Here is a 229478-nt window from a genome sequence, read left to right as displayed (position 1 = left end):
GGATTCACAGGAATAACCACGGCATCGGCCCGCAGGATGGCATAGTAGGAGATCACATACTGCGGGGAGTTCTGCATATAAAGCAGGACCCGGTCACCCTTCTTGACCCCCTGGGCCTGCAGGTAACCCGCCATAGTATCGACTTCTTGCTTAAGCCGGGCATAGGTCATGGGCGCATCGTAGAAAACGATGGCATTGTGGTCCGGGTAGCGCAGTGCCGAGACTTCCAGGTTGGTGTACAGACTGGTTTTCGGCAGGGTCATGGTTTTGGGCAGATCTTTTGGCCAAACCTTGTAGTGGCGTGTAAACATATTCTTGTTCTCCCCCTGGGTTAATTCAGTCAACCGCTTGAGCGGACAAATCAAAATAATCAACAGCCCCGGGCAAGGGCTCGTCATGGCGTAACGGTGAAATGGCAACGGCTTTTTCACGAAGTACGGTCACATCCGCATCCGGCGCCACAATGTGGCGTGAGCTCCGGTCAAAACCAAGCCACCAGTAAGGCAGGCTGCGCGCATCACGGCCTGCGACCAGTGTTGGCTTCTGGATAGAGCCGTTGGACTGCCGACACCATCGGGCTGCGGTAATATCGGCCGCTTCACAGGCTGGAAAGTTCACATTCCACGCCAGAACCTGGCCGGGGTGGTAAAGCCTGCGAATGACCGCTTCAGCAAAGGTTTCCACCGGCGACCAGCGGACCTCGTCCCGGTTCAGGTAGGCCTGGCTCAGCGCAATGGCCGGAATGTTCATGTGGTGTGCACTCAGTACCGCTCCAACGGTACCCGAGTACTGGACCGAATCACTGATGTTCGCTCCGCAATTCACACCGGAGAGCACCAGGTCTGGCGGTGTTTCCCCGAACCACTCGGCCAGGGAATACAACACGCAATCGGCCGGTGTGCCTGACACCGAATAACGATTAGCCCCAACCTGATAAACCCGTAACGGACTGTGAATGGATATGCTCTGGCCAGCTCCGCTGCGATCATGTTCCGGAGCCACAACCCAGACCTCATCGGCCAACCGCCGGGCAATGGTTTCAAGGATAGCGATACCCGGCGCATTGATGCCGTCATCGTTGGTAATCAGAATTCGATTGGCAATCTTGCCCTGCATAATCGCTTCTCCGCTCATGGCTTGCGGCCTTCACAAGCGATTTGCCAGCCAATATCCGCCAGCAGGCTGGCACGCTTGCCAACTTCCAGCGCATTGGCGTTGGCAGCATTGCCATCCAGGGCCCGCTTGTACACACCCTGAAGAATGGCTGCCAGCCGGAATAACGAAAACGACAGGAATACGTGCCAGTCATCAATGCCGTCTCTGCCGGTTTGCGCGCAGTACCGGGCAATGGTTTCCTGCTCGCTTGGTATACCAAGCTCCTGCAGATCTTCGCCATTCAGGCCACGCATACCGGGCATATCAGCAGGCAGGTGGTATGGCAGGCAGTAATAGGCGAGGTCTGCCAGCGGATGCCCGAGAGTCGACAGTTCCCAATCCAGGATCGCGATTACGTCCGGGCGATCCGGTGCCAGCATCAGGTTGCCAAACCGATAGTCACCGTGGGCAATCGAAGTCTCATCCCTGGCCGGGAGATTCTCCGGCAACCAGGACATCAGCTTGTCCATAGCCGGCAGGTCATCCGTCCGGGATGCAAGATATTGCTTGCTCCAGCGAGCCACCTGACGGGACACATAACCCTCCGGGCGGCCGTAATCTGCCAGGCCAATAGCGTTGACATCCACGGAGTGCAAAGCTGCCAGCGTGTCGATGGCTGAGTGATGAGCCCTCATTCGCTCATCACGCTCCAACTCTTTGAGTGCCGAATGGGAGTAAATCCTGCCTTCCAGAAAATCCATCACGTAGAAGGGAGTGCCAATGACCTCACTGTCTTCACACAGTACGCGAGCATTGGGTACCGGAACGGACGTGTGTTCAGCGAGCGCGCGCATAACGCGGTATTCCCGCTCCACCATGTGAGCCGAAGGCAGCGTCTTTCCCGGGGGCTTCTTCCGCAGTACATAACGCCTGTTGCCGGTATCCAGCAGAAAGGTAGGGTTGGATTGCCCGCCCTGAAACTGCTTCACGTCCATCTGGTTACCGAAGTCCGGCAATGCCTGCTGAAGCCAGTTGAGCAGGCGGGCTTCATCGAATTTGTGGGCTGGCAGAACCGCTACCAGCTCTGGAGTCATGCTCATGATTATCTCTTGTCGTTATGTTCTGATAACCCCTGGCGCCAGACAGGGCCCGGCGGCAGGGGTGTTCCGGTTTCCCGGTATCAGCAGATGGTTTCACCACCGTCGGCAACAATCACCTGCCCGGTAATGTAGGCACTGGCCGGGGTCGCCAGGAAAACAGCCAGGCCGGCAATATCGATCGGATCACCGATGCGCCGAAGCGGGGTTTTGTCTTCTGCCCGCTTTACGCGAACCGGGTCTTCCCAAAGCGCTTTGGCAAAATCGGTCTTGATCAGGCCCGGCGCAATGCTGTTCACACGGATACCCTTCGGCCCCCACTCAACGGCCAGGTTGCGCGCCAGGGCAGCTTCTGCCGCCTTGGACACACCGTAAGTGCCGATAGTGGTGTTGCCGCGAATACCGGCAATACTGGACAGCAGCACCACAGAACCTGAGCCTTTTTCGGCCATCTGTGGCAGCACCATATTGGTGAGCCAGAAGGTTCCCTTGACGTTGGTGTCCATGATCTTGTCCCAGGCATCGTCAGTCATTTCCGCGGTCGGACCATACACCGGGTTGGTCGCGGCGTTGCAAACCAGAACGTCGATGGTGCCCCAGGCTTCGTTAGTTTTGTCGACCAGGTTTTGCAGGTCCTCCTTCTTACCGACGTGGCAAGCGATAGCCATGGCATCAAAGCCCTGGGCCCGCATTTCACTGGCAACCTGCTCACAGGCTTCAGCCTTGCGGCTGGAGATCACAACCCGGGCGCCACAGCGGGCCATTTCTTCGGCAATGGCCCGGCCAATGCCCTTGGTGGAGCCTGTAATAACCGCCACTTTCCCGGTCATATCAAATAATGGATTAGTCATTTCCGAATCCTTATTACTCTGGGTAACAGCTGTTTCAGCGGTATTGACGCAGTTCAAGCTTGGCTACGGAATCCAGGTGAACCTCATCCGGGCCATCGGCCAGGCGCAGGGTACGGACCTTGGCCCAGGCAGATGCCAGGAAGGTGTCCTGGCTAACACCGGCACCACCGTGCACCTGAATTGCACGATCGATAACTTTCAGGGCCATGCTCGGGGCAATCACCTTGATCATGGCGATTTCCTGGCGGGCCACTTTGTTGCCAACGGTGTCCATCATATGGGCCGCCTTGAGGGTCATCAGGCGAGCCTGCTCGATGTCGATGCGACTGCGGGCAATGTCTTTCCGGATGGAATCAAATTCGGACAGCGGGCGACCAAAGGCCTCACGGGCATTCGCGCGCTTGCACATAAGTTCAAGGGCACGCTCGGCGACACCGATGGTGCGCATGCAATGGTGGATACGGCCCGGCCCGAGGCGACCCTGAGCAATTTCAAAGCCGCGACCTTCACCCAGCAGGATATTGCTGACCGGCACCCGCACGTTGTCGTAGTGAATCTCGGCGTGGCCGTGCGGCGCATGGTCATAACCGAATACCGTCAGCGGGCGAATCATTTTCACCCCGGGTGCATCCAGTGGCACCAGAATCATCGACTGCTGCTGGTGCTTGGGAGCGCTGGGATCGGTTTTGCCCATAACGATGGCAATCTTGCTGGTGGTGGTCATGGCACCTGAAGACCACCACTTACGACCGTTGATAACGTACTCGTCACCTTCACGACGAATCTCGCAAGCAATGTTGGTTGCGTCAGAGGAAGCCACATCCGGCTCGGTCATGGAAAAGCAGGAACGGATTTTTCCATCCAGAAGCGGCTTCAGCCACTGTTCCTGCTGCTCCTCGTTACCGTAACGTGCAATGGTTTCCATGTTGCCGGTGTCCGGCGCGGAGCAGTTGAATACTTCAGGAGCCATCTCGGATCGGCCCATAATCTCGCACAGATGTGCGTACTCGAAGTTTGTCAGCCCGGCACCCAGGTCACTTTCTGGCAGGAACAGGTTCCACAGCCCGGCAGCCTTGGCCTTATCTTTCAGCTCTTCAATGATCGGAACCGGTGCCCAACGGTTTTCTGCGGTTGCCACCTGATGGTGATGCTTCTCTTCATTCGGGTAGATGTAGGCATTCATGAACTCGGTTAATTCGGCCTGCAGTTTCTTGGCCTTGTCAGACAGCTCGAACATATCCGTTTCCTCTCTGTTCAGTTATTTGCGACTGCTACTAACGCCGGCAATCGCGTTAGCAGGCATTCAGACGGGAACGCCTTCAGGTTTCTCACTACCAGAACGAATCCGGAAAGTGCCCTCACCGATTGCAAGCAGGTTGCCCAGCTCGTCGTGAACTTCACCGGTACTGTTAAAAATCCTGCTTCCACCCGCGCGCTTACGACCGGTCACCCGGATTACGCCCCCGGTGCACTGCCCGGTAAACGTGGTGGTCAGCGAAAGCGTAATGGCTTTGCGCATGCGCCCGGGGTAGGGGCAGTAGGTGCCGGCTTCGGCCATGGCAATATCCAGCAGGGAGGTCAGTACTCCACCATGGATCACACCACCCAGATTCAGGTGATCCGCCTGGATTTCCAGCTCGATCACGGCTTCATTTTCTTCCCACGATACCTGCCGGTAGCCCAGCATGTTGTGAAAACCCGGCAAGTCTTTGCCACCGGTAATGTGCAGACTACTGTTGTTCATCAGACTTTCATTCCAGGCAGGTTGAGGGACGCTGTGTTGCCGCCATCAACGGCCAGGGCCTGACCGGTAATGTAACTGGCATCGTCACTGGCGAGAAAAAGGATGGCGGCAGCAATTTCCGCGGGATCGCCATAACGGCGCAACTCACAACGGGAGCCGAGCTTGTGGGCCTTTTCGTGTGCCCGGGCATAGTCAAAGACTGTCTGAGTCATACCGGTTTCAACCAGCCCGGGACAAACTGCGTTTACCCGCACGTTGTCCAGCCCCAGGTCACAGGCTGCGGTCATGGTCAGGTTGATCACGCCGGCCTTTGATGCGCTGTAGGCATTGCCTCCAGCCCCCGAACGAATACCGGCAACCGATGCGGTATTGACAATGCTGCCCTTCTTGCGGGCCTGCATGTGAGGTGCAACGTGCTTTATCGTCAGCATGGTTCCCAGCAGGTTTACAGCGAGCACTTTCTCCCACTCGTCACGACTGTTCTCGGTGACCGGCGGATGGGCTCCGGAAATACTGGCGATACCGGCGATATTGCACAGCACATCAATCTGGCCAAAGGTTTTCATGGTTTCGGCTACCAGGGCAGTTACCGCAGCCTCATCCGCAACATCTGCCACCCGACGCAGCACAGATACACCATCGGCCATCTGATTCTCGGTTTCGAGCAAGCCGCCCTCGGCGACATCAACAAGCACAACGGATGCCCCTTCGCGACCCAGCCTGAGTGCGGTTGCCCGCCCGATACCACTTCCGGCCCCGGTGACGATTGCCACTCGCTGAACAAATCGCCCCATGAAATTCTCCCCGCTAACATGATTTATTTTTGTGTGTTCTATTTTGCTTTCCAGATAATTTGTCACGCACAACGGTTATGAGTCAATATAATTGGAAGTTAATTTCATCTAGCAAAACTACAACATCAAAGGATGACAAAATGAAAACGCAATTTGACGAAATGCCCGTATACGCTCCCACTGACTCCGGCGAAGCCATGGAGGCCATCGGTTTTCGTATTCAGGCCTTTGCCAGCGGACAAGGCGACAAGACCGCAATCATCGACGAAAAGGGAGCGCTCAGCTGGGCCGGTCTGCTGCATGAGGTCAACCGCATTGCCAACAAGCTGCGACAAACCGGCCTTAAAAAAGGCGACTGCGTTGCGGCCTTGTCGGAAAACAGCAGGGAAATGGTGGCCCTCTATCTGGGAACCCTGGTGGCGGGTGGCTGCATGGTGCCGCTTTCCGGTATGGCCAGCGGCGAATCCCTGGCTCTGATGATTCGTGACTGCGGCTCCAGGTTCCTGTTCGTTTCCCGTAAAAACCTCGATATCTGGGCCGAAGCCAGCCTCAGGGCCGGCCTGAATCACGATGAGGTGATCGGGCTGGACAACGATGCTGCCGGACAGCATTTAAAGGACTGGCTGGGCTCGATTCCCGCCGAGCCAGACCCGGCGCCGGTAACACTGAACGATCCGTTCAACATCATTTACAGTTCAGGCACGACCGGAACTCCCAAGGGCATACTCCACGACTACCGGTTCCGCCAGCGGCAAATGGTCAGGATGAGCCGGTTCGGGCTCAACGGTGAAGCCGTTAACCTTGTATCGACACCAATGTACTCCAACACCACCCTGGTATCGGTGCTACCGACCATTTTCTATGGCGGCACCCTCGTGCTGATGGCCAAGTTTGATGCCCGTCGCTTCCTTGAACTGGCAGAACAGCACAAAGTCACTCACGCCATGCTGGTGCCCGTGCAGTTTGAGCGCATATTGGCGGTTCCGGACTTCGACCAGTTTGACCTTTCAAGCTTCAAGCTCAAGCTCTGTACCAGTGCGCCGCTCCGGGCCCATGTGATCGCCGAAACCATGAAACGCTGGCCAGGCAATATCCGGGAGGTCTATGGCCTCACAGAAGGCGGCATTTCCACCAGCCTCGACTGCGCTGCCTATCCGGACAAATGGGATACCGTCGGAGTGCCCACCGAAGGGGCTGAAGTAAGGGTGGTCAGCGAAGATGGCAAGGAGCTGCCTCAGGGTGAGATCGGCGAGATTGTCGGGCGCGCGATTTCCATGATGCGGGGTTACGTAAACCGCCCGGAGCAGACCAGGGAGATGCTGTGGCAAAGCCCCGATGGACTTGCCTTTTATCGCAGCGGCGATATGGGCCGCATTGACGAAGACGGCTTTGTTCATATTCTCGACCGCAGGAAAGACATGATTATTTCCGGCGGTTTCAACATCTACGCCGTAGACCTGGAAAAAGTCGTCCTCAGCCATCCTGCGGTATCCGATGCTGCGGTTATCGGCATACCCAGCAGCCAATGGGGCGAAACTCCCCTCGCTCTGGTGGTAAAGAAATCCGGATGCCAGGAAACAGAAGAGGAAATCCGGGACTGGGCCAACCAGCATCTGGGCAAGACCCAGCGCCTCAGTGCCGTAGAGTTCCGGCAGGAACTGCCTCGCTCTACCATTGGCAAGGTCTTGAAGCGGGAGCTAAGAACGCCTTACTGGGATAACAGCGCCGGTTAACGGCGCTGCATGCGACTCAAAGCATTACGGCAGTCGTCGGAACGCAAGCGCTCACTGAACACACCGCGCTCCCGCTCCAATGCCTGCTGCACCTGGTCGCGCCATGGCGCCTTCATTAAACGCTTGCTGGCCCGCAATGCCTCTCGGGGCTTTTCTCCCAGCCTGCCCGCCAGGGCCAGGGCCGAATCCACAGCCTGTCCATCATCTACCACCCGGCTTACCAGGCCACATTCACCGGCCTGGGTGCCATCCAGGGTTTCACCAAGCAACAGCAATTCAGCAGCCATCCGGGAGCCAAGGTGCAATGGCATGGTCACAGTTGAAGCAGCCTCCGGCACCAATCCCAAATCGACAAAGGCAGTTTTGAACCTGGCCGAGCGCCCCGCAAATACGCTGTCGCAATGGAGCAACATAGTGGTGCCAATACCAATCGCCAACCCTTCCACCGCCGCTATCACCGGAGTATCACACGCCATCAATTCTTCAATGAATGCAAGGCCGGCAGAGGGTTTCGGGTTTTCGTCCGTAGCCCGCGCCCGGAAATCATCAAGATCGTTGCCGGCGGTAAACACACCTTCAGCACCCGAGATGACGATGGCATGCACATGCTGGTCAGAACTTGCCTCCCGCACATAACCTGCCAGCTGCTCATACATGTTTCGGTTCAGGGCGTTCTTTTTATCCGGACGATCTATGACAAGATGGATCGTTTTTTCTTGGCTATATTTCTTGATCATGTACATCTCCTGGGTGTCGCCCTCCCCCTCTGAAACAGGAGAAAAACGTCCTATTGCAAATGGCAAATCTTGTGATAAAGTCGAACAACAAAAGTTCACGGTGCAGTCTTATATTCTGCACTGCGAAACACGAGCAATGCAACTATAACAAATACTGGAGCAAACTTATGAGCTTCCTTGCCACATTCAGAAAAAACCTTACTACCTATGCATCCGCGTTAACACTGGGTGTATCCGCTGTTATCGCCAGCGCACCTGTATACGCTGAAAAAACCTACACCTGGAAGGTTCAGTCCCACTGGCCAGGCTCCAGCAGCTCCTACCAGGACAGCCTTGGTCGACTGAAGGATGTGATCGAAGAACGCTCTGAAGGCCGGATCAAGCTCCAGCTGTTTGAAGCAGGCGCCATGTTCAAGGCCACAGAAACCTTCAATGCCGTGAGTCGTGGCATTCTGGAAATGGGTACGATTTCTCCCGGTTATGCCCAGGACAAGATGACCCTGGCCGGCATTGCTTCTGGCCTGCCCTTCGCATTCCGAAACGTTTGGGAAGCCGCGTACTTCCACCAGAACATGGGCTTCGAACAAATGCTGCGGGATGAAGCCGCCAAGTCTGGCGTTTACTGGGCAACCGACAAGGTTTACCCGACCGAAATGGTTACCAGCAAACCCATCAACAGCTGGGAAGACTTCAAGGGGCTGAAAATCCGTTCCTCCGGTGCGCTTCAGAAGTTCCTGACCGAAGCCGGTGCTTCCGCTTCCTATATCCCGGGCAGTGAACTGTACACCGCACTGGATTCCGGCATTGTAGACGGCGCCCACTGGGGCGCTGCCCAGGGTGCTGCGAGCATGGGCCTGTATGATGTTGCCAAATACCACGTTCAGCCTGCGCTGAACATTGCCGGCACCGATGTCATCATCGTCAGTCAGAAGGCCTTGGACAAACTTCCGGAAGACCTGCAGCAGGTGGTGAAACAGGCTCTGGATGAGCAATTCTGGATCCGCACCAACCAGTATCTGTACAAAGAGCGTATCGCCCTGGCCAAAGCCGTTGCTGATCAAGGTGTTGAAGTAAACGTGATGCCTGAAGATGTTCAGCAGAAGCTTGCCCAGACAGCCCAGGGCATGTGGGATGAAGAAGCCAAGCGCAGCGATGAGGCCAAGAAGGCTCTGAGCCTGCTCAAGCAGTTCCTTGGCGAACTTGGCTACCTCTGATCCTAAACGCAACACCACAGGCCCTGATTAACCCCCGGGGCCTGTTTTCTCAGTTCACACCCAAGTCCCCCGGAGAGTGCCATGAGCGTAGTCAGCGCATTCATGAAAGGCGTCACCAGGCTCAACGAGTACGTTGGCCGATGTATAGCCCTGATCGTCTTTCCCATGTTTGTCTTTCTGATACTTGAAGTAGCTCTGCGCTATTTTTTCAATTCACCTTCGGTGTGGACAAATGAACTGACACAGCTGCTGTTCGGTGTATACGCAGTAATGTCTGGCGGATACATCATGGCCCACCGCGGGCACGTGAATGTCGATCTGCTGCACTCGACGCTTAAGCTGAGGGCCCAGGGCTTTGTCGACATTTTCACCTCTATTCTGTTTTTCATTTTCATGCTGGCGCTGGTCTGGTTCAGCTTTGACATGGCCTCTGAGTCGTTCGAAAGCCGGGAAACCTCCTTTTCTGCCTGGAACCCGCCTATCTGGCCAGCCAAGGGAGCCATCTTTGTTGCCTCTGTTTTGATGCTGCTGCAAGGCATTGTGAGGTTGCTGGAGGATATCGCCATCGCATTTAACCTGAGCTATTACGACCCCGCCGAGCGGAAAAGCCATTCTGAAGAAGGAGAAGCATAATGAGCATTGAAGTCATGACGCTTCTTTTCTTTGGTTCGCTGCTGTTTTTCCTGTTGCTTGGCCTGCCACTGGCATTTGTGCTGGGTGGTGTGTCTGTTGTTTTTCTTTATTTCACCTGGGGCTTTGACTCCTTCTACATGGTGGTTTCCCAGATCTGGGGCACCATGGAAAGCTTTACATTGGTGGCCATACCACTGTTTGTATTCATGGCAATGATTCTTGAACGCACAGGTGTTGCGCGAGACTTGTACCGCATGATGTATCTCTGGTTCGGCGGCCTCCGGGGCGGCCTGGCCATCGGTACTCTGGGTATTTGTGCGGTATTTGCAGCCATGGTGGGCATCAGCGGTGCGGCAGTGGTCGCTATGGGTGCGATCGCACTCCCCTCCATGCTCTCCCGGGGTTACGACAAGCAGATGGCACTCGGGGTTATCAATACCGGTGGCGGCTGGGGTGTTCTGATTCCGCCAAGTATCCTGATGATTCTGTATGCCCTGATTACGGGTGTATCCGTAGGCAAGATGTTTGCTGCAGGTGTTATGCCCGGCATTATGCTGATGGTACTCACCACCCTCTATATTGTTGTCCGCTGCGCCCTGCAGCCAGACCTGGCACCAGCGCTTCCTAAAGAAGACCGGGCATCCTGGCCTGAAAAGTTCCGCGCCCTGCGCTCTGTTCTCCTGCCGATCAGCGTGGTGGGAATGGTACTGGGCTCCATCATGGGCGGGCTCACCACACCGACAGAAGCCGCAGCCATAGGTGTCCTCGGTGCGCTGATTTCAGCAGCGGTCTACGGCGAGTTCAAATGGTCGGTACTGAATGAAGCCGCGATCCGTACACTCAAGCTGACCGGCCTAACGATGTGGATTTTGTTTTCGGCCCACGCATTCAGCTCCGCCTATCAAAGCATGGGAGCCCAGGCCCTGATTGAAAGCATTATGGCCATGATCCCGGGTGGAGCCTGGGGAACTATTATTGCCATGATGGTCATCATCTTCTTCCTGGGGATGGTTCTGGACCCTGTCGGCATTATGATGATCACTCTGCCGGTATTTATTCCGATTATCACGGCATTAGGGTTTGACCCAATCTGGTTCGGCATTCTGTTCGTGATCAACATGGAGATCGGTTACAAGACACCACCCTTTGGTTTCAACCTGTTCTACCTGAAAGGTGTAGTGCCTCCGTCGGTCACAATGAACGATATCTACAAGTCGATCATTCCGTTTGTACTGGTAGAAATCGTTGGGATCATACTGATTATGATCTTCCCGGAGATCGCAACCTGGTTGCCGGAATTACTCTTCTGAGATATCAAGAAGGCCTGAACGACCTCAGGCCTTCTTGCTTTTATTAATTGCAAATCGACCTGTCAGAGTCGCTCACAAGCAAAGGAACTTATTTGCCCGCTCCAATCCAGGGGTCTTCAAGTTGCCCTGCTCGCTGCAGCCAGTTCATAGACCGATGAACCCGCAGGCTGAGATTGGCGGGGCAGCCGCCTCGCTCATCGCGGTGGCACTGCTTGAGAGTGTCATAATTCATGGTTCGGTCTATCCGTTCATACAGTCCTGGTTTTCGGTTTCAATCCTTCACATATTCCCAAATCAGCTTCAACGCTTCTTCCATATGCTCAACCCGGTGGCTGCCACCCTCAAAGCTATAAACCGGAAAATAATCCCCAAGCGCCCCGACGGTGTCATTCCACGGAAGCAGTTCATCCCCTGATCCAGCAGCAACAGCCCGCTGCCCCAGCGGGTGAAAGAATAGTAGCCAGAAACCACTTCGTCTGTCAGTTGATAGGCCTACCCTGATGATCGACATCCGGGCCTATCCAGGACGTGAAAGTGTGGGCAGAATCCGTCACAGGATTGATGGCGACAACCGGAATACCGGCTTCGGCTCACAGAATGCCCGCCAGCCATCTTCCCATCGACGTCCCAACCAGAAGATCCGGATTCACTTGCATCAGCTTAGCCAAGCTCTCTTCGATAACGTCTTCCGATCCTTGGGCTAATCAATGTCGTTATGAGGACACGACATACGCATTAGCTTGATGACGATATCTTGCTGTGTTCTTGAGCTCATAGTTTAGCCGGCCGTTGGTGCTGAAGAGTGCCCACCTTTTTGCTAGGTAGTACTGACACCATCGGGAATTACGGCTGGCTTCCGGGCTAAAAGAACGTGTCGAACTCAAGCAGCATAACTATGGAGTGGGCGCCCCAGCGATTGGCAGAGGTACAAACACAAGCTACGGTCGCAAAGCGAACGTTTAGATTTGGCGTAGGCTCGGGGATAAGCGGCGACGTATGATGCCGACCGGATCGGCCCCCTTGCTGGTTGCCATAACCGACCCCGGCAGAGAAGTTGGCTCTCGTAGATAAGCTCACGACGTGTTTTCCTCTACGCCCTTATAAAGAGACGTAATGAGCGGGCACTTCACGTCACCCTGCTCAGTGCAACATGCCTGCACCAGCCCCTCCAGCGTTCGCTCGATACGCCGCAGACTTGAAATTTTCTCACGCACCTTGGCGAGCTTCTGTCCGCCCAGTACCCGTGCTTCATCGCAATGGGTGCCGTCTTGCAGTGTTAGCAGTCCTCCGATTTCATCCAGGCTGAAGCCCAACCATTGGGCCGTTCGAATGAACTGAAGACGCGCCAACGCCTGATCGTCGTAATGGCGGATGCTTCCATAGGGTTTGTCAGGCTCTGCCACCAGTCCCCGGCGCTGGTAATAGCGGATGGTTTCCACTCCGATATTGGCGGCCTTGGCCAGGGCGCCAATGGTCATTGAACGTGGTTTCTTGGACATAGGGGGTTGATTCCGTAGCTGACTACGGGAGTAACCTTATCTCAGTCATCCATCTCATGAAAGGAGCCAACGTAATGTCTGAGCCCAAATCCGGTCGCGGTTCGCTGATCGCAGGGGGCGTTGCCGCCGTCCTGGCATCCGCCTGCTGTCTTGGTCCCCTGGTTTTAATCGCGTTAGGAGTTTCAGGCGCCTGGATCGGCAATCTGGCCGCCCTGGAACCCTATCGGCCCTGGTTCATCGGTGCGGCACTGGTGGCCATGGTGTTTGCCTGGCGCCGGATATACCGGCCTGCACAGGATTGCCAGCCGGGCGATGTTTGCGCGGTGCCGCAAGTACGCACAACCTACAAGGTTGTTTTCTGGATTGTCGCGCTGCTCATTCTGACTGCGCTGGCGTTCCCTTATGTTTTACCCCTATTTTACTGAGAGGCATAGCACCATGAAAAAATCACTGATCGCCACAGCGTTATTCCTGTTCGTTAGCCTGCCGGCCCTGGCAGCACCACAAACCGTCACCCTGTCAGTCCCTGGCATGACCTGTTCGGCCTGCCCGATCACCGTCAAGGCCGCTCTCAACCGGGTGGAGGGCGTGACCTCTGTGGATGTTCGTTATGAAGAACGCGATGCGACGGTCACCTTCGACGACGAGAAAACGACCGTTGAGGCACTGACGCAAGCCACCACCAACGCCGGCTATCCGTCCACGCTGAAACAATCTCAGGCAAAACAGGAGTAACCATGGCAAACCCCAAAACCCTGTTGCGGGTGAGCGTCATCGGCACGGTGCTGGTCGCCCTGTGCTGCTTTACCCCAATACTGGTGGTTTTGCTGGGAACCTTAGGCCTGGCAGCCCTCACCGGCTATCTCGACTACGTGCTTTTGCCCGCACTGGTCTTTTTTATTGGCCTGACCTGCTATGCCGTCTGGCGTAAAAAGAAACACGACGCCTGCTGCGATAGCCCTTCAACCAAGGAGTAACGTTTATGAGTGACAACAACCTGCACATTGCGGTGATTGGCAGCGGTGGCAGTGCCATGGCTGCGGCCCTGAAAGCGACGGAGCGCGGTGCCCGGGTGACGCTGATTGAGCGCGGCACCATCGGCGGAACCTGCGTCAACATTGGTTGCGTACCGTCCAAAATCATGATCCGGTCGGCGCATATCGCCCACCTTCGCCGGGAAAGCCCGTTTGACGACGGACTGAGTGCCCAGGCACCGGTGGTGGATCGTTCAGCCCTTCTGGCTCAGCAACAGGCCCGGGTGGAGGAGCTGCGCGAGTCCAAGTACCAGAGCATTCTCAATGACAATGCCGCGATTACCGTCCTCAAGGGCGAGGCGCGGTTCGTGGACGAGCGCACACTGACGGTTACGCTCAACGACGGCGGCGAGCAGACGGTGCACTTCGACCGGGCCTTTATCGGCACCGGTGCCCGGCCCGCCGAACCGCCTGTTCCGGGGCTATCCGAGACGCCCTATCTCACGTCCACCAGTGCGCTGGAGCTGGATCACATTCCCGAGCGCCTCGTTGTGATTGGTGCCTCGGTGGTGGCCATCGAGCTGGCTCAGGCCTTTGCCCGCCTTGGCAGTCGGGTCACCATTCTGGCCCGCAGCCGGGTGCTGTCTCAGGAAGACCCGGCGGTGGGTGAAGCCGTGGAAGCGGCCTTCCGTCGCGAGGGCATCGAGGTGCTCAAGCAGACCCAGGCCAGTGAGATTACCCACAATGGCCGGGTGTTCACCCTCCAAACCAACGCCGGCACCCTGGAGGCGGAGCAACTGCTGGTGGCCAGTGGCCGCACACCCAATACCGAGAACCTGAACCTGGAGGCCGTCGGCGTGGCTACCGAGCGCGGCGCGATCCGGATCGACAACCACCTGCAAACGACCGCGTCCGGCATTTATGCAGCCGGGGACTGCACCGATCAACCCCAGTTCGTCTACGTGGCTGCCGCCGGTGGTAGTCGGGCCGCCATTAACATGACCGGCGGTGACGCCAGCCTCGACCTCAGCGCCATGCCCGAGGTGATCTTTACCGATCCACAAGTGGCCACCGTCGGTCTGTCCGAGGCGGAGGCCCAGGCTCAGGGATACGACACCGACAGCCGCACCCTGACCCTCGATAACGTGCCCCGGGCCCTGGTTAACTTCGATACCGGGGGCTTCATCAAGATGGTCGCTGAGCGTGGCAGCGGACGATTGCTGGGTGTCCAGTCCGTCGCGGGCGAAGCCGGTGAGCTGATCCAGACGGCCGTCATGGCGCTGCGTGCGCGTATGACCGTGAACGACATTGCCGATGAGCTGTTCCCGTACCTGACCATGGTGGAGGGGCTCAAGCTCTGTGCCCAAACCTTCACCAAGGACGTGAAGCAATTGTCGTGCTGTGCGGGATAAGACGGTGCCGCCAATGTATAACATGGATGAGATCGTGGAACGGCTGGGTCTGACCGGCGAAAGGGAAGCCGCGCTTCATGTGACGCTGTTGCGCGAGCTTGCCCTGGGACAACCGGTCACTGTTGAGCGGCTCGCGAAGTCGCTCAACTGGACGACTGATGAGGCAGAGTTGGTGCTGGAAAAACTGCCCTGCGGGACCATCGAGTACGACGGCCAGGGACGGCTGATCGGCTCCGGCATCACACTGCGAGAAACCCCGCATGCATTTGTTATCAACGATCGGCCCCTTTACACCTGGTGTGCACTGGATGCCTTGATGTTTCCAACCGTTATTGGCGAACGGGCGCAGGTGCAATCGCGTTGCCCGCAGACGAACAACCCGATCAACATGACGATTACGCCACAGAGAGTGGTTTCGCTTGAGCCGGAGGACGCGGTCGTCTCTTTAGTGTCGGTGGCCGCATCGGGAGACATTCGAAGTGCGTTTTGTTGCGATGTCCTTTTCTTTGCCTCTCGACAGGCCGGGGAGGCCTGGGGGCGAGATAAACCAAGCGCGCAGCTGGTGACTGTGCAGGAAGGTTTCGAACTGGGACAGCGGATTGCGCACCTTATGCTCGACAGAGCAAGGCGTTACCAACATGACCTTTAATACCTGAATGTTCGATACCAATCTTGAACGTAGGTCAGCACCCAGGAGCTAGGCCATGTCATTTCCAAAGCGTTCCGTCGCTGCACCCTGTCTGTGCATCAAATCAGGAATTATCTGGACATGCGATTGGTGTATTCCTGTGGTGCCTCACCCGAACAACCGGACATGCACCCATTACACTGGCGATCGACGTGCCAGAACCGTGTGTCCGCCCGTTCCATTGCCGGGGTCTTGAAAGGCGATTTTTGCCCGTTTCGGGGAGTGAGAAGACCGGTAATTGGGGATGCATCGAATGTTCGCTTCTGTTTAGCAGCGGACCGATCGAGGCGTCCGGTGGAGGCCGCAGGCCGGCAAGGGCAGGGAGCGGTGGGCCTATAAGAGACAGATAGAAAGTGATATCTCTCGGCCCGGCAAGCCCACCGACAATGCGACTTGGGAGTCATTCAACGGCAGACTCCGTCAGGAATGTTTGAACGAGAACTGGTTCCCGTCACTGACCGATGCCGAGCAGAAGATTGGCTCCTGGAGAACGCTCTATAATCAAGTCAGGCCTCACTCCGCACTGGGGTGGTCCATACCCTATGACTACGCCCGAAAACACGCTGCTTCAAGTCACCTAAAACCGGAAATAGAGTGACCCTACCCCAGAATTTAGGTCCATTTAAAACTGGAAAATCCGGCATGATAGAGCCCTGAGCAGGAGATCATGCCATGAAGCGGTCCCGTTACACCGAAGAGCAGATTGCCTTCGCCCTGAAGCAAGCCGAATTGGGGACACCGGTCCCGGAGGTCTGTCGCAAGATGGGCATCTCCGATGCCACTTTCTACACCTGGCGCAAGAAGTACGGTGGTCTGGGGCCATCCGAGCTGAAACGTCTGAAACAGCTGGAAGAGGAGAATCAGCGCCTCAAGAAGCTGGTGGCCGACCTGAGTCTGGACAAGGCCATGCTTCAGGATGTGGTGGCAAAAAAGCTCTGAGACCGCCTCGTAAACGCCAACTGGTGGCTGACCTGCAAAAGCGATACAGGGTCAGCGAGCGCCAGGCGTGTGCGGTCTTGCAGTTTTCCCGGGCGTCTTGTCGATACCAATCGGTGGCAAGAGATTCGTCGGCATTATCGATGAGGATCCGTGAGATCACTCTCACACGGCTTCACTACGGTTACCGACGCGTGCATGTCCAACTGCAACGAGAGGGCTGGCGTGACAATCACAAACGGGTTTACCGGCTGTATCGGGACCAGGGATTGTCACTTCGTCTAAAGCGTCCTAAACGCAACAAGGCGGCCAAGAACCGTCAGCCACTTCAACGAGCCACCCATCCCAATCACATCTGGGGCATGGACTTTGTCTCAGATGCGCTGTTTGATGGTCGGCGACTGCGCTTGCTGACCATCATTGATCTGTTCACCAGGGAGTGCCTCGGCATCGTGGTTGGACAGAGCCTGAAGGGCCATGATGTTCAGGAAGCCTTGACGGCGATTGCCCGCTTCCGAGGCAACCCGGAGGTGCTCAAGACCGACAACGGTTGGGAGTTCGCCGGCAAGGTCATGGATCGCTGGGCCTATGAGCGGAACATCGAAATCGACTTCTCGCGGCCTGGAAAACCTACCGACAACGCAACGGTAGAATCGTTCAATGGACGACTCCGGCAGGAATGTCTGAACGAAAACTGGTTCTTGTCACTGGCCGACGCCAGGGAGAAAATCGAAGCGTGGCGAGCGTTCTATAACCAAGTCCGACCCCATTCCGCATTGGAGTGGTGCACGCCCTCTGACTACGCCAGAAAACATGCGGTTTCACGAAGAAAACAGGAACAATTGGAGCCGGATTTTTCCAACTCTGGGTGGACCTAATACGGGGTCAGGGTCACTTAACCGGCATTACTAAGTAGTGAGTGGTTCAGTTATTTGGGTCAGGTCAGCGGGAGCATTACAAAAGGCAGCACTCTCATACAACTAATGGCGGAATGCTACCTACTACCTGTCTGGGGTCAAGAAAATCAGCTTAGAGTAATGTTCGACATTGGTTAACCACTGCAACTGCACCGGGATTACGAAAGAGCAAGCCTAGCGAATTACGCCAATTGCCGCTCACGACCGCTCCGGATATGAGTCAAATACAAGGGTAAACCGACAAACATGAACCCTCCAACCAAGTTACCCAATACTGTAGGAAGTTCATTCCACAAAAGATAATCTGCAATCGTAAACTGCCCCCCCATTATCATAGAAAAGGGAAATAAAAACATGTTCACAATTGAATGCTCAAACCCCATAAAGAAAAAAAGCATTACTGGCATCCACATGGCAGCCATCTTAGCCCCCGCATTAGTCGAAATCATGGCACCGACCACTCCCATGGAAACCATCCAGTTACACAGCATCCCTCGAAAGAAAATCGTCCACCAGCCGGCAACTCCGTATTCCTGATATCCGACCGTCCGCGACTCACCAATGATTGAGATCTTCTCTGCCAAAAGCCCCCCATCAACGTTGTACCCATAAGTCAGAACAAACGAAGCAAAAAACGCTGTGGTCAAGGCACCGCTAAAATTACCACAGAAGACCCATCCCCAATTCCTCAACACTTGCCGAAGGGTGATCCCTCGTCGTCTATCCAACATGGCCAGTGGGACTAACGTAAAAACCCCTGTAAGCAAATCGAATTTCATCAGATATAACATAATGAATCCGACTGGAAATAAAATTGCCCCGGTCAATAGCGAGCCTGTAGTCACCGCAACATTGATAGCAAAAAAGGCAGCTAACCCAAGGATAGCGCCGGCCATAAACGCTCTAATGAACGTATCCCGACTGGACATGTAACATTTAGATTCTCCTGAATTTACCATCTCCCGAACAAAATCTTTTGGGTCCACATATGCCACGGTATCACTCCTTAAAATTGCGAAAAGAAAATATATAAGAAAATACACTAAGTGTTGCCAATATGAACTGTTTTATCGACGTAGATGAATAGAGACCGCCGCGTCCAACAGATTAATGAAAAAATCAAGGATTATAGGAATACCAGGAAATCTAGGCTTACCAAAAACCACCTATTCACGACACATATTCATCCCAGATAACAAGGAAGTCTGCGCTACTTTCTCAAGAGAAAGAAATAAAAACTCCAAGAGCATAGTTTGCTGCCTATACTCGGGCACACCAACTTCCGTGAGATCGCTCAAGCGCACATAGGTATTCGGTAGCTTGGCAATCGCCCGCCGACGAAAATGGTTAAAAGTTAAAATACCTGTTTAAGCGTCCATAAATAACCTATTTAGCTAGCGTGTCACGAATTTGTCACTTTGGTTCAAATCCAAGAAGCTTCGTAGATCGCTTTTAGGGACAAACAAGGTGGGTCTTTTTACCGCCTCCAGAAAAACTCTTCATTCAAACAGAAAAAACACCCTAACTTATCCATTTTGGCGATCGATCCTTACTCAACTAATTCATCTTTCAAAATTCCTGAAACAGATTTAAGCAAAATTTCTCTCTTGTTGCTCACATTTCGCCAATGCTCAGCGTCTGGTAGTGGTGTGGAGACTCCTGGGACAGCCTGAGGCCAAACTTTTGAAAGCTGTTTATTTATCTCAATAAAATCTTTCTGATCTTCTGGCAGATCTTTATCTTGAAAAATCGCATCGACTGGACAGTCCATCGCACACACATTGCAGTCGATACACTCATCGGGGTCAATTACTAAAAACTCCGGCCCTTCATAGAAACAATCCACAGGGCAATTACTTATGCAGTCAGTAAATTTACAGCGAATACAATTTTCAGTAACAACGAAAGCCATATTAAAAACCTCCTATACTTCCGCTAAGTCCATTGATTTCACAGCTTCAGGTTTTTTCACCGGGTATACCTCGGAGAACCATTTTTTATCGCCAAAAGAAAATAGGAAGATATTTTCTTCTTTCAATACGAAATTCATTAAACTTTGATATAAAAATTGAAGAGCTTCAGTGTAGGCAATAGCCGTAAGTAAATCTTCACGACTATACGGATCGCCAGACTGACGCATGAGCCTCAGGTCAATAAAGCCTGGGAGCACTGTTTCTCTAACAGAAACAGGGAGGGGAGACCTGATGCTATATCGAACGGTGGCATGAACATGCCCGGAGTGATGCTGATCAGAATGATCTGCAATATCTGCGAGTCGTGGAGCATAAAACCATCCACGAGCCGCAGGGATGCTATCGACATTAAAGTAACTCGGAGCATAATGCCAAGAATTGAAGCGCATACGTCCAGATATTGCATTGAGAATCATTGAGAGCGTTTTTGGCGCATAAGCCGCTTTCATTTCATCACTAGGAACTACGTGGCAGAAATAGTTTGCCTGCCCCCACTCACAGACAAGCCCAGCTTCCCCCTGACACACTGCTCTTGAAAATTCGCTAAAATCACGCGTGCCTCGTGTCATCCCAAAATCAGACTGTGTATGGAGCAAAGCCTCTCTCACTACAAAATCGATCAGAGACTCGAATCGTGAAGAAAAAGGGGATTCTTGTGACCCACTCACTTGATCGAGCATCTTTCTAAAGGCGGTAGGAAGAAACGCTTGTTCAACAGAAATATTTGGCCCGAAAAAGGGTTGCAACAAAGCAATTGTGCGCGCAGAGGGGGTTGCAAATCCTAGAGTTGCATTTGCTCGCACTGGCGCAGTCGGAAGTGTAATTTCATTCTTGCGCAGATTCACACCGTTAATATGACGAGCAAAACGATTGTCACTAACCTCAATCGCTTTTCTTATTTCGGCAATCATTTCAGCCTTCTCCCCTAAAGGCAACGAGGAGAAAAGTGAGTACCTGTTCATTTTTTCAGGAATAGCGTGCGACTTCTGATAGAAGTCAAACTTGGCATTAAAGAATTTTTCAATGCTCATTCGAGACAGCTGGCTCGAATTAGCTTCTTCCAGGCGCGTATAACTCCCAGATTGCAACAGAAGATGCAAGCAGTAGGCTAATGTCAGAAACTCAATGGAGGATTTTTCGCGCTTCTCAATAACCTCATTCAATGCTTCTTTCAGGGAAATTTCTAAACCGAAACCAGATTTTCCAATATTATAGAAGTTTGAGATACAATGTTTTCCAACATAGTAAATCAATGGAGCCATATGTTCAGATAACTCTATTAACTGCCGACAAACATCTTCTAAACTATTACTAGACAAGTATTCCAGAATAGCGATTCGGTCGTTTTCCAGCGCATTTTGCTCAGAACGCCTTAACTCTAAGTATGAATTCACTTCATTTTCTGATAACTCTACGTGTCCGAATAAGGTGAGGAAATCAGAGTGCGCTTCAAACTCTTTCCTTGGAAGGATATGTAACTTTCCATGCGGCCGAAAAGCCAAACTAATTTGACCATTATCGGAGAAATTGTAGTCGTTATTCGTTATGCATTTAATTGCATAACACTCCGCTGAAGTATAGGGCTCAAGTTTTTCTGCCTCCGGGATAAGCGCATCTAGCGTAAGAGCGCGTTCAATCAAAATGGAGGGCTGTGTTTCGTTGGCCTGTGCAACAAGATCTGTGATTAATTTTGCGATTGGCATAAGATTAATTGCTTATATTGGCTTATGAAATATTGGTTCGTGATGTAATTCGACGATTTCCGTTAACTACTTAGTCTCACTTCCGTATGTCGCCGTTAGCACGGCCTTTTCAATGCAATGGCAGGTTAGGTTGAAGCCGATCATAGCGGGGGAGGCATCTTCTGGTAGCTCAATCTTCTCAGTCTTCAACGCGTGAACTGAGATCAAGTAACGGTGCTTCTTGCCGGGCGGCGGGCAGGGGCCACCATAGGCCTTAGAACCAAAATCATTGCGTGCCGTAGCTACCCCCTCGGGAAGCAATTCGCTGCCGTCTGCACCGGCCCCTGCTTTCAGCGAGGAAACATGGGAGGGAATGTTGTAAACAACCCAGTGCCACCACCCGCTTCCAGTTGGTGCATCTGGGTCATAAACGGTGACGGCGAAGCTTTTGGTACCTAGCGGTGCATCGCACCATCTGAGCTCTGGCGACTCGTTTTCTCCACAAGAGCCAAAGCTATTGAATGCCTGTTTAGCAGTGAGTTCGCCGTCGATGATGTTAGGACTCATCACGGTGAACAGTACCTCACGCCTTCCAGGCGCGTTTACCTGAGTTCTCATATTCTATCCTTAGAATGAAGTAGCAAAACTTACAGAGTACTCTTGCTGGGGACAGCGCGATCAGTGTCCTCCAGCTAGCAGGACTTCTCCCTCAGCAAGCGGATTCAAGACAAACACAATAATTTGTATATGAAGAGTGACTTAACTTGTTATTTTATGCGGGAGCGCACAAACCCACTCGCATAATCAGCACCGACCGTAATGACGATGACAACCAAGATGTAGACCGCCGCGCTGCCATAGGCTAGGGATGACAAATACTCGTAAATCGGCATGCCTATACCCTGCGCACCAATTAATCCCAGCACGGTGGCGCTGTGAATGTTTATTTCCAGACAGTAAAGCGAGATCGCGATAAATACCGTCGACATCTGCGGGAAAACGGAAAAGAGAATTACATGAAAAAGATTAGCGCCTGTCGCAGTTGCTGCTTCGACTGGGCCGGGGTTTATTGATTCGATAGATTCCGACAATAACTTGGTCATCAAAGCGCCAGAGAAAACGGTGATGGCCAAGACACCAGGAAAGGGCCCCAGACCGACCCAGGCCACGAAAATCAGTCCCAGGAGGAAGGTCGGCGTAGCACGCACTACTGCCATCACCCAGCGAGCGACGTAGTACAGTGATCCAGTTAGCAACGTCGCCTGCATCAGGTTCTTCGCGCACAGCAGAGACACGGGCACTGCAATCAGAATACCGCCTAGTGTTCCTAAAATCGCAATTGCGATGGTCTGCGCCGCATATTTCAGAGCGTCCGGCAATTGCGTCCAATCTGGGGCTAAAAATCCCTTTGCTAAGTCTAAAGCCCCCGACGCCCCCTTGAGGATCTGCATCCAGGACATTTCGGTCACGCGCGACAAATAAACCACAACCAGAGTTACTAACGCGATGTAAAGCCAGGGCCAGTTTAGAACGCCTATCCACCAGCGCGGCTTTAGCACGGCTATCATGCTCTGCGGCTCAAGGATTTTGTGATCGTCGATTCTGCTAGGCTGCTGAACGAGCGGCACCGACACTCGGACCATGTAGGCCATACGATATGCCGAACTGGCCATTACTAGGAGGGCAAGTATTATGTTACCCGTGGACAGGAGCGCCCACCCGGTGAACAGAAGGGCGACAAAGCATATAAGATCGATTACACCACGCATATATTGACCGCGATGTATGTATCCCATGCCGGGCAGCAGATTAAATGCAACGGAAAAGTTGGAGCTCATTATGCAGCCCCCACGAAAACTCGTTGATATTGTTCGTCCATGAATTGCTCGCTGTCACCGCAAAAGACCATGTGTCCCGATTTGAATGCAACAATGACGTCGGCGTACTTCCTCGCAAGATCGATTTGGTGCAGATTCACGATTACAGTCACTGCGTCCTTTTGGTTGATGTCCTTTAAGATCCCCATGATTTTCGTTGCGTTCTCTGGATCGAGACTAGCCACAGGCTCGTCGGCAAGTAGCAATTCGGCATCCTGCGCAAGCGCCCTGGCGATAGCTACACGTTGCTGTTGCCCCCCCGACAGGCTGCCGCAGGGCGTGACAGCATGCTCAAGCATGCCGACGCGATCGAGCGCGGTGAGCGCTTTCATCCTATCTTCGTGTCGGAAGTACGGAAATAACATCCGCACACCACTCATATAGCCCAACCGTCCTATCAGCACGTTGTCTAGCGCGCTCAAACGATTCACTAGATTGGGTTGCTGAAAAACCATCGCGACGCGCCGCCTCAATCCGCGCTTGCTCATTGAGGAAATACTCCGTCCGCTAATAAAGATCCTGCCCTCGGACGGATCAAGCATGCGGTTGATGCAGCGCAAAAAAGTCGTCTTTCCCGCGCCAGATGGGCCGACCACTGCGACAAACTGCCCGCGACCGAAGCCAAGCTCCGTAGGAGCCAGCGCATACTCCGCATCGCCAAAACGTTTGGACAATCCCTCTGTCCTAAAAAAATCTTCCATAATTGAGACTCTAGTGATTAAGGATTCAAGAGCATCGGATTAACTTTTCGGACAACGCGGCGCAGTCCGTCATAGTCCGCATCGTCCGCAGGCGCCAGGCTGTCTATGCCAAACAGTTCCTGTAACCATTTCTTGCCCTCGTCATCAGAGGACAACTCAAGCAATGCCGTCTTCAGCGCTTGAACTTGGCCTGGGTTCAAGTCCTTCCGTACAATCTGGGGGTCCGCCGGAATGGTCTCCGTCATAAGAATCACCCGCGTCTCATCCATAATCTTGGGAAATCGAGCTACAACCTCGGGATTCTCGCGCGCGTCCAGATATATTGCCCCTGCATCGACCTGCCCCTGTGCGACAGACATAACAACTGCGCTGGCACTGCTAAGTGTCCTTGCCCTGACATCCTTCTGAGGGTCGACGCCAGCATTAAACATCGCAAACTTTGGATACAGATTCGACGACGCCGAAAGCGGATCGCCCAAGGCAATCGTTTTTCCTTTCAAATGCTCGAGATCGGTGATACCGCTATCCTCACGCACGATCATGATGCCGCTGTATCCTTTTTTTCCGTCACGAACTGATGCTGTGATAGGATAAGCACCGGTTTTTTTGTGGCCGAGGATGTAACCGAGCGGACCGACAAAACCGATATCAATGGTTTTGTTGCTCATGCCGAGGACAATCGCGGCATAATTCGTGACGGTGAGCGCCCGGATGCGGTATCCAGTTTTTTTCGAGAGGTGGTGCGCGATGCGGTCTGCAGATAGCTGGATTTGGTTTGTATCGCGGCTGGGAACGAAGCCCATAACAAGCTCCTGCTTGGGCTCTTCCGCTGCAAAGGATGTTGTCTGCGTAATCGCAAGCAACAATACAACGCAGCCGACCCAATTTCGGAGCGTAACTCGAATAGCTTTGGACATATATTTAACCAACTTACCTGTCGGATTAATGACTTACCTGTCAAAACGACGCGCACTATAGTGGCCATTCTCAGATAAGTCTGTGACCCTATTCTCAGATCGGCTTGCCCCGCCGAAGTAGATGCATGAAAGCATTACAAAAACGCAAAGTTATCGGGCGCATACGTTACTTAGAGAACGCATTTTTCAGAATTCGATATTCGAACGATCTAGTCGGTGAGGAAACGGGCTGTCACTAAAAAGCAGAGACGTTCTTTGAAAAGAAACCGGAGTGAAGCATGGCTTCTTCATGCCTCGCGTGAATAGGCTTCAAGTGCGACGGAGGTTTCGCGCTGAAAGTATTTGTGCGAACGAGTCTGGATACAAAGAAGTCCTCGACTACAAGGGGGATCAGCACACATTGCGACCAATCAACTCAGTCGCGAGTTTTATGACCTAAAAACAGAGCGATGGGCGACTGACGCTGCCTCTATCAGCACCCATGGAGAGTTTGGGATTTGGCGACGGTGTTGGAGTTGACTGTCGACCGCTCCTGGGCTTGCCCATGAAGCCGAGCATGCCGCCCCCATCAATAGGGCGGGCACAGCCAGCGCAGACGGTAAATTGGCATAGGTTCGCTCAGTGCAAACAGCCGAGATAACGTGAAGCTCCTGTACTGCTAACTCTGCTCTTTGCTGAGCATCGGACATATAGTATCCAGACTTTCATTTGCTTGCATGTTGCCATGACAGTAACGGCAACTACCTTTAATATGCGAGTACAGACAAATAAGTATCTGAAGTTGGTAACCGCCAAACCTCAATACACCAACGGCTACCCGTGATGAACTCGCCGCCTACCCCTTGCACGATTTCGAGCGTAAGCCGGGCCTCTGGCCCACGCCCGCCGGAAAGGAGCTTAAAGCCGCACAGTTGAGCCGCCGAGAAACCGAAAAAACGTCGCACGCTCGGAAATGCCGCTTTGAACAAACACTCTTTCGCGCTAAAGACGTGAGTGACATAGCGAGCCAAACTAGGCTGGTGAGCCTCTTCGCAAACGTGGTTCAACAACGCGAACTCCGCACTGTCAATCACAAGAGTGCGCAGCGCCCGCTGTGCGTTCCCGAGTGCGGTTTGCTCAATATCAATCCCTAGATAGCGCCATGGACCTTTAGGCACTACCGCAGCCCCGGTCAGACCAGATATGTGCGTAATGCTTCCCAGTATGCCGTCTGGCCAAAGCGGCTCTCGATTGTCGCCCGTAGGCACGGAGGTATCTGACAGCGCTCGAGAAAAACGCGTCAACGCATGTCGAGCGGCCAGCCGACCAAATGCGAACTCCGCCTGTCGATAAGACAGGCTGCTCTCTAAACGGCGATGTGAAGATTTACCGGCTAGAATGTTGCGACTGAATCGCCCAAAGCCCATGCTCTCGAACCCAACAAAATGAACTGTAAGTGCTGAAAGGGGTTCGCCAGGTTGGGTGCTTTGGATGAGCATTTCCCAGGGACTTGATAAACTCAGAAACTCAGAGTCCTCTAGAAGTTGATCGGCATCAATAGAGTTCACTTGGCTAAGCAAGTCTCCGCTTTAATAGGGTGAGGACGGAATAACAACCCACAGAAACTGTGGTAGTTTGATCCCGATATTACAGTCTTTGAATATGATCCGAACAACACAGCTTCTTTTAAGCCCGCTAATGCACTCCTACTTCCTGAAGCTTTTCTTTGAATCTTGCATAAACGCGATTTCGCACAATCTTCCCTTGGGCATTTCTCAGTCCGCTCTCGCGGGAAAACGCCTGTCTGACAACCAAGAAGTTTCCAATTCGTTCCTCATGCTTAAGTCTACTATTCACTTGTGCTATTTGCTTCGCTACAAGCTCCTCCGCAAGGGCTGAATCTATGACTGCTGTCAGCCGTCCCGCGGAAGATGCAAACAGAACGCACGCTTCGATGTCGGCACCAGATGTAACTGCTGCTTCAATCGGCTCCGGATTGATCTTCCGCCCACTTGATAGAACAATCATGCTCTTGAGTCTTCCAGTGATGTAAAGGAATCCATCATCATCGAAATAGCCAAGATCCCCTGTTGGGAAATATCCGTCGCAATCAAGAAAGCGCTGCCCAATATTCGAAATAGGTCCTTCGCAGTAGTGAGTGTTGAGTTCGGCATGAGGGCGAGCCAAGATCTCACCGGATTCGCTGATCTTAATCTTGCGTCCCGGTAACACACGACCGACACTGCCATAGCGGTTGCTGCCGGGAAAATTCTTAGCCAAAATCCCGGTTTCTGCAGTCCCATAGCCCTGATAAACCGGTATTTTTAGCGCCTCGTATTTAATAAGTAGATCGATCGATATAGGGGCTGAGCCGGTCCACAAATAGCGCAAACGTTTGCCAAAGATGGCTGTGAACACCTCAGAGTTTAATTCTGCACCAACAGGTTCGGCTCTGGTATTCGCTTGTTCGTAGCGCTGAATCAATGTTTCCAGAAAATGGGGCACGGCCATCACAACCGTGGGATGTAACGTCGCGATTGCTGAGAATGAATAGAGGTACGGCACAACGACAAGAGGGATATCAAACAAAATAGAAGAGTAGATGAAGTATCGTTGCTGAAGCAGATAGAGTGGCAGGAATGAAAGGATCAAATCATCGGCATTATGGTGAAACGAATCTTGAATAACATGCACACAGTCAGCAATGTTTTGTGCCTTCGCCGGAATTCCTTTGGGCAGGCTCGTCGTTCCGGAAGTGAACTTCATGCATACCACTGAGTCAGCACTGTATTCAAAAAACGGTACATCGTCCTCACTGAGCGAATTTCGGTGGTCGAGGAATGTGCATAATTGGATGGCGTTACAGTGCTTAACCTTTTCTGACCGACCGTAGAATAGTACGTCTAAGTCATAGTAATTGATGAGGACCTCGAGCGGTTCCTGTACTTTTGGGTCGAAAGGCACAAGCACAATACCTAATGAAAGGCATGCCAAATCAAGGAGTATCCATTCGTAACAATTTTCGGCGAGTATTCCAATGGAGCATCCTGGTTTGAGGCCTAGATCGTGAAGGTACGAGCGCGCACAGAGAACATCCTCAAATACCTCTGGATAGGTAAAGCAACACCTATTGCCCTGCGAAATGGTATGAAGAGTTCCGGAGCTTTCCCGCATCCGGGCAACCACTGAATTGAGAAGTTCAAGCATTTATATAGCCCAGTAAAAAAGTTGGAGGCAATAAATCGGAAAGGAACAGGGATTTTGAACGCGATAGCCGCGTCTCATCGTATCTCCCGGATACAACAATACATGCGTTAATACCAGTTCACGCGTAACCCCAAATAATGTGTCGTGCCAGGCTGACCCAGGTAACCATTCTCGTCACTTACATGGTCTATTCGATAGTAGAAGTCGAACCTACTATTCATCGAGTAAATAAGATCCGCCCAAAGATTAATAACAGACCCATTTCCCCCTCCATTGGTGAAAATATTATATCCGCGAAGAGCCAAACGCTTTTGGACAATATCAACGCTATAATAATGAAGGACTTCGAAATCTCCGAAATAAGGGTCATTGGCATTGCGAAGCAACTGCAGGAAGGTAGTAATCCCATTATTTTTAAGTACAGACCCCAATCCAGGTAACTTGTTGAAGTTCAACTGCAGCCCTCCCGCGGCTGCCGCCGGGTCTTCCTTATAATAATTCCGGCCACGAACGATCCATCCCATAGGGCTGTCGGGAAAAGGACCGCCGAGATTTAACTCAATGCGGCCATTGGTAGCGTGTCGCCGATAATCCGTTTCATAGTCAACAATTCCCAACAAGAATGTTTTATTCTTTGCCTGGAGAAATGATGAGAAGGTAAGACTTGCAGTTTCCTTTGTATCTATTACATGACGTACCTGAAAGCGGGTGATGCTGTTTGCGATCGAAAAGTCGTTTTCCGCTGTGGCCACGCCCGGTGATAGCCCAAACACGACCAACGAGCAGATTACCCTCGCTATCATAAACATACTTTTGCCACTCATGAGCTTTTCCTGGACATAACTTCTTGCGTGCCTTGGGGCCGATGAGTCAGCAATCTTCAGCCAACCTCATCCGTAGCCGGCTGCCTTCGGGATCATAAAATGCCCTTTCAACAAAGGATAACGGCCACTGTAAGTCCCCTCTGCGCACGAAGCACGAACAGTCATCGTTGACGGAGGCATCAATCATGCCCATACCTATAACTCGACCTAATGTTGGGCTCTTACAACAACTTGTAACTCGACCTACCTCTCTATCATGCACATAGATCTTTGTGCCGCTGGGCATAGTTTCAGGGCCTTCAAGATAGTATCGGCAGAGCCGTCGCTCCACGCCTTTGGTCTTCACACGAGAGAGCGCACTCCTCCCTAAAAACTTCCCCTTACCGGTACAAACCGTCCAACCAAGGCCAATTTCATAAGGGTTATTTTGACTACTCATATCAAGGCCATGCATTACGTAACCCTTCTCAAGCCGTAGCGTTTGAGCCGCCATTATCCCGAACGGCTGGATACCGAATTCAGCACCGGATTCAGTTAAGTGCCGCCATAGGTCGACTCCATGCTGTGCGTTGGTAAAAATCTCAAAACCAACTTCCCCTGTATAACCCGTGCGGGCGAGGAACACAGGAACACCGAGTAGCGATGTCTCCATAAAATGCATATGCTTAAGACCAGCCTCGTCCAAACCCATCTCTTTGCGAATGAGTTCCAGACTACGAGGCCCCTGCAAAGCAAATTGGGTTTCTGACGCACTAACATCACGCAATTGAACGTTCAAGCCTTCGTCTTGGACCCATCGCTTAAGCCAAGTGCTCAATGTTTCTGCAGCTGCAACACTAGAGGTGATCAGGAACTCTTCGGCCGACTTCGGGAAAATTAATACATCGTCAATAATCCCGCCTTGCTCATCGCAAAAACAGGTGTACTGCGCAACGTAGTTGCTTAGAGATCGATGGACGTCGCTTGTCACCAAGAGCTGCATAAACGCAAGTGCGTCGGCGCCTTCTATTACCTGGCGGCTCATCGGGTGAAGGTCAAAAAGTCCGACCGCATTACGAACAGTGAGAACCTCTGAGTCAGGTGAGCCGTAGTGCAATGGTCTTGCCCATCCAGAGATCGGCATTAGCCTAGCTCCGGCTCTTACATGTTCGTCGTGAAAGGGGTTTATTTTCCTATTAGATATTTCCATTTGCAGACCAAAACTCCTTTTCCTTAATTTCCTATCCAATTAACCAATAGGCAATTCGCAATTATCTAAACTTAGTTTTCCTGCCTTAAAATCTCATGATTGTAAACATCAACACCCCTCTAACGGGCTAAAGCAGGAAATTATGACTCGATGTTTTATTCTAATCTTATGCTTCAGCCTTAGCTTCTTTTAGGCTTTTATTTTCAAGCATCAACTCAGGTCTCCATTGAAGTAATAAAAGAGCTCCAAAAATACAGAGACCGCCCAAAAATAACCAAGACCCTGTGAGACTGAAATCTAAAATAGCAGGAATCAGAAAGGCCAAAAAGACAGTGAAAACCTCTGTAAAACTTCCGAACGATCCAATCATCGGCCCGCGCAGTGGATGACTATCGACCGCGTCTGCAAATAGCTTCGTACCCGCAGGTAACATAATCGTGAACAGGAATGTTTCCGCCATAAAGAAAACTAAAAAGGTTTCAATTGAATCGGTGTATCCGAAGATGCCGATTAATACACCCATACCCACTAGACACCAAATAGTCAGTGCCTTGGGGTCAAAGCGATCCGCGAGCTTACCTGTAAATGGCATAAATACTGTTGTAATTATTCCAGAGGCGGTGAACAACAAACCGACCTTTTCCGCAGACAAACCTAATCGCTCGGTAGCGAATAACGGCACAATAATCATGAATGAGAAAAACAGAGCTCTACGAAGGACACTAGGAATGTATGGAATGAGGTAAACAACATTATCTGCAAGCTGTTTTATGCTTGCTCTCGATGACGCAGATTTACTATACCTATGCGGCAAAATAACACTTGCGAATACCCCGAGAAGCCCAACAGCACCGCCAATTAGGAACATACCTACGACACCGAACGCTTCCAAGGCAGCCCAACCAATCATAGGACCGATGATAAAACCCAAGCCGAATGCCGCTGAAAAATAACCCATAAGTTTTCCGCGGTCTTTTCGCCCAGCAGTCATCGCGATTGCATAATCAGTGAGGATCACGCCTCCCACACCTTCAGCAAATCCCTCCAATACTCTGAGCGCGATGAATCCGACAGGATTATTGCAGAATGGGTATAAGAAAAATGCGAGTGAATACACAACGAAAACCACAAGCATAAGCTTTCGTCCGCCAAAACGGCCGAGTGCGATTCCAGCCCAAGGTTTCGAAACTATTCGTGCAATGATCAGGGCGGCGAAAGGTAGGGATAGTCCAACCGTACTAAAGCCAAAATCTTTGAGAAGCGTTGGCAAGACGGGAATAAGCATTCCCATGCCGGTATTGATTACTACCGTGAGAAATAGGACTGTCAGAAATGTTTTAGGCATTAGGGTGTATCCGTACTATAAAACCGAAAGATGAGCAGCATTAAGAGACAAGTTGCTAATATCCATGCTCCTTATCTGGTGGCGATGGCGGTAGAGCGCGAACCTGATAAACAGATCTATTGCGCACCTCGCCATCTCCTTAATCGCGACATGCTTCCATAATAACTGTGGCTGGAATCGCCGACTCGCGAAGAATCCTGGGCTCATCTCCAGTGCAGTCGACAATTGTTGATGGCACGCTGTGTTTAAGAAGTTGGTCTCCTCCAACAGCGATGTCTACCTGCTCAGCGAACTCTCGTGCTTCATCAATCTTGATAACCTCAGGCAAGCCAGACATATTGCAGGTCGTTCCAAACATGACTGCGTTGCAATTACGCATTACCTCAGAGATAAAGTCCCCACCGGCCGACATCACTGCGATCGTATCCTTGCCGTCAGTAAAACGATCCGAAATGATGCTCTTTTTGGGCAGAACTAACGCAAGCGCTTCATGCGGCCAAAACCGCTCAATCAATTTCCGCGCCATAGGGTTGAGATCAGCGACTTGTTCGACTTGGGCCGCGTTCGTATATATGACGAAAGGCTTACGACGTTCTCGTTTTTTGATTTCGTAAACACGCTCATAGGACTTTGGATCGAGCGCGTTGCCAAAAAATCCGTACACCGTATCTGCGGGAAAGAGTGCCACCCCTCCTTCCTCTACGCATTGTGCAACTCGGCTTGCTACTTCCTCTGTCGGAGAGAAGTACCATTCTTTCGTTTTGATCTTTTCAATAGTGGTCATATTTGTCCATTCCTTATATTTTTCTTCCATCGCTTATTCCCGCAGAGAGCGGTACTGACTGATCTAAAATGATGTACACACCGCCAAATCATGCTTGAGAAAGGCTTCGCGCGATGAGCGCTGCGGCCGCTGCCCCGTCGTCTTGTACGAAAAAGTGCCCTGCGCCCGGAACATCAACCAGAGCCCAAGGCTCTTTCGAATGGGTATCGATTATTTCTTGCGTTGACTGCCGAACGTCTTCTGGATCATGCTCGGCCATAACAAAAGTCATCGCGATGCCGGCGCACCAAGGCTCGACATAACGAAAGGCACGCGACTGTTCGAAGGAGTAGAGCAGTGCTTCTAGTCGGCCAAAATCTCGCAAATACTCCCTCATTACACCGGCAACTGAAGGGGGCGAGTAGCCAACCACTATCGACTGAACGACATTCATAAACCCAGTGTTGCCTCGTGCGCGTTCAAGTAACTCCTCAGCACCAACAGGTTGACCCTCGCAATACCTCGCGGAGATTAAGCAAACATGGGACGGAGGCATGTGTAGTTGATTCAAGCTTACAACTACAGGGGCTACGCCACTCGAGTGTGCGATAATAAAATACTCTTGAAATCCGAGTGAGTTGATAAGCTCAGCCAGATCCTCTGCGCGGCGCTCAACAGTTAAGGCACCCGGATCCTGGGTCGTCGGCCCCTCGCACCCTCCCCGCGGTAAAACAAAAACTAACTTGAAATCTTCTTGCAACGCCGATATCGCGGGAAACCAAGAAGCGAGAGGCGTCCCCAATGCCGGCGAAACCACAATCGGCTGCCCACACCCAAACTCAACCCATTGAATTTTATGACCGTCTGTAGCGGTGATCTCTCTTGTCGTGCCCATCAATGCTTTATCGGAAAGCGATGACGCGTCACAACCTGTAAGTTGAACCTTTTGATTCATATCTAGGTAATTTCTCTAAATTGGACTTCGAGATTTGTGCAACGGCTAGGGTAGCCATTACGTCGCTATGGGAATTGGTTGAGCGTCAGGCTTGAGTCTTTGATTCGCTAGACTGTATTGGGCAATCCTATTCCCGCTACATGCCAACCCTTTTCGGACGTACATCTTTCCTGTCGAGGGATGCATTGCAACGGTGGCAACTGTCTCCGTTCGGCGCAGGTCACCGTCGGCGTGACTACACAATCCAACCGGGTGATTTTCGTGGTCTTTGAAAAGATCGAACAAGTCGGTAGTCGTTGGAGTGCTCGGAAGCTTTGCAGTCAACTGCCGAAGCCTCTCTAGCCGTTGCAGGGAGGAGTGTCTTGTTAAGAAATTGGCAGTGTCCTTGGAGCTCAAATCAGGAGATAAGTAGTGATTAGTATGAAGCAACTCCTTTCCTTCAAGAACTACAAAAGAATTCGCAGTCATTTCGACCGTCACACTCCGGTCCATGTCACAAATAGTAAGACTGCGGGAACTACTTCGACGTATGCGCGCTATCGCCTGAAGGCATTCCTCAACCGTGTGTAGTTCGAGCAAGTGTCGCACTAACAGATATGGAGGTACTCCAATCTGCCAATCGTCGGAAGACACCATGTTAATTGCAATAGCTAAGCCACTCGAGTTCATGCCCAGGTAACCCAGCAAGCCTGCAAACGAAAACATCAAGATCTCTGGGGTTCCTCGCCATGGTTCTATTTGAAATGTTGTGCCAAATTCGGAAAAGGAACTATTTAGGTCGACAGTCTGGGCAATAACGCGTGAATTAACAGGCAGCGAATAAGAGGAACAGTCGCTATTCGCTCCGCTGTGTATTTGCATTAAGATTTCACGTCGAACTTGGAGGAGTACTGCTTGCTCATAAGATATCTCCGCGCCCTCGGAGAGACCTACAATCTCTTCTGCGATCAAAGGCAGCTCCCTCTCTATTTCGGAAGCATATGCCTTCACGAAAGAGTAGATCCGTTCCTCGGGAACTGGATGCGCCAAATGACAATAAATTCGTGCACAGTCGTCATCAAGAAGCCGTTTTATTTGTGGCGCCAGCTTCCGGCCATGTTCAATCCCGCGGGATTTTGGATCGCCGGATAACCGTACGAAATCATCTACCATTTGCGTTTGAACCTTATACTAGAAGATCTAGCTTCGAGGAGTTTGGAACACCCCGTTTGCTAAAAGAGGTCGAGCGTAAATTGGACCGCGCGCGCATAGGTCTCAAGGAGGCGCTGACACTATATAAGACCTGAATCACTCAAAGCGCACCATCTTGAGCCCGGTGCCGCGCCCCCCAGACATCAAACAATCAATAAAACATCTCGGAGACTATTGTTATAGCGCGATCACGGTTTCCTCATTCCCGATTCATCGGCTATCACTCAGAAACAACACACGCCGAGAGAAACCGATTTAGAGTTCATACCTCCCCCGCAATTCGCTTACTGAGCGCTAAGCTTACTTGAGCCCACTCCTCATTGAGTATGGAATAGTAAGCGGTGTCACGGTAACGTCCATCATGCATTAAAGTATGTGAACGCAGCACGCCATCCCGTTTTGCACCAATCTTTTCGAGTGCTCCGCAGGAACGCGGATTTGAGTTATCCGTCTTGAACTCTATACGGCGTGCACGAAGTTCTTCAAAGCCGTACTTCAACATGAGATGCTTTACAACTGTGTTAACCCCTTCACCATGATATTCTGGGGCCAACCAGGTCCACCCGATTTCGACTCGGCCATCCTTTGCAGAAATATTCCCGAAGCTGGAGCTTCCAATAATTTCCCCACGGTCCTTTAAGTGAACTGCGAAAGAGTAGCGATTACCAGCTTCTCTATCAGCAATAGCCCGCGATATATACTTAACAACGTCACCTTTATTGGAAAGAGCTTCCGTCGTATATTTCCATATAAGTGGGTCAGTAACTGAGTCAACAACTCGCTCAGCATCCTGCTCCGCCCAAGGCTTAAGTACAATCCCCTGCGCACCCAATACAATATTCGCCTTGTAATCGATCATGTTTTTTCCTTATTTGGGAAGCTTCGAAGCAAATACACTTTCTAAGTCGCCTACAGTGAGGGCGGAAATAATCTCACTCTCTGAGAACTGCATTAAATCTATACCAAGTAGCGACGCCACCTCTGTCAATATCGTAATGTATTCCATAGATGTAATGCCCAAATCATCCTTAATGTTGCTCTCAGCCGATATTGAGGCCTCATGGAGGCCTTTGACACCCGCAATCTTACGCCGAACTATTTCCGATAACTTCAAGACATCCAATTTGCCTTTCTCCTTTTATTTCGGGCTTTTCCTTTAAGACACTTAGATTTTCGACACTGAATAGGCAACCTCGGGCCGGCTAAGACTTTGTTGCACAAATCCTGGGAGATCGATTTACAGGACTTTTTCGATAAGCACATATTCGACCAGAATTCACACATGGATGCCGCGTGCCTTAATACCAACTCGATACAATTTTCAGAACAGACGGAATAAGTCTTGGCGACACGGTTAAGTGACCGAAGTACGGGTTATCGCAATTGGCGTTGACAATTCATTGCTCGAGGGACGTGCAATCCTATTGGAGTTCTCCGCTGCAACGCACGTTGCCCGCGTCGCAAAGGATAATAGCATCGCACAACCGATCAAATTTCGGAGGGTAACTTGAATAGCTTTAAACATACACCTGACCAACTTACCTGTCGGAATAATGACTTACCTGTCAAAACGAGGGCGCATCATAGCTACCTTTCTCAGGGAGGACTGTGATCCTATTCTCAGACTGGCAAGCCCGCGATACAGATCGCGGGCTTGCCAGATCTGGTGGTCTGGAGGCTGGATCGGCTGGCTCGTTCCCCGAAGATCTGGTTGAGATTGTTTAGGAATTCCATGATCGGGGTGTCAGGTTCAAATCCCTGATCGAGTCCATCGACACCACCAGATCTGATGGTCGACTGGCCTTTCATATCTTTTGGGGCCACAGCGATATTCGGACGACTGAAATCTACACCGACATTATTGGCGATCCACGAGCTGGAACAGTTAGTCCATTTGATCGTTTGCCGGGTTCTTGAGAAGCGACCAGGCGCTCAACTGGGGTAGATAACGCCAAGGATATTAGGTGCTGCGAATGTTCGCTTTTGTTTAAAAGCGGCGTAGTCGTTGATGCTGCAGGTCAGCGATTCCGAGCCCACTTAGCGGGGACAAAGCGTAGAATGCCCTTTCAGGTAGTTCGTCCAAAGCGGACAAACTATGGCCTAAAAACCAAAAGCCCCCGAACGTGTCCTGACACGCCGGGGGCCTGAACCTTCTTGAAAGGTCGTTATTAACTCAGGGCTTCATGACCAGATAGATCGCCCGACCCTGCCTTACAATCCGGACCGAAACCGCCCGGTTTTCCGGCAAGTCGCGGACCACCGACCGGAAGTCCTCCACCGAGCGAATCTGCTGGCGGTTGATCTCGGTAATGATGTCCCTGGCACGAATACCAGCCTCAAAAGCCGGGCCACGATCCACCCCAGCGACTACAACACCGCCTTCCACGCCCACTGAACGGGCAGTCTCGGGAGCCAGTGGCTCAACGGACAACCCAAGCGGTGCGCCCGCACTGTTGTCGCGGCTACTGGTGGAGGGCTGGGCAGCGTCATCGCCGTCTTCCGGCAACTTGCCAATTTCCACGTCGAGGGTGATTTCATCACCACCGCGCAACACCGTCAGGCGCGCCGATTCACCTACCGGTGTGCGGCCAACCATGGGCGGCAGGTCAGAGGACAACTGAACATCCTCGCCATTGTATTCCAGCACAATGTCACCGGCCTCAAGGCCCCCCTTCTCCGCCGGTGAATCCGGCATCACTTCGGCAATCAACGCGCCACGGGGACGACGCAGGCCGAAGCTCTCGGCCAGATCCCGGTTCACTTCCTGAATGAGCACGCCCAACCAACCCCGGGCGACGGTGCCTTTGTCACGGAGCTGGCGGAACACGTTCATGGCATCGTCAATCGGAATGGCGAACGACACCCCCATGAAGCCGCCGGAGCGGGTGTAAATCTGGGAGTTGATGCCCACCACTTCGCCTTCCAGGTTGAACAGCGGGCCACCGGAGTTACCGGGGTTAATGGCAACGTCGGTCTGGATAAACGGCACGTAGTTCTCGGATGGCAGCGAGCGGCCCAGAGCACTGACAATGCCCGCCGTCACCGTGTAGTCAAACCCGAATGGCGAGCCGATCGCGAAAACCCATTCGCCGACTTTCAGATCCCGGGAACGTCCAACGCTGACCACCGGCAGGTCTTCACCATTCTCGATTTTGAGAACCGCCATATCCGAGCGGGGATCGGTACCCACGATAGTGGCGGAAAACTCGCGGCGGTCATTCAGGCGCACAATCACTTCATCGGCACCCTCAACCACGTGATTGTTGGTCAGTACATAACCATCGGCTGACACAATAAAGCCGGAGCCCATGCTCCTGCGCGGCTGCTGCGGCCGAGGGGACCCACCAAAAGGAGACTGCGGGCCGCGGAAGAAATCCTGAAGGAAAGGCGGCAACTGCTCCAGTTGCCGCTCATCAAAAGGGAGCCCATGGAAGCCAGAGCTCTGGCTGCCCGGATCCGTCGTGGTACTGATATTCACCACTGCACTGGAGTTATCTTCCACCAGCTCAGTGAAATCCGGCAGGCCTCTGGCTGCGACGCCCTGGCTCCAGAATACCGACACCATGGCAGCCAGCATCAGCAGAACGCCCAGCATGGCACCGGGCCTGGCCAGGGAAGGCATACGGGCAGCTTCTATATTCTTTTCTGGCATGTAGAACCCCCTGATTTTACTTGCGTTTATAGAGCTATTCTGGGGCTGGGGCGTGAATTTTCAACTTAAAAAACGGTAGGGATCATGGACATGTCGAGGATGGAATTGTCTTTATCCTCAACAACCGCGGCTGGTAGCGATCACCGGCCCCGGCCTGCCAACGCTGCACCAGCCAGAACCCGACGCCCAGGCCTGCCACCGCTCCGGCGATGGCGCCCAGGTCTGACCCCGCGGCCCAGTTATGAGCCATCACACTGGCAAGCACCATCAGCACCAACGGCAAACCGTAAATAATCAGCGAGGCATTCAGCAGCGACTGTTCATCCAGCCCGATGACCACTTCATCCCCCAACCGGGCGCCCACGGAATTATCTACCAGTACCTGATTCGCCCGGCCACCGGATACCGCAGCCAGGGCTCGCTGCCCGCAGCCCGAGCGGGCCGAGCAACTCTGACAGGCACTGGTTCTTATCGTCTGAACCCAAACCTGATCACCCACCAGGGCCACGACTTTACCGGTTTCCGTGATCATGACCGGACAGCTCAGCTACGAAATCGTCATCCACTTCCACGGCATCTGCCACCTTTCGTGCAGTGCCCGGCGGAATTTCACCAACCACCGCTATCAGGAAGGGGCGATCAGAGACCATGACTTCGCGCATGTAGATGGTGGTTGCCCCGATACGGGAAGCGCCTGTCGGCATTTTCAGCCGCCCGACAGGCTCGACAAATACGGAAAACGCAGCCAGGCCATCGGAGAACGCCACGGCCTTGCCACTGCCCGAACGTGGTGCAGCCGCCGGCACAAAGCCCTCCGGCTGCCAGGACAGAGTCCAGCCATTCATCCGGCCAACCGATGACTCCTGTTTCCGGCCATCGTCCAGGGTACGGCTAATCTCACGACCACGGGTCTGAACCTCGAGTTCCTCGTCGGAAATATCGTCAGTGATCTCAAGATCGGTGAACTGAAAATGCTCCAGTACCTCACCGTTTACATCCCGCACCTGGCTCTTGACCAGTAGCCCCGTCTCTTTTTCCAGCCAGAGGCGGTGGCTGTAGCGATCATCATCCCGGGCCCCGAGCGCCACGATCACCACATCGTAGCCGGCGACCCGGTCTTCACCCGCCAGTTCAGGCAGATACCAGCGGCCAAACGGCATCAACTGACTGGTAAACGCTTCTGCGAACGGGCCCGAAGGAATCACCTCGTCCAGCCGGACCCTGCCCCGGTCAGGCAATACACAGACCACGTTCATGCCTTTACGGACGATTTCACCACTGCCGCCGTCCTGCATCACCAGGCGTTCCTCAACACGCCCGTTCCGGTAACGGTGGGCGATGCGCATGGAATGTACCTGTTCGCCCCGGGCATAAACAAAGACCCCGCGGTACGATGTCATGTTGAGTGCAGGGCCAAGCCGCTCCAGCCAGGCCATGGCCGCCGGGGCTTCACCGCTTTTCGTTGTCTCGCTGGCCAACTCGGCCCTCACCGGATTGATCAACAGGCACAGCAGAGCCACAAGAGCGGCAACCGCTCCGAATACCGACCTGCTGGATACCCGGTTGTTCATAAACCCATGCTCCCGGTTCAATAGTTACCACTGGCGCTGACCAGGCGGGCGTAACCCACCGAGCCACGACCTGCACCCACGCTGTTGTGCTGGGCATGCTCAAGCAGGTACTGACGCATCTGGCGCAACTGGTCTTCGTCCAGCCGCTGTAGTGCCACTTCCTCAACCGCCGCCGACAGCGTTACCCCAGAGGCTGAAGGCTCGGCACTGCCGCCGGCCAGTGCCTGAACAGATACTCCGGTGCGGGTATCCCAGCCGGCTCCGGCACCGAAGCCCACAATCAGCGCCATGAACACCATGGCGGCCACCGGCCAGCGCCAGACCGACACCCTGGGCACCTCCACCGGCGACCGGGCCTGTTCTGAGCGAGCATGGCCATCGAGCGCTTCCCTCACCGCGCCGGCAACATCAATACCATCGGCAGGACCGTGCTGCTCGTGCATCAGATCACGTATCTGCTGCCATCGCTGCCACTGGCCGCGCACGTCCTCCTGGTTGCCATGTGACAACAACCGACGAACCGATAGCTCATCGGCCTCGTCATCCATCATCGAAGACAGTGTTTCTCTGAGACGCTCATCCATAGGATGCAACCTCATTCACGTTACTGACTGATCAAGGAGCGGGCCAAGGTGGCGATCCACCGAGTCCCGCGCCCGGAAAATTCTTGAGCGCACGGTACCTATGGGGCACTCCAGTATCCGGGCAATATCTTCATAACTCAGGCCATCGTATTCCCTGAGCAGGAACGCCGACCGCAGTTCCTCCGGCAGGCTGGCAATGGCTTCCGCAAGAGCTTTCTGCAACTGCTCCCTCTGCAGCAACCGCTCCGGCGAGGCCGGGTCACGCAGTCGGCCGCCATCATCAAAGTTTTCCGCATCGGTGACATCCGCCGATCCCTGGGGCCGCCTGCCGCGGGCCTCAAGGAAATTCTTGGCGGTGTTTACGGCAATCCGGTACAACCAGGTGTAAAACGCGCTGTCGCCGCGAAAGCGATCAATCGCGCGGAAGGCTTTGACAAAGGTTTCCTGAGTCAGATCCATGACTTCCTGGCTGTCGTAGACATAGCGGCTGATAATAGACGCGACCCTGGACTGGTATTTCACCACCAGCAGATCGAAGGCCGCACGATCTCCGTTCCGGACCTTGCGAACCAACTGCAGATCCGTCTGGCTGTCGGACTGCTCACCGGGTTTCCAGTCATTTTCAGGCGTCATGGACGAAGCAACAGAAAGTCCTGTTTTGGGAGCCAGTGGTCTGGCCTCGATACGAGTGGCTTGTGTCATTGGGCTGTTCCAGCGTTCGTTCACTAACCCTTGATGCAGACCGCACCCGGCTGACAGGGTTATCCGTTAGCCCAAATAGACAGCAAGCGTAAAGTTTAGTTCAATACACGTCCACATTATGGCCCGCGACCACGACTCAATGCCACAGTCCTACGAATACGATGTTCTGATCATCGGCAGCGGCGCTGCCGGCCTTACCGTTGCGCTGAATCTTCCGGAGCACTTGCGGGTTTGCGTCATCAGCAAAGCCGATATCAGCTCTGGCGCCACCCTCTGGGCCCAGGGAGGCATCGCTGCGGTTCTGGACGATACCGATTCCGTGGAGAATCACATACAGGACACCCTCAACGCGGGCGGCGGTCTGTGCCACGAGGATGCGGTCCGCTTTACCGTGGAACACAGCAAGGAAAGCATCAAATGGCTGATCGACTCCGGCGTGAAGTTCACCAGGCAGGACGATGGCGAGGACTACCACCTCACCCGCGAAGGCGGCCATAGCCATCGCCGGATTATCCACGCCGCCGATGCCACCGGCCACGCGGTTTCCACCACCCTGGCGAGCCAGGCCCAGGCCAGGCCGAATATTGATCTGAAAGCCGGCCGGGTAGCCGTGGATCTGATTACCAACCGCAAGCTTGCGCTTCCCGGCAACCGCTGCGTCGGCGCCTACATCCTGAATCTCGAAGACAACCACGTGGAGCTGTTTCGAGCCAGGTTCACCGTCATCGCCTCCGGCGGCGCCTCAAAGGCGTATCGCTACACTACCAATCCGGACGGCGCTTCCGGAGACGGAATTGCCATGGCCTGGCGGGCCGGTTGCCGTGTTGCCAACATGGAGTTCAACCAGTTCCACCCCACCTGCCTGTACCACCCGCACGCCAAATCCTTCCTGATTACCGAGGCGGTTCGGGGCGAAGGTGGCGTGCTCCGGCTGCCGGACGGCAGCCGGTTCATGGACCGGTTTGATGAACGGGCGGAACTGGCGCCCCGGGACATTGTTGCCAGGGCCATTGACCATGAGATGAAGCGCCTGGGCGCGGACCACCTGTTCCTGGACATCAGCCATAAGCCGGCCGACTTCATCAAACAGCACTTCCCGACCATTTACGAAAAGTGCCTGAGCTTCGGGATCGACATTACCCGCGAACCCATCCCCGTGGTGCCTGCCGCCCACTACACCTGTGGCGGAATTGTCAGTGATGAACGGGCGCGCACCGACATCAACCAACTCTATGTGGTTGGCGAAGCCGCCTTCACTGGCCTGCACGGCGCCAATCGCATGGCCAGCAACTCGCTGCTGGAATGTCTGGTCTATGGCCGCGCCGCGGCTCAGGACATCACCCGCAGAGAGGCGGACATTCCGCCGCCACCGTCAGCCCCGGACTGGGACGAGAGCCAGGTGCGAGACTCCGACGAAGACGTCATCATCTCCCACAACTGGGACGAGCTGCGGCACTTTATGTGGGACTATGTCGGCATTGTCCGAACCACCAAGCGCCTGCAGCGGGCGAAACACCGGGTTGACCTGCTGTCCCGCGAAATCGGCGAGTTTTACAGTAACTACCGGGTCTCCAATGACCTGATCGAGCTGCGCAACCTGGTCACAGTCTCCGATCTCATCATCTGCTCGGCACTGCAACGCAAGGAAAGCCGTGGCCTGCATTACACACTGGATTATCCGGGCCTGCTGAATGACGCCCAGGATACCGTGCTGGTGCCGACGACTTACCGCACCCTGTCTCCCTGAGACCGGGCCTTACTCCGTTTCCAAAGGCAGAATCCGTTATGTCCGAAACCAATACTTCTCAGGATCACACCGAATTTCATCGCCTGTGGTGGCACAGCCGCCGCGGCATGCTGGAACTGGACGTCCTGCTGCTCCCGTTCCTTGAAGAGGTATACCGGGATCTTTCAGCGGAAGACCAGGCCCGTTACCGCAAGCTGTTAAGTTGCGAGGATACGGACATGTTCGAGTGGTTCATGCAGCGCAGCAAGCCGGAGGACCCGGATCTTCGTCACATCGTTGACATGATCCTGAACCGTGTCCAACCCGATTGAACTGAACCTGTCGCCCTCCAGGGCCGCGGGTATTTGCGCCAGCCTGCCCTGGCTGGCGTTGTCTGCCGTACTACTGGCAATCGGCCTGTCCGTCGCCCCGCTGGCACTGGTGTTGTTACCGGTTTCCATGCTTCTGGGCTGGCTGGACTTCCGACGTTGTGGCCGGCTCCGTGGAGCCAATGCCATTATCAGCCTGACAGCTGACGACCGGCATCTTCGATGCCAGTTGGCCGGTGGCCGGGAAGTTACCACCAGAGTTTGCGGCTGCAGCTCCCTCGGTGCATCCTTTCTGATCTTGAAAGTAGAGTCCGTTGTCACCAGATCAGACACCATGACCGCGATCCTGCTCAGTCCATCCCGGCTATGTCGTGGCAATGTTTCCGAACAGGCATTCCGTCGGCTGCGCATGTGGCTCCTTGCAGGGCCAGCAGCTATTTCACGGTGAACCCCCGATTCCATCCGGAGTTTTCGATGACTAACGCCAATACCGAAACGCCAGCCAATCCCACTTACGAGGGTTGGGCTCATCTGACCGACCGGGTTCTGGCCAGAATCAGCGGGCCGGGTACCGACAAGTTTGTCCAGGGCCAGTTCAGCCAGAGTGTGGACGAAGTCACTGCCGGACAGTCGCTCAGGGCAGCAGCCTGCACCCCGAAGGGCAGGGTCTACTGCATTACCCGACTGGTCCGGGATGGCGAAGACTTGCTGCTCAGCCTCGAGCGGGAGACCGCAGAAGACACCGTTCAGCACCTGAACAAGTACCTGATGCTGTTCCGGGGCACATCGCTTGCCGTTCTTGACGCAGGCCGGATCACCGGTCTGCTGGGGATCGAGACCGCCCGACAGGTTGCCGGCGCGGCCACAGACGAACTGACCCGCCCCGGTCAGGTGTTAAGTACCGATAACGGGTACCTGATTCGTGTCGAAGATGACAGCAACCACCTCGCTCGCTTCGAACTCTGGCAAACCGATGCCCAGCCTTCGTTGCCGCCCACCTCCGAACTTTCCATGCCGACCTGGCAGGCCTCGGAGATCAGCGCCGGCGTACCCTGGCTGACCGAGGCAACCCGGGAAGCCTATGTTCCCCAGATGCTCAACCTTCAGCATCTGCAAGGCATTCACTTCAAGAAAGGCTGTTACACCGGACAGGAAGTGATTGCGCGGATGCATTTCCTCGGCCAGTTAAAGAAAAGCCTGTTCCGGGTCGCTTTCTCCGGCACTGATGCCGCCCCGGCACCCGGTACCCGCCTGATCGCCGATGGCAGTGCCGTGGGCGAGGTGGTTAACTCAGTACTGACTGGCGAGCAGCAGGGGGAAATGCTGGCGGTGATCCGACATGACGCGGCCAGCAAGCATCTGGGCGTAGACGGTCATGAGGGCCTGCAACTTGAGGTGCGGCCGATACCCTATCCGGTCCCTGAACGAGAGAAAGCCGAACAGCCGGATACATAAGTTGACAGGAAATACCGGAAAAATTTGCTATAAATTAAAACACATACCGGTTTTATCCCCGTACGTGGGATGCCTCCAGACAAGTGGAACCTAACTGACCATGGCCAATATTGTTGAAACCATCAAGTCTGACCTGACGGCTGCCATTGAAAACGACAAGCTGGTACTTCCAACCCTGCCTGAGGTAGCGCTTCAGGTGCGGGAGATTGCCGAGTCCGAAGACTCTGCCATTGCCGATCTGGTGAAGGTCATCAGCAACGATACGGCGCTCTCGGCGCGTATCATCCGGGTGTGCAACAGCCCGCTGTTTCGCGGCAGTCGCGCCATCGAAAACCTGAACATGGCGGTCAGCCGGCTGGGTATGGCTTACACCAGTAATCTGGCCATGGGGCTGGCGATGGAACAGATGTTCCAGGCCACGTCAGATATGATCGACAAGCGCCTGCGCGCCACCTGGCAGACCAGCACCGAAGTGGCGGGCGTGTGCCATGTTCTGGCGCAACATTACACCCGCCTGAAGGCGGATCAGGCAACGCTGGCTGGCCTGGTGCACCTGATCGGTATTCTGCCGATTCTGCGTTATGTGGAGGATCAGGATATCCAGATCAGCAGCATCATGCTGGACAATGTGATTGATGAGCTGCACCCACGTATTGGCTCTATGATTCTGAAAAAATGGGATTTTCCAAAGGAACTGCAGAATGTGCCTCTGGAATACGCCAACTTCCAGCGTGAGGTGCCGGCAGCGGATTATGCCGATCTGGTCATGGTGGCCAACCTGCAGCTGGTTGCCGGGAGCGATCATCCCTGGAACGAGATGGACTGGACGAAGATTTCTGCGTTCGATCGGCTGGGACTGGATCCGAATGTCGATATGAGCGAGGAAGAGGATCTGAATGCGCAGATGGAAGCGGCTATGGCGCTGCTTCAGTAATACCTCGTGGTTTTGGGAGTTTGGCGCCCGTCCTTGCGATGGGACCAGCTCCCGAAACACGCTGTGAATACCTCCCTGTATGCTCGGCTCCGCACGGTTTCGGCAGCCTGCCCCGCCCTGAAGACTACCTTTGCATTGCCTTCGTCAGCGCGTCACTTTTTATACTTGGCAATCAACGCAGCTTTGCTTGGCAAAGCCCAATCAACGGAGGGCCTGCCCTGCTCCCTCAGCCATTCGTTAGCCTTCGAGAAATGCCGGCAACCAAAGAATCCACGGTAGGCACTGAGCGGTGACGGGTGTGGGCCATCCAGAACCAGGTGGCGGTTCCGGTCAATGTGCTGGCCCTTTTTCTTGGCGTAGCTGCCCCACAACAGGAACACCACGTTGTCGCGCTCCCGGTTGATAACTTCGATCACCTTGTCGGTAAACTGCTCCCAACCCTTGCCTTGATGGGCTCCGGCATTGCTCTGCTCGACCGTGAGGACACTGTTGAGCAGTAGCACGCCTTGCTCTGCCCACGGCTGCAGACAGCCGTGATCCGGTGGCGCGATACCCAGGTCGGTTTCGATTTCCTTGAAGATATTGACCAGGGACGGTGGTGGCGGAACCTGAGGGCGCACAGAGAAGCACAAACCATGGGCCTGGCCGGGGCCGTGGTAGGGGTCCTGGCCAAGGATCACTACGTTTACGTTGGCCAGCGGTGTGCTGTTGAGGGCATTGAAGCAGTGGGAGCTGGGGGGATACAGAACCTTGCCGGCCTGTTCCTCGGCGGCGAGGAATTCGGCCAGTTGCCGCATGTAGGGCTGGCGGAACTCGTCCGCCAGCCACTGGTCCCAGCCGCGGCCGGGCTTCAGTTGTTGAGCCAGTGCCTCGGCAGGGTGCATGGGCTTACTCGCTTTCCGGTTTCTGTTCGGCCTTGTGTTCCGGGCGCATGGCCGGGAACAGGATGACGTCGCGGATGGATGGCGAGTTGGTCAGCAGCATGGCCAGGCGGTCGATGCCGATACCTTCACCAGCGGTCGGCGGCAAACCGTATTCGAGGGCCATGACATAGTCGTCATCGTAGAACATGGCTTCGTCGTCGCCGGCATCTTTCTCAGCCACCTGGGCCTGGAAGCGTTCGGCCTGGTCTTCGGCATCGTTAAGCTCAGAGAAGCCATTGGCAATCTCCCGACCGCCCACGAAGAACTCAAAGCGCTCGGTCACAAACGGATCGCTGTCTTTGCAGCGGGCCAGAGGCGACACTTCTTTCGGGTACTCGGTGATGAACGTCGGCTGGGTGAGGCGATGCTCGGCGGTGGCTTCGAAGATTTCGATCTGCACCTTGCCCAGGCCCCAGATGTCTTTCACGTGGATACCAAGGTTCTTGGCCACTTCTCGGGCCTGTGCGTCGTCAGCCAGTTGCTCACGGGTGATGTCCGGGTTGTAGCGCAGGATGGCGTCGACCACAGTGAGGCGCTCGAACGGCTTGCCGAAATCGTATTCGATGGTCTCTTCGCTACCGTCTTTCAGTACCCGTGTGTTGATTACAGTGGTGGTACCCAGCACCTTCTGGGTGATGGTACGCAGCATGTCTTCGGTCAGGTCCATCAGGTCGTTGTAATCGGCGTAGGCCTGGTAGAACTCGACCATGGTGAACTCGGGGTTGTGCCGGGTAGACAGCCCTTCGTTGCGGAAGTTACGGTTGATTTCGAACACTCGCTCAAAGCCACCGACCACCAGGCGCTTGAGGAACAGTTCCGGCGCAATGCGCAGATACATATCGATGCCCAGAGCGTTGTGATGGGTCACGAACGGACGGGCGGTGGCGCCACCCGGAATCACCTGCAACATGGGGGTTTCCACCTCCATGAAATCGCGCTCGGCGAAGTACTGGCGCATGGCGTTGATGATCTTCGACCGGGCATGGAACACACGGCGGCTGTCCTCGTTCACCATCAGGTCCACGTACCGGTGCCGATAGCGGGCTTCGGTGTCGGTCAGCCCCTTGTGCTTCTCCGGCAGCGGGCGCAGTGACTTGGTCAGCAGTACGTATTCGTCCATGGTCACATACAGGTCGCCCTTGCCGGATTTCGACAGAGTGCCACGCACGCCCACGATGTCGCCCATATCCCAGTGCTTGGTGTCTTTCTGGACGTCCTTGGAGGCATAGATCTGGATGCGGCCGGTCATATCCTGAACCACTTTGAACGCCTTGCGGTCGAGCATCATGCGGCCAGCAATGGCCACCTTGATGCCCAAACCTTCCAGCTCTTCCTTGGATTTATCACCGTACTTCGCCTGCAGTTCGGCGGCGGTGGCATCGCGACGGAAGTCATTCGGGAACGGATTGCCCTGCTCGCGCAGCGCAGCCAGTTTGGCGCGGCGCTCGGCAATCAGCTTGTTATCCTCATGCTGTGCGGCGTTCTGGGTCTGTTCAGTCATCTTGGCTCACTAAAGAAGTCGGAATGGTCCGGTTTGGTTTGGATGGCGCCGTCTACAGCGCCATCTTCAGACTGGCTTCAATAAACTTGTCGATGTCACCATCCAACACCGACTGGGTGTTGCTGGTTTCCACCTTGGTGCGCAGGTCTTTGATACGGCTGTCGTCCAGCACGTAGGAACGGATCTGGCTACCCCAGCCGATGTCAGACTTGGAGTCTTCGGCTTTCTGTTTCTCTTCGTTACGCTTCTGCATTTCCAGTTCAAAGAGCTTGGCCTTGAGCTGCTTCATGGCCTGGTCTTTGTTCTGGTGCTGGCTTCGGCCGGCCTGACAGGCCACCACGATGCCCGTGGGGTTGTGGGTCAGTCGCACTGCGGATTCGGTCCGGTTTACGTGCTGACCACCGGCGCCGGAAGCGCGATACACATCGACCCGCAGATCCGCCGGGTTGATCTCGATTTCGAAGCTGTCGTCCACTTCCGGTGATACAAACACGGAAGAGAAAGAGGTATGGCGACGGTTGCCGGAATCAAACGGGGATTTCCGCACCAGGCGGTGTACGCCGGTTTCTGTGCGTAGCCAGCCGTAGGCGTAGTCGCCCTGGATGTGGATGGTGGCACTCTTGATGCCGGCCACTTCACCTTCCTGCAGTTCAACGATTTCGGCCTTGAAGCCACGACGCTCGGCCCAGCGCAGGTACATGCGCAACAGCATGTTGCCCCAGTCCTGGGCTTCAGTGCCGCCGGAGCCGGCCTGGATATCCAGGTAGGCGTTGTTGGCGTCCATTTCGCCGGAGAACATGCGGCGGAATTCGAGCTTCTCGAGTTCTTTATCAAGGTTTTCGAGATCGGCTTCGATTTCCTGGACGGTGCCTTCGTCGTCCTCTTCCACCGCCATGTCGAGCAGGCTTTCTGCATCGGCCAGGCCGTTGGTGAGGTTGTCGATGGTTTTAACGATCAGTTCAAGGTCTGAGCGCTCTTTGCCCAATGCCTGGGCCCGCTCGGGATCGTCCCAGACGGTGGGTTGTTCGAGTTCGCGTTCGACTTCGGTCAGGCGTTCACTTCGCTGATCGTAGTCAAAGATACCCCCTCAGCGCTTCGGTGCGCTCGCGAAGCTCTTTGATCTTCGTCACTATGGGATTAATTTCCATGAAACCTTGTCTCGCTTTGGAAAATGGTGCGATAAAAACAGAGGGCGGATTCTACCGGAATTTACGGGTTAAATCAGCTATTCATGGCTTGGAGTAAGCACCGTGCGAGGTAGGGCTTTCCGAGAGACGCGGTGAATACATCCCTGTACGCTTGACGAAAACATCCCTGTTTTCGACACTCTCGGAAAGCCCTACCCCGAACGGCGCCCCAGCTTGATTCGGGGAGTCAACAGATTCAGCCTAGCGGCTCCAGATAATCCACCAGAAGCTGCAAATTGGTCCGCCCCCGGAACGTATTGGCATCCGGCTTGTAAACCACCCGCGCGCCACTCCGGGTAAAGTCCGGCACTTCCGGCCCGGTGTTGAAGGCGATGCCATCAATAATGCCGCCGCCCTCAACCGGCTGCAGCACGAGCTTCAGATGGTTCTCGCCGACAATGCGTTGGCTCACTACCCGGAATTCGCCGTCAAACACCGGCTCTGGGAAGTGCTGCCCCCAGGGGCCGGCGCGTTTGAGCAGGTAGGCGGTGTCCAGATTCAGCTCTTCCGGGGCCAGCGGGCCGTCAGTGGTGATGGCGGCTTCGAGGTCTTCCGGTTTCAACGTGTCACGCACGGCCTGGTCGAAGGCGTTGCTGAAACGTGCGAGGTCGTCCCGGGCGATGGTCATGCCGGCGGCCATGGCGTGGCCGCCGTATTTTTTCATCAAGCCCGGATTCTTCGCATCGACCACGGCCAGCGCATCCCGGATGTGCAGGCCGGGGATGGATCGGGCAGAGCCTTTCAGGTGTTCGCCGTCGTCGTCGGGCGCAAAAGCAATGGTGGGGCGATGAGTCTGTTCGCGGATGCGGGCCGCCAGGATGCCAATCACGCCCTGGTGCCAGTCCTGGTCGAACAGGGCCAGCCCCCAGGGCAGGCCGTCAATATCGAGGGACATGGAGGCCAACAGGTCCTGGGCCTGGGCTTTCATGTCTTTTTCAATGGTGCGGCGTTCGCGGTTGAAGTTGTCCAGTTCCCGGGCCAGACGCAGCGCTTCGTCGCGACTGTCGGCGAGCAGGCAGGCGATGCCGATACTCATGTCGTCCAGCCTGCCGGCAGCGTTCAGGCGCGGGCCAACCACAAAGCCCAGATCGGTGGCGCTGATTTCGGTGTAGTCGCGGCCGGCTACTTCCAGCAGAGCCAGGATGCCCGGTCTGGCTTCCCCTTTGCGGATGCGGCGGATGCCCTGCTCCACAAAGATGCGGTTGTTATGGTCCAGCGGCACCACGTCGGCCACGGTACCCAGGGCCACCAGGTCCAGCAGGCTACCCAGGTTAGGCTCCGGGTCCGGCAGCCGGTTGTTGTCTCGCAGGTGCTTACGCAGCGCCGTGAGCACGTAGAACATCACGCCCACTCCCGCCGCATTTTTGCTCAGGAACGGACAACCGGGTTGATTGGGGTTCACAATGGCATCGGCATCTGGCAGCTCTTCTCCGGCCAGATGATGGTCGGTGATAACCACTTTGATGCCCAGCTCCCGGGCAGCACGCACGCCTTCGATGGCGGAGATGCCGTTATCAACAGTCACCAGAAGATCCGGCAAATCCCCGTCTTCCTGCAACCGGTGGATGATGCCGGGTGTCAGGCCGTAGCCATCAGAGAATCGGCTGGGCACCCGGAAATCAATCGCCGCCACACCGAGCATCGACAAACCCAGCATAGCCACCGAAGTACTGGTGGCCCCATCGGCATCGAAGTCCCCCAGCACCATTACCCGCTGTTTCTGCACTATGGCCTCGGCCAGCAGTTCAACTGCGCGATCAATGCCGCGAAGCTGCATCGGCGAAGCCAGGTGTTTCAGGGTGTACTGGAGCTGGTCGTCGGATTGCACACCGCGGGCGGCGTAGAGACGGCGAAGGATGGGGGGCAGGTTTTGCCCCCACCCCGTCACATCGGACGGCTGGGGGCGACGCAGGATCTTTTTAGGAGTCATGCCGGATCAGGCGTTCTTCCAATGCTTGGCGATAAAGCCCTGCACCTCGGACACATTGTTATCCAGCACGGTGTAGCGCTCTTCCCGCTCGAACAGATCAGCCATGTGAGCCGGCAATTGCGGCTTCACGCTCAGGCCGGATTCGGCAATCGCATCCGGGAACTTGGCCGGGTGCGCGGTACCGAGGGTGATCATGGGCACAGCAGAGTCGCGGCGGCAGTTGCGGGCAGCGCGTACGCCAATGGCGGTGTGCGGGTCCAGCAGATATTCGTTCTGCTCGTAGACGTCACGAATGGTGTCGCAGGTAGTTTTATCGTCCACCGCATCGCTGTCGAACAGCTTGCGGGCGTGCTTCCAGCGGTAGTCTTCAATGCTGACCGGGCCTTTGGCTGCATTTTCCAGCAAGGCTTTGACCGCCGCGCCGTCACGGCCGTGCAGATCAAACAGCAGACGCTCGAAGTTGCTGGACACCATGATGTCCATGCTCGGCGACAGGGTATGCTCCAGCTGGTGCTGCTCATACTTGTTGCCGCTCATGAAGCGATGCAGGATATCGTTGCGGTTGGTGGCAATCACCAGCTGGCTGATGGGCAGCCCCATTTTCTTGGCCAGGTAGCCGGCGAAAATATCGCCAAAGTTGCCTGTGGGCACAGAGAACGCCATGCTGCGGTCCGGGCCACCCAGAGCGAGAGACGCCTGGAAGTAGTACACGATCTGGGCCATGATCCGGGCCCAGTTGATGGAGTTCACCGCCGCCAGCTGGGTTTTGCCGCCCAGGAAGGACTGATTGCCGAAGCTCTCCTTCACCATGCGCTGACAGTCGTCGAAGTTGCCTTTGACTGCGATGTTATGGATGTTGTCGCCCTGCACCGTAGTCATCTGGCGGCGCTGCACTTCAGACACTCGCTGATGCGGATGCAGGATAAAGATATCCACGTGCTCGCACCGGCGGCAGCCCTCGATGGCAGCAGAACCGGTATCACCGGAGGTGGCCCCCATGATCACAACGTGCTGGTTGCGCTTCTCCAGAACGTAGTCCAGCAAGCGGCCCAGCAGCTGCAGGGCAAAGTCTTTGAACGCCAGCGTCGGGCCACGGAACAGTTCCATCACCCATTCGTTGGTGTCCAGCTGCACCAGCGGCGCCACCGCCTGATGACTGAACACACTGTAGGTTTCATCCAGCATCTTGCGGAAGTCGTCCGCCGGGATGGCATCCTCTACAAACGGATACATCACTTTGTAGGCCAGCTCCGCATAGGGAAGCCCGCGCCAGCTACGAATTTCTTCCAGGCTGAAGTGCGGCAACGATTCCGGCACATAGAGGCCACCGTCGGTGGCCAGTCCGGTCAGAAGAACGTCTTCAAAGCCCAGTGCGGGAGCTTCGCCCCGTGTACTGATGTATCTCACGTGCGTACCTGTCAGTTAAAGTTTTCTGCGCGAATACGGACAACCTTGCCATCGATGTCGGCGAGGGATTCCATCTCGTCAATGGCCAGGTTCATCTGGCGCTCCTGAACCGTGTGGGTCAGGATGATGACCGGAATCCGGCCATCCTTGAATTCGGATTCTTTCTGCATGATCGATTCGATGTTGATGCCATGCTCACTTAGAATGGCAGCAATCTTGGCCAACACACCCGGATGGTCAAAGGCCTGGATTCGCAGGTAGTAAGCCGACTGGACATCTTCCATTGGCAGCACGGGCAGGTCTTCCAGGGCGTCCGGCGTAAATCCGAGGTAGGGAATGCGCTGCTGGCTGTTGCTGGACACCGCGCGGGCGACGTCCACGATGTCTGCGATGACCGCAGATGCTGTAGCCTCATCCCCGGCACCAGGACCGTAATACATGGTCTGGCCAACAGCATCGCCATCCACCAGAACAGCGTTCAGAACACCGTCTACCTGGGCAATCAGGTGGCTCTTGGGCACCAGGGTCGGATGCACACGCAGCTCGATGCCGTCTTCACGGCGGCGGGCAATACCCAGGTGCTTTACCCGGTAACCCAGCAGTTCAGCGTGGGCAATATCGTTCGGGGTCAGCGCGGAAATGCCTTCGGTGTAAGCCTTGTCGAACTGCAGGGGCACACCAAAACCGGACGCAGCCAGGATGGTCAGTTTGTGGGCGGCGTCGATGCCTTCCACATCAAAGGTCGGATCAGCTTCCGCGTAACCCAGCGCCTGCGCTTCTTTCAGCACCTCTTCAAAGGGCCGTCCGGCACGCATTTCGGTCAGGATGTAGTTACCGGTGCCATTGATAATGCCGGCAATGGTATCAATGCGGTTGGCGGCCAGGCCCTCGCGCACAGACTTGATCACCGGAATGCCGCCGGCAACGCCGGCTTCATAGGCAACCACGACGCCAGCCTTCTCCGCTGCGTCGAAAATCTCATTACCGTGCACGGCAATCAGGGCCTTGTTGGCAGTCACCACATGCTTGCCGTTGGCAATGGCCGCCAGCACCAGCTCTTTGGCCGCATCGTAGCCACCAATCAGCTCCACCACGATATCAATCGAAGGATCGTTCACCACGTCATAAATGTCGGTACTGAACGGGACATTGCCCAGATCAAGGTCATCGCGGCTATGGCGGCTCGCCACCCGGGCAATCCGGATGTTGCAGCCGGCACGACCCGCAATAATCTCGGCGTTGCGAGTCAGGACATTGAATGTACCGCCGCCTACGGTTCCCAGTCCGCAAATTCCGACATTGACGTCTTTCAAGCTCTCACCTCTGATCCCGATGGGGGTGCTGATGGATTGCAATAAGGGGGCATAGTATACCGATTCAGGGCCGGCTGAATAAGCCCTGAATCGGTCACGCTTTCAACAAAGATGACGACTGGCGACGAACACCGACAGGGTCACAGAATACCGAGACCCTCAGCCAGATTTCGGGCCGGCACATAACCTCGAACCATATTGCCGTCTTCCAGCAAAATAGCCGGCGTGCCGGTCACACCCACCTGACCGCCGAGACGATACTGCTCTGCCACCGGGTTCTCACAACTCTTCTGCTCTACCGAACGCCCCGCTTTGGCGGCATCCATAGCGGCCTGCTGATCGTCAGCGCACCAGACCGAGATATATTTATTGAAGGAGGCCGTACCTGGCCCGGAACGGGGAAACGCGTAGTAATTGACGGTAATACCGTACTCATTCAACTGGGGCACTTCATCGTGCAACTTCCGGCAATAGGGGCAATCGATATCGGTAAACACATTAACGACCGCCTTCTCTTTACCCTTGGCCGGATACGAAATCACGCCCTTGCCACCATAATCCGCCATCAGGTCCTTACGGGAACCCGCACGGGATTCTTCAGTAACGTTGGCAATGCCGTTTTTGGTGATTTTCAGCAGATCGCCCGTCAGCAGATAGGTGCCGTCTTCCGTGGTATAGATGGTGTCGCCGTTGTTGCTCTGAACTTCGTACAACCCTTTTGCCTCAGATTCGCGAACAGAGTTTACCTTTAGACCGGGAACCGCCTCGGTCAGCCGCTGGGCAATGCGGTCTTCGGCTTCGCCTGCCTGGGAGGCTGGTGCCCCGACCAGGGTCAGCGCCAGTCCAATGGACACTGCTACTGATTTGATGTTCATGAGCTTGAAACTACCTCTGTCGGTTTGTGTGGTGTCTGCGACACCGGAAAATCGGATTAGTTCAGCCTCCGGAGCGGCCGCAGTCAACCCCTGGGGTGGTGGGCCTGATGAAGATCCTGCAATCTTTGCCGCGCAACATGAGTGTAGATCTGGGTGGTCGACAGATCTGAATGCCCCAACAGCATCTGCACCACCCGAAGATCCGCCCCGTGATTGAGCAAATGGGTGGCAAATGCATGCCTGAGCGTATGAGGAGAAAGGTGCTTGGTGATTCCGCAGCGGATCGCATAATGCCGGATTCGATACCAGAAGGCCTGCCGGGTCATGGCGGTGCCACGATTGCCCGGAAACAGGGCATCACTGGTTTTGCCTCGCAGCAGCTCGCCCCGGGCCTGCCGCATATACTGTAATAACCAGTCCACAGCTTCTTCACCCAGCGGCACCAAACGCTCCTTGCCGCCCTTGCCCTGTATGCGAACCACGCCCTGCCTCAGGTTGACCTGGTCCACCGTCAGCCCCGTCAACTCCGAAACCCGAAGTCCGCAGCCATAGAGAATCTCCAGCATGGCCCGATCCCGCAATTCTACCGGCAGCTCCGGGTCCGGCTCAGTCAGCAGCGACTCCACGTCGGCCTCGGTCAGGGTATCCGGCAAGCGCCGGGGCAACCTAGGGCTGTCAATCCGCAACGTTGGGTCTTCGGCAATAATGCCTTCACGCAAAAGAAAACGATAGAAGCGCCTTACACCAGACAGGCGGCGGGCCGCCGTGCTGGTTTTCAGGCCGTCGGACAAGCCCCGCGACATCCAGGCCAGAAGATCTGTGCGTCGTGCGCTGCGCAGGGTTGGCGCCCCAGCTTGCTGCTCCAGCCACCCGGACAAACGGTACAGATCACTGGCATAGGCCTGCCGGGTTTTCTCGCCAAGGCCATCCTCAAGCCAGACCGCGTCACTGAAACGCTCTATCAACTGCTCATCTTCTGGCCTTGGCACAGCACCCTCTTCGATTCCGGAGACATCGCAGGCATTAAACCATAAAAAAAGCAGCCCCTTGAGGCTGCTTTTTGGTACTGAACAGACGAATCTGAATCAGTTAAGCTTTTCCTTGATACGAGCTGCCTTACCAGACAGGTCGCGCAGGTAGTAAAGCTTGGCCTGACGCACGTCACCACGACGCTTCACACTGACGCTGTCGATCAGCTTGGAGTAGGTCTGGAAAGTACGCTCAACGCCCACGCCGTAAGAGATCTTACGAACAGTGAAGGAAGAGTTCATGCCACGGTTACGCTTGCCGATAACCACGCCTTCAAACGCCTGCAGACGCTCACGGTTACCTTCAGTTACGCGAACCTGTACAACCACGGTATCGCCCGGCGCGAACGCAGGGATTTCCTTGGTCATCTGTTCTGCTTCAAGTTGACTGATGATGTTGTTCTTGCCACTCATCGTAATGCTCCTGATACCCAATCTTTCAATGCCCTGATGACTCAGAGGCACCCGGTTCGTTCAAAATTTCTTCCAGTAACTGGCGCTCTTCTTCCGTAAGTTCCCGCTTTTCCAGCAGGTCGGGGCGCCGCTCACTGGTTCGCCTCAACGATTCTTTCAATCGCCAACGCCGGATCTGTTCATGGTGACCGCCCAAAAGAACTTCCGGCACCGCCTGACCTTCGTAAACCTCGGGCCGGGTGTAGTGCGGACAATCCAGCAATCCGTCGGCAAAGGAATCCTGCTCCGCCGACTGCGCATGACCCAGCGCTCCGGGGATGAGGCGTGTTACCGCATCAATCACAGCCATCGCTGCCAGCTCGCCACCCGAGAGAACGAAATCCCCAAGAGATACCTCCCGGTCGACTTCTGCCGCAATCAGGCGTTCATCAACACCTTCATAACGACCGGCAACGAGAATCAGCTGCTGTTCGGCGGCGAGTGACTCCACCACCGACTGATCCAGCCTTTCACCCTGCGGCGAAAGATAGACCACACAGGCCTTGCCGGGTGCCGATGCCCTGGCCGCCTGGATTGCGTCCCGCAGAGGCTGAATTTTCATCAGCATCCCCGGGCCACCACCATAAGGCCGGTCATCCACCGTGCGATGACGATCATGGGTGTAATCCCGGGGATTCCAGCTATGAAAGGTCAGCAGACCTTCACGCACTGCTCTCCCGGTAATCCCGTAATCCGTCACCGCAGAAAACATATCCGGGAACAGACTGACTGCGCCAATCCACACCCGTCAGAACTCCGGATCCCAGTCAACCACCATGCGAGAGCCATCGAGATCCACCTGCTGAACCACCTGATCCGGCAGATAGGGAATCAATCGCTCTCTCTGGTCAATAGAGCCCGCCGTAGCGCGCACCACCAGGACATCATTGGAGCCTGTCTCCAGAAGGTGATGCACCTTACCCAGGCACTCACCTTCTACCGTGAAGACATCCAGTCCTTCCAGCTGATGCCAGTAGAACTCCCCTTCGGGCAGCTCCGGCAATTGCTCGGTGGGAACCCGGATCTCCGCCCCGCAATAAGTGCGGGCCACTTCACGATCATCAATACCTTTAAGCCTGACGACGATCCCCTGCCCCTGGCGGCGACCTTCCTCAAGCCTGATCGGAATACGCTTGCCGTCCAGGAGCAGAATCCAGTCACGGTAGTTCAGTATTCCGTCTTTCGGGTCTGTGTAAGAGAAGACCTTAAGCCAACCCTTTACCCCGAACACCGAGGTGATCCGGCCGATCACAGTTTCCTGCGAATTCTGCGTCATGCCTTTACAACCCCGGTACCAACAATGCTATTACTGAGCAGCCTTCAGCAGCTGAGCAACACGCTCACTGGCCTGTGCACCCTGGCCCAGCCAGAAATCAACGCGCTCACGATTAACACGCAGACGCTCTTCCTGACCACGGGCAATCGGGTTAAAGAAACCAACACGCTCAATGAAACGGCCGTCACGGGAGTTACGGCTGTCAGTGACTGTCAGATGGTAGAACGGGCGCTTCTTGGAGCCGCCACGAGCCAAACGGATTGTTACCATTTCGACCAATATCCTGTTCTGTTGTACGAACTTTGTACGATTCCCGACACACCGTTTCACGGCTGACGGGAAGACCCATACTCGAAAGGGGCGCTATTCTATGCGAAAAAAGCGCCAATGAAAACAGGGAAACCACCGGTTTCCCCATTTTATATGTAAGGCTTTTTACATACGGCCAAACGGAGGCATGCCACCACCGCCGCCGGGCGGCATCATACCACCCATACCGCGCATCAGGTTAGCAACCCCACCCTTCTTGCCAAACTTTTTCATCATCTTCTGCATCTGCTTGTGCTGCTTGAGCAGACGGTTCACGTCCTGGATCTGGGTACCGGAACCGGCAGCAATCCGACGCTTGCGGGAATTATTGATGACATCCGGGTAGCGGCGCTCTTTTGGCGTCATGGAGCAGATAATGGCTTCCATCTGACCAACCGACTTGTCGTTAACCTGAGCCTGCGCCATCTGGGCCATCTGCCCCATGCCCGGCAACTTGTCCAACAGTCCGCCGATACCGCCCATATTCTTCATTTGCTGGAGCTGGTCGCGGAAGTCTTCCAGATCAAAACCTTTACCCTTCTTGATCTTCTTGGTGAGCTTCTCGGCTTTCTTTCGGTCCAGCTTGCGCTCAGCTTCCTCAATCAGGGAGAGCACATCCCCCATGCCAAGGATGCGGGAGGCAACACGATCGGGATAGAAAGGCTCCAGAGCGTCTGACTTTTCACCAATACCCAGGAACTTGATGGGCTTGCCGGTGATATGACGCACGGACAACGCCGCACCGCCACGGGCATCGCCGTCGGTCTTGGTCAGCACCACGCCGGTCAGCGGTAACGCGTCGTTAAATGCCTTGGCGGTATTGGCCGCGTCCTGGCCCGTCATGGCATCAACCACAAACAGGGTTTCAACCGGATTCACCGCCTTATGCAGGCGGCCGATTTCACCCATCATCTGCTCATCCACGTGCAGACGACCCGCAGTATCCAGTATCACCACATCAATATGCTTGCGGCGGGCGGCCTCTATGGCGCCGCTGGCAATATCCACCGGATCCTGCTCGGTGGTGCTCGGGAAAAATTCGACGCCCACCTCACCGGCCAGCGTCTCCAGCTGACGGATGGCCGCCGGCCGATAAATATCGGCACTGACCACCAGCACGGACTTTTTCTCACGCTCTTTCAGGAAACGGGACAGCTTGGCCACCGTCGTGGTTTTACCCGCACCCTGGAGGCCCGCCATCATAATAACCGCGGGCGGACGCGTGGCGAGGTTCAGGGATTCATTGCCTTCCCCCATGACCCGTTCCAGCTCCTGCTGGACAACCTTAACGAAGACCTGGCCCGGGGTCAGGCTGCGCTGAACTTCCTGGCCAATCGCACGCTCACGAACCCCTTCAATAAAGGCCTTGACCACCGGCAGGGCGACATCAGCCTCCAGCAGGGCCATCCTCACTTCACGGAGCGTGTCCTTGATATTGTCGTCAGTCAGGCGCGCCTGGCCCGAGATCTTGCGCAAGCTACCGGATAGCCGGTCCTGGAGATTCTCAAACATGTTGCTCTTCCGTACCCCGGAGAATTTGTTCACACAGATCAAGAAGCCAGCTCGGCCTGCTTGATTCCTGTTGCATAATCGCGACATTATACCCAGACTACGGAGCCTCTGAACAACTCCGCGCCGATTTCACTTCATCAGGCAACACGATTAAGGATGTCATGGGAACGCTGATTCTCGCGGTTACCGCACTTTTCCTCTATAGCGTTGGAACCGCGCTTCAGGCCCTCCATTTACGTGGAAAGGTGCACAGCAACCTGGCGGTTACGACACTGATTGGCGTGCTTGCCCTGATCGGCCATGGCCTGCTCATTGCCCAGACCGTGCACCTGGACGGCGGCTTCGACTTCAGTTTCTTCAAGAGCTCCGTTCTGATCTCCTGGCTCATTGTCTTTCTGCTTCTGGGACTTAATCTGAGCAAACCCGTACAAAGCCTGTTCATTGCGGCCTATCCGATTGCAGCACTGACCATTGTCATGGCGTTGATTACCCACACGCCGTCTCGCCTGGTGTCCGAAGAAAGCTACGGCATGCTGTCTCACATTGCCCTGTCAGTCACGGCATACAGCATGTTTACCCTGGCAGCCATACAGGCGGTTTTACTTTACGTACAGAACCGGCAGCTCAAGCGCAACTACAACAGCCTGCTGGTAAGGAACCTGCCACCGCTGCAAACCATGGAGTCATTGTTGTTTGAAATGGTCTGGGCGGGCGTTGTGCTGCTGGTACTCGCCATTGTCACTGGCGCTGTTTTCATTGAAGACCTTTTTGCTCAGGATCTGGCCCACAAAACCATTTTTTCCCTGCTGTCCCTGCTGGTTTTTGTCGGACTGTTGGTAGGCCGCTACACCAAAGGCTGGCGCGGCATCACCGCCAGTCGCTGGACACTGGCAGGCTGCGCACTGCTGATGCTGGCCTTCTACGGCAGCAAGTTTGTTCTCGAGCTGGTTTTCCACCGGGGCGTCTGAGACCCGCCCCCCCTTACTGACCTAACCCGCTTGACACCTGTTACCTTCAAATCCTATTTTCGCAACTTATCCTCAATATAAGGGCTGCTCTCTTGAACGAAACATCGCTCACCGCGCTGTTTATTCTACTTGTCGGACTGATCATCCTCTCTGCGTTTTTCTCCAGCTCTGAAACCGGCATGATGTCCCTGAACCGCTACCGCCTGAAACACATGGCGAACACCGGCCACAAAGGGGCCCAGCGAGCGCAAGGCCTGCTTAACCGAACCGACCAGTTGATCGGCGTTATCCTGATCGGCAATAACTTCGTGAACATTCTTGCGTCATCGATCGCCACGGTCATCGCAATTCGCCTCTGGGGCGACGCCGGTATCGCAATTGCCACCTTACTGCTGACGATCGTTATCCTCATTTTTGCCGAGGTCACCCCGAAAACTCTCGCAGCCCTGTTCCCTGAAAAAATTGCCTTCCCGGCCAGTCATATTCTTGGGCCGTTGCTGAAACTTCTGTACCCGCTGGTATGGACGGTCAACCTGTTTACGACCGGCATTCTTCGCGTTCTGGGCGTCTCCTCGGCCCAGGCCTCGGAAGATCATCTCAGCCGTGAAGAACTCAGAACCGTGGTGAACGAGGCCGGCGCACTGATTCCGGCCCGGCACAAAGACATGCTGGTCAGCATCCTGGATCTGGAGAATGTCACCGTCAATGACATCATGGTGCCCCGAAACGAAGTCGTCGGCATCGACCTGGAAGACGACACAGACACTATCCTGCGCCAGCTCAGAAGCAGCCAACACACGCGGCTGCCTATCTTCAAGGGTGACATCAACAACATTCAGGGCATTCTGCACCTTCGCAGCGCGGCCAGGCTGCTGCAGGAGACAGACATCAACAAGGCGATGATCATGCAGCTGTGCCAGGAACCCTACTTCATTCCGGAGAGCACTGCGCTCAATACCCAACTACTGAACTTCCAGAAAGGCAAACGCCGGTTCGGCATTGTGGTGGATGAATACGGCGATGTACTGGGCCTGGCTACGCTTGAGGATATTCTTGAGGAGATCGTCGGGGAATTTACCACCGATTATGCCGCCACCTCGCCCGACATCATTCCCCAGGACAACGGCACCTTTATCATCGATGGCAGTGCCGCCGTGCGGACGATCAACAAGACCCTGGGCTGGCATCTGCCAACCGATGGCCCGAAAACCCTGAACGGACTGATCACCGAAACTCTGGAAAATATTCCGGACACCAACGTGTGTCTGAAAGTTGGCGGTCATCGTATTGAAGTCCTGCAAATCAAGGACAACGTGGTTAAAGCTGCCATTGTCCACCCCAAACGCAAGAAAAAGCGTGGTCGGAGTTTATGAACCTGATCGCAGGTTAGCGTTTATTCATGTTAATGCAGATCAAAATGCGCTAAATTTATCCAATAATCAGAACAGACAAGAATCAGGCTCGGTCATGTATCCGGTTGAGGCGTAAACAGGAGTCGGCCATGAACAAGCAGTCCGGCATACATTACCTCCGCGAGCACAGGGAAGCGGCAAGCACCCGACCGGTTCCTGCGGAGGTAGCCCGCATCCGCGACACCGTTGTTGCGGGGCTGGGTGATTTGTTGCAGGGGGCTTTCGATGCCGTCGATGATTCACTCTTCGAACTGGCCAACAATGCCCGCAGCAACAATGAACAAAACCGCTACTTCGAAGCCATGCGCGAGATTCGCATCAAGCGCAAGGGTGTAGAGCGTCATTTTCAGAATACGGTTGCCCAGTTCTTTGCCAACCCGCCCCATGCCGGCCAGCTTCCTTCAACCGAAGCCAGCCCGCAGGCCAGTGCCGACACTCTTTCGCTGGTTGGCAATGACGACCTGGAAGAACAGGTTGCCTTCAACGCCATGACCACCAAGGCCAAGGCGCACTTCCAAGGCCCTTTACTGCAATTGCAGGCCCGTTTTACCGAGATCTATCCGGACGCCACCGAGCAGGAGCCAGTCAACCCGATGGCACCGGAGCACCTGTGCAGCGCTTTTACCGAAGCGATTCAGGCCCTCGATATCCAGATTCGCGAACGGCTCATCCTGCTCAAGCAATTTGACCGTTACGTGATCTCCAACCTGGGCATGCTCCTGGATGAAGCCAATCGCATTCTGATCCAGGCCGGCGTTATCCCGAACTTCCGTTATCACGGCAAGAAGAACCAGAGCCAGAAGCCATCTGCAACGGCAGACAGCTCTGCCGAAAGCCCCAGCGAGGCGACTGCCGGCTACGATCAACGCCCGGAAGACACCGTACTGTTTGACCAGATCCGTCAGATGCTGGCTCTGCAAAGGTCCAATGCCGGCATGCCCCCACGCAGCGCCGATCCCTCTCTGAGAGTGGTCGGAGGCCGGGAACTGGCGGATATGCTCAACGCCATTCCGCTTCAGCAAAACTGGCCGGAAACAGACGACCTTAGCACGGGTGAGCCCGTAACCGTCGACCTGCGCCAGGTCGTTCAGCAACTGCTGGCCAAGGCCGACGCTCAAGATGGTCGCCAGCCCGCACTGAATGAAGTGGATGAAGATCTGATCAATCTGGTCTCCATGCTGTTCGAGTTCATCCTTGATGACTACAACCTGTCCGCCCCGGTTCAGGTGCTGATCAGTCGCCTGCAGATTCCGATTCTGAAGGTTGTGATCAAGGACAAGAGTTTCTTCAGCAAGGCAACCCACCCGGCCCGCAAGCTGCTCAACTCCCTCGCCCGCGCGGGCATTGGCTGGAGCAGCAGCGATGAGAAAACCCGAGACAAGCTGTACGGTCAGATACACAACGTGGTGCAACGAATCCTCAATGAATTCGATGGCAACATTCAGTTGTTCGAAACCCTGAACGAAGAATTTGAGCAATTCCTGGAGCGAGAAAACCGTAAGGCCTCCCTGGTGGAACAGAGAACACGAGAATCGGAACGTGGTCGCATCAAATCCCAGAAGGCCCAGGAAGAGGTGGACCGGCTGTTACGGGAAAAAGTATCCCGTTACCGGCTTCCGGACTCGGTCAGCGATATTCTGATGAATGGCTGGAGCCGGGTTATGTTCCTGGCCTACCTGAAGGACGACACCGAACACCGCTGGCACGAAACAGCACGGGTCGTGGATGACCTGATCTGGTGCCTGCACCCCCATGAAGAAGATGAAGAGCGTGACCAGTGGGTTCGGGTTGTGCCCGGTCTGTTGAAATCACTGCGGGCAGGACTTGAGGAAGTCTCCTACAACGCCACCCGGCTTGATCAGATGATGGGGCACCTGAAGCATGAGCTGGCTGAGGCCTTCCGGACCAACGCCGCCATCGAAGCCCGTCAGGATGCACCGTCGGATGCCGAAGACGAAGCCCCGACCGTGCACCAGACCGCCGTTGAACGGCAACAGGAACTGGAAGATGCTGCGATTGCCGAATATGTGGCCAAGCTCGACACTATCGAAATTGGCAACTGGGTGGAGTTCCGCCTGGTCAACGGCACCAGCTTCCGCTGCAAACTCTCAGCCATTATTGATGAAGCGGACTGCTTTGTGTTCGTCAACCGTATGGGCCTGAAAGTCATTGAGAAAACCCGTGTTGAGCTGGCTCATGAGATGCGCCGTGGCCGCCTGACGCTGCTCGAACAGGGTGCCTTGATTGACCGGGCCCTGAATGCCGTCGTGGGCAACCTGCGCACAAAAACCGCCTGATATAGATGCCGGACACGGGTTTTCGTTCACCCTCAATGCCGGCATCCTATCGGCTCCTGCTAGCGGTTTCCCTGGCCATACTGGCTCACACTCTGGTACTGGCCGGGCTTCCATCGCCTCTGAAGGAGGCCCGGGAACTGACTCACCGGCTGGTTTTTACGCTGACAACCCCGGCGGCCGTCCCGACACCAGAGAACGTGGCAAACCCGGAACCGCCAAAGCCCAGGCACTCCGAGTTCGAGATCCCGCCGGCCGAGCCGGTGGTAACCTCGACAGAATCTACCTCCAGTGCTCCGCCCGAATCGCAAACCGTCACTGCGACACAGCCAGATTCCCCGAAGCGGACAACCGAAAGCACCCAAACCCGGGCAACATCCTTCGAATCCCCTGCATCAGTGGCTACACCTGCATTGACTGCACGTGCAAGCGAGGCCGTAGAAACGCCGGAGCCAGTAAAGCAAAAGACTGAGACTCCCGATGAAAGAGACCCTTTTGTCGCAAAACTCTCAAGTCATTTATCGGAATATCTCTTCCGAGAGACGATTAGGGTGCCTGTAGACTCGGAGGGATCAAAGACATGGATAGCAGAAATAGAACTCAGATTAATGGGAAATGGCGCGGTGACGGGCGCGAAAATCGTTAAATCAACGGACCTAAAGGATGTAGACGCCGCAATATACCGGGCGGCTTTAGAGGCAAGCCCCTATCCCGCTCCAGAGAGCGGGATAGGGGGTCGTTTTACGATAAAGCTTAAATACCGTTACGAGTAGCAGAATGATCAGGCTTCGGCCTGACCCGCAGCATCCTTGACCATCTTGGCCAGCTCGCCACTTTCTGACATTTCCAGAACGATGTCGCAACCACCCACCAGCTCACCGTTGATGTAGAGCTGCGGATAGGTTGGCCAGCTGGAATAGACTTTCAGGGCCTCACGCAGTTCCTGATTGTCGAGAATATTCACAAACGCAAAGCGCTCACCGCACGCCATCAGAGCCTGAACAGTACGTGCCGAGAAACCGCACTGCGGAGCTTGCGGGGTGCCCTTCATATAAAGAATAACCGGGTTCTCTTCAAGTTGGCTCTTGATGGTTTCATTGATGTCCATGAACTCATTCCTCTGGTTGGGAGTCAGCTTTGCCGCCAAACGGCCTTTGCGCTTATTGTACACGGGTGCCTCAGGCCTCAACAAACCGTCCGTTTTGACCCAGAACAACAGCACCGCGCCCGGCGTTGTTTTCAGGGTAGCGACGGGCTAGACTTGTTGGCTTTTCCGAACGGGCAGTTTGCTTGAAACAGGGGCCTTTCATGGCAGCAAGACATTTTCTGACACTGAACGACATGACCACGGCGGAACTGGAAGATCTGCTCGATCATGCTTCCAAATTACGCAAAGAGTGGCGTTCAGGCCAGACCAGGGACACCCTTAAAAACCGGGTGCTGGCAATGATCTTCGAAAAATCGTCCACCCGGACCCGGGTTTCCTTCGAAGCCGGCATGACCCAGCTCGGGGGTAGCGCCATGTTCCTCTCGCCCAAGGATACACAGCTTGGCCGCGGCGAACCGATCGAGGATTCTGCCATTGTGATCTCCAGCATGGTCGACGCGGTGATGATCCGTACCTTTGCCCACGAAACGGTCGAGCGCTTTGCCACTGCCTCCAGCAAGCCTGTGATCAACGCTCTCACCGACGAATTCCACCCCTGCCAGCTGCTGGCCGACATGCAGACCTATCGGGAGCTTCGCGGCAGCATCCGTGGTGCCACCGTGGCCTGGATTGGTGACGGCAACAATATGTGCCACTCGTACATAAACGCTGCAGAGCGTTTCGATTTCCACCTGAACGTTGCCTGCCCAGAGGGTTACGAACCGGATCAACAACTGATCGAACAGCATGCTGACAGGGTGACCGTTGTGCGCGCGCCAGAAGAGGCAGCACGAGGCGCCCAACTGCTGGTCACCGATGTCTGGGCTTCCATGGGCCAGGAAGACGAGCAGAAAGCCCGGGAAAAAGCCTTCCGCAGCTATCAGATCAACCCGGCTCTGATGGCTCAGGCCGACAAAGACGCCCTCTTCATGCACTGCCTGCCCGCCCACCGGGGTGAAGAGATTTCGGCAGACATGATGGACCACGAAAGCTCGGCAGTCTGGCATGAGGCGGAAAACCGGCTGCATGCCCAGAAAGCCTTGCTGGAATTCCTGATTCTCAATCGTCTGGACTGATCCATGCCCGAAGCCCTGGTGCCCCCCGCAGACTGGCTGCTGGAAGTAAACAATCTGTCCTGTGGCTACGGCGGTGATTCCGTCGTCAAGGACGTCAGCTTTGCCCTCAGCCACGGTGATATTGGCTGCCTGCTGGGCCCCAGCGGCTGTGGCAAGAGCACCATTCTCCGGGCGCTGGCCGGCTTCCTGCCGATTTCCCGGGGTGAAATCCGCCTGCAGTCACAGGCCATCAGCCTGCCCGGGCGGGCACTGCAACCGGAAAAGCGCAAGATTGGCATGGTGTTCCAGGACTATGCCCTTTTTCCGCATCTGAGCATTGCCGATAACGTCGGCTTCGGTCTGAAGTCATTAAGCAAAGCGGAACGTCGACAAAAGGTCATGGAGTTGCTGAACCTGGTGCACCTCCAGGACCTTGCAGACAACTATCCCCACGAGCTGTCTGGCGGCCAGCAACAACGGGTGGCCCTGGCCCGGGCACTTGCACCAGAGCCAACACTGATCCTGCTGGATGAGCCTTTCTCCAACCTGGACACGGATCTGCGCCGCCGGCTGAGCCTGGATGTGCGGGAAATCCTCAAGACTCTCGGCATCAGCGCCATCCTGGTTACCCATGATCAGCAGGAAGCCTTTGCCATGTGTGATCAGGTGGCGGTTCTCCGGGACGGGCAGATTCAACAGTGGGATGTGCCCTACAACCTCTACCATGAGCCGGCGAACCGGTTCGTGGCCAGTTTTGTCGGGCAAGGTGGGTTTATTCCCGGCAAGGCCCTGGGCCCTGACACCATAGAATCGGAACTGGGCGTCATCCATGGCAACCGGGCCTACAAATGGCAACCAGGCACCCTGCTGGACGTCCTGATCCGGCCGGACGACATTGTTTTCGATGAAGACTCAGAGCTGAAGCCAAAGGTGGTGGAAAAAACCTTTGCCGGAACCTCCACGCTCTATCGTTTCCGGTGTTCAGAAGACACTGAATTTGAGGCCCTGTTCCGGAGCCACCTGGACTTTAACCTGGGTGAGCAGGTACCGGTCCGGGTGGAGGCTGATCACCTGATCGCCTTCGAACGCACCGGCCACTGAACCTCAGTGATTACAGACTCGCTCAACAGCATCCAGCCAGCCGGCATAGAGTGATTCCCGCAGCCCCGGCGCCATATCCGGCCGGAACTGGCGCTCGCATTCCCAAAGCGACGTAATCTGCTCCAGGCTATCGAAAACCCCGGTCTGCAAACCCGCAAGGTAGGCCGCCCCGAGAGCCGTGGTTTCGGTCACACTTGGCCGGTCAACCGGCACATTGAGAATGTCAGATAAAAACTGCATTACCCAGTCGTTCACGGCCATGCCTCCGTCGACCCGCAGGGATTCCAGCCGGGCACCATCGTTGCGAATGGCGCGCACCAGGTCTTTGGTCTGATAGCACACCGACTGCAAACCCGCCGTGACAATCTCGGCAATGCCGGTATCCCGGGTCAGCCCCAGGATTGCACCCCGGGCGTTCGGGTCCCAGTGCGGGGCTCCCAGGCCGGTGAACGCGGGCACCAGATACACCGGATTATTCACACCGACCGTCGCCGCATGCTCCGCCGATTCCCGGGCATGGGAAATCAACCGAAGCCCATCCCTGAGCCACTGCATGGCGGCACCGGCAACAAAAATACTGCCTTCAATGGCATAGCAGGGTTTGCCGTTGAGGCGGTAAGCTACCGTCGTCAATAACCGGTTTTCAGAGCGCAGGGCCTGCTGGCCGGTGTTGAGCATCAGGAAACAGCCTGTGCCATAGGTACTCTTGGCCATTCCCGGCTCAAAACAGGCCTGGCCGATCAAAGCGGCATGCTGATCACCGGCAATACCGGCAATCATCACCGAAGCGCCCAGACATTCGGGTTCCGTCAACCCGTACTCAGCTGCACTGTCGAATACCTCCGGCAACAGAGCAGCAGGCACCCGAAACAGCTTGAGCAGCTGCGGGTCCCATTGCTGTGTATGGATATTGAACAGTGCAGTGCGGGACGCATTGGTGGCATCGGTACGATGGTGCTTGCCGCCGGTCAGATTCCAGAGCAACCAGGTATCAATGGTGCCAAAGGCCAACTCACCGGCTTCCGCGCGCTGGCGGGCACCGTCAACGTTGTCCAGAATCCACGCTATCTTGGTGGCAGAGAAGTAGGGATCAATCAATAATCCGGTGCGGTCAACCACCAGGGATTCATGGCCATCCTGGCGCAACTTGGTACACCAGGACGCGGTACGGCGATCCTGCCAGACAATGGCGTGATGAATCGGCTGCCCCGTCGCCCTGTCCCAGATCACAGTGGTTTCCCGCTGGTTGGTAATGCCGATGCCTGCGAGGTCAGATGCCTTAATCTTGCCGTTGCTCAGGGCTGAACGACAGACCGCCAGCGTACTGTCCCATATTTCCATAGCATCGTGCTCAACCCAGCCATCTTTGGGGAAGTACTGGTGAAACTCCTGCTGGGCAACGGCCACCTGAGCGCCTTTGTCATCAAACACGATGGCGCGGGAACTGGTGGTACCCTGGTCTATGGCAAGCAGATATCGGGACATCAAAACCTCCTGTTGTTTTCAGGAGATTCTAACAGGACGGGGATCGAGCGGTGTGACGCGGCGCGGAAATAAAAAAAGGGCCGGAAAAACCGGCCCTCAAATGACGAATGAAACAAGGAAAGTTCGTAAGAACTACAACCTCAAAAGTCATCCCTTACGCTTTGAAGTATTACCCAGGGCTGCGGAGGGTTCAGTTGTGGTTGTGTAGAGCTTTGTTACATCAGGTGAGGTACCGAGCACTGGTTCACAAATCCGGGTCTGCGGGCTTCAGGCGCGGCCAGACCAGGCTGAACCGGGCTCCGCCCAAGACATCACTGCGGCCCACAAACGCCTGCCCACCGTGCCAGTACAGAATCCTGCGAACAATGGACAGGCCCAACCCGTAGCCGCCTGAGGTGCGGGTACGACTGTCATCAAGCCGGGCAAAGGCGGTGAACACCTTCTCCCAATCTTGTTCCGGAATGCCCGGGCCATCGTCTTCCACATCAATCCGGCAATTATCTTCATCCAGATGGCAACTCACCCGCACACGGCCTGCGGCATAGCGCGCGGCATTGCCGACCAGGTTCTGAACCGCCCGGTGAATGTAACGAGGCTCCATATCGGCCTGTGCCCAGCGCTCCGAGGCTTCGTCAATCTGACACTCAATGTCGACTCCCTCCCGGATCAGCCGCTGTTCGGAGACAACCTGCCTGACTATATCCGTGACCGAGCCCTCCCGGAGACTGAACACCGGCCCGCCCTGCTCCAGCCGGGCATAGGTCAGGATCTCGTCAATCAGTTCGTCGAGCTCCTGGATGTCGCCATCAATGCCCTCGAGCTGCTTTTCAAGCACTTCCTGGGTACTACCGGATTCAATCATCTGGACGCCGAACCGGATACGGGCCACCGGCGTTCTCAGTTCGTGGGAAACCGCGTGAATCATTTCCCGCTGCACCTGCACCAGGCGCTGGATATGTTCCGCCATTCCATTGAACGAAGTCCCCAGCCGGGACACGAGCGTGCCCTGCTCGGATTCCACCCGGGCTCCCATCTCACCCCGGGCAATACGAATCGCTACCGACTCAACCTTGCGCAGATGACTCTCTACAAAACGCAACGCAAGAAACAGGGCCACTGCCAGCACGCCACCGACAACAGCGGTCAGCAGCAAGATAATCGGCCAACCCCAGGGATTGAAGGGGGGAGGCAATGTCACCACAACCAATGCGCCTTCCGACAAACGAACCAGCGCCCTGGCACGGTTATCACCGTGTTCAAAAATCGCCAGCCCGGTGTCGCCAAGCCGCTCAAGCGCCTGCTGATCCGGCAGATCCTCGGCCTTCTGAACCAGACGGATATCGAGATTCAGAGATTCAGCCAATTGCTGCGCCACATCCGCACGCTGAGCCGCAGGGCTGGTATCCAGATGCCAACGCACCATCAACGAGATTGCCCGGGCCAGATCCCGGTAGGGTTGCTCCAGGTGTATGCCGAGTACCTCGCCCCCGAGACCAAGGACATAATAGCCATACCCGCTATCGGTTGACTGCGCCACCACCTGGCCATAGCCCAGGCGCTCAAGCGCAACCCGGGAAAGCCCGAAGTCGGCCGCAACGCCACTGTGCAGACCAAACATCGGGGCCATCCAGTGATACTGACTGAGCGGATCCGGGGCCGCTGCCAGCCAACGCATAACCGGTGTCATGGCCTGCTCATGCCAGTATTGTTCGCGAACGGAGTTGATGCCGTTAAACAGCAGAACGCACACCAGCACGACCGCCGCCGCAATGGCCGCAATACGAGCGTAGGCTTTCAGGAAAAATTTCAGGGACATCGGGCCAACCCTGGTAACCGGCGTTGCCACCTTCGGGGCGGCAACGCCTCAGGCGCGATCAGGCTTCCTTGACGAACAGGTAGCCCTTGCTGCGAACGGTTTTGATACGGCGCGGGTGGATGGGATCATCACCGATTTTCGGGCGGATCCTGGACACGCGAACGTCAATGGAACGATCCTGCCCATCGTACTCGATGCCCCGGAGTGCGGTGAAAATCTCTTCCCTGCTCAGCACCCGCCCGGCATTACTGGCCAGCAGCCAGAGCAGGTCGAACTCAGCACTGGTGAGGTCGATACTCTCGTCACTTAACCAGGCTTCACGCATGGAACGATCGACCACGAGGTCGTTGAACTGCAAACGAACCGGCTCCTCTCCGGACGTCTCCTGCCCGCTAACGGGCGAGGTTTCTACCCGGCGCAGCATGGCACGGATGCGGGCGAGCAGAACGCGCGGTTGGACCGGTTTGCCAATGTAGTCATCCGCGCCCATTTCCAGGCCCAGGACCTGGTCCAGGTCGTCTGTCCGGGCGGTGAGCATAATAATGGGGCCATTGAAGAACGGCCGTACCCGCCGGCAGATGGACAGACCATCTTCGCCAGGCAGCATCAGATCCAGAACCACAAGATCAGGCTGCTCGTTGCGGATCCGCTCAACAGCGGCTCCCCCGTGGGTTTCCAACGACACTGTCAGGCCATTGTTCTCAAGGTACTCGCGGGTCAGATCCGCAAGCCGCTCATCGTCCTCTACGATCAGGATTCGCCAACTCTCGTTTGTTTGTTCCACGCCATCCATCTCTGATTATTTTATTCCGGTTTCAGGGTTGTACACCCGACGATACAGGCAACGTTCAGTTACAGCAATTATACATGCTATTCAGAAATATACATGGAACCGCCAAAGGGTTACAGCCTGTGACACATATCCGTTTTCCTGAAAACGGTCTCGCACTGTCACAGAGACGTCACCCCGGCGTCACCCATCTGTCATACCCGCTTCATAGCCTTGACCTGAAACAGAAACACAGAGGCCAAGCCATGACTGCAACCACCGCGAGCCTTCAACCCCGCCGGGGCCGTAACCTGAGCACCGAACTGACCCGTGACCCGGAGCTCATAGAAGCGGCGCAGCGCCTGCGTTACCGGGTATTCTCCGAGGAGTATGGCAGCGATCTCGGCGCCACAATCCCGGGTATTGATGCCGATGCCTACGATGCGGCATGCGATCACCTGATCGTCACCGACGCAGACACCGGTGAACTGGTGGCCACCACCCGCATACTTCATCAGGACGATACGGCTTCCGTTGGCGGCTTCTACTCCCGAGGCGAGTTTGATCTCGCGGCTCTGGAAGCCCTGCCTGGAACACTGGCTGAACTCGGCCGCACCTGCGTGCACCCGGACTACCGCAATGGCGGCACCATCACGCTGCTGTGGTCAGCGGTGGCGGAGTACCTGGTGCAGCGCAACGTTACCCATCTGATCGGCTGCGCCAGTATCAGCATGGCCGACGGCGGGGCAAAAGCCTGGCATGTGGCCCGGCTCCTGCAACAACAGCATCTGTCTGAGCCGCATTGTCGGGTAACGCCAAAGCGCCAACTGCCACATCTTGCCCATCCGGAATCAGAACGCTCTGTGGACATACCGCCCCTGATCAAGGCGTACATGCGCCTGGGCGCAAGGGTCTGTGGCGAGCCTTGCTGGGATCCTGAATTCCGCTGTGCCGACATGCTGGTGCTGCTGGAGGTCAGTAACCTGGCCGGCCGCTACAGCCGGCACTTCCTGCGCCGCCCCGCCTGATTCGGAGGATCGCCGATGAGTTGGCTTCGACTGAGCTTTCGGTTAGCAATGTTTGCAGGCTTCCTTGTCGGAGCCTGCGCGCTGGCGGCTTTGCTCCGGATCTCCGATCTGGCCAGGACCAGACCGGTGGACAGGAATCCCTGGGCCACAATCTGTTTTCGGAAGGCATGTCAATGCCTGGGCTGGCAGGTTCAGGTTTATGGCCAGCCCTGCCCGGAAAACGCCCTGTTTGTCGCCAACCACATCAGCTGGTCAGACATCCCGGTTCTTGGCAGCATCACGCCCATGCGGTTTCTGTCAAAAGCGGAAGTAGGTCAATGGCCGGTGATCGGCTGGCTGGCCCGGCAGGCCGGCACGCTGTTCATCAAACGTGGCGGCGGTCAGGCCAGGGCTATCAAAGCCAGTATCGCGCAATGCCTGCAGGCTGGAGAATCGGTGATGGTCTATCCAGAGGGAACCACCAGCACCGGGGTAGCCGTATTACCCATGCACGGACTGTTGATGAGCGCCGCCCGGGACAGCAACACGGTCATACAGCCAGTGTCCATCGGTTATCGGCGAGAACGGCGCCCTGACTCACTGGCGCCCTTTGTGGGCGATGACAGTTTCCACTGTCATCTGTTCAGGCTGCTGCGACAGCCACCGGGGCAGATCATCGTAATACTGCATCCGCCCCTTGGACCGGATCCGGATCTATCCCTGAATGAGCTGACCGGGTGCATACACCAGCAGATCAGCCAGGGCCTCGCCCGCATTCACTCGGGCGAGTTCGACCAGGTACCCGAACGCCCTCTCAGAACAGCGGGCGACCCTGAGCTACCTCGTCTTCAGTAGCCTCGCGACGACCCACGATTTCCAGATCAAAATAGAGGGTGAAACCGGCCAAAGGGTGATTGGCATCCACTTTGACCAGGTTGCCGTCGATCGCCACCACCTGTACCACCTGGGCCTGATCACCGGAGTTAGTCTGGAATTTCATGCCCACATCCAGGTTTTCAACGCCCTCAAAGAGGGAACGGGGCACCTTGCGCACCAGGTCCTCGCGGTATTCGCCGTAGGCCATCTCCGGTGGCACGGTCACTTCCAGGCAATCACCTACGTTTCGGTCTTTCACCGCCTCCTGAATGCCGGCAATGATCTCGGGGCTGCCGTAGATAAAGTGCAGAGGCTCGCTGCCTTCAGACGTATCCACCAGCTCACCGATGCGGTTCTTGAGCACGTAATGGACGGTAAAAACATCCGGCCGGGTGTTCGGGTTATCGGCTTGCATTAGCTGTTTTCGCTTCCTGTCTTTGTCGCGGGTTCAAGTTGCTGCAGGCCATGTATCACCAGTTTGCGATCCAGCTTCTCCCGAATGCCTGAGGGGTTGTTCAACCCCATGCGTTCGAGCAGCACCGCGTACTGGCCAGTATCGTCTTCAGCCCGGATGGCCTGCCAAAGGGTCGCCAGTTTACCACGGGGAGTGGCGGTTGCGGCTTTCAGTCCTTTAAGGGCTTTCCCCAGGGTCAGCTCCTCATCGGTGAAATCCCGGCCGAACGGGAACGCCGGGAACCAGTCGCCCTTACCGGATGCAGCCAAAGCCTGGCGAACCGACGCCGGCGTATTGTTCTGCCAGTCCGCAGGCAAGCGGAAATCGTCACGGACCTTGCCCGCCTTCTGGGCCTGTTTCAGCAAATCCGCCTGGAAACGGGAATCGGCAATACGGATCAGCGCCAGGAACACATCTTCGTCGGACCGCCCCCGCAAATCGGCAATGCCGTACTCCGTGATCACAATGTCCCTGAGATGTCTTGGAATGGTGCAATGGGCATAGTTGAATACAATGTTGGACACTACCTGCCCACCCGACATGCGGGTGGCTCTGAGAGCCAGGATGGAGCGCGCCCCGGGCAACTCATGGGCCATCGAAACAAAGTTGTACTGCCCCCCCACACCACTGACCACGCGACCATCATCCAGCCCATCTGACACTGCCGCGCCACTGAGGGTGTACATCATCGCAGAGTTGATAAACCGACCGTGCAAACGCTGGGCGGCTTTGAGCTTCTGATCTCCGAAACGGTGATCGTAAAGGTGGTTGATGAAATTGACACTGGTCATGCAGATCTTGTCACGCTGCTCTGGCGACAGATCTCTCAGAGCCTGGTAGAAGGCCTCCGGCCCCACGTAGAAGCCACCGTGCATGGCAATACCACCGGTGAGCCTTGAACCAAGACCCAGGGCCGCCAGCGCCTCACGGGTCTGATCCTGGCTGAGGTCTGCTTCTACAGCGTGATCTTCACTCAGGCGCAGGCGTCCGCCACGGAATTCCACTGTGTCCCGCAGAATGCCGTACTGAATCAGCCAGTTGACATCCCGCGCCCGCAATGGCGAGTCGATCAGCCCTTCCCGGACCAGCACATCCAGCATGTCGAGCGACGGCGTCAGGGTAATCTCGCCCCGGTTGATCAGAGTCTGCAAACCGGCATGATCAAATACTTCCCGCTTCAGGATGCCCTCCTGCATCAGATACAGGAAGCCATCCACCATCATTTCACTACAGCCATACAGGCCGGTCTCGAACGTACCGGTACCGCCGCAGCGGTCAACCACAGGGAACCTGGATCCCACATCCAGGTGGTCATAAACTGCGCGCCAGGCATCATTGTGCTTGTGGCGCAGAATGGCGTTGTGAACCAGCGAGGCTCCCAGTGAACCGATGCCAACCTGAAGGGTTCCGCCATCCTTCAACAGGCAGCTGGCGTAGAATCCGATGAGGTGATCAGACGGACTGATGGCCATCTGAGGAGCCGAGAATAACGGATAGTCTGTCGATGGATGACTGAAGAGAAGATCAAACTGCTGTTCCTCGACGGCTGCATGATGGCCAAACCAGGGCAGGTACTGATTGATTTCAGCCACCATGGCCACCGGTACGCCCTGCTGTTCACGCTCCCGCAGCAGCGGCAGGATATCGAGTGACAGGTCCGGGTTACAGCTAAAGCTCACCTGGCCCGGAAAGCCATTGGGCTCGCCTGGGGAAACCATCTGCCCCACCACATTCACACCCTGCGCCATCAGATCGCGAACGGCATGGGTGTAGTTGGTGCATACATAGTTTCGCTGCTGGTTGCGATTGTTCAGGTAGCTGCCAGCTTTGAAGAAAAATTCAGACACCTGGACATTGCTTGGCAAGCGGTTATTGGCGACATCACGGGCATAGGCCAGTTCCGGAATATCGCCAAACAGGCGCTTGGCGAAGGGCCCCATGAAACGTTTTTCCAGTGAAGAACTGCCCTCAGGCGCTAACAGGGAGAGCGCGGTCACAATATGCAGCTCAATGTCCGGATCATCCTTGGCACGCTGATAGAGCGCATTCACAAACCTCACCGGCTTGCCAAGACCAAGCGGCAAGCCCAGGGTAATGCGCTTGCCAACCCGTTCAATCACCCGATCAACACACCGTTCTGCGTCGTCGCAATAGACTCCGTTCTCTGCTGCCATTACCGGCTCCTCGTCGCTTGAGAATCTCAATTAAGGTGGATGATCACACGGCAGATTCAAGCTGACAATGCGTCAGGTCATGACATTTTGACAAAGCGGAAGGTCGGGAGAAAGATGGCGGACACGCCAAGGAACAGCGGTCAGAACTTCCAGCGCAGGTTCAGGCAGGCACCTTCGTTCAACAGGGCGATGCCGTGGTCAGGCTGAGCCGGATCGGAAGCATAGGTCTTTTCAGCAGTGCGGGAGCGGCTGAGGCTCAGGCTGAGCAGACGGGAGCCGATAGCGGTAAGTGCATCGCTGCGGTCGTCTTCATAATCGCCGGACATCCATTCCTGAAGTTCGTAAACATCCTCCGCCGTCGTCATTTCGTCGCGCTCGGCCATCATGCGCTCGGAAAGCATCGGTTCCGACAACATGGGCTGCGCAGCGTCAGCCCGCATCGCAAAGGCGACGCTATTCAGGGCTAGAAGGACGACGAACAGGCGAAGAATCATGGCAACAGGAAATCCGGTATCGACATTGGCTTTATTTAATTCACAGTACCAAAGTCTAATGATTGCGACGAAGATTGGTGTGATTTTGCACACAATTTCGCCAGCGTTCCGTCGCCTGGCACCAGCTTTTTTGTCAATAAATGATCACTTATATTGCAGTATGTAACGATCCTGCCGCTGGTCGGAGCGGCAGGATCGCACCTGGCTACTGCAAGCCCTTATGCATACAGTCTTCAAGGGCAGGGATAGGTGAACTCGGCATGGATCGCCTCGATGGCGGACACGAGGTCGGGGCTCAGAGTCACACTGCCTGCCCCGATGTTCTCCCTGAGCTGCTCCATGGTAGTTGCGCCAATGATGTTACTGGTTACGAACTCCCGACTGTTCACCCAGGCCAGTGCCAGTTGGGCCGGCGTGAGACCATGCTGGTGAGCCAGCTCAACATAGGCCCTCGTGGCGTCCGCCGCCCGGTCATTGGTATAGCGACTGAACCGCTCGTACAGAGTCAGCCGGGCCTTTTCCGGCCATTTTCCCCCCAGGTATTTGCCGGTCAGCATGCCAAAGGCCAGTGGTGAATAGGCCAGCAGGCCGGTGCCTTCACGATGGGCGAACTCCGCCAGGCCTGCTTCAAAGGAACGGTTCAACAGGTTGTAGGGGTTCTGGATAGAGACCACCCGGGGCCAGCCACGCTGCTCCGCCAGGCGCAGGTACTGCATCGTGCCCCACGGTGTCTCGTTGGAAAGCCCGATGTGTCTGACCTTTCCTTCACGCACCAGTTCATCCAGCGCTTCCAGTGTTTCCTCAATGGGCGTCATCTGCTCATCGGGATTGCGGTCATAACCAAGCTTGCCAAAAAAATTGGCGCTCCGGTCCGGCCAGTGCACCTGATAAAGATCGATGTAATCCGTCTGCAGGCGCTTAAGGCTGCCCTCACAGGCAGAGCGGATATGCTCCCGGGTCAGCCTCGGCCCCCCGCGCAAATACCCGAGACCATTACCCGGCCCGGCCACCTTGCTGGCGATCACCAGATCATCACGCTGGCCACGGCGGGCCAGCCAGTTGCCCAGATACTGCTCGGTCAGACCCTGGGTTTCTGCCCTGGGTGGCACTGGATACATTTCAGCGGCGTCGATGAAATTGATGCCCTGCTCCATGGCATAGTCGAGCTGCTGAAAGGCTTCCTGCTCGCTGTTCTGCTCGCCCCAGGTCATGGTTCCCAGGCAGATCAGGCTGACCTCGATATCTGTAAAGCCAAGTTTTCGCGTTTGCATGGAATCTCCTTGCAATAGGTCGATAAGAGACGGGGTATAAACACGTAAACGGAATGTCACGGAGTTGTCGCATTTCTGTCATGGCGTCTTTCCATAGTAAAGGCATGACAGCAGAACCTTCAGGAACCCCCGTGACCGAAGCCCAGTTGACCGAACGGCGACCGCAACACATTACCATTGTTTCCGAGACGTTTCCGCCGGAAATCAATGGTGTTGCCAACACCATGCGGCACCTGTGTCAGGGGCTGATGCAACGGGGCCACCATGTAACCGTGGTGCGCCCCCGGCAGCCCCACGAACAGAAAGGACTGTTTGAGAGTACCGGGAGCGGGTTGTTTTCCACCGAACTGGTGGTTAATGGCTTGCCTCTTCCCGGCTACGCAGATCTGCGCTTCGGTACCGCCCGCCCCTCCAGCCTGAAAAAGCTCTGGCAGAAACAGCGGCCCGACGGCATCTATGTGGCAACCCAGGGGCCACTCGGCGTGGCGGCCGTGAACGCGGCTCGCAGCCTCGCCCTGCCTGTCAGTTCCGGGTTCCATACCAACTTCCATCAGTACTCTCGCTATTACGGAGCGGGCCTGCTCGAACGGTTACTGTGTGCCTACGGTCGCTGGTTCCATAACAGAACAGCCATCACCCTGGTGCCTACCGGTCGCATGCAGCGGGTTACCCGGGACATGGGGATCACCCGCACCGGCCTCTGGAGCCGGGGCGTGGATTGCCAGCGCTTCACCCCCCACAAACGCGACCAATCCCTGCGTCGGCAATGGGGGCTGCACGACAACGAACGTGCCGTACTCTATGTCGGGCGCCTGGCTGCGGAAAAAAACCTGCGCATGGCTGTTGCCTGCTTCGAGCGTATCCGCGGCCTGCATCCTAATGCCCGCTTCGTGCTGGTAGGGGATGGCCCCATGCGCCGCTCCCTGGAAGACCGGCACCCGGACTACATATTCTGTGGCACCCGACGGGGCGAAGATCTGGCCCGGCACTATGCCTCCGGTGACCTGTTCCTGTTTCCGAGCAAAACCGACACCTTCGGCAACGTGGTGCTGGAAGCCATGGCCAGCGGACTGGGCATCGTCGCCTTCGACGATGCGGCAGCCGCAGAACATATCCGACACGACGAAAACGGCATGAAGGCTGAACTGACAGACGACGAAGACTTCATCAATCACGCCCTGAGACTGGCCGACCAGCCCTCACTGTTGAACCGAGTCCGCGCCCAGGCTCGCCTGGACGCTCTTGAATTGAATTGGAGCAGCCAGATCGACCAGTTTGAACAGCTGGTTTTAAACCAAACTGCACAGGCCCGATACCATGGCATTAACAAGCAAGGCATCTCGCTTCTTTGAGTTGGCAGACCAGCGAGAATTCGCGGTCTGCCAGGCCATTAATCGCAGCGTACGGTTCCGGCCGATTCTGGGGTATTTCCGAGTCGTCAGCCGACTTGGCGACGGTTGGTTCTGGTACGCACTGATTCTCTCACTGCCTTTCTACGCCGGGGACTCTGGCCCGGCCCTGGCACTTCAAATGGCGCTTACCGGGCTCACCTGCACGCTAACCTACAAGGCCCTCAAACGCTGGCTGATTCGCGAGCGGCCTTTTATTTCGTTTCCGGTTATCAACTGTGCAACGCCGCCACTGGACCGGTACAGCTTTCCGTCCGGCCACACCCTGCACGCGGTGTGTTTTCAGGCCATGCTGTTCGTTGCGCTCCCGGCCCTGGCCTGGTGTGTGCTTCCGTTCACCTTGTCAGTGGCGGCATCCCGGGTCATTCTCGGGCTCCACTACCCCAGCGATGTCCTGGCCGGCGCCTTGATTGGTGGCACCATGGGATGGGCCTCTATGCAGTGGCTGGCCAGCTGAGCCCAACCCAGGCAGTTGCCGCATTCTGGTCTACACTGATTCCGGAGAATCCTGCCGGAGTGAGTCATGAACACAAAGATCCTGCTGGTCACCGGGGCCGCAATTATTCTGGCGCTGGCGCTCCTGTGGCCGACCAATACCCCGCCACCCGAGTTACCGCCAGCCGGAAACGCTCCGGATACCGCTTCAGATCCGGCCGAGGCCCCCCCGCCCTCTTCCGATGCCCTCACACCTGAACAACAGGCGCTGCTGGACAACCCCAAGGTCAAGGCCTACGCCCAGCGGCTTGAATTTGAAGATGACCTGCACGATTTCTTTGCCAACGCCCCATCTCTCCCCGAACAGGAACGCCGGGCCCAGGCCGATGCCCTGCAAGAGCGTATGAACGAATACGAGGGATCTGTGCAGATGAGTGCTCCGGAAGCCGCGTTGATTCAACTGGCGATGATCCAGATTCTGGAGCCGGATGAGGAGGCAGCAAAAGCCGCCGCACAGCAACTCATGGACCGGTACCGGGCTGAATCCGGAGCCAGACTGCAGGCCTGGCTGGACGAACCCAGGCCGGACTTCGAACGCTACAAGGCCCGGGAAAAGGCGATTGTGGAAGAAGTGATGGCCATGGATGATATTCCCGGCGGACTGACCCGGGACCAATACCTGCGCGAGCGCCTTCAGGAAGCTCGGGTAGAGGCCATGGGCCGGTCCGCCGGCAATAATCAGAGCAACTGATCCAGCGACCAGTACAACAGGTTGAACGGTTTGTTGTAATCGGCCACCGTATCGGTCTCCGAGACCTGCATCACCGCACCGCTGCCATTCATCACGTTATTGACGAAATCCCCCAGTTCCAGGCCCAACTCCTGAATATCCGAATTGGCGAACTCGATAATGGACGTGCAGTGACTTTCATTCACGTCCCGAAACATGGGCAGGTAATAGCCGAAGTTATCCAGCCCGGCCAGCGTCTGCTTCAACCGTTCGGTGTCCACGGCCCACTTCTCGTGAAGCAAAGCCTCCTTGGTGGCCTGATCCGGCGCGTTCTCGATCTCCGGGAAGAAGCGCTCATAGGAATAGGAGGAGTAGTTCAGATCCCGCCAGAAATGCGTATGCCCCATGCGGTCCTGCGGCAGGGCCGTGGCCAGAGCCGGATACAGACTGCCAAGGTCGTTCAGGTTCAGTGTCGGCAAACCGGACTTCAGGTAAGCCAGCGGGCCGCCCGGCTGGTCCAGCCCCCAGGATTGCCTGATGAAGCTCTGTAGCAGCACCGAAGGATACTGCTGAGGGTCGGCGCCAACCGGCGCACTGAAGGCAGGGCCTGAATCGTTGATCAGGAAGCTGCGGGTCGGCTCCATGTCCCGCCGGGTTGGGTGATAGTTGGTCAAGCCACCAATGCCACCAGCACTGCAACCGGTCGCCAGCATCTGCCCGGGGCGTTGCAGGTTGTCCTTGAGCCAGCTGATCACCGCCCGGGTATTCCTCAGGCCGTTGTGATCCCAGATCAGAGGTTCCGCCTCGCCTTCAGGATCTTCATACACCGCCACCCGGTCACCGGAATAGATATCCCCCGTACAGTAGGGTACGTAGACCATGTTCCAGTTCTGGGTTTTTACCCGGGTCCAGGGATGCAGACGAACCACAAACGGGCTCACCAGGCTGGCTCCGGGATTCAACAGAGACATGTAATCATCCGGGATACCATCGGGATTACGAGCTCCCCGGATCCCGGTCTGACCACTGCAACTCTCGTAATCCCAGCAGGCACCGCCACCTTCAAAATAAACCACGGTATTGGAAGTGTTCGGCACCCGGTTCACGAAGAACTTGTATTCCGAACCGTTACCGCATACAGCGCCGGTTTCCGGCGCCAGTGCGATGGTCTGCCACTGGTAGTAAGCCCCCGCCGAGAAATTCTCGTAACCATCGGGATTGGCCAACAAAGGGTAGGCACCCTGGCGCTGATCCGATGTCACCGGATTATCGGCACCGGGCGGCGACGCCAGGTTACCCAGGGTTCGCCAGAATCCATAATCCCCCAGCTCCGCCGATGCCGGAGCCGACAGCAACAAAAACAACAAGCCCGCCAGCGCACCGGAGCGCCAGGGGCCACAACAGCCAGCCTTGTTCATTCTTGTTCTCCTGCGATTGTTGTTTCGGGGCGGGCGTGGCCCGCAACGCTTACAGCAGGATAGCGTCACCTAAAAGCTAGAGGTGACACACTGTCACGTCAAAGCGGCAACCATACCGTTTTAACCTAAAAAAATGGCGGATATGCCCGCGGGGACCGAAGTCAGTCAAACAGGCGCAACTGGGTGACCGGAGCATCGTCATTGCGGAACCGGACACCCACGCCCAGCAGGCGAACCGGGCGGTCTTTGGGCATCAGCTCTTCGAGCAGTGGCTGGAAATCCATCAGGGCCGGCTCGGTGACGGACTCCCGAACCCGCTCCAGCGTGTGGGTGGAAAAATCGCTGTAGCGGATTTTCACGAACAGCTTGTGTATCGGCTTGTGCTGCCCCTTGCGCGAGAGGCGAAGATTGAGGTCGGCCACCAGGGCCGGCATCACGGTATCGCAGGCGCTCCGGTCCGGGAGGTCCTGGGAAAAGGTGCGCTCGACGCTCACAGACTTGGCCACCCGCGACACCACAACGGGGCGATTGTCCCGGCCATGGGCCATTTCAAACAAACGATAGCCCTGTTTGCCAAACTTCTCGATCAACACGTCGGCACCCAGCGCCTGCATATCGCCACAGGTTTTCACACCCAGGGCGTGCAGCCGGGCCGCGGTCACCTGCCCTACACCGAAGAGCTTTTCCACCGGCAGCTCGCTTACAAAGTCGGCTACCTCCGGCGGCGTAATCACAAACAGACCATCGGGCTTGCGCCAGTCACTGGCAATTTTGGCAAGGAACTTGTTGGGGGCCACGCCGGCGGAAATGGTAATGCCGACTTCCCTGCTCACCCGCTCCCGCAGGTGCCGGGCCATCAGGGTGGCACTGCCCTTGAACGCGTCAACATCGGTCACATCCAGAAACGCCTCATCCAGGGACAAGGGTTCAACCAGATCGGTCATCTCCCGCAGTATCGCCATCACCTGCTGGGAAACTGCCCGGTAACGGCCCATGTCCGTCGGTACCGTGACCAGGCCGGGGCACAACCGCCGGGCTTCGCTGCCGGGCATGGCCGAACGCACGCCAAAAGCCCGGGCCCGGTAGTTGCAGGTGGTCACCACACCACGGCCGCCCTCGCCACCCACCGCCAGCGGAACCTCCCGCAAGCTTGGGTCGTCACGCATCTCGACGGCGGCATAGAAGCAGTCGCAGTCCACATGAATGATCTTGCGCTGGGCCATAGGGGCGGGCTCACGTTAACAATCTGTACGTTTATACAGCCTTGTATCTTACGGTAACATGCCGAGAATGTCAGGAAATCCCGATAGTCCCGGCAAGCAACAGCGAGGCCCCATGAGCAACCCGATTCCCGAGTCTGAACGCACCGAAATCGAAGCCGCCGCCTTCCGGCGCCTGGTCCAGCACCTGCGTGAAAACACCGACGTCCAGAACATCGACCTGATGAATCTGGCGGGTTTCTGTCGCAACTGCCTGTCCAAATGGTATCGGGCCGAAGCGGGAGAGCGGGGGTTCGACATTTCAGATCCCGCCGCACGGGAAGAAATCTACGGCATGCCCTACGAAGAATGGAAAGCCAACTACCAGACCGGCCCCAAGCAGGATCACAAATAATGAATGTTAATGAAGCGGTTCGTATCCACCTGGCCTCAGTGCAGGCCGGTCATGCCGATTTCGACGACACCCTGGCACTGATCAATCAGTATTTTGAATTTCGGCCCACCGGTTTCAGCAACGGCCCGCTTCGCAACGAGACTGGCGAAAACGCTGGCTCCTGCCGGCTCTTCGGCCTGGGTCAGTACTGTAATCTGAGCGAGACCGACACCCTGCGCCTGTTCGCCCAACACTACGAGCAGGTGCTCGGCGACCCGGCCGGGGACAGCCATGGTAACATCCGCCAGTTTATCAGCACGGGCTGGTCCGGCATCCGTTTCGATGCCCCTCCGCTGCGCGCCCTCGGAGATGCCCATGCCTCAGACACCGGAGAACAGGTCCATCCATGAGCGATTCCGCAGCCACCGACACAAAACAGAGCTTTCAACTGAAGAGTGCCAGTGTTTCCCTGACCGCCCTTGAGCTTTACTACTTCGACAACGACGAATTTGAAGCCAATCTTCGGGACAAGATCAGCCAGGCGCCGGGCTTCTTCAAAGACATCCCGCTGATTATCAGCCTGGAGAAATACGAAGGCCTGGACAGCGAACTCGATTTTTTCAGGATGATCGGAACCTGCCGCCGTCACAACATTCACGTGATTGGCGTTCGTGCCGCCAACGACGATCAGCGCCGGCTTGCCCGGGGAGCCTCCCTGGCACTGCTGCCCGGCGGCAGCCTGAAAGAAAAGCCGGCCCAGGAAGCTCCGGCACAAGCCGAACCGGAAGCGGCCGCTGCACCGGAGCCTGCAAACGAACCGGCACCGGCAAAAATCATCAATCAACCGGTTCGATCAGGGCAGCAGGTATACGCGCCGGAAGGCGATCTGATCATCCTTGCGCCGGTGCAGGCTGGAGCCGAAGTTCTGGCTGCCGGCAATATTCATGTATACGGCCCGTTACGCGGGCGGGCGCTGGCCGGCATTCACGGTGCCGAGTCTGCCCGGGTGTTCTGCCAGTCACTTGAGGCGGAGCTTGTGTCCATCGCCGGACACTATAAAATCTCCGAAGATCTTCAGGACATTGGCTGGAAAAGCGCTGTGCAGATCCAGCTCAGGGACGATGTGCTGGTGGTGACGCCACTGGACAAGGCCTGATGTTGTGACAACCGATAACAACAGTTGAAACCATGACGAATCCACCGAGAAACAGGAACTGAACCTTGGCTAGAATCATTGTCGTTACCTCAGGAAAAGGCGGCGTGGGCAAAACCACCACCAGCGCCTCCATCAGCACTGGTCTGGCAAAGCGCGGCCACAAGACCGTCGTGATTGATTTCGACGTGGGTCTGCGCAACCTGGACCTGATCATGAACTGCGAACGCCGGGTGGTGTACGACTTCGTTAACGTCATTCAGGGCGAAGCGACTCTCAACCAGGCCCTGATCAAGGACAAGCGGGTAGAAACGCTCTATATCCTGCCTGCCTCCCAGACCCGCGAGAAGGAAGCTCTCACCAAAGATGGTGTGGAGAAGGTCATCAACGAACTGTCCGAAACCTTTGACTACATCGTGTGCGACTCTCCGGCCGGCATCGAACATGGCGCGCTGATGGCGCTCTACTATGCCGACGAGGCGATTGTCGTCACCAACCCGGAAGTCTCATCGGTACGGGATTCAGACCGTATCCTGGGCATACTGCAGAGCAAATCCCGGCGTGCGGAAATGGGGCAGGACCCGGTCAAGGAACACCTGCTGCTGACGCGTTACAACCCGGACCGGGTAGAAAAAGGCGAGATGCTGTCGGTACAGGATGTTGAGGAAATCCTGGCCATCCCTCTGCTGGGCGTGATTCCCGAGAGCCAGATCGTACTGAATGCCTCCAACCAGGGCCTGCCGGTCATTCTGGAGGAGCAAAGTGATGCCGGCCAGGCCTATGAAGATGCCGTTGCGAGGCTGCTGGGCGAGGAACGGGAATACCGTTTCATGACGTCCCAGAAAAAAGGCTTCTTCTCACGGATGTTCAAAGGGGGCTAAGGGATGAGTTTTTTCGATTACTTCAGAAGCAAGAAAAACAGTACGGCCAGTGTCGCCAAGGAGCGACTGCAGATTATCGTGGCCCATGAGCGGGGCCAGCGTGAACAGCCGGATTACCTGCCCCAGCTACAGCAGGAGTTGTTGCAGGTGATCCGCAAGTACGTTCAGATCAGCGACGACATGGTACAGGTGGAGGTGGATCGCAATGACCACTGCTCCGTGCTGGAATTGAACGTCACCCTGCCCGAAAAGTGATGGCTACGCCCGGCTTACCACCGGGCAAAGTGGTCTTCCATCAATCCCCGTAACCCGTTTACGGGGATTTTTTTGCCGTTTTCATCCGCAACCGTACCCTGGAAAGTGCCCACAAACTGACGGAAATTGGAGGCAATAACCCAGGCGTTGAGCTTTTCCCGGCGCGCGCCGGAGGGCCCGAAACGGAGGTCAACGCGGCCATCGTCGGTGGTGACCCGCCAGTCCGCCCCGGGCTGATAGCGATCGAACTCGAATCGGGCCGGCCCCAGCAGAATGCGATGCCCGTCAAGCCACAGCGCGTTCTCGGTCATCCCGGTCTCGTTCACACCAGCGGCCAGATTCAGCCCCACTGACACACCATTGTCGGCAACCCCAGCCAGACTGGCCCAGTTCCAGGCGGTTTCCCGGCGCATGAAGCCGCAGCTCCAGTCGATGGACCCACGGGTAGACTCATCGCAACGCCAGACCATATCGCCCAGGCGCACTTCACCGTCCACCGTCAGTCCGGCCGATTTCCGGGTGAACACCCAGCCGTTGTATCCGGCCGGCGACACCAGCCGCAAGGGTTGTTCGGTGTCCCGCAACTCAAGATCCACCCGGATATTACCGGGCCCGCTCACTCTCACATTCCGACCGCCCGTGGCCGGTTCGATGGCCATGCTCAAGTCGCCTTTGCGGAACCGGGCGTAACCGCGTTCGGGATAAGGCTCTATGTTCGTGTTCCTGGCCAGAGGGTGTAAAAACGAATGCTCGAACATCTGTCCTCTCTCGAAATCGAACAGATAGAAAAAGCCATTACCCACCAGGTTCAGATCCACAATAGCCAGGCCGAACACCCAGCCCGGCGCCATCGCACTGACAAACTGGAACTGGTTGAAACGCCAGTGTCTGGCCAGGCGGGTCCGCGGCTTGTCCATCACCGTGCGCAGGTCGTAGTCGAGATAATTGATGGTGTCGACAGGGTGCTCCATCAGCCCTGGCGTTATTCGTCCGCGGGCATCTACCAGTTTCTGTGTTGTCATAATGTTCGTCAGATCAGGCCAATCGTGGTGTGCGTTGTGTAACTAAGCTACCTGGTTCACAAACCCCCGCATTCACAGGCGGGGGGCATTGCGCCCCGTGGTAGACTCGGCTCACTCTTACAACGGAAGTTTAGCCTATGACCACAACCAGAGCCCACGGCGTTAGCCGCCTGATTTCCGGCATTATGGGCCTGTTGATGACCTTGTCTGTGACCGCCAGTGAAACCGGCCCGTTGCCATCGGAAGATGCCGAGGCCTGGTCACTGCGCAAGGAAGTGGACAATGTGCGGATATACACCATGGCGCGGGAAGGCTCGGGGTTCGAGGCTTTCAAGGCAGTAGCGGAACTGGACGTTCCTATCGAGAACCTGATGGCCGTCATGGTCAATCCGGAATCCTGTGAGGAATGGGTTCACAACTGCACTGAATCCCATGCCTTTGGGCAGGGGGACTTCCACGATCGCTATGCCTATTCGGTCAACGATATGCCGTGGCCGGTAACCGACCGGGATTATGTACTGCGCATCCGTACCCGCGGCGACGCGTCCACCGGCGAGATTGTCATGGACCTCAACGCCACTCCCAACATGCGGGCCGAGTTCAACAGTCGCGTGCGGGTGGACCGCTCCGACACACTCTACCGGTTTACTCCCAAGGGCGACCGAACCCGAATGGTCTGGGTGCAGCACACCGAACCCAACGGCGCATTGCCCGGGTGGCTGGTCAATAGCCTGATTGTCGATATACCGGTCAAATCCATCCTCGCACTGGAAGCTGTCGCCAAACAGGATCGCTATCAGGGTTACCAGCTGCAATGGGGCGAAGACGGTACATTGCAGGGCGTAAGCCCGGAAGCCCGTTAACCCGACCACAATGCAGGGGTGACGGCAGGCCACGGAACGGCTAAGCTTCATCAAAAGCACAGCAAACGGAAGATGCCCGCACATGAGTGTTCTCGCCCATGAGATCATGACCCCGACCATCAAGGCTGTCCCCCACAACTGGACTATGGATCGCCTCGCCAGGTTCCTCACCGACAACGAAATCACCGGCAGCCCGGTTACCGACGACAACGGCGACATCATCGGCATAGCCACCCTCAAGGACATTACCGAATTCCGTTGGAATGCCTCCCGTTCCGGCGATCAGCCCAGGCTGACCGAAGAGGAGCAGGAAGAGGCCCGGCGTCTGCGTATGGTCATCTTCGAAGAGATGGGCAAGGTTCCGGTTGAGGTCCGGGACATCATGACGCCCATTGTTTTGTCGGTTGACGAAGACACGCCAGTGCGAGACATTGCCAATATCATGATGCGAGAGCACCTGCACCGGATCTTTGTCACCCGGGATTCAAAAATCACCGGTATCATAACCACTTATGACATGCTGAAACTGATCTCCGACAGAGACCTGACGCAACGCTGCGCCGAGACCGACTGAGCCACCAGAGAGGTAGCGCCCCCTATGCCAAGAGCACCGCAAGCTCGCCGGAAAATGTATGTCCTCGACACCAACGTCCTGATTCACGACCCGAATGCCCTCCTGAACTTTGAAGAACATGATGTCATCATTCCGATGACCGTCCTCGAAGAACTCGACAGCCTGAAATCCGGCAAACAGACGGTTGCCGCCGACTGCCGCCAGGCCATTCGAAACATCGACAAACTGCTGGGTGATGCCAGCCCCAAGGACATCGAGAAAGGCGTGCCTATTCTGCGCGGCAAGAAAGCGGACCCACTGGGCACCCTCTCAATCATCATGAGCACCGAAGGTGCCGGCAATCACTCACTGCCGGAGCACCTGAACGACAACAAGATCATCAACACCCTCGCCGCCCTGCAGGCACGCCACAAGTCCCGGGATATCATCCTGGTCAGTAAAGACATCAACATGCGGTTAAAGGCCCGCGGCTTTGGTGTCGAAGCCCAGGACTACCACAACGACCAGCTACTTGACGACATTGACCTGCTGCCCAAGGGCTACAAGGAGTTCCCGAACTCGTTCTGGGACGGTATCGCCAAGGTGGAAACCATACAGCGGGAGGGAGTGACGGAACACCTGCTCAAACGCGAAGGGGAACTGGCGAAACTGAACATCAACGAGTTCGTGATTGACGAGCAGGGCTTCATCGGCAAGGTAGTTGATATCTCCGAGGACCAACTGGTGCTCAAGGATCTGCACCAGCATGATCTGATGAATGAAGAAGTCTGGGGCCTGGTGCCCAGGGATATCTATCAGGCCATGGCCCTGAACCTGTTACTGGACCCCGACATCCACCTGGTGAACCTGACCGGCTCGGCGGGTTCCGGTAAAACCATTCTGGCCCTGGCCGCCTGTATTGAAATGACCGTGGCCAGCAAACTCTACAAACGCATCATCGCGACCCGGTCCACCCAGGGCCTGGACGAGGATATCGGTTTCCTGCCCGGCACCGAAGCCGAGAAAATGGAACCCTGGCTGGGTGCGATCGTGGACAACCTGGAAGCTTTGCACGAAGACGATGAGAACATGACCGCCAGTGTCGACTACATCCTCAGCAAAGTGCCTCTGCACTTCAAATCCATGAACTACATCCGGGGCCGCAGCTTCCAGCACAGCCTCATCATCATCGATGAATCACAGAACCTGACCCCGCACCAGATCAAGACCATCATCACCCGGGCCGGTAACGGCTCCAAGGTGATCTGCCTGGGCAACCTGGCGCAGATAGACACCCCCTATCTGAGCCCCCTGAGTTCCGGCCTGACCTACATGACTGAGCGCTTCAAGGGCTTCCGCCACGGCGGTCACATCCATCTGCAAGGCGTGCCCCGTTCGGTACTGGCAGAGTTTGCCGAAGCCAATCTGTAGGTTTCAGTGCGCCCCCTGTTTGCGCCAGCGAGCCGGGGGCATGCCAGTCCAGCGATGGAATGCCCGGTAAAAGGTACTGGCCTCTGCAAATCCGAGCGATAAAGCGATCTCTGCCAGGGACAACCCCGATTCCCGCACCGCCGCCAGGGCGAGCTCCCGGCGCACCTCGTCCAACAAGCTGTTGAACGTATAGCCCTGTGCCTCCAGCCGACGGGCCAACGTACGTTCGCTGAGCCCCAACATCCTGGCCGCTTCTGCCCGTCGTGGAAGGTTTGGCCCCATCCGGGCGACCAGCCATTGTCGCAGATCCTCTGCCGACACAGCGCCCTTTTCCAGCGCCGCCAGCCGCCCTGCATTGTACTGTTCATGTACACGGGCAAGGGCCGGATCTGCCTGTGGTAAAGGCCTGTCCAGCACCTCATTACCCACCAGCAAACCACTGAACGCCTGCTCGAACTCCACCGGGCAACCAAACACCTCCCGGTACCCTGACAGTGGCCCCAGACGGGCCTGACTGAATTGCACTCGCACAGGCCCAACCGCAGAACCGGCAATCCAGTCGGTCAGGCTGACCACGGCCGACAGCACGGCTTCAATCTGATGCGGACTGAACGCCAGACGCCCCTGCCGGGGGTGGTAGACAATCCAGGTGCCCCTGCTACCCGGTATCATCTGGAAGCGACCGCCATCAGAGATCAGCCGCTGGTATTTCTGGACCAGGGTGATGGCTTCGCGCAGCGTGGCGGCGCTCTGCATGGCGAAACTGACCGCATCAATACTGGCCGGCCGCACCCCGGCGCCAACTTTCAGACCAAACCCGGGATCCCGCGTGCACTGCTCAGCGGCGTGCCAGAGACGGGTAATGAAGTCGATGGGCCATCGTTCGAGAGACAGGGCCCCGGCCGGCAGACCAGCGGTTTCCAGCAACAGGTTCTGCGGAACGCCCAGATTCCTCGCGGCATCGATCACGGTATTGACCCAGCCCATGGATACGGTGGCTTCTAACGTCAATTATTATGGCCTCTGAAGTCAATTCAGAACCGATCATAGCGTTATATGGTCTGTAACAACAAAACCAAAAATACAATCCGGAAACGCATCATGGTGAAACCTGTTAGCTCAGACCTTTTGATTGCCGGCGGCGGCCTGGCGGGCATTGTCACCGCCCTGGAAGCGCTGCGGGCTGGCAAGTCCGTAACCATTGTTGATCGTGACAGCCCCGAACGCTTCGGAGGTCTGGCGCTGTGGGCCTTTGGCGGCATGATGCTGATTGACACGCCGCTGCAGCGGCGCATGAGAATCGCCGATTCGCCGGAACTGGCGCTGAACGACTGGCTGCGTTTCGGCGAACTGGACCCGAACGATGAGTGGCCTGTGCAGTGGGCCCGCTATTACGTTGAGCATTCCCGTACCGAGGTGCACGACTGGCTCGCTGACGAAGGCATCAAATTCATGCCGGCGGTGAACTGGGTGGAGCGAGGCCGGTTTGGCGATGGCAACAGCGTGCCCCGGTACCACATCACCTGGGGCACCTCCCGGGAACTGGTGCGCTGCATGGTCAATGCCCTGCACGAAGCCAACACCAGTGGCAGACTGGCCATTCATCACCGGCACCGAATTACCGCAGTCGACCATCAGGCCGGTGAGGTCTGCGGCGCCGTTGCCATCAACGAGGAAACCGGCGAAGAAATGCGGTTTGAGGCTCCGAACGTGGTGCTGGCTATGGGCGGTATCAACGGCAGCCACGCCGAGTGCCGTACCAACTGGCCCAGACATCGTCCGCAACCGGACACCATTCTCAACGGTGCCCACCCGTTTGCCGATGGCAAACTGCACCACTGGGCCAAAGACCACCTGGGCGCGCGCATCACCCACGCAGGCGAAATGTGGAACTATGCCGCCGGCTTTCCCCATCCCTATCCGCATTTCCCGGGCCACGGTCTGTCTACCATACCGTGTAAATCCGCACTCTGGTTGAACCACCGGGGCGAGCGTATAGGGCCGGAGCCCCTGGTGACCGGCTTTGATACTCACTGGCTGTGCCAACGGGTAGCCGAACAGGAAAAACCCTGGACCTGGCACCTGCTGAACCGGCGTATCGCACTGAAAGAATTTGCCATCTCCGGCGCTGAACACAATGCCAGAATCCGGGACAAACAATTCCCGCTGTTCCTGAAAGAACTGCTGCTGGGCAACAAACCGCTGGTGAATCAGATGCAGCACGAAAGCCGCCACTTCCTGGTGGATGACACCCTGGAAGGGCTGGCGAAGAAAATGAACGCCCTAACCTGCTCTCTGGACATTGACGCTGCCACTCTGAAAGCCACCGCCGATGCTTTCGATGCCAATTTCAGCAAGGGCGATCAACTGAACAACGATGCCCAAATCCGCATGATCCGCCACGCCCGCCAGTGGGGGCCGGACCGGCTGCGCACCTGCAAACCGGCGCCTCTGCAGAAACCAGGCGCCGGGCCGTATATCGCCATTCACATGCAACTGACTACCCGCAAGAGCCTGGGTGGCCTGCGCACCGACCTGCAAAGCCGGGTAATGGATGCCAGCGGGCAACCCATCCGCGGCCTGTACTGTGTCGGCGAAGCGGCCGGCTTTGGCGGCGGTGGCAGCAATGGCAAACGGTCACTCGAAGGCACCTTCCTGCCCGGTTGCATTCTGACGGCGCGGGCTGCCGCCCGCTCCATCATCAAGGGAAACTGAGACCATGCCCCTGAGTTATCCGGCCACCGCCGCCGATTACCAGCAACTCGCTCGCCGTAAACTGCCCCGGTTTCTGGCAGATTACCTGGACGGCGGCGCTACCGAAGAACACACCCTGCGGGCCAATGTCCGCGGCTGGCAGGATATCGCCCTGCGCCAGCGTGTGTTGATTGATGTCGATAACGTGGACACCCGCACCGAGCTGGCCGGGCAATCCTGCAGCATGCCTGTCGCCCTGGCGCCTCTGGGGCTGGCCGGCATGATGGCACAACGGGGAGAAGCCCAGGCCGTAAAAGCCGCCAATGCGGCCGAGGTGCCTTTCACCCTCTCCACCGTTGGCATATGCCCGTTGGCAGAAGTGAAAGCAGCCGCCACGGCACCCTTCTGGTTCCAGTTGTACATGATTCGTGACCCGGGGCTACGTAAAAAACCTGCTGAAAAAAGCCTGGGATTCTGGCTGCCAGACGCTGATCTTTACCATCGACCTGCCCCTGCCCGGCCCCCGGCATCGGGACACCCGTAACGGCCTGAACAGCGCCGGCGCCCGTTCCGTTGCGCTCAAAGCGCAGCAACTGCTATCCAGGCCCGGGTGGCTATGGCAGGTAGCGATAAAAGGTAACCCCCTGACCTTTGGCAACCTGAGCGACGCGGTGCCAGAGGCCAGTAACCTGGACTCCTTCAAGCAGTGGGTCGATACCCAGTTCGATGCCTCCGTCACCTGGCAGGCCATCGAATGGCTGCGGGAACGCTGGCCAGGGAAACTGATCCTGAAAGGCATACTGGAAGTGGATGATGCCAAAGCAGCCGTCAACGTAGGCGCCGATGGCATCGTGGTCTCCAACCACGGCGGTCGTCAGTTGGATGGTGTGGCCGCCACCGCCCGCAAACTCCCGGATATCGTGGCCGCCGTCGGCAACGACACCGAGATCCTGGTGGATGGCGGCATCCGCAACGGCGTAGACGTTTTCCGCGCCCTCGCCCTGGGGGCCAACGGCGTGATGATTGGTCGCCCCTGGGCGTGGGCCCTGGCGGCAGAAGGTCAGGCCGGATTAACCCGACTCCTGAACACCTGGCAGCAGGAACTGAAACTGGCCATGACCCTGACCGGCGTCACCAGAATTGCCGATATCAACGAGACCCATCTCGACCGGACCAATACAAACGAATTGACCCAAGCTGGAGAACAACAATGACCAACGGCGCTCAGGCACTCATGAAAACCCTGGTGGATTCGGGTGTTGAAGTCTGTTTTACCAACCCGGGCACCAGCGAAATGCATTTTGTCGCCGCCCTGGACAGCGAATCCGGAATGCGGGCGGTACTGGCCCTGTTTGAAGGCGTCGCCACCGGTGCCGCCGACGGCTACGCCCGGATGGCGGACAAACCCGCTGCTACCCTGCTGCACCTGGGCTGTGGCCTGGGCAATGGCCTGGCCAACCTGCACAATGCACGCAAGGGTAAGGTACCGGTGGTCAACATTGTTGGCGACCATGCCACCTACCATGTGAAATACGACGCCCAGTTGCAGTCTGACATCGAAACGGTCGCTCGCAACATCTCCCCCAATTTTGTGCGCACGTCACAAAGCACAGAAGCCCTTTGCCAGGATGCCGCCGAAGCCATCATCGCCGCCCGGGGCCTGCCAGGGCAGGTAGCCACTCTGATTCTGCCAGCGGATGTGTCCTGGGGCGAAGGCGGCAAGCCTTGTGCCGCACCCACTCAACCGCAAGCGCCAGCAGCTGAAGATAGCGCTGTTAAAGCGGCCGCAGAAGCCATTAAGAGCGGTAAGAAAACCGCCCTGCTGCTGGGTGGCCGCGCCCTGCGTGAGCCCGCTCTGCTGGAGGCGGCACGCATTGCCGCCCACAACGGTGTCACCCTGTTTGCCGAAACCTTCCCAACCCGCATTGAACGGGGCGCCGGCCTGCCGCCGGTGGAGCGGATCGCTTACCTGGCGGAACTGGCCACTCTGCAGCTCTCCGAGTTTGACCACCTGATTCTGGTGGATGCCAAGGCCCCGGTATCCTTCTTCGCCTATCCGGGCAAACAAAGCTACCTGGTGCCAGACAACTGCACTGCTCACACCCTGAGCACGCCGGAGCAGGATGCCACCGCCAGCCTGAAAAAGCTGGCCGAAACTCTCGGTGCCAGCAATGCCCAACCCAAGCTGCAGGCGCCCGGCCGCCCCGGCCTGCCCAAAGGTAAACTCACCGCCGAAAAGGTTTGCCGGGCGGTGGGCGAACTGATGCCCGAGAACAGCATTATCGTGGATGAAGCCATCACCTCCGGCCTGATGCTGAACGCCATGACCGCAGGCTCGCCACGGCACGACCTGATCACCCTCACCGGCGGGGCCATCGGGCAAGGCATGCCCAACGCCATCGGCGCAGCCATCGCCTGTCCGGATCGCCAGGTTTACGCACTGATCGGTGACGGCACCGCCATGTATACCAACCAGGCCCTGTGGACCATGGCGAGGGAAAATCTGAGCGTGACCACCATCATCTTCAACAACGCTTCCTACTCGATCCTGAACGTAGAACTGGAACGGGTTGGCGCAGAAGAAGCCGGTGCCAAGGCGAAATCCCAACTCGACATCAGTGGCCCGGTCACCAACTACGCGTTGCTGGCCCAGAGCATGGGCGTGCACGGCACCCGGGTAACCACGGCGGAAGAGCTGATCAAAGCCATGGAATACGCCAAACACAACCCCGGCCCGCACCTGATTGAAGCGGTGGTGCCGGAATCCCTGAATGGCGTAAAAAGAAAGGTTCTGCCCTGGCTGCTGAAGTCGCTGCCGAGCCTGCCAAGGCCGCTGACCAAAGCCCTGAAAAAGAAAATCGCGCCCTGATCCGGGCAAAAAAAGGCGCAGATCACTTTCGTGACTGCGCCTTTTCCTTCGACTGGATAGGTAACTCTGCTCAGACCCGGTAGCGGCTGACCTCGTCGGTCAATTCACCGGCCAGTGCCTTGAGGCGCTGGGTCGCTTCGCCGGCGCGACGGGTTCCCTGGGCAGTCTGTTCCGAGATTGCCACGATTTCGTGGACATTCTGGTTGATGGTTTCCGACACGCTGGTCTGCTCTTCCGCAGCACTGGCAATCTGGGTGTTCATATCGGTAATCGTGTTCACGGCCTGGGAAATACGCTGCAGCGCTTCGTTCACCTGGCGGGTTTCCTCCACGGTTTCCTCGCTGCGCTGGCTGATGGCGCCGATCAGAATTACCGCCTGCTGGGCACCTTTCTGCAGCCGCTCGATGGTCGCCTGGATCTCCTGAGTGCTCTTCTGGGTCCTGCTTGCCAGCGTACGTACCTCGTCGGCAACCACGGCAAAGCCACGGCCGGCTTCTCCGGCGCGAGCCGCCTCGATGGCAGCATTCAGGGCTAACAGGTTGGTCTGGTCGGCAATCTCCCGAATAACCTCCAGCACGCTGTCGATCTGGCGGGAGTCGGTGCCCAGTTTTTCAATGACCTGAACCCCCTCTTCCACCTGTTTGGAGAGCCCGCCAATCACTTCGATGGCCTGGTACACCAGCCCCTGGGCATCGATTACCTGAGCGGTGGCGTGGCCAGCCGAATCCGACGCTTCACTGGCATTACCGGCCACTTCCTGAGCGGCGGCGGTCATCTCGTTCATGGCGGTGGCTACCTGGTCACTTTCCGATTTCTGGCGTTCAACACCCTGCTCGGCCTCCACCATGACTTCGTTCAGCTCGCCGGTGGTGTCATTCAGTGTCTCGGCAGACTGCCGTACCTGGCGGACCAGCCCATGGACCTGATCCGCAAAGCTGTTGAACGCCGTGGCCAGCTGCGACAGCTCGTCCCGGCCCGAGACATCCAGCCGACGGGTAAGATCCCCGTCGCCACTGGCAATGCCATTCATCGCCGTCACCGCCGACTTCAACGGACGGATAATGCCCCGAACCACGACAAGGGCAAGGAAGACAATAATGGCCAGGGCGATCAGGGAGGTGGTCACCGAACCAATGATAGCCTCACCCAGGGAATCTCCCACCCGCTGCTCCATGGAAGCAACCTGAGACTCCAGGCCGTCAATCCAGAATCCGGTGCCAATCATCACGCCCCATTTCGGCAGCATTTCGGCATAGCCTAACTTGGGGGCTACGTTACCGGTTTCCGGGTGTTTCCAGCCATAGGGTACATAGCCGCCACCATTGCGCGCAGCCTCGATCAGTTCGCGAATCAGGTAGGTGCCGTTCGGGTCCTGAAAGCCCCAGAGGTTACGGCCTTCCAGGGCGGAATTGACACCATGCATCACCGAAACACCTTCCGTGGTATAGGCGAACAGATAGCCCTCACTGCCGGAGTCGTCAAAACGCAGTTGCCGCAAGATGTCCCAGGCCTGCTGCTGGACCTCAGGATCATTGGCCGAGCCCGGCTGCTCATAAAGATGCTGGATGGACGTTTTTGCCAGCTCCAGATAGTTGCGCAGCTCCTGGCGCTTGCTGGCCTCCATGTCTTCCGAGAAGCTTGCAACCGCCTGCTCTCCGATCGAGCGGGCCTGATTCAGGTTGTAAGTGGTCAGCAATGCAGTCAGAACAATAACCGGCACCAGTGCCAGCAACAGCACCCTCGCCTGGATGGTCAGATTCTTCATGTGGTGTGTTTTCCGTGGTTGGAATGACTGTCGGAGAAGTCCGCTAAAAAAAGATTAGCAATCCTACAGAAAAACACACGACAGATTTATCGAGGAAACCTCGTAGTTTGTAAAACCAGTGCAACCAGGGCGTTATCTTTTGTAACGGTCAGTCCTTGAACTCGGCTTTGTCCAGCCCGTGTTTCTTCATTTTGTCATACAGCGTCTTGCGGGCAATCCCGAGCTGCACCATGGTGTCCTTGATGCTACCGTGGCAGGCGTTCAGCGCACTGACAATCGCCGAGCGTTCAAAGCCATCCATCATTTCCGACAGCGTCTGCCGGCTGGCAATGTTCGGTCCGCTGGCAGAATCGCCTTCGGCCAGGGCTGCCGGGCCCAGCAAGACATATCGCTCGGCCAGGTTACGCAGTTCCCGAACGTTGCCGGGCCAGGAATGCTGCATCAGCCGGGCAGCCTGACGTGCGTCCAAAGGCACACTCTCCCGGTCATAGCGAGCGGCAGCAATCAGCACAAAGTGATGGAACAGTTTGGGGATGTCTTCCTTTCGCTCCCGCAACGGCGGAATATCCACTTTCACCACATTCAGTCGGTAATAAAGGTCGGACCGGAATTCTCCCTTGTCACTCAGTTCTTTCAGATCGGATTTGGTGGCGGCGATAATACGTACGTCCACGTCCACGACCTGGTTGCTGCCAAGCCGCTCAACCCGTTGCTCCTCAAGAACCCGGAGCAGTTTTATCTGCAACGGCATGGGCATACTTTCCAGCTCATCCAGGAACAGGGTTCCCCGATGAGCGTGTTCTATCTTGCCAACACGTCGTTTGTCAGCACCTGTGAAGGCACCGGCCTCGTGCCCGAACAGCTCGCTTTCGATCAGATTCTCGGGTACAGCGCCGCAATTGATCGCAACAAAATTGTGGCTGCTGCGTGGACTGTTTTCATGGATATATCTGGCCAGCGCGTCCTTACCGGACCCCGTCTCACCATGAAGGAGCACGTTTGCGGAGATATCCAATACCGGATCAATGGTCGCCATCACCCGTTGCATAGCCGGCGAATCGCCCAGCATCCGGGGGCCGGGGCGGGCAAGGTGTCGGAGCTGAGCTTTCAGCCGCCGGTTCTCAAGCGCCAGATGCCGTTTCTCAAGGGCATGCCGCAGAAGTTCAATCAACTCCTCGTGATCAAACGGTTTCTCGATGAAATCGTAGGCACCCTGCTGCATGGCCGATACCGCCGTGCTGATATCGCCCTGACCAGTCAGCAGAATGACCGGAATATCTTCATCAATCTGCCGGATGCGCTGCAACACATCCAGGCCGTCCATGCCCGGCATGTTGTAATCACACAGGACGATGCCCTCGAAATCCGGATGAACCTCCTGCAAGGCTGACGCACCATCCGCAAAACAGGCCACCGGGATATCCTCCAGCTCCAGGGTCTGTTCCATCAGTGGCCGGATATCCGGGTCGTCATCGACAAAAATGACTGAAGCGGTTGTCATTCCTCTGCCCTACGCTGTTTCAGTTTGAGAACGAACTCGGCACCCGGACCATCGTCACGATTGTGGCCGACCAGGTTTCCGCCCAGAGCTTCAACGATCTGACGGGAAATGGAAAGCCCCAGGCCCAACCCCTGTTTGACAGAGCGGGTGGTAAAAAACGGTTCGAACACCTTCTCTGTGTTACCGGGAAGGCCATGCCCATTGTCTCGAACCCGGCAACGCCAGCTCCCCTCTTCCTCATCAATCATGATCTCGATCAACGGCTCGTCACGGCCTTCAACCGCCTGAACCGCGTTCGCCACCAGATTGACCATCACCTGTTCGATCCGGATCAGATCGCCGTGGCACATGACCGGCTGCTCCGGACGATGCCAATCGATGACAATGCCGCTACTGCTGTGCTGGGCACGAATAATCTTGAGGGCTCCATCCACCGCCAATCTGAGATCAACCACCGACGGGGGGCCCTCGGACTTTCTCGCGAACACCTTAAACTGTCGGATGAGCTCCGCCATCTTGTCGCACAGGGCGACAATTTCCCCCAGGTTGGCATCCACCATATCGGTGGCCCCCCGCTCCAGAAACTTCCGACTGTTGCGGGCATAACCCTGGATAGCGGTCAGGGGCTGATTGATCTCGTGGTTCAGACCCGCCGACATTTGCCCGAGCACCGCGAGCTTGGCAGCCTGGATGAGCTCTTGCTGGGTTTCACGCAACTCCGTCTGGGCTCTCTCCCGCTCCTGTATCTCTTCCAGCAGTTGGTCATTGGAACGTTTAAGATCGGCTGTCCGCTGAGCAACGCGACGCTCCAACTGCTCTCCCCTCAAGGCCAGTTCACGTTCCCGCCGGTATCGTTCGCGGAGATACAACCAGGTAAGGAACCCGGCCAGGAACAAGGCCAGCCCGCTGACCAGGAAACCGGCGCGGGTCCAGAGTACTGATCGCGTCTCGGTCAGTACCATCAGGCTCCAGTCCAGCCTGGGCAGGTCCACCTCGACGGTCAGGTACGTGCCGACACTGTTGCTGTCCCGTAACTGAATCCGTGTGGAATAATCCGCCAGCCCCCAAGGCTTGCCAGTGACCGAGAAGTCAACAGGCGCTAAATCCCGCTCGGGGTAACGCTGCCGCACGCGGGCGGTTTTTTCGGCCTTGTCACCTGGCCGAAAGTCCCGATACAACCACTGGCTGCGACTGGACAGAAAACTGATGCCGTCGCCGTCCAGCACCACCATTTGCGCCTGCTGGGTCGATTCTGGCCGGTGCCACTGCGACTCCAGCTCATGGACCAATATCTTGATGGCTACGACCCCGAGCATTTTGCCCCGCTGATCGCGCACCGGATGAGTGAAGTACAGACCACGCTCCAGGGACCGTAAACCCAAGGCGAAATAGGCCACTGAATCTCCGGTTTGCACGGCTTCAGAAAAGTAGGGGCGAAACGCGTAATTATTGCCAACGAAGGTGTCCGGCTGGCCGAAATTGTTGGCCGCAATCGTCAAACCAGACAAATCCATCAGGTAGATATCTGAGCCGCCGACAATGGTGGCCATTCTTTGCATCTGCTCGTTGGCGCGAAGCAGGGTCACGGCATCATTCGGTTGCTTGAGCGCGTCGGCTAACAGGGGGTGTTCGGCGATAAGAGCCGGTACCGGCAGATACCGGTTCAGCTCATTCGCAACCAGTTGTCGGTACCGGAAAGCCTCTTGCAGGGCCTCCTGCTCCAGCTGGCGATAACCGTACCAACCGCCCAGAAGCCAGGACAGCAGCATGATGACAACCAGAATCACAACGACGCTGAAGCGCTGGAGCATGGAATTCAGTTCCGAAACATCAAAGAGGGGCTTCGGCCAAGCCTAGCGCCCCCGGACCGGCAGGACAACCCGCTCAGCGGCAGGTTGTCCTCCGGGTACTGGCCAGATCAGGCTGCGGCGAGAGCCGGCGCACGCTTGCGCTGGATGAGCATGGCGATTACCGCCAGCGCGATACCGGCCAGATCCGTCCACAAACCACCCTCGATGGTCAGCAGGGCTGCGGCCACCAGTAACAACCGTACCAGAACCGGGGCGGACGACCGTGCGAACCAGCCCAGCACACCGGCAGACAGCAGGTACACGCCAAAGGTAGCGGTAATCAGCGCCCGTCCGATTTCGAACCACCCTCCTTCCATCAACAGCGCACTGTTGTAGAAGAACATGAAGGGCACGATGAACGCCGCAATGCCGATACGGAACGACGCCACCGATGTCGACATGGCGTTGGCACCGGAAATACCCGCCGCCGCATAGGACGCCAGTGCCACAGGCGGCGTGATGGCCGAGACCACGGCAAAGTAGAATACAAAGAAGTGCGCCGTCAGCGGCTCAATCCCCAACTGCACCAGGCCCGGAGCCACGACCGAAGCTGCAACGGCATAAGCTGCGGTGGTCGGCATGCCCATGCCCAGCAGAATGGAAATAAACATGGCAAACACCAGAGCCAGCAGATGACTGTGGGCCGCCACATCCAGCAACAGCACTGAGAACCGAGCGCCAACGCCGGTGAGTGAGATCACACCCACAATGACACCGGCGGCCGCACAGACCACGATGATCTGAATCGACATATAGGCCGCTATCTCAAACGCATGCAGAATCTGCCGCAGGCCCATCTTGTTGGGGGAAATCCAGCTGACCACCGCCGCGGAAATCGTGGCCAGAGTACCGGCACGAATCACCGAGTAGCCCTGGAACAACGCCACGATCAGAATGATGATGGGCACAAACAGGTATACCTGGCGCAGCATCAGGCGCAAATTGGGCAGCTCGTCTTCGCGCATGCCGCGCATCCCCAGCTTCTTGGCCTCGAAATCGACCATGAAGTAGACCGAGGCAAAGTACAGAATCGCCGGAATAATCGCCGCAATGGCAATTTCGGTATAGGGAATACCGGTAATCTCCGCCATGATGAAGGCGCCCGCACCCATGATCGGCGGCATGATCTGCCCGCCCGTAGACGCTGCTGCTTCAACCGCGCCGGCGGATTCCTTGCTGTAGCCAACCCGCTTCATCAAGGGGATGGTCAGGGAACCGGTGGATACCACGTTCCCGGCACTGGTGCCGTTAATCATACCCATCAGGCCAGAGGCGAAAATGGAGACTTTGGCGGGACCACCCCGGGACCGGCCAGCCGCCGCAAAAGCGAAATTCACAAAGTAGTCACCTACCTTCGACGCCTGCAAAAACGCGGCAAAGATAATGAACAGGATAATGTAGGTCGAAGACACCGCCGTGGTCGGCCCGAGAATACCCGCATCGGTATAGACCTGGCTGAAGAAGCGCTGCACCGACAGCCCGGGATACCCCAGAAAGCCCGGAAGGTAGGGGCCGGCGAAGACGTAGGCCAGAAAGACCAGTGCAATCACCACCAGAGCCATACCGGCTACCCGGCGGGTAAGCTCCATAATCAGCGCGGTACCGGCCACAGCGGCAAAAGAAATACCCACGGGGGCGAACGCGGTGCCGGTGGTCATCCGCATGGAGGTGTTGAACACCACCAGCAGGTAGGCAGCAGCCGCCACAGAGCAGATGATGAGAACCAGATCCGGCACGCTGAACCGGGCACGATCGCGCTGGTGGAACCAGCTCATGACAATACCCACACCGGAAGCCGCCAGCAGCGGCCAGCCAAAATGCCAGGTTTCCAGCTCGGCGGGAATCCGCAGGGTACCACCCAGAATCATCTGGTGAAAGGCGTAAGTCTGGTACAGCGCATAGAGCGCTGGAATCAGTGCGACTGCTGCAAACCAGGTGGTCCAGCGATGCCGCGCAGCACCTTCTTCACTGGAAACGAAGCGGGCACCGGCAAACAGGATAAAGCCCAACACCAGGGCACCGGCCACGTGCACAATACGGAACGACCAGGTTTCCATGGGCGACACGTTCAGGGTGTAGAGGTGAAACGCCGAATAGGCAATGGCCAGCAACACCACGAACTTCAGCAAAATACCGGTGTACAGGCGACGGTTCGCCTCTACCGGTTCTTCATCCACATTGTGGGCCAATACATGGTCTTCATTGACCGTCAGGTTTTCTGCCAGCTGCGTTTCGCCGCCGGCATGGGATTGTTCTTTGGTCATGATAAGTCCTGCCTGTCTGAGAGGCGGTGAATCGGTATCGACCGGATGCCGAAGGGTCGTCAGGCGACCCTTCGGCCTGGTTCATTACTGCTTGATGGCCGCGTCTTCGATGGGATAGCCGTTCTCGTTGAACCAGCGTGCTGCACCCGGATGCCAGGGCAGTACCTTGTTCTTGGTGTAGTTCTCGGGAACGGAGTGGCGCGCTGCCTTGTGGATCGACACCATCTTGTCGTTGTTCTCCATGGTCAGCTTGGTGATTTCATACACAAAGCTTTCCGGCATATCGCAGTTCACCATGGCGAAGTTCCACATGGAGACCACTCGGGATGGAGCGTCCAGGGACTGGTAGGTGCTGGCCGGAATGACGAACTCCGACACCGGGAAGTTATCGACGATCTTCTTGGCTTCATCATCGTTCATGCCGATCACGTTAACGTCGGTCTGGACTTCCAGCTGGCTGACCGCCGGAATGGGAATACCGGCCGCAAAGGCCACCACATCAATCAGACCATCCTGAAGCTGGCCACCGAGGTCTGACCAGCTGCCGTTACGACGCTCGAACTTGACGCCCAGCGTTTCCATCATGCGCGGGAAGTAGGTATCCGAGGTGGAGCCGGCCGGCCCGAAACCAATGGTGGCACCGTCCGGAATCTCGGAGATGCTGGTAATACCGGAGCTGGAAAGCGTGGCAATGGAGAACGGGGTTTCATACATCGGGAACATGGCACACACGTTGTCCATCTTCATGCCCGGGGCCAGCGGGCTCTCGCCTTCCATGGACTCACGGGCCGGGCCCATGGTGGTCAGGCCAAACTTCAGGTCTCCGGTGTGAACCAGCGCCATGTTCTGAACCGGGCCGCCGGTGATTTCAGCACCACCAGACACCCCCAGATTCTCCGCCACAAAGTTCGCCCAGCCGGAGCCATAGGCAAAGTAGGTGCCGCCCTGGCTTGCCGTGCCAACGGTAAAGCTCTCGGGCCAGCCGGCACGATCCTGGGCAATCACAGGGCCAGCAACAACGGAGGAGGCGATCGCAGCCGCCAGAATGGTTTGAAGTTTCATAAGAAATGCTCCCGATTCATCTTGTTGGTTGGGTGCTGATGAGGCCTGCCCGGCCTCGCTGGGGGAGCTATCAGCAAGGGCCAGGCCAGTTAGTAAAAATACTTACAAAACAATAAATTGATTTCTTATTAGACAAATAGACGAAGAACATTGGGTGGCTAACCACCCACAGCAAAGCTAATAATGGGTGGATATTCACCCATGATATTTTCGGGAGAACCAATGTCAGACTCGGAGCAATTCGCCAGCGATAATTACAGCGGTATCTGCCCCCAGGCCTGGAACGCCATGGAACAGGCCAACCAGAAGGACGAACCTGCCTACGGCGAAGACACCTGGACAGCCAAAGCGGCAGACCAACTACGCGAAGTATTTGATACCGACTGCGACGTTTACTTCGTGTTCAATGGCACAGCCGCAAACTCCCTCGCTCTGGCGTCCATCGGGCAATCCTTCCACAGCGTGATCTGCCACGAACTGGCCCACATTGAGACCGATGAATGCGGCGGCCCCGAATACGCCTCCAACGGGGCAAAACTGTTGCTGGGTACAGGTGCCAACGGCAAGCTGACCCCGGAAAGCGTGGAACACCTTGTCACCAAACGCAGCGATATTCACTATCCCAAACCCAAGGCACTGAGCATCACCCAGGCGACAGAAGTGGGTACCCTTTACTCCCCAGAGGAACTCCGTGCGTTGCGCGCAGTGGCCGACCGCCATAGCCTGAACATTCATATGGATGGCGCACGCTTTGCCAACGCGGTAGCGGCGCTGGACGTGCACCCTTCTGAAATCACCTGGAAAGCGGGTGTCGACGTGCTCTGTTTCTCCGGCACCAAGAATGGCCTGGCCCTGGGTGAAACGGTCATTTTCTTCAACCGTAAACTTGCCGAAGACTTTGAATGGCGCTGTAAACAGGCGGGGCAACTCGCCTCGAAGATGCGCTATATCTCAGCCCCCTGGTGCGGTCTGCTCACTGACGATACCTGGCTGAAAAATGCCAGACACGCCAATGCCTGTGCCGAACGGCTGGAGCACGGATTGCGCGGTATTGACGGCGTATCCCTGCGTTACCCCAGGCAGGCCAATGGTGTGTTTGTGGATTTACCGGAAACTACCCAGGCTGCGCTAAGAGCGAAAGGGTGGAAGTTCTACAACTTTATTGGCGGCTGTTCCCGGCTGATGTGCTCCTGGTCGACCTCGGAGGAGCAGGTAGATCGGTTTTTGCGGGATGTTCGGGAGTTTGCGGGGGTACCTGGGTAGAAGCGACAAGGCGCATACTATGTGAGCTGTTTGGCAAAGGTCAGCCTGTTCTAGGCTAAACGTAGTCCGTACCCAGCCCTCCCCACAATACAGCTTTCTTGCCGTTCAAGGCCTTGCTCCCTCTGCAGCGAAGCTAGGTGTATCAGCGCCATCCTTCACCAAGGATGTATCAAAGCACTCGGAAACTGATCACAAAGTCGGCACCCCCTCATGCTCCACAATACTCAAGCCTTTCCTGGGCAACGAACGATGAGTTTCATGCACCTTATCTCGTATACTACCCACCTCAAATTTGAGCCGACGGCGACTTACTAACCGGATTTAAACAGGAAAACTGAATGACAAGCACCCAACAACGCGCAGCCCTGCAACGCCAGATATGGGCGATCGCTAACGACGTACGTGGTTCTGTCGACGGCTGGGACTTCAAGCAGTATGTGCTGGGCACCCTGTTTTACCGCTTTATCAGCGAGAATTTTGCCAGTTATATCGAGGCCGATGACGACAGCATCAACTACGCAGAGCTGCCCGACAGCGTCATCACCCCAGACATCAAAGACGATGCCATCAAAACCAAGGGGTACTTCATTTACCCCAGCCAGCTGTTCGTCAATATTGCCAAGGGTGCCAACAACAACGAAAGCCTGAATACCGACCTCGCGGCTATCTTTGCTGCCATCGAAGCCTCCGCTAACGGCTACCCATCGGAGGGCGACATCAAGGGTCTTTTTGCCGATTTTGACACCACCAGCAACCGACTCGGCAACACTGTTAAGGAAAAGAACTACCGCTTGGCGGCTGTGCTCAAAGGTGTAGCCGGCCTGGATTTTGGGAATTTTGACAGTGCCCATATCGATTTGTTTGGCGATGCCTACGAATTCCTGATTTCCAACTACGCAGCCAATGCAGGCAAGTCTGGTGGCGAGTTCTTTACCCCGCAGCATGTATCAAAACTGATTGCCCAGCTCGCCATGCACAAGCAAACCAGCGTGAACAAGATTTACGACCCCGCGTGCGGGTCCGGCTCGCTGCTGCTGCAAGCAAAGAAGCATTTCGATGCGCATATTATTGAAGAGGGCTTCTTCGGCCAGGAGATTAACCACACCACCTATAACCTGGCCCGCATGAACATGTTTTTGCATAACATCAACTATGACAAGTTCAACGTGCAGCTGGGTAACACCCTGACCGATCCACATTTTGGCGATGAAAAACCCTTTGACGCCATCGTCTCCAATCCGCCCTATTCGGTGAAATGGATCGGCAGCGACGACCCTACCCTAATTAACGATGACCGCTTTGCCCCGGCCGGGGTGCTGGCCCCTAAATCCAAAGCCGACTTTGCCTTTGTTCTGCACGCGCTCAGCTATCTATCGGCCAAAGGCCGCGCAGCCATCGTCTGCTTCCCTGGCATTTTCTACCGGGGCGGTGCCGAAAAGAAAATCCGCCAGTATCTGGTAGACAACAACTACGTAGAATCGGTGATCTCACTCGCCCCCAACCTGTTTTATGGCACCACCATCGCGGTCACCATCCTGGTGTTGTCCAAACACAAAACTGACACAACCACCCAGTTCATTGATGCCAGCGGCGAGGCGTATTTCAAAAAAGAAACCAATACCAACCTCCTGACCGATCAGCATGTTGAAGACATCATGCGCGCGTTCGACCGCAAGGAAAACATTGAGCATTTTGCGCGCTCCGTGCCGTTTGAAGAGATCGCCGCCAATGACTACAACTTGTCAGTCACCAGCTACGTAGAAGCCAAAGACACCCGCGAGCAGATCGACATTACCCAGCTCAATGCTCAGCTAAAAACCACAGTGGCCAGAATCGACCAACTGCGCACCGAGATTGATGCCATTGTGGCGGAGATTGAAGGTGAGGAGCTGTAGGCATGAGCAATGTGAGATTTATGGACAAGCTGGACGATAGCGTTCATATGGACTGGGTATCCCTTGGTGCTGTAGCAGATATTGGCACCGGAAGCTCAAATCGCCAAGATAAGAGTGAAAATGGAATCTATCCATTCTATGTTCGTTCAAAGAACGTATTAAAGTCAGATACCTTTCAGTTTGATGAAGTGGCTATAGTCGTACCCGGCGAAGGCGGAATTGGTGAGATATTCCACTACGTGGAAGGGAAATATGCCCTACATCAGAGAGCATATAGAATTCGCGTTATATCAGGCATATTGAACACAAAGTTTCTCTATCACTTCATGTCATCAAATTTTAAGAAATACATTCTGGCAAAAAGTGTTGGAGCAACTGCAACCTCTATAAGGAAGCCCATGCTTGAGGGATTCCAGATTCCCATCCCATGTCCGGAAAATCCGAAAAAATCCCTTGAGATCCAGGCGGAAATCGTCCGAATTCTTGACGCATTTACCTCCCTTACCGCCGAGCTTACCGCCGAGCTTACCGCAAGAAAAAAGCAATACAACTACTATCGCGACAAGTTGTTGAGTTTCGAAGATGGAGAAGTAGCGTGGAAGCCGCTCGGAGAGATTGGAGAATTTATTCGGGGTAAACGCTTTACCAAAGCTGATTATGTAGATGACGGTATCAGCGCTATCCATTACGGTGAGATTTACACCCGGTACGGAGCATTCACGACTAGGGCACACTCCCAGGTCCGAAGTGATATGGCGAAGACACTTCGTTATGCGCTGCCTGGTGACGTGGTAATAACGGATGTGGGAGAGACCGTAGAGGACGTTGGTAAAGCCGTGGCATGGCTAGGCGATGGAAAAGTCGCTATTCACGACCACTGCTATGCTTTCCGGCATACAATGAACCCGAAGTACGTTTCTTACTGCATGCAAACCGCATCGTTTATTGCTGAGAAGGCGAAGCATGTGGCCAGAACCAAGGTCAATACACTGTTAATGACCGGCTTTTCGAAGGTTTCGATCCCTATCCCCTATCCGGATGATCTCGAGAAGTCACTTGACGAACAGGCTCGTATTGTATCGATTCTGGACAAATTCAACGCCCTTACCGACTCGATTTCCGAAGGCTTACCCCGAGAGATCGAGCTGCGGCAAAAGCAATATGAATACTATCGGGATCTTCTGCTGAGCTTCTCAAAACCGGAAGAGGTCGCGGCTTGATATGAGCAAGACCCTAACGGAAATAGCCCAACAGCTCAGAGGCGCCAATAAAAGGGTGCAGTTGATTTATGCCTTTAATGGCTCGGGGAAAACCCGCCTATCCCGGGAATTCAAACAACTGATTGCGCCAAAGAATGATGATGAAGATGTCACCAATAGTGAAGGTGAAAGTGCATTCTCAAGAAACAAAATCCTCTACTACAATGCGTTCACCGAGGACTTGTTCTATTGGGATAACGATCTGGACTCAGATGCAGAACCTAAGCTGAAAATTCAACCCAACTCTTTTACCGACTGGGTTTTGAAGGATCAGGGGCAGGATCTCAATATCGTCACAAACTTCCAACGTTATGCTAATCAGAAACTCACCCCGCATTTTAGCGCAGATTTTACAGAGGTGACTTTTTCACTTGAGCGTGGCGATAACGAACATTCCGGCAACCTGAAAATCTCCAAAGGTGAAGAGAGCAACTTTATCTGGAGCATTTTTTACACCCTGTTGGATCAGGTTATTACAATCCTCAACGTTGCTGAGCCCACTGAGCGTGAGACAAATCAGTTTGACCAGTTGGAATATGTCTTTATTGATGACCCAGTCAGCTCACTGGATGAAAATCATCTGATTGAGTTGGCCGTCAACTTGGCGGGCTTGATCAAATCCAGTCAGTCTGGGCTGAAGTTTATTATCACAACTCACAGCCCTCTTTTTTATAACGTGCTCCACAATGAACTTGGTTTGAACAAAAATGGTAAAAAAGAAGGCTGCTACCTGCTGGAACGTTTTGAGAATGGCAGCTACCTTCTGAACACCAAATATGGGGATTCCAACAAGAGCTTTTCCTACCATCTATATCTAAAACAGGTCCTTGAGCAGGCAGTCGCGGAAAACCAGGTACAAAGGTACCATTTTACGCTCTTACGTAACCTGTACGAGAAAACGGCGAGCTTTCTCGGTTATCCGAGATGGTCTGAACTCTTACCGGGTGACCAGCAGGCGTATTTGAACCGCATCATCCAGTTCTCCAGTCATTCAACCTTGTCAAATGACACGGTCACCGAGCCAACAGAGCCCGAGAAGCAGACTGTTAAGTTACTGCTTAATCACTTGAAGAATGAATATGGCTTTTGGAAGCAGGTCGAAGCCAATGACTGAACTCACTGACATTAAAGCATAAGGAAGGAACCCTGTGCCCAATCTAAGTCTGGAAGATCAAACCACAGAATTTCTGCTCTACACCGCACCCAACGGCAAGATAAAGGTAGAGGTGGTGCTCAGCAATGAGACCATCTGGCTGACTCAGGAAAGAATGGCGGAGCTGTTTGGTGTGCAGCGCCCGGCAATTACCAAGCACCTGAAGAACATTTTTGAAAGCGGAGAGTTAGAGGAATCAGTGGTATGTTCCATTTTGGAACATACCACTGAACACGGCGCTGTGGCCGGGAAAACCCAGACGAATAGGGTCAAATACTACAACCTGGATGCCGTGATTTCGGTTGGCTACCGGGTCAACTCGGCACAGGCCACACAGTTCCGTATCTGGGCGACGCAGCTGATCAAAGAGTACATCATCAAGGGCTTTGCCATGGATGATGAGCGCCTGAAAAATGGCCGCTACTTCGGTAAAGATTACTTCCGCGAATTACTGGAGCGGGTGCGCTCCATTCGAGCCAGTGAGCGGCGCATCTACCAGCAGATTACCGATATTTTTGCTGAATGCAGCATTGATTACGACCCCAGATCGAAAACCACCCAGTTGTTCTACGCCCACGTTCAGGACAAGTTCCATTACGCCATTACTGGCCACACCGCTGCAGAAATCATTTCACTCAAAGCCGATGCCAGTAAGCCTTTGATGGGCATGAGCACTTACAAAAACGCACCGGCTGGCCGGGTATTAAAGTCAGATTCTGTGGTCGCGAAGAATTATTTGAGCGAAACCGAAATCAAACAACTCGAACGGGCAGTCTCGGCTTTTTTCGACTATATCGAAGGCATCATCGAGCGGCGCAACAGTTTCACGATGGAAAGCTTTGCTGAAAGCGTCAACAAATTTCTTGCCTTCAATGAGTACCGGATTCTGGAAGGCTATGGCAACGTTAGCCGAAAGCAGGCCGAGCAAAAAGCTTATGCCGAATACGACAAGTTCAACAAGCAGCAACATATCGAATCAGACTTCGATCGCGAAGTGAAAAAGCTGCTTCAAAGAAAGGACGCGGATACGTGATTGACTACAAGGCCATTGCCGAAACCAATCAATTTATCGTTCTGGATAGATATACCAAGTGCGTTCAGCTCAGTGAAACCTATCAAAGTGAATACGACCTGGAACGGGAATTTATAGCCGACCTTGAAAACCAGGGGTATGAATATCTGCCAGACCTCAACTCCCCGGATGCACTGCTGGCCAATGTGCGCCAGCAACTGCAAACCCTGAACAAACTGCAGTTTTCCGAGAGCGAATGGCAGCGCTTTGTGGAAACTTTTCTTGACCGGCCCAGTGAAACCGTCATCGATAAAACCCGCAAAGTTCACGATGACTATATTCACGACTTTGTATTCGATGATGGCCGCATCCAGAACATTTACCTACTGGATAAAAAGAACGTTACCCGCAACAAGCTACAGGTCATCAAGCAATTTGAGCAAACTGGGAGCCATGCCAATCGCTATGATGTCACCATTCTGGTCAATGGATTGCCCATGGTGCAGGTGGAACTGAAACGGCGCGGTGTAGCCATTCGCGAGGCCTTTAACCAGGTGCACCGCTACAGCAAAGAGAGTTTTAACAGCGAGCATTCCCTGTTCAAGTTTCTCCAGCTATTTGTGATTTCCAATGGAACTGATACACGCTACTTTGCCAACACCACTCAGCGGGACAAGAACAACTTTGACTTCACCATGCATTGGGCAAAGGCCGACAACAGCCTGATCAAAGATTTGAAAGATTTCACCACCACCTTCTTTCAGAGAAACACTCTGCTGGAGGTGCTGTTGAAATACTCGGTGTTTGATGTCAGCAACACCCTTCTGGTAATGCGCCCGTACCAGATTGCCGCGACCGAACGCATCCTGTGGAAGATCAAAAGTTCCCATGCGAGCAAGAACTGGAGCAAGCCGGAAAGCGGCGGCTATGTCTGGCACACCACAGGCTCCGGCAAGACGTTGACCAGCTTCAAAGCAGCAAGGCTGGCCACCGAGCTGGACGTTATCGACAAGGTATTCTTTGTTGTGGACCGTAAAGACCTGGACTACCAGACCATGAAGGAGTACCAGCGGTTCTCCCCCGATAGCGTCAACGGCTCGGACAGCACCGCAGGGCTGAAGCGCAATCTAGACAAAGAAGATAACAAGATCGTCGTCACCACCATTCAAAAGCTCAATAACCTGATGAAGAGCGAAAACGACCTGCCAATATACACCAGGCAAGTCGTTTTTATTTTTGACGAATGCCACCGCAGCCAGTTTGGTGAAGCACAGAAAAACCTTAAGAAGAAGTTCAAGCGGTTCTATCAGTTCGGCTTTACCGGTACCCCCATTTTCCCCCAGAACGCTCTCGGTGCAGAAACCACCGCCAGCGTGTTTGGTCGTGAATTGCACTCCTATGTGATCACCGACGCCATTCGCGATGAAAAGGTGCTCAAGTTCAAGGTGGACTACAACGATGTGCGCCCCCAGTTCAAAGTCATTGAAACCGAGCAGGACGAAACAAAACTGACGGCAGCGGAAAATCGGCAGGCCTTGCTGCACCCCGAACGTATCCGGGAAGTGTCGCAGTACATTCTGAATCACTATCGACAGAAGACTCATCGCCTGCAACCGGGCGCCATGGGCTTTAATGCCATGTTTGCCGTCAGCAGCGTGGACGCCGCAAAGCTCTATTATGAATCTCTGAACCAACTTCAAGCCGAGAATGATAAACCGCTCAGGATTGCCACCATTTTTTCCTTTGCCGCCAACGAGGAACAGGATGCCATTGGCGATATTGCTGACGAGAGTTTTGAAGTCTCGGCTATGAACAGTAGCGCCAAGGAGTTTTTAAACGCCGCGATTGCCGACTACAACGCTTTATTCAAAACCAGCTTCAGTGTCGACAGCAACGGCTTCCAGAACTACTACCGCGATTTGGCCAAGCGCGTGAAATCCAGAGACATCGACCTGTTAATTGTAGTGGGCATGTTCCTGACCGGCTTTGATGCGCCAGTGCTCAACACCTTGTTCGTGGATAAGAACCTGCGCTACCATGGCCTGATCCAGGCCTTTTCGCGCACCAACCGGATTTATGACGCCACCAAAACCTTTGGCAATATCGTAACCTTCCGTGATCTGGAGAAGGCGACCATTGACGCCATCACCCTGTTTGGCGACAAGAACACCAAGAACGTAGTACTGGAGAAAAGCTACAAGGAATACATGGAAGGCTTCACCGATCTCGTTACCGGCGAAGCACGACGTGGCTTCATGACGGTGGTAGCAGAATTGGAACAGCGCTTTCCCGCCCCGGATGAGATTGTTAAAGAAAAGGACAGGAAGGCGTTTGCCAAGCTGTTCGGCGAGTACCTGCGCGTTGAAAACATACTGCAGAATTTCGATGAATTTGCCAGCCTGAAAGCCCTGCAAACGATTGATACTAGTGACCCTGCGGAAGTGGAAGCATTCAAGGCGAAACATTACCTGAGCGATGAAGATCTCGCCGTTTTGAAGAGCATACGATTACCCTCTGAGCGCAAGATTCAGGATTACCGCTCCACCTACAACGACATACGCGACTGGATTCGCCGAGAAAAGGCCGGCAACGATAACAACCAGTCCAGCATCGACTGGGATGATGTGGTCTTCGAGGTAGACCTGCTCAAGTCACAGGAAATCAATCTGGACTACATTCTGGAGCTGATCTTTGAGCACAACAAGAAAACCAAAAGCAAGTCAGACCTGATTGATGAAGTCCGCCGCCTGATTCGGGCCAGCCTGGGTAATAGAGCCAAGGAGAGTTTGGTGGTCGACTTTATTAACCAGGCAGATCTTGATGATATTCCTGACAAGGCCAGTGTCATTGACGCGTTCTTCACCTATGCAAGAGCTGAGCAACAGCGAGAAGCGCAGGCACTGATTACGGCCGAAAAGCTTAACGCGGAAGCGGCCAGGCGCTACATCGCCACGTCTTTGAAACGAGAGCATGCCAGCGACAATGGTACGGAGCTCAATAACATTCTGCCGAAAATGAGTCCGTTGAATCCGCAATACCTCACCAAGAAACAAAGCGTTTTTGAAAAAGTTTCGGCGTTTGTAGAGAAGTTCAAAGGCGTAGGCGGGCAGATCTAGAGCTCACCAACGCCCCTGCAAAGTCGCCACAATCTTACGACCACCGGCATGATTCCGGTGTTCGCAAAGGTAAATCCCCTGCCAGGTACCGAGTGCCAGATGGCCGTGGCTGATGGGAATGGTCAGCGACGGCCCGATGATCACGCTTTTTATGTGGGAGGTGGTGTCATCCGGGCCTTCCAGGGTGTGCTCGTAATAATCGGCGTGCTCCGGCACCATCACATTGAAGTGACGCTCCAGATCGCCACGCACGTCCGGGTCGGCGTTTTCATTGATGGCCAGGGAAGCGGAGGTGTGCTGAATGAACAGGTGCAGCAACCCCACCTCGCAGTTGGTCAGCTCCGGCGCCTGGACCAGGATCTCGTTGGTGACGAGATTGAAGCCCCGTGGCAACGGTGCTAACTCAATGATGTTCTGGTGCCAGATCATAGGTACTCCAACGTTCGGTTATTTCTGAAGTTCGTCCCAGGGGTGTACCGGCACCACGGCTTCCTCCGACACTTCGTTCTCGAAGGAACTGCGGAAGTAGTCCATGGCCTTTTCGGCCTCACCCAACTCATCAAACCGCGCCACGTGGTAGATCGCTTCGCCCTCATTCACCAAGGGCAGATTGTTCACGCAGATGACAATCCCGGAACAGGGCGAGGTGATGGCCACTTCAGTCTCGCCAAACGGATCGGCCACCATGGCCAGTCGTTGTCCCTTGCGAACCTTCTGGCCCAGCCGGGCCACCGGGCGCATGATGCCGTCGATATCTGCCCGGACCCACTGGGAATTGGCCGCTGTTTCCGAGCGCTTTTTCGGCGCCTTGGGGCCTTTCTTGGCGGGCACCATTTCCAGTTCCCGCATTACCCGGATCACACCTTTAACACCGCTGGCGATAACCACTTCATCAAAGCGCAGGGCTTCCCCGCCTTCAAAGGTGATCACCGGAATATCCAGCGAATCGGCATAGGCCCGCAGACTGCCTTCGCGCAGACCGGCATTGATGATGATAGGCGCACCAAAGGCTTCAGCCATGCGGGAAGTTTCCGGATTTTTCAGCTCGGCGCGGATCTGCGGCAGGTTGAACCGGTGAATGGCACCGGTATGCAGATCGATAATGTGGGTGACGCTTTCCATGATCTGGGTGCGTAACAGATAGGCAATACGGCCGCCCAGAGAGCCACTCTCAGAGCCCGGGAAACACCGGTTCAGATCCCGCCGGTCGGGCAGGTAACGGGTACGCTGCACAAACCCGAAAATGTTAACAATGGGGACTGCCACCAGGGTGCCCCGAAGGTGCCGCAGCGCGGAGTTCTTCAACACCCGGCGGATGATTTCAACACCGTTGATCTCATCGCCGTGGATGGCGCCACAGACCATCAATACCGGGCCGTCCCGGCGGCCGTGTACCACTTCCACCGGAATATGCAGCGGGGTATGGGTGTAGAGTTTTGCCACCGGGACTTCCACGGTCTCCCGGGTACCGGCTTTCACCTCTACGCCGGCAATCTCAAACGGAGCTCTGGCCATGCCTTCTTATCCCCTGCCCCGGGTTTTGGTTTTCCAGGGTTTATAGTTCTTTTCGGTCCAGTTGATGATCATGCCCGCCACGTTCTTTCCGGTGGCATTTTCAATACCCTCCAGGCCAGGCGAGGAATTCACTTCCATCACCAACGGACCCCGGCTGGAACGCAGCAGGTCCACGCCGGCGACGTTCAGGCCCATGGCTTTGGCGGCAGTAATGGCAGTTCGGCGCTCTTCCGGAGTAATTCTCACCAGCGAGGCGGTGCCACCGCGGTGCAGATTGGAGCGGAATTCGCCTTCAGCGCCCTGGCGTTTCATGGCAGCAATAACCTTGTCGCCGATCACAAAGCAGCGAATATCGGCGCCACCAGCTTCCTTGATGAACTCCTGCACCAGAATGTCGGCTTTCAGGCCCATAAAGGCTTCAATAACGCTTTCTGCCGCCTTACGGGTTTCCGCCAGCACCACGCCGATGCCCTGGGTACCCTGCAACAGCTTGATCACCACTGGCGCGCCACCCACCATCTTCAGCAACTCCGGCACGTTGTCAGGTTTATTGGCGAAACCGGTCACCGGCATACCCACGCCCTTGCGGGCCAGCAGCTGCAAAGAGCGCAGCTTATCCCGGGAACGGGTGATGGCAACCGATTCATTCACCGGAAACACGCCCATCATTTCAAACTGCCGGAGCACCGCGGTGCCGTAAAAGGTGACCGAGGCACCAATACGGGGGATCACCACATCAAAATCCTCCAGCACCTCTTCGTGATAGTGGATTTTCGGGTCGGCAGAGGTGATGTTCATGGAACAGTGCAGGCAGTCGATGACCTTCACTTCGTGGCCACGGTTAATGCCTTCCTCCACCAGACGCCGGGTCGAATACAGGTGACGGTTTCGCGACAGTACCGCAATTTTCATAGTCAGGTCCTTGGTGCCGGCTCACCGGCAAGATAAGAAGCTTCAGGGTATATCGTCGAGCGTCCCGCCATGGCGGTGCGCCCGAGTAACATCCGGAACCGCATGGAGTCCCGGTTGGTCAGTGTCATTTCAATGGGCCAGCTCTGATCGCCGAGTACCAGTGTGGTTTCAATCACCAGCCGTTGTTCCTTGTGGCCACCGGAATCCGATACCGTGCGCTCGTCCAGCACCCGGGCATCGCATTCCACCACATGGTGCAGGTCGTTCTGGACCGGGTGCACCCAGAACTTCACGCGGCGCTCGCCATTTTCGGTATAAGGCTCGGTTCGGAACGTGTGCAGACAGGATGTCCTGGCGCCAGTATCCACCTTGGCCTTGATACGCTGGATATCAAGATCCGGCAGCGCCACCCATTCACGCCACCCCAGGCTGACCTTGTTCTCTGCGGCTTTCGGGGGAGTGGTTTTGATGGCTTCAGGTTTTATTGTCGACATCCGGTGATTCCTTTTCTTGCTGTTGTTCCGACCCGACCAGCTGTATGCGGAAAGGTTCGGAATGACTGCCGGCGTAGACACTGGTGTGGGGGAACGGTATTTCGATGCCGGCCCCATCCAGTGCTTTCTTGATGGCGACCATCATGCCGCCTTTACCTTCCAGGAAATCCTCCCGGGCCACCCAGAAGGAAAACTGGAGATCCACAGACGAAGGCCCGAAACCGGTCACCAGCACAAATGGCCGGGGCTCTTCCAGGCAATGCGGATTGGTCTCCGCCAGCCCGAGCAACAGATCCCGCACCCGCTCCACATCTTCAGCGTAGGCGATACCGATCACCAAATCGATCCGCCGGATCGGAAACCGGGACCGGTTCACCACCCGGGTTTTGATCAGGGTTTCATTGGGGATACGCACATACAGGTTGTCCGGTGTTCTCAGCTTTACACTGAGCAGATCAATCGCCACCACCTCACCAATGGTGGCATCCGCTTCGATGACATCGCCTATCTCAAACGGACGCTCCATCACCAGAAACAGGCCACTGATGATGTTGGAAGCCGATGTCTGCGAAGCAAAGCCAATGGCTACCGTGAGAATACCGGCCGCCCCCAGCACCACTTCCAGTGAAAACCCGGCTTCCCGCAGCGCTGCGATAGCAAACAGCACGAAAATCACATAGAACACCAGGCGCCGGATGAGCACCTGGTGGTGCCGTGAAGTGCGGCTTTCGACCAGCCGCCCGACGCTCCGAGCCAGCATGGTACCCAGGAAGATACCCAGCACCAGCAAAAATCCCGCCGCCAGCCACTGCCCCCAGGCAATGCCACTGATCAATTGAATAAACGTAGCCTCAATAGCCTCAATCAACAGAGTTGCTCCTGATTCTGTCAGCCAAACATTCGGTCAAACGCCCGCACCAGGCGGCGCCCTTTGGCCAGCTTTTCCCGGGGCGGCGCCACCAGTTGGCATTGACCGGCACAGGCGGGTACCGACTGTTCAATATTCAGGCTGGCAGAGTTCATATCGGTTTCACACTCTACCGTGACACCCGGCGTCCACAGCTGTCCACGCTCGTTACGATAAAGGGCCAGCAATGGCGTGGGCAGGCTGAACCTTTCCAGCAGCAGTGCCTGCTCACGGCGATTGATGATGGTCACCGGAGTAACGGCCCGCCAGGGACGTTTCGGCACCGCCTCAAGTGCCAGACGACCAAACGTGGAGGAAGCGTAGCAAAGCTCGCCCTCCATGGTGTTACGGCCAAGCCAGGTCATGGAGGGCACGGCCAGCGGGATCTCGGTCAGCTCTGTTTGCCCATCGCCTACACACACTTTCATCCACAAGGATGTTCCCACGTAAAGCAAACAGCGCCCACCGGCAGGAATGGTTAAAGGCTGGAACGGCCGTATAACCGTGGGACGACAGCCCATAGCGGGGTTGAAGCGGACGATACCTTGATCATCCATACGCACAAAACGCTGCACCGGAATATCAGCGGATGGCACGGTATGGCTCAGGGTTTCCTGCCAATGCAGGGGATCGGAATGAATATCCAGCTTCTCCTCACGCACCTGCCACTCAAGATCCAGCAGGGTAATCCAGACCCGGGTATGTCCAAGCTGATGTTGCTGTGTCTGGCCGGATGCCAGTTGATAGGAATGCGCCCAGACACCTTCGCGCTGGCTTTCGGTTTGCTCGGTCATGCCTGCGAAACGGCTCCTTGTTGTCAGCGTGATTCGGTGGCGGCTGGTTTTAACTATAATCCAATCCGGTAGTTGCAGCGAATATACAAGCCTATGATTTTTTGGGTTGTATTTACCCTTATATGCACCCGTCAACGACCTGGATGACCCGATGACACAACTGGTGTGGTTCCGTAACGACCTTCGGCTTGCCGACAACCCTGCCCTGACGGCCGCGTGCCAGTCAGGAGAACCGGTGCGCGCGTGTTTCGTAGTCACCCCTCAGCAATGGCAGGAACACGACTGGTCTGCCGCCCGGGTACGCTTTGTTCTTGAACACGCCAACGCCCTGGCCCGGGAACTGGCTGAGCTTGGCGTTCCACTGACATTCCTGAACGCCGAGCGTTTTTCGGATGGCAGCGATGCACTGCTGCAGTTCTGCAAGGACAGTGACATTGCCGACGTCCATTTCAACGAGGAGTACGGCATTAACGAACGCCGCAGGGATAAAGCACTGCGCGATCGCCTGGTGGATTTCGGCATCCGGGTGAGCAAGTACCGGGACCAGACCGTCGCCCCGGTCGGCCAGATTCTGACCCAGCAGAACGAACCCTACTCGGTGTTTACGCCTTTCTCCCGTCGTTGGCGCAGTTGGATAGAGGAAACACGGCCCACTCTGCACCCCAGGCCCGCCGCGATCGGCAACGCGGTCAAACCCGAACAGACCGACACCCTGCCTGCGCCGTTCAGAGAGGCACCGGAGCCGCTGGTACCGACGGGAGAGGATGCCGCTCACGAGCAGCTGGAGGCGTTTCTGACGGAGCGCGCCAAAGACTACAAAGATAACCGGGACTTCCCGGCGCTGGATGGCACCAGCCAGCTCTCCCCCTACCTGGCCAATGGCGTGCTCTCCGGGCGCCAGTGCCTGATTGCGGCAAAGCAATCAGGCCTTTCCGGGGAAGGCGTGGAAACCTGGATCAATGAAATCGCCTGGCGGGATTTCTACATCCATATCCTTTATCACTACCCGCGGGTGAGTATGGGGCGTGCGTTCAAGGAGGAAACCGAGGCTCTGGAGTGGAATACGCCGGGCGAGCATTTCGAAGCCTGGAAGGAAGGCCGCACGGGTATCCCTATTGTGGATGCAGCCATGCGCCAGTTGAAAGCCACCGGCTGGATGCACAATCGCCTGCGGATGATCACTGCCATGTTCCTGACCAAGAACCTGTTCATCGACTGGCGGCTGGGCGAAGCCTGGTTTATGCAGAATCTGGTGGATGGCTTTCTGGCGTCTAACAACGGTGGCTGGCAGTGGAGTGCCTCAACGGGTACCGATGCTGCGCCCTACTTTCGGGTGTTCAATCCGGTGACCCAGAGTGAGCGGTTTGATCCTAAGGGGGAGTTTATTCGGAACTGGGTGCCCGAGTTGGCAAAGCTGGACAACAAGCGGATTCATGATCCTTCCAAGGGCGGTGTTATCCCGAAAGGCTACCTCAGACCCATTGTCGATCTGAAAGAGTCCCGTAAAGAGGCCATTGCCAGGTTTCAGGCGCTAAAGGACTGATCATTTGGCGTGTTAACCGCCGTGTCGGGTTGGGGATGCCCTTCCAAAAACCGCTCCTTACGGCACATCCCTGTGGCGCTTCTGCTCCGCCATCCATGGCTCCGCAAATTTTTAGAAGGGCATCCCCAACCCGCCACTACTTTGGCGTTAGCCTGCGCATACGGAGCAGTCTGGATCTTTTGCGAGTTTCATTTCTCGCCACTCCATTTGCCAGGCGTCGAGTAGGAGCAAGCGACCGACAAGCGGCCTGCCTACCTCTGAGATCACTTTTATTGCTTCCATGGCCTGAGCCGAGCCAATCATGCCAACTAATGGGGCGATAACGCCCGCCTCCGAACACGTCAGGTCTTCATTGCCTTGCTCGGGATACAGACAATGGTAACAAGGGCTCTCAGACTTCCGGGGATCATAAACAGAAAGTTGGCCTTCCCCCCGAATAGCTGCACCGGAAACCAGGGGCACTTTCGAAGAAACCGAAGCCCGGTTCAATGCAAACCGGGTGTTGAAGTTGTCCGTGCAGTCCAGCACCAGTGTGGATTCGCTCACCAGCTGGCGCAGATCATCGCCATCCACCCGGCGATTGACTGCGTTAACGGTAATTTCCGGATTGATCGCCCTCACCCGCTCTGCCAGACGCTCGGCTTTTGAATCGCCCAGCCAGCTTTGCTCAAAGGCGATCTGGCGCTGCAGATTTGCCAGTTCGATCTGGTCATCGTCGACCAGAGTCAAGTGGCCAACACCTGCTGCGCCAAGGTAGAGGGCGACAGGACAACCCAGGCCGCCGGCGCCGATGACCAGCACGTGGGCGGCTTTGAGTTTTTCCTGGCCGGCGATGTCGAACCGGGGCATCAGGATTTGCCGGCTGTAGCGGAGGAGTTCTTCGTCGCTGAGCATGGTTGTTCTCGCTATTGGTCGCTGGCCGGTTTCCGGGCCAGGGTCATGCGATCATTGCCGCCGTAATCTTTGCGGGTTTCTATGTTGCGCCATCCGGCTTTGGCAAACAAATCCCGTACGGCGCCGCCCTGGTCGTAGCCATGTTCCAGCAGCATCCAGCCATTGGGGTTAAGCCAGTTCAGTCCTTCGGTCACCAGCAGGCGAATATCGTCCAGGCCATCGTCTCCGGCCACAAGGGCAGATTCAGGCTCGAAGCGCACATCACCTTCCCTTAAATGACGGTCGCTGGCCGGTATATACGGTGGGTTGGAAATCAGAAGGTCGAAAGTTCCGGCGGGAATCTGGTCGAACCAGTGGCTCTTTACCACGGTAACAGGCAATCCCAGGCGCCGGCTGTTTTCCCGGGCCAGCTCGACCGCGTCTTCCACACGGTCACTGGCCATAATCCGCCAGCCAGGCTGTTCACTGGCCAGCGCCAGCGCGATAGCACCGGTGCCGGTGCCGAGGTCCAGCACGCTTGCGCGGGCGGGTAATTCCAGCGACAGCGCGGCCTCTACCACGCACTCCGTATCTGGCCGGGGGATCAGGGTGGACGGACTGACTTTGAGAGGGAGAGACCAGAACTCCTGCTCCCCCAGCAAATAGGCAACGGGTTGGCCGCTGGCACGCTCGCCCACCAACGCGAAAAACCGCTCTGCCTGCTCCACTGGCACGTCCCGCTCCGGCCAGGCCCGGAAACTGGTGCGAGTCAGGCCGGTGATGTGGCTCAGTAGCAGTTCGGCATCCAGCCTGGGAGATTCACCACCAATCCTGCCTGCCGCTTCTCTCAGCAGGGCCTCACAGGTGAGCGAACATTCACTGTTGCTCATTGGCCATATCTGCCAGCAGTTCGGCCTGGTGTTCTTGCTGCAAGGGAACCACCACAGCGTCCAGGTCTCCGGCAATGACTTCGTCGAGCTTGTACAGAGTCAGGTTGATACGATGATCCGTTACCCGGCCCTGGGGGAAGTTGTAGGTGCGGATACGTTCGGAACGATCACCGCTGCCCACCAGGCTCTTGCGGGTTTCCGCCATGCTTTTCTGCTGCTTTTCCAGCTCGGCATTCTGAAGGCGGGAGGCCAGCAGGCTCAGGGCCTTGGCGCGGTTCTTGTGCTGGGAACGTTCCTCCTGGCACTCCACCACAATGCCCGTGGGCAGGTGGGTGATGCGGATGGCCGAGTCGGTTTTGTTCACGTGCTGACCACCGGCACCGGAGGAGCGGAAGGTATCCACCCGCAGATCGGCTTTGTTGATCTCGACCGCTTCGGCTTCGTCAGCCTCCGGCATTACAGCAACCGTGCAGGCCGAGGTGTGGATGCGGCCCTGGGATTCGGTTTCCGGCACTCTCTGCACCCGGTGCGCACCGGATTCAAATTTCAGGGTGCCATAAACGCCATCGCCAGAGAGGCGGGCGATGATTTCCTTGAAACCGCCGTGCTCCCCTTCATTTTCGCTGAGCACCTCGACCTGCCACCGGCGTTTCTCGGCATAGCGGGAATACATGCGAAACAGGTCGCCGGCAAAGATAGCGGCTTCATCGCCCCCGGTGCCGGCACGGATTTCCAGGAACACGTTCTTGGTGTCATTGGGGTCTTTGGGCAGCATTAACCGCTGCAATTCTTCATCCAGCTCTTCACTGCGAGCCCGGGCACTGGCCAGCTCCTCTTCGGCCATTTCCCGCATGTCTGCATCGCCGTCTTTGGCCAGCTCCGTGGCCGCATCGATGTCCTCCAGAGACTGTCGCCAAGCCTGAAAACACTTGACCACCGGTTCAATCTCGGCGAATTCGCGGGACAGGTCCCGGAATTTATCCTGATTGGCAATCACCGAGGCATCACTCAGCAACGCGTTCACCTCCTCGAACCGTTCAACAAGCTGTTCGAGGCGGGACTGGATGGATGGTTTCATAGTTTTTCCGTGGTGGTGGGCTCGTCAGCTTCCAGTGCGTCCAGCTGGTAAAGCTCCCTCAGGCATTCGGTCACTTCGGTACGGCCTTCGGCCATCGCCTTGCGTACCTGAACCGAGGGTTGGTGCAGAAGTTTGTTGGTCAGGCCCCGCGCCAGTGAGCGCAGAGCCGTCTCAGGATCAGTGCCGTTGCGCAGGGCGCGCAGGGCTTTCTCGGTTTCCGCATCACGCAGCAATTCTGCTCGCTGACGGAACACCTTGAGGGTGGAAACCGCATCCAGGGCACGCAGCTGATCCAGAAAATCCTGAACGCCACTGCTGATCAGATTTTCCGCCTCACGGGCCGCGCCTTCCCGGGAGCGAATATTCTCTTCAATCACCTGACGCAGGTCGTCTACGGTATAGAGGTAGACATCGGCCAGCGAAGCCACTTCCGGTTCGATGTCCCGGGGCACGGCAATGTCGACCATGAAATAGGGCCGGTGTTTGCGCTTCTTCAACGCCCTTTCCACCGCGCCTTTGCCCAGAATCGGCAAGGGGCTGGCGGTGGAGGAAATCACGATATCCACATCGGAAAGATGATCCGGAATTTCCGAGAGCAGAATGCCTTTACCTCCGTGGGCTTCTGCCAGCGCCTGGGCCTTCTCCAGTGTACGGTTGGCCACCAGAAAACTACGCACACCAGCTTCTGCCAGGTGTCGGGCTACCAGCTCAATGGTTTTCCCGGCACCAATCAGCAGCGCCTTGTTGCGGGACATGTCCGCAAAAATGTGGTGTGCCATGCTGACCGAGGCATAGGCAACCGACACCGGGTTTTCACCGATAGCTGTCTGGGTACGTACACGTTTGGCTACGGAAAAAGTCTGCTCGAACAACCGGGACAGAAAGGAACCGGTGGCGCTGTGCTCCCGTGCCAGCGCATAGGCATCCTTGAGCTGGCCCAGAATCTGCGGTTCGCCCAACACCATGGAGTCCAGGCCGGCGGCCACCCGCATCATATGACGAACCGCGTCGGAATCCCGATGCACATAGAGTACGTTTTCAAGATCGGCCACATCCAGCTCGTGGAAGCCGGCCAGCCAGCGCAGCACTGAGGGGGCGCAGTCATCATCCCCGGCCAGATAAAGCTCCGTCCGGTTGCAGGTGGACAGGATAGCCGCCTCGCTGGCACCGGAGGCAGCACGGAGTTCTGAAAAGGCCTCGGCCATTCGCTCCGGCGTGAACGCCACACGCTCGCGGATCTCCACGGGTGCGGTGCGATGGTTGATTCCCAGCGTTACTAGTGCCATTTGGAGTACAGAAAACCCTGCCCAGATTATGGATAATCACTCGCCATTCTACCGGGGCAACTGCTCAGTCGCCACCCGAAAACCCGTCGCCTTCGGCAAGTGCGGACAGGTTGGGCAAGTTCAGACGCTTATGCCATTATAGGGCCTTGGCCGTGGCCGCAACCCGATCTGCCTCAATTACCGGGCGGAAAACGGTTTTCACTGACCTATCGCCGATAGCACACAGGAAGTTGCATGCAAAAATCCGCACCGTATCTGGTTACCTGCCTGTTGGGGCTTACTCTCGTCACACTTCCGGGCTGCGCTGTATTTTCTGGCACCCCGGAACCCGCCGATGAGGTAACCGGGACCAATACCCCCGCAGCTACCCCGCCTGCCACGCCCATCAACTATGCCGAATTCGAACCGGAAGTGCTTTATCAGCTTCTGTCGGCTGAAGTGGCCGGCCAGCGTGGGCGCTACGATGTCACCCTGGTCAATTACCTCCAGGCTGCGAAAACCTCACGGGACACCGGCGTGATTGAGCGGGCCATGCGGATCGCCCAGTCTCTGAATGCAGACAATGCCCAGCAACAACTGGCTACGCTCTGGCTGGACGTGGACCCCGACAATCTGGAGGCACATCGGATATCGGCCATTCAGGCGGTCAAGCGCCAGAAACTGGAAAACGCCCTGTTCCATATGGAGCAGATCATGGACCAGGGAGAAGACGCGGATTTTGACAGCCTCGCTGCCATGGCCGCGGGACTGCCGCCCGCGCAGCAACAGGAGCTGTTGGCGCTTTACAGTCAACTGGCAGTCAAGCACCCGGATAACCCCGAACTGCAGTACAGCATTGCCCTGCTGCAGAAAATAACCGGCACCCCCACGGTCGCCCTCCGGCAGATTAACCAGTTGCTTGAGCAGGAGCCGAACTTCCAGCCCGCCATCATCCTAAAGGGCGATCTGCTCTACCAGACCGGGCAGAAACGTGAGGCCCTGAATTACCTGACCACCAATACCCGGCGCTTCCCGGCCAACCGCCAGATGGGCACCCTCTATGGCCGCATGCTGATCAACGAGGGCGAACTGCAGGCCGCCCAGGACGAATTCGAACGGCTGGTAAAACGCTATCCGGACACCCCGGGGCTGAGACTCTCACACGCCCTGGTCGCCCTGGAAAACCAGCAACCCGCACTGGCCCGGGAGGAACTGATTCGCCTGATCGAGCAGGGCCACCATGAAGACGAAGCCAGCTACTACCTGGGACGCATTGAGGAAGATGCCGGCAATACCGACCAGGCGATCGAGTACTACCAGAGCGTGCAACGGGGAAACTATTTCTTCCCGTCGCTGGCCCGTGCCAGCGAACTGCAGGCCCAGGCCGGCGAACTGGACCAGGCCATTGCCCACATCCAGAACCTGCGCGAGCGAGCCCCTGATCACGCCGAGAAGTTCTGGCTGCTGGAGGTGAATCTGCTGATCGACCAGGAGCGGAATGAGCAAGCCCTTGCCGCAGCCGATGCCGCACTGGAACGCTACCCCAACAACGTTGAACTTCGCTATGCGCGGGCCATGCTGCAGGACACCATGGGAGAACCGGCTGGTGCCGAACAGGATTTGAAAACCATCCTGGAACTGCAACCGGAAAATGCCGTTGCCCTGAACGCCCTGGGCTACATTCTGACGGTGCGCACTGATCGCCTGGATGAAGCCCGCGGCTATATTGAAAAAGCCCTCGCGCTGGATCCGGAAAACCCGGCCATTCTGGACAGCATGGGATGGATACTGTTTCGCCAGGGCGAAACGAATCAGGCCCTCGACTTTCTGGCCCGCGCCTGGGAAGCCTACCCGGACCCGGAAGTAGCGGCACACTATGGCGAAGTCCTGTGGGTAACCGGTAATGAAGAACAGGCACGCATCATCTGGGAAGAAGGACTGGACCAGAACCCGGACCATGAAATTCTTCGGGAAACCATCGACCGGCTGACCAGTGATGGGGCCGACCAATGATCCGAAGACTACTCGGCGTGGCACTGCTAACCGGTGCCATGACCGGCTGTACCACCATCCAGCTGGAACCCTTGCCCGAGGGCATGACCAACCAGCCGCCCGCCGACTGGGCCGAGCGCAGCAACCACCTGAGCCGCTTTGACCAATGGCAACTGAGAGGAAAGCTGGCGGTAAAACAACCCTCAGACAGCGGCACTGCCATTATCAACGGCTGGCGCCAGCAGGGTGAACGCTACGACCTCTCGCTGTCATCCTCATTCCTGGGCATGGGCACAACACGACTCACGGGCGTTCCGGGCTTCATAGAATTAACCCTGGCCAATGGTGAGACCTACCAGTCCTCAGACCCGGAAACCCTGGTGGCCGCCGCTACAGGGTGGAACCTGCCCATCGACAACCTCGCCTGGTGGGTTCGAGGACTGCCGGCGCCGGAGGGTGATTTCCGCCTGCTATTCGACGAACAGCACCAACTGGCCATCCTGCGGCAGGATGGCTGGGAAATTCGCTATGACCGCTGGCAGCCATTCATTGACAGCCTGCCCGCGCTTCCTGCCCGGATCACAGCCCTGAACGGCGACAAACGGGTACGCGTGGTCATCAGCGAATGGCAACAAGAGGACTGAGTATTGTTAACCCGGATTACCCTGCCCTCACCCGCCAAACTCAACCTGTTCCTGCATATCGTTGGCCGGCGCCCGGACGGATACCACGAGCTCCAGACCCTGTTCCAGTTTCTGGACTATGGCGACGAACTCACGTTCACACTGACTCCGGAGCAGCCCGGCATACGACTGGCAGAACCCGTATCAGGCGTTCCGGACAATGACAACCTGGTGATCAGGGCAGCCAAAGGCCTGGCCGCAACCACCGAGAACACGCTCCCCGGCGTTACCATTCACATCCACAAGCGCTTGCCCATGGGCGGCGGCCTGGGTGGCGGCAGCTCCAACGCCGCAACCACCCTGCTTGCAATGAACCGCCTCTGGGAACTGAATCTGGGCGAAGACCAGCTTGCAGAAATCGGCCTGCGCCTGGGCGCCGATGTGCCGGTATTTGTGCGTGGCCATGCAGCCTTTGGCGAGGGTGTCGGCGAAAAGCTGACCCCCACAAACCCGCCGGAAGACTGGTTTTTGGTGCTCAAACCCGAGTGCAACATCAGCACCGGAAAGATTTTTTCAGCCGAAGGGTTGACAAGGGACACACCAAAAATCAAAATACGCCCCGCTTTTGAGGGAGACGCCTCGAGGTACCGAAACGACTGTGAGGATGTAGTTCGAAAACTGTATCCTGAGGTTAACCAGAGCCTGGAGTGGCTTTCACAATTCGGACCTGCAAGATTAACCGGAACCGGGGCTTGCATTTTTGGACGTTTCCCGACAGAATCCGCAGCCCGGATTATCTGGGAAAGCAAACCCTCCGGCATCACGGGGTTCGTAGCTAAAGGGGTGAACCATTCACCTCTGCACAAAAAGCTGACAGAGCTGAAATGATGCCAAAAAAGCACGATGATATTGGGGTGTCGCCAAGTGGTAAGGCAACGGGTTTTGATCCCGTCATGCGCAGGTTCGAATCCTGCCACCCCAGCCACCTTTCTCCCGCTTCTTCTGAATCAAACGCCGATACTGAGAAGGATGCTGTCGTGTCCAAATTGATGATTTTCGCTGGCAATGCCAACCCCGAACTTGCGCGTGATATTGCCAGAAAACTCCATATTCCCATGGGCCAGGCCACTGTAGGCCGCTTCAGCGATGGCGAGACCACCGTTGAAATCAATGAGAATGTTCGTGGTCACGACGTTTTCATTATCCAGCCCACCTGCTACCCCACCAACGACAACCTGATGGAACTGATCGTGATGGCTGACGCCCTGCGTCGTGCATCCGCCACACGAATCACCGCCGTTATTCCTTACTACGGCTATGCCCGTCAGGATCGTCGCGTTCGCTCTACCCGGGTAGCCATCAGCGCCAAAGTGGTCGCCGACATGATCTCCAGCATTGGCGTGGATCGTGTGCTGACCGTAGACCTGCACGCCGACCAGATTCAGGGCTTCTTCGATATCCCGGTGGACAACATCTACGCCACCCCGGTACTGCTTGAAGACATTGAAAAACAGCGGTTCGAGAACTTTGTCGTCGTATCTCCGGACGTAGGCGGCGTTGTCCGCGCCCGCGCTGTTGCCAAGCGCCTGGATGATGCCGACCTGGCCATCATCGACAAGCGCCGCCCCAAGGCCAACGTTTCCCAGGTAATGCACATCATCGGTGACGTCCGCGACAAGACCTGCATCCTGGTGGATGACATCGTCGACACCGCCGGCACACTGTGTAAAGCCGCCAACGCGCTCAAAGAGCACGGCGCCTCCCGCGTGGTTGCCTACATTACTCACCCGGTACTTTCCGGCCCGGCCATCGAGAACATCAACAACTCGGAGCTGGACGAACTGGTGGTGTGCGACACCATCCCGCTGGGTGACAAAGCCAAAAATTGTGATAGAATCCGCCCCCTCAGCATGGCTGGACTGCTCGCCGAATCCATTCGCCGAGTGAGCAACGAAGAGTCCATCAGCGCCATGTTCGAGAACGTCTGAACAGACTTATCGCTGTAACCCTCAGACTTAAAGGCAGTTTCCGGGTCGGGAGTCCAACAGGGCTCCCGACTCTTTTAGTCGATCGGAAAACTCCGGTCTTTTTGAAATGCTCATCTGTTCAGAGCCTGGTCGCGGGCCGCTCAGATGACCAACGAGGTAATTACCATGTCTCAGGATTTTGTTATTGAAGCATTTCCTCGTGACGATCAGGGGAAAGGTGCGAGCCGCCGCCTGCGTCGCGAAGAGCGTAAGATTCCGGCCATCATCTACGGTGGCGGCAAAGACGCAACTCCGGTCGCCATCTGGCACAATGAGCTGAAAAAGGCCATCGAAAACGAAGCCTTCTTCTCTCACATCCTGACCGTCGACATTCAGGGCAAAAAAGAGAGCGTGATCCTGAAGGATCTGCAGCGTCATCCGTACAAGCCCATCCTGACTCACGCCGACTTCCTGCGCGTTGACAAGGACCACGAGATTCACGTTAACGTACCGCTGCACTTCATCAACGAAGACACAGCTCCGGCCGTGAAACTCCAGGGTGGCATTGTTTCCCACACCATGACCGAAGTTGAAGTGATCTGTCTGCCGCAGAACCTGCCCGAGTTCATCGAAGTCGACCTGAACGAAGTCGAGATGGATCAGGTAGTTCACCTGAGCGACCTGAAACTGCCGAAAGGCGTTAAAGTTGCCGCTCTGCAGCAGGGCGAAGACCACGACCTGCCAGTTGCCTCTATCCACAAGCCGAAAGGCGCCAAGGCGGACGACGCTGAAGGCGAGGAAGGCGAAGAAGGCGGCGAGGAGTAATAACTCCGGGGGCAACGGCGAATGGCACAGGATATTGTCATGGTGGTTGGACTGGGAAATCCCGGTTCCGACTACGAGAATACCCGCCACAACGCCGGCGCCCTGTTCGTCGAAGCGCTGGCCCGCGAAGCGGGTCAGACGCTCCGTCCCGAAAAGAAGTATCACGGGCTATACGCCCGCATTCAATGGCAGGGCCTGGACCTGCACTTACTGAACCCCAGCACCTTTATGAACCGCAGCGGCACTGCCATCAAGGCCCTGGCGGACTTCTTCAAGATCTCCCCTGAACAGATTCTGGTTGCCCACGACGAGCTTGACCTGCCTCCCGGCACGGCCAAACTCAAGAAAGGCGGCGGCCACGGCGGCCACAACGGGCTGCGCGACACCATCGCCCATCTGGGCACCAACGATTTCCAGCGCCTGCGCCTTGGCATAGGCCACCCCGGCGACAGCCGCAAAGTCACCGGTTTTGTACTGGGCCGACTGGGCAAACAGGAAACCGAACAATTGACCGCCGTGTTTGACGAAGTCATGCGGGTATTACCGGATGCCGCCAGCGGCAAACTGGCTGCCGCCATGAACCGTTTGCACAGCTTCAAACCAACGCCCTGAGCAAGGCACATCCCCTTACTCGCACCCTTACCGATACACCGGTATAATCCGCCCAAATTTTTCAGTTCCAGCAGAGGCATTCCATGGGATTTAACTGCGGCATCGTCGGCCTTCCCAACGTCGGCAAATCCACCCTGTTCAACGCACTGACCAAAGCCGGCATCGGCGCGGAAAACTTCCCGTTCTGCACCATCGAGCCGAACGCCGGCGTGGTGGCCATGCCAGACCCGCGCCTCACCAAACTGGCGGAGATCGTCAAGCCGGAACGAGTGGTGCCCACCACCATGGAGTTCGTCGACATCGCCGGCCTGGTCGCCGGCGCCTCCAAGGGCGAAGGCCTGGGCAACCAGTTCCTGGCCAACATCCGCCAGACCGATGCCATTGCTCACGTGGTGCGCTGCTTTGAAGACGGAAACGTCATCCACGTGGCCAACAAGGTAGATCCCGCTTCCGACATCGAAGTGATCAACACCGAGCTGGCCCTGGCCGATCTCGACACCGTAGAGAAAGCCATCAAACGCGTCCAGCGCGTCGCCAAGAGTGGCGACAAAGAAGCCAAGGCCCAACTGGAAATGTTTGAAAAACTGTTGCCGGTACTGAACGAAGGCAAGCCAGTGCGCAGCATGGACCTGGACAAAGACCAGATGGCACTGATTCGCGAGCTTTGCCTGCTTACCGTCAAACCCACCATGTACATCGCCAACGTGAACGAAGACGGCTTCGAGAACAATCCCCACCTGGACAAGGTGCGTGAGATTGCCGCTTCTGAAAACGCGGTCGTGGTACCCATCTGCAACAAGCTGGAAGCCGAGATCTCTGAACTGGAAGACGAAGAGAAATCCATGTTCCTGGACGAAATGGGCATGGAAGAACCTGGGCTGGACCGTGTGATCCGCGCCGGTTACGGCCTGCTTGGCCTGCAAACGTACTTTACCGCCGGCGTGAAGGAAGTGCGTGCCTGGACCGTCAGAATCGGCGCCACAGCCCCTCAGGCGGCTGGCGTTATCCACACCGACTTCGAACGCGGCTTCATCCGGGCCGAGGTGGTGAGCTACGACGATTTCGTGCAGTACAACGGCGAAGCCGGCGCCAAAGATGCCGGCAAATGGCGCCTGGAGGGCAAGGATTACATCGTCAAAGACGGCGATGTTATTCACTTCCGGTTCAACGTGTAATTTTCGGTATTTTTTGGCCGTAAAGCCTTGACAGGATGAGCCCAAATACCGAAAATACGCGCCTCGTTTGGGGCGTGTCCCGAAGCGAAATGGCAAGGTAGCTCAGTTGGTTAGAGCACAGCACTCATAATGCTGGGGTCGGCGGTTCGACTCCGCCCCTTGCTACCAGAATTCAAAGGGCTACAACTCACGTTGTAGCCCTTTTTTTATGGTTGTCCCCTTTTTGACCCCCGGTTGCCCACAACAACTTTGCCGGCGCTATTGCACCCCGAAACACACTGTCAATCACGGTCAGTGAATGCCGGATGGAGAAGCTATTGAGGATGCTTCCGCTCTGAACATAAAGACCAGTTCAGAATCAGATAGCCGCCATCAGAGACGGTTAGTCGGGGACTGTCAGTATCAGCGGTCAAAAGAACCTGGTGAGCGTCCCCGTTTAAGAGCAACGAGAAAGAAACAAATCCCTTTGGACGACACGCCTGCTTCCAATGCAGAAGTACCAGGCTCCGCAATAGAGCATTCTCAACGACACCGCGATGCGAACTGACTAGAACCCCAAATAACGGTGCAGCAGCAGCTCCTGATACTGATCAATGTGTTTGCTGTTGATTTCAACGATCCGGCCTTTCGCACTGAGGCGATCAAAGCATTCGTCAAACTGAGTGGCAAGCTCCTCACTTCGGAAAACCATTTTGTAAGGAGTAGGATTGAAAACCGGATAGAATACAAAATCGTCCAGCTCTTTTGGCCAACTCTCCCCAAAACGACGGTCTGAACGGATCCGCCTGTCCAGAGTAGCCACCACAAGACCGTCGGCTAGAATGACATCAACGCGGCCCATTAACTGCATCCGGGCGTGGATCGTCTGGTCAGTCACCTCCAGCAACAGCTCAAACTCATCCACGCGATCAGATAGTCTGAGTATGTCGATGCCATTCTGAAACGTAACCGCCCTTAACCCTGCCAGATCATCAATTGTCGTTATGGGACCAACCACCGACGCGTTATAGAAAGCGCCGTTGTGGTACCAGATATAGGCAGACGTGGAGACCCCCGGTATGTCCAAAGATAGCTGGACCGTCATAACGGCATCGGCGGCACTCTGGTCGCGAAAAGTGCGGATGTGGCGACCGAAGGGCTGGTAGACAAATTCGGCTTCCCAGCCGCAGGCCTCCAGCACAGCATTCACTAATTCTACATCTCGGCCACTTTCACCTGGCTCCGACATCCCGGGTATGTCGGGCGCCATGACGATGAGGGGAGCCAATGGAAACGTGTCTGACTTCACTGCACCAGGAATCAACAGCAGGACATAGAAGAGAAAACGGTACAGAGAATCTGATATCAAGGGATAGGCCACCGGTAAACAGTTTATGCCGCTACCGAATACAGTACTTCTTTTTGAACGATTGCTCCACAAAAAAGGATAGAATCCGGGTCAGCCATTACTCGCGGTCATCATAGGATTCGCAATCACGAATAGCTCTACGGAATTCCGGTGCCAATCGCTCCGCACCGAAGCGGTGTGACACATACAACGAAAGATCTACCCACGCCGCGGTTCGTACGTAGAATGGCTTTTCATACCCCGCCATCAAATGGTCGATAAGAACCGCCGGTAAAACCACGACATCAGCGCGGCCAAGCTTCACCATATCAACGGCCTGCTTCCATTCAGCCACCATGACCGCACTGGCGTTGTCTCCCTGAAGAAACTGGTTGCCTATGAACCGACGCACAAAGGCATAACGCAGGCCGGACACCTGGCGCAAAGGCGGATATTGCTCCAAAAACAGATATACGTATTCGGTCTGGAACAGCCTGCCACCAAAATCGGCATATTGGTCGCGGTCTGCCGTCTGCACAAGAGGCAACCCAATCGCCAATTCTCCCTTCTCCAACTGAAAAAGAATTCTCGCCAGCGGCATCTCAATAAACTGGAAGTTCCCTTCCACCCGATCAAAGACGCAGCGGTAAATGTCGGCAAAGCGGCCAACCAGCGAGCCGTTCTCAACGCCAATTTCCCGCGGGATCCCCTCAAAAACACCGACGGGATAGACGGTCTTGTCAGTTACGGCACCCGATAATGAAGGTATAGTGAGAAAGTAGATTAAAACCGGCGCAAGCCAGTGCGGTATCCTGCCCATGTCAGCTGCTCCCTGCCCGTGCAACTCGAACGGTGGTTTCAGGGTAGTACAGAAATGCCCAGTCTGCTGGCAACACGCTGATGGAACCAACCTCTTCAATACCTGTGCACAGTGACTATGCCAAAACGGAATACCGGAAAATTCGAACCAATCGCTTCTTTCTTTGACACTCATTACCTTCAGCCGGGGAAGCTTCCTGGAATGGTTACCCTGGTAGCCCGGCATGGCGAGATTCTGTGGTGTCACGCCCAGGGCCTGCGGGATGTTGAGAGAAACTTACCGATGAACCGGGACACCCTGTTCCGCGTGTACTCCATGACCAAACCCGTCACCAGCATTGCCATGATGCAGCTGTACGAGCAGGGCAAGTTCCTGCTCAACGACCCGGTCCACAAATACATTCCAGGCTGGCGCAATCTACGCGTCTACAAGGGAGGCCGTTATCCGGATTTCGAGACGGAACCCGCGGCCTCGGTCATGACAATCCGGGATCTGATGACCCACACCTCCGGGCTGACCTATGGCTTCACCGAGCGAACCGAGGTAGATGCCGCCTACCGCAAGCTGAAACTGGATGGCAGTACCATTCTGACTCTGGACAAGCTGGTCGACCGGCTGGCCGAGTTACCTCTGGAGTTCTCTCCCGGCACTGCGTGGAACTATTCTGTGTCCACCGATGTCCTGGGCTACCTGGTTGAGCTGCTCTCCGGCCAATCTCTGGACAGCTACTTTCAGGAGCACATCTTTGCCCCCCTGGGCATGACCGATACCGGATTTCATGTGCGACCAGACCAGCAGGAACGCTTTGCCGCCTGCTATCTGTACCAATCCGGAAATACCATGAAACTCCAGGACGACCCGGAGCGGTCCCGCTATCTGAAGGAACCAAAATTCCTGTCGGGTGGCGGCGGGCTGGTGTCCACCATAGATGATTATTTCCGCTTCGCCCAGGCCCTGTGCCAGGGTGGCGAATATCAGGGCCAGCGCATCATCGGCCGCAAAACCCTGGAGTTTATGCGCCTGAACCACCTACCGGGCGGCCAGGATCTCCCTGCCCTGTCTATTGGCGGCTTCACTGAAACACCTTATGCCGGCAGCGGCTTCGGATTAGGGTTCTCGGTCAAAACCGATATCGCCAAATCCGCCACGATTGGTTCGCCGGGAGAATTCGGCTGGGGCGGCCTGGCTAGCACCAGCTTCTTTATCGACCCGGTGGAAGATCTGGTGGTGATTTTCATGACCCAGCTGATGCCGTCTTCGTCCTACCCCATCCGACAGCAGCTCAGAGCTTTGGTATACGGTGTCCTGGACTGACTCCGCACTCTGCCGTATATCGGTATAACCGCTGGAACTGTGCCGAAGCCCGAATGCCTGTGGCATACTCGGCTCCTTAAACCAATAACGAACAATCCACCAGCAAGGAATGTTGTGATGAAACCAGCTACTCTCGCGTTGCACGCCGGCTTCAAGAGCGACCCGACCACCAAGGCCGCCACCACGCCCATTTACCAGACCACGTCTTACACCTTCGACGACACCCAGCATGGTGCCGACCTGTTTGACCTGAAGGTACAGGGCAACATCTATACCCGCATCATGAACCCCACCAACGCGGTTCTGGAAGAGCGTATGGCAGCGCTGGAAGGTGGTATTGGCGCACTGGCAGTAGCGTCCGGCATGGCGGCCATTACCTATGCCCTGCAAACCATCTGCAAGGTGGGCAACAACATCGTCAGCACCAGCCAGCTGTACGGCGGCACCTACAACCTGTTTGCCCACTCGCTGCCGAACCAGGGCATCGAATGCAAGATGGTGCCCCACGATGATTTTGCGGCGGTAGAGAACGCCATCGATGACCAGACCCGGGCGCTGTTCTGTGAATCTATCGGCAACCCGGCCGGTAATGTGGTGGATATCCAGAAGTGGGCCGAGATTGCCCACAAGCACGGCATTCCGCTGATTGTCGATAACACTGTCGCCACGCCGTTTCTGTGCCGCCCGTTCGAGCATGGCGCGGATATCGTGATTCACTCCCTGACCAAGTACATCGGCGGCCACGGCACCACGGTGGCGGGGATTGTGGTGGACTCCGGCAAGTTCGACTGGAAAGCCAGCGCCGACAAGTTCCCGATGATGAACCAGCCCGACCCCTCCTACCACGGCGTGGTTTACACCGAAGCCCTGGGCGAAGCCGCTTTTATCGGCCGCTGTCGGGTGGTACCGCTTCGCAACACCGGCTCCGCCCTGTCGCCGTTCAATTCGTTCCTGATCATGCAGGGGCTGGAAACCCTGGCCCTGCGCATGGAACGCCACTGCGACAACGCCCAGAAGGTTGCCCAGTTCCTGCAGGATCATCCCGCCGTGGAATGGGTCAACTACGCCGGCCTGGCGAACAGCCCCTATAAGGCCACCTGCGACAAGATCTGTGACGGCAAGGCCTCCGGCATTCTCAGTTTCGGCATTAAAGGTGGCCGCGAAGCCGGCGCCAAATTCATCGATGCCCTGGATCTGATCCTGCGACTGGTGAACATTGGCGATGCCAAGTCCCTGGCTTGCCATCCGGCCACCACTACCCACCGCCAACTCAATGCTGACGAGCTGAAAAGTGCGGGGGTCAGCGAAGACCTTGTACGGCTGTCGATCGGCATTGAAGATGCCGACGATATCATCGCCGATATCACTCAGGCCCTGGAAAAATCCCAGGCTTGATATCCCTCAACCGGGTACGACCAAAGTCGTGCCCGGTAACCCCGTGATTGCCCCTACCTGCCTTGTAACTGCCCTGACTGCCGATTACTCTTAAAGGTTCACCACACCCTTATCCGAGAGTTCCTGGCCAATGAGCGAAAGCGCAAAGCCCCGCATTACCAGTGGTTCCAAATTCCGTAACGAACACGGCTTCTCCGCCATCAAGGACGGCGTCAAGCGTTCATCATCAAACACGGAAGGCAAATCTCTGGAGCGCAAGCCGAAATGGCTGAGGGCGCGCATGCCGGGCGGCGAGCGCTACGATGCCGTGCGCCGGAACGTGACCGAGCACCGGCTGAGCACCGTCTGCCAGGAATCACATTGCCCCAACATTGGCGAATGCTGGACCAACGGCACCGCCACCATCATGGTGATGGGCTCTGTGTGCACCCGGGCCTGCAAATTCTGCGCAGTCGACACCGGCAACCCGAAAGGCTGGCTTGACCCGGAAGAGCCTGAAAACACCGCCAAGTCTGTGGAACTGATGGGCCTGCGCTACATCGTGCTGACGTCGGTAGACCGTGACGACTTGCCCGACGGCGGCGCCGCGCACTACGCGGCCTGTGTCTCGGCCATCAAAAAGCGTACCCCGGAGGTGGCGGTAGAAGCCCTGACCCCGGACTTTGATGCAGTAATGAGCGACGTGGAAAAAGTGGTGGATTCCGGACTGGACGTGTTCGCCCAGAACGTGGAAACCGTCAAGCGCCTGACCAGTCGTGTGCGAGACCCCCGTGCCGGTTACGAAAAAACCCTGAGCGTACTGGCCCACGCCAAGAAACATCGGCCAGATGTGCTCACCAAAACCAGCCTGATGCTGGGTCTGGGTGAAACCGAAGAGGAAATCCTTGAAACCATGGACGATCTGTGCGCCATTGGTGTGGATATTCTCACCCTGGGCCAGTACCTGCGCCCCACGCCGAACCACCTGCCGGTGGAGCGCTACGTCACCCCGGAAGAATTCAACCGTTACCGCGACATTGGTCTGGAAAAAGGTTTCATGGAAGTGCCGTCCGGTCCCATGGTTCGCTCCAGCTACCGGGCCGACCGGGTATTCGACAAGAACAATCTGGGCCTGAGCGTGCCGGAGGTTCCCGTGCCCGACAAGGCGATGCAGATTCCGGTCAAGGCCGTTGACTGAGAGCTGCCAATGCTGACCCTGTTGCGAAATATCCGGCTGAAGTACAAATTCTGGTTGCTGAATATTCTCGTGTTTGCGGTGCTCTGTCTGCTGGTGCTCTATGCCATGCAGGTGATCGCGGGCCAGACCGAATCCAGCTTCAGCCAGGTATTTTCAGACACCGCGCCGGGCTTTGCACTGATCGTGGCAGTGCTCATGGCACTGGAGATGGCCGGCTCCCAGCTGCTGATTTCCTTTATCGAACGCCATGTTAACCGGCTCAAGAACACCATGGTTGCGGTGCAGACCAGCGGCGACCTGAGCCGTCGGGCCGACGTCGACTCCCGGGATGAAATTGGCGAAATGGCCGCTGCCTTCAATGCCATGCAGGATCGTACATCTGATGTCGTTCGCAGTATGAAAACGGCCACCGAGCACCTGCACCAGGAGGTCGAATCTCTCACCCAGCGGGCCGCCGCACGCAGGGACAGCCTCACGCGGCAACAGGAAGGCGCCAACCGCTCAGCCGAATCCGTTGAGGCCATGCTGCAAAGCTTTGTCGGCATTGCCGAACAGGCAGGCATTGCCAAAACCCTGTCAACAGAAGCCCGGGAAACTGCGGTAAATGGCAGCCAACGGGTCAGCCAGAGCGCCGACAGCATTCGCATGCTGGCGAGTGTGGTTCGCCAGTCTGCTGGCAGCGTACAGTCACTGGCCGAAAACAGCCATGAGATCGGCCAGACCATTACCGAAATCAAGGGCATTGCCGAGCAAACCAACCTGCTGGCCCTCAATGCCGCCATAGAAGCCGCCCGCGCGGGCGAACAGGGCCGGGGCTTTGCGGTGGTTGCCGAAGAAGTCCGTAACCTGGCGCGCCGGGTTCAGGACTCCACCGACCAGATCCAGACCACCCTGGATCGCCTGTTGGCCTCCATGAATACCGCTGTCGAACAGATGACGGGGAGCTCAGACGACGCCGAGCGATGCGTGGAAGAATCCGAAAAGGGGCGCCAGGCCCTGGAAGCCATTAACGAGGTGGTCGGTCGTATCGACCGGACCAATCAGGAAATCGCGGATATGTCTGCCGAACAGACCGCCGATACCGATCAGGTTCTGACCAATATTCAGGACATCCGGGAGACTACCCGGAACATGGTTGTCCAGCTCTCGGAAAGCGCGGATATGACGCAACGTCTGGAGCAACTGATCCGTTCACTGGAAGAAGCCTCGGCAAAGGTCACAGTTCGCTGAGGTTTGTGGCACACTCTGCACTCGTTTTTGACTGCAGAGTTGTAACTCATGAATCGCCTTGGCGCCTTCTACGACCGTTTTATCCTGCCCCACCCCTGGATTGTTCTGGCCCTGTTTGCCCTGCTACTGGCACTGACCGCGCTGCGTTTTGATCAGTTCCGGCTGGATGCCTCGGCAGAATCCCTGGTGCTGGAAAACGATCGTTCGCTGGAGCAGTACCGACAGGTAAACCAGACCTTCACCACCTCTGACGATTTCCTGGTGGTCACCTACACCCCCAACGAGCCCCTGTTCACCACCGAAGGCCTGTCGCGGTTAAGGGCTCTTCGCGACGACTTGCAGGCTCTTGAGGCCGTCGGTTCCACCAACAGCATTCTGAATGTACCGCTGCTGCACAGTCCGGACCTGACCCTGGACACCGTCGACAGCGAGATCAAAACGCTGGATGAACACGATGTGGCTCCGGCGACCGGCCGACAGGCGTTGCTGGACAATCCCATGTACCCCAACCTGCTCATCAGCGAGGACGGAAAGACCACGGCCATCCAGGTCAACCTGCCAACCCCGGACCGCTATTTTGACTTACTCAACCAGCGTAACGAACTCCGGGAAAAGGTGAATCGGGGCGAGGCCAGCGAGGCCGAGCGGACGCAACTTGAGCAGACAAGCGACGAATTTATCCGCTACACCGAGCAACTGGGTGAAGAGCGTGATGCCACCATCAATCAGGTTCGCGCCATACTGGAGCAATACCGCGACCACGCCAGCATCCACCTGGGCGGCGTGCCCATGATTGTCGCCGACATGATCCGGTTTATTGAAAACGATCTCTCCACTTTCGGCTTCGGGGTATTGGCTTTCCTGCTGCTCACCCTGGCGATTATTTTCCGGCAATGGCGTTGGGTCGTGGTACCACTGTTGTGTTGCGGTTTTACCGTCTGGCTGATGGTCGGATTTCTGGGCTGGGCCCAATGGCCGGTGACAGTGATTTCGTCCAACTTTATCTCGCTGCTACTGATCATGACCCTGTCGCTCACCATCCATCTGATTGTGCGCTACCGGGAATTCCAGCATGACGAGCCCGAGGCTGCGCCAAACAACATCCTGCGCAACACCCTGATGACCATGATCCGACCGTGCTTCTATATGGCGATCACCACCATTGTTGCCTTCGGCTCCCTCACCTTCAGCGGCATCCGGCCGGTCATCGATTTTGGCTGGATGATGACCCTGGGGCTGACCGTGGCTTTTCTCATTACTTTCTTGATCTTCCCGGCCCTGTTGAGCCTGCTGCCACCCCCGATCGACCAGCGCGTGAGCTCAGACAAGGTGCCCTTCACCGATGCCTTCGCCCGCTTCACCGAGCGGTTCAGCGGGACGGTCCTGGTCAGTTCCGGGGTCATTGCCGTGCTCTGCGTGATTGGCCTGAACCGACTGACGGTAGAGAACAGCTTTATCGATTACTTCAAGTCCTCCACCGAAATCCATCAAGGCATGGTCACCATAGACGACCGACTGGGGGGCACCACGCCGCTGGATGTGGTCATCACCGATCAACCCGCCCCGGAAAACGCCAACGCGGATCCATTCGCCAGTGACTGCGACCCGTTTGTAGAAGACTGCGGTGACGAGGAATACCGGGACACCTGGTACACCTATCAGAAAATGCGCCAACTCGGTGAGGTGCATGATTACCTGCATAGCCTGCCGGAGACCGGCAAAGTCCTGTCCATACAGACCACACTCGACCTGCTGGCCCAGGTTAACGGCGGTGAGCCCCTGGACGCCCTGGAGCTGGCCTTTGTGCCCGCCGCCGTACCGGACGATCTACAGGATATTCTGCTGACCCCTTATATTTCTGAGGAGCAGGACAAGGCGCGATTCAGTATCCGCATACTCGAAACCATGCCGGACCTGCGTCGACAGGAGCTGCTGGATGACATTCGCCACCACCTGAGCACCGAACTCGGTTACGACCGGGATCGCATACTGCTCTCAGGCATGACAGTGATGTACAACAACATGCTTCAGAGCCTGTTCGATTCCCAGATCAAAACCATCGGCGTGGTGTTTGGCGCTATCCTGGTCATGTTTCTGATCCTGTTCCGTTCCGTGAAGCTGGCGCTGGTGGGTATGGCACCCAACCTGATTGCCGCAGGCTCAGTACTGGGGCTGATGGGCTGGCTGGGCATTCCACTGGATATGATGACCATTACCGTGGCGGCCATCACCGTCGGGATTGCGGTAGATGACACCATCCACTACATCCATCGCTTCAAAACCGAGTTCGCCAAAGATGGCGACTACCTGGCCACCATGCATCGCTGTCACCGCAGCATTGGCCAGGCCATGTTCTACACCTCACTAACCATCATTGCCGGTTTCGCCATACTGGTGCTGTCGAACTTCATTCCCACCATTTATTTTGGCCTGTTCACCGGCTTTGCCATGTTCATGGCATTGCTGGGTGCACTGACCTTGCTGCCCAGGCTGATCATTCTGGTTCGACCGTTTAACGCCCCATAACAAAAAACCCCGCCGGGGCCAGGCTCCGGCGGGGCTTCTTTCATACAGACCGACTCAGCGGATTACTGCTGGCCCTGAGGCTGCATCATCTGACGCTGTTGTTGCATCTGCTGCTGCATCTGTTTCATGCGGCGATCCAGCTCATCACGCTGCTCCTGGGTGAACACCGCATCCACCTTCGCCTGCATCAGGGCAGAAAGCGCTGCAATTTCACCGGTCACATCACCGAGTTTGGCGGCATTGTCACGAATGGCAGACTCGTCGTAATCCGGCTTGATCTGCTCTTGCAGGTCTTCCTGCAGCGAGCGGGCATCCTGGCGCAGTTCGCCGATCTCGCCCTGCATGTCGTCGATGATGCCGCGAATCTCGGTTTGCTGCTCTTCAGACAGCCCCACCATCTGCGCGAGCTGGGCCACCTGATCCGGCTGACCACCCGGCGACTGCTGTGCGATCGCCGGCGCTGAGATAGTCAGGGCGACAAGTGCGGAACCGATGAATTTTGCGAGCTTCATACTGTTCTCCATCATTGAGGCGGCTTGTCGGGAGCCACCACGGATTGGCTTTAATCATTTGAAGTGACACCCTAAAGCATTCACCTACTTCATTTCACCCCGATATCCCTTCAATTTGTACAGGTTCTCAGCTTGATTCGCTCTGAGGGCGCGACACTGGCGGGATTTGATGAATGTGAAAATTTAGTCATTCCCCTGCATAATGGCGCCCTCAATCAATCAGCGGAGTAAACACCATGGCCATTAACTGGTTTCCCGGGCATATGCACAAGGCCCGAAAGGAGATCAAGAAAGTCATGCCCCAGATGGACCTCATCATCGAGGTGGTGGACGCCCGGATTCCCTTCAGTAGTGAGAATCCGCTGGTGCCTTCGCTGCGTGGCGATACCCCGCTGATCAAGGTGCTTAACAAGCGAGACCTGGCCGACCCGGTCATCACCGAGCAGTGGCTGGCCTGGCTGGAGCGGGAACGGGGTGTACGTGCGGTCACGCTCACACACAATCAACGCCAGGAAGCCCTGGGCATCCTCAAGCTGGCGGAAGAGATGACGCCCGGGCATGATCGACAGAAAAGCGCCTTGAGGGTGATGATCCTGGGCATCCCGAACGTCGGCAAATCCACACTGATCAATACCCTGGCTGGCCGGCCCGCCGCCAAGACTGGTAACGAGCCAGCAGTTACCCGGGCACAACAGGCCATCAAACTGCCGGATAACGTTCTGCTCTACGATACCCCTGGCTTCCTCTGGCCCAAGCTGTCGCCGGTGCAATGCGGCTATCGCCTGGCAATAACCGGCGCAATCCGCAGTGCTGTACTGGATTTCGAGGATGTTGCGCTGTTCGAGGCGGATTATCTGATTGCCCACTACCCGGAGCTCGTCGTCAACCGCTACGGGCTGGACGAAACACCCGTAGATGGGCTGGCACTGATGGATGCCATCGCCGTAAAACGCCGTTTCCTGGGCCGCGGCGGGGTACCGGATCTGCACAAGGTTTCCGAAGTGCTGCTGAACGAACTCCGGGCCGGGACGCTGGGCCGGATCTCACTGGAAACGCCGGATATGGTGGAACAGGAACTGGTCGAAGCACAAGCCCGGGAACAGGCCGAGGCGGAAGAGAGAGCAAGAAAAGACGAGCAGCGCAAGAAGAAGAAACGCTAGCCGGAGTCGGCGTAAAAGCCAAACCCGCAAAGACTAAAGTTTGGGCATAAGACTAGCCTTTTTTGCTATACTTGATTTAAATCAAGGTGACTGAAACCAGATGTTTCAGCATTGGCACCCATGGGAATCCGCCGCATGCCCAGGTATCCGGATCGCCCAGGGTGTCCGCCCCGAACGCAGGCAAAAGCCTTACCTGTTGGGGCTGAGGACGCACCGCACACGCTTCGGTGCGGTTTTGAATGGATCAACCCGGATGGTTCGTCAACTATGGCCCAGGCAATTCGACTTCACCAAGTATCCCCTCTCAAGGCCTCCTGTCACCAGTGCAGCCTGAGCAACCTGTGTCTACCTCTGGCCATTGAAGAGAACGATCTTGATCGCCTTGAGGACATTGTCCAGCAGGGGAAAATCTATAACCGCGGCGAGCATATTTTCGATCAGAGTACCCCGGTTCGCTCCTGCTTTGCGGTCAAGAGCGGCTCCATCAAAACATCCATTATTACCGAAGGCGGTGAAGAACAGGTAACCGGTTTCTTCATGCCTGGTGAACTGGTGGGGCTGGACAGCATGAGCAGCGAGAACTATGCCTGCACGGCCAAAGCGCTGGAACGTACCAGCGTATGTGAATTCCCGGTCGACAGGCTTGAGGAACTCACCGGCAAGCTGCCGGAACTGCAGCACCACATGTATCACCTGATGAGCCAGGAAATTCAGAACAGCCATCAGCTGGCGATGCTGCTCAGCAAGAATACCGCCGAAGAGCGCATTGCGGCGCTTTTGCTCTCGCTGTCCAGCCGCTTCCGCCGTCGTCGTATGTCGGCTACCAATTTCAGCCTGCCCATGGCCAGGAACGACATTGCCAACTTCCTGGGCCTGGCAGTTGAAACCGTGAGCCGGGTTTTCACCCGCTTCCAGAATCAGGGCATCATCCGCGCTCGCGGGCGGGAAGTGGAACTGCTGGATGTGGAAGCGCTGCAAATGGTAACGCGGGATTTCGCCCGTCAGGGCCAGTAAGCACCAACCAGTCACACACCCTGAGCGGGTTCAGGAATTTGCCGGAACCCGCTCAGCGCTGTTCGATTCCTTCAACATCGCCACCTCTTCAGACAACCAGGTGCGCCACGGCATCTGTTTTATGCCGAAGGTATTGCGGATCTTGGTACAGACCATAGTGGTGTTTACCGGTTCGATGTGACCCCAGTCGGGCACCTCGTCCACCACCTTGATTCCCTCAGGAATGCCGGGCATGCCGGCTATCGCCAACCCAAGTTCATACAGATTGATCTCTTCTGCCCCGGCATACTGGTAGGTACCCCAGACTTCAGCACCACAATCGATCTGGAGCGCCACTGCCACGATCACCCTCGCCAGATCCTTCACCGCCACCGGCTGCCCCTGACAGCGGCCGGGCAAAGACAGGCCACCTTGCGCCGTACTTTGCTGAACCTTGCCGATAAATCGGGCCAGGCTCCAGCCGGTACGCAGAATAATATGCCGCGGGAGCTGCGTTCTCAGGGCCTGCTCACATTCCCATTGCCAGCGACCCAGCTCGTTAACAGGCTGCCCTGGATTCGACGCTATGTAGGCACCCTGTTTACGGCCATCAAACACATAACATGAAGAAAGCTGCAGTAAAGCCATTTTGCGCTCACGGGCATGCTCGGCCAGCGCCAACGGCAATGAAAACGCCGCTTCGTGAGTCGCCTCCCGGTTTTTCTCCGCCTTTTCCGGATCCGCGAGCCACAACGCATTGATAATCAGCGCGGTGTCTTCAGGAATCCAGTTATCCAGGGCATGCAGGTCGACATTGGCAGGATCACTGACCAGCAAAGGACTGATCCGCAGATGCGTTTCCCGCAGGCGCTCCAACAGCACCTTGCCAAGCGGGCCATAGTCGTGAACAACAAGTACATGCACGTGGAAACAACGCCTCCGGAATATCACTGATGTGACGGATGTCAGGAAACACTCGGGCCAATGGCTCGGAACACTACTTTACTGCAGTATCATGCAGCCTGAAACGTCAGCCTTACGGGGAGCCGGTGAACGCTCCCGGATCGACAAGCATACAACAACGGGAATCCCAATGCTGAAACAACAGAGCCATATAGTGGCCCCTATCCCCGATGAACTAAGAACCCGGGCTCTTTATACCGTCAGTGAGCTCAAAGGCCGCGGCAAAGCCGACAAGCAGGCCATCGACCAGCTGTATGAGCTCATCGTTGAACTGACCGAATCCGGGCTGGATTTCTTTTTCCTTGAGCCACTACGCCGCCTGAATGCCGGCAGCATGATGATGGGAATGGCCAAAATGGGCATCAGCAGCATGCTCAAGGGCAGCAAAATGGTGATTCACAAAGTCCTCAAGAAACTGGACGACCGCAGCCTGGCGGCGATTCTCGATTTCATCGAAGAAATCATTCATGAACCCGAGGCACCCGCGACGTAACGCCGGTGAGCAACTCATAGCCAATAGTACCGGCGTAACCGGCCACCTCGTCGACACTCACGGTTTTGCCCCAGAGCTCCACCAGGTCGCCCTCACGGGCCTCAGGGACGGCACTCAGGTCTACTGCCAGCATGTCCATGGATACCCGCCCCAGCAAACGGATTCGCTGGCCGCGCACAGCGGCTGGCGTTCCGGTACCCGCGTGACGCGGGTAGCCATCGGCATAACCAATGGCCACCATGCCCATTCGGGTATCCTGACTGGCCGTCCAGGAAGCGCCATACCCTATCGACTCCCCGGCACGGACCACGCGTGTGGTAATCAGAGGCGCCTGCAAGGTCATCGCGGGGCAAAGCCCCAGCTCCGCACCGGTTTTACCCTCCATGGGCGACGCCCCGTAGAGCATGATCCCCGGGCGGCTCCACTCGTACAGCGGCTGATTCGGGCGAAAGTGAGCCGCGGAATTACCCACGCTACGCATCAAATCCGGCCAGGGAGCTACCGCCCGCTCAAAAATCCGGGTCTGGAGCCCGGTCATCTCGCTGTCCGGATCATCGGCACAAGCAAAATGAGTGACAAAACCAATCGCAAGATGCTTCAGACCCGTTTCCTCAAGCCCGGCCATCACCTCCGGCAGCTCTTCGGGCCGGAAGCCCAGACGGTTCATACCAGTATTGACCTTGATCCAGAATCTGGGAGAACGCCCCGCACCGAGCCACGATAACTGTTGCTGACAGTGGAGCACGGGCTCAAAACCCGACTGCTCACATTCGGCCAGGTCATCCTTTTGATGGGTGCCCTGCAGCAGCACCACGCTGTGCCGATGGCCGGCACCGCGAATGGCTATGGCTTCCTCGATACAGGCCACCGCAAACCGGCTGGTCTCCGGAGCCAGAGCATCAGCAACCGAGCCAATGCCATGGCCATAGCCATCGGCTTTGACCACCGCCATGGCGTAGGCGGTTCCAGCCAGTTCCCGGGCCCGTCGAAAATTGTGTTTCAGGGCGTCAAGATCTATGCGGGCAACGGTGGGGCGTGGCATTAATAATCCCCACCGTAATCGCTGTAATCGCCGTGCGCCAGGTCTTCGAATTTGGTGTATTTACCAATGAACGCGAGACGGATGGTACCGATCGGGCCATTCCTCTGCTTACCAATAATGATCTCGGCAATGCCCTTATCCGGCGTATCCTCGTTGTAGACCTCGTCCCGGTATACGAACATGATCACGTCGGCATCCTGCTCGATCGCACCGGATTCCCGCAGGTCCGAGTTGACCGGGCGTTTGTTGGGTCGCTGCTCCAGACTCCGGTTCAACTGGGACAGCGCCACAACCGGGCAGCCCAGTTCTTTGGCAATACCCTTGAGTGAGCGTGAGATTTCGGAAATCTCCGCAGTCCGGCCTTCGGTGTTACCCGGCACCCGCATCAACTGCAGGTAGTCGACCATGATCAGGCCAATCTTGCCGCCGTTCTCGCGGGCCACCCGACGGGCCCTGGAGCGCATTTCTGTCGGGCTCAGCCCCGGAGTGTCATCGATATAAAGCGGCTTATCCTTCAACAGACTGACGGCAGAGGTAAGCCGGGGCCAGTCATCCTCTTCCAGCTTGCCGCCCCGCACTTTGGTCTGATCAATGCGACCAAGCGACGACAGCATACGCATGGCCAGCGCATCTGCGGGCATCTCCATACTGAACACCAGTATCGGGGTGCCGGTGCTGATCAGGGCGTTCTCAACAATGTTCATGGCAAAAGTGGTCTTACCCATAGAGGGCCGCCCCGCCACAATGATCAAGTCGGCGGGCTGCATACCGGAAGTCTGGTCGTCCAGATCCCGGAACCCGGTGGTCAAACCGGTCGTCTGCTCGCCAGACTCAAACAGCTCTTCAATCCGGCTCAGGGTGGTGGCCAGGATGGGGTTGATGGCCTTGGGGCCAGAGCCCTCTTTGGTACGCGCCTCGGCAATCTGGAACACACTGCGTTCTGCTTCGTCCAGAATATCGTTACTTTTTCGCCCCTGCGGGTTGAAGGCCGAATCGGAGATCTTGCCGGACACCTCCACCAGCTGCCGCAGAATGGAGCGTTCGCGAACAATGTCAGCGTAGGCTCTGATATTGGCGGCGCCGGGTGTTTTCTCGGCGAGTTCCGCCAGATAAGACAGACCACCAGCATCCTCAATATCGCCGGCCCGTTCCAGAAACTCGGCCAGGGTAACCACATCCAGCGGCTCACTCTCGCTGGCCAGGCGCTCCACGGCGCCGAAAATCAGGCGATGGTCCTGCCGGTAAAAATCAGCCGCTGAAATAATTTCGGCGATCTCGTCAAACCGACGGTTGTCCAGCATCAGGCCGCCGAGCACCGCCTGTTCAGCCTCGACCGAATGCGGCGGGACCTTGATGCGACTGGTTTCCGGATCAATAGAAGCAGGTTTCAGAGTGGGATTGGCCATAGACACCGACATCAGGGAAATGAACAAACGAGATTACAAGAATACCAGAAAGCAACGGGCCCGAAACCGTCTCCGGCTCGGGCCCGTTTTTCAGCACAGAAACCTGCGGCTTCAGTGCTGGTTGAATCGACCTGTCACTGGGCTACCGATTACTCGGCAACAACCGCCAGCTTGATGGTCACTTCAACGTCTGTGTGCAGCTGCAGTTCGATGTCGTACTCGCCGGTGACCCGGATCGGGCCTTCCGGCAGACGAACTTCGCTCTTCTCGACTTCAGTACCACCGGTAGACACTGCGTCGGCAATGTCACGAACACCGATAGAACCGAACAGCTTGCCTTCTTCACCGGCCTTGGAGGTGATGGTGAAGGAAGCGCCTTCCAGAGCTTCGGCACGGGCCTGGGCAGCAGCCAGCTTCTCAGCAGCAGCTTTTTCCAGCTCAGCGCGACGCTCTTCAAACGCCTTTACGTTTGCTTCCGTAGCAGGAACGGCCTTGCCGTACGGCAGCAGGAAATTACGACCGTAACCGGCCTTAACCTTTACCTTGTCACCCAGGGAGCCAAGGTTTGCGACTTTCTCGAGCAGAATAACTTCCATCTCGTTAACCTCTTCGTGCTTTATTCAGCCGGACCGGCGGGTATACGCCCCCGGATATCCAGCCAGCTATCCACAAAAGCCAGAACCACTAACAGCATCAACAGATTGGGACCCAGCAGAACCAGAGCAACGTAAAACATTGCCAGCCAGTTTCCGCTCCACTGCTTTCGAGCAAACACACCGTGCACCAGAGCCAGCCCGGCCAGAACCAGCGGGGTACCCGCAGCCCAGGCCAGCAGGATGGCATTCAGCCCCAGAATCGGGCCGACCACCATGGTGATGGCGCACACTACAGCTACCGCGGGCGATAACCTGAGGCCATGGAATTCCTTGCGGAATCCACCGGGATTATACAACCCCGCCTGCCAAGACCTTGCCAGCATCGTCATACCGATGGCAGTGGCAAAGTAGGTACCGGCCATGCTGGCATTCATGGTGTCCCGGATAACCTGTTCCAGATCACCACCCAGCGCACGGGCCATTTCAGTGTTGTACTGCTCGTAAACCTCGACACCGGCCTGAACCAGATCGTTCAGAAGCGCCGGATACATCACAGGCAACATCAGCCCGGTCAGTATCGCCAGAAAGGCACCGGATAACAGTGCTCTTTCCCAGGACAGCGTTGTCCGGATAATGGATGCCATCAGCATCACCTGCAGCAGCACCACCAGCGCCGTGGGATCCTGGCCGTAAACGGCCCACCCGATCGCCGGAATCAGTGCCCAGAGGCCTATGTTGAGCCCCTGGCGAATGCCCAGCCGAAGAACGACCAGGCCAGTTACCGCTGCGCCAATCCAGAACAGTAAGGGTACTGCGGTGGTAACCGCTGCAACCCCGCCAGCCTGCAGGGGACCGCGCATTACATACTGTGCCAGTGCACGCATGGTCCCGGGTCCTGTCCGTTAAAACTTAGTGGTCGTGACCGTCCGTATACGGCAGCAGTGCCAGGTAGCGGGCACGCTTGATAGCGGTAGCCAGCTGACGCTGATAACGTGCTTTGGTGCCGGTGATGCGGCTGGGCACGATTTTGCCGGTTTCAGTGATGTAGCCTTTCAGGGTGTCCAGATCCTTGTAATCGATCTCTTTAACACCTTCTGCCGTGAAGCGGCAGAACTTACGACGTCTGAAAAAACGAGCCATAACGTAACTCCTAACTCCGGTTAATTACTCTTCTTCGTCCTGGGATGCGCTCTGACGCTCTTCAGAGTCAGCTGAACGACGTGGACGATCGTCTCCGCCGGAACGACGGTCCTCACGGGACTCAGCGGCTTTCATCGGAGACAGGTCGGTAACGGCCTCGTCGCGACGCAGAATCAGGTCACGGATGATGGCGTCGTTGAACCGGAAGTTGTGAGTCAGCTCGTCCATCGCGGCCTGTGAACACTCGATGTTCATCAGCACGTAGTGAGCCTTGTGGATCTTGTTGATCGGGTAAGCCAGGTGACGACGGCCCCAATCTTCCAGGCGATGTACCTTGCCGCCATCTTCAGTGATGACGCTGGTATAACGCTCGATCATCGCGGGCACCTGCTCGCTCTGATCCGGATGTACCATGAAAACGATTTCGTAGTGACGCATGAGTTCTCCCTACGGTTTAAACAGCTTCCTTCTCCCGGTGGCCATACCAGTGGTTGTGGCCGGAGCGTGAAAGCAAGGAGGTGACAGCAAGTGCTGCCGGTTTCTTTTTTGCTTTATCAATAAGGCTTTACAAGAAAGGCTTGATCAAAAGCGAAGCTAACCATTGCCATACAACAGACAATAAAAAGCCACCCCTTGAAAAAGGGGTGACGTATTCTAGGCCCGCAGGCCTGTTTGTGCAAGGTTTTAACCGAGGCGCTGGCGCAGCGCCTCGTAAAGACAGACACCGGTCGCCACCGACACATTCAGACTGTCGACGTGGCCGAGCATCGGGATGTTGATCAACTGGTCGCAATGTTCACGAGTCAGCCGGCGCATACCTTTACCTTCGGCGCCCATCACCAGAGCAACCGCCCCCTTGAAATCAGCCTGATACAGGCTGGCATCCGCCTCACCTGCCGTACCAATCAACCACACGCCCTGGTCCTTCAATTCCCGGAGGAAACGGGCGAGATTGGTCACCCGGACAAACGGTACCGTTTCCGCCGCTCCACAGGCGACCTTTCGGGCAACCGGCGTCAACGAGGCCGATTTATCCTTGGGCACAATCACGGCCTGCACTCCCGCCGCATCGGCGGTGCGCATGCACGCACCCAGATTATGGGGATCCGTCACGCCATCCAGCACCAGCAGCAATGGCGGCTTGTCACTGGCGGCCAACTGGGCAAGAAGATCATCCTCGGTCCACTCCCGGCTTTCCGCAACGGCAGCAACAACACCCTGGTGGACACCAGACACCCGCTCATCCAGCTCTTTCCGGTGCACCACTTTCCAGGGCACCCCCAGACCGTCAAGGGCATCGGTAACCGACTTCACCCGCTTATCCTGACGACCGGTCTGAATCCAGACCCTTTGCAACCGCTCCGGCTCTCTTTTCAACACGGCATCTACGGCATGCCAGCCGAATACATATTCCTGAGACACTGACAATCAATTCCTGCGTAACGTGTTATTTGCGACTCTTGCGCTTACGGCCCGAGCCTGACGGTTTACCTTTGGCCGATTTGGACCGGGCCTCCCGGGCAGCCTCTGCGGCCAGCTTTTCCTTGGCGCTGGCCGGCTTACCGGATTTTTGCCCTTTACCGGAGCGACCACCCTTGCCCTTGCCCCGCGGCTCGCTCTTGGACACTTCCAGCGCATCGCGGTCTGCCTTCCGGCGCCTGGGGGTGCTTACCAGCTCAAGATCGATTTTTCGGTCTTCCAGATCGACACGCACCACGCGGACACGCACTTCGTCACCCAGACGGAAGCTGACCGCCGTGCGCTCACCAATCAGACGATGCTTGACGGCATCGTGATGGAAGTAGTCACCACTGAGCGTGGAGACGTGTACCAGACCTTCGATGTAGATATCGGACAACTCAACAAAGAAGCCAAACGGCACCACCGCGCCGATAATGCCATCGTACTCCTCGCCCACGTGATCGCGCAGGAACTCGCACTTGAGCCAGGCCATGACATCCCGTGTGGCATCGTCGGCCCGGCGTTCGGTCATGGAGCAATGCTCACCCAACTGCTCCATACGGGCATAATCGTAGGGATACTCAGCCAATTCGGGATCGTGCACCTTCGGGGACACCAGATCTTTGGTTGCCTCGGGATTATGGATCCGGGACTTGATGGCCCGATGCACAATCAGGTCCGGGTAACGTCGAATTGGCGACGTGAAGTGGGTATAACTGGCGAAGCCAAGACCAAAATGCCCGGCTTCCTCAGGACTGTACACCGCCTGGCTCAGAGAGCGCAGCATCACCATCTGGATGACATTGGCATCCGGGCGGTCGGCCACCTGACCCAGCAAGGCCTGGTAATCTGCCGATGACGGCTTGTCGCCGCCGCCCAGCTGCAATCCCAGCTCACCCAGGAACAGGCGCAGATTGCTCAGACGCTCTTCCGAAGGCCCGTCGTGCACCCGGTAAAGCGCCGGAATCTTGTGCTTCTTGAGGAAGCGGGCCGTCGCCACATTGGCGCACAGCATGCACTCTTCGACAATCTTGTGGGCATCGTTCCGGTGCACCGGAACAATTTCCTCAATCTTGCGCTGGGCATCGAAAACAATCTTGGTCTCCGTGGTCTCGAAATCAATGGCCCCACGCTCGGTGCGAGCCTTTCGCAACAACTTGTAGAGGTCATACAGGTTGTGCAGATGCGGCAGCAGATCCGCATAGTGGGCGCTGAGTTTGTAGCCCTGTTCTGTATCCGGATGCTCCAGCATGGCACTGACCTTGTTGTAGGTCAGCCGGGCATGGCTGCGCATTACGGCCTGATAGAAGGTGTAGCCGCTGATGTTACCGGCGGCACTGATGGTCATGTCGGCCACCATGCACAGACGGTCGACATCCGGGTTCAGGGAACACAGGCCATTGGAGAGCTTCTCCGGCAGCATGGGCACCACGTGGTCCGGAAAATACACCGAGTTACCGCGCTGAATGGCCTCTTCATCCAGTGGCGACCCCGGGCGGACATAATGGGAGACATCAGCGATGGCCACCACCAACCGATAGCCACCACGGGGACGAGGCTCGCAGTAAATGGCATCATCGAAGTCGCGGGCGCTCTCGTCGTCGATAGTCACCAGGCGCATGTTGCGGATATCCACCCGGTTTGCCTTGTCTTTCTCTGCCACTTCCGCCGGAATCGAGGCTGCTTGCTCACCTACGGCGGGCGGCCAGCTATGGGGGATTTCGTAGGAACGAATGGCAACATCTATTTCCATTCCCGGCGCCATGTGCTCGCCCAGAATCTCAATGACCTGGCCGGTGGGCTGGGTTCGAATCGTCGGCTGACGAAGAATCTCCACCACCACATACTGGCCGTGAACCGCCTTACCCGCCTGCTCATCAGGAACCAGAATCTCGTGATTGATCCGGGCGTTCTCCGGCACTACGAAGGCGATGCCACTTTCTTTAAAGAAGCGACCGACAATCTGGGAGGTGCGATGCTCCAGCACTTCCACAATCTTGCCTTCCCGGCGCCCGCGATCATCCACCTGATCCACCCGGGCGGCCACCCGGTCACCGTGGAATACCTGGCGCATCTGCCGGGCGGTCAGAAACAGGTCGGAGCCACCATCATCGGGGATCAGAAACCCGAAACCGTCTCGATGGCCAACCACGCGCCCGGTGACCAGATCCGCTTCCTCTATCGGCAGGAACGCATCACGGCGGTTACAGATCAACTGTCCATCGCGGCACATCGCAATCAGACGACGGCGCAACGCTTCAATTCCTTCCGCAGACGTCTGCCCGAGCTCCTGACACAGGGTCTCGTGCGTGGCCGGCGCGCCCCGCTCTTTCAGATGTTGGAGAATGTACTCCCGACTCTGGATGGGGTTGTCATATTTCTGGGCCTCACGCTGGGCATGAGGGTCACTTTGCTTGTTCTTCCTGGAAACCATTCGGATCCTTTCTGTCTCACCGCAAACCGTGCGGCATCATTCGTGTTTGATGCAGTATAACGTTGGGATGGGAATGCTGCCTAACAAGGGCGCCAATATAGGCACAAATACCCTGAAATCGTCCGACATCACTCTAGAAACTTTTTTGAAAAAAATGTTTGACAGCTCCCGAGCGAATCATTAAAGTACGCGCCATCGGTTGAGGGGCAACTCCTCACCGCTGGCAGAAACGCTAGGTTTTCAATAAACTAAACGCGAATCTGCAAATCACCTGCCGAGGTGGTGAAATTGGTAGACACGCTAGCTTCAGGTGCTAGTGGGGGCAACCCCGTGGAGGTTCAAGTCCTCTCCTCGGCACCATTTTCTTCCCCAGAAAATGGCCTAAGTGTAATCTGAACCGTATCTTTTCCTTGATGGCAAATTTATTGTTATCAGATACCGCCAGTGGTCTGACCACGAACCACTGTCATGCCGGCGCAGTTCATTGAATATCTCCCAGATTCCTTTACTTACAGAGCTTATCCCATCACGGAAATGTTATGCGTCGCACGGCTGTAACCCTCAATTCTCAATATTTTAGGAAATTTTATAGTTCACAGTCTGTGCCCAAAAGTTCATCGCATTCCACCTTATAAGCTCAAGTCAACATCTGAAGAGAATTCAGGAGAAGCATTCTTCTAAAGTCTCCTCCGAACTTACCCCATCTTCCTCTTTACTCTCTGAATGCTTTCCTGATATTCGTCAGAGAACACTTCCGGAATCGCCTTTTTTCGAATTCGTGCGATTTCGGTCATCGAAAATCGCTTGCCCAGATCCTTCGAGAGGTAGGCGCCGACGTTACTCCAGGTGGGGGCCTCTCCGTCCTCATAGACCATTTGGAGCGAAATATAAATTTCAGCCTTCAGGAGCTCGGTTCTTGATAAGCTCAAGTTATCCAGGTATTGCTTGTAGATCTCCGAGATTATCTTTACCTTCCCGCCAAACAGGGACTCGAGATAACCAGAGGAGACGCCCAGCGTAGCAGCGATTTTTGCGCGAGAATAAGGCTTTACTTGGCCCGAGATGATTTGATCGAGATAACGATCAATCCGTTCGATTGCAGCGGCGCTCCTGACTTTCCTCGCACAGGGCTGATCGTCATGGAGTATTTCCCCGTCAACGACTCGTAATTCCCTTTCTGGGGCCAGCTCTCTGCGAGCCCACTGGACCTTAGATCGACTCCGTTTGTTTGATTCGATGATTTCACATGCGCTCATCCGCTTCATTAGAACATCTGCCCAGGGCACCTCTAGTTTGCCAAAAACGCGCTGAACACTTTTTAAAGCTGGTTTCGTCTCCCCCGTCATCCATCGCTCTACACAATGCCTATCCATTTTCAAAAACTCAGCAAATCGCGCGATCCCTTCAGCCGAAAACATATAGGCAATTTGCCGCAATATGGACTCAAGGCTTTCAGTTTCAGCTAGAGTTTGATCGACAATTCCCAATACGAGGGAGGAATAAACCTCACTTTCTTCGCAGTCCGCATCAGTTCGTTGCGATAGAACACTTTCTGATAGTGATTGCTCACAGTGGTGACAGAATCCCACCTCACATTTGCTGGATAGGTAAGGTTGCGCTTTTAAGCAACTCTGACAATAATCCCGGAGCTTGCATCGATGCTTCACACAATGCGAGACACCTTGCAAGCTCCAAGCGAGGCGATCGTACTGCCCCCCATTTGAATGATCTTCGTCATAGCAAACAGGGCACCACTGCTTGGTCTTTCTGATGAACCCGCGAGCGCTATGATCAATCTGATCATGAAGATGCACAAAGGTCATAGCTGCGACCCAATGATGAGCAAGGCCTGACTGTGCCGAAATACTTTCTATGATGGTGGCCGTTTTGGGAGTCAGAGAATTAAAGCTCGTCGCTATCTCATGATTAAGAAAACCAGGGGACTTTCCTGGGTCAATCAGACTCCCGATTAGCAAAGATGGCTTAACAGAGTGGTGCCACGCGAGACGCCCAATGTATGACGTAAGAGACTCGATACTTTCTCCGTCTCCTTTAATAGCAATCGGCCGGAGAGTGCTACGCACTGCTGAACTGAGATAGCCTTCATGATGCATTGATCGGATCCCTCTTTGGCTTCCTGACACCGGGAGGGGAAGAGGAAGCTCCGGCCCTTTTTCCCTTCACTTGGCTAAACGGCTTGGGACCGCGATTTCCAATGAATTCACACTTAAGCGAATCGATATCGGGCTGATAAAAACTCGCTTCGCCCTCTTTGATTTCCTCGATGATCCTTTGGAGTGCCTTGGGAGGATGCATTGTGGCCTCAAGATGTTTGACTCCCAGAGCGGCCGCACCGTCATTTACAGCACGATTCATCGCCCGGTAGATCCAGTCCTTGAGAATACCGACGCAACCACAACAGCGTATGTAAACGTACTTGTCAATGGCCATTTATTTTGACCCACCTTTGGCCAATAAAATTGACCCACCTTTCATAGTCTAGCTTGTTGTCTTCTGCTTTAGCCGATAGCTTTCTCCTCCCAACATAAAGATGTGTGAATGGTGGATAACCCGGTCAATGATCGGCACCGCCACGTTGTCGTCGTGGAAGAACTCGCCCCAGCTGGTGAAGTCCTTATTGGTGGTCAGGATGATTGAACGGTATTCGTATAGGCTGTTGATCAACTGGAACAGGTTGTATCGGGCCTGCCGGGTCATCGGTAGATAGCCCAGTTCATCAATGATCAGCAGGTCGTACTTGGCCAGTTGGCTGACCCGCTTTTTCAACTCACCCTTCATCTCGGCCAGCTCTAGTTCTTCCACCAGATCGAGAGCGTTGCGGAACAGTACCCGGTAGCCGGCCTCCACAGCTTTGTGGCCAATGCCGATGGCCAGGTGGGTCTTGCCTACACCGGGCGGGCCGATGAACACCAGGTTGTTTCGCTCGTCGATGAACTGGAAGTCCAGCAAGGCATTGACCTGGCGTTTGGTAATGGTGGTCTGGTGCCGGTAGTCGAAGCCCTCCAGGCGCTTCTCCGCTGGGAACGCAGCCATTTTCCGGTTCCGGCGGATGCGTTTGTCCTGGCGCTGGGTCAGTTCGTGCTCGGCAAGCCGGTCCGCGAAGCTGAGATAGGACATCTCGTTGGCTTCAGCCTCGGCCAGCAGGTTGGTCAGTTCGTCGGCGGCCGCGCTCAGGCGCAGGCTGCGGTAACGGGCCTCGGTCTGTTCAAGCTGGCTCATGGGTCACCCCCTGGCCACTGGAGCGGCCAATATGGCGGTAAGCGCTCAGATCCAGTGTTTCTTTTGGTTCCGATAGCGGTTCCGGCTGTCGCTCCCGGAGAACGGCGGCCTGGGCTGCTTCCAGATAACTTTGCAGCCGTGTCGCGGTCATGCCGGGACGCTCTGCCAGCGTCGTAATTAATGCCGGATCCACGGGCGCATGGCGCTTGAGCAGGTCACGGGCAGCCACCAGCTGGTCCTTGTAGATCTTGGGCTCGGAACGCTTGAGCTGTTGGCACAACCGTGGCCCGATGTCACTGCCGATCAGGTCGTTGATCTTACCCTCAAGGGCGGCCACCCGCTGGGCATGATCCCGGTAGTGGTGGGTGTTCTTGATCACCTTGCCTTTATCGGCACACAGAGCATGGCTGGCAATGACTTCCCCTGTGTTCAGGTCGCTGATGTGGAGTTGGCCGCCGGACTCCAGAACGCCCACCCGGGCCTGTTGCCAGGCCATGGGCACAGAGTACTTGTTGGCCTTCCAGGCGATCAGGCCGGTCTTGTCGGCTCGACGTGTCTCGTGGGCCACAGATTGCACGCAAGCTGGTGACAGGTAAGCCTCCAGGTGTTCTCGCTCATCCCGTTCGAAGCGTTCCCGGGGTGGCTCTCCGGTGGTGCCGTGGATGCGGACATTGGCTACGCTCTCAAGCCAGTCCTGCACGTGCTGGCGCACGTGCTCCTGGTCCCGGAAGACCTCACCGTAAAGGCAATCCTGCTTGACGTACTTCACGCCAGCTTCCACCTTGCCCTTGCTCTCCGGGTCATAACCTTCGCAGGCATGGATCCGGAACCCGGCCGTGGTGGCATACTCGTGGAACCGTTGGTTGAGGGTCAGCTCCCGGTACTGTTCGTTGATGACCACCAGCTTGGTCTGATCGTAGACGCATTCCTCCGGCAGGCCACCGAAGTAACGCAGGGCTTCGTTATGGAGTTGGATAAAGGTCTGGGTATCCAGTGGGCGGAAGGCCAGACCCACGTACATCAACCGCGAGTAGGACAGCACGAACACCACGAAGTGCAGCGTGCGCTCTTCGCCACCAATCAGCACGCCGCGCAACTCACCCGGGTCCACCTGACACTGAACACCCGGCACATCGTCCAGAATGGGTTCGTAATAGCGCATCTGGGCTGAGGCCACTTCCCCCTTGAGCGTTCGCACATAGCGGCGAATGGAACGATCCGAAGCTGGCAATTCACCAACCTTCGCTTGCAGCTTGCGGGCAATTTTGACGGCGCTGAGCTTGGGGAATTCTTTGAGAAGATGAATCAGATAATCCCGGTGATCATCGAGGCGCTTGGTGCGTGAGGGATCTTCTATCTGTTCCGAAATCGCGTTCTCATCCATCCGCAGATACTTGCGAACGGTATTGCGGGACAACCCCAGTTCCTGACTGATGGCGCGGATCGACAACCCTTTGCCGTTATCGTGCAGTGCCTTGATCTTGTGTATCACAACCCACTCCTTCACTGACATGCCCCCGGCCATCGATAAAAGCTGGGGACAGTAGCTGGTTCTGTGGCCTGACGGCCACTCGGAGGTGGGTCAAAATTAATGGCCAGTAGTGGGTCATTTTAATTGGCCATTAACAGTACTCAAGGTCTGGCCTCAAAAGCTCTTCCTCCAGATCCATAGGGACGTGGGCAAGGAGGCCGCTATATGCATTGAAGAAAGATTGCAGGTCACTTTGAGCGCCAAAGTCATAACGCGAAAATTGCAGATAATCCGTTACACGGTTCATCTGACCACTCCAATCCATCATGAAGCACAGCTCGTAGGTTCCAATCCCCACGATTGCACAGTCTGTTCTTGAGGAGATGGACTTGAGTACATCGTAGTACTGCTCAACCTTCCCACCTCCATGTTTGAAAAGATGTTGCAACTCATCAAGGATCACAACCCGTGTCTTTCGTTCTTTGAGAGCTTGCTCCATTTCGGTTCTCAATCGACTAACTGTGATATGGCCACCCGTCATTACCCGACTCTTCTGATAATCAGTCGTCGTCCTTATGTTGCATTTATGATCCACAAGCGGTTCGTTGAGTGCGACGAGAATCTGCCTGTATAGCTCCTTCCAATCAAAACCACTTTGGGAGTCCATTCTTAGTTCCTGCGTATTCCGGCCCATCGTGACCACCCATTCCGTTTGAACGTGACCGCCTGTTCCGGGCGATCGTGACCACTGATTCCGTTTTATCGTGACCGATTTCGGGTGCTTTTCCGGAATCGCCGGTCACGATGCCGGAATCACCGGTCACGTTCCTCCGGAATCACTGCCAACACGCTGGAATTCTTCAACTTTATCCGGCATACCTGTTTCTTTTTCATCACGAGGAAGGGCGGATGCCGGCAGCGAGGATTTCCATGCGACAGATCATCGAGGTCTTGCGCCTCAAGTACGAAGCGGGCCTAAGCCATGAGCGCATTGCCCGTGCCTGCGGGCTCTCCAAGGGCGTGGTCGGCAAGTATGTCAGCCTGGCCACTGCGCAGGGCATCACCTGGCCGTTGCCGGAAGGCACGGATGAAGTACGGTTAGAGGCCCTGCTGTTCCCGGCCAAGACACCCCCATCTCGATTTGCTGAACCCGACTACTTCCAGGTCCATCAGGAGCTGAAGACCAAGGGCGTCACCCTGCAACTGCTCTGGGCCGAATATGTGGAGCGCCACGGCGACAAGGCCCGCCGGTACAGCCAGTTCTGCCATCACTACCGGCTCTGGCGCGGCCGGCAGAGGCGCAGCATGCGCCAGGTCCACCGGGCCGGTGAGAAGATCTTTATCGACTACTGCGGTCCCACCGTGCCAGTGGTGGACCGCAGCACCGGTGAGATGCGCAAGGCCCAGGTCTTTGTGGCCGTGCTGGGCGCGTCCAGCTACACCTTCGCCGAGGCCACCTGGAGCCAGAGCCTGCCGGACTGGATCGCCTCCCACCAGCGGATGCTGGCGTTCTACGGCGGGGTAGCTGAGCTGTTGGTGCCCGACAATCTCAAGGCAGCGGTTACCAAGGCAGACCGATACACGCCTCAGATCAACGAGACCTACGCCGAACTGGCCGCCCACTACCAGACCGCCGTATTGCCAGCACGCCCTTACAAACCCAAGGATAAAGCGAAGGCCGAAGCCGCCGTGTTGCTGGTCGAGCGCTGGATACTGGCCCGGTTACGGCACCGGATGTTCTTCTCCCTGGCCGAACTGAATACGGCCATTGCGGATCTGTTACCGGCCCTGAATCAGCGCCCGTTCCAGGGACGCTCCGAGAGCCGCCAGAGCCTGTTCGAGGCACTGGATCGTCCAGCACTGAGGCCTCTGCCTGCAACACCTTACGTCTATGCCGAGTGGCGCAAGGCGCGACCCGGCATCGACTACCACATCGAGATCGACAAACGCCTGTACAGCGTGCCTCACGCCCTAGTGGGGGTGAAGCTAGATGTTCGGGTTACCGATACGTCCGTTGAGGTCATGCACAAAGGCCAGCGGGTGGCCCTGCACCCTCGGCATGGCAAGGGCCGCTTCGTCACCCTGACCGAGCACATGCCTAAGTCCCATCAGGCCCATCAGAACTGGTCGCCCGGGCGGTTCCTGAACTGGGCCACTGACATCGGTCCCGCCACGCTCGACGTGGTACAGCGACAGCTCAAGGATCGTCCGCATCCCGAGCATGGCTACCGGGCCTGCCTGGGGCTGTTGAACCTGAGTCGACGCTACAGCCGTGACCGCTTGGAGCAGGCCTGTAGCCGAGCACTGGCCATCAACTCGGCAAGCTACCAGAGCATCAGCTCGATCCTGAAGCAGGGTCTGGATCAGCTGCCTCTGCCACTGAACGAGGAAGAACCGGAACTGGCCGATCTGCCCGTTCACACCAACGTTCGCGGGTCCCGCTACTACCACTGATACCGGAGAAACTGATGTTGACTCAAAACACCCTCGACACCCTGCGCCAGCTCAAGTTGACAGGCATGTGCGATGCCTTGGAACAACAACGGGCACAGCCCGACACCCACGACCTGGCGTTCGAGGAACGCCTGGCCTTACTGATCGACCGGGAGGTGCTGCACCGGGAAAACCGCCGATTAGAGCGGCTGCTGAAGGCAGCCCGGTTGCGAGTGCCTGCCTGCGTGGAAGACATCGATTACCGCCATCCACGGGGGCTGGAACGCTCCCGCATGGCGGGCCTGGCCAGCTGTGACTGGATCCGCCAATCCCTGAACCTGTGCATCACCGGCCCGACCGGTTGTGGCAAGACCTGGCTGGCGTGCGCCCTGGGCAACCAGGCCTGCCGGCAGGGGCTCTCGGTTCGCTACTTGCGAGTGCCGCGCCTGTTCGATCAGGTGCGCATCGCCCACGGCGATGGCAGCTACGCGCGGCTGATGAACCAGTTGCTGAAGACCGACCTGCTGATCCTGGACGACTGGGGCATGCAGAAGGTAACCGCGCAACAACGACAGGATCTGATGGAAGTGATTGAAGACCGGCACGGGCGAGGCTCAACGCTCATCGCCAGCCAGTTACCAACCGAACACTGGCACGACTACATCGGCTCCGCCACGCTCGCCGACGCCATTCTGGACAGGCTCCTGCACGGCGCTCACCGACTCAATCTGAAGGGGGAATCACTGCGAAAAGCGAAAGCACAAAACACGGAATCGGTTGACCCATCGTGACCGCTCAGAGTACAAAACTAGCTCCAGCGTGATGGCCGTGTGCGAATCGGTCACGATCCCCGGAATGACCGGTCACGTTCGCCGGAATACGCAGTTCCACGCAGACACAGGGAATACAGGCAGGATCTTCATGCCAGTTTGGAACAAGATCTTGATAGACATAGTCGGTAACTCTCTTGGCTAGGGTTGTCTTGCCTACCCCGGTAGGCCCAGCTACAACGACCATGTGTTTACCCGTTCGCTCTTTGAGGGCAGTGACGGTCTCTTGAAACACTCCGTTCAACCTGTCGTGCCGAAGGACAAAACCTGTTGCGAAGTACGCGCTTCGCACCTCTGCACTCGCTTCGAACACAGCGGCCGGAACCTTCGATTGAGGGTGTCGCATTTAAAAATCCTCAGGGATGGGGGCTGAAAAATCGACCTCAAACTTCGGCCGCGCCTCGCATGATGCTTGGTGTAGGGAGTCACCACAGGGTGTTACTGGAATAGATTCTTTTGCTGGTTGCGGAATGTCGATGACCGTCTTTTTCTGCTCTTGATCCTTCGCGAACTGCCCGGACTCAAGCCTTTTTTCAGTTTCATGGATGTCATTGAACCAGCTAGCAATTCGGTGCATCGTTACATTTCTTGAAGCGTTCACACTAGCTGATGTCTTGCGGCGCTCCTCAAGAAGACAATGAAGTTCTCGCTCTGTTCTTCCGTGAAATGTCTCGTAATGACTGATCGCCTGACATTTGAGCCAGCTGCCTTTCACAAAGGCATACACATAGCCAATATCAAAAGGGTCATAGCGAACTGGTACTTTCTCCTTGCGGCTACCGAAAGACCTGAATGCAGGGTGCCAATAATCCAGGAAGTTCACACGGATACCCCGACAAGGATCGGCGACCACCTCTCCCCGACGAGGCGGTGGACATGTCAGAATCGTGAAATCGCTGTTGTACTCCACTTTTCGAATTGTTCGTGCACCATCTCTCGCGAGGCTCCTCTCAAACTGGTACTCCGGAGAACATCCAAGTGCGGGATGGTCGGAGGTCGAATAAAGTTCAAAAAACGAATCAAGCGCCGCGTGGAGAGACTCCAGGGTCCAAATAGCATTTCTTTTCGGGTTCATATCCCTCGACATCTGACGAACGTTTTTCGTGGGCTGGGTATTCCCCTGCAACCTATCGATCAGTTGGCTGGTGACAGAACCGAAGTAACGTTCGATCAACGCTCCTTGTCTGGGGTTACCTTGCCGCTTCTGGATTGACGATCCTTTTGAGGCAACCAGAGTTTCGAAGTAAATGCCCTGGAACTCTTTTCCGCCATCAACCACAAACGAAGCAGGAAAGTAACCGGTGGCCTTGACCATTTGCCGGATACCAATCATCAGACTCCGGTAACTAGGCGGATCGTAGAGGATCGCGAAACCGACAGGCTTTCTGCTGAATCCATCCAGAAAAAGCGTTAGCCAAGGGCGACCAAGACCTGTGCCATTTTTCGAGGACACCAGCTCGATATCGAGTTGAGTATGGTCAGTGTGCACAACGTCCATAGCGAACTGACCACTCAGATCCCAAGGCATTTTCCGGCCTTTGTTTGAGCCGCTTTCATGCTGATAGGCCGCTTTGTCACCTGATCGGGCTCTGACCTTTTTTGCCGTATCGATGCTTTTTGCAAATGAAGAAAATGTCTTGAAAGAAACTGTCGGAATTCCACTCTTTTCGCAGGCGTGAAGAAACAACCCGTACGCATGTGAGAGCGGTGGTGATTTCTTATTGAGGTAGTGCTCTTCAAGAGTCAGTTCGATGAGAGATCTGGTCGCGGGATCTAGCCTGGACTCCCTATTACCCCTTGAGGAAATCTTTGGAATCAATCCCACAAAGCCTTCACCAAGCTCGTGTTCAGATAGGTTAAATTGGCGGAGCCAGTTTCTGATTGTGCGCTCGGAAATACTATGGCTCTTTGCAACCTCTCCAATCGGTTTACCGCCCTTGATCTCATCAAGGATCTTTAGACGGTGATTGGCCTGTTCCAGTTCTCGCGGCCCAGCTTTCTGAAGCAGATTGAATACCGCCCCCTGATCCTCTACGTAAAGGAATGCAGTGCCACTTGCTAGCTGATCATCCAGAAGCTTTTTCGGGACGCTTTTTATTCCACAAGCCTCATCCTCGAGGAGATAAAATTGAGGCTTGATCGACGAAATACGGTAAACATTGCCGCAAAAATTTACCCGACCACCGAGCCGCGGCTCTGTGTGCCGGGAGACGCTTTTCACATCCTCCAGTAAAAGAGAATCTGTCTGAGTTCTGAATATTCGGCAGTATCTTGGTTGACGAAGAAGGTCCTTTTCCAGATCGACAAAGACATCCTGGTTGAGAATCCAATGGAAGATGTCGTCAGGATTGACGCTGCCAGCCTCGAGAACGTCAGAAAGAAAAACCCATCGACAATCACCGAAAATCTTACTTTCGTTACTCTCAAAATACTTTTCTGGCTCGGTATACAGAAAATCTTTGAGATACTGAAAGTTCTCAGTAAGGCGGTAACTGATGTCTTGACTGGTCATCACCCGAAACCCCAATCCAAATCGAGCAGCGTAATCTTCAGCGGGAGGACTTATGTATCGACCGGACTTCTCGTCAAAAACAAAACGTCCAGGCATCTCCTCCGCGAGCTGAACTACTCTTTCGAGTGGCTTCCACTCTTCCCACCCGATGAAATCGTCACTGATCACAAAGAAGTCGGCAATGCTCTTCGCCTTTACCTTTCTTCCATTTTTACTTCGATATTCCAGAAAGAGGGGTTCAGAGGGCTGGTCGTAAAATTCGTAAACTTCGCTGTCAAATTCATGCTTATAAATGGCGGGCAGTTCAATCGAGAGGCTTTCTGCTTGAATCGTCTGCCTCATCTTTCGGCTGGCAAACGTGAACGCAGATGACCCAAGCCGAGAAGAGCTTCTGACTCTTCTCGCAGGTGGCGAAGACCGCACGGCAAGCGCAATTTCTATCCCCTTCCCAGAGACACCTCTCTGAGTACATCTTTCGACAACTTCTTCTTCGGAGAGCATTTGACCACTCCTGCTTTATCGTCGATTATGTAACTTATAAGGCACTTTTTGAATTTAGACGACGGATCTCGCATGTCAAATAAGCAAGAGCAATTTCTGATCGATTTCGGAAAAAGAGTGCGTGAACTGCGAAAGGAGAAGGGGCTCACTCAGGAAAATGTTGCAAGACTGTGCGGCTTCCAGCGTCCCTATTTAAGCGACGTGGAAAGAGGGAGGCGCAACATCTCCGCCAAGAATATGAGCAGATTGGCAGCAACCCTGGGCGCAGAGCTTCAACTTGATCTGGTGGATTAAAGAATGGACTGACCGAAACGCGGCAGAAGCTTCGAAGAAGGGGTTCTACCCTGTTACTGCGGATATTCCTAAAAAGAGGCGCACTGTGCCAAAGAGGGGTACCAATATAGAGTTGGCACCTGCATACGATGTGGCACTCATGATCCTAGGTCCCGAAGGTATCGCTCGGCGATATGGTGGCCTAATCTTCTTCTCAACAAAAATCGGAATCCCGACTACCGTGCGATATTGATAGATCATGCGTCTGATCCTGAGGCGGCAGCTTCTTACATGATCCAGGCCCTGAAAAACCTGACAAACCTGAAAGAAAGTTTAATAAGGCACGGAGCACCGGCCGAAATGCTGAATCATCGAGCAATACGTATGCACGAGCCGGAAATCGTATTGGAGGAGCTTGCACATTGGATAGGCGGCTAAATTCAGAGTTTTTTCTCGATCGGCCTTTGATGAAATAGTGTGACTGTCACCTCCATTGGACAGAAAAGTGTCGAGGACCGACTCTTCGCCTCCTCGACAGTACCTTACTCGAACCGGTTCATCGATTAGAAAGTCCCGGTCGCCCATCAAAAGTGCAGCCCCTAAACTGGCTAGACTGATAATTCAACTAATACATCGAAAGGGTAAGATCCGATAAGACGTTGAACGGCTGTGCTAAATTCATTGAGGCAGGCCTTCCTCCCTATTGATCAGAGCGGAGCAGCGTGACTCTGCGAGTTTTATCAAGAAGCCCATTGTCAAGACGCGATCTAAGTTTATGAAACATCCAAGCCCTGATCCATCGCTGAAATGGGCTCAAGTCGATTGGATCCTCCGGATACTCATACGTGTAGCCCGCTTCGTCAGCCACACGCTGAAGAACAGCCTTATGCTTTTCTGTGTATCTTGTATCGGCGAGTAAGAACGAATCCATTATGATTTTTTGGGGGCGTTCCCTTCCGAGTCGTTTAAGTTCGCCTATCAAATTCTTAGCTTCCTCGATCAAAAAATCGGATGTACTAGCCGCACGACCAAGCTCACTGGGGAGGGGACCCTTCGGCACAAAATGCAGGTGCCAAACTTGCCTACCGTGACTGATCTTTGCTCGGAGGCAATCGGACCCAGCCCGGAAGACCGCAAACCCATCTCCTCGAGCGTATCGAACAAGACTTGCCCCTACAAAGCTAAAAGCCACCCCTGAAATAAGCATCTGAAAAAGTGCTTTTTGAGATATAAATTGATGACCAAAAACAAAAAATGATCCAGAAACCCAATATGACAGAAGGTTGATGAGGAAGGTCGCAACCAGGGCAGTGAAACAGATAGCGAAGGTCGCTCCTCCCGCCAGAAAAAATCCAAGGTACTCAGCCAACCCGGAAAAGTATTTGGCAATAAATCCATCCGGGCTCAGTCCACCCGAAAAGTGCTTATCGGCCATCCAGACAGCGCTGGCCCAAATCACGAAAGCTACAGCTAAAAGAAGCGTCGCCCATGAATTCAGGTTGCTGACGGCAACGACATCGGTTACTGAGCTCAATGCACTTTGATCAACGGAATATTCAGGGAACGTCGTTTGCGATAAAGCAATGCTGGCGCCGACGATAACGCCTCCAAAACCCAGGATTTTGGGAAAGAGCGGCATGATTTTTCGAAACATAATTTCTCCATAAGGGTCTGTGGAGAGAAGGAATTTTCTCTCCCTTCTTCTCACTATAGAAACACCAAACCTTGAATGCATGGAGATTATGGATTAAGCACTTGCGATTGAATCGACCTATATAGAAAAAAGACCGAGAGTACGGGCTTTTTTGGATTTGCAAAATATTGTAAAACTTCAACACCAAACAAACTTAAGGTCCATAGTCTACTCTTTTAACGATTTCGAGGGACCATGTGACCCTGACTGACCCTACCCCAGAATTTAAGGGGAAGAAAATCGGGGCAGAAGGCGCAATTCGAATGTTCGCTTTTGTTTACTAGCGAACCTTCGGCAAGTCATCCCAACAGGTTGTATACGCCGGCGACAAATGCCCCCGCCGCATAGCGTAGGCCGCAGGCCCTGCCTCTCTGGCCATGTAGACCGTCGCCCTGGACTTCCGGTTGATGGTATCCATCACCGCCATCAGGCGTTCCGATCTGCCACTGTCTGGCGTCTGCTCCGGCGCGGCTTGGAAGAGATCCTCCTGAACTCCCAACTCATCCACCAGTTCCCCCAACATAACGCCGGCCTTAGCGTAATCAAACCCATCCCTGTACATCGGTCTAAGCAGGCTCAGGGCCTGCTGCACAATAATCCGGGTATCCTGGCTGGACTGAATAAGCTTCACGCTGGCACTGCGCGAATACTGCGGTGCTGTGGTTTTGAACGGGTTGGTTCGGATGAACACCATCAGCTCTCCCGCATACTGCTGGCCTCCACGCAGCTTCTCGGTCGCGCGGGTCGCAAAGTGCGCAACGGCTTCTTCCAGGTCGCTCAATTTTTGAAGGGGCTGACCAAATGAACGGGAGCACATGATTTGTTTCTTGGGCGGTGGCACTTCTTCCCACGGCACACAGGGAATGCCATTGAGCTCCCGGGCCGTGCGCTCCAATACCACAGAGAACTGTTTTCTGAGCGTCGCCAGATGGGTATCCGCTAACTGTAACGCCGTGACAATGCCCATGGCCTGAAGCCTGACACTGAGTTTTCGCCCGACACCCCAAACCTCCTCAACCGGTACGCGGGCCATCAGTCGCCGTTGCCGGGCGGGGTCTGTCAGGTCGACCACGCCTCCGGTCGCCGGGTATTTCTTGGCGGCATGGTTGGCCAGCTTGGCCAGGGTTCTCGTAGGAGCAATGCCCACACAGACCGGTAAGCCGACGTTCTGGTACACCGTGTTCTTCACCTCCCGGCCAAAGTCCTCGAAGGACACCACCCGGTCAATGCCGGTCAGGTCCAGAAAGGCTTCATCAATGGAGTAGAGCTCCACTTTGGGGGCCAAAGCTTCTAGGGTCGTCATTACCCGCCGGCTCATATCGCCATAGAGGGTGTAGTTGGAGGAGAACACCTGGATACCGTATCGGCGAATCTCCGCTTTGATGTGGTGAACCGGCACGCCCATCTTGATCCCCAGTGCCTTGGCTTCTTTGGAACGGGCGACGACGCAGCCGTCATTGTTGGACAACACCACAACCGGTGTATGACGCAGATCCGGGCGGAACAGCTTCTCGCAGGAGGCATAGAAGTTATTGCAGTCCACCAGGGCGAACACGGGCTTCCTCATCCGGCTTTAGCCTGTTCCCGGTACAACGCAGCCCCAAGCGCCGCAAAGTAACACTGAAAGGCGTCATTGATCCGCTGGCGATGATTGCCCTGCGGATACAGACCCGCCTTGGCTTCATCAGAGTGAACGGTTCCCTTTACCAGAAACCGGTTACGCGGCTGGCTGTCTTCAATGAAAGCTTCAAAGGCGCGGGCGCACAGTTCCTCCGGCTTGGCGTAATAAACCGTTTTTAAATGCTGATCGGCCACCTGGGAGGCCCGGAACAAAGTGCTGGGTGCAGTGCCGTCCTCCGTCAGCATGATAGCCTGAAAGCAGGCGCCTAGCCGTTCGTTCAATGGGTGGGATTTACTGTTTACGCTGTTCAGCCAGGCACTGGAGGCAAAACCGAACGGTCCGGCATTCCCGTAGGCCTTGCCACCCATGTAGTGATCAAAGGCGTGAAACCATTCATGCGCTAGGCTACCCGCACCGGCGTTCTTGGTCAGCGCCAGCTGCCGGGTGGCGGGGATGTAGTGCGCGGCCACGCCCAGCCGGCCGCCGATGCCATACTGCAGGCCCAGCGTGCTCCTCAGGGAGATCAATGGCTCCGGTCCTCGCAGGATCGTCATCAAATCACACAGCGCCTGATAAAACCGACCAGCTGCCCGGTCCCGCTCCTGGGGCGTCACCCAGCGTCCGACTTCGATGCTGCGAAAATCGAACCGTCGTCTTACCGTGACAAAGGAGACTGCCGATTCAGGTGTCATCCCTACCCTCCCCGCTTGAGTGACCGAATGACGTTGGTGACCACCCCAAACACTTCCATCACCATGTCGCCCTCGATGGTCAGTGGCTTGTAGGCCGGGTTCCGGGGCAGCAGCCGAACCGGCGGCGGTGTCAGGTGCAATTGTTTCACCGTCATCTCGCTTTCCAGGCTGGCGATGACGATATCTCCATGCCTGGCCCGCAGTGATCGGTCCACCACCAGAACATCGCCCGGGTAAATGCCCGCGTCGATCATGGACTCTCCCTGCACTCGCACAAAAAACGTGGCAGCCGGGTGCTGGATGCACAGCTCGTTCAGGTCAATGGTTTTCTCAACGTAGTCTTCTGCCGGCGATGGGAAGCCCGCCGAGACCCGTTCCAGAAACATCGGGATGTTCAGGCGTGAAACGGATTCGTAGTCTCCAAGCAGGATGCAGGACATGCTTTACACCGGATACTGGTTGAATATACAGTATTTTGGCGAGACAATATCAGCGGGTCAACCCATCAATGGGCACAATGCCCTATACTCGGAATAGTGCAGCTGCCAGGAAGGCAGGAGGAGTCTGTATGAAAAGCGTAATACTGATGTTTATTGGCGGCTTGCTGGGTGGCCTGATCGGGCCGGTGACGGCGCTGGTGGGTGTGGCAGCCGGCTATGTGATTGGTCGCGCCCTGACGCATCCGGTTGCCATGAAGCCCAGTGAAAAACCACCAGCTTGCCGTTAATTCGAGACCTCAGCACCTTTAATCCTTCACAACCGGATAACAGGCATCGCCCCACAGTGTCTCCGGGTGATCCATCATGATTGTCAGAATGACGGGAACCAGTTGGCTCATCAAAGCTACACAGTCACGAATCTGCTCCCGGTTTACCTTACTGCCCCAAGTAGCACCGCCATGTATCAACTGATTTCGCAGAGTGTAGATCCGGCTAAGCGCAATGCCCAGTACCGTCGCGGTATCCTCTGAGCCCAAGGCGGACTGAGCGGCGACTTTTGCACGGGCAAACTGGTCCTGCCACTCTTCCTCACTGAGCTTTCCGTTTTGATGGTCCCAGAAGGGCTGAAACACAAAACGATTGCTGAGAAGTACCCGAATACTCCGGGGGAATTCTGTCCAGGTCAGCCCATCCAGCTGTTTGTCTGCATCAAGAGAGACTAACTTCTCCAAAAAACCACGGAAGGCGGTTTTCTCTGTCGTCCGGTATTCTTCGTTGATCTCTGTGGCATAGGCCGCGTTGAACGCAATCCACAGAAAGATGAACCGGCTATCCGGGTCATCCAGTTGCTCTGCTCGCTGTAACCAACTCAGAGACCGATGAACTCGCAGACTAAGATTGGCGGGGTAGCCGTCTCGTTCATCGCGATGGCGTTGTTTGAGAGTGTCGTAATTCATGGTTCGGTCTATCCGTTCATCCAGTCCGGGCTTTCGGTTTCAATCCTTCACATGTTCCCGAATCAGCTTCAACGCTTCTTCCATGTGTTCAAACCGATGGCTGCCGCCTTCAAAGCTATGAACCGGAAAATAATCCCCAAGTGCCCCGACAGTGTCTTTCCACGGAAGCAATTCATCCCCCTGGTCCAACAGCACTATCCCGCTGCCATGGTGGGTGAAAGGGTAATAGCTAGAAACCACTTCATCTGTCAGTTGATAGGCTTGGCCCTGATGATCGACACCCTGCCCTATCCAATGTCTGAGAGTGTGGGCAGGATCCGTCACCGGATTGATGGCGACAAACGGAACACCGGATTCGGCTCCCAGAACACCCGCCAGCCATCCTCCCATCGAAGTCCCAACCAGAAGGTCCGGGTTCACTTGCATCAGCTTGTCCAGGCTATCTTCAATGACGTCTTCCGCGCCTTGGGTGTAGTCAATGTCGTGACCATAGACAGGGCCAAGCTTGGCGAGCGTTTTGAGCTTGTCGCTGGTGATATCGAAGCGGCTGGCAAAGCCATGGAGGTAGTAGGTTTTCAGCATATCCTTCACTCGGGACGCTCTATTTTTCCTGACCTTAGCACCGTTGGGGAGTAAATGCCTGCTTCATAGCCTAAGGGCTGTCCTCACGCACCGCCGGGACAAAGAAAAGGGGTGTGGCCGCAACGTGCTCACACCCCTCACTGTCGTTTTCATCCGCCTCATCCAAGAGCTTCGATTGATGGCCGCCAATACACATTGTTTCCAAGCCGCCCAAAACCTATTGGCTGGCGCTTTCGATAGGCCTTCCGCTGATTGTCAGCCATGGCACTCTGGGCATCGGCGTCCCGAACATAGCGGGCAAGAGTCATGGCAGGGCTGACACCGTAGCGTGCGCCGGGCGAGGCACAGGTCCAAATGTGCCTGAGTGCAAGCGCTGCATCAGGGTCTACCTTGTCGAGATACGCCAGGCCGTAGGCGCAGGCCTCCAAGGTCATGTCGGCGTGGTCGCACAACTTTGCAGTTGCTGTCGGCTTACCCCACGCATCATAAGTGTAGGTCTTGCCAATATCGTGCAACAAGCCAGCGACGAAGCCGAGCTCCTGGAGCTCTCGAGGCATATCGGGCTCATTGGCCTTGGTCATGACCAGTACGTTCTTCGCAACGTCCAGGGAATGAGCCAGCAGGCCGCCGGGGTCATTGTGATGGTAATTCCTGCTCGCCGGCGCTTTCAGGAAAACTTCCAACCTGTCACGGCGCTCCAATACTCGCTTGACGAATATCTGTAATGGGTCTGACTGCAAAGAGCGTACCGCAGCCACCAGCTGATCCAGTTCCTCCGGCTTCGGGCAGAACGTTCGTGGCAAAGTCTGAAGCGCCGGCAAGCCGGCAACATCGGCCTGCAACGGCCGGCGGATATCGGTCAGCAGAATCTCACTGTCCTCCGCACCGACACAGACCTGACCTTTGACCACAACTAGATCCATGTGTCCCAGATGCTCTGGAATCACAATAGAGCCGATCACCGCCAGTACCACGATGTCGCTGGCACAACTGCTCAAGCGAAGTTTCAGATACGGAATACCTTCATCATCAAAACAGGCCACACGCCCCGTCAGTCGGTAGGTGCCTTTGAACGTTTCTTGAGTCAACGGGCGCAAATCATTCAGTTTCATTACCTACCTCCTTATCGTTTTCGATGACCCGGCTCTGAATCAGGCGCTCAAAGGCGCTGCCATCCATGCGAGTCAGGTTCGGGATATAGCGGGAATACACTTTGAACAGCATTTCAGTGGATGAATGGCCGAGGGTTCTGGCCACCCATTCCGGGTTCTCACCGGAGGCAAGGAGCAGTGTCGCCGCCGTGTGCCGTGTCTGGTAGGGACGACGCTTCTTTAACTTGAGATGCTCCAGCAGCGGGTACCAGACACGCTTGGTCACATTGTTATGGTCCAGTGGCTCTCCCAGCCGGTTACAGAACACGAACTTGCTGAGCTTGCCAGTAGCCTCGTACTGGGCCTTCAGCGCATCGTACACCGGGCCAAACATGGGAATTTCCCGCTGAGAGCCATCCGTTTTGGTGTACTCGGTCTGGCCATGGATAAGGGTTTCTCGTACCAGGATTTCCCGCTTTTCGAAATCCACATGCTCCCACTTGAGGCCGTCAACTTCCCCTGTACGCATGCCGGTGTAGAAACGCACCAGGTAGTAGTTGCGGTAATCTTCCCTGACCGTTTCGAGGATCTTTTCTACCTCGTTCAGGGAGAAGGGCTCGATGTGTACCTTCTGCTGCTTGAGCGGTTTGATGTTCAGGTAGGGATTGGTGAAGTCAAACCGTTCAGCCGCCTCCGTCAGAATCATCCGCAGAATGGTCATGTGGCTGTTGATGGTTTTGGGCGCCATCAACCCACTCGGCCCCCTTCCCTTCCGCCGAGCCATCTTGTTACGTGCAGCCAAAATGTCTGGCTTGGAAATCTCGCCTACCCGTTTATTTTTGAAAGCTGGCTTCAGAGAGCTAGCCAGAATGGATTCCACATTACGCGTGTGGGAGTTCCGCCACTGGATTTTCGATTCGAGAAACCACTGGTCAGCGAAGTCTGTGAACAGAGGAGTATCTGATTCTGACTGACCAAGAACACCCTCACCATTTGTGGGAAGGACCCCAGCGTCCTCAAGCTTTTTGAGGTTTTTGCTTCCCGGAAAGAACTCGGCGTAGTCAAAATCCCCGACCAACATTTTGGCTTCCATTCGCTGGATCAATGTCTCCAGCTGTTTACGGTTGCGGGCGGTGTCACTCAATAGAGTCTGCTCCCTGCAGCGTATTCCTTGGTACCGGAAATCGATAAAGAGCTTTTTTGTATCGACTCGTGCTCGCACCTTAGCCATGACAAACACCTCCGCTCGCCATCGGGATGGCCAGATTGTTCTGAGCCATGCTGAGCATGTCCTCCTCGATGATCTCCCAGATGTAGAGGATTTTTCGGCCGCCAAATGGACGAATATAATGTTTACCCTCCAACAGGACGCTGTCTTTCAGACACTGACGGATGGTCCGGGGGTCATACTTGATACGCTCTGATAGCTCTTCAGTTGTCAGGTACGTGTTGTTCATGAGAACATCTCCTTTCGCCAATCAATGATCAGTTGATAACTTTTGTTATCACTTGATCACCAATATACGCCACATAGCGATAATTGCAAGTGGCGTTTGATCATTTGTTTTATCAAACGAGCAGAGAGATGATCCGTTTCCATTTAAAGGAGTTGATAGCAGATAAGGAATTTGCCGAGAAACGACGAATTACTATCGGTGAAATCGCTAGGGACACTGGCATCAACAGGATGACACTGTCGAAAATCATCAATCATCCCGGCCACAGCACAGTGACGGACAACATTGATAAGCTATGCACTTATTTCGACTGTTCGGTTGAGCAGTTAATCACGCACATCAAGGAAGTCTCGGACGAGTCTGAAGGATCGGAAGGCGAAAAGTGATTCTCTTTTTTTAGCGTGAGGGCGGAAGCTAATATCCCGTGCCCCAGAAGACTGACGGTCAACAACGAAGAGGAGCCAGAATATCCAAATCGGAAATTGGCACGCATAGGGCACGGTGAGGGCACGGAGAAAATTTCAGGATCAGAAAACAAAAAAGGCAGATCAGTAACTAACTGATCTGCCTTTCTTTTTTATGGTAGCGGGAGCTGGATTCGAACCAACGACCTTCGGGTTATGAGCCCGACGAGCTACCAGACTGCTCCATCCCGCATCAAACTTTTCATCAATCAGGTAGAGGCCCGATCAACGTGGCGCGAATACTATAGCTCTGGCCGCCAGCTGTCAAAGCGCATTTCGGTTATTACCTATCCCGCCCGGATCAGCGCTCCAGAATTGCCGTCACGCCCTGGCCGCCAGCGGCGCAGATTGAGATCAGGCCACGACCACTACCTTTCTGCTCCAGCAGCTTGGCCAGCGTGGCGACAATACGGCCTCCGGTCGCGGCAAACGGATGCCCCGTGGCCAGACTCGAACCCTTCACGTTCAGCTTGTCGCGATCAATGGTGCCCAATGGTTTTTCCAGCCCGAGGCGCTCCCTGCAGAATCCCGGATCTTCCCAGGCTTTCAGGGTAGATAAAACCTGTGCCGCAAATGCCTCGTGAATCTCATAGAAGTCGAAATCCTGAAGGGTCAGGCCGGCCCTTTCCAGCATCCGGGGTACGGCATAGGCTGGCGCCATCAGCAGGCCCTCTTTCTTGTCGACGAAATCCACAGCAGCCACTTCGGAGAAGGTCAGCCAGGCTTTGACATCCATGTTATGGGCCTTTGCCCACTCTTCGCTGGCCAACAGCACTGCCGACGCGCCATCGGTCAGCGCCGTGCTGTTGGCTGCAGTCATGGTGCCGTTTTCCCGATCAAAACAGGGCTTGAGGGTGGCCAGTTTTTCCAGCGTGGTGTCCGGACGCAGGATATTATCTTTATCGAGACCGGCCATGGGAGTCATCAGATCGTCGAAAAAGCCCTCCTCGTAGGCCTTTGCCAGCTTCTGATGACTCTCCCAGGCCAGGCGATCCTGATCTTCACGGGCGATACTCCATTCTTTGGCAGTCACCTGGCAGTGGTCCCCCATGGACATGCCTGTACGGGGCTCGCCGTTCTCCGGAATCTCCGGCACCAGATGGCTCGGCCGGAAACGGCCAAGAATTTTCAGGCGCTCCTTGGTGGTCTTGGCACGGTTGAGGTCCAGCAGGATTTCCCGGAGCCCTTCGCCCACCCCGATCGGCGCATCAGACGTGGTATCGGTGCCGCCGGCAATGCCGCACTCGATCTGTCCCAACGCGATTTTGTTCGCCACCAGAATCGCGGCTTCCAGCCCGGTTCCGCAAGCTTGCTGAATATCGTAGGCCGGAGTTTCAGGCGCCAGGCCACAGCTGAGAACCGATTCACGGGTAAGATTGAAGTCCCTGGAATGCTTGATCACGGCACCCGCGACCACTTCGCCCATTCTCATGCCGTCCAGGTTGAAGCGATCGACCAACCCCCGAAGCGCCGAGGTCAACAACTCCTGGTTGCTGATCTTGCTGTAGGCGGTATTTGAACGAGCGAACGGAATACGGTTGCCGCCAATCACGGCCACCCGTCGAATGCCTTGGCTGGCCGCCTTCGCGGTTGCAGTGGTTTTCTTTGCCTGTGCCATCGCTGTGTTTCCTTGTGAGTCAGATGATTCTGTTTCAGTTAGCCGATACTGTTGATGAGTCTAGCGCCTGACGGCGGTCTCTCATTGGCAACTCTGACAACGCACAACCTGCGTTCAGTCAATACAATAGCTGGAAGATTCCTTACCCTTTAGGCTAATTTGCAAGCAACCAGATACACAAGGAAGAAAACATGTCTGACCTCTACCTCAAACTCGTGAATACCCCGGTGGGAAAAACCGCTGCCCAGTCTCTTGGCCTGCCGTCACCCGCCCCGCTGAAACGTCTCAAGCGGGTCGATCAGCCGTTTATTGAGGGCGATGTCCTCATTGGTGCCGGCAATGGTGCCCGCGCCATCGCCACCCTTGGCAGCATTGTTGGCGCCAGCCCGGCCACCCTGCACCACGCCACCGGGCCGGAAACCCTGGCCGAATCGGCCAAGGCAAGCCCCAAAGCCCGGGCTGTGGAAATCACCGGCGATGTATCCGGAAAGTTTTCAGCGCTGATTTTCGATGCCTCCGGCCTGCAGAAACCGAGCGAACTGCGAGCCTTGTATGACTTCTTCCACCCCACTATCCGCAAACTGGCGACGAATGGCCGGGTTCTGGTGATTGGCCAGGACCCGCACACCTGCCGCAAGGCGCCCCAGGCCGCTGCACAACAGGCACTGGAAGGCTTCGTACGAGCCGTTGGCAAAGAGATCGGCAAAAAGGGCGCTTGCGCGAACCTGGTCTGGATAGCACCCAATGCTGAAAACCAGCTGGATTCCTCGGTTCGGTTCTTCCTGTCGCCACGCTCAGCCTACGTCTCCGGGCAGGTGGTTCGCATCGGCAAAGCCGACGAAGCCAAAGCCACCAATCCGGTCGCACCATTGGCGGGCAAAGTGGCCTTGGTGACCGGCGCGTCCCGAGGCATTGGCGCCGCTATCGCTGAAACCCTGGCCAGAGATGGGGCAACCGTCATCGGGCTCGACATTCCGCCGGCACTCGAGGAATTGCAGAAAGTAACCGGCGCTCTGAAAGGCAAGGCGCTCGCCTGCGACATCACCGATGAAAAGGCGCCAAAGCTGATCGCAGACTTTATCGAAAAGGAAACCGGCGGTGTTGACTTCGTCATCCACAACGCCGGCATCACCAGAGACAAAACCCTAGGCAACATGCCCGAACATTTCTGGGATATGACCATTGCCGTCAACCTGACTGCAGAAGAGCTGATTGACGAGGAACTGGCTGAGCGCAAACTGATGCGGGAAAACGGCCGCATCGTCTGCATTTCTTCGATCAGCGGCATCGCAGGCAATTTCGGCCAGACCAACTACTCCTGCGCCAAAAGCGGCGTGATCGGCTATGTCGAAACCATGGCCCGTCATCTGAAGAACGGCATCACCATCAATGCCATTGCCCCGGGCTTTATTGAGACCCAGATGACCGCCGCCATGCCGTTTACCATCCGTGAGGCCGGTCGACGCATGAACAGCCTGTCTCAGGGCGGGCAACCGGTTGATGTGGCCGAGGCTATCGCCTGGTACTGCAACCCAGCGTCTGCGGGCGTGAACGGGAACGTGGTTCGGGTGTGCGGTCAGTCTCTGATCGGCAGGTAATTCAGAGCAGGTAATTCATGGAGAAGGCCGGCCAGGGGCTACCCTGCGCCGGCCATTTTTTGCTGCGCGCCAAGGGGCTAACAATTTCTACGGACATAAAAAAAGCAGACCATATCGGTCTGCTTTTTAAAATATGGTGGGTGGTGCAGGGATCGAACCTGCGACCCTCGCCTTGTAAGGGCGATGCTCTCCCAGCTGAGCTAACCACCCAGGGTAAGGTGGCGGAGCGGACGGGACTCGAACCCGCGACCCCCGGCGTGACAGGCCGGTATTCTAACCAACTGAACTACCGCTCCGCATTGATTCAGCCTTGCCGAACCTGAACTCTGTTTTGAAAGTGGTGGGTGGTGCAGGGATCGAACCTGCGACCCTCGCCTTGTAAGGGCGATGCTCTCCCAGCTGAGCTAACCACCCACTTTCGCTGCCTTACTCTTTTTCAGGCTCAAAACAGTCACTTGCTGCGCCTGGCGCTTGCTGATTCAGCGTTGCTGTCTCAACCAAGTGAGACGCGCATTTTAAGCATTTCGTTCACTGTGTCAAATGTTTTTCCGAAAATTGCTGAACTTTTTTCCGAGGCGCTCTCAAATGGACATTTATTGATCAAAATCAGAGCGTTGTACTGTCTTGCCCTGTTCAGGGAAGGGCCGTATTTCCGCAGACTTCTGGCCCGCCTGCTGCCCCTTGCTCCTCAGATCCAGCTCACTCACCCGCGCCCGGCGTTCGCCCGGCACCGCCTGGCTGGCAAGCGCCTGGTTAAGCTCATCCAGCCGTTGGCGAGCCTCTCGCCAGGACTCCTCAAGCAACGGGCCAACCTGCCCGGCCAGCTTTTCAATACGCAGCCGGAACGTCTCTTTGAAGGACATTGTTCTTATCTCTCTTCACTACACCATCCCCAGTGTAGACATTGCCTAGAAGATCCACCAGCCTCCCGATTCCGCCTCTTCCCTGCGCTCGCGCTCAAGTTCCAGCTGGGCATACTCCTGCTCCAGCGCCTCCAGTTTGCGATCGGCTTCCAGCGGCACCGTTGGCCCGCCACCGAATGGCCAGAACCAGGAGGCTTCCTCATATTTGCCTTCGTGCTGGAGGCGCTCAATCTCCAGTTCTCGCTCCTGCTCCAGAGCCAGCTTCCGCTTCTCGTAGTCGGTATCTTCGTTAACCTCGACAATCGACGTTGCCGCATGGTTCGGCGCCAGCAAGTCGCTGTTCAGGAACAGCGTGGTCACAATTTCATCAGACTGCATGGCATACTCACGGGTAACCAGCTGCAGATCCCCCGAGGCCAGCGGGTGCTCCGGATCCAGATCCGGATGCGGTCGTGCAGGCTCCGTCAGTTCGTTGTATCTCAGGTAGTAAATCTTGCCGGGCTCCACCTTCAGGGTGGCATCCGCAATCAGGCTCAGACTGAAGGAATTCAGGCCTTCAAGCCCAAGCAACGGCCGACGCATGGCGATGTGCCGTTCGCCCGGACTCACTTCCAGCCAGGTAAAGCTGTTATTGCGGATATTGAAATAGTGTTTGTCGTCAATATAGACGCTGGGAGACTCAATCTCATCCGCCGCCCACTGGGAGTGGGTGCGGTAGAAATACAACAAGGCATTGTTCTGGTCCCACTGATCGGTGTCGATATGCACGAAATCATGGCCAGACACCGGATGCAGAAAGCCACCCACACTCTTGCCAATAGACTGATAAACGGTGCAGCCAGACAACACCAGAAAGCATGCCACGACGGCAGCACTCTTAACGAAAGGCACTCGGATTTTCATTGTTATGCACTCTTCATCCCTTATCGAGTAGGGACGATCATAACAACTGGCCACCACAAGAAATGAGAGCTACCGCAAGGGATGAATACAAACCGTTACATTCACCCCGGCAACCGTTACTGCCCTGAGTTCGACGCCCTGAGCTGATTGACCTCCTCCGACAGGCGCACGAGGCGCGAGGTAAGTTGGGCACGGGAAGCATCGATGGATTCCACGGTCCGGGCCAGTTCTGCCAGCCGATTCCGCAGCGCCTGAACATCACCGGCTCCTGCGAGGCCGTCCGTTCGAGCCTCAACGGAGGACAGCCGGCTTTCAATACCATCGATACCCAGTTTCTGCTCTTGCTCAAACCGGCGGATACGGCTCTCTACCACCTGATCGATATCACCGATCTGCTGACTCAGCCTGGTCAGCTGCGACGTCGCCTCACTATTTGCCAGCTCCAGCGCAGCCACAGACGTCTCCAGCTTCTGGCTCAGTTGGGCGATATCTCCAGCAAACGTGGTACGAACCTGCTCGAGCGTGGTTTCCAGATCTGACACCGATTTGCCGGTCTCGGCCAGATTCTGATCCAGCACCGAGAGCCGCTGACCATGCTCCTCAAGCTGTTTCCGGTTACGCTCATTGGCAACCACCCAGAGCTTGCGGATTTCACTGTTGGCGGTCTCAACCTTTTCCGCATTGGCCGCTATCTTTTCCTCCAGAGAGGCACCCCGCTCCTGCAAGGATTCCCCGGTTTCGGAAAGCTCGCCCTCAAAACGGGCCAGCGCCAGCTTACTTTGCCGCGCCCAGTAATCCGCCTCTTCCAGTTGACTTTCCAGCGCCGCGATGCGCTGACTCTGGCTATACCACCCTGCGCCAGCAGCCACCGCAAGCCCGAGAATCGCTCCCCAGACAAGAACTCGTCCACCACGACCACCGCCTCCGCCAGAGCCCGCAGCTGCACCAGGAGCCTTGGCTTTGGGAGCCCCACGCCCAGGCTCATGCTCTTTACTGGTACGGGGCTTTCGCGCTTCCCCGGCGCCAATCGGGGGTTCTGCTCTCAGCTCATCTTCGTCCGGGCGGATGGGTTCCATTACAGCTCCTGGGAATGGATGGTTTAATCGTATAACCGACGATAATACCTGCAGTTACGGACGGGTTAAAATGAAGGCTTATAAAGAAAGCGCTCAGACAGCCGAACGCCCGGGTTGCCGTGTTGCACGGCAACTGGCCAGAACATACAATGGCCGGCTTTCCAATTATCACAGGACTGTTGCTTATGCAGCCGCTTGTTGGACTCATCATGGGCTCCAAATCTGACTGGCCCACCATGGAACACGCTGCCGATATGCTCGACAAACTCGGCGTGCCCTACGAAACCCGGGTTGTCTCCGCCCATCGCACACCGGATCTGCTTTTTGATTACGCCAAGACCGCGGCCGATCGCGGCCTGAAGGTCATCATCGGTGGTGCCGGCGGCGCAGCGCACCTGCCGGGCATGGTCGCCTCACAAACGTCTTTGCCGGTACTGGGCGTCCCCGTACAATCAAAAGCACTGAACGGGCTTGATTCCCTGCTCTCCATCGTTCAGATGCCCGGCGGCATTGCTGTCGGCACCCTGGCGATTGGCAAGGCCGGCGCTACCAACGCGGGCCTGCTGGCAGCACAAATCGTTGGCACGTTCGACGACAAGGTTCGCCAGGCGGTGGAAGACTTCAGGAAAAACCAGACCCAGACGATTCTGGACAACCCTGACCCCAGGGATCAGTAGCACCAATCCAAAGCCAGGTGAGCGGGCCGGGGAAGACTTTCCAAAACTGTTGAGGGCCAAGGACGGCCCGAAACAAGCGCACAGGGATGTGCTCGTAGCGTGTTTTGGAAAGTCTTCCCCGGCCCGCTCAGGCACCGAAGCAGCTTTCTTTTGATCAGGAGAACCAGATGAGAATCGGTGTACTAGGAGCCGGCCAACTCGGGCGCATGCTGGCCCTTGCAGGATACCCCCTCGCAAAGGAATTTGTGTTCTACGACATGTCCGGCAGCCCCAGCGCTGGTCTAGGGGAAGTCATTGTGGATCGCGACGGCAGCTACCTGGACGACTTCCTCTCCCGCGTCGACCGCGTAACCTACGAATTCGAGCACCTGCCTGTTGAAGTTGCGGAGAAGCTGGCCCAACACAAGCCGGTTCACCCCTGCCCCCGGGCGCTTCAGGTTTGCCAGAACCGGGAGGCAGAGAAAACCCTGTTCGGCCAGCTTGGCATTCCAACGCCGGAATGGAAAATCGCTGATAGCGCCGCTTCCCTGAAAGCCGCTGCCGAGGCACTTGGCTGCCCGGTGGTAGCCAAATCCATCACTGAGGGCTACGACGGCAAAGGCCAGGCCGTCCTGAGAGATCCGGAACAGGCAGAAGAAGCCTGGACCGCCATCGGCCACCCCAGGGTAATCGTGGAGAAGTTCGTTAACTTCAAACGCGAAGTGTCCATCATCGCTGTTCGCGGTGAGGATGGCGATGTGGCCTTTTACCCCATTGCCGAGAACACCCACCACGAGGGCATTCTGCGCTACTCCATTGCCCCGGCACCCGGACTGCAACCCCACATCCAGCAAGATGCTGAAAAGTACATCAAGGCACTATTGAACGAATTGAACTATGTGGGCGTACTGACTCTGGAACTGTTTGAGACCGAGGACGGCCTGGTAGCAAACGAGATGGCTCCACGGGTCCACAATTCCGGGCACTGGACCATTGAGGGTTCCATGACCAGCCAGTTCGAGAATCACGTTCGCGCGGTCAGCGGACACGCTCTGGGCAACGTTCAGGCACGCGGCCTGAGCTGCATGATTAATATCATCGGCGAGCACGGCGACATTGAACGGATACTGGAACTGCCCTACGCTCACCTTCACCTCTACAATAAAGGGGAGCGCCCCGGCCGCAAGCTAGGGCACGTGAACATTCTGGCAGACAGTTATGAAGAGCTGGTCTGGCGGGTCCGGAACTGCGCACAGTTTCTGCCCGGCAGCCCCGAGTTTAAAAGCTCTCTCACAACAAGGGGTTGATTTAACTCAAACCGCCCTTATATTGCGAGAGTGTCAACTCACATAAACAGAGAGAACCAGGGAGAACGACCTCATGGCATTTGAACTTCCCGCACTGCCTTACGAAAAAAACGCACTGGAACCGCATATCTCTCAGGAAACCCTGGAGTACCATTACGGCAAGCATCACAACACCTATGTAACCAAGCTGAACGGCCTGGTTGAAGGTACTGAGAATGCCAACAAGTCTCTGGAAGACATCATCAAGAGCGCCAGTGGCCCGCTGTTCAACAACGCAGCCCAGGTATGGAACCACACCTTCTACTGGCACTGCCTGAGCCCGAACGGTGGTGGTGAGCCCACCGGCGCCGCCAAAGAAGCCATCGAGAAGGCCTTTGGCTCCTTCGAAGACTTCAAGAAAGAATTCAACGACAAGGCCGCCAACAACTTCGGTTCCGGCTGGACCTGGCTGGTGAAAAAAGCTGACGGCAGTGTTGCCATCGCCAACACCAGCAACGCCGAAACCCCACTGACCGGCGCCGACAAGCCGGTACTTACCGTTGATGTATGGGAGCACGCCTACTACATCGACTACCGGAACAGCCGTCCGAATTACCTGGAAGCGTTCTGGAACCTGGTCAACTGGGATTTCGTGAACGAAAACCTGGCCTGATCCAGCCGGAACAACGGTAGGTAGCAACAACCTGACCGTTGACCAAACGCCCGCACGGGAACCCCTGCGGGCGTTTCTGTATCTGAATGCGACGAAACCGAAACAAATCGACACACGCATCCACAAGAAACTCTGAAAAAATCGTCCATACTCCATGAAGTTGAAAGGAATCTGAACCATACTGTCATGTGCCGCGTGATAGATCCTGTCGCAGAGTCCGACAGAACCAATCAGACAGATGAGCCAAGAACAGCGGATGCAAAAAACCTTTGAAGTAGAGAACCACCTCGGATACCGCATTCTCCGATGGGTACTGCTCGTCGCGTTGCTGAGCGGTATTCTGATGAGCGCGGTACAGGTGGTGCTGGATGCAAAGAGGGTATCCGCTGAACTGGAGCGTGATGCGGCCCAGACCCTGGCCATGGTGGAAGACTCCGCCACCCAGGCCGTTTTCAGCATTGATGACACGCTCGCCCAACAAGTGGTGGATGGACTGTTCGCCCTGGAACCCATTCACATGGCCAAAATCACCCACCCCGACGGTGATGAACTGGGTGATCGGCTACGGCCTCTGCAGGACTCCCCGTTTCGCCCTTTAACTGACCCGATATTCGGCCAGGTTCGCGAATACCGCGAGAGTCTCACGCGAGGCAGCAATCCGGATCTTGTCTACGGCTATCTTGAGGTTCACTACGACACCGCCCCCTATGCTCGAACCTGGCTCGGCCGAGCACTGGTGACGTTTGCATCAGGCATCGCCCTGGCACTCATTCTTGGCATCGTACTGTTCGTGGTGTTCCATCTGCTGCTGACCCGCCCGCTGCTGCGCATTGTGCAGTCGGTCAAAAAGGTAGACCCGGCACACCCGGACGATCGCCTGGTTTCGATCCCGGAAGGACACCGGGCCGACGAACTTGGCCTCTGGGTTAACGCCACCAACAATCTGCTCGTAGCCATCGGAGATACCCAGAAAAAACATCGGGAAGCAGAGGACCGGGTCACCCGACTGGCCCGTTACGACACACTGACAGGCCTGCCCAGCCGCGATGCCTTTATGGAAGATCTTCAGGGCGCTATTGAACGAGCCCAGGAAGGCCACAGCTCTATCGCTCTGATGGTCTGCGGTATTGACGACTTCAAATCCGTCAATGAGCAGTGCGGTTTCCGCACCGGCGACACCATCCTTCAAACGGTGGCCAGTCGCCTGACCGCCAACCTCTCATCCGACAGATTCAATGTCGCGCGGCTGGGCAGCGACCAGTTCGTCATTGTTGAGAAACATCTGCGCGATGGATTCCAGGCGGCGGAAACCGCCGAGAAGGTACTCGCTACCATCGGCTCCCCCATCAATTCGGGCAACCACCGGATTTCCATGACCGCCACCCTGGGGATTTCCCTGTTTCCGTCAGATGCCGACCAGGCCGATCGCTTGCTCCAGAGCGCCGAACAAACCATGGCACTGGCGAAGCAGACCGGGCACAACCACTTCCAGTTCTATGTGGCCAGCATCGACAAGGAAATTCGCGAACGCAAACAGATGGAAAAGGACCTGGCCCAGGCCCTCGCAAACCACGAATTCCATCTGGTCTACCAGCCACAGATCAATCTGGAGACCCGGCGCGTTATTGGTGCAGAAGCACTGCTGCGGTGGGAACACCCTGAACACGGCATGATTCCCCCGGACCTTTTCATTCCGGTAGCGGAAGCGAATGGTTCCATCGTCGAGATTGGTCAATGGGTCCTGGATCAGGCTTGCTGGCAGGCCGCTCGCTGGGCATCCGAAGGTACTCACCTCAGAATCGCCGTGAACCTTTCCGCCGTTCAGCTACGCCAGGAATCCATTGTTGACGATATTCTCAACACCCTGAAACGTCATAATATTCCGGCGGGACGCCTGGAACTGGAAGTGACCGAAACCAGCTTTATGACCAACCTCACCGATGCGGTCGCCAAGCTGCATCGGCTGCATCGGGCCGGCATCAGTATTGCGGTTGATGATTTCGGCACGGGCTATTCATCGCTGACCTATCTGAAGCAGATGCCGGTACAGCATCTGAAGATCGACAAGCAGTTCATTCGGGACCTGCTGATCAACGAGGAAGATACCCGAATTGCCAACACCATCATCGACCTTGGCAAGAGCCTGAATCTGACCGTCGTCGCAGAAGGTGTGGAAACAGCAGAGCAGGAGTATTACCTCAGCCAGCGTGGCTGTGCGCTTGCTCAGGGGTATTTCTTCTCCAAGCCCCTGTTACCCAGAGATTTTGAGAATTTCGTACAGACTTTCCACGCCCGGATCGTGGAAAATAACGCCTGAACCTTTAGCCCTTAGGAGTAGTCATGGGAACGACTGTCATCGGTCTTGTCGTAATTGCCGTTGTCATCCTCTACCTGGTGTTTATCTACAACCAGCTCGTCTCTTTGCGCAACCAGTTCAAGAATGGCTTCGCCCAGATTGATGTCCAGCTTCAGCGCCGCCACGATCTGATCCCGAACCTGGTGGAGTCCGCCAAAGCCTATCTGGACCATGAAAAGTCCACCCTGACCCAGGTAATGGAAGCACGCAATAACGCGGTCAGTGCCCAGAAAGATGCCGCCCGTGACCCAGGCGACAGCACCAAGATCCAACGCCTTGGCAGCGCCGAGAACCTGCTGACCAAAGCCCTCGCCAATTTCTACGCCGTGGCCGAGAACTACCCTGAGCTGAAAGCCAACGAGACCATCCAGCAACTGATGGAAGAACTCTCCAGCACCGAGAACCGTGTCGCGTTCGCGCGCCAGGCGTATAACGATGGCGTGATGAACTACAACATCTTCCGCGAGAAGTTCCCTAACAATATCGTGGCCGGCCTGTTTGCGTTCAAGGAAACCGCCCAGCTGCAGCTCGAATCTCCAGAGGCCCGCCAGGCTCCGAAAGTCAGTTTCTGAGGCCTGATTCATGGCGAGCCCCGGTTTCTTCCAGCGCCAGGCCAGTGCCCGGCGCAACACTGGCTTGTTGGTTGTGCTGTTTCTCACCGCAGTCACCCTGATTACTCTGGCGGTCTGTCTGGTGGGTTACATGGTGACCCGCAGCCAGACCTCGGCCCTGCCATTTCATTACTGGCTACTGTCCAGCCATGGCCTGACAACCGCCGGTGCAGTGGTCGCGCTGATTGGCATCGGCTCTCTGGTACGCTGGGTGGACCTCGCCGGAGGCGGCACCCGCGTGGCGCGAATGGTTGGTGCCCGGGCAATTGATCCGGACACCCGCGACCCGGAAGAACGCAAACTGCGCAATATCGTCGAAGAAATGTCGATTGCCAGTGGCGTGCCGGTACCGGAACTCTACGTGATGGACCATGAAACCGGCATCAACGCCTTTGTGGCCGGTTACACCCCAGGTGAAGCGGTGATGGTGGTTACCCACGGAGCCCTGACCCAATTGAACCGGGACGAACTCCAGGGTGTGGTAGGCCACGAATTCAGCCACATCCTCAACGGCGATATGCGCATCAATGTCAGGTTGATCGCCTTGCTGGCCGGTATATTGATGATTGGCCAGATTGGCCAATTTCTCCTGAGGGCTGGCTTCTACAGCAGCGGTCGTAGCCGAAACCGGGACGGCCGGGCACAGGCTGCCATGGGGCTGATCGGGCTGGCCTTGATGGTGATCGGCTATGTCGGCGTGTTCTTTGGCCGGCTCATTCAGTCGGCCGTCTCGCGTCAACGGGAGATGCTGGCCGACGCGTCATCCGTTCAGTTCACTCGTAACCCCGAAGGCATTGGCGCAGCCCTGTTCAAAATCGGGATGAAAGGCGGGTATCTGGACACTACCAGCCATGCCAGCGACATGAACCACATGTGTTTCGGCGAGGCGGCAAGGATGAAATTCACCTCCCTGCTGGCATCCCACCCTCCCATTGACGAACGAATCAACGCCATCCAGCCAGGGCTGATGGCACGCCTGCGCAGCAGGCTACGGGATACCGAACCGGGCTCACGCTTGCAGGGACAAGGCCCCAGTCCGGAAAAGGCAGCCATTGGAGACCTGGTGAGCCAGGTAGTCGAACCCGCTCAAGGCACCCGAAAGTACAGCCTATCGCCTCTGGCAAGCTCCCTGACCAACGAATCTCCAACGGCAGCCCCTACGCTGTCCAGCCGCGTTGGCACGGTTTCCGCGGACAGCGAGCGCTTCGCCGGCAATCTCCTGAAAAAACTGCCATCGACCTTTCGCAACCTGTTATATACCCGGGCTGGAGCCGTTCAGCTTTGCTATGGCCTGGTGATCTACGAACTGACGGACGCCGAGCAAACCGAGAGGCTTGCTCTCATACCAGAGCACTCCGTGCTGGGCGCACAACCCGAGTTGCTTGGCAAACTACTGCCATCCCTAAAGGAACTTGGCGAACGCGCACGTTTTCCAATGCTTGAACTGGCCATGCCGGCGCTGCGAAAGCTCGATCCGGAGGAGCGGGATACCCTTCTTGCAAATATTCAGACGCTGGTTCAGGCGGACAACCGGGTAACCCTGTTCGAACTCGCACTCACCACCTTCCTGTGGCGGCATCTAGGCCGTGGCTCCGGACAGGTCGTGCCCGTAAAATACCGAAGCTTCCGGCAAGTCAAACCCGCCATTGAGCAGGTGCTGAGCCTGTTCGCCCGGGCCGGCACCGAAGCACCGGAAAAGGCTCAAGCGCTCTATCAGGAGGCTATTTCCGGGTTCGGTAACGGAAACGACGAAACCATGCACAGCAAGATCACCATGCAGAACCTGAGAGCTGCTCTGAATGTTCTCAGCAAGCTCTCACCACTGCTGAAGCCTGCCATTATTGATGCCTGCGGACATTGCATCAGCCACGACGGTAAGGTGGAAGTTAAGGAATACGAATTAATGAGGCTGGTGGCGGATCAGCTGGACTGCCCGATGCCGCCACTCTGAGAGCACTCGAAGCACCGCCCCAGTCCTGCTCGCCAGGGCGATGATCAGACAGCGCGGTTATCCACGCTGTCTCGCCAGCACAACTCCCTACTGCCGGCGCCCTTCAAACAGCATATCAACCGACGGATCAGATTCTTCCTGCGGCAAGCCAAGCTTTTCCCGCACTTCCAGGTTCACATCCCAGAGGCGGTTGAACTTTTCAGTGGTCGCCGCCACAGCATCTGCTTTACCCAGCATGATCGTGGGGCGCAGGAAAACCAGCAGGTTGCGCTTAACGCGGGTCTCGGATTCAGAAGAGAACAAGCGACCAAGCACCGGGATATCGCCCAGCAGCGGTACCTTGCTCTTGCTGACCTGGTAATCGTCCTTGATCAGACCGCCCAGTACCACGGTCTCGCCGTCATCCGCCAGCACGGTGGTTTTAATCTCACGTTTGTTGGTGATCAGATCGGACGCACCATCAACGCTGGTTGTGGAAATGTCCTCGGTCGTTTGCTCAACCACCAGACGCACCAGGCCATCTGCACTGATCGTAGGCGTGACTTTCAGCGACAACCCCACATCGCGCCGCTCGATGGTGGTAAACGGGTTGGTGGTCCCGTCTCCGGTCACGGTAGACTGGCCAGTACGGAACGGTACGTTCTGGCCAACGATAATTTCAGATTCCTGATTGTCGAGGGTAATAATGCTGGGCGTAGACAACAGGTTCGCCGCAGAAGAAGAGGACAGTGCCTGAATCAGTAAGCCCCAGGTAACCCCATCCTCATCACGCTGCCCGGCACCAACGGTCAACCCGCCGGCAAGCTGTGGAATGGTGTCGCCCACCAGCGCTCCAATCACCGAGTTCAGGCCAACCATACCCTGGCCACTGGTCAGGTTTGTACCCAGCACCGGAAACGAACCCGCAGACTCATCGCCAGCCGCCAGTTGCACGCCGAGCTGATCGCCCAGCTCATCACTGATTTCCACAATGGCCGCTTCAATCATCACCTGGGCACGGCGCACATCCAGCTGTGCCACAATCTGCTCGGCTTCCTGCATCAGGGAGGGATCCCCCCGGACGACGAGAGCATTCAGACCTTCATCAGCAAAGACTGAAAAGCTGTTGCCCGGATTCCCGGTGGAGCCACCCGAGCTGCCGCCCGCACTGCCCTCTTTCACCACCTCACCCATCACACCCTTGAGTATTTCGGTCAGGGTCTTGGCGTCAGCATGACGAAGACGAATTACTTTGGTGGTTCCGCCACTGGCAGACGGTTGGTCCAGCTGGCGAATCAAACCGCGCATCTTGTCCCGGAAGGTCTCGTCGCCCCGCAGAATCAACCGATTGCTGCGCTCGTCGGCCGTCACGCTGTATTTGCGTGCGGCGTTCTCACCGCCGGCGCGGCCAAGCTCTTCTGGTGCCAGCTCCTGCAGCAGGGTCACCATGTCACCAACCCAGGCTTCCTGCAGCTGAATCACTTCCACTTCGTACTTTGAGGGGCTGTCCAGTTCCCGCACGATCTGCTCAATGCGAGCAATATTAGACGCATGATCACTGACAATCAGGGCATTAGCCGCAGCCACGCCCGCCAGATGGCCGTATTTGGCAACCAGGGGCCGCAGAATCGGAACCAGTTCCAGGGCGTTGGCATTATCAATCTGGATAACACGGGTGATCAGTTGCTCGGAAGGCGTTTGCGGAAACCGGTCCAGATTCTCAGCGGACTGTTTGGCATCGACCTGCTGGACAATCTTGACCACTTCTTCCCCGGGAATCGCAGTAAAACCGTGCACATTAAGCACTGCCAGGAAAAGATCGTAGATTTCGTCCTTGTTCATGGGGGCACTGGACAACACCGTGACCTTCCCTTTAACCCGGGGATCCACCACAAAGCTGTAGCCGGTTATGTCTGCCACCTGGGTGACGAAGGCCCGAATGTCCGCATCCTTGAGGTTCAGCCGCCAGGTTTCTTCCTGCGCCTGCGCCAGCGAGGCCAGCGGCAGTAGAAGCGCAAACATAAATGCCTGGAGGAGGTTGATCTTGTGGTTATACATCTGGCGATATCGTCCTGTTATTTTGAGTACCCTGTCAGCGCCATTGTTCGGGTATGGCGTAACTGACCGTCAGCAGGGTTCCGTCACGTTCAATTTCTATATCCAGCTGAGGCTGGCTGCGCCAACTGTCCAGCAGCTGCTTGTCCTGCTCGATGTCGCCCAGAGGCTGACCGTTCACCGAGGTAATGATATCTCCCGGGCGCAGATTCACGGCGTTCAGCATGGCGTTCGAACCATCATACACATACCCGCCGCGATCCTCCGCAGGTTGCAGACCGTAGGTCGCCAGCGCGGCTACGCCTTCACTGTCCAGCCGTGCTCTGGCGTCTTCCAGGTAGGTATCCGGCGATTCTGCCGCCTGCACAGGTTCTTCCGCAACCAGAGCTCCGGTGTCCATCTGTTCCTCAAACGCCAGGGATTCGTACCTTCCTCCCCGGCGTAGCAGAATTCTTCCAGCTTCGACTTCCGCCAGCTCAGCATTGCCCGGCAACTGGTCGCCAACCCGATAGTATTCGGTTTCGCCGTTACTTCCGGCAACTATAGCACCGGAGTCCTCAGGACGCTGCCCGACTAACACACCCTCCAGCCTCAGGCGCAACCCGGTTTCCGGTGCCGAACGACGCACCACATCGGCCACACCAGCCTGATTTTCCGGTCGCCCGAAGAATTCATAACCGGCGATCGGAGCCCCAGACACGCTGTTACGAGCGTCATTACCGGCGGCCGCCTGCCCAAAGATTTCCGGTACGGGCCGGTCATTCCAGGCGAACAACCAGGTCACTTTGGCAAGCTCGACCGCCAGGTAGAGCACCAGCGCAAGCAACAGCACATTCGCCAATGTACGCGACAAACGCTCCTGACTCCGGACGGACAGCTTCATCATATTACAGCCCTCCGGGCAGCAATGGCTGCCGGACCCGGAATACCACATCACCCGGTCTTGCGGAGTCTGGCCAGGGCTGTTGCGCCAGATCGACCATGCGCTTGTAGACCCGCAGCTCCATCATGCCATCCCAGAGTATGCTCGCATCAGCCGCAGGCCCGCTTGCACCCTGCTCCGCCACTACCAGCGCAACGCCTCCGTCCACGGTGTCCAGATTCGCCTGCATGGGTGGAAACTCAGCCTGGCCAGTCTGATTACCCATCGGCCAGGTAACCGTGCCACCGCCCCAACGCCCAAGCCCGTCTGCTGACTGCAGGCGACCATCAGACCAGGACATCTCGAAGCGATCCACCGACACGGTTCCCTCAATCATGGCGCCACCGCTCTGGCGTATGAGCTGATCAAAATCGGCAACCGCTACCACGCCATTGGCACTGACTTCAAAATTACCCTGCCAACCGGCACTGGCAACCCCTTCCACGCGGGATTGTGATGAAGACACAGAAAATTGCAGCGGTACCGTCAACCCGGACAGTGATGGCCAGCCCAATTGCCACTGCAGACGCGCTGGAAAACCGGCCACAACCACGCCGGCGGCTCCGTCCCACAGGCGGCCGGATACCTGCTGCACCCGAACCTGCTCCGGCAGCTGCACCTCGGCAGATGCCTGCTGCCAGAGCCAGCCAGCCGGAACCAGAACAATCAGCGTGATCCCGTAAACCAGCAGGCCGAGCAACAGCAGCAGAATCACTTTGCCAGGGCCGAGAAAGGATTTTGGTCGGGATTCAGTCATTGCAATTGGCACATTTAAAAACCGGTAGCCGAGTCTAACAAAGCCATTGGGCAAGTTCATGACAAAAAAACGAAAAACCCCGTGCCAGTGTGAACCAGCGCGGGGTTTTTCAGGGGTAGATCGGGCCAGGCCTCAGAAACTGAGACCTGTTCGGGATCTGGTCGGCATTACATCATGCCGCCCATGCCTCCCATTCCGCCCATGCCACCCATATCCGGCATGCCACCGCCGGCTTTCTCGTCTTCCGGCTCATCTGCAACCATCGCCTCGGTGGTGATGATCAGAGAAGCTACGGAAGCCGCTGCCTGCAGGGAAGAACGGGTTACTTTGGCGGGATCCAGGATACCCATTTCCAGCATGTCGCCGTACTGCTCGGTTGCCGCGTTGAAGCCGAAGGAACCTTCGCCTTCTTTTACCTTGGCAACCACCACAGAAGACTCACCGCCTGCATTGAATACGATCTGACGCAGCGGAGCTTCCATGGCGCGACGCAGAATGTTCACACCGGCTTTCTGCTCGTCGTTGATGGCGTCTACCTTGTCCAGAGCCGCAATAGCGCGGATGAGGGTAACACCACCACCAGCTACGATGCCTTCTTCAACGGCAGCGCGGGTGGAGTGCAGAGCGTCTTCAACGCGGGCCTTCTTCTCTTTCATTTCAACTTCAGAGCCGGCGCCCACTTTGATGACGGCGACACCGCCAGCCAGCTTGGCGACGCGCTCTTGCAGCTTCTCTTTGTCGTAATCAGAGCTGCTGTCTTCGATCTGCTTGCGAATCTGCTCAACGCGAGCGCTGATATCAGCCTCGGCACCAGCGCCACCGATGATCGTGGTGTTTTCCTTGGTCACGTTGACACGCTTGGCAGTACCCAGGTCATCCAGAGTGGTGTTTTCCAGGGTCAGGCCGACTTCTTCGGAAATCACCGTACCGCCAGTCAGAATGGCGATATCCTGCAGCATTTCCTTGCGACGGTCACCAAAGCCAGGCGCCTTCACAGCGTTGACTTTCACAATGCCGCGCATGTTGTTGACCACCAGAGTAGCCAGGGCTTCGCCTTCGATGTCTTCAGCAATGATCTGGAGCGGTTTGCCAGCCTTGGCAACGGCTTCCAGCACCGGCAGCAGTTCGCGGATGTTGGAGATCTTCTTGTCGACCAACAGGATGTACGGGTCTTCCAGCTCGGCAGACATGTTGTCCTGGTTGTTGATGAAGTACGGGCTCAGGAAGCCGCGGTCAAACTGCATGCCTTCAACCACGTCCAGCTCGTCTTCAAGGCCACGGCCTTCCTCAACGGTAATGACGCCTTCTTTACCCACTTTTTCCATCGCGTCTGCGATGATCTTGCCGATGGTTTCGTCACCGTTGGCGGAGATAGTACCGACCTGGGCGATCATGCGGCTGTCGTCGCAGGGCTTGGCCATTTCACGGATGGCTTTAACAGCTTCGGCGGTACCTTTGTCGATACCACGCTTCAGGTCCATCGGGTTCATGCCGGCAGTCACGGCCTTGATACCCTCATTTACGATGGACTGGGCCAGTACGGTCGCAGTCGTGGTACCGTCACCAGCAGTTTCGTTGGCCTGGGAAGCGACTTCCTTCACCATCTGCGCGCCCATGTTCTCGAACTTGTCTTTCAGCTCGATTTCCTTGGCCACAGACACGCCGTCCTTGGTCACAGTCGGAGCGCCGAAAGACTTCTCCAGAACCACGTTACGACCTTTGGGGCCCAGTGTTACCTTGACCGCGTCCGCCAGGATGTTAACACCTGCTACCATGCGCTTACGGGCGCTATCACCGAATTTAACGTCTTTTGCTGCCATGTCTTCTATTCCTGTTCGTTAAACCGAAAATTGAACCAATCGGATTAATGAGCGTTCGTGCCTATCGCTGTTGCGATCACTCAAGCACGCCGTAAATATCGTTCTCACTCATGATGAGCAGCTCTTCACCGTCAACCTTCACGGTGTTACCGGCGTACTGACCGAAGACCACGGTGTCACCCACCTTGACCGCCAGTGCACGGGTTTCGCCGTTATCCAGAATGCGGCCATTACCCACAGCGATCACTTCGCCCTGGGAAGGCTTTTCTTTGGCATTACCCGGCAGCACGATGCCACCCGCAGTTTTCTCTTCTTCTTCCTTACGGCGTACGACAACACGATCGTGTAGCGGACGAATTTTCATTGCTCTGTTTCTCCAATAGTCAGATTAATGTGGCAATGACAATTGCATGTTAAAAATGTCTGGCCGGAGACCCGGACCCGACAAATTGCCCCGGCATCCAAGCCACTGATAGACAGCGGTTTTCAGCCTGAAGCGAATCTGTGCTGTGTTAATGGGGTTGAGCGAAAGGTTTTCAACACCCGCAACGAAAAAAAATTTACTTTTTTTCCTGCTCATCCTGATCAGACTGCCCCTGCTGGAGCTGGCCCCTATCAGTCCGGGTCTGATCCTGGTACTCGCCTTCAATGATGTTGCCGTTGGCATCACGATCGAATGGTCGCTGCTGGCCAAATGGGCCTTGCCCGAAGGGCCCTGCACCGCCTCCGGCGCTGAAAAAGAAACTCCGGCCGTGATTCTGCCCCGACACCGTCATCCGCTTCAGCGCCTGCGATGCCAGCCAATGTCGCGAGCCCGGCAACAAACACAGAAAGCCGAAGGTGTCGGTGATAAACCCCGGCGTGAGCAACATGGCGCCACCGACCGCAAGAACCAGCCCCTCGGCCACTTCTTTTGCCGGCAACTCACCGCTGTTGAGCCGTTCATTCGCCCGCAACAAGGTCGCCAGCCCCTGCTGGCGCAGCAACCAGGCCCCGATTACAGCCGTCAGAAACACCAGCCCTACCGTATTCAACACGCCGATAACGCTACCGACCTGAATCAATACCGCCAGTTCGGCAATGGGCATAACGATGAAAAGAAAAAAGAAAACGGGCAAAATGCCTCCCCATAAAAACGATGCAGACACACAGAGAACGTAAAACACCTCTGAACTTAATTAGGGCAAACCATGAAACTTCAAGATTCTGTTATCGCAATCACTGGTGGCGGCCAGGGCCTCGGCCGCGCAATGGCTGAATACCTGGCAGCCAAAGGCGCCAGGCTGGCACTCATCGACCTGATGGAAGACAAGCTGGCTGAAGCCGCTGAGGCCTGCAAACTGGCCGGTGGCGACGCCAAAACCTATGTCTGTAACGTCGCCAAAGAAGAAGACGTTGAGACAACCTTTCAGGCAATCATCAATGACTTCGGCCACCTCAACGGCCTGGTGAACAACGCCGGCATCCTGCGCGACGGCCTGATGGTGAAATTCAAGGACGGCAAGCTCGAGAAGCGCATGGAACTGGCCCAGTGGCAGTCCGTGATCGACGTTAACCTCACCGGCGTTTTCCTGTGCGGCCGGGAAGCGGCCACCCGCATGATCGAAAACGGCGACCAGGGCGCGATCATCAACATCGCCTCCATCTCCCGCGCCGGAAACATGGGCCAGAGCAACTACTCCGCCGCCAAAGCCGGCGCATCTGCCCTGGTGCCAGTGTGGGCCAAAGAACTCGCCCGCTACGGCATCCGCTGCATGGGCATCGCCCCAGGGTTTATCGAAACCGAAATGACGGCCTCCATGAAGCCCGAAGCCCTGGAGAAAATGACCGCCGGCATCCCCCTGAAACGCATGGGCAAGCCAGAGGAAATCGCCTCAGCGGTAGCGTTTATCTTCGAGAACGACTACGTTTCTGGCCGCATGATCGAGGTGGACGGCGCCCTGCGCCTGTAACCCGGCCAATACCGGAGCTCTGAATGAACGAGTCCGAAAAGGAACCGACAAAGGAGCAGAAAATCTGGCAGGTAGTGGCCGCGATTCCGAAAGGGAAAGTGGCCAGCTACGGTCAGGTAGCCGCCATGGCCGGCCTCGGACGCCAGGCGCGTTTCGTTGGCCGGGCCCTGGGCAAACTGCCCGCCGGCCACTGCATTCCCTGGTATCGGGTTATCCGGAGCAACGGCCAGATCGCCTTTCCTGAAGGCACGGAAACCTGCCAGCTTCAAACAGAGAAACTGAGGCTGGAAGGGGTGGAAGTGTATAAAGGAAAGGTAAAGATGAAGGACTTTCAGTGGCAGCCTTGAGCCGAACACCCAAGGCTGCCACCGGACTAACAAAGACTCAGATCAAACCGCCTTGGCGGCAATGATCTTGTCGTGCCACTCAACCGGGCCGGTCTGGTGCACGGAACTGCCACGGGAATCCACGGCTACGGTTACCGGCATTTCTTCCACCTCAAACTCATAGATGGCTTCCATACCCAGCTCTTCGAAGGCCACCACCTTGGCGCCCTTGATGGCCTTGGAGACCAGGTATGCAGCACCACCCACCGCCATCAGATACACTGCGCCGTGCTTCTTGATGGCGTCGATGGCAACCTGGCCACGCTCGGCTTTGCCGATCATGCCAGTCAGGCCGGTTTTTTCCAGCATGGTGTCAGTGAATTTGTCCATGCGGGTTGCAGTCGTGGGGCCGGCGGGGCCAACCACTTCTTCGCGTACGGGATCAACCGGGCCCACGTAATAGATGAAGCGGCCTTTCAGATCCACCGGCAGCTCTTCACCGCGCTCGATCATATCCACCATCTTCTTGTGGGCCGCATCACGGCCGGTCAGCATCTTGCCAGACAGCAGAACGGTTTCACCCGGTTGCCAGTCTTTCACGTCTTCCGGAGTTACAGTGTCCAGATTCACACGGCGAACATTCTCGCCTACTTCCCAGGTGATTTCCGGCCAGTCGTCCAGGCTCGGCGGGGTCTGCAGGGACGGGCCCGTACCATCCAGCACAAAGTGTGCGTGGCGGGTTGCTGCGCAGTTCGGGATGATCGCCACCGGCTTGTTGGCCGCGTGGGTGGGGTAATCCTTGACTTTTACATCCAGAACGGTGGTCAGGCCACCCAGTCCCTGAGCGCCGATGCCCAGCTCGTTCACCTTCTCGAACAGCTCCAGGCGCAATTCCTCGGCACGATTGGAGGCACCGCGGGCCTGCAGATCGTGAATATCGATCGGATCCAACAGAGCCTCTTTCGCCAGCTCCATCGCCTTCTCAGCGGTACCACCAATACCAATACCCAGCATGCCAGGCGGACACCAGCCGGCACCCATCTGCGGCACCATCTTCAACACCCAGTCCACGACCGAGTCGGACGGGTTCAGCATGGCAAACTTGGACTTGGCTTCAGAGCCACCGCCCTTGGCTGCCACGTGCACGTCTACGGTGTTACCGGGCACCATCTTGTAGTGAATGATGGCCGGGGTGTTGTCCTTGGTATTCTGGCGCTTGCCGTCAGGATCAGCCAGCACAGAGGCCCGCAGGACGTTATCCGGATGGGTGTAGGCGCGGCGTACACCTTCGTTGATCACATCGTCCAGCGCCATGTCGCACTCGAACTTCACATCCATACCGATGTTCACGAACACGGTGACGATACCGGTGTCCTGACAGATCGGGCGATGGCCCTGGGCACACATGCGGGAGTTGATCAGAATCTGGGCCATGGCATCCTTGGCCGCCTGGGACTCTTCCTTCTGGTAGGCCTCGTACACGGCCTGAATGAAATCCTTCGGGTGATAATAGGAAATGAACTGCAGCGCATCGGCTACGCTTTCGATCAGGTCGTCCTGGCGGATCACGGTGGTCATAGTGGCCTCATCAGCTTTCTGATTATCGGAAGTATGCGGAGCCACCAAAGCAGCCCCCTGCTTGTATAAGGAAGCGAGAGTTTACCAGAAATTCGACACAGCGGTTGATGCGACAGAAGGCGCAAATGCTATGTACGCCAGCGAAAATAGCTATGACGGTAAAACCAATTCGCAACAATTTGTTAAAACAGGCATTACCCGGTCACTGGAACTCGACAAACCGCGGACCGGCCACTATTTTTGATTGAGGGCCACTCCAAGGGTGCGAGGAGGGTTTCCAGACGCAGAATCACACTTTTGGCTGATCAACACTTGCTACTCTGTCGCTATAGTCGAAGCTACAGAAATTGGCTTTTAAGTGCTGGCTACAATTTCAGACAACCAACAAATCAGAAAAGGCTATGCGCGGAATCCTGGGGCCGACCGGTTCCGTCAACGCCGGATATAACGACACAACAACAGGAAAAGGTTCCACCCATGTTCAAGAAAACTCTAATAAGTCTTGCCGTGGCTTCTTCCCTTGGGTTGACGGGCTGTTTCAGTGGCTCTAACAGTGGGGGTAATGATAATCCCAAGCCGCAGTATTCTGCTGATTCACTGGGAAAAACCTACCCCATCTTTAACCCTGCGAAGGGCCAGTTGCCTCTGCCCAACGATTTGATTTTTGACTCCACGCAGAAAGACGGAACCTTTGGTGTTGATGACACTACTCCGCCGGTTACCACAGCGCTCAATGAGCTGTCCGGTGCTTCTACCATTGCCCCTGCTGTAATTCAGACCAGCGGGCAGCTTGATGCGTCAACCGTTATTGCCGGAAAAACAGTTCACCTCATTGAATTGGCTTACGCCAGCGGCGACCCGGTACGGGCGCTGTCTGCTGGAGAGCCACCAACTCTCGAACTCGCAATCAGCGGCCCCCAGAACATGCCGAAGATTCGCGCAGACGTTGAATCTCTCGACGGCAATTCGGCCATTCGAATCCTGCCGCTCGAACCCCTGAACCCGCAGAAGCGCTACGTGGTTCTTGTCACGACAGGGGTCAAGGACATCAATGGCGATTCGATCATTCAGGATCCGCTGTATACGAACATCACCGGCGAGGGAACAGAGGATGATCCCGGCAAAGGGCTCGTCAACGGGGCTCTTCTGCCTGTCAGAACTCTCGTTAACAACCTTTGGGAGCCAATCGCTACCAACTACATCAAGGCGCTGGGTGGCTCGCTGAATGAAAGCGAGATAGCTCTGACCTACAGCTTCACAACGTCAAATGATGCGAAAGTACTGCAATACATTGCTGAGCCAGCGGCCTGGTTCGCGGATCAGATCACTACGTTCGTACGCACCAGTGCGGTGACGGCCGCTCGTCAAGGGGGCGCCTCCGCGTACGCGGATCTTGCAGCCGCTGCGGACGCTGCCGTCGCACAGTTCCCACAATCGCTTCCCGAGAATCCGGCCTCGCCTCTGAACGCCGTATTCGCGCCCACTGGGCCCTGCCCGATCGCAGGCGCCGGGGATCTGGGCTCAGGAGCCATCGACTGCCTGGCAACCTCCCTCGCATCGCAGTTCCGGGAGGAACTCCCAACACCGTTGCCTGGTGTTAACCGTAACGTATTCGATGGCGCCGGCTTTACGGATGCGATCACCATCGACAACGGCACCATTCAGCCTGTTGGCCTGGTATCAGCAGTTGCTGGAAGCATTCCCGGAGCTTCCGGTGTGCTGGCCGTTCAGGGCAGCATCTCGCTCCCCTACTATCTGGGCAATACTCCCGCGGGCATCGCAGGCGGCAACGCAGTGAACTGGGTTGCAGACCAACCTCTGGCCGAATCTCTGAATACCACCTTCTCGGCGCTTGGCCTGAGCCTGCCGCAGGCCGATGCTTCCGTATCGACAGCGGTCAACTACATCTTCCCATTCCCGCTGGAACAGAGCACTCAGGAAGTCCCGATGCTCGTTCTCTACCCGAACAGCGGCAACGAACGCGGTGTGGTCATGTACCAGCACGGCATCACCACGGATCGTAGCGCAGCCCTGACCTTTGGCACGGCGTTGGCGGCTCAGGGTTACGTTGTAGTCGCTATCGACCAGCCACTGCATGGCATCACGCCATTCTCCGAGGAGGCTCAGCTTGAGCTGGCAGGTGACCTGCTGGCAGCCGGCGGAGCTCCGGAAGCGGCAATTCCCGTATATGCCCCGGTCGTTGTAGCGGGCGATACTACACGTCTCGTTAACGAGCTGGGCTTGTCTGCAGCAACCGCTCAGTCGCTCGTCAACACCGTAGCGAATGCTGGCAGTACCATCCCCGGCCTCGCGCCGGATACGTTTGAACGCCATTACGGCCTGTACGCCACCCCCGCAGGCACACCGGCGCCAATGGTTTTCGATCCAGCTAACGCCGCCGGTACCGATGGCTCCGGCAGCTTCTTCATCAACCTCCAGAATTTCCTGGCTGGCAGGGACAATATCCGTCAGAGCGTTGTTGACCAGTTGAACCTTCGCGCCACCCTGGCCGGCAGTCCGGCGGCAGGTCGTGCAGGCATGACGCTTCAGAAACCGGCGGCAGCGGGCGGAGATGACGGCACGCTGACCATCGACATCAACGATCCGGTCTACTTTGTTGGCCACTCGCTCGGCACCATCACCGGTATGCCGTTCCTGGCTGCCGCCAACGAGGATCAGATCGCGGATACCATCTTCACCGCACCTGACGGCAGCAGCTCATTGCCATCAGCGTTCAACAATATCCAGTCTGCCAGCCTGCTGACGCCGGGCGGTGGCGTGGTTCGACTGCTGGAGAACTCACCGTCGTTCGCGCCTCGCATTCTGTTTGGCCTGCAGCAAGCTGCTGGACTGGAACAAGGCGACGCCAATCTCGAGACGTTCTTTAATATTTTCCAGGCTGCGATCGACTCAGCAGATCCCGTGAACTTCACCGCCTCCCTTGCAGCGGGTGGAACGCCTATCCTGCTGTCAGAGGTTGCTGGAGATACCGTTATCCCGAATGCTGCTGACCAGGAACAGTGGGGTATTGACGCACTGTCCGGTACATTCGGACCAGAAGTTACAGGTCTGCCTGTACCAGTCACCGTGAACAGCTTCAGTGCACCACTGGCCGGCACAAAACCACTGACCATTGGACTCGGCGATGATCTGTTGACGACTTATCAGGCAGGTGATCATGGAACCCCGGTATCGGCTAATAATGATGCCGTATTTGGCGGGATGGTCTGCGAGACACTGGTGACCTTCGGTGTTACTTTGGCGGAACTGCCCGCATTCTGCACCGCGCCCTGATAAACCCAGGCAGGCAGAATGACAAAGGGCTCCCTCAACGGGAGCCCTTTTTTGTCTGTGCCTCTAGCTGAAAACGGAACCAATCTGCTTCTGCAGATTTCCATCCCCTCGATCCCTTTCAACAACCATCCCCCTGGCCTTCAACTGCGGATGCTCTGCCGCCTCCTCAATCGTCAATACCGGCTCTACACAGGCATCCACATCGGCAAACACCTCCCGCCACTCAGCCAGTGAACGCTCCGCGATCTTCTGTTTGATAGCGGCTTTCAGCTCCTGCTGATGTTCGGGCTTCTGACTCAGGGCATAGCTTTTCAGTTCACCCAACTCAAGGGTGTCACACAGGCGCGAAGAGAACTGCGGCTCCAGGCTCCCGACAGACAACCAGCGGCCATCTCTGGTCTGGTAATAGTCGTAGAAGGTGCCACCATTGAGCATGCCGCTTTCGGGCTTCTGAGGCTGTCCGCCTGCCAGGGCAGCAGCACCCGCCATGGCATTCAGGGCGAAGGCGGCATCGGTCATGCTGATGTCGATAAAGGCGCCCTCTCCGGTTTCCTGGCGTTTGATGACCGCAGCGAGGATGCCCATCACAGCGTGATGGGAGCCTCCGGCCACGTCGGCAATCTGAATGCCCATGGGTGGTGGACCGCTGTCGGCACGACCGCAGTGGCTGGCAACACCGGAAATAGCAAGATAGTTGATATCGTGGCCTGCCCTGTCCTTATAGGGACCGGTTTGGCCATAGCCAGTAATGGCACAGTAAATCAGCTTGGGATTGATGGCTTTGAGTACCTCATAGCCTATCCCGAGGCGGTCCATGACGCCCGGGCGAAATTGCTCCACCACGATGTCGTAGTCCTGAACCAGCTGCTTGACCCTTTCAACACTCTCGGGCTGCTTCAGGTTCAGTTGCAAGGTTCGCTTGCCGCGACCGAGGTAGGAAAAAGTCGTGCTGAATTTACCATCAAAAGGTGGCATTACCTTGGCCAGATCCACGCGATCCGGAGCTTCAATTCTGAGCACTTCCGCGCCCATATCGGCGAGCATCATGGTGGCGTAGGGTCCGGGCAGCAAGGTACTGAAATCCAGAATTTTCAGGTTGGCGAGCGGGGCTGCCATAAAGCATCTCCTTGTTTTTGATCGGCGGCAATGACTCTGGCTCATGCTGACGGGTTTTGCAGCCCGGGCCAACTACCGGTTCCTTCATTCCTATTGACCGTTTCTTCCATCCGTTGGCAAATCATGGGCTTGCAATGTTGAGCCGGGTACTTATGATGAAGTTCGTTCTTTCTTCTGGCTGCCTCTATGTCAACACTGACAGTCTCACGACATTTTGTTGAAGCTTCCCTGTCAGGCGCCGAACGCCTGGGCCTGGACAGCCGTGCTTTGCTCCAGGAGGCCGGGATCTCACCAGATCTTCTTCGCATTGAAATGGCAAGGGTGAGCAGTGATCAGTTCAGCAAGCTGATGCAGGTAATCTGGCAGCGCACTGGCGATGAATTTATGGGCATGGGGCCACGCCGTGCCCGCTCCGGAACGTTCGCCACCATGTGTGCGTTGGTGGTCGGTTGCCAGACGCTGGAAGAGGTATATCAACAGGCCTTCCGGTTCTCTCGGCTGTTCGAACCGATGGTGTCCATGGAGCTTGAAATCTTCGGTGACCGCGCGCGCCTGGTCACGCGAATTGAAGGCAGCATCCACGACCCGGACTATTTTCTGCGCGAGAGCATTCTGGTGATCTGGCACCGGCTGGGCAGCTGGCTCATTGGCCAGCCCGTGGAACTGGAGAAAGCTGAGTTCGATTACCCGAGGCCAGACCACGGGGACGAATACCGGCACATTTTTCATTGTCCGCTGGCGTTCGAGTCCGACTGTACGGCATTGACCTTCAGCAAACGTTTCCTCTCCGCCCCGGTGATTCGGGACAAGCCGGAAATGCGACAGTTCCTGAAAACGTCCCCGGCAGATCTGCTGTCAAGACCGGATGAGAGCAACACCTGGACCGGTCGCATTCGGGGCCTTATTGGCCGTGATTTCTCCAAACCCATGCCGGATTTCGACTGGATAGCGCAAGAGCTGCACACCAGCCCGCAGACCCTCAGGCGCCGCCTGAAGCAGGAGAACACGTCGTTTCAGGAGATCAAGGATCTATTGCGGCGGGATATGGCCATCTACTATCTGGCCCATCCGGAGATGCCCATCAACGATATTGCCGAACGGGTAGGCTTTACCGAACCATCCACCTTCCATCGGGCCTTCAAGAAGTGGACGGGGGTCACCCCGGGCGCCTGGCGGGAAGGCGAACGGGGCGACCTGGTCTGAACACCCGGCCTTACGAACTTCCCTGCTGCAGGTTCCGGATCAAGCGCCCCAGAGTTCGGGCAATGTCCCGGGCCTGATCGCGATTCTCCGCCAACTGGAAAAGCCGGGAGCCGTCCCGCGGATCATAAACCCAGCAGGCTCCGACCACCGGTTCACAATCCCAACGCAACTGAGGATTCACACCGAATACCGACAGAGACAGGGTTCTGCGAACGGTGGTGCCATCGGGATTGCGCTCGATGTCCTGAATACTGATATTGCCATCATCCAGAGCCACCTGGTACTGGCGATCTGCTGGCCTGTCCAGGCGCACCACCGTTTTGTCACGCCGCCAGCCAGCGGTCTCAAGCAGAGTATTCAGATGGATGACCAGAGCCTCCCTGTCCGAGCCTGCCAGATACAGCTGGCGCAGCGTCTTCATATCCTGTTCATTCGCCGGCTCAATCACGGCCACGGGCTCGTTGGCATTGGCCTGCCCTTCCGCCAGAGCGCGAACACTGGCACGGCTGGCCTTCTCTATGTCGGTAATCAGCTTCAGGCTTTGCTGGTAATGCGTGCCCTCTGCCCCGGCCCGGGTAATGTATTGCTCCAGTGCTGAACGTGCCTCATTCAGATGATTGGCCTGCAACATGGCCCGGCCGCGATAGTAGTAATACTCGGCGGGCTTCTCTCCCTCCATGGCCTGAAGGCGGTTCAGGTACTCCCCTGCCTCACTCCAGTTCTCTGCTGCAACGGCTTCTTCGGTCGCCAGCATCAAGCGGCGAATCTCGTGTTCCGGAGCCAATGCTTGGGCGAACCCCGCCTGCAGGGCAAGAACAGAAGACAACACCAGGCCCGCAAATGCCTTGTGACCAGGCAAACGCCTTTTTTTCATGGATGACAACATACCGCTACTCCTGTTGGTCCTCTGCACGGGCTTCCCCGGCGTCCGTAGGCTCCCTGTCGATGGCGGGCGTATCTCCCGGCTCATCGGCGTCTTCAGAATCGACCTCGGCCTGATCCACGATCGACTTGGGCAACTCTTTTTTAACCCTGACCCCCAGCTCCACAAACCGATTGGCCTGGGAAATCAGATTCCCACGGCCCCGGGTCAGGGTATTCATGGCATTATCGTAGGTGCCCTGGGCCGTGTGTAACTGGCTTCCCAGCTTTTCCATAGCCTCGACAAACACCCGCAGCTTGTCGTAGACCGCGCCGGCGCGATCGGCAATGCGGCGGGCATTCTGGCTCTGGCGTTCATAACGCCAGATATTCTCAATGGTTCTCAGTGTCGCCAGCAGGGTGGTAGGCGTCACCACAATAATCTTCCGCTCAAATGCTTCTGCGAAGAGATTCTCGTCCTGCTGGAATGCTGCCACAAATGCCGGCTCAATGGGCATGAACAGCAGCACGAAATCGGGAGAATGCAGCCCGTTAAGCTGACTGTAATCTTTCTCGCTCAATGCACGGATGTGATTGCGAACCGCCTCAACATGCTGCTTCAGCGCCGCAGCGCGTTCTTCCTCCTGATCTGCGGTCACCCACTGCTGATAGGCCACCAACGATACTTTGGAATCAATCACCAGATTTCGCTGGTCCGGCAAATGCACGATGACATCGGGCCTCAACAACTGATTATCTTCGTCCCGGTAACTCCCCTGGGTTTCGTACTCGACCCCTTTGCGCAGGCCCGACCGTTCCAGCACCCGCTCCAGGATCAACTCACCCCAGTTGCCCTGAATTTTCTTGTCACCTTTGAGAGCGCGGGTCAGATTGGCGGCTTCTTCGGTAATTTGCCGGTTCAGCTCCTGCAACGATTTTATTTCGCTGCGAAGCGCCTGACGATCCCGGGTTTCCGTGGTGTAGACATCCTCAACCCGTTTGCGGAAATCCTGCAGCTGGTCGCGGAAGGGGTTAAGCAAGGAGTCCAGGCTGGTTTTGGATTGCTGGCTGAAGCGCTCACTTTTCTGCTCGAAAATCCGGTTCGCCAGGTTCTCGAATTCCTGTTTCAGTGCATCTCGATTCTTTTCCAGCAACTCCAGTTTTTCCGAGGCACTACGGCGCTCCTTATCCAGAGTGACCTGCTGCTCGCGTAGCTCGACCTTCAACTGGCCCAGCTCTTCCGAGAGCGTTTCAACCCGCTGCTGGTATTGACCGCTCTCACTTGCCAGTTGCGCCACCCGATCCTGTTTGGCTGTCAACTCCGAGGCCAGAGCCGCCAATCGGTTTTCCAGGGCAGCAGACTGTTGTCGCCAGTGTTCGATGCTCTGCTCCAGCTGTCCGGAGCGGGCTTTCTGCTCCTCGAGTGCGGTCTGCAGATGTTCAACTTCCTGTTCATGCAACGCCTGCACCTGCTCGCTATCTCTCAGTTGCCTGTCCCGAGCGTCCAGTTCCTCGCGCAAGGCAGACTCGGTGGCTCTATCCTGACGCCGACGCCACAGCAGCCAGATCATGCCCGCCAGACACAAGGCGGCACTCGCCACCAGAGCAAGGAACCAACCTGCCAGCCATTCCGGACGTTCAGCCATGGTGAGGGTAAGCGCATCTAGCACCAGCATGTTCTCCTTGGTGTTCGTTGGTCAGATCAGGGCATGGCCCCGGGATCAAAGCCTGACAGTCTACCGCAATGCTTACCCTTTTTTCTTGTTGGCGGAACGGTGCCACCAGGCCGGCCTCGACTGTTTGGCATTTATCAACATTGCGTCAATCCACCTATGGACGCAGGGCGTAAATTGCTCTACAACGGTTAAAAAGCACCCAACCGGAGTGCTAAAGCCGTAAACGGAAAGCTGACTGGCAGGTCGGAGCATGTTCAAGGAATTGTGGAGAAAATTCGGGTCCGATTTCCTGCAGGCTGCCTGTGTGGACGACGAACAGACATTGTCTTCGGAAAATCAACGCTCGGCGGACAAGCATGTGCGGGTTTTGCCTCACATCACCCATACCGGCGAGTTTCACCTTGAACGACTGACCCAGTTGCTGAAAAGCCGTTATGGAAAGAACTTCACGGTGCCGACCGACACCACCTCCAGCGACCGGGCGCTCAAAGAAGTCATCTCCTTCGCCGCGCGCATTCAGGACCAGGATATTCAGCGGGAGCTGCTACTTTTCTACCTGAATTGTTCCCCGGTCATTCAGGAGTACCTCAGATCCGAGACGCCGCTGGGCCAAGGGCCTTTTCTGGGCCGATAAAGGTGCGCCTTAACCATCTGTAAAGTCACCACACAGGTACGTTGTAGTATACTCTCCCGCCTGATTGACAACACATCCAATGGCTGAGGCATCCAGTGCCACTAATTCTCACGGCCGGTTCAGGGGATATTCATGGGGTCCAGTGTTTCGCAAACCCGCTCATTGTTCGCAGTTGCCTTAACAGGGCTGGCAGTCGCACTTTCTGGTTGCGCTTCCGATCGTTATTTCATGGTACCGAAAGAGAATATTGAAGAGGTGCGAGCCTCGGTCCAAAGCCAGCGTGCGACCCTTGTTACCATGGAGCAGAATGCCGGTGTAAGGCACGAAAAGCTCCTGCAGCAGAATCAGGATTCTACCCAGACCATTCTTCAAGCCATTGCCACTCAGGTTGAAAAGCCATCGTGCCCACCACCAAAGGCGGCACCTACCTGCCCCGCTTCCCGCGAAGATAAAGGCCGGGCGGATCGCCTCAAAGGCAAAGTCGTTGTCGGTGAGGTCGAAAAGTTTTTCCTGGCTGGCCCCGACCATGTCTATACCGCCCGAATCGACAGTGGCGCGGAAACCTCTTCCATACACGCCCGTAACGTTCAGCGTTTTGAACGGGATGGCAGCAACTGGGTGCGCTTTGAAGTGCCCGTTCCTGGTACTGAGGATGCCGAGTGGGTAGCCATGGAGAAAGAAATCTCCAGGCGCGTGAAAATTATCCAGTCCAGTGCCGATGAGTCAGAGCGACGGGTGGTGGTGGAGCTTCAGTTTGCCATTGGCGACCACCAGCAGGTGGCTGAGTTTACCCTGGCAGACCGGACAAATCTGACTTACGAAGTCCTGATTGGCCGCAACGTATTGCGAGACGTCATGTTGATCGATGTCGGCAAGGAATTCGCAACAGAGCTGCCCGAATCCTACCTTGAACAAGCGGCAAACGGAGAGGAAGAATGACGGTACGCTCCCGGGTCCCGTTTTACGTGTTTGTCTTCCTGTTGATTGCGGCAGGGATAGCGATCGCCACCTGGCGCCATCTGGAACTGGGTATTCCGTGGATGACCGGTGAACAACGTCCGGTCTGGATGATTGAGGCGCGAGTCGATTTTGAGGGCCAGAACAGCCCGGCTGAAGTGAGCCTGCACATCCCGGAGCAACCGCCCGGCTTCCGTATCCTGACGGAGCAGGCCGCCTCGCCCGGCTACGGCTTCTCAATTCTGGATAGCAACAGCGGGCGCAGGGCCCAGTGGACAAAACGAGACGTCGCCGGTCCTCAGACTCTCTATTTCAAGGCACAGTTTGTACCGGATGAAGATGCGATTCATGCTCCGCCAGTGCGTAAACCCCGGGCATTGACGGTTTTCTGGGAGGAGCCCCAGGCCACCGCCGTAAGAGAGCTCCTGACCCAGGCTTCCGAGCGATCCAGTTCCCCGGAGAGCATGACCCGCGAGCTAATCCGCCTGATGCAGCCAGACAACCGCACCCAGAACACAACACTGCTGGTATCCGACGACAACTATCTGCAACTGCTGGTGAAGATGCTGAACCACGCTGGCATCGCTGCGCGCACAGCAGATGCCCTGAAGCTTGAGGATGCCCGCCGTCGCCAACAACTGGTGCCGTTTTTACAGATATACAATGGCAAGCGCTGGCTTACCTTCGACCCGCGCACCGCAGAACAAGGTGTACCGGAAAACCTGTTGCTCTGGAGACAGGGGGCAGATTCCCTCCTCGACGTGGTGGGTGGCGACGACTCCCAGGTAAGCTTTTCCATGCTGCGGCAGACCGTGCCGGCGCTGCAACTGGCAACGCTGGAGTCCAACGCCAATGGGCTGAGTGTGCTCGGTTTCTACCAGCTACCCATCGAAGAACAGAGCATGTTCCGAATGCTGCTGTTGCTCCCCATCGGCGCCCTCATTGTCGCCTTCATGCGGATTGTCATTGGCATCCGGACATCGGGCACCTTCATGCCGGTCCTGATTGCCGTGGCCTTTGTACAGACCACCCTGGTGCCGGGGCTGATCGCATTTCTGTCCGTTGTAGCAATTGGCCTGCTGTTGCGCGGCTATCTTTCCAGCCTGAACCTGCTGCTGGTATCACGCATATCGGCGTTGATCATTCTGGTGATCTTCATCACCGCAGGGCTCAGCATCATTGGCTACCAGATGGGCTTTAACACCGGCATGACCGTCACCTTCTTCCCCATGGTGATCATCGCCTGGACCATCGAACGTATGTCCATTCTCTGGGAAGAGGAAGGCGCCCGCGAAGTGCTGGTGCAGGGGTCAGGCAGTCTGTTTGTGGCCATCTGCGCCTACCTGGCCATGAGTACACCGCTGGCTGGCCACCTCACCTTCAACTTCCCGGAGTTACATCTGGTTATTCTCGGGCTGATCCTGCTGATGGGTCAGTACACCGGCTACAAGCTCAGCGAGCTCAAGCGGTTTACCCCGATGAAGGCCTACGACTGATATGGACTGGATCTCTCCACGCAGGCTGAAAAATCTCGGGATGCTGAACATGAACCGGCGCAATGTAGATTACATTGCCCGGTACAATGATCGCACCTCCTACCCGCTGGTGGACAACAAGCTGAAAACCAAGCTGGCGGTCAGCGAATACGGTGTAAAAACCCCCAAGCTGCTGCAGGTGGTTCGCCAACAACACGAAATCTCTCATTTTCGCGAAATGGCAGAGGATCTGGCCGGTTTCGCCATCAAACCAGCAAAAGGCTCTGGCGGCAAGGGCATTACCGTGATTACCGGGCGAGATGGCGACGACTTTATCAAGGCCTCCAGCGCCCGCATTTCCGTCGCGATGCTGGAGCGTCACCTCACCAACATTCTGGCTGGCTTGTATTCCCTTGCCGGTACCCCGGATGTTGCCATTGTTGAAAACCTGGTTCAGTCCTCCCCGGCACTCGCCAAGTACTCCTTCCAGGGCGTACCCGACATCCGGATCGTGGTGTTTCAGGGATATCCCGTCATGGCTATGCTCCGGCTGGCAACCACCGCGTCCGACGGTAAAGCCAACCTGCACCAGGGGGCTGTTGGCGTCGGGCTGGATATCGGCTCTGGCCAGAGCCTGAACGCAGTTCAGTTCAATCGGCCGATTACCCTGCACCCGGACACCGGACTGGCTCTGGAGAATATCCGGATTGAAGACTGGGAAAACATGCTGGAAATGGCAGCCCGATGCTATGAGGCCACCGGCCTGGGATATATGGGGGTAGACCTGGTGGTGGACGCCAACGAAGGCCCACTGCTGCTCGAACTGAACGCCCGACCCGGTCTGGCCATTCAGATGGCCAACGGCTGCGGCCTGCTGCCCAGGCTCAACGCGATCGAGAGCCTCAAGCGCCCACATTTCAGCCCCAGAGAGCGAGCGCTGTTTGCCATGGAAAGCTTTGCCCGGCGCTGACAATCAGTGTTTGGGCATAAAAAAACCGGAGCTGGTGTAGCTCCGGTTTTTTGTTCAGACCCGCTGATCAGGAGGTCAGCTCACCCCTTTGCAGGAGCAACTTCCTCTCATGGGTGAGGCCTTTCAACAAGCCCCAGGTCATCAGCAGAAGTATTGCCGTGAAGGGCAACCCGGCACTGATGGCCACGGCCTGGATCGCGCCCAGAGCGTCTTCGCCACCGCCGAAGATCAACGCCGCCGCAATGGCACCTTCCATAACCACCCAGAATACACGCTGAGCCGTCGGGGCATCGGTTTTGCCGCCAGCGGTGATGCTGTCGATCACCAGCGAGCCGGAATCCGACGAGGTTACGAAAAACACCAGCACCAGGATAATACCGACGAACGAGACAATGCCGGTCCAGGGCAGCTGCTCAAACATCTGGAAGGTCGCCAGAGAAACCTCGGTCAGCCCTTTGTCTGCGAGCACACCAACGCCTTGCTGGATCTGTTCCAGTGCCGTGCCACCGAAACCACTCATCCATACGGTGGTGATCAAGGTCGGGATAATCAGAACCGCAGTGACGAACTCACGTACTGTCCGGCCTTTTGAAACCCGCGCGATAAACATACCTACGAACGGTGACCAGGAAATCCACCAGGCCCAGTAGAATACAGTCCAGCCCTGGAACCACGCCTCGTCTTCACGACCAAACGGATTACTCAGCGGCACAATGTTGGCCACGTAGGTGGAAGAGGTTACCCAGATGGTCTCCAGAATGGTCATGGTCGGACCGGCGAAGATCACGAAGAACAACACGATGCCCGCAGTCGCCATGTTGATGTTACTGAGCACCTTCACGCCGCCGTCCAGGCCACGCAGCACGGAAATGAGCGCCAAGGCCGTAACGCCAACAATGATAGCCATCTGCACATTGGTGCCAGAACCTACCTGAAACAGGTAATCCAGGCCGGAGGCAGCCTGCTGGGCACCAAAGCCAAGTGACGTGGCCAGACCAAAGATAGTGGCCACAACCGCGAGGACATCAATGATGTGCCCCGGCCAGCCCCACACCTTGTCTTTCAGCAGTGGGAAAAACGCGGAACGGATGGTCAGTGGCATGTTCTTGTTAAACGCAAAGAACGCCAGAGACAGAGCCACAATGGCGTAGATTGCCCAGGGGTGCAGCCCCCAGTGATAAAGGGTCGCCCCCATCGCCAGATCACGCGCTTCGGGAGAGTTGGCAGCCACATTGAACGGGGTTTCGTACCAGCCTGTGTAGTAGGCCACCGGCTCGGCCACGGCCCAGAACATCAGGCCGATCCCCATCCCGGCTGCGAACAGCATGGCAAACCATGACATGGTTGAGAATTCAGACGTTGCATCCTGTCCGCCCAGCCGGATCTTGCCTACCGGCATGAAGATCAGCGCAAGGCTGACAACCACGAAAATGTTGGCGCTGAGCAGGAAGAACCAGTCAAAACTGGCAATAATGTCCCACTTGGCCCCATCAAGAGTCTCCTTCGCCGCTACCGGAAACATCAATGTTCCGATAACAAACAGAACCACAATGATGGCCGCTACCGGGAAAACCCAGTTATGAAGATCCAGGCCGAACGGATTGATATTATCCTGGCCTGCGACGTAATCCGTCTGATATTCGTCTTTCACTACCTCGCCCACGTTGGCGCCTCCTGGTCTGGTGTGATCACTGAATATGCTGAGTGAATGGATAACGCAATGAACAATCATTCATACGTTACAAGCCGGTCATTTTATTACTTTGAACTCAAAACATCAAAAGCAAGAAAAATGCCTTTTTTATCTACATCAGCATAGTCCAGATTTTGCAGAGGCAAAAATTGTTCCCTGAAACAGGTCTACTACCCGGACAAGTGACGTAGTTATACTGCAAGGTTTCGCCGACACCCGCCCGACAGCACCCAGAGGTATTCATGGAAAAAACCACCACCTTCCCTTTGCGCTATTCCGCTTATGTCCTCAGCATCGCCGGGCTGCTGGTGTCGTTACCGGTAACGCTTTGGCTAGGAGCAGGCTATCTGTTTCCGGTGATTTTTGGTGCGCTCACAGCCCTCGGCACCTGGGATTTACTGCAGCGAAAGCATACTGTTAGCCGAAACTATCCCATCATGGCCAACTTCCGGTATCTGTTTGAGTCGATCGGCCCGGAGATCAGGCAGTACTTTATCCAGTCCGATACGGAGGAGCGGCCCTTCTCCCGGGAACAGCGCACTATTATCTACCAGCGGGCGAAGAACGTGCTCGACAAGCGACCATTCGGCTCACAGTTAGGCATGTACGACGAGGGCTATGAATGGATGAACCACTCGCTCACCCCAACCCGACTCGACAGCAGTAACTTCCGGATTCTGATCGGCAAAAACTGCGAGAAACCTTACAGTGCAAGCGTTTTCAATATCTCCGCCATGAGCTTTGGCTCACTTTCCGCCAACGCCATTCTGAGCCTGAATACCGGCGCAAAAAAAGGAGGCTTCTACCACGACACAGGGGAAGGATCGATCTCCCGCTACCACCGGGAACCCGGCGGAGATCTGGTCTGGGAAATCGGATCCGGCTATTTCGGTTGCCGGCATCCCGACGGCTCCTTCAATGCCGAGATGTTCGAAAGGAATGCCACCCTGGACCAGGTCAAAATGATAGAGGTCAAACTATCTCAAGGGGCAAAACCAGGCCACGGTGGCATTTTGCCTGGTGCAAAAGTGACCCCCGAAATTGCTGAAGCCCGAGGCGTTCAGGTTGGCGAAGATTGCATTTCACCCGCCAGCCATTCCGCCTTTTCCACCCCCATTGAACTGTTGGAATTCCTCGAACAGCTGCGAAGCCTCTCCGGCGGCAAGCCGGTCGGCTTCAAGCTCGCCATCGGCCACCCCTGGGAATGGTTCGCCATCGTTAAGGCCATGCTGAAGACAGGCAAAAAGCCCGATTTCATCGTGGTTGATGGCGGCGAAGGCGGCACCGGTGCGGCGCCACTGGAGTTCATCAATCGCCTTGGCATGCCGATGACAGAGGCTCTGCTTCTGGTTCATAACACACTGGTGGGCACTCACCTGCGCGAAGACATCGCCATTGGCGCCGCAGGCAAAATTACGTCCGCGTTCAATATTGCCCGCACCCTTGCTCTGGGAGCGGACTGGTGTAATTCCGCCAGGGGCTACATGTTTTCCCTGGGCTGCATCCAGGCATTGAATTGTCATACCGGCCGCTGTCCCAGCGGGGTCGCAACACAGGATCCGCGTCGTGGCAATAAACTGGACGTGCCCTTGAAAAGCGAGCGGGTATTCAACTTCCACAAGAACACTCTGGATGCCCTGCAGAATCTGCTTGAGGCCTCGGGTCTCCGGCATCCCTCTGAGCTTGGCCCTGAGCACATCGTTCGCCGCATCTCCAAAACCGAAGTGCATAGCTATCTGGACCTGTTTCCGTTCCTCGAACCGGGAGCACTACTGGAAGGCAAAACCGGCCTTCGGGTGTTCGATAAGTACTGGGAAAGCGCCCAACCGGATACCTTCGAGCCGCCGGAATTCATCCTGGCGCTGCGGGAAACCAAGTTACGTTGATTTCGAGAGAAATTCGCCAGCCCGGTGTTTATTTTTAGCTTGGGCTGGTGTAGACTTCGCTCCCGCTAAGCCACTGAGATAAACCTTGTTTCTCGGCGGTTTGCAGTTTACGGGGCGTAGCGCAGCTTGGTAGCGCACTTGCATGGGGTGCAAGGGGTCGTAGGTTCAAATCCTACCGTCCCGACCAGAATTCCCTCGAAAGGCAGACACTTACAAAGCGTCTGCCTTTTTTCGTTTTGGGCCAACCAAAATACAACCAATAGAAAACCAAAACCCCCTACTCTGCAGCAACCTCTACCCATCGAATTTCATCGTGTCCCGAGTCATAGTTGCTGGTCATTTTTGCGCTGGCATGGCCAGCCAGTTGTTGCGGATCTACTCCCTTGTCCCGATAGTTCTTGATGCCCAGCGCCCGGATCTCGTGGAACGTTGGCAGCTCATTTTCCGGTACGCCATCGAACAAGCCGGATTCGTCCCGAGCTTCAGCGAATGCCCTGGTAATCATCTGAGGGCGAACCTGTGTCCAGTGATCCATGCCCTCCCGATCTTTCACTTTACGCTCAGGCCTGCGATGCACCAGGTACGGGCTGGCCAGATCGTCACGGCACCGCCGGATAATCTTCTTCAGCTTCGGACCAATGCTGATAGACAGGTAGCCGGTGTCGTACTTCTCCGTTTTTTCCTGCACCACGTACAGCTTTCCGTCACGGATATTATCGAACTTCATCCGCGACACATCACCCCGGCGTTGCAGCGTGATCAATGCTAGGTCCATGGCATTTTGCGCCCACGCAGGGCACAGCGCGTGAATGGCGTCATACTGTGCCTGGGTGAGCCGCCGGCGGGCTTTCTTTTCTCTGCGCTTCAGCGTGGCCTCGGCAGGGTTATCTGATCGAAGCCCTCGGCTCACTGCCACCCGAAACAGGCCAACAGCCACCTGCCGAATCTGGTTCGCTGACCGCGGCGAATACTTTTCCAGTAGCTCGGCGATGTCCTGCACGCTCACATCCTCGACCGCCACATCACCCATGGCAGCTTCCAGCTTGCGAGCCTGGACCCGGTACATTTCCAGAGTGCTCGGCTTGTATTCCCGCTCCGGGGCGACGTTTTCAAAGAACCATTTGATGTGCTGGCTGATCGTCACATTGCCCAGCACCTTCGCCACCAGGTCATTCTCTGGCATCAGGTGCGCGTTCAGTTCCTTGGCAGCCGCGATGGCCTGGGCCTTATTGGAACCCATACCGTGGAACTTTCCGGTAACCGGATGACGATACTGGTATGACCTGCCACCGTTGTTCGGATACAGATTCGGTGGCAAAGCTCTATTCTTCGGTCTGCGTGGCCGTGGGCTCATGCTGCCAGCACCCTATTCACCAGCGGGTTATTCGATACCTTGAGTCTGTCCAGATCCACATAGTAGATGGTTCCGATCCGCTGACCTGGCAGCTCGCCTTCGTCTATGCACTTTTTGAGCGTCTTCATGTCCGGCTCGCTCCCCTTTTCAAAGTACCGGGTCCGGAATTGTGTTGCTTTCATGAGTTTCACTGCTCACCTCCAATCCCTTCCCTTTCTCCAACGAGTTCAAACACCTTTTTCTGGCAAGGACTGCCAGGCTTGGGCATCAGACCTGTATCAATGCAGCACCGGAACACCTTGACCATGGTTTCCAGTTCTTCGATGCGCTCTTTCTGACTCAGGATCAGCCGCACCGCCCACTTGTCCAGAGGCTGCTGCTCCAACGGCGAGGCATCGACCACATAACTGCCGGTCATCTGGTGGTGCAGGGCTACCAGGTTGTCAGGTTTTGGCATTTCGACCTCCCATCATTGCCATCAGCCGCTGGCTCATAAGGTTCAGCTGGCTCCGGCTGGCGTTCTGCATGCAGTGGCACCCGCCGTTGGTGCCCATGCCTGACATTGGACCGGTCACAATGCAGGCGCGGTCAGTGCATCCTGGCCAGCCCTGGAACAGGCGTTCCCGGACGTGGTCCGCCCGGATATATTTCACCGCATCAGCCGGGTCTATGCCTACGCCGGGCGCAGGATCATCACACCAGACCATGCAGGGCGCTCCGTCTACGTCCTCGCCCGGAATCAGGTAGATGATTTCTGGTGTTTCGGTCATTGATACACCCTCCTGAAGCTGGCCGATCTGATCCACGACTTGCTGGACCGGTCCATTACCAAGTTGTCCGGCGCCACCTCTGAATACAGCCGGAAGTCTCGCGTTGCCGTCGGCCCGGATACGGCGAAGAAGTCACACACCTCCGCTCTGCCAATGCGGCCGTAATAGGCCAGCATGCATTCGATGAACCGGAGCCGCTGTTGCTGTGCGTAGTTCATAGTTTTCCAGCCTCCAGAACTTGTCCGTCGAGGGTGGCTGTTTCTCTAAGCTCCTGCAGCATGTAGCTGGCATGCTCAGAGGAAACTGCATGAAGGTATCCGGTGAAAACGCCGTCGCCAGTCTGGTAATGGAACGAATAGAGGTTCCACGTCTTCCCGCCAACAACGCACGACACGTCCAGCTCCACAGATTTGCTCACTCAACACCTCCCAGCCGAGCATTAATCTCATTCAGCTCGCGCTCCAGCTCTGCCTTTCGGCGTTCAAGCTTTTCCCGTTGGGCGCTCTCTGAATCACCGGCAGCGTAATGGTATGGCTTACCCTTAATCTGGCGGCCAGGGCAGTAGTGCGGGCTTCTGGCCCACTTGCTGCAGCCGCTGCAGTAGAAGTCGCTCACAGTTCACCTCCATCGCCTTCAATTGGATGGCCAGCACACGAGCCGTCAGGCTCGCGGTTGTCGCAGCCGCAAAAGTACGAATGCCCTTTGGCCCTATCAGCCTGGAGTTCCATGCGGACCTCTTGCGCGGACAAATCCCGACCATCACTGGAGAGCAGCCCGGCAAGTTTTCGATTACTCATGCGCAGTGCGTTGTCTATGTGCAGGCAAACATGAAAGGTGCGTCTCACTTCTCACCTCCCGCCCGCTCGGCTTCGTCGGCTTGTTGTCTTAGGCGGGCGGCCTCGGATTTGGCGTATTTCTTGATTACGTCAAACCCTTCGGCAACATGGTCCATCACTTCAGTTCGTTCTGCTCTTACCACAGAAGCTCCAAGCTCTGCCTTTCCTGAAACCGTCTCTAAGCATCTGATAGCATCCGTTACTCTTGTCTCACTATTGGCAAGCTGCTGGCGGAGGGTGGTGATTTCGTCAATAGCCTTTTCACCCTCTTGGATCCTCACGGCAGCCCAAGTTGGTTCGCGCTTGACCATTTGCCAGATTGAGCGCTCGTTACCTTCGGAATCAAAATAGACCTTGCTTGTATCCATCACGCGATCTCCCGATCAATCCCAGAACAGCCAGCCAATCTGCACACCTCTTGGCTGTCATGCTGCCCGGCGTTATACCCAGCGTTGTATTTATCGACGCCACGGATGAACCATGCATAGGTGGCAACAGCCCATCCCGACACCGATAGCAGAATCAAAATGCTCACAGCATCCATTACCCGCCCTCCTTTGGAGGTTGTGGGCGCTTGAGGCCTGTGGGCATCCAGTGAGATAGGTTCATGTGACCGTTCTCGTAGTCACCTTTCAGGTCTCGCCAAAGTGCGTGGAAGATGTCGCTATCTTCGCTATCGTAAATCCACACCCACCAATCTTCCTCTGTCGGCAACCGCTCATCACACCTAACCCACCCATCAGCCTGGGGCGTGGTGGGGGTGGAGAGTAGGGCGTGAGCACGATCCATCATCGCCCTATGCTTGTACGGCGCGTCCTCTTCCACGCTCATTTCGTAGTCATACATTGCCTGCACCATTTCTTGAAGACACTCGCGCCACCCCTCCGGCACGGCGGGCTGGGGCTGAGCGTTAAACAGCTCCGCCACATATCCGCGAACCTCACACCAGGTCACGTCGTCGGCGCCAAATCCCTGCCGGTTCCACTCTTTGAATTTCCGATAGAGCTTGCTTACTATCGGGTCTACAGCAGGATCATCCCAAGCCACCGCCTCCACACCCTGGCCACTTTGGTCGCGCCCCTCGCGGCGGCTGATGGGTTTAGGCATGCCCGTCCCTCCGCAATCTTTGCATCCCCATGTGCCAATCCGCTTATCCGCAGCGGGGATTACGCCTGACCCGTTGCATCTGCCGCAACCCCGTGAGATCCCTTCTCGCCCACTTTGGGCACGGGCGGCTTGCCATGCCTGCCACTTGCCTGAATAGCTGGCAGCCGAATCCAGAGCCCTGTAATTCTCATAGGTGTAGTCCTGCTGGCGCTCGCACCATTTCACGCCAAGAGGCACCGGGAACTTCTCCTCAAACTCTTCTCTGTCACTCATCACAAGTCTCCTTTGCAGCTCTCAGGGCCAGCGCCGCCATAGACTGTAGCGTTTTTGCACTTGCATCAGTGTCTCGTATGTTTGCGAGGGCATTAGTTAGCAGAGCTATCACGTCGTCCTGATTACTCTGCTGGGCGGGCTGGGGGTGGGTGTAGACTGGCAGGCGCATAGCATTAACGGCATTGCGAATATCGGAGGGAGAAACGTCTTCTGAATCTTCTGAACCAAGTCCTAACACGTCCCTGGCAGCTAGCGCCTCGGCTCGGTATTGATCAGCTCGCCCAGGGTTACTTTTTGCCCAGTGCTCGCCACCCTGAGCGCGGGCACGCTTCCAAACTAGCCACGCAGTTGAAAATGTCCTTGGCGCCTCGTCGTCTTCCCAGCCTTGATAGCATTCTGTGCCTTCTTCATCGACATGCCGCATAGCCTTTACTCTGGCCATAGCCTCGTCGTTTATGTCAAAGATTTCCGCCATTGCAGCCTCAAACTCATCTCGCATATCACTCATGCAAGCAGACTCAACCGGCCCCATAACCCCAGCATCAAGACGAGTGCACCGGCCATGCTCGGAAACAGCCATTACTCCGTCATCCGTCCGCACCAGCACCCCGCAAACATCGCCGCCCAGCTGGCGGACTTTGGATTCTGCGATTGGTTTTAGTTCGATGTTCACCCTTTCATCCTCCGCACCGTCTCTGCCTTCCGAGCCTTTAGCCCTTCGGGTGTAATCATCCAGTGATGATTGCGCTGCAGTTCAATCAGGCCCAGCTCCTGAGCTTTATCCAGAGCCTTGCGCAGCCGATCGGGACGCCATGAGGTCTTTGGCCGTTTGTCGGGATCCTCGAAAACGCTGTGGTATACCTGCAGCAGATCCTGCCAACCCTGAGGCAGATCAATCCCGCGGTAGTTCTCAAACAGGCGTAAGAGTGTGTAAACGTCCTTAGGGAGCAACTTGGCAAACATTTCAGCCTGCTCGTCGCTGCGCTCGCTGATGAACATTGGTCCAGTCACAGCAGTCTCTCCTGTATTGCAGCCCTTGGCTCTGGCCGGTTGGTCACATCTACCAGCTCGACGAACGGCTCGGGCTCATGGCTGTTGCAAATTTCCGTGGCGAATACTTCCTGACCGTGCAGATCGCACTGGCCGTAACTGGTTCGCCCATGGGTTTCGCCCCACCGGTTGGTAAACGGGCAATGCTTGTCATCGTCATGCCCTACCTGGCTGTAGTGTTCGCAGCTGATGCAAGCCAACGGCATCTGGAGTTGTGGCGCGGTCATGCCTTGTCCTGCTTTGCCAGCGCCAGAGCCTCAGTTTCGCGGCTCATGCCATGGTGCAGCTGGACATCCTTGCCTGCCCTGTATCCAAGCTGAGCAGCAGCTGCTGCAGAAGCACTCGATTCATGTGCCAGCTTTCGGTCCCGGGCCTTCTTCACCTTTGTCTCCCTGACGTCTGTCAGGTATTGGTTGTGCCTGGCCTTTTCCTGCTGCGTGACGGGGGCAGCAAACTCTCGAACTTTTGCGGCAATAGCGGAAACCCAGCCTTCACAGAATGCATCGGCATTCTCTCGCTTGATTCGGGCTCCGTATCTGCCATAACTGGGCAAGCTGCTAACAAACTCTTTGCGGGACGCCTTCAGCTGGCGCATCAACACTTCAAGGCAGTAGCTGGCAATTACGGTATTCTCTTTGCGGCCCACATAATCGACGCTTCGCCAGGAGGTGTAAGCGCTGCACTGAAAGGCAGTGCCAACAACGGCAGCAAGAGCGGTGACCCAGCCCGGAAAACGCCGATACCCGAGATCTACGCCTTCCTCACCAAACTCGGCCAAGCCCACATGCACTTCTGTTAGGCCGTGCTTATCCATCAACTTCCTAGCCTGGCGCATGGCGGAGGCCGCTTCGTGCTCGTTGGCAGACTCGCCCAGGGCCATACACTTCCTGATCTTGTTGAGGATTTTCTCTTTCTCATTCATCGCTCAAGGCCTTCTGTTTCCGTGGCTTCCCAACCAGGCATCTACCATCCGGCCCCATATCGAATGGGCACCGGCAGTCTGGATAGGTGCACACATTTTCTTTCCGTGACATGTCACGGTCTTTGTAGACCAAAGCAAGGACATACTCGGTCTGGTCCTCGAAATCCCTTAGGCTGGCAGCCTCTTCGATTGCCGCCCTTTCGTTTGCGGCCAGCTGCATCGTGAAGGGCCTTATGTCGAGGTGCTTTTCCCGCTCGCGCTGGCGGCGCTTTCGTTCGGCTGGGCTCAGTGCCATCACGCATCCCCCAGGACATTCAGCGCCTTTCGGCCCGCCTTCATCAGGGCCTTCCGGTGGCTGATCTTTTCGATGCCGTTGGCGTTCATGTAGTGCAGGGTTTCGGCCACGGTTGCCAGCGTGCTCACCGGGCTGGTGGTAGCGCTGAGCATCAATGATGTCTCGCAATCGCTGGCGGAACTCCCTATTACGTATTGGGGGCCTTTGCTCATGATTCTGTCTCCGCTTCTTCCAGTCGCTCCAACCACACATTCCATTCTTCAGGCTGTAACCAGGTGCCATCTTTCAGCACGGCACACCCACTGGAGTGGATGTAGGCCAGCCCTGCCTTCTCAATCAATTCGATAATTTCCTCTGTCGACTTCATGCTGCTGCCAGCTCCTTTTTCCGTTCTTCCTGGTAATCGTGATCAACCTGCCGCCACAGCATCTGGCGGGCTTTTGACGATGCGCCCAGGTCCACCAGGGTGAGTTCCTCGTCCTTCGGGTCTTTCCACCACGTACCCGCTATCCAACCAACGTCGACAACCTGGTCGTATCGCTGGGCCTGCAGAACCTTGGCCCGTAAGTCGTGGTACAGGTCGTTAAACTCGCTGAGCCGCTGGTTCTGCATAATCCGGACTTCCTCTTCTACCCACTCGGTGCCTGCGCCGTCCCAGCACAGCGCTCGCACGCACACGATCCAGCTGTTCCGGTGGCGTGTAACTGCGTTGGCCACAACCGGTTCAAGGGGTTCCCATCCCTTGACTGTTCGGGCAACCGCGACTGCGTTTTGCTCGGTGCTTCCGATCTCTCGGTCGGTTTCCCAGGTCCAGATACGGGTGCGCCCGAAAAACCGCTGGGCCCGCTTCTGTCCACAGTGCGCTTTGCGCTGCCTGGGCTTCTGCTTCTTCCGTGCCATGCCTACCAGTTCCTCCGAAACTCACCTACGAACGGAGCAGCCAGCTCCAGAAAATCATCCCCGGTGTAAGCGCACCACTTTTTGAGATCGGCGATCACCTCCTGGAAGTACGCCTTTTCCCCGAACACAGCGCTGCCAAGGCGTGGCTGCGGAGACTCCAGATACCGGATAGTTCCGGCTCCATCGCAGACGACACACATTTCTTCTTTCTCGCCGCCGCAGCAATTGCAGAGCTCATAAAAATGACCGCGACCACTACACTCCTCGCAATCGATCTCTGGATTTTCCTCTTCCAGGACGTGGCGCTTATGCTCCCGCCATTGGTCATAACTTCCGATCAGCATCACGCCACCTCGCCCACATACGCTTCCTGAATGGCCCTGAAGGCCTGCAGGTCTTCCGGCTTCTGGATGGCAAACCGAGCGCCGCGCCATACCAGGAACACCTCGTCTGCCTCAATCACCAGGCTGCTGCCGTTCGGGATCTCGTGCTGGAGTCGCCGGGCCATATCAAAAGCGCTCACGGGCTCTGTCTTTTCGTCACTTTCTGTTTTCCGTGACGTGTCACGAATGCCTTGCTCCCAATCCGAAACAACGGTTACCTTCTCGTTCACCGGTTCCTCCACTGGGATTTGCTCCGGGGCTTCGTCTTTCTTGCCCAGGTCACTGACACCTTCCAGCCGCTCGCGGCCCTTTTGGGTCAGCGCCCAATAACCGTTCGAGCGCTTGTGAATCAGCCCGCCGCTGCGCATGTTGCCCAGAATCTTTGATGCGAAAGCCCTGTCGGACCACTCCGGGAACGCCTCCATCATCGCTTTGGTTGAGCGCTCGGCTTCTTTGATCGCTCCAAGCACGTCCAGTACGTCAGCCATGGTTTGACTCCTCCGTGGATTCGCGTTCAATCTGTCGCAGCAGCTCGTTGGAATTCCGCACGGCTGCTTGGTATGTGTTCAGGGGTGCCGCCGCCATCATGGCCAGCCCGGTCAGGTCTTTGAGCACCTGATAAAGCTCGTCTGCATACCGGACCTTGGCGGTCTCAGCCCGTAACGGGATAACGCACCCACCTGCCCGATCAGCGCAGAAGTCAGCCGGGGTTTTACCGATAAACGCACCGGCCACCCGCCCTTCATGTAACCATGCCCATGCATCAGCCATGGCGCCGGCCCTCCCGCTTTCTCAGGTGGACTTCCTCGCGGTCAACGGTCACCGACTTGGGCGCGATGATCCCCATGCGGGCTGTGTTGCCGCTGTTATGGATCATCACCACCTTGATTTCCGGCCCACCCTCCGGCGTGATCACCAGCGCTTCGCCATCCTTCCTGGTAACTACCAGCATCAGAGTTCCTCCCAGCGCTCAGCGCCGTCGTAATCATTGCCGCCCTTGGCGATCCACTTATTGCCATCTTTATCGATGGCCACACAGCCAGGCATCCATCCGCCCGGGTTATCCAGATTGTTTGTCCAGCCGCCTACTTCGCCGTTGCAAATGATCGTGTAGCCGCCCTGATAGCCGCGCTCCGCGAGAAACTCTTTGATCTGCTCTTTCAAGCTTTTCATGCTGCCCCCGGGCCCGGCTGGTTGATTTGCCGCAGTCGTACCGGCATGCGAACCACGTTCTTTTCCCGGGGCACCACCTTGTAGGTGCGATTGGCGCCCAGGCGTATCTCACAGTCCAGCTGGGTTGCCAGCTGGCGGAGTGCCGGGTCCAGCTTTGCCAGGGTCAGGTTTTCCGGAAATTCCACAGTTACAGCTGCCATGCTCTGCTCCTTATGCGTAGATGCCGCGAATAGCCGTGCGGCCGATGGTGTTCTGGGTAACGGGAGGACGACCGCCACTGATCGGCGTGGGCCGACTGCGCATCGCGGGCAGCATGGCGAAAGCCATCAACGCCCAGGCCAACATCCGGGCCCGGAACAGGCCCTGCATCCAGCCCTGAGAAATCAGGTCTACCCTGCTGTGCGCATGAAACTGGTCTTTGGCCTCGTCGAGGTGCCAGTTAACGGTGTCTGGTGAGATATCGAGCTCGCGCGCAATCTCTTTGGCGCTCATGCCTCGGGCCGCCAGCATGACGACTTCTGCACGGCGCGGCGGAAGCAGCGACTCATCCGCCAGCTCAACGATCATTCGGGGGTAATGCGGTTTCTGTCTGCGGCCCATGGTGTTGTCTCCCTGATCAACGACTATGGGCAAACAATAGCAACGCTATTATTAATGGTCAATAGTAATGCTATTATTTTTTGGTGTCGTTTTCCGAGAGTGCGAAATAGGCTATGGTTCCGCCCTCACGAAACAGGGAGGCCGTCACATTGAAAGCAGTAGTGAATACCCTTCTCGCCCTGGTGCTAATCATCAGCGCCGGTACGGTACAGGCAGAGCTCGTCAAGAAATCGAAATCAGGAATCTGCCACCCACCCGCCAGCTCCTACTACGAACGCACGAAGAACTATCAGGCTTTCGATTCTGTTCACGCCTGCATCCAGTCAGGCGGGCGCCTGCCAAAGAACATGAGCGGCTTTCGGCCGATAGCCAAGGCGGAAATGTCCGCCAGACCTATCGCCAGCAGTGGGTATGAGAGAAGCAAGTTCGGGCATGGCTGGGATGATGCAGATGGAGACTGCCAGGATAGCCGCGCTGAAGCGTTGATCACTGCTTCAACAACGACCGTAAGGTTTTCGGACGAGCTCCGCTGCAGAGTGGTTACCGGGCGCTGGATCAGCATGTTTACAGGAAACGTGATACAGAACGCCGGCGATATCGATATCGACCATGTGGTGCCCCTGAAGTGGGCCTGGGATCACGGCGCCAGCTCCTGGACAAAGGCAAAGCGAGAGAAGTTCGCGAACGATCCGGTAAACCTGATACCAGTAGAGGCCAGCCTGAACCGCAGCAAAGGCGCCCACGGCCCGGAAAGTTGGTTACCGCCATCCGGCAAGTGCCAGTATGTCAGTCGGTTTCTGAGGATAGTGAAAACGTACGGTCTGCAGCCCAATCAGAACCAGTTCAACCGCTACAAGCAGCAGCTGGCGGACTATTGCGGATAATAAAAAGCCCGCTACTTAGCGGGCTTGTCACAAGTAGGCGACAAATTATGCGATAGTTCTCTTCATGGAGGCGGCAGGCATTCTTGACATGCCCTCAAGCAGGTTTTTCGTTACCCTTAACCTTTCGTGTGCCAGCTTTTCCTCCTGAAGACGATCGTTTCGACGAGCCACGCGGCTCTTGGTCTCCTGAAGATCCTGCAGATTTGTCATCGTCAGCCCCTTGTTTAGGTGTTTCGTCCTTGGTGTCTTCGTCACTATTTGGTTCAATATCGTTTAATTTGGTAACGAGCGGATTATCCATACTCAACGTAGCATTCTCAATCGCTTTGGATACGCTATCCACAACATTTTGTAACCACGCTGGCGGCCTATCTACGTTTTTGAACAACTCCCTCGCTTCTTTTCGATCAATTACAAAGCTATGTGAAGGATAGCCTGTCGTCAGCTTTTGTAATGCTCCAGTTTTCAGGTTTCTGAACTTGCTATTCAGGCGCTCACCGTAATCATAGCCTATCAGCATAGCCCGCTGGGTCTCTCCTACCTTAGTTGGATCGATCTGCCCGAAAATGGGCTGAAAAAGACCGGTAGTGAGCTCTGTGGATATTTTGGCAGCCATACTGGTAGAAAGTTTCCCTCCCATGCGAATATCTAGCAGGCTTTCTCGAAAAGTACGTATCGCTTGAGCCTGCAGATTTTCAATCGCCTGAGGGAGATCCAGGCCGGAACTTCTGCCAAAAAGCTCGTCGGGCTTTGCCAGCTGGACATCGAGCGGACCAAGCTCTCCACGATCGCACATCCATATATTGCTTGATCCAATCGCTATCAGCGTACCAGCAGATTTACACAGACCAGGTATAAAAACGGTCAATCCTTTCGGATAATGATGGTGGAGTGATCGGCAGATACGAAATGCCGCGTCGGGATCTCCTCCGAGTGTAGACAGTATTAATACTGCCTCCTGACTCCCTGTCTCAGGTAGCTCGCCATTATGAACCTCGCAAATCTGGTCATATCCGTTGCGGCTTATCTCGCCAGCGTAAAGAATGTAATCAGTTACCCCAAATTCGTCCTTTTCTTCCTCAGACACAGCGGTATCCTCTTTGTGATATTGTAATTCAAAGTAGACGACAACGATCCTCAGTCAAAACCGCCACAGTTCAGTAGCCAGCACATCTCCCACGAATATCTTGCAGCGCCTTCGACGACCCACTCAAAGTGAACGGAAACCTCACAGCGCCTTCACCGTGCCAGTTGAGTTCAACCATCGCAGAGCTTGCGCCACCGATTTTCTGGATTATTGATGCATCGCTATAGAAGTGCATGGCATCTGCGGTCCATTTCTGACGGAGAGTTTCGAATACAACGTTTTCATCCCATCGGACTCGCACCCTAAAACTATGGTATCCGTCTCCAATCTCGCCATTGATGAGATTTGGCGCCTGCGTGAAACCAATGTAGGCCCACTCAGAGGAAGCGTCACAGCCTATGCCAAGCCACGCTTCAACATCGCCATAAGGAAAACCCATTCTTTGGGTGGGTTCAGTGTTCGGCGACACGGCATAAGCTGACTTTTCGCCTGTCATTTCGTCAGACGATTCAAAGGTCCGCCATTCAGGCGCTTTCACTACAGGAGGGGTGTTCGTAGTGGCAGAGGCACTACCACTGGAGCTTTGAGTCGAGCCTGCCCCGCTGCTTGCGCTGGCGGAGCTATTGGAGGTGCTGCTAGGGTCGGACGTGAAGGCGCCGATCATTGCAGCTGCCACGAACCCCGTTACAAGCCAAGTGAAAAGCGAAGTCTTCTTTGGTGCCTTTGCCCCGCACTTTGGGCAGGCCTTTGCTTTCGTGCTTACATCTGAACCGCATTCCTTACACTTCACGAGCGCCATGCCCTACTCCTATATCCCTGTCTTTATTATTGGTTAACGCAATACTGACCACCAAAACACACGCCCGATCACGCGGACATTGGCAGCCATTTCTTCAGCAGTCACGTCTTCAACTGGATGTTCACTAGCATTCTGGCTCACGATCTTGATGCCACCACCTGGTCGGCGGTGCAGATACTTCACCCAAGGCATCCTGCCTTTCCTCTGTGTTAACTGGCGTACTCAATGGCAGCTTCAGTAAGCATTTTAGGGTCGTCAAACACCTCGAAATTAAAATGCCTATCGTGTCGGAAGTGGAATATAGCTGTATCGATGTCGTCGTCGATCTTGTTCATTACCTGCTCATCAAATCCCGGCGCCCCTTCGTGGGGCCGCAAGATGAAGAATGCGCCTTCTGAGCGCCCGGTTTGCTTGAGTACGTCGCGGGCATTCAGTAGCGTGAGCGCTCCTCTGTCCAGGTGATAAGCGCGGTTGATATCGGTTTTCACGAAGGCCGATATGATCGAGGCAAACCGAGTTGTGTCGCTCCCCAGCTTGGGCTGGCGAAATATAGGTAGATCGTACAGCCGCTTTTCGTCATTCAGCGGGTCTGTCAGGGCGACGGGCTTGTCATGAAACGACCGGTTATACAGGCCCCGGAACCTGGTTTTCACCTCTGCCAGCACGATCTTTCGCAACTCGTTGGTATTCAGGCCCTCGGCCTTTTCTTTGATCTCGACTTCCTCGCCGGCCCGGCGGCTGAGGGTAACAAACGTGTCGAACATCTGAGCGAGAATATCGTCTGCGGAATCCCCGGCGGCGTACTGTTCCTGACCTGCCCGGATATGAGGGCCGAGCTGGTCCAGGTTGCCCGTTTCAGCTGCATCTGCAACCACGGAAAGCAGGTTGTTGAGGTTCCCCACCGCGTGGTCACCGTACAGGCATTTGAAGGCATTCATGCTCTCCAGCAACCGATAAGAGCGGCTGCCATCGGCTGCCTGAAAGCAAACGCCAACGTTAAACCATTCGCCGGTAACCGGGTCTGGGCACACACGCAAAAGCCTGTAACGCCCTACTACATTGGGGGCGCCTACGGTGTCTGCATGTTCAATAAGGGAATCGAGCATCATGCGCGGATTATAGCAGCCGGTTGTATCTTCGTCTCAGGATCGCTTCAATCTGAGACGTCCTTTCCAGAATAAACGCCCTGAACTTTTCGCAATCTTCAGCGGTGAGCAGTTTCCCCCACCAGAATTCAAGTTCATCTATCACAGAGTCTACGGCCGGTGAGCAATTTTGGGCCACGCCCAGGGTGGCGCTCACGGTTTTGTTTGGCGGTGCGCCGTCGAACAGGTGCTCACAGAGCCTGTTCCGGAACAATGCCAAGGCGTCCAGGTGCTCAACTGTCCAGTGGTGTGTGTCGCTCGCGGGCGGTATAGCCAGAATGCCATTGTCGATCACGGCAAAGGAGTTTTTGCCGGTCCGGATCAGGTTGTTCAGGTGCCGGTCTACGTTGGCAATCTGATCATCCAGCGCCATGGCAGCCGGCAGTTTACTCCAGGCTTTGACATCTTTGATCAGGCCCGGGAAGGCGAAGGCGGGCAAGCGATAGGCCGCGCTTTTCCCATCCAGCCTCTGAGTGCAGAACGCCGGGTAGTGCTCCACTTGCTCTGCCAGCGCCTGAATCATGGGTGAAGCATCCGGCGTGCAGATCTGCCGCAGAGGTACGAACGCCACAAAGGCGCGAGCCGGCTGGGGAATGCCGAGGGCATGGCACACCAAGTAGCCAGTGATTTCGTTCACCATGCCCCGGTTCATACCGTCGTCATACGGATAAATCTTCGAATAAGCCTCTACAGAGGTTTCCGGGCCTACTGAGTACCGCGCCACATGAACATCGGAAATGTGACCGTCGCCCGGGTCTACCCAATGCAGCATGCCTCGGTAAGCTGAGGGCTCAAGTATCCTGATCAGCCGGGTCTGGCTGGAGGTTTGGGTAGTCGTCACGGTGGTCGGTACTTCCTTTTTCCAGTCGTTTGGCGATATCGCTCAGCATTTTTGTGTCAGCCTCGCTGAGTCTGCCGTCTGCCGCAGCCTGCGCAATTCTCAATAAGTGCTGCCGCGAACGGGGAGTGGCGCTTGCCAGGAGCAAATCTATTTCTGAGTATGATGCCGCTGGTGGATTATCAGAGCCGGGCACATAGCGGCTTTGGGACAAATTGAAGTCGGTCGCTGTGTTTTTCGAAATCTCGGCCGCCAACCCCGGAGAAATTCTAGAGGGATCGACACCCAATGCTCGTGACATTTTCAGGAGCGCCTGAAGCCCAATGGGTATTTTTCCGTTCAGATATTGATTAAATGCCCCTTGCGTCTTCCACCCACAACGATGCGCGACCTCTTCCTGAGAGATTTTTCCTTTGAATTCGCGCTCCCATAGGCTTTTTAGCCTCTGTGCGTCAGCGATTTGCTCTTCGGATAACTTACGTGTGCTGTCCATTCCCGAATTGAATAGCAAAACTATTACCCCGCACAAATAGCGATACTATTGACCGAAGTTAATAGCAAAGCTAATATCCATAAGCATGAAAACACTACGCGCCTTTATGGCCCGGAATCGGGTCACCCAAAGACAGCTTGCTGAGCACCTAAGCGTTACTCAGGGGCTGATTTATCAATGGCTTTCTGGGCACCGGAAGGTTTCGGCAGAAAAGGTTATCCCCGTATGTGAGGCCACCAATTGGCAGGTAACTCCTCACGAACTCCGCCCGGACATCTACCCGAACCCTACTGACGGACTCCCGGCAGATAAGCGCACCGGAGAGGCCGCCTGATGGTTTCCATTAAACCACTCACGAGCTGGCGGAATACCCGCCTGACTATGGGTGGTTATTTATACAGGTATTGATGCAGGCGCGAGCTGCAGCGCTATCAGAAGCAGCCGGTAACAGTCGCTGGCCAGGCGTAAGCCGAGGTGCCGACATTGCAGGTGGAGATAGGGACCACCGATAGAACGCCAGCAGCGTGGGCCAAAGGACCGTCACGACCTCCGCCCCAGGTGACCACGTTGACAGCCCGGAAAGACGGGCAGGTATCTGAGATGAGCTTGGTGCCGGGAGGGTGTGCCATGTACGCACCCGGTTAAACACTGAGAAGCATGGCGGCCCGTTGGTCGATCTGAGCAAGGGCCAGGCTCATCCCAGATGCCTTCAGGCATCAACAGCGATGACAAGCTGCATGTGGCTCCCACCGGTAGGGGGTATGGGTAACCTCCCATCAAAAGGTATACGGCGGTGATACCGGATAACCCGCCAGCTTTATCAGCGTGACACGTCACGAAAAATAAAACCGGACAGCGGAGCAGTCATGCCGGAGAAATTGCAGATCAACCTACCCTGGCCGCCGAAGGCACTTAGCCCGAATAGCCGGGGCCACTGGGCGAAGAAGGCCAAAGCTGCCGAGGTGTACCGCTACACCTGCAAGATCGAAGCACGCAATGCCATCAACCAGGGTAAATGGGATCTGCAGCCCCTGCGCGATCTGGTTGCCGCTGGCGGTGAAATTCATGTGTTCCTGGACTTCTGCCCACCCAATCGCCGGCAACGCGATGACGACAACGTGGTTGCCGCGTTCAAGTCCGGCCGTGATGGGCTGGCAGATGCCCTGGGAATCGACGATTGCCACTTTCGGACACACCCATTCCTGAAGCGCGACGAGATCGTGAAGCCGTTGGGTGAAGTTCGGGTGGTGATTACGGGGAAAGGGCCAGAGGCCTAGAAAAGACAAAACCCCGGGTCATGGGCTGGCAGGCCTACCGGGGTTCTGTGGACGAGATAGGAGGAAGTATGCAGCAACTAACGCCGACAATCAACGGTCAGCCGCTCACCATGAGCAGCCGGGAAATAGCTCAGGTTGTGGAGTCCCGGCACGACAAAGTGAAGCAATCGATTGAAAGGCTGTCCCAGCGCGGCCTTGTGAGTTTTACCCCAGTGGGGGAAAAGTCCGAAACAGGCCGTCCAGGGGTGGTCTACCACGTCAGCAAGCGCGACAGCTATGTGATTGTTGCCCAACTATCGCCGGAGTTCACCGCACGGCTTGTGGATCGTTGGCAAGAGCTGGAAGCAAAAGCCGCCCTGCCCTCCTGGGCTCAAAACCTTAGCCAAGCCGCCCGAATTGCCCTTGAAGATCTCAGCAGCCAGCTGGAGCACTTCAAAGACGAAACCCACCGCCTTAACGCCGTGTGCAACGATCTGGCCGCGAACCTGAAGGCCGGGCTCACACCGGTAGAGTTCTGCCGAATGCTCAACGGCGTCAACCTGAACCGGGTTCAGCCCCTGCTGGTTGAGCGCAAGCGGCTCCTGAAGACTCAGCACGGCTACCGGAGCGCTGCGGCATACCGAGACAAGCTTTTCACTGAGCGCCGTTACCTAAACAAAGAGGATCGACCCTGCGAGAAGGTCGTTCTCACCCAGAAGGGCGCTAAGTGGCTCTATTCACAATACGAACAAGGCAAGCTCGATATGCGCAAGGACTGGGACGGCAAGTACACGCACGTGCTTTTTGAAGGCGAGGAAAAGGCGGCATGAGCATCATCGATCTTATGGCGCGCCCGATCGCTTTCAACCGCGCCTTTGTGGATCTGGGGCTGGGCATGTGCGGGGCAATGATGTTGTCTCAGGCGCTGTACTGGCGACCCAGAACAAGCAACCCCGATGGCTGGTTCTACAAATCACAAGCCGAGTGGCAGTCAGAAACCGGCATGACCAGGCGCGAGCAGGAGACTGCTCGAAAGCGTTTGGCCCAGGCCGGTTTCATCGAAGAAGCGCGCCGCGGCGTCCCTGCCCGGCTGTACTTCCGTGTGAACATCGAGGCACTGGAAGCCGCTTTGGCTGCTCTGTCGGAAAGCCACAAAGCTAAGCGCAAGACAGCCGAAAACTCCAATGAAATCCACAGTATGGCGGATTCCGCCAATCTAGTTTGCACGAACGGTGCGCCCAGTATGGCGGAATCCGCCAATCAAGAATGTACAGATGCGCCAATCAAGTCTGGCGGAAAGCGCCAATCTATTACAGAGATTACTACAGAGACTACAGCAGAGATTACGGCAGAAGGATTGTCCGGGCCTGATCGGCCGGACGCCTCCCGGTCCACTTCCGATGACAGTGCTACCGAGCCAGGCCGCCCTGACGCAGCCATCCAGAGCGGCCGGTACTGGGGAACTCAAGACGATCTCAGCCTCGCGACGTGGATGTGGGAGCAGCTGGCGGAGCAGCTGGGCCAGGACAAGCCCCGAGAGCCGAACCTTGCTCGCTGGGCGAACACCATCCGGCTGATGCGACAGCAGGACCGCCGGGAGCAGGTGCACATTCGGGCTCTATTCAAATGGTGCCGTCAGCATGGATTCTGGTCTGCCAATGTGCAGTGCCCCGACAAGCTTCGCGAGAAATGGTCTCAGCTCGCAGCTCAACGCAAGGCGGAGCGCCGGAAATCCCCGGAGCAGGCCGGGCTTGATCGAGCAGCAGAGCTTCGCCGAATCCACGAACAGCGAACTGGCAACCAACAGGGGGCGATCTATGAACACTAACGACCTGGAAGCCTTTGGCGATATGTGGGCTCAGGCTCATGAGATCTACGGCAAGAGCCCGGAGCCGAGAGTGGTTTACATGGTATTCCAGTCCCTGATCGCGTTCTCGCTGGCGGACATTGAGCGGGCCCTGTCCCGACACATTACCAACCCGGACACTGGCCAGTTCCCGCCAAAGCCAGCGGATATCGTTCGACTGCTCCAGGGCAGTAGCCAATCCGCCAGCGGTGAGGCATGGGCAAAGGTCGATCACGCGATCCGCTGCGTGGGCAACTACCGCTCAGTGGTTTTTGACGATCCCAAGATTCACGCGGCCATCGAACGCCTGGGCGGCTGGCTAAAGGTCAGCATGACTGA

The 229478-nt window shown here is 56.3% G+C and carries 232 protein-coding genes, 8 tRNA genes and 2 pseudogenes (2 of these 242 cut by a window edge); 91 read left to right on the top strand and 151 right to left on the bottom strand.

What is annotated here, in order from left to right; translation table 11 throughout:
- The 7 genes from OZ656_RS07365 to OZ656_RS07335 form a co-directional block, all read right to left on the bottom strand.
- Positions 1–311, bottom strand: the beginning of a protein-coding gene (locus OZ656_RS07365) for a long-chain fatty acid--CoA ligase (protein ID WP_278351221.1). It extends 1348 nt beyond the left edge of the window; only the first 311 of its 1659 coding nucleotides appear in the window; the start codon lies at positions 309–311; its stop codon lies beyond the left edge, outside the window.
- A 25-nt stretch (positions 312–336) separates the two neighbouring features.
- A complete protein-coding gene (gene surE, locus OZ656_RS07360; protein WP_379945144.1) occupies positions 337–1116 on the bottom strand; it encodes a 5'/3'-nucleotidase SurE in 780 nt (259 codons plus the stop codon).
- 14 nt (positions 1117–1130) lie between these two features.
- Positions 1131–2195 carry a phosphotransferase gene (locus tag OZ656_RS07355; RefSeq protein ID WP_278351219.1) on the bottom strand — a complete coding sequence of 355 codons (1065 nt, stop codon included), beginning with the start codon at positions 2193–2195 and terminating at the stop codon, positions 1131–1133.
- Between the two features lie 80 nt (positions 2196–2275).
- The gene (locus OZ656_RS07350; RefSeq protein WP_031210154.1) at positions 2276–3043 is read right to left on the bottom strand and encodes an SDR family NAD(P)-dependent oxidoreductase; all 768 of its coding nucleotides are present in this window, start codon (positions 3041–3043) and stop codon (positions 2276–2278) included.
- 34 nt (positions 3044–3077) lie between these two features.
- Complete coding sequence (locus OZ656_RS07345) at positions 3078–4280, bottom strand: acyl-CoA dehydrogenase family protein (RefSeq protein WP_278351218.1); 1203 nt, start codon at positions 4278–4280, stop codon at positions 3078–3080.
- A gap of 66 nt (positions 4281–4346) precedes the next feature.
- Positions 4347–4787, bottom strand: a complete 441-nt coding sequence (locus OZ656_RS07340; protein ID WP_199453713.1) for a PaaI family thioesterase — start codon at positions 4785–4787, stop codon at positions 4347–4349.
- Positions 4787–5581 carry an SDR family NAD(P)-dependent oxidoreductase gene (locus OZ656_RS07335; protein WP_199453711.1) on the bottom strand — a complete coding sequence of 265 codons (795 nt, stop codon included), beginning with the start codon at positions 5579–5581 and terminating at the stop codon, positions 4787–4789. Before OZ656_RS07335 ends, OZ656_RS07340 begins: the two co-directional genes overlap by 1 nt.
- A gap of 140 nt (positions 5582–5721) precedes the next feature.
- On the opposite strand from OZ656_RS07335, the gene OZ656_RS07330 reads away from it, so the two are divergent.
- On the top strand, positions 5722–7314 hold the full coding sequence (locus OZ656_RS07330) for a class I adenylate-forming enzyme family protein (protein WP_199453709.1): 1593 nt from the start codon (positions 5722–5724) through the stop codon (positions 7312–7314).
- Here the strand turns inward: OZ656_RS07330 and OZ656_RS07325 are convergent.
- Entirely contained in the window at positions 7311–8051 is a 741-nt protein-coding gene (locus OZ656_RS07325; protein WP_199453707.1) for an enoyl-CoA hydratase/isomerase family protein, read from the bottom strand. The genes OZ656_RS07330 and OZ656_RS07325 overlap by 4 nt on opposite strands.
- Positions 8052–8218: 167 nt before the next feature.
- Between OZ656_RS07325 and dctP the strand changes: the two genes are divergently transcribed.
- From dctP to OZ656_RS07310, 3 genes are all read left to right on the top strand, one after another.
- Entirely contained in the window at positions 8219–9265 is a 1047-nt protein-coding gene (dctP, locus tag OZ656_RS07320) for a TRAP transporter substrate-binding protein DctP (RefSeq protein ID WP_199453705.1), read from the top strand.
- A gap of 81 nt (positions 9266–9346) precedes the next feature.
- On the top strand, positions 9347–9898 hold the full coding sequence (locus tag OZ656_RS07315; protein WP_023008944.1) for a TRAP transporter small permease subunit: 552 nt from the start codon (positions 9347–9349) through the stop codon (positions 9896–9898).
- Positions 9898–11208, top strand: a complete 1311-nt coding sequence (locus OZ656_RS07310) for a TRAP transporter large permease subunit (RefSeq protein WP_278351217.1) — start codon at positions 9898–9900, stop codon at positions 11206–11208. Before OZ656_RS07315 ends, OZ656_RS07310 begins: the two co-directional genes overlap by 1 nt.
- Positions 11209–11296: 88 nt before the next feature.
- Here OZ656_RS07310 and OZ656_RS07305 read toward each other — a convergent pair whose 3' ends face one another.
- From OZ656_RS07305 to OZ656_RS07295, 3 genes are all read right to left on the bottom strand, one after another.
- On the bottom strand, positions 11297–11440 hold the full coding sequence (locus tag OZ656_RS07305) for a hypothetical protein (protein WP_156509988.1): 144 nt from the start codon (positions 11438–11440) through the stop codon (positions 11297–11299).
- 39 nt (positions 11441–11479) lie between these two features.
- Positions 11480–11719, bottom strand: coding sequence for a hypothetical protein (locus OZ656_RS07300; protein WP_156509989.1), 240 nt, complete (start codon positions 11717–11719; stop codon positions 11480–11482).
- Between the two features lie 562 nt (positions 11720–12281).
- A complete protein-coding gene (locus OZ656_RS07295; protein ID WP_008175593.1) occupies positions 12282–12707 on the bottom strand; it encodes a MerR family DNA-binding protein in 426 nt (141 codons plus the stop codon).
- A gap of 74 nt (positions 12708–12781) precedes the next feature.
- Here OZ656_RS07295 and merT point away from each other — a divergent pair, with 74 nt between their 5' ends.
- From merT to OZ656_RS07260, 7 genes are all read left to right on the top strand, one after another.
- Positions 12782–13132, top strand: a complete 351-nt coding sequence (gene merT / locus OZ656_RS07290) for a mercuric ion transporter MerT (protein ID WP_008175596.1) — start codon at positions 12782–12784, stop codon at positions 13130–13132.
- A gap of 13 nt (positions 13133–13145) precedes the next feature.
- Complete coding sequence (merP, locus tag OZ656_RS07285; RefSeq protein WP_008175598.1) at positions 13146–13442, top strand: mercury resistance system periplasmic binding protein MerP; 297 nt, start codon at positions 13146–13148, stop codon at positions 13440–13442.
- Positions 13443–13444: 2 nt separating this feature from the next.
- On the top strand, positions 13445–13684 hold the full coding sequence (gene merF, locus OZ656_RS07280; protein ID WP_008175600.1) for a mercury resistance system transport protein MerF: 240 nt from the start codon (positions 13445–13447) through the stop codon (positions 13682–13684).
- A 5-nt stretch (positions 13685–13689) separates the two neighbouring features.
- Positions 13690–15093: a mercury(II) reductase gene (gene merA / locus OZ656_RS07275; protein WP_008175602.1), complete on the top strand. Its 1404-nt coding sequence runs from the start codon at positions 13690–13692 to the stop codon at positions 15091–15093.
- Between the two features lie 13 nt (positions 15094–15106).
- Positions 15107–15742, top strand: a complete 636-nt coding sequence (merB, locus tag OZ656_RS07270; RefSeq protein WP_008175605.1) for an organomercurial lyase MerB — start codon at positions 15107–15109, stop codon at positions 15740–15742.
- A 385-nt stretch (positions 15743–16127) separates the two neighbouring features.
- Positions 16128–16379: a transposase gene (locus OZ656_RS07265; RefSeq protein WP_379945207.1), complete on the top strand. Its 252-nt coding sequence runs from the start codon at positions 16128–16130 to the stop codon at positions 16377–16379.
- Positions 16380–16453: 74 nt separating this feature from the next.
- A protein-coding gene (locus tag OZ656_RS07260; protein ID WP_379945143.1) for an IS3 family transposase occupies positions 16454–17595 on the top strand; the annotation gives its coding sequence in 2 pieces (ribosomal slippage) (positions 16454–16706 and positions 16706–17595; 1143 coding nt in all).
- A gap of 221 nt (positions 17596–17816) precedes the next feature.
- Here OZ656_RS07260 and OZ656_RS07255 read toward each other — a convergent pair.
- The 21 genes from OZ656_RS07255 to rpoE form a co-directional block, all read right to left on the bottom strand.
- On the bottom strand, positions 17817–18629 hold the full coding sequence (locus tag OZ656_RS07255) for a formate/nitrite transporter family protein (protein WP_379945142.1): 813 nt from the start codon (positions 18627–18629) through the stop codon (positions 17817–17819).
- Between the two features lie 554 nt (positions 18630–19183).
- The gene (fdxA, locus tag OZ656_RS07250) at positions 19184–19546 is read right to left on the bottom strand and encodes a ferredoxin FdxA (protein WP_379945141.1); all 363 of its coding nucleotides are present in this window, start codon (positions 19544–19546) and stop codon (positions 19184–19186) included.
- Between the two features lie 12 nt (positions 19547–19558).
- A complete protein-coding gene (locus tag OZ656_RS07245) occupies positions 19559–21310 on the bottom strand; it encodes a hypothetical protein (protein ID WP_379945140.1) in 1752 nt (583 codons plus the stop codon).
- 66 nt (positions 21311–21376) lie between these two features.
- On the bottom strand, positions 21377–21907 hold the full coding sequence (locus OZ656_RS07240) for a YbhB/YbcL family Raf kinase inhibitor-like protein (protein WP_379945139.1): 531 nt from the start codon (positions 21905–21907) through the stop codon (positions 21377–21379).
- Positions 21908–22056: 149 nt separating this feature from the next.
- Positions 22057–23127, bottom strand: coding sequence for a phosphonate ABC transporter, permease protein PhnE (phnE, locus tag OZ656_RS07235; RefSeq protein WP_379945138.1), 1071 nt, complete (start codon positions 23125–23127; stop codon positions 22057–22059).
- Positions 23127–23867 (bottom strand): phosphonate ABC transporter ATP-binding protein, encoded by a 741-nt coding sequence (gene phnC / locus OZ656_RS07230; protein ID WP_379945137.1) that lies wholly within the window; start codon positions 23865–23867, stop codon positions 23127–23129. The genes phnE and phnC overlap by 1 nt, the downstream gene beginning before the upstream one ends.
- 17 nt (positions 23868–23884) lie before the next feature.
- Positions 23885–24784 (bottom strand): phosphate/phosphite/phosphonate ABC transporter substrate-binding protein, encoded by a 900-nt coding sequence (locus OZ656_RS07225; protein ID WP_379945136.1) that lies wholly within the window; start codon positions 24782–24784, stop codon positions 23885–23887.
- 746 nt (positions 24785–25530) lie between these two features.
- Positions 25531–26331, bottom strand: a complete 801-nt coding sequence (locus OZ656_RS07220; RefSeq protein ID WP_379945135.1) for a 4'-phosphopantetheinyl transferase — start codon at positions 26329–26331, stop codon at positions 25531–25533.
- A 127-nt stretch (positions 26332–26458) separates the two neighbouring features.
- Positions 26459–27937 carry an AMP-binding protein gene (locus tag OZ656_RS07215; RefSeq protein WP_379945206.1) on the bottom strand — a complete coding sequence of 493 codons (1479 nt, stop codon included), beginning with the start codon at positions 27935–27937 and terminating at the stop codon, positions 26459–26461.
- 140 nt (positions 27938–28077) lie between these two features.
- A complete protein-coding gene (locus OZ656_RS07210; protein WP_379945134.1) occupies positions 28078–28794 on the bottom strand; it encodes a hypothetical protein in 717 nt (238 codons plus the stop codon).
- 46 nt (positions 28795–28840) lie between these two features.
- Entirely contained in the window at positions 28841–29917 is a 1077-nt protein-coding gene (locus OZ656_RS07205) for an aminomethyltransferase family protein (protein WP_379945133.1), read from the bottom strand.
- Positions 29918–30149: 232 nt separating this feature from the next.
- Entirely contained in the window at positions 30150–31328 is a 1179-nt protein-coding gene (locus tag OZ656_RS07200) for an MFS transporter (protein ID WP_379945132.1), read from the bottom strand.
- Between the two features lie 139 nt (positions 31329–31467).
- Positions 31468–32142, bottom strand: coding sequence for an L-threonylcarbamoyladenylate synthase (locus tag OZ656_RS07195; protein ID WP_379945131.1), 675 nt, complete (start codon positions 32140–32142; stop codon positions 31468–31470).
- Between the two features lie 58 nt (positions 32143–32200).
- Complete coding sequence (locus OZ656_RS07190; RefSeq protein WP_379945130.1) at positions 32201–33046, bottom strand: alpha/beta fold hydrolase; 846 nt, start codon at positions 33044–33046, stop codon at positions 32201–32203.
- Positions 33047–33103: 57 nt separating this feature from the next.
- Complete coding sequence (locus OZ656_RS07185; RefSeq protein WP_379945129.1) at positions 33104–34198, bottom strand: C45 family autoproteolytic acyltransferase/hydolase; 1095 nt, start codon at positions 34196–34198, stop codon at positions 33104–33106.
- A 301-nt stretch (positions 34199–34499) separates the two neighbouring features.
- Positions 34500–35096, bottom strand: coding sequence for a GNAT family N-acetyltransferase (locus OZ656_RS07180; RefSeq protein ID WP_379945128.1), 597 nt, complete (start codon positions 35094–35096; stop codon positions 34500–34502).
- Positions 35097–36410: 1314 nt separating this feature from the next.
- Positions 36411–37859 carry a DegQ family serine endoprotease gene (locus tag OZ656_RS07175; RefSeq protein ID WP_278351242.1) on the bottom strand — a complete coding sequence of 483 codons (1449 nt, stop codon included), beginning with the start codon at positions 37857–37859 and terminating at the stop codon, positions 36411–36413.
- Positions 37860–37971: 112 nt separating this feature from the next.
- Entirely contained in the window at positions 37972–38421 is a 450-nt protein-coding gene (locus OZ656_RS07170) for a SoxR reducing system RseC family protein (protein WP_222179820.1), read from the bottom strand.
- Positions 38402–39460: a MucB/RseB C-terminal domain-containing protein gene (locus tag OZ656_RS07165; RefSeq protein ID WP_011785726.1), complete on the bottom strand. Its 1059-nt coding sequence runs from the start codon at positions 39458–39460 to the stop codon at positions 38402–38404. The genes OZ656_RS07170 and OZ656_RS07165 overlap by 20 nt, the downstream gene beginning before the upstream one ends.
- 17 nt (positions 39461–39477) lie before the next feature.
- Positions 39478–40044 carry a sigma-E factor negative regulatory protein gene (locus OZ656_RS07160; protein WP_278351238.1) on the bottom strand — a complete coding sequence of 189 codons (567 nt, stop codon included), beginning with the start codon at positions 40042–40044 and terminating at the stop codon, positions 39478–39480.
- Positions 40045–40059: 15 nt separating this feature from the next.
- On the bottom strand, positions 40060–40677 hold the full coding sequence (gene rpoE, locus OZ656_RS07155) for an RNA polymerase sigma factor RpoE (RefSeq protein WP_011785728.1): 618 nt from the start codon (positions 40675–40677) through the stop codon (positions 40060–40062).
- A 208-nt stretch (positions 40678–40885) separates the two neighbouring features.
- Here rpoE and nadB point away from each other — a divergent pair, with 208 nt between their 5' ends.
- From nadB to OZ656_RS07130, 5 genes are all read left to right on the top strand, one after another.
- Positions 40886–42493 carry an L-aspartate oxidase gene (gene nadB / locus OZ656_RS07150; RefSeq protein ID WP_278351239.1) on the top strand — a complete coding sequence of 536 codons (1608 nt, stop codon included), beginning with the start codon at positions 40886–40888 and terminating at the stop codon, positions 42491–42493.
- A gap of 38 nt (positions 42494–42531) precedes the next feature.
- Positions 42532–42804 carry a succinate dehydrogenase assembly factor 2 gene (locus OZ656_RS07145; protein ID WP_011785730.1) on the top strand — a complete coding sequence of 91 codons (273 nt, stop codon included), beginning with the start codon at positions 42532–42534 and terminating at the stop codon, positions 42802–42804.
- Positions 42788–43249 carry a hypothetical protein gene (locus OZ656_RS07140; RefSeq protein ID WP_278351240.1) on the top strand — a complete coding sequence of 154 codons (462 nt, stop codon included), beginning with the start codon at positions 42788–42790 and terminating at the stop codon, positions 43247–43249. Before OZ656_RS07145 ends, OZ656_RS07140 begins: the two co-directional genes overlap by 17 nt.
- A 26-nt stretch (positions 43250–43275) precedes the next feature.
- Complete coding sequence (locus OZ656_RS07135) at positions 43276–44256, top strand: folate-binding protein YgfZ (protein WP_278351241.1); 981 nt, start codon at positions 43276–43278, stop codon at positions 44254–44256.
- Between the two features lie 100 nt (positions 44257–44356).
- Positions 44357–45190, top strand: coding sequence for an HDOD domain-containing protein (locus tag OZ656_RS07130; RefSeq protein WP_014420748.1), 834 nt, complete (start codon positions 44357–44359; stop codon positions 45188–45190).
- A 152-nt stretch (positions 45191–45342) separates the two neighbouring features.
- On the opposite strand, the gene ung is transcribed toward OZ656_RS07130, so the two are convergent.
- The 13 genes from ung to ffh form a co-directional block, all read right to left on the bottom strand.
- A complete protein-coding gene (gene ung, locus OZ656_RS07125; protein WP_022991041.1) occupies positions 45343–46074 on the bottom strand; it encodes a uracil-DNA glycosylase in 732 nt (243 codons plus the stop codon).
- Between the two features lie 4 nt (positions 46075–46078).
- Positions 46079–47614 (bottom strand): lysine--tRNA ligase, encoded by a 1536-nt coding sequence (lysS, locus tag OZ656_RS07120; RefSeq protein WP_014420746.1) that lies wholly within the window; start codon positions 47612–47614, stop codon positions 46079–46081.
- Positions 47615–47666: 52 nt separating this feature from the next.
- Positions 47667–48762 (bottom strand): peptide chain release factor 2 gene (prfB, locus tag OZ656_RS07115; protein ID WP_113879872.1). Its coding sequence is split into 2 segments (ribosomal slippage): positions 47667–48689 and positions 48691–48762, totalling 1095 coding nucleotides; the frame shifts between segments, so codons are not numbered across the junction.
- A 235-nt stretch (positions 48763–48997) separates the two neighbouring features.
- Entirely contained in the window at positions 48998–50731 is a 1734-nt protein-coding gene (gene recJ, locus OZ656_RS07110) for a single-stranded-DNA-specific exonuclease RecJ (RefSeq protein WP_226597580.1), read from the bottom strand.
- A 6-nt stretch (positions 50732–50737) separates the two neighbouring features.
- Positions 50738–52138 (bottom strand): threonine synthase, encoded by a 1401-nt coding sequence (thrC, locus tag OZ656_RS07105; RefSeq protein ID WP_011785738.1) that lies wholly within the window; start codon positions 52136–52138, stop codon positions 50738–50740.
- Positions 52139–52149: 11 nt separating this feature from the next.
- Positions 52150–53451, bottom strand: a complete 1302-nt coding sequence (locus tag OZ656_RS07100) for a homoserine dehydrogenase (RefSeq protein WP_278350387.1) — start codon at positions 53449–53451, stop codon at positions 52150–52152.
- A gap of 140 nt (positions 53452–53591) precedes the next feature.
- Complete coding sequence (locus OZ656_RS07095; protein ID WP_031210113.1) at positions 53592–54326, bottom strand: DsbC family protein; 735 nt, start codon at positions 54324–54326, stop codon at positions 53592–53594.
- Between the two features lie 83 nt (positions 54327–54409).
- The gene (gene xerD, locus OZ656_RS07090; RefSeq protein ID WP_011785741.1) at positions 54410–55315 is read right to left on the bottom strand and encodes a site-specific tyrosine recombinase XerD; all 906 of its coding nucleotides are present in this window, start codon (positions 55313–55315) and stop codon (positions 54410–54412) included.
- A 96-nt stretch (positions 55316–55411) separates the two neighbouring features.
- Positions 55412–55768, bottom strand: a complete 357-nt coding sequence (rplS, locus tag OZ656_RS07085; protein WP_011785742.1) for a 50S ribosomal protein L19 — start codon at positions 55766–55768, stop codon at positions 55412–55414.
- A gap of 25 nt (positions 55769–55793) precedes the next feature.
- Positions 55794–56552, bottom strand: a complete 759-nt coding sequence (gene trmD, locus OZ656_RS07080; RefSeq protein WP_278350386.1) for a tRNA (guanosine(37)-N1)-methyltransferase TrmD — start codon at positions 56550–56552, stop codon at positions 55794–55796.
- 3 nt (positions 56553–56555) lie between these two features.
- A complete protein-coding gene (rimM, locus tag OZ656_RS07075) occupies positions 56556–57083 on the bottom strand; it encodes a ribosome maturation factor RimM (RefSeq protein ID WP_278350385.1) in 528 nt (175 codons plus the stop codon).
- 30 nt (positions 57084–57113) lie between these two features.
- Positions 57114–57353 carry a 30S ribosomal protein S16 gene (gene rpsP, locus OZ656_RS07070; RefSeq protein WP_011785745.1) on the bottom strand — a complete coding sequence of 80 codons (240 nt, stop codon included), beginning with the start codon at positions 57351–57353 and terminating at the stop codon, positions 57114–57116.
- A 165-nt stretch (positions 57354–57518) separates the two neighbouring features.
- Entirely contained in the window at positions 57519–58904 is a 1386-nt protein-coding gene (ffh, locus tag OZ656_RS07065) for a signal recognition particle protein (protein WP_278350384.1), read from the bottom strand.
- 161 nt (positions 58905–59065) lie between these two features.
- Between ffh and OZ656_RS07060 the strand changes: the two genes are divergently transcribed.
- The 4 genes from OZ656_RS07060 to OZ656_RS07045 all read left to right on the top strand — a co-directional run bounded on the left by OZ656_RS07060 (position 59066) and on the right by OZ656_RS07045 (position 64351).
- Positions 59066–59872, top strand: coding sequence for an inner membrane protein YpjD (locus OZ656_RS07060; protein ID WP_273029691.1), 807 nt, complete (start codon positions 59066–59068; stop codon positions 59870–59872).
- 92 nt (positions 59873–59964) lie between these two features.
- Positions 59965–61245 carry an HlyC/CorC family transporter gene (locus tag OZ656_RS07055; protein WP_023008846.1) on the top strand — a complete coding sequence of 427 codons (1281 nt, stop codon included), beginning with the start codon at positions 59965–59967 and terminating at the stop codon, positions 61243–61245.
- Positions 61246–61373: 128 nt separating this feature from the next.
- Positions 61374–63581, top strand: a complete 2208-nt coding sequence (locus OZ656_RS07050) for a DUF1631 domain-containing protein (RefSeq protein ID WP_023011512.1) — start codon at positions 61374–61376, stop codon at positions 63579–63581.
- 35 nt (positions 63582–63616) lie between these two features.
- Positions 63617–64351: a TonB C-terminal domain-containing protein gene (locus tag OZ656_RS07045; RefSeq protein ID WP_273029692.1), complete on the top strand. Its 735-nt coding sequence runs from the start codon at positions 63617–63619 to the stop codon at positions 64349–64351.
- Between the two features lie 8 nt (positions 64352–64359).
- Here the strand turns inward: OZ656_RS07045 and grxD are convergent, their stop codons facing one another.
- Positions 64360–64686 (bottom strand): Grx4 family monothiol glutaredoxin, encoded by a 327-nt coding sequence (grxD, locus tag OZ656_RS07040; RefSeq protein ID WP_014420735.1) that lies wholly within the window; start codon positions 64684–64686, stop codon positions 64360–64362.
- Between the two features lie 200 nt (positions 64687–64886).
- Between grxD and argF the strand changes: the two genes are divergently transcribed.
- Together argF and OZ656_RS07030 are read left to right on the top strand one after the other, a co-directional pair.
- Entirely contained in the window at positions 64887–65801 is a 915-nt protein-coding gene (gene argF, locus OZ656_RS07035; protein ID WP_023008850.1) for an ornithine carbamoyltransferase, read from the top strand.
- A 3-nt stretch (positions 65802–65804) separates the two neighbouring features.
- Positions 65805–66881, top strand: coding sequence for an ABC transporter ATP-binding protein (locus OZ656_RS07030; RefSeq protein ID WP_011785781.1), 1077 nt, complete (start codon positions 65805–65807; stop codon positions 66879–66881).
- Positions 66882–66884: 3 nt separating this feature from the next.
- Here the strand turns inward: OZ656_RS07030 and glpK are convergent, their stop codons facing one another.
- The 3 genes from glpK to OZ656_RS07015 all read right to left on the bottom strand — a co-directional run bounded on the left by glpK (position 66885) and on the right by OZ656_RS07015 (position 70975).
- On the bottom strand, positions 66885–68366 hold the full coding sequence (gene glpK / locus OZ656_RS07025) for a glycerol kinase GlpK (protein WP_273029695.1): 1482 nt from the start codon (positions 68364–68366) through the stop codon (positions 66885–66887).
- 244 nt (positions 68367–68610) lie between these two features.
- Positions 68611–70182: an ATP-binding protein gene (locus OZ656_RS07020; RefSeq protein ID WP_278350382.1), complete on the bottom strand. Its 1572-nt coding sequence runs from the start codon at positions 70180–70182 to the stop codon at positions 68611–68613.
- A 58-nt stretch (positions 70183–70240) separates the two neighbouring features.
- On the bottom strand, positions 70241–70975 hold the full coding sequence (locus OZ656_RS07015) for a response regulator (protein ID WP_011785784.1): 735 nt from the start codon (positions 70973–70975) through the stop codon (positions 70241–70243).
- A 242-nt stretch (positions 70976–71217) separates the two neighbouring features.
- Here OZ656_RS07015 and OZ656_RS07010 point away from each other — a divergent pair, with 242 nt between their 5' ends.
- Together OZ656_RS07010 and OZ656_RS07005 are read left to right on the top strand one after the other, a co-directional pair.
- Positions 71218–71979: a GNAT family N-acetyltransferase gene (locus tag OZ656_RS07010; RefSeq protein WP_022991028.1), complete on the top strand. Its 762-nt coding sequence runs from the start codon at positions 71218–71220 to the stop codon at positions 71977–71979.
- A gap of 15 nt (positions 71980–71994) precedes the next feature.
- Positions 71995–72813: a lysophospholipid acyltransferase family protein gene (locus tag OZ656_RS07005; protein ID WP_379945127.1), complete on the top strand. Its 819-nt coding sequence runs from the start codon at positions 71995–71997 to the stop codon at positions 72811–72813.
- On the opposite strand, the gene OZ656_RS07000 is transcribed toward OZ656_RS07005, so the two are convergent.
- The 4 genes from OZ656_RS07000 to OZ656_RS06985 form a co-directional block, all read right to left on the bottom strand.
- Positions 72773–73249 (bottom strand): peptidylprolyl isomerase, encoded by a 477-nt coding sequence (locus OZ656_RS07000; protein ID WP_011785787.1) that lies wholly within the window; start codon positions 73247–73249, stop codon positions 72773–72775. The genes OZ656_RS07005 and OZ656_RS07000 overlap by 41 nt on opposite strands.
- Entirely contained in the window at positions 73249–75462 is a 2214-nt protein-coding gene (locus OZ656_RS06995; RefSeq protein WP_278350380.1) for an acetyl-CoA hydrolase/transferase C-terminal domain-containing protein, read from the bottom strand. Before OZ656_RS06995 ends, OZ656_RS07000 begins: the two co-directional genes overlap by 1 nt.
- A gap of 140 nt (positions 75463–75602) precedes the next feature.
- Positions 75603–75956, bottom strand: a complete 354-nt coding sequence (locus tag OZ656_RS06990; protein ID WP_011785789.1) for a hypothetical protein — start codon at positions 75954–75956, stop codon at positions 75603–75605.
- A 233-nt stretch (positions 75957–76189) separates the two neighbouring features.
- On the bottom strand, positions 76190–77227 hold the full coding sequence (locus OZ656_RS06985; RefSeq protein ID WP_273029703.1) for an NADP(H)-dependent aldo-keto reductase: 1038 nt from the start codon (positions 77225–77227) through the stop codon (positions 76190–76192).
- A 104-nt stretch (positions 77228–77331) separates the two neighbouring features.
- On the opposite strand from OZ656_RS06985, the gene OZ656_RS06980 reads away from it, so the two are divergent.
- The 3 genes from OZ656_RS06980 to OZ656_RS06970 all read left to right on the top strand — a co-directional run bounded on the left by OZ656_RS06980 (position 77332) and on the right by OZ656_RS06970 (position 79822).
- Positions 77332–78579, top strand: coding sequence for a glycosyltransferase family 1 protein (locus tag OZ656_RS06980; protein WP_303293345.1), 1248 nt, complete (start codon positions 77332–77334; stop codon positions 78577–78579).
- A complete protein-coding gene (locus tag OZ656_RS06975) occupies positions 78545–79093 on the top strand; it encodes a phosphatase PAP2 family protein (protein ID WP_141067745.1) in 549 nt (182 codons plus the stop codon). The genes OZ656_RS06980 and OZ656_RS06975 overlap by 35 nt, the downstream gene beginning before the upstream one ends.
- 66 nt (positions 79094–79159) lie before the next feature.
- On the top strand, positions 79160–79822 hold the full coding sequence (locus OZ656_RS06970; protein WP_153741555.1) for a hypothetical protein: 663 nt from the start codon (positions 79160–79162) through the stop codon (positions 79820–79822).
- Here the strand turns inward: OZ656_RS06970 and OZ656_RS06965 are convergent.
- Both OZ656_RS06965 and dinB read right to left on the bottom strand, forming a co-directional pair.
- Positions 79810–81219 (bottom strand): pectin acetylesterase-family hydrolase, encoded by a 1410-nt coding sequence (locus OZ656_RS06965; protein WP_379945126.1) that lies wholly within the window; start codon positions 81217–81219, stop codon positions 79810–79812. The two genes, OZ656_RS06970 and OZ656_RS06965, sit on opposite strands and share 13 nt — an antisense overlap.
- A gap of 161 nt (positions 81220–81380) precedes the next feature.
- Entirely contained in the window at positions 81381–82442 is a 1062-nt protein-coding gene (dinB, locus tag OZ656_RS06960; protein WP_379945125.1) for a DNA polymerase IV, read from the bottom strand.
- 112 nt (positions 82443–82554) lie between these two features.
- On the opposite strand from dinB, the gene OZ656_RS06955 reads away from it, so the two are divergent.
- The 5 genes from OZ656_RS06955 to minE all read left to right on the top strand — a co-directional run bounded on the left by OZ656_RS06955 (position 82555) and on the right by minE (position 85101).
- On the top strand, positions 82555–82833 hold the full coding sequence (locus OZ656_RS06955; RefSeq protein WP_222198042.1) for a DUF1244 domain-containing protein: 279 nt from the start codon (positions 82555–82557) through the stop codon (positions 82831–82833).
- Positions 82833–83222 carry a HopJ type III effector protein gene (locus OZ656_RS06950; protein WP_379945124.1) on the top strand — a complete coding sequence of 130 codons (390 nt, stop codon included), beginning with the start codon at positions 82833–82835 and terminating at the stop codon, positions 83220–83222. The genes OZ656_RS06955 and OZ656_RS06950 overlap by 1 nt, the downstream gene beginning before the upstream one ends.
- A complete protein-coding gene (gene minC / locus OZ656_RS06945) occupies positions 83219–83968 on the top strand; it encodes a septum site-determining protein MinC (protein WP_011785798.1) in 750 nt (249 codons plus the stop codon). The genes OZ656_RS06950 and minC overlap by 4 nt, the downstream gene beginning before the upstream one ends.
- Positions 83969–84033: 65 nt before the next feature.
- Positions 84034–84846, top strand: coding sequence for a septum site-determining protein MinD (minD, locus tag OZ656_RS06940; RefSeq protein WP_379945123.1), 813 nt, complete (start codon positions 84034–84036; stop codon positions 84844–84846).
- A gap of 3 nt (positions 84847–84849) precedes the next feature.
- Complete coding sequence (gene minE / locus OZ656_RS06935; RefSeq protein ID WP_011785800.1) at positions 84850–85101, top strand: cell division topological specificity factor MinE; 252 nt, start codon at positions 84850–84852, stop codon at positions 85099–85101.
- A gap of 14 nt (positions 85102–85115) precedes the next feature.
- On the opposite strand, the gene OZ656_RS06930 is transcribed toward minE, so the two are convergent.
- Positions 85116–86123 (bottom strand): DUF2804 domain-containing protein, encoded by a 1008-nt coding sequence (locus OZ656_RS06930; RefSeq protein ID WP_379945122.1) that lies wholly within the window; start codon positions 86121–86123, stop codon positions 85116–85118.
- A 137-nt stretch (positions 86124–86260) separates the two neighbouring features.
- Between OZ656_RS06930 and OZ656_RS06925 the strand changes: the two genes are divergently transcribed.
- The 3 genes from OZ656_RS06925 (at position 86261) to OZ656_RS06915 (ending at position 88970) form a co-directional block, all read left to right on the top strand.
- Complete coding sequence (locus OZ656_RS06925; protein ID WP_379945121.1) at positions 86261–86986, top strand: START domain-containing protein; 726 nt, start codon at positions 86261–86263, stop codon at positions 86984–86986.
- 82 nt (positions 86987–87068) lie between these two features.
- Positions 87069–87560, top strand: coding sequence for an HPP family protein (locus OZ656_RS06920; RefSeq protein ID WP_014420722.1), 492 nt, complete (start codon positions 87069–87071; stop codon positions 87558–87560).
- Positions 87561–87584: 24 nt separating this feature from the next.
- Complete coding sequence (locus OZ656_RS06915) at positions 87585–88970, top strand: PhoH family protein (protein WP_011785804.1); 1386 nt, start codon at positions 87585–87587, stop codon at positions 88968–88970.
- Positions 88971–88973: 3 nt separating this feature from the next.
- On the opposite strand, the gene OZ656_RS06910 is transcribed toward OZ656_RS06915, so the two are convergent.
- A complete protein-coding gene (locus OZ656_RS06910; protein ID WP_036148391.1) occupies positions 88974–89981 on the bottom strand; it encodes an AraC family transcriptional regulator in 1008 nt (335 codons plus the stop codon).
- 90 nt (positions 89982–90071) lie between these two features.
- On the opposite strand from OZ656_RS06910, the gene OZ656_RS06905 reads away from it, so the two are divergent.
- The 3 genes and pseudogenes from OZ656_RS06905 to OZ656_RS06895 all read left to right on the top strand — a co-directional run bounded on the left by OZ656_RS06905 (position 90072) and on the right by OZ656_RS06895 (position 94533).
- Positions 90072–91685, top strand: a complete 1614-nt coding sequence (locus tag OZ656_RS06905; RefSeq protein ID WP_278350379.1) for an FAD-binding dehydrogenase — start codon at positions 90072–90074, stop codon at positions 91683–91685.
- A 4-nt stretch (positions 91686–91689) separates the two neighbouring features.
- Positions 91690–92878 (top strand): annotated as a pseudogene (locus OZ656_RS06900) (L-lactate dehydrogenase).
- Positions 92875–94533, top strand: coding sequence for an acetolactate synthase large subunit (locus OZ656_RS06895; protein WP_379945120.1), 1659 nt, complete (start codon positions 92875–92877; stop codon positions 94531–94533). The pseudogene OZ656_RS06900 and the gene OZ656_RS06895 overlap by 4 nt, the downstream one beginning before the upstream one ends.
- 70 nt (positions 94534–94603) lie before the next feature.
- Here OZ656_RS06895 and OZ656_RS06890 read toward each other — a convergent pair whose 3' ends face one another.
- The 5 genes from OZ656_RS06890 to OZ656_RS06870 all read right to left on the bottom strand — a co-directional run bounded on the left by OZ656_RS06890 (position 94604) and on the right by OZ656_RS06870 (position 102975).
- Positions 94604–96298: a methyl-accepting chemotaxis protein gene (locus tag OZ656_RS06890; protein WP_379945119.1), complete on the bottom strand. Its 1695-nt coding sequence runs from the start codon at positions 96296–96298 to the stop codon at positions 94604–94606.
- 148 nt (positions 96299–96446) lie between these two features.
- Positions 96447–97799, bottom strand: a complete 1353-nt coding sequence (locus OZ656_RS06885; protein WP_011785810.1) for a sigma-54 dependent transcriptional regulator — start codon at positions 97797–97799, stop codon at positions 96447–96449.
- Entirely contained in the window at positions 97796–99610 is a 1815-nt protein-coding gene (locus OZ656_RS06880) for an ATP-binding protein (protein ID WP_023008866.1), read from the bottom strand. Before OZ656_RS06880 ends, OZ656_RS06885 begins: the two co-directional genes overlap by 4 nt.
- A 107-nt stretch (positions 99611–99717) precedes the next feature.
- On the bottom strand, positions 99718–101913 hold the full coding sequence (locus OZ656_RS06875; RefSeq protein WP_023011494.1) for a TRAP transporter fused permease subunit: 2196 nt from the start codon (positions 101911–101913) through the stop codon (positions 99718–99720).
- A gap of 84 nt (positions 101914–101997) precedes the next feature.
- Positions 101998–102975 carry a TAXI family TRAP transporter solute-binding subunit gene (locus OZ656_RS06870; protein WP_022991005.1) on the bottom strand — a complete coding sequence of 326 codons (978 nt, stop codon included), beginning with the start codon at positions 102973–102975 and terminating at the stop codon, positions 101998–102000.
- A gap of 222 nt (positions 102976–103197) precedes the next feature.
- Between OZ656_RS06870 and OZ656_RS06865 the strand changes: the two genes are divergently transcribed.
- The 6 genes from OZ656_RS06865 to OZ656_RS06840 all read left to right on the top strand — a co-directional run bounded on the left by OZ656_RS06865 (position 103198) and on the right by OZ656_RS06840 (position 112673).
- Positions 103198–104238, top strand: coding sequence for a low specificity L-threonine aldolase (locus OZ656_RS06865; protein WP_023011493.1), 1041 nt, complete (start codon positions 103198–103200; stop codon positions 104236–104238).
- Positions 104239–104576: 338 nt separating this feature from the next.
- Complete coding sequence (locus OZ656_RS06860; RefSeq protein ID WP_023011492.1) at positions 104577–106133, top strand: type I restriction-modification system subunit M; 1557 nt, start codon at positions 104577–104579, stop codon at positions 106131–106133.
- A 2-nt stretch (positions 106134–106135) separates the two neighbouring features.
- The gene (locus tag OZ656_RS06855) at positions 106136–107353 is read left to right on the top strand and encodes a restriction endonuclease subunit S (protein ID WP_023011491.1); all 1218 of its coding nucleotides are present in this window, start codon (positions 106136–106138) and stop codon (positions 107351–107353) included.
- Position 107354: 1 nt separating this feature from the next.
- Positions 107355–108506 carry an AAA family ATPase gene (locus OZ656_RS06850; RefSeq protein WP_023011490.1) on the top strand — a complete coding sequence of 384 codons (1152 nt, stop codon included), beginning with the start codon at positions 107355–107357 and terminating at the stop codon, positions 108504–108506.
- Positions 108507–108540: 34 nt separating this feature from the next.
- Entirely contained in the window at positions 108541–109578 is a 1038-nt protein-coding gene (locus OZ656_RS06845; RefSeq protein WP_023011489.1) for a virulence RhuM family protein, read from the top strand.
- Complete coding sequence (locus OZ656_RS06840) at positions 109575–112673, top strand: type I restriction endonuclease subunit R (protein ID WP_023011488.1); 3099 nt, start codon at positions 109575–109577, stop codon at positions 112671–112673. Before OZ656_RS06845 ends, OZ656_RS06840 begins: the two co-directional genes overlap by 4 nt.
- A gap of 3 nt (positions 112674–112676) precedes the next feature.
- Here the strand turns inward: OZ656_RS06840 and OZ656_RS06835 are convergent, their stop codons facing one another.
- From OZ656_RS06835 to OZ656_RS06810, 6 genes are read right to left on the bottom strand one after another with little or no spacing between them, the layout of a single operon-like run.
- Positions 112677–113102 carry a secondary thiamine-phosphate synthase enzyme YjbQ gene (locus OZ656_RS06835; protein WP_023011487.1) on the bottom strand — a complete coding sequence of 142 codons (426 nt, stop codon included), beginning with the start codon at positions 113100–113102 and terminating at the stop codon, positions 112677–112679.
- An 18-nt stretch (positions 113103–113120) separates the two neighbouring features.
- Positions 113121–114188, bottom strand: a complete 1068-nt coding sequence (locus tag OZ656_RS06830; RefSeq protein ID WP_113879854.1) for a succinylglutamate desuccinylase/aspartoacylase family protein — start codon at positions 114186–114188, stop codon at positions 113121–113123.
- A 6-nt stretch (positions 114189–114194) separates the two neighbouring features.
- Positions 114195–115100, bottom strand: a complete 906-nt coding sequence (gene rimK / locus OZ656_RS06825) for a 30S ribosomal protein S6--L-glutamate ligase (protein ID WP_011785816.1) — start codon at positions 115098–115100, stop codon at positions 114195–114197.
- A gap of 2 nt (positions 115101–115102) precedes the next feature.
- Complete coding sequence (locus tag OZ656_RS06820) at positions 115103–115594, bottom strand: ATP-dependent zinc protease (RefSeq protein WP_011785817.1); 492 nt, start codon at positions 115592–115594, stop codon at positions 115103–115105.
- On the bottom strand, positions 115575–116462 hold the full coding sequence (locus tag OZ656_RS06815; protein WP_379945118.1) for a mechanosensitive ion channel family protein: 888 nt from the start codon (positions 116460–116462) through the stop codon (positions 115575–115577). The genes OZ656_RS06820 and OZ656_RS06815 overlap by 20 nt, the downstream gene beginning before the upstream one ends.
- A 20-nt stretch (positions 116463–116482) precedes the next feature.
- Positions 116483–117295 carry a hypothetical protein gene (locus tag OZ656_RS06810; RefSeq protein WP_278350375.1) on the bottom strand — a complete coding sequence of 271 codons (813 nt, stop codon included), beginning with the start codon at positions 117293–117295 and terminating at the stop codon, positions 116483–116485.
- A 151-nt stretch (positions 117296–117446) separates the two neighbouring features.
- Here OZ656_RS06810 and phrB point away from each other — a divergent pair, with 151 nt between their 5' ends.
- On the top strand, positions 117447–118838 hold the full coding sequence (gene phrB / locus OZ656_RS06805) for a deoxyribodipyrimidine photo-lyase (protein WP_226597601.1): 1392 nt from the start codon (positions 117447–117449) through the stop codon (positions 118836–118838).
- A gap of 147 nt (positions 118839–118985) precedes the next feature.
- Here phrB and OZ656_RS06800 read toward each other — a convergent pair whose 3' ends face one another.
- From OZ656_RS06800 to hemA, 4 genes are read right to left on the bottom strand one after another with little or no spacing between them, the layout of a single operon-like run.
- Entirely contained in the window at positions 118986–119732 is a 747-nt protein-coding gene (locus OZ656_RS06800) for a molybdopterin-synthase adenylyltransferase MoeB (RefSeq protein WP_226597602.1), read from the bottom strand.
- A gap of 11 nt (positions 119733–119743) precedes the next feature.
- Entirely contained in the window at positions 119744–120601 is an 858-nt protein-coding gene (gene prmC / locus OZ656_RS06795; protein ID WP_278350374.1) for a peptide chain release factor N(5)-glutamine methyltransferase, read from the bottom strand.
- Positions 120588–121679, bottom strand: a complete 1092-nt coding sequence (gene prfA, locus OZ656_RS06790; RefSeq protein WP_011785823.1) for a peptide chain release factor 1 — start codon at positions 121677–121679, stop codon at positions 120588–120590. Before prfA ends, prmC begins: the two co-directional genes overlap by 14 nt.
- The gene (gene hemA, locus OZ656_RS06785) at positions 121676–122965 is read right to left on the bottom strand and encodes a glutamyl-tRNA reductase (RefSeq protein ID WP_014420702.1); all 1290 of its coding nucleotides are present in this window, start codon (positions 122963–122965) and stop codon (positions 121676–121678) included. Before hemA ends, prfA begins: the two co-directional genes overlap by 4 nt.
- Before the next feature lie 234 nt (positions 122966–123199).
- Between hemA and OZ656_RS06780 the strand changes: the two genes are divergently transcribed.
- The 9 genes from OZ656_RS06780 to OZ656_RS06740 all read left to right on the top strand — a co-directional run bounded on the left by OZ656_RS06780 (position 123200) and on the right by OZ656_RS06740 (position 130306).
- The gene (locus tag OZ656_RS06780) at positions 123200–124957 is read left to right on the top strand and encodes a tetratricopeptide repeat protein (RefSeq protein WP_153740957.1); all 1758 of its coding nucleotides are present in this window, start codon (positions 123200–123202) and stop codon (positions 124955–124957) included.
- Entirely contained in the window at positions 124954–125580 is a 627-nt protein-coding gene (lolB, locus tag OZ656_RS06775) for a lipoprotein insertase outer membrane protein LolB (protein WP_113879845.1), read from the top strand. The genes OZ656_RS06780 and lolB overlap by 4 nt, the downstream gene beginning before the upstream one ends.
- A 3-nt stretch (positions 125581–125583) precedes the next feature.
- Positions 125584–126447: a 4-(cytidine 5'-diphospho)-2-C-methyl-D-erythritol kinase gene (gene ispE / locus OZ656_RS06770; protein WP_153740956.1), complete on the top strand. Its 864-nt coding sequence runs from the start codon at positions 125584–125586 to the stop codon at positions 126445–126447.
- Positions 126448–126469: 22 nt separating this feature from the next.
- Positions 126470–126544 (top strand) — tRNA-Gln (locus OZ656_RS06765).
- A gap of 52 nt (positions 126545–126596) precedes the next feature.
- On the top strand, positions 126597–127547 hold the full coding sequence (locus OZ656_RS06760; protein ID WP_011785828.1) for a ribose-phosphate diphosphokinase: 951 nt from the start codon (positions 126597–126599) through the stop codon (positions 127545–127547).
- A gap of 165 nt (positions 127548–127712) precedes the next feature.
- On the top strand, positions 127713–128351 hold the full coding sequence (locus tag OZ656_RS06755) for a 50S ribosomal protein L25/general stress protein Ctc (RefSeq protein WP_011785829.1): 639 nt from the start codon (positions 127713–127715) through the stop codon (positions 128349–128351).
- 21 nt (positions 128352–128372) lie between these two features.
- Positions 128373–128963 carry an aminoacyl-tRNA hydrolase gene (gene pth, locus OZ656_RS06750; RefSeq protein WP_011785830.1) on the top strand — a complete coding sequence of 197 codons (591 nt, stop codon included), beginning with the start codon at positions 128373–128375 and terminating at the stop codon, positions 128961–128963.
- A gap of 83 nt (positions 128964–129046) precedes the next feature.
- On the top strand, positions 129047–130138 hold the full coding sequence (ychF, locus tag OZ656_RS06745; RefSeq protein ID WP_278350370.1) for a redox-regulated ATPase YchF: 1092 nt from the start codon (positions 129047–129049) through the stop codon (positions 130136–130138).
- Between the two features lie 91 nt (positions 130139–130229).
- Positions 130230–130306 (top strand) — tRNA-Met (locus OZ656_RS06740).
- 379 nt (positions 130307–130685) lie between these two features.
- On the opposite strand, the gene OZ656_RS06735 is transcribed toward OZ656_RS06740, so the two are convergent.
- Positions 130686–131558: an ABC transporter substrate-binding protein gene (locus OZ656_RS06735; RefSeq protein WP_278350369.1), complete on the bottom strand. Its 873-nt coding sequence runs from the start codon at positions 131556–131558 to the stop codon at positions 130686–130688.
- Positions 131559–131583: 25 nt separating this feature from the next.
- Entirely contained in the window at positions 131584–132285 is a 702-nt protein-coding gene (locus tag OZ656_RS06730) for a transporter substrate-binding domain-containing protein (protein ID WP_153740895.1), read from the bottom strand.
- A gap of 201 nt (positions 132286–132486) precedes the next feature.
- Between OZ656_RS06730 and OZ656_RS06725 the strand changes: the two genes are divergently transcribed.
- From OZ656_RS06725 to OZ656_RS06705, 5 genes are all read left to right on the top strand, one after another.
- A complete protein-coding gene (locus tag OZ656_RS06725) occupies positions 132487–133599 on the top strand; it encodes a serine hydrolase (RefSeq protein WP_226597608.1) in 1113 nt (370 codons plus the stop codon).
- Between the two features lie 117 nt (positions 133600–133716).
- Positions 133717–134994 carry an O-acetylhomoserine aminocarboxypropyltransferase/cysteine synthase family protein gene (locus tag OZ656_RS06720; RefSeq protein WP_023008874.1) on the top strand — a complete coding sequence of 426 codons (1278 nt, stop codon included), beginning with the start codon at positions 133717–133719 and terminating at the stop codon, positions 134992–134994.
- Positions 134995–135124: 130 nt separating this feature from the next.
- Positions 135125–136171, top strand: a complete 1047-nt coding sequence (lipA, locus tag OZ656_RS06715; protein ID WP_278350368.1) for a lipoyl synthase — start codon at positions 135125–135127, stop codon at positions 136169–136171.
- A gap of 9 nt (positions 136172–136180) precedes the next feature.
- Positions 136181–137401, top strand: a complete 1221-nt coding sequence (locus OZ656_RS06710; RefSeq protein ID WP_278350367.1) for a methyl-accepting chemotaxis protein — start codon at positions 136181–136183, stop codon at positions 137399–137401.
- 48 nt (positions 137402–137449) lie between these two features.
- Positions 137450–139927, top strand: coding sequence for an RND family transporter (locus tag OZ656_RS06705; protein ID WP_278350366.1), 2478 nt, complete (start codon positions 137450–137452; stop codon positions 139925–139927).
- Positions 139928–139989: 62 nt separating this feature from the next.
- Here the strand turns inward: OZ656_RS06705 and OZ656_RS06700 are convergent, their stop codons facing one another.
- Positions 139990–140439, bottom strand: coding sequence for a Spy/CpxP family protein refolding chaperone (locus OZ656_RS06700; RefSeq protein WP_014420689.1), 450 nt, complete (start codon positions 140437–140439; stop codon positions 139990–139992).
- Positions 140440–140675: 236 nt separating this feature from the next.
- Here OZ656_RS06700 and ylqF point away from each other — a divergent pair, with 236 nt between their 5' ends.
- Both ylqF and fnr read left to right on the top strand, forming a co-directional pair.
- Positions 140676–141599: a ribosome biogenesis GTPase YlqF gene (gene ylqF / locus OZ656_RS06695; protein WP_278350365.1), complete on the top strand. Its 924-nt coding sequence runs from the start codon at positions 140676–140678 to the stop codon at positions 141597–141599.
- A 267-nt stretch (positions 141600–141866) separates the two neighbouring features.
- Positions 141867–142613, top strand: a complete 747-nt coding sequence (fnr, locus tag OZ656_RS06690) for a fumarate/nitrate reduction transcriptional regulator Fnr (protein ID WP_011785841.1) — start codon at positions 141867–141869, stop codon at positions 142611–142613.
- Positions 142614–142643: 30 nt separating this feature from the next.
- On the opposite strand, the gene OZ656_RS06685 is transcribed toward fnr, so the two are convergent.
- The gene (locus tag OZ656_RS06685; RefSeq protein WP_153740891.1) at positions 142644–143516 is read right to left on the bottom strand and encodes a sugar nucleotide-binding protein; all 873 of its coding nucleotides are present in this window, start codon (positions 143514–143516) and stop codon (positions 142644–142646) included.
- Between the two features lie 169 nt (positions 143517–143685).
- Here OZ656_RS06685 and OZ656_RS06680 point away from each other — a divergent pair, with 169 nt between their 5' ends.
- Positions 143686–144048, top strand: coding sequence for a hypothetical protein (locus OZ656_RS06680; RefSeq protein ID WP_022991953.1), 363 nt, complete (start codon positions 143686–143688; stop codon positions 144046–144048).
- On the opposite strand, the gene alr is transcribed toward OZ656_RS06680, so the two are convergent.
- The 8 genes from alr to rnr all read right to left on the bottom strand — a co-directional run bounded on the left by alr (position 144017) and on the right by rnr (position 152127).
- Positions 144017–145090, bottom strand: a complete 1074-nt coding sequence (gene alr, locus OZ656_RS06675) for an alanine racemase (RefSeq protein WP_023008880.1) — start codon at positions 145088–145090, stop codon at positions 144017–144019. The genes OZ656_RS06680 and alr overlap by 32 nt on opposite strands.
- Positions 145090–146496: a replicative DNA helicase gene (gene dnaB, locus OZ656_RS06670; protein WP_014420683.1), complete on the bottom strand. Its 1407-nt coding sequence runs from the start codon at positions 146494–146496 to the stop codon at positions 145090–145092. Before dnaB ends, alr begins: the two co-directional genes overlap by 1 nt.
- Positions 146497–146645: 149 nt before the next feature.
- Positions 146646–147092 (bottom strand): 50S ribosomal protein L9, encoded by a 447-nt coding sequence (gene rplI / locus OZ656_RS06665; protein ID WP_011785846.1) that lies wholly within the window; start codon positions 147090–147092, stop codon positions 146646–146648.
- 20 nt (positions 147093–147112) lie between these two features.
- On the bottom strand, positions 147113–147976 hold the full coding sequence (locus OZ656_RS06660; RefSeq protein WP_278350364.1) for a hypothetical protein: 864 nt from the start codon (positions 147974–147976) through the stop codon (positions 147113–147115).
- Between the two features lie 25 nt (positions 147977–148001).
- A complete protein-coding gene (gene rpsR, locus OZ656_RS06655) occupies positions 148002–148232 on the bottom strand; it encodes a 30S ribosomal protein S18 (protein ID WP_011785848.1) in 231 nt (76 codons plus the stop codon).
- A 24-nt stretch (positions 148233–148256) separates the two neighbouring features.
- Positions 148257–148670 carry a 30S ribosomal protein S6 gene (gene rpsF, locus OZ656_RS06650; RefSeq protein WP_011785849.1) on the bottom strand — a complete coding sequence of 138 codons (414 nt, stop codon included), beginning with the start codon at positions 148668–148670 and terminating at the stop codon, positions 148257–148259.
- Positions 148671–148916: 246 nt separating this feature from the next.
- Positions 148917–149654 carry a 23S rRNA (guanosine(2251)-2'-O)-methyltransferase RlmB gene (rlmB, locus tag OZ656_RS06645; RefSeq protein ID WP_278350363.1) on the bottom strand — a complete coding sequence of 246 codons (738 nt, stop codon included), beginning with the start codon at positions 149652–149654 and terminating at the stop codon, positions 148917–148919.
- A 25-nt stretch (positions 149655–149679) separates the two neighbouring features.
- Positions 149680–152127, bottom strand: coding sequence for a ribonuclease R (gene rnr / locus OZ656_RS06640; RefSeq protein WP_278350362.1), 2448 nt, complete (start codon positions 152125–152127; stop codon positions 149680–149682).
- 273 nt (positions 152128–152400) lie between these two features.
- Here rnr and OZ656_RS06635 point away from each other — a divergent pair.
- Positions 152401–152487, top strand: a tRNA-Leu gene (locus tag OZ656_RS06635).
- A gap of 335 nt (positions 152488–152822) precedes the next feature.
- On the opposite strand, the gene OZ656_RS06630 is transcribed toward OZ656_RS06635, so the two are convergent.
- The 5 genes from OZ656_RS06630 to OZ656_RS06610 all read right to left on the bottom strand — a co-directional run bounded on the left by OZ656_RS06630 (position 152823) and on the right by OZ656_RS06610 (position 157505).
- The gene (locus OZ656_RS06630; protein ID WP_379945117.1) at positions 152823–154241 is read right to left on the bottom strand and encodes a TniQ family protein; all 1419 of its coding nucleotides are present in this window, start codon (positions 154239–154241) and stop codon (positions 152823–152825) included.
- Entirely contained in the window at positions 154231–154578 is a 348-nt protein-coding gene (locus OZ656_RS06625) for a hypothetical protein (protein ID WP_379945116.1), read from the bottom strand. Before OZ656_RS06625 ends, OZ656_RS06630 begins: the two co-directional genes overlap by 11 nt.
- Positions 154579–154626: 48 nt before the next feature.
- A complete protein-coding gene (gene istB, locus OZ656_RS06620) occupies positions 154627–155367 on the bottom strand; it encodes an IS21-like element helper ATPase IstB (protein WP_011783606.1) in 741 nt (246 codons plus the stop codon).
- Positions 155354–156859, bottom strand: coding sequence for an IS21 family transposase (gene istA, locus OZ656_RS06615; protein WP_023011525.1), 1506 nt, complete (start codon positions 156857–156859; stop codon positions 155354–155356). Before istA (OZ656_RS06615) ends, istB (OZ656_RS06620) begins: the two co-directional genes overlap by 14 nt.
- 130 nt (positions 156860–156989) lie before the next feature.
- Positions 156990–157505 (bottom strand): TniB family NTP-binding protein, encoded by a 516-nt coding sequence (locus OZ656_RS06610; RefSeq protein WP_379945115.1) that lies wholly within the window; start codon positions 157503–157505, stop codon positions 156990–156992.
- 263 nt (positions 157506–157768) lie between these two features.
- Here OZ656_RS06610 and istA (OZ656_RS06605) point away from each other — a divergent pair, with 263 nt between their 5' ends.
- Together istA (OZ656_RS06605) and istB (OZ656_RS06600) are read left to right on the top strand one after the other, a co-directional pair.
- A complete protein-coding gene (gene istA, locus OZ656_RS06605; RefSeq protein WP_375172572.1) occupies positions 157769–159292 on the top strand; it encodes an IS21 family transposase in 1524 nt (507 codons plus the stop codon).
- 14 nt (positions 159293–159306) lie between these two features.
- Entirely contained in the window at positions 159307–160062 is a 756-nt protein-coding gene (istB, locus tag OZ656_RS06600; RefSeq protein WP_375172571.1) for an IS21-like element helper ATPase IstB, read from the top strand.
- A 385-nt stretch (positions 160063–160447) separates the two neighbouring features.
- On the opposite strand, the gene OZ656_RS06595 is transcribed toward istB (OZ656_RS06600), so the two are convergent.
- Positions 160448–163114, bottom strand: coding sequence for a Mu transposase C-terminal domain-containing protein (locus OZ656_RS06595; RefSeq protein ID WP_379945114.1), 2667 nt, complete (start codon positions 163112–163114; stop codon positions 160448–160450).
- A gap of 72 nt (positions 163115–163186) precedes the next feature.
- Between OZ656_RS06595 and OZ656_RS06590 the strand changes: the two genes are divergently transcribed.
- On the top strand, positions 163187–163408 hold the full coding sequence (locus tag OZ656_RS06590) for a helix-turn-helix domain-containing protein (RefSeq protein WP_379945113.1): 222 nt from the start codon (positions 163187–163189) through the stop codon (positions 163406–163408).
- A 679-nt stretch (positions 163409–164087) separates the two neighbouring features.
- Here the strand turns inward: OZ656_RS06590 and OZ656_RS06585 are convergent.
- The 4 genes from OZ656_RS06585 to umuD form a co-directional block, all read right to left on the bottom strand.
- The gene (locus tag OZ656_RS06585) at positions 164088–165041 is read right to left on the bottom strand and encodes a hypothetical protein (protein ID WP_379945112.1); all 954 of its coding nucleotides are present in this window, start codon (positions 165039–165041) and stop codon (positions 164088–164090) included.
- Positions 165042–165360: 319 nt separating this feature from the next.
- On the bottom strand, positions 165361–166647 hold the full coding sequence (gene umuC, locus OZ656_RS06580; RefSeq protein ID WP_278349946.1) for a translesion error-prone DNA polymerase V subunit UmuC: 1287 nt from the start codon (positions 166645–166647) through the stop codon (positions 165361–165363).
- Positions 166644–167393 carry a CLCA_X family protein gene (locus tag OZ656_RS06575; RefSeq protein ID WP_278349945.1) on the bottom strand — a complete coding sequence of 250 codons (750 nt, stop codon included), beginning with the start codon at positions 167391–167393 and terminating at the stop codon, positions 166644–166646. The genes umuC and OZ656_RS06575 overlap by 4 nt, the downstream gene beginning before the upstream one ends.
- 2 nt (positions 167394–167395) lie before the next feature.
- Positions 167396–167833 (bottom strand): translesion error-prone DNA polymerase V autoproteolytic subunit, encoded by a 438-nt coding sequence (gene umuD, locus OZ656_RS06570; RefSeq protein WP_278349944.1) that lies wholly within the window; start codon positions 167831–167833, stop codon positions 167396–167398.
- A 128-nt stretch (positions 167834–167961) separates the two neighbouring features.
- Here umuD and OZ656_RS06565 point away from each other — a divergent pair, with 128 nt between their 5' ends.
- Entirely contained in the window at positions 167962–168120 is a 159-nt protein-coding gene (locus OZ656_RS06565; RefSeq protein ID WP_278349943.1) for a hypothetical protein, read from the top strand.
- Between the two features lie 18 nt (positions 168121–168138).
- Here OZ656_RS06565 and OZ656_RS06560 read toward each other — a convergent pair whose 3' ends face one another.
- From OZ656_RS06560 to OZ656_RS06540, 5 genes are all read right to left on the bottom strand, one after another.
- Positions 168139–168789 carry a HEPN domain-containing protein gene (locus tag OZ656_RS06560; protein ID WP_278349942.1) on the bottom strand — a complete coding sequence of 217 codons (651 nt, stop codon included), beginning with the start codon at positions 168787–168789 and terminating at the stop codon, positions 168139–168141.
- A 39-nt stretch (positions 168790–168828) separates the two neighbouring features.
- Positions 168829–169371, bottom strand: coding sequence for a YqiA/YcfP family alpha/beta fold hydrolase (locus tag OZ656_RS06555; RefSeq protein WP_278349951.1), 543 nt, complete (start codon positions 169369–169371; stop codon positions 168829–168831).
- Between the two features lie 158 nt (positions 169372–169529).
- Complete coding sequence (locus OZ656_RS06550; protein WP_278349941.1) at positions 169530–170483, bottom strand: TraI domain-containing protein; 954 nt, start codon at positions 170481–170483, stop codon at positions 169530–169532.
- A complete protein-coding gene (locus OZ656_RS06545) occupies positions 170470–171693 on the bottom strand; it encodes a tyrosine-type recombinase/integrase (protein WP_278349940.1) in 1224 nt (407 codons plus the stop codon). The genes OZ656_RS06550 and OZ656_RS06545 overlap by 14 nt, the downstream gene beginning before the upstream one ends.
- A complete protein-coding gene (locus OZ656_RS06540; protein WP_008170356.1) occupies positions 171686–171919 on the bottom strand; it encodes a hypothetical protein in 234 nt (77 codons plus the stop codon). Before OZ656_RS06540 ends, OZ656_RS06545 begins: the two co-directional genes overlap by 8 nt.
- A gap of 128 nt (positions 171920–172047) precedes the next feature.
- On the opposite strand from OZ656_RS06540, the gene OZ656_RS06535 reads away from it, so the two are divergent.
- Positions 172048–172305, top strand: coding sequence for a helix-turn-helix transcriptional regulator (locus OZ656_RS06535; RefSeq protein ID WP_094625374.1), 258 nt, complete (start codon positions 172048–172050; stop codon positions 172303–172305).
- A gap of 194 nt (positions 172306–172499) precedes the next feature.
- Here OZ656_RS06535 and OZ656_RS06530 read toward each other — a convergent pair.
- Together OZ656_RS06530 and OZ656_RS06525 are read right to left on the bottom strand one after the other, a co-directional pair.
- A tRNA-Met gene (locus tag OZ656_RS06530) sits at positions 172500–172576 on the bottom strand.
- A 108-nt stretch (positions 172577–172684) separates the two neighbouring features.
- On the bottom strand, positions 172685–174001 hold the full coding sequence (locus OZ656_RS06525) for an acetyl-CoA C-acetyltransferase (protein ID WP_278349939.1): 1317 nt from the start codon (positions 173999–174001) through the stop codon (positions 172685–172687).
- A 191-nt stretch (positions 174002–174192) separates the two neighbouring features.
- Between OZ656_RS06525 and OZ656_RS06520 the strand changes: the two genes are divergently transcribed.
- Positions 174193–175599: a 3-oxoacyl-ACP reductase gene (locus OZ656_RS06520; RefSeq protein ID WP_278349938.1), complete on the top strand. Its 1407-nt coding sequence runs from the start codon at positions 174193–174195 to the stop codon at positions 175597–175599.
- Positions 175600–175733: 134 nt separating this feature from the next.
- Here the strand turns inward: OZ656_RS06520 and OZ656_RS06515 are convergent.
- The 6 genes from OZ656_RS06515 to OZ656_RS06490 form a co-directional block, all read right to left on the bottom strand.
- Positions 175734–175809: transfer RNA gene (locus OZ656_RS06515), tRNA-Val, on the bottom strand.
- 9 nt (positions 175810–175818) lie between these two features.
- Positions 175819–175895: transfer RNA gene (locus OZ656_RS06510), tRNA-Asp, on the bottom strand.
- A 42-nt stretch (positions 175896–175937) separates the two neighbouring features.
- Positions 175938–176013, bottom strand: a tRNA-Val gene (locus OZ656_RS06505).
- A 179-nt stretch (positions 176014–176192) separates the two neighbouring features.
- The gene (locus OZ656_RS06500; RefSeq protein WP_278349937.1) at positions 176193–176462 is read right to left on the bottom strand and encodes a hypothetical protein; all 270 of its coding nucleotides are present in this window, start codon (positions 176460–176462) and stop codon (positions 176193–176195) included.
- Positions 176463–176507: 45 nt separating this feature from the next.
- Positions 176508–177365 (bottom strand): DUF2846 domain-containing protein, encoded by an 858-nt coding sequence (locus OZ656_RS06495; RefSeq protein ID WP_278349936.1) that lies wholly within the window; start codon positions 177363–177365, stop codon positions 176508–176510.
- Between the two features lie 116 nt (positions 177366–177481).
- Positions 177482–178441: a hypothetical protein gene (locus OZ656_RS06490; RefSeq protein WP_278349935.1), complete on the bottom strand. Its 960-nt coding sequence runs from the start codon at positions 178439–178441 to the stop codon at positions 177482–177484.
- 185 nt (positions 178442–178626) lie between these two features.
- Here OZ656_RS06490 and purE point away from each other — a divergent pair, with 185 nt between their 5' ends.
- From purE to OZ656_RS06460, 6 genes are all read left to right on the top strand, one after another.
- Positions 178627–179118: a 5-(carboxyamino)imidazole ribonucleotide mutase gene (gene purE, locus OZ656_RS06485; protein WP_011785495.1), complete on the top strand. Its 492-nt coding sequence runs from the start codon at positions 178627–178629 to the stop codon at positions 179116–179118.
- Between the two features lie 167 nt (positions 179119–179285).
- Positions 179286–180404, top strand: a complete 1119-nt coding sequence (locus OZ656_RS06480; RefSeq protein ID WP_278349934.1) for a 5-(carboxyamino)imidazole ribonucleotide synthase — start codon at positions 179286–179288, stop codon at positions 180402–180404.
- 73 nt (positions 180405–180477) lie between these two features.
- Positions 180478–181056, top strand: a complete 579-nt coding sequence (gene sodB, locus OZ656_RS06475; protein WP_011785497.1) for a superoxide dismutase [Fe] — start codon at positions 180478–180480, stop codon at positions 181054–181056.
- A gap of 256 nt (positions 181057–181312) precedes the next feature.
- Positions 181313–183373, top strand: a complete 2061-nt coding sequence (locus OZ656_RS06470) for a bifunctional diguanylate cyclase/phosphodiesterase (RefSeq protein ID WP_022991646.1) — start codon at positions 181313–181315, stop codon at positions 183371–183373.
- A gap of 23 nt (positions 183374–183396) precedes the next feature.
- Positions 183397–183984 (top strand): LemA family protein, encoded by a 588-nt coding sequence (locus OZ656_RS06465; RefSeq protein ID WP_226597131.1) that lies wholly within the window; start codon positions 183397–183399, stop codon positions 183982–183984.
- A 10-nt stretch (positions 183985–183994) separates the two neighbouring features.
- A complete protein-coding gene (locus OZ656_RS06460) occupies positions 183995–185974 on the top strand; it encodes a M48 family metallopeptidase (RefSeq protein ID WP_222447787.1) in 1980 nt (659 codons plus the stop codon).
- 87 nt (positions 185975–186061) lie between these two features.
- Here OZ656_RS06460 and gspD read toward each other — a convergent pair whose 3' ends face one another.
- From gspD to OZ656_RS06430, 6 genes are all read right to left on the bottom strand, one after another.
- Complete coding sequence (gspD, locus tag OZ656_RS06455) at positions 186062–188011, bottom strand: type II secretion system secretin GspD (protein WP_278349933.1); 1950 nt, start codon at positions 188009–188011, stop codon at positions 186062–186064.
- Positions 188012–188045: 34 nt separating this feature from the next.
- Entirely contained in the window at positions 188046–188894 is an 849-nt protein-coding gene (locus OZ656_RS06450; RefSeq protein WP_278349932.1) for a type II secretion system protein N, read from the bottom strand.
- 1 nt (position 188895) lies between these two features.
- A complete protein-coding gene (locus OZ656_RS06445) occupies positions 188896–189687 on the bottom strand; it encodes a type II secretion system protein N (protein ID WP_278349931.1) in 792 nt (263 codons plus the stop codon).
- 167 nt (positions 189688–189854) lie between these two features.
- On the bottom strand, positions 189855–191507 hold the full coding sequence (gene groL, locus OZ656_RS06440; protein WP_014421008.1) for a chaperonin GroEL: 1653 nt from the start codon (positions 191505–191507) through the stop codon (positions 189855–189857).
- Between the two features lie 76 nt (positions 191508–191583).
- The gene (gene groES, locus OZ656_RS06435; protein ID WP_011785505.1) at positions 191584–191871 is read right to left on the bottom strand and encodes a co-chaperone GroES; all 288 of its coding nucleotides are present in this window, start codon (positions 191869–191871) and stop codon (positions 191584–191586) included.
- Positions 191872–192067: 196 nt separating this feature from the next.
- Positions 192068–192625, bottom strand: a complete 558-nt coding sequence (locus tag OZ656_RS06430) for an FxsA family protein (protein ID WP_278349930.1) — start codon at positions 192623–192625, stop codon at positions 192068–192070.
- A gap of 72 nt (positions 192626–192697) precedes the next feature.
- Between OZ656_RS06430 and OZ656_RS06425 the strand changes: the two genes are divergently transcribed.
- Together OZ656_RS06425 and OZ656_RS06420 are read left to right on the top strand one after the other, a co-directional pair.
- The gene (locus tag OZ656_RS06425; RefSeq protein ID WP_278349929.1) at positions 192698–193459 is read left to right on the top strand and encodes an SDR family oxidoreductase; all 762 of its coding nucleotides are present in this window, start codon (positions 192698–192700) and stop codon (positions 193457–193459) included.
- A gap of 23 nt (positions 193460–193482) precedes the next feature.
- Positions 193483–193806, top strand: a complete 324-nt coding sequence (locus tag OZ656_RS06420) for an MGMT family protein (protein WP_011785508.1) — start codon at positions 193483–193485, stop codon at positions 193804–193806.
- A 42-nt stretch (positions 193807–193848) separates the two neighbouring features.
- Here OZ656_RS06420 and OZ656_RS06415 read toward each other — a convergent pair whose 3' ends face one another.
- On the bottom strand, positions 193849–195363 hold the full coding sequence (locus OZ656_RS06415) for a fumarate hydratase (RefSeq protein ID WP_011785509.1): 1515 nt from the start codon (positions 195361–195363) through the stop codon (positions 193849–193851).
- 477 nt (positions 195364–195840) lie between these two features.
- On the opposite strand from OZ656_RS06415, the gene OZ656_RS06410 reads away from it, so the two are divergent.
- Positions 195841–198657 carry a hypothetical protein gene (locus tag OZ656_RS06410; RefSeq protein ID WP_014421004.1) on the top strand — a complete coding sequence of 939 codons (2817 nt, stop codon included), beginning with the start codon at positions 195841–195843 and terminating at the stop codon, positions 198655–198657.
- A gap of 63 nt (positions 198658–198720) precedes the next feature.
- Here OZ656_RS06410 and OZ656_RS06405 read toward each other — a convergent pair whose 3' ends face one another.
- The gene (locus OZ656_RS06405; protein WP_278349925.1) at positions 198721–199773 is read right to left on the bottom strand and encodes a CaiB/BaiF CoA-transferase family protein; all 1053 of its coding nucleotides are present in this window, start codon (positions 199771–199773) and stop codon (positions 198721–198723) included.
- Positions 199774–199959: 186 nt separating this feature from the next.
- Here OZ656_RS06405 and OZ656_RS06400 point away from each other — a divergent pair, with 186 nt between their 5' ends.
- Positions 199960–200976: an AraC family transcriptional regulator gene (locus OZ656_RS06400; protein WP_022991660.1), complete on the top strand. Its 1017-nt coding sequence runs from the start codon at positions 199960–199962 to the stop codon at positions 200974–200976.
- A gap of 10 nt (positions 200977–200986) precedes the next feature.
- Here the strand turns inward: OZ656_RS06400 and OZ656_RS06395 are convergent, their stop codons facing one another.
- Together OZ656_RS06395 and rmuC are read right to left on the bottom strand one after the other, a co-directional pair.
- The gene (locus OZ656_RS06395; protein WP_278349924.1) at positions 200987–201862 is read right to left on the bottom strand and encodes a hypothetical protein; all 876 of its coding nucleotides are present in this window, start codon (positions 201860–201862) and stop codon (positions 200987–200989) included.
- A gap of 4 nt (positions 201863–201866) precedes the next feature.
- Positions 201867–203513 carry a DNA recombination protein RmuC gene (gene rmuC, locus OZ656_RS06390; RefSeq protein ID WP_278349923.1) on the bottom strand — a complete coding sequence of 549 codons (1647 nt, stop codon included), beginning with the start codon at positions 203511–203513 and terminating at the stop codon, positions 201867–201869.
- A gap of 250 nt (positions 203514–203763) precedes the next feature.
- Between rmuC and OZ656_RS06385 the strand changes: the two genes are divergently transcribed.
- The 4 genes from OZ656_RS06385 (at position 203764) to OZ656_RS06370 (ending at position 207549) form a co-directional block, all read left to right on the top strand.
- On the top strand, positions 203764–204147 hold the full coding sequence (locus OZ656_RS06385; protein WP_278349922.1) for a hypothetical protein: 384 nt from the start codon (positions 203764–203766) through the stop codon (positions 204145–204147).
- A gap of 132 nt (positions 204148–204279) precedes the next feature.
- Positions 204280–205086, top strand: a complete 807-nt coding sequence (locus tag OZ656_RS06380; RefSeq protein ID WP_022991663.1) for a RimK/LysX family protein — start codon at positions 204280–204282, stop codon at positions 205084–205086.
- Positions 205083–206600, top strand: a complete 1518-nt coding sequence (locus tag OZ656_RS06375; protein ID WP_011785517.1) for an inactive transglutaminase family protein — start codon at positions 205083–205085, stop codon at positions 206598–206600. The genes OZ656_RS06380 and OZ656_RS06375 overlap by 4 nt, the downstream gene beginning before the upstream one ends.
- A 1-nt stretch (position 206601) precedes the next feature.
- Entirely contained in the window at positions 206602–207549 is a 948-nt protein-coding gene (locus tag OZ656_RS06370; protein ID WP_014420996.1) for an alpha-L-glutamate ligase-like protein, read from the top strand.
- A gap of 67 nt (positions 207550–207616) precedes the next feature.
- On the opposite strand, the gene OZ656_RS06365 is transcribed toward OZ656_RS06370, so the two are convergent.
- A complete protein-coding gene (locus tag OZ656_RS06365; protein ID WP_278349921.1) occupies positions 207617–209212 on the bottom strand; it encodes a BCCT family transporter in 1596 nt (531 codons plus the stop codon).
- 272 nt (positions 209213–209484) lie between these two features.
- Between OZ656_RS06365 and OZ656_RS06360 the strand changes: the two genes are divergently transcribed.
- Entirely contained in the window at positions 209485–211128 is a 1644-nt protein-coding gene (locus OZ656_RS06360; protein WP_278349920.1) for an FMN-binding glutamate synthase family protein, read from the top strand.
- A 110-nt stretch (positions 211129–211238) separates the two neighbouring features.
- A tRNA-Pro gene (locus tag OZ656_RS06355) sits at positions 211239–211315 on the top strand.
- Positions 211316–211405: 90 nt separating this feature from the next.
- Here OZ656_RS06355 and OZ656_RS06350 read toward each other — a convergent pair.
- The 26 genes and pseudogenes from OZ656_RS06350 to OZ656_RS06225 form a co-directional block, all read right to left on the bottom strand.
- Positions 211406–212368 carry a tyrosine-type recombinase/integrase gene (locus OZ656_RS06350; protein WP_379945205.1) on the bottom strand — a complete coding sequence of 321 codons (963 nt, stop codon included), beginning with the start codon at positions 212366–212368 and terminating at the stop codon, positions 211406–211408.
- Positions 212369–212482: pseudogene (locus OZ656_RS06345) on the bottom strand (phage integrase Arm DNA-binding domain-containing protein); the annotation flags it as partial.
- Positions 212479–212664: a hypothetical protein gene (locus OZ656_RS06340; protein ID WP_211329850.1), complete on the bottom strand. Its 186-nt coding sequence runs from the start codon at positions 212662–212664 to the stop codon at positions 212479–212481. The pseudogene OZ656_RS06345 and the gene OZ656_RS06340, both read right to left, overlap by 4 nt.
- A 5-nt stretch (positions 212665–212669) precedes the next feature.
- Entirely contained in the window at positions 212670–212939 is a 270-nt protein-coding gene (locus OZ656_RS06335; protein WP_379945111.1) for a hypothetical protein, read from the bottom strand.
- Complete coding sequence (locus OZ656_RS06330; protein WP_379945110.1) at positions 212926–213252, bottom strand: hypothetical protein; 327 nt, start codon at positions 213250–213252, stop codon at positions 212926–212928. Before OZ656_RS06330 ends, OZ656_RS06335 begins: the two co-directional genes overlap by 14 nt.
- On the bottom strand, positions 213249–213470 hold the full coding sequence (locus tag OZ656_RS06325; RefSeq protein ID WP_379945109.1) for a hypothetical protein: 222 nt from the start codon (positions 213468–213470) through the stop codon (positions 213249–213251). The genes OZ656_RS06330 and OZ656_RS06325 overlap by 4 nt, the downstream gene beginning before the upstream one ends.
- Complete coding sequence (locus OZ656_RS06320; RefSeq protein WP_379945108.1) at positions 213467–213670, bottom strand: hypothetical protein; 204 nt, start codon at positions 213668–213670, stop codon at positions 213467–213469. The genes OZ656_RS06325 and OZ656_RS06320 overlap by 4 nt, the downstream gene beginning before the upstream one ends.
- A complete protein-coding gene (locus OZ656_RS06315) occupies positions 213667–213867 on the bottom strand; it encodes a hypothetical protein (RefSeq protein WP_379945107.1) in 201 nt (66 codons plus the stop codon). Before OZ656_RS06315 ends, OZ656_RS06320 begins: the two co-directional genes overlap by 4 nt.
- Before the next feature lie 226 nt (positions 213868–214093).
- Entirely contained in the window at positions 214094–214456 is a 363-nt protein-coding gene (locus OZ656_RS06310; RefSeq protein WP_379945106.1) for a hypothetical protein, read from the bottom strand.
- Positions 214456–214632, bottom strand: coding sequence for a hypothetical protein (locus OZ656_RS06305; RefSeq protein WP_379945105.1), 177 nt, complete (start codon positions 214630–214632; stop codon positions 214456–214458). The genes OZ656_RS06310 and OZ656_RS06305 overlap by 1 nt, the downstream gene beginning before the upstream one ends.
- Positions 214632–215471: a hypothetical protein gene (locus tag OZ656_RS06300; protein WP_379945104.1), complete on the bottom strand. Its 840-nt coding sequence runs from the start codon at positions 215469–215471 to the stop codon at positions 214632–214634. Before OZ656_RS06300 ends, OZ656_RS06305 begins: the two co-directional genes overlap by 1 nt.
- Positions 215461–216141 (bottom strand): hypothetical protein, encoded by a 681-nt coding sequence (locus tag OZ656_RS06295; RefSeq protein ID WP_379945103.1) that lies wholly within the window; start codon positions 216139–216141, stop codon positions 215461–215463. The genes OZ656_RS06300 and OZ656_RS06295 overlap by 11 nt, the downstream gene beginning before the upstream one ends.
- The gene (locus OZ656_RS06290; RefSeq protein WP_379945102.1) at positions 216138–216479 is read right to left on the bottom strand and encodes a hypothetical protein; all 342 of its coding nucleotides are present in this window, start codon (positions 216477–216479) and stop codon (positions 216138–216140) included. The genes OZ656_RS06295 and OZ656_RS06290 overlap by 4 nt, the downstream gene beginning before the upstream one ends.
- Positions 216476–216745: a hypothetical protein gene (locus OZ656_RS06285; RefSeq protein WP_379945101.1), complete on the bottom strand. Its 270-nt coding sequence runs from the start codon at positions 216743–216745 to the stop codon at positions 216476–216478. Before OZ656_RS06285 ends, OZ656_RS06290 begins: the two co-directional genes overlap by 4 nt.
- Complete coding sequence (locus OZ656_RS06280) at positions 216742–217440, bottom strand: DUF2786 domain-containing protein (protein ID WP_379945100.1); 699 nt, start codon at positions 217438–217440, stop codon at positions 216742–216744. Before OZ656_RS06280 ends, OZ656_RS06285 begins: the two co-directional genes overlap by 4 nt.
- Positions 217433–217735 (bottom strand): hypothetical protein, encoded by a 303-nt coding sequence (locus OZ656_RS06275; RefSeq protein WP_379945099.1) that lies wholly within the window; start codon positions 217733–217735, stop codon positions 217433–217435. The genes OZ656_RS06280 and OZ656_RS06275 overlap by 8 nt, the downstream gene beginning before the upstream one ends.
- Positions 217735–217947, bottom strand: a complete 213-nt coding sequence (locus tag OZ656_RS06270; RefSeq protein ID WP_379945098.1) for a hypothetical protein — start codon at positions 217945–217947, stop codon at positions 217735–217737. The genes OZ656_RS06275 and OZ656_RS06270 overlap by 1 nt, the downstream gene beginning before the upstream one ends.
- Positions 217944–218102, bottom strand: coding sequence for a hypothetical protein (locus OZ656_RS06265; protein WP_379945097.1), 159 nt, complete (start codon positions 218100–218102; stop codon positions 217944–217946). The genes OZ656_RS06270 and OZ656_RS06265 overlap by 4 nt, the downstream gene beginning before the upstream one ends.
- Positions 218099–218635 (bottom strand): hypothetical protein, encoded by a 537-nt coding sequence (locus OZ656_RS06260; RefSeq protein ID WP_379945096.1) that lies wholly within the window; start codon positions 218633–218635, stop codon positions 218099–218101. The genes OZ656_RS06265 and OZ656_RS06260 overlap by 4 nt, the downstream gene beginning before the upstream one ends.
- A 2-nt stretch (positions 218636–218637) precedes the next feature.
- Entirely contained in the window at positions 218638–218979 is a 342-nt protein-coding gene (locus OZ656_RS06255; RefSeq protein WP_379945095.1) for a hypothetical protein, read from the bottom strand.
- Complete coding sequence (locus tag OZ656_RS06250) at positions 218979–219506, bottom strand: hypothetical protein (RefSeq protein WP_379945094.1); 528 nt, start codon at positions 219504–219506, stop codon at positions 218979–218981. Before OZ656_RS06250 ends, OZ656_RS06255 begins: the two co-directional genes overlap by 1 nt.
- A complete protein-coding gene (locus OZ656_RS06245) occupies positions 219499–219789 on the bottom strand; it encodes a hypothetical protein (protein WP_379945093.1) in 291 nt (96 codons plus the stop codon). The genes OZ656_RS06250 and OZ656_RS06245 overlap by 8 nt, the downstream gene beginning before the upstream one ends.
- A complete protein-coding gene (locus OZ656_RS06240) occupies positions 219782–219970 on the bottom strand; it encodes a carbon storage regulator (RefSeq protein ID WP_379945092.1) in 189 nt (62 codons plus the stop codon). The genes OZ656_RS06245 and OZ656_RS06240 overlap by 8 nt, the downstream gene beginning before the upstream one ends.
- Positions 219970–220191: a hypothetical protein gene (locus OZ656_RS06235; protein WP_379945091.1), complete on the bottom strand. Its 222-nt coding sequence runs from the start codon at positions 220189–220191 to the stop codon at positions 219970–219972. Before OZ656_RS06235 ends, OZ656_RS06240 begins: the two co-directional genes overlap by 1 nt.
- The gene (locus tag OZ656_RS06230) at positions 220188–220391 is read right to left on the bottom strand and encodes a hypothetical protein (protein WP_379945090.1); all 204 of its coding nucleotides are present in this window, start codon (positions 220389–220391) and stop codon (positions 220188–220190) included. The genes OZ656_RS06235 and OZ656_RS06230 overlap by 4 nt, the downstream gene beginning before the upstream one ends.
- Positions 220392–220401: 10 nt before the next feature.
- The gene (locus OZ656_RS06225) at positions 220402–220791 is read right to left on the bottom strand and encodes a response regulator transcription factor (RefSeq protein ID WP_379945089.1); all 390 of its coding nucleotides are present in this window, start codon (positions 220789–220791) and stop codon (positions 220402–220404) included.
- Between the two features lie 149 nt (positions 220792–220940).
- On the opposite strand from OZ656_RS06225, the gene OZ656_RS06220 reads away from it, so the two are divergent.
- Positions 220941–221675, top strand: a complete 735-nt coding sequence (locus tag OZ656_RS06220) for an HNH endonuclease family protein (protein ID WP_379945088.1) — start codon at positions 220941–220943, stop codon at positions 221673–221675.
- Between the two features lie 94 nt (positions 221676–221769).
- Here the strand turns inward: OZ656_RS06220 and OZ656_RS06215 are convergent, their stop codons facing one another.
- From OZ656_RS06215 to OZ656_RS06190, 6 genes are all read right to left on the bottom strand, one after another.
- Positions 221770–222762 carry a hypothetical protein gene (locus OZ656_RS06215; RefSeq protein WP_379945087.1) on the bottom strand — a complete coding sequence of 331 codons (993 nt, stop codon included), beginning with the start codon at positions 222760–222762 and terminating at the stop codon, positions 221770–221772.
- A 70-nt stretch (positions 222763–222832) separates the two neighbouring features.
- The gene (locus tag OZ656_RS06210; RefSeq protein ID WP_379945086.1) at positions 222833–223561 is read right to left on the bottom strand and encodes a zinc ribbon domain-containing protein; all 729 of its coding nucleotides are present in this window, start codon (positions 223559–223561) and stop codon (positions 222833–222835) included.
- A gap of 33 nt (positions 223562–223594) precedes the next feature.
- Entirely contained in the window at positions 223595–223753 is a 159-nt protein-coding gene (locus tag OZ656_RS06205) for a hypothetical protein (RefSeq protein ID WP_379945085.1), read from the bottom strand.
- 17 nt (positions 223754–223770) lie between these two features.
- Positions 223771–224670 carry a hypothetical protein gene (locus tag OZ656_RS06200; protein WP_379945084.1) on the bottom strand — a complete coding sequence of 300 codons (900 nt, stop codon included), beginning with the start codon at positions 224668–224670 and terminating at the stop codon, positions 223771–223773.
- Positions 224671–224677: 7 nt separating this feature from the next.
- Positions 224678–225547 (bottom strand): hypothetical protein, encoded by an 870-nt coding sequence (locus OZ656_RS06195; protein ID WP_379945083.1) that lies wholly within the window; start codon positions 225545–225547, stop codon positions 224678–224680.
- A complete protein-coding gene (locus tag OZ656_RS06190) occupies positions 225498–226037 on the bottom strand; it encodes a helix-turn-helix domain-containing protein (protein WP_379945082.1) in 540 nt (179 codons plus the stop codon). The genes OZ656_RS06195 and OZ656_RS06190 overlap by 50 nt, the downstream gene beginning before the upstream one ends.
- Before the next feature lie 85 nt (positions 226038–226122).
- Between OZ656_RS06190 and OZ656_RS06185 the strand changes: the two genes are divergently transcribed.
- Entirely contained in the window at positions 226123–226371 is a 249-nt protein-coding gene (locus tag OZ656_RS06185; RefSeq protein WP_379945081.1) for a transcriptional regulator, read from the top strand.
- Positions 226372–226468: 97 nt separating this feature from the next.
- Here OZ656_RS06185 and OZ656_RS06180 read toward each other — a convergent pair whose 3' ends face one another.
- Positions 226469–226666, bottom strand: coding sequence for a hypothetical protein (locus OZ656_RS06180; protein WP_222447760.1), 198 nt, complete (start codon positions 226664–226666; stop codon positions 226469–226471).
- Positions 226667–226903: 237 nt separating this feature from the next.
- On the opposite strand from OZ656_RS06180, the gene OZ656_RS06175 reads away from it, so the two are divergent.
- The 4 genes in view from OZ656_RS06175 to OZ656_RS06160 are tightly spaced (at most 20 nt apart) and all read left to right on the top strand, a layout consistent with a single transcriptional unit that may run on beyond the window.
- Complete coding sequence (locus tag OZ656_RS06175) at positions 226904–227314, top strand: endodeoxyribonuclease RusA (protein ID WP_379945080.1); 411 nt, start codon at positions 226904–226906, stop codon at positions 227312–227314.
- Between the two features lie 20 nt (positions 227315–227334).
- Positions 227335–228123 carry a Rha family transcriptional regulator gene (locus OZ656_RS06170; RefSeq protein ID WP_379945079.1) on the top strand — a complete coding sequence of 263 codons (789 nt, stop codon included), beginning with the start codon at positions 227335–227337 and terminating at the stop codon, positions 228121–228123.
- On the top strand, positions 228120–229121 hold the full coding sequence (locus OZ656_RS06165) for a replication protein O (protein WP_379945078.1): 1002 nt from the start codon (positions 228120–228122) through the stop codon (positions 229119–229121). The genes OZ656_RS06170 and OZ656_RS06165 overlap by 4 nt, the downstream gene beginning before the upstream one ends.
- Positions 229111–229478 carry the 5' portion of a DUF6475 domain-containing protein gene (locus OZ656_RS06160; protein ID WP_379945077.1) on the top strand. It continues 307 nt past the right edge of the window, so only the first 368 of its 675 coding nucleotides appear in the window; its start codon is at positions 229111–229113; its stop codon lies beyond the right edge, outside the window. Before OZ656_RS06165 ends, OZ656_RS06160 begins: the two co-directional genes overlap by 11 nt.

Origin of the sequence: Marinobacter sp. LM1, assembly GCF_042763285.1 — a bacterium.
Classification (GTDB): domain Bacteria; phylum Pseudomonadota; class Gammaproteobacteria; order Pseudomonadales; family Oleiphilaceae; genus Marinobacter; species Marinobacter nauticus.
Note: the sequence above shows the minus strand (reverse complement) of the source record. Positions and strands in the feature narration are given on the sequence as shown.

Excerpts from the sequence above, each read along its gene's own strand:
- surE (WP_379945144.1), bottom strand. The coding sequence starts at position 1,116 with ATGCAGGGCAAGATTGCCAATCGAATTCTGATTACCAACGATGACGGC.
- OZ656_RS07355 (WP_278351219.1), bottom strand. The coding sequence starts at position 2,195 with ATGAGCATGACTCCAGAGCTGGTAGCGGTTCTGCCAGCCCACAAATTC.
- OZ656_RS07350 (WP_031210154.1), bottom strand. The coding sequence starts at position 3,043 with ATGACTAATCCATTATTTGATATGACCGGGAAAGTGGCGGTTATTACA.
- OZ656_RS07345 (WP_278351218.1), bottom strand. The coding sequence starts at position 4,280 with ATGTTCGAGCTGTCTGACAAGGCCAAGAAACTGCAGGCCGAATTAACC.
- OZ656_RS07340 (WP_199453713.1), bottom strand. The coding sequence starts at position 4,787 with ATGAACAACAGTAGTCTGCACATTACCGGTGGCAAAGACTTGCCGGGT.
- OZ656_RS07335 (WP_199453711.1), bottom strand. The coding sequence starts at position 5,581 with ATGGGGCGATTTGTTCAGCGAGTGGCAATCGTCACCGGGGCCGGAAGT.
- OZ656_RS07330 (WP_199453709.1), top strand. The coding sequence starts at position 5,722 with ATGAAAACGCAATTTGACGAAATGCCCGTATACGCTCCCACTGACTCC.
- OZ656_RS07325 (WP_199453707.1), bottom strand. The coding sequence starts at position 8,051 with ATGATCAAGAAATATAGCCAAGAAAAAACGATCCATCTTGTCATAGAT.
- dctP (WP_199453705.1), top strand. The coding sequence starts at position 8,219 with ATGAGCTTCCTTGCCACATTCAGAAAAAACCTTACTACCTATGCATCC.
- OZ656_RS07315 (WP_023008944.1), top strand. The coding sequence starts at position 9,347 with ATGAGCGTAGTCAGCGCATTCATGAAAGGCGTCACCAGGCTCAACGAG.
- OZ656_RS07310 (WP_278351217.1), top strand. The coding sequence starts at position 9,898 with ATGAGCATTGAAGTCATGACGCTTCTTTTCTTTGGTTCGCTGCTGTTT.
- OZ656_RS07305 (WP_156509988.1), bottom strand. The coding sequence starts at position 11,440 with ATGAATTATGACACTCTCAAGCAGTGCCACCGCGATGAGCGAGGCGGC.
- OZ656_RS07300 (WP_156509989.1), bottom strand. The coding sequence starts at position 11,719 with ATGTCGATCATCAGGGTAGGCCTATCAACTGACAGACGAAGTGGTTTC.
- OZ656_RS07295 (WP_008175593.1), bottom strand. The coding sequence starts at position 12,707 with ATGTCCAAGAAACCACGTTCAATGACCATTGGCGCCCTGGCCAAGGCC.
- merT (WP_008175596.1), top strand. The coding sequence starts at position 12,782 with ATGTCTGAGCCCAAATCCGGTCGCGGTTCGCTGATCGCAGGGGGCGTT.
- merP (WP_008175598.1), top strand. The coding sequence starts at position 13,146 with ATGAAAAAATCACTGATCGCCACAGCGTTATTCCTGTTCGTTAGCCTG.
- merF (WP_008175600.1), top strand. The coding sequence starts at position 13,445 with ATGGCAAACCCCAAAACCCTGTTGCGGGTGAGCGTCATCGGCACGGTG.
- merA (WP_008175602.1), top strand. The coding sequence starts at position 13,690 with ATGAGTGACAACAACCTGCACATTGCGGTGATTGGCAGCGGTGGCAGT.
- merB (WP_008175605.1), top strand. The coding sequence starts at position 15,107 with ATGTATAACATGGATGAGATCGTGGAACGGCTGGGTCTGACCGGCGAA.
- fdxA (WP_379945141.1), bottom strand. The coding sequence starts at position 19,546 with ATGGCTTTCGTTGTTACTGAAAATTGTATTCGCTGTAAATTTACTGAC.
- OZ656_RS07245 (WP_379945140.1), bottom strand. The coding sequence starts at position 21,310 with ATGCCAATCGCAAAATTAATCACAGATCTTGTTGCACAGGCCAACGAA.
- OZ656_RS07240 (WP_379945139.1), bottom strand. The coding sequence starts at position 21,907 with ATGAGAACTCAGGTAAACGCGCCTGGAAGGCGTGAGGTACTGTTCACC.
- phnE (WP_379945138.1), bottom strand. The coding sequence starts at position 23,127 with ATGAGCTCCAACTTTTCCGTTGCATTTAATCTGCTGCCCGGCATGGGA.
- phnC (WP_379945137.1), bottom strand. The coding sequence starts at position 23,867 with ATGGAAGATTTTTTTAGGACAGAGGGATTGTCCAAACGTTTTGGCGAT.
- OZ656_RS07225 (WP_379945136.1), bottom strand. The coding sequence starts at position 24,784 with ATGTCCAAAGCTATTCGAGTTACGCTCCGAAATTGGGTCGGCTGCGTT.
- OZ656_RS07215 (WP_379945206.1), bottom strand. The coding sequence starts at position 27,937 with ATGCGGGAAAGCTCCGGAACTCTTCATACCATTTCGCAGGGCAATAGG.
- OZ656_RS07210 (WP_379945134.1), bottom strand. The coding sequence starts at position 28,794 with ATGAGTGGCAAAAGTATGTTTATGATAGCGAGGGTAATCTGCTCGTTG.
- OZ656_RS07205 (WP_379945133.1), bottom strand. The coding sequence starts at position 29,917 with ATGCCGATCTCTGGATGGGCAAGACCATTGCACTACGGCTCACCTGAC.
- OZ656_RS07200 (WP_379945132.1), bottom strand. The coding sequence starts at position 31,328 with ATGCCTAAAACATTTCTGACAGTCCTATTTCTCACGGTAGTAATCAAT.
- OZ656_RS07195 (WP_379945131.1), bottom strand. The coding sequence starts at position 32,142 with ATGGAAGAAAAATATAAGGAATGGACAAATATGACCACTATTGAAAAG.
- OZ656_RS07190 (WP_379945130.1), bottom strand. The coding sequence starts at position 33,046 with ATGAATCAAAAGGTTCAACTTACAGGTTGTGACGCGTCATCGCTTTCC.
- OZ656_RS07185 (WP_379945129.1), bottom strand. The coding sequence starts at position 34,198 with ATGGTAGATGATTTCGTACGGTTATCCGGCGATCCAAAATCCCGCGGG.
- OZ656_RS07180 (WP_379945128.1), bottom strand. The coding sequence starts at position 35,096 with ATGATCGATTACAAGGCGAATATTGTATTGGGTGCGCAGGGGATTGTA.
- OZ656_RS07175 (WP_278351242.1), bottom strand. The coding sequence starts at position 37,859 with ATGCCTTCCCTGGCCAGGCCCGGTGCCATGCTGGGCGTTCTGCTGATG.
- OZ656_RS07170 (WP_222179820.1), bottom strand. The coding sequence starts at position 38,421 with ATGATCACGGAAACCGGTAAAGTCGTGGCCCTGGTGGGTGATCAGGTT.
- OZ656_RS07165 (WP_011785726.1), bottom strand. The coding sequence starts at position 39,460 with ATGAACAACCGGGTATCCAGCAGGTCGGTATTCGGAGCGGTTGCCGCT.
- OZ656_RS07160 (WP_278351238.1), bottom strand. The coding sequence starts at position 40,044 with ATGGATGAGCGTCTCAGAGAAACACTGTCTTCGATGATGGATGACGAG.
- rpoE (WP_011785728.1), bottom strand. The coding sequence starts at position 40,677 with ATGACGCCTGAAAATGACTGGAAACCCGGTGAGCAGTCCGACAGCCAG.
- nadB (WP_278351239.1), top strand. The coding sequence starts at position 40,886 with ATGCCACAGTCCTACGAATACGATGTTCTGATCATCGGCAGCGGCGCT.
- OZ656_RS07145 (WP_011785730.1), top strand. The coding sequence starts at position 42,532 with ATGTCCGAAACCAATACTTCTCAGGATCACACCGAATTTCATCGCCTG.
- OZ656_RS07135 (WP_278351241.1), top strand. The coding sequence starts at position 43,276 with ATGACTAACGCCAATACCGAAACGCCAGCCAATCCCACTTACGAGGGT.
- OZ656_RS07130 (WP_014420748.1), top strand. The coding sequence starts at position 44,357 with ATGGCCAATATTGTTGAAACCATCAAGTCTGACCTGACGGCTGCCATT.
- ung (WP_022991041.1), bottom strand. The coding sequence starts at position 46,074 with ATGCACCCTGCCGAGGCACTGGCTCAACAACTGAAGCCCGGCCGCGGC.
- lysS (WP_014420746.1), bottom strand. The coding sequence starts at position 47,614 with ATGACTGAACAGACCCAGAACGCCGCACAGCATGAGGATAACAAGCTG.
- recJ (WP_226597580.1), bottom strand. The coding sequence starts at position 50,731 with ATGACTCCTAAAAAGATCCTGCGTCGCCCCCAGCCGTCCGATGTGACG.
- OZ656_RS07095 (WP_031210113.1), bottom strand. The coding sequence starts at position 54,326 with ATGAACATCAAATCAGTAGCAGTGTCCATTGGACTGGCGCTGACCCTG.
- rplS (WP_011785742.1), bottom strand. The coding sequence starts at position 55,768 with ATGAGTGGCAAGAACAACATCATCAGTCAACTTGAAGCAGAACAGATG.
- rimM (WP_278350385.1), bottom strand. The coding sequence starts at position 57,083 with ATGACGCAGAATTCGCAGGAAACTGTGATCGGCCGGATCACCTCGGTG.
- rpsP (WP_011785745.1), bottom strand. The coding sequence starts at position 57,353 with ATGGTAACAATCCGTTTGGCTCGTGGCGGCTCCAAGAAGCGCCCGTTC.
- ffh (WP_278350384.1), bottom strand. The coding sequence starts at position 58,904 with ATGTTTGAGAATCTCCAGGACCGGCTATCCGGTAGCTTGCGCAAGATC.
- OZ656_RS07060 (WP_273029691.1), top strand. The coding sequence starts at position 59,066 with ATGGGAACGCTGATTCTCGCGGTTACCGCACTTTTCCTCTATAGCGTT.
- OZ656_RS07050 (WP_023011512.1), top strand. The coding sequence starts at position 61,374 with ATGAACAAGCAGTCCGGCATACATTACCTCCGCGAGCACAGGGAAGCG.
- OZ656_RS07045 (WP_273029692.1), top strand. The coding sequence starts at position 63,617 with ATGCCGGCATCCTATCGGCTCCTGCTAGCGGTTTCCCTGGCCATACTG.
- grxD (WP_014420735.1), bottom strand. The coding sequence starts at position 64,686 with ATGGACATCAATGAAACCATCAAGAGCCAACTTGAAGAGAACCCGGTT.
- argF (WP_023008850.1), top strand. The coding sequence starts at position 64,887 with ATGGCAGCAAGACATTTTCTGACACTGAACGACATGACCACGGCGGAA.
- OZ656_RS07030 (WP_011785781.1), top strand. The coding sequence starts at position 65,805 with ATGCCCGAAGCCCTGGTGCCCCCCGCAGACTGGCTGCTGGAAGTAAAC.
- glpK (WP_273029695.1), bottom strand. The coding sequence starts at position 68,366 with ATGTCCCGATATCTGCTTGCCATAGACCAGGGTACCACCAGTTCCCGC.
- OZ656_RS07020 (WP_278350382.1), bottom strand. The coding sequence starts at position 70,182 with ATGTCCCTGAAATTTTTCCTGAAAGCCTACGCTCGTATTGCGGCCATT.
- OZ656_RS07015 (WP_011785784.1), bottom strand. The coding sequence starts at position 70,975 with ATGGATGGCGTGGAACAAACAAACGAGAGTTGGCGAATCCTGATCGTA.
- OZ656_RS07010 (WP_022991028.1), top strand. The coding sequence starts at position 71,218 with ATGACTGCAACCACCGCGAGCCTTCAACCCCGCCGGGGCCGTAACCTG.
- OZ656_RS07005 (WP_379945127.1), top strand. The coding sequence starts at position 71,995 with ATGAGTTGGCTTCGACTGAGCTTTCGGTTAGCAATGTTTGCAGGCTTC.
- OZ656_RS07000 (WP_011785787.1), bottom strand. The coding sequence starts at position 73,249 with ATGCAAGCCGATAACCCGAACACCCGGCCGGATGTTTTTACCGTCCAT.
- OZ656_RS06995 (WP_278350380.1), bottom strand. The coding sequence starts at position 75,462 with ATGGCAGCAGAGAACGGAGTCTATTGCGACGACGCAGAACGGTGTGTT.
- OZ656_RS06990 (WP_011785789.1), bottom strand. The coding sequence starts at position 75,956 with ATGATTCTTCGCCTGTTCGTCGTCCTTCTAGCCCTGAATAGCGTCGCC.
- OZ656_RS06985 (WP_273029703.1), bottom strand. The coding sequence starts at position 77,227 with ATGCAAACGCGAAAACTTGGCTTTACAGATATCGAGGTCAGCCTGATC.
- OZ656_RS06980 (WP_303293345.1), top strand. The coding sequence starts at position 77,332 with ATGACAGCAGAACCTTCAGGAACCCCCGTGACCGAAGCCCAGTTGACC.
- OZ656_RS06975 (WP_141067745.1), top strand. The coding sequence starts at position 78,545 with ATGGCATTAACAAGCAAGGCATCTCGCTTCTTTGAGTTGGCAGACCAG.
- OZ656_RS06970 (WP_153741555.1), top strand. The coding sequence starts at position 79,160 with ATGAACACAAAGATCCTGCTGGTCACCGGGGCCGCAATTATTCTGGCG.
- OZ656_RS06965 (WP_379945126.1), bottom strand. The coding sequence starts at position 81,219 with ATGAACAAGGCTGGCTGTTGTGGCCCCTGGCGCTCCGGTGCGCTGGCG.
- dinB (WP_379945125.1), bottom strand. The coding sequence starts at position 82,442 with ATGGCCCAGCGCAAGATCATTCATGTGGACTGCGACTGCTTCTATGCC.
- OZ656_RS06955 (WP_222198042.1), top strand. The coding sequence starts at position 82,555 with ATGAGCAACCCGATTCCCGAGTCTGAACGCACCGAAATCGAAGCCGCC.
- OZ656_RS06950 (WP_379945124.1), top strand. The coding sequence starts at position 82,833 with ATGAATGTTAATGAAGCGGTTCGTATCCACCTGGCCTCAGTGCAGGCC.
- minC (WP_011785798.1), top strand. The coding sequence starts at position 83,219 with ATGAGCGATTCCGCAGCCACCGACACAAAACAGAGCTTTCAACTGAAG.
- minE (WP_011785800.1), top strand. The coding sequence starts at position 84,850 with ATGAGTTTTTTCGATTACTTCAGAAGCAAGAAAAACAGTACGGCCAGT.
- OZ656_RS06930 (WP_379945122.1), bottom strand. The coding sequence starts at position 86,123 with ATGACAACACAGAAACTGGTAGATGCCCGCGGACGAATAACGCCAGGG.
- OZ656_RS06925 (WP_379945121.1), top strand. The coding sequence starts at position 86,261 with ATGACCACAACCAGAGCCCACGGCGTTAGCCGCCTGATTTCCGGCATT.
- OZ656_RS06920 (WP_014420722.1), top strand. The coding sequence starts at position 87,069 with ATGAGTGTTCTCGCCCATGAGATCATGACCCCGACCATCAAGGCTGTC.
- OZ656_RS06915 (WP_011785804.1), top strand. The coding sequence starts at position 87,585 with ATGCCAAGAGCACCGCAAGCTCGCCGGAAAATGTATGTCCTCGACACC.
- OZ656_RS06905 (WP_278350379.1), top strand. The coding sequence starts at position 90,072 with ATGGTGAAACCTGTTAGCTCAGACCTTTTGATTGCCGGCGGCGGCCTG.
- OZ656_RS06895 (WP_379945120.1), top strand. The coding sequence starts at position 92,875 with ATGACCAACGGCGCTCAGGCACTCATGAAAACCCTGGTGGATTCGGGT.
- OZ656_RS06890 (WP_379945119.1), bottom strand. The coding sequence starts at position 96,298 with ATGAAGAATCTGACCATCCAGGCGAGGGTGCTGTTGCTGGCACTGGTG.
- OZ656_RS06885 (WP_011785810.1), bottom strand. The coding sequence starts at position 97,799 with ATGACAACCGCTTCAGTCATTTTTGTCGATGACGACCCGGATATCCGG.
- OZ656_RS06880 (WP_023008866.1), bottom strand. The coding sequence starts at position 99,610 with ATGCTCCAGCGCTTCAGCGTCGTTGTGATTCTGGTTGTCATCATGCTG.
- OZ656_RS06875 (WP_023011494.1), bottom strand. The coding sequence starts at position 101,913 with ATGACCAAAGAACAATCCCATGCCGGCGGCGAAACGCAGCTGGCAGAA.
- OZ656_RS06870 (WP_022991005.1), bottom strand. The coding sequence starts at position 102,975 with ATGAAACTTCAAACCATTCTGGCGGCTGCGATCGCCTCCTCCGTTGTT.
- OZ656_RS06865 (WP_023011493.1), top strand. The coding sequence starts at position 103,198 with ATGTCAGACTCGGAGCAATTCGCCAGCGATAATTACAGCGGTATCTGC.
- OZ656_RS06860 (WP_023011492.1), top strand. The coding sequence starts at position 104,577 with ATGACAAGCACCCAACAACGCGCAGCCCTGCAACGCCAGATATGGGCG.
- OZ656_RS06855 (WP_023011491.1), top strand. The coding sequence starts at position 106,136 with ATGAGCAATGTGAGATTTATGGACAAGCTGGACGATAGCGTTCATATG.
- OZ656_RS06850 (WP_023011490.1), top strand. The coding sequence starts at position 107,355 with ATGAGCAAGACCCTAACGGAAATAGCCCAACAGCTCAGAGGCGCCAAT.
- OZ656_RS06835 (WP_023011487.1), bottom strand. The coding sequence starts at position 113,102 with ATGATCTGGCACCAGAACATCATTGAGTTAGCACCGTTGCCACGGGGC.
- OZ656_RS06830 (WP_113879854.1), bottom strand. The coding sequence starts at position 114,188 with ATGGCCAGAGCTCCGTTTGAGATTGCCGGCGTAGAGGTGAAAGCCGGT.
- rimK (WP_011785816.1), bottom strand. The coding sequence starts at position 115,100 with ATGAAAATTGCGGTACTGTCGCGAAACCGTCACCTGTATTCGACCCGG.
- OZ656_RS06820 (WP_011785817.1), bottom strand. The coding sequence starts at position 115,594 with ATGTCGACAATAAAACCTGAAGCCATCAAAACCACTCCCCCGAAAGCC.
- OZ656_RS06810 (WP_278350375.1), bottom strand. The coding sequence starts at position 117,295 with ATGACCGAGCAAACCGAAAGCCAGCGCGAAGGTGTCTGGGCGCATTCC.
- phrB (WP_226597601.1), top strand. The coding sequence starts at position 117,447 with ATGACACAACTGGTGTGGTTCCGTAACGACCTTCGGCTTGCCGACAAC.
- OZ656_RS06800 (WP_226597602.1), bottom strand. The coding sequence starts at position 119,732 with ATGCTCAGCGACGAAGAACTCCTCCGCTACAGCCGGCAAATCCTGATG.
- prmC (WP_278350374.1), bottom strand. The coding sequence starts at position 120,601 with ATGAGCAACAGTGAATGTTCGCTCACCTGTGAGGCCCTGCTGAGAGAA.
- prfA (WP_011785823.1), bottom strand. The coding sequence starts at position 121,679 with ATGAAACCATCCATCCAGTCCCGCCTCGAACAGCTTGTTGAACGGTTC.
- hemA (WP_014420702.1), bottom strand. The coding sequence starts at position 122,965 with ATGGCACTAGTAACGCTGGGAATCAACCATCGCACCGCACCCGTGGAG.
- OZ656_RS06780 (WP_153740957.1), top strand. The coding sequence starts at position 123,200 with ATGCAAAAATCCGCACCGTATCTGGTTACCTGCCTGTTGGGGCTTACT.
- lolB (WP_113879845.1), top strand. The coding sequence starts at position 124,954 with ATGATCCGAAGACTACTCGGCGTGGCACTGCTAACCGGTGCCATGACC.
- OZ656_RS06755 (WP_011785829.1), top strand. The coding sequence starts at position 127,713 with ATGTCTCAGGATTTTGTTATTGAAGCATTTCCTCGTGACGATCAGGGG.
- pth (WP_011785830.1), top strand. The coding sequence starts at position 128,373 with ATGGCACAGGATATTGTCATGGTGGTTGGACTGGGAAATCCCGGTTCC.
- ychF (WP_278350370.1), top strand. The coding sequence starts at position 129,047 with ATGGGATTTAACTGCGGCATCGTCGGCCTTCCCAACGTCGGCAAATCC.
- OZ656_RS06730 (WP_153740895.1), bottom strand. The coding sequence starts at position 132,285 with ATGGGCAGGATACCGCACTGGCTTGCGCCGGTTTTAATCTACTTTCTC.
- OZ656_RS06725 (WP_226597608.1), top strand. The coding sequence starts at position 132,487 with ATGGTTACCCTGGTAGCCCGGCATGGCGAGATTCTGTGGTGTCACGCC.
- OZ656_RS06720 (WP_023008874.1), top strand. The coding sequence starts at position 133,717 with ATGAAACCAGCTACTCTCGCGTTGCACGCCGGCTTCAAGAGCGACCCG.
- lipA (WP_278350368.1), top strand. The coding sequence starts at position 135,125 with ATGAGCGAAAGCGCAAAGCCCCGCATTACCAGTGGTTCCAAATTCCGT.
- OZ656_RS06710 (WP_278350367.1), top strand. The coding sequence starts at position 136,181 with ATGCTGACCCTGTTGCGAAATATCCGGCTGAAGTACAAATTCTGGTTG.
- OZ656_RS06705 (WP_278350366.1), top strand. The coding sequence starts at position 137,450 with ATGAATCGCCTTGGCGCCTTCTACGACCGTTTTATCCTGCCCCACCCC.
- OZ656_RS06700 (WP_014420689.1), bottom strand. The coding sequence starts at position 140,439 with ATGAAGCTCGCAAAATTCATCGGTTCCGCACTTGTCGCCCTGACTATC.
- ylqF (WP_278350365.1), top strand. The coding sequence starts at position 140,676 with ATGGCCATTAACTGGTTTCCCGGGCATATGCACAAGGCCCGAAAGGAG.
- fnr (WP_011785841.1), top strand. The coding sequence starts at position 141,867 with ATGGCCCAGGCAATTCGACTTCACCAAGTATCCCCTCTCAAGGCCTCC.
- OZ656_RS06680 (WP_022991953.1), top strand. The coding sequence starts at position 143,686 with ATGCTGAAACAACAGAGCCATATAGTGGCCCCTATCCCCGATGAACTA.
- alr (WP_023008880.1), bottom strand. The coding sequence starts at position 145,090 with ATGCCACGCCCCACCGTTGCCCGCATAGATCTTGACGCCCTGAAACAC.
- dnaB (WP_014420683.1), bottom strand. The coding sequence starts at position 146,496 with ATGGCCAATCCCACTCTGAAACCTGCTTCTATTGATCCGGAAACCAGT.
- rplI (WP_011785846.1), bottom strand. The coding sequence starts at position 147,092 with ATGGAAGTTATTCTGCTCGAGAAAGTCGCAAACCTTGGCTCCCTGGGT.
- OZ656_RS06660 (WP_278350364.1), bottom strand. The coding sequence starts at position 147,976 with ATGCGTGCACTGGCACAGTATGTAATGCGCGGTCCCCTGCAGGCTGGC.
- rpsR (WP_011785848.1), bottom strand. The coding sequence starts at position 148,232 with ATGGCTCGTTTTTTCAGACGTCGTAAGTTCTGCCGCTTCACGGCAGAA.
- rpsF (WP_011785849.1), bottom strand. The coding sequence starts at position 148,670 with ATGCGTCACTACGAAATCGTTTTCATGGTACATCCGGATCAGAGCGAG.
- rnr (WP_278350362.1), bottom strand. The coding sequence starts at position 152,127 with ATGGTTTCCAGGAAGAACAAGCAAAGTGACCCTCATGCCCAGCGTGAG.
- OZ656_RS06630 (WP_379945117.1), bottom strand. The coding sequence starts at position 154,241 with ATGCATCATGAAGGCTATCTCAGTTCAGCAGTGCGTAGCACTCTCCGG.
- OZ656_RS06625 (WP_379945116.1), bottom strand. The coding sequence starts at position 154,578 with ATGGCCATTGACAAGTACGTTTACATACGCTGTTGTGGTTGCGTCGGT.
- istB (WP_011783606.1), bottom strand. The coding sequence starts at position 155,367 with ATGAGCCAGCTTGAACAGACCGAGGCCCGTTACCGCAGCCTGCGCCTG.
- OZ656_RS06610 (WP_379945115.1), bottom strand. The coding sequence starts at position 157,505 with ATGGACTCCCAAAGTGGTTTTGATTGGAAGGAGCTATACAGGCAGATT.
- istA (WP_375172572.1), top strand. The coding sequence starts at position 157,769 with ATGCGACAGATCATCGAGGTCTTGCGCCTCAAGTACGAAGCGGGCCTA.
- istB (WP_375172571.1), top strand. The coding sequence starts at position 159,307 with ATGTTGACTCAAAACACCCTCGACACCCTGCGCCAGCTCAAGTTGACA.
- OZ656_RS06595 (WP_379945114.1), bottom strand. The coding sequence starts at position 163,114 with ATGCTCTCCGAAGAAGAAGTTGTCGAAAGATGTACTCAGAGAGGTGTC.
- OZ656_RS06590 (WP_379945113.1), top strand. The coding sequence starts at position 163,187 with ATGTCAAATAAGCAAGAGCAATTTCTGATCGATTTCGGAAAAAGAGTG.
- OZ656_RS06585 (WP_379945112.1), bottom strand. The coding sequence starts at position 165,041 with ATGTTTCGAAAAATCATGCCGCTCTTTCCCAAAATCCTGGGTTTTGGA.
- umuC (WP_278349946.1), bottom strand. The coding sequence starts at position 166,647 with ATGAGGAAGCCCGTGTTCGCCCTGGTGGACTGCAATAACTTCTATGCC.
- OZ656_RS06575 (WP_278349945.1), bottom strand. The coding sequence starts at position 167,393 with ATGACACCTGAATCGGCAGTCTCCTTTGTCACGGTAAGACGACGGTTC.
- umuD (WP_278349944.1), bottom strand. The coding sequence starts at position 167,833 with ATGTCCTGCATCCTGCTTGGAGACTACGAATCCGTTTCACGCCTGAAC.
- OZ656_RS06565 (WP_278349943.1), top strand. The coding sequence starts at position 167,962 with ATGAAAAGCGTAATACTGATGTTTATTGGCGGCTTGCTGGGTGGCCTG.
- OZ656_RS06560 (WP_278349942.1), bottom strand. The coding sequence starts at position 168,789 with ATGAATTACGACACTCTCAAACAACGCCATCGCGATGAACGAGACGGC.
- OZ656_RS06555 (WP_278349951.1), bottom strand. The coding sequence starts at position 169,371 with ATGCTGAAAACCTACTACCTCCATGGCTTTGCCAGCCGCTTCGATATC.
- OZ656_RS06550 (WP_278349941.1), bottom strand. The coding sequence starts at position 170,483 with ATGAAACTGAATGATTTGCGCCCGTTGACTCAAGAAACGTTCAAAGGC.
- OZ656_RS06545 (WP_278349940.1), bottom strand. The coding sequence starts at position 171,693 with ATGGCTAAGGTGCGAGCACGAGTCGATACAAAAAAGCTCTTTATCGAT.
- OZ656_RS06540 (WP_008170356.1), bottom strand. The coding sequence starts at position 171,919 with ATGAACAACACGTACCTGACAACTGAAGAGCTATCAGAGCGTATCAAG.
- OZ656_RS06535 (WP_094625374.1), top strand. The coding sequence starts at position 172,048 with ATGATCCGTTTCCATTTAAAGGAGTTGATAGCAGATAAGGAATTTGCC.
- OZ656_RS06525 (WP_278349939.1), bottom strand. The coding sequence starts at position 174,001 with ATGGCACAGGCAAAGAAAACCACTGCAACCGCGAAGGCGGCCAGCCAA.
- OZ656_RS06520 (WP_278349938.1), top strand. The coding sequence starts at position 174,193 with ATGTCTGACCTCTACCTCAAACTCGTGAATACCCCGGTGGGAAAAACC.
- OZ656_RS06500 (WP_278349937.1), bottom strand. The coding sequence starts at position 176,462 with ATGTCCTTCAAAGAGACGTTCCGGCTGCGTATTGAAAAGCTGGCCGGG.
- OZ656_RS06495 (WP_278349936.1), bottom strand. The coding sequence starts at position 177,365 with ATGAAAATCCGAGTGCCTTTCGTTAAGAGTGCTGCCGTCGTGGCATGC.
- OZ656_RS06490 (WP_278349935.1), bottom strand. The coding sequence starts at position 178,441 with ATGGAACCCATCCGCCCGGACGAAGATGAGCTGAGAGCAGAACCCCCG.
- purE (WP_011785495.1), top strand. The coding sequence starts at position 178,627 with ATGCAGCCGCTTGTTGGACTCATCATGGGCTCCAAATCTGACTGGCCC.
- OZ656_RS06480 (WP_278349934.1), top strand. The coding sequence starts at position 179,286 with ATGAGAATCGGTGTACTAGGAGCCGGCCAACTCGGGCGCATGCTGGCC.
- sodB (WP_011785497.1), top strand. The coding sequence starts at position 180,478 with ATGGCATTTGAACTTCCCGCACTGCCTTACGAAAAAAACGCACTGGAA.
- OZ656_RS06470 (WP_022991646.1), top strand. The coding sequence starts at position 181,313 with ATGCAAAAAACCTTTGAAGTAGAGAACCACCTCGGATACCGCATTCTC.
- OZ656_RS06465 (WP_226597131.1), top strand. The coding sequence starts at position 183,397 with ATGGGAACGACTGTCATCGGTCTTGTCGTAATTGCCGTTGTCATCCTC.
- OZ656_RS06460 (WP_222447787.1), top strand. The coding sequence starts at position 183,995 with ATGGCGAGCCCCGGTTTCTTCCAGCGCCAGGCCAGTGCCCGGCGCAAC.
- gspD (WP_278349933.1), bottom strand. The coding sequence starts at position 188,011 with ATGTATAACCACAAGATCAACCTCCTCCAGGCATTTATGTTTGCGCTT.
- OZ656_RS06450 (WP_278349932.1), bottom strand. The coding sequence starts at position 188,894 with ATGATGAAGCTGTCCGTCCGGAGTCAGGAGCGTTTGTCGCGTACATTG.
- OZ656_RS06445 (WP_278349931.1), bottom strand. The coding sequence starts at position 189,687 with ATGACTGAATCCCGACCAAAATCCTTTCTCGGCCCTGGCAAAGTGATT.
- groL (WP_014421008.1), bottom strand. The coding sequence starts at position 191,507 with ATGGCAGCAAAAGACGTTAAATTCGGTGATAGCGCCCGTAAGCGCATG.
- groES (WP_011785505.1), bottom strand. The coding sequence starts at position 191,871 with ATGAAAATTCGTCCGCTACACGATCGTGTTGTCGTACGCCGTAAGGAA.
- OZ656_RS06425 (WP_278349929.1), top strand. The coding sequence starts at position 192,698 with ATGAAACTTCAAGATTCTGTTATCGCAATCACTGGTGGCGGCCAGGGC.
- OZ656_RS06420 (WP_011785508.1), top strand. The coding sequence starts at position 193,483 with ATGAACGAGTCCGAAAAGGAACCGACAAAGGAGCAGAAAATCTGGCAG.
- OZ656_RS06415 (WP_011785509.1), bottom strand. The coding sequence starts at position 195,363 with ATGACCACCGTGATCCGCCAGGACGACCTGATCGAAAGCGTAGCCGAT.
- OZ656_RS06410 (WP_014421004.1), top strand. The coding sequence starts at position 195,841 with ATGTTCAAGAAAACTCTAATAAGTCTTGCCGTGGCTTCTTCCCTTGGG.
- OZ656_RS06405 (WP_278349925.1), bottom strand. The coding sequence starts at position 199,773 with ATGGCAGCCCCGCTCGCCAACCTGAAAATTCTGGATTTCAGTACCTTG.
- OZ656_RS06400 (WP_022991660.1), top strand. The coding sequence starts at position 199,960 with ATGTCAACACTGACAGTCTCACGACATTTTGTTGAAGCTTCCCTGTCA.
- OZ656_RS06395 (WP_278349924.1), bottom strand. The coding sequence starts at position 201,862 with ATGTTGTCATCCATGAAAAAAAGGCGTTTGCCTGGTCACAAGGCATTT.
- rmuC (WP_278349923.1), bottom strand. The coding sequence starts at position 203,513 with ATGCTGGTGCTAGATGCGCTTACCCTCACCATGGCTGAACGTCCGGAA.
- OZ656_RS06385 (WP_278349922.1), top strand. The coding sequence starts at position 203,764 with ATGTTCAAGGAATTGTGGAGAAAATTCGGGTCCGATTTCCTGCAGGCT.
- OZ656_RS06380 (WP_022991663.1), top strand. The coding sequence starts at position 204,280 with ATGGGGTCCAGTGTTTCGCAAACCCGCTCATTGTTCGCAGTTGCCTTA.
- OZ656_RS06375 (WP_011785517.1), top strand. The coding sequence starts at position 205,083 with ATGACGGTACGCTCCCGGGTCCCGTTTTACGTGTTTGTCTTCCTGTTG.
- OZ656_RS06370 (WP_014420996.1), top strand. The coding sequence starts at position 206,602 with ATGGACTGGATCTCTCCACGCAGGCTGAAAAATCTCGGGATGCTGAAC.
- OZ656_RS06360 (WP_278349920.1), top strand. The coding sequence starts at position 209,485 with ATGGAAAAAACCACCACCTTCCCTTTGCGCTATTCCGCTTATGTCCTC.
- OZ656_RS06350 (WP_379945205.1), bottom strand. The coding sequence starts at position 212,368 with ATGGGTTCCAATAAGGCCCAGGCCATCGCGGCTGCCAAGGAACTGAAC.
- OZ656_RS06340 (WP_211329850.1), bottom strand. The coding sequence starts at position 212,664 with ATGAAAGCAACACAATTCCGGACCCGGTACTTTGAAAAGGGGAGCGAG.
- OZ656_RS06335 (WP_379945111.1), bottom strand. The coding sequence starts at position 212,939 with ATGCCAAAACCTGACAACCTGGTAGCCCTGCACCACCAGATGACCGGC.
- OZ656_RS06330 (WP_379945110.1), bottom strand. The coding sequence starts at position 213,252 with ATGACCGAAACACCAGAAATCATCTACCTGATTCCGGGCGAGGACGTA.
- OZ656_RS06325 (WP_379945109.1), bottom strand. The coding sequence starts at position 213,470 with ATGAACTACGCACAGCAACAGCGGCTCCGGTTCATCGAATGCATGCTG.
- OZ656_RS06310 (WP_379945106.1), bottom strand. The coding sequence starts at position 214,456 with ATGGATACAAGCAAGGTCTATTTTGATTCCGAAGGTAACGAGCGCTCA.
- OZ656_RS06305 (WP_379945105.1), bottom strand. The coding sequence starts at position 214,632 with ATGGATGCTGTGAGCATTTTGATTCTGCTATCGGTGTCGGGATGGGCT.
- OZ656_RS06285 (WP_379945101.1), bottom strand. The coding sequence starts at position 216,745 with ATGACCGCGCCACAACTCCAGATGCCGTTGGCTTGCATCAGCTGCGAA.
- OZ656_RS06280 (WP_379945100.1), bottom strand. The coding sequence starts at position 217,440 with ATGAATGAGAAAGAGAAAATCCTCAACAAGATCAGGAAGTGTATGGCC.
- OZ656_RS06275 (WP_379945099.1), bottom strand. The coding sequence starts at position 217,735 with ATGGCACTGAGCCCAGCCGAACGAAAGCGCCGCCAGCGCGAGCGGGAA.
- OZ656_RS06270 (WP_379945098.1), bottom strand. The coding sequence starts at position 217,947 with ATGAGCAAAGGCCCCCAATACGTAATAGGGAGTTCCGCCAGCGATTGC.
- OZ656_RS06265 (WP_379945097.1), bottom strand. The coding sequence starts at position 218,102 with ATGAAGTCGACAGAGGAAATTATCGAATTGATTGAGAAGGCAGGGCTG.
- OZ656_RS06260 (WP_379945096.1), bottom strand. The coding sequence starts at position 218,635 with ATGGCACGGAAGAAGCAGAAGCCCAGGCAGCGCAAAGCGCACTGTGGA.
- OZ656_RS06255 (WP_379945095.1), bottom strand. The coding sequence starts at position 218,979 with ATGCTGATCGGAAGTTATGACCAATGGCGGGAGCATAAGCGCCACGTC.
- OZ656_RS06250 (WP_379945094.1), bottom strand. The coding sequence starts at position 219,506 with ATGGCTGACGTACTGGACGTGCTTGGAGCGATCAAAGAAGCCGAGCGC.
- OZ656_RS06245 (WP_379945093.1), bottom strand. The coding sequence starts at position 219,789 with ATGGCTGATGCATGGGCATGGTTACATGAAGGGCGGGTGGCCGGTGCG.
- OZ656_RS06240 (WP_379945092.1), bottom strand. The coding sequence starts at position 219,970 with ATGCTGGTAGTTACCAGGAAGGATGGCGAAGCGCTGGTGATCACGCCG.
- OZ656_RS06235 (WP_379945091.1), bottom strand. The coding sequence starts at position 220,191 with ATGAAAAGCTTGAAAGAGCAGATCAAAGAGTTTCTCGCGGAGCGCGGC.
- OZ656_RS06230 (WP_379945090.1), bottom strand. The coding sequence starts at position 220,391 with ATGGCAGCTGTAACTGTGGAATTTCCGGAAAACCTGACCCTGGCAAAG.
- OZ656_RS06225 (WP_379945089.1), bottom strand. The coding sequence starts at position 220,791 with ATGGGCCGCAGACAGAAACCGCATTACCCCCGAATGATCGTTGAGCTG.
- OZ656_RS06210 (WP_379945086.1), bottom strand. The coding sequence starts at position 223,561 with ATGGCGCTCGTGAAGTGTAAGGAATGCGGTTCAGATGTAAGCACGAAA.
- OZ656_RS06205 (WP_379945085.1), bottom strand. The coding sequence starts at position 223,753 with ATGCCTTGGGTGAAGTATCTGCACCGCCGACCAGGTGGTGGCATCAAG.
- OZ656_RS06200 (WP_379945084.1), bottom strand. The coding sequence starts at position 224,670 with ATGATGCTCGATTCCCTTATTGAACATGCAGACACCGTAGGCGCCCCC.
- OZ656_RS06190 (WP_379945082.1), bottom strand. The coding sequence starts at position 226,037 with ATGGACAGCACACGTAAGTTATCCGAAGAGCAAATCGCTGACGCACAG.
- OZ656_RS06185 (WP_379945081.1), top strand. The coding sequence starts at position 226,123 with ATGAAAACACTACGCGCCTTTATGGCCCGGAATCGGGTCACCCAAAGA.
- OZ656_RS06180 (WP_222447760.1), bottom strand. The coding sequence starts at position 226,666 with ATGGCACACCCTCCCGGCACCAAGCTCATCTCAGATACCTGCCCGTCT.
- OZ656_RS06175 (WP_379945080.1), top strand. The coding sequence starts at position 226,904 with ATGCCGGAGAAATTGCAGATCAACCTACCCTGGCCGCCGAAGGCACTT.
- OZ656_RS06170 (WP_379945079.1), top strand. The coding sequence starts at position 227,335 with ATGGGCTGGCAGGCCTACCGGGGTTCTGTGGACGAGATAGGAGGAAGT.
- OZ656_RS06165 (WP_379945078.1), top strand. The coding sequence starts at position 228,120 with ATGAGCATCATCGATCTTATGGCGCGCCCGATCGCTTTCAACCGCGCC.